This window comes from Bradyrhizobium sp. CB82 (assembly GCF_029714405.1).
Lineage (GTDB): Bacteria > Pseudomonadota > Alphaproteobacteria > Rhizobiales > Xanthobacteraceae > Bradyrhizobium.
In genome coordinates this window covers 2,058,985-2,289,670 of the sequence record NZ_CP121650.1, presented here as the reverse complement: position 1 = coordinate 2,289,670, position 230,686 = coordinate 2,058,985, and the positions used below count along the sequence as shown (strand labels likewise).

At 60.7% G+C, this 230,686-nt stretch carries 197 protein-coding genes and 20 pseudogenes (2 of these 217 running past the window's edge); 84 read left to right on the top strand and 133 right to left on the bottom strand.

Annotation, left to right across the window (positions count from 1 at the left end; translation table 11 throughout):
- Positions 1-567, top strand: the end of a protein-coding gene (locus QA640_RS11115) for a hypothetical protein (RefSeq protein WP_283040683.1). It extends 975 nt beyond the left edge of the window; only the last 567 of its 1,542 coding nucleotides appear in the window; its start codon lies off the left edge, out of view; its stop codon occupies positions 565-567.
- Between the two features lie 20 nt (positions 568-587).
- Here the strand turns inward: QA640_RS11115 and QA640_RS11110 are convergent, their stop codons facing one another.
- From QA640_RS11110 to QA640_RS11090, 5 genes are all read right to left on the bottom strand, one after another.
- Positions 588-1,289 carry a GntR family transcriptional regulator gene (locus QA640_RS11110; RefSeq protein WP_283040682.1) on the bottom strand — a complete coding sequence of 234 codons (702 nt, stop codon included), beginning with the start codon at positions 1,287-1,289 and terminating at the stop codon, positions 588-590.
- 18 nt (positions 1,290-1,307) lie between these two features.
- Positions 1,308-2,051, bottom strand: a complete 744-nt coding sequence (locus QA640_RS11105; protein ID WP_283040681.1) for an aspartate/glutamate racemase family protein — start codon at positions 2,049-2,051, stop codon at positions 1,308-1,310.
- Between the two features lie 9 nt (positions 2,052-2,060).
- A complete protein-coding gene (locus QA640_RS11100) occupies positions 2,061-3,326 on the bottom strand; it encodes an FAD-binding oxidoreductase (protein WP_283040680.1) in 1,266 nt (421 codons plus the stop codon).
- Positions 3,326-4,990 (bottom strand): thiamine pyrophosphate-binding protein, encoded by a 1,665-nt coding sequence (locus QA640_RS11095; protein WP_283040679.1) that lies wholly within the window; start codon positions 4,988-4,990, stop codon positions 3,326-3,328. The genes QA640_RS11100 and QA640_RS11095 overlap by 1 nt, the downstream gene beginning before the upstream one ends.
- 149 nt (positions 4,991-5,139) lie before the next feature.
- Positions 5,140-6,057 (bottom strand): NAD(P)-dependent oxidoreductase, encoded by a 918-nt coding sequence (locus QA640_RS11090; protein ID WP_283040678.1) that lies wholly within the window; start codon positions 6,055-6,057, stop codon positions 5,140-5,142.
- A 101-nt stretch (positions 6,058-6,158) separates the two neighbouring features.
- Here QA640_RS11090 and QA640_RS11085 point away from each other — a divergent pair, with 101 nt between their 5' ends.
- Positions 6,159-6,995, top strand: a complete 837-nt coding sequence (locus tag QA640_RS11085; protein ID WP_283040677.1) for a transporter substrate-binding domain-containing protein — start codon at positions 6,159-6,161, stop codon at positions 6,993-6,995.
- A 202-nt stretch (positions 6,996-7,197) separates the two neighbouring features.
- On the opposite strand, the gene QA640_RS11080 is transcribed toward QA640_RS11085, so the two are convergent.
- From QA640_RS11080 to QA640_RS11045, 8 genes are all read right to left on the bottom strand, one after another.
- Positions 7,198-7,626, bottom strand: a complete 429-nt coding sequence (locus QA640_RS11080) for a universal stress protein (protein WP_283040676.1) — start codon at positions 7,624-7,626, stop codon at positions 7,198-7,200.
- A gap of 1,025 nt (positions 7,627-8,651) precedes the next feature.
- Positions 8,652-9,140, bottom strand: coding sequence for a septal ring lytic transglycosylase RlpA family protein (locus tag QA640_RS11075; RefSeq protein WP_283040675.1), 489 nt, complete (start codon positions 9,138-9,140; stop codon positions 8,652-8,654).
- A gap of 425 nt (positions 9,141-9,565) precedes the next feature.
- A complete protein-coding gene (locus QA640_RS11070; RefSeq protein WP_283040674.1) occupies positions 9,566-10,351 on the bottom strand; it encodes an ABC transporter permease in 786 nt (261 codons plus the stop codon).
- A complete protein-coding gene (locus QA640_RS11065) occupies positions 10,348-11,160 on the bottom strand; it encodes an ABC transporter permease (protein ID WP_283040673.1) in 813 nt (270 codons plus the stop codon). The genes QA640_RS11070 and QA640_RS11065 overlap by 4 nt, the downstream gene beginning before the upstream one ends.
- A gap of 73 nt (positions 11,161-11,233) precedes the next feature.
- Positions 11,234-12,295, bottom strand: a complete 1,062-nt coding sequence (locus QA640_RS11060; protein ID WP_283040672.1) for an ABC transporter substrate-binding protein — start codon at positions 12,293-12,295, stop codon at positions 11,234-11,236.
- A gap of 29 nt (positions 12,296-12,324) precedes the next feature.
- Complete coding sequence (locus QA640_RS11055; protein ID WP_283040671.1) at positions 12,325-13,632, bottom strand: FAD-binding oxidoreductase; 1,308 nt, start codon at positions 13,630-13,632, stop codon at positions 12,325-12,327.
- A gap of 14 nt (positions 13,633-13,646) precedes the next feature.
- Positions 13,647-14,360: an HAD family hydrolase gene (locus QA640_RS11050; RefSeq protein WP_283040670.1), complete on the bottom strand. Its 714-nt coding sequence runs from the start codon at positions 14,358-14,360 to the stop codon at positions 13,647-13,649.
- Positions 14,361-14,395: 35 nt separating this feature from the next.
- A complete protein-coding gene (locus QA640_RS11045; RefSeq protein ID WP_283040669.1) occupies positions 14,396-15,475 on the bottom strand; it encodes an ABC transporter ATP-binding protein in 1,080 nt (359 codons plus the stop codon).
- 211 nt (positions 15,476-15,686) lie between these two features.
- Here QA640_RS11045 and QA640_RS11040 point away from each other — a divergent pair, with 211 nt between their 5' ends.
- Positions 15,687-16,625, top strand: coding sequence for a LysR family transcriptional regulator (locus tag QA640_RS11040; protein WP_283040668.1), 939 nt, complete (start codon positions 15,687-15,689; stop codon positions 16,623-16,625).
- Here the strand turns inward: QA640_RS11040 and uxuA are convergent.
- Genes uxuA through QA640_RS11025 form a run of 3 tightly spaced genes read right to left on the bottom strand, consistent with a single transcriptional unit; the run spans position 16,619 to position 19,712 of the window.
- Entirely contained in the window at positions 16,619-17,809 is a 1,191-nt protein-coding gene (gene uxuA, locus QA640_RS11035; protein ID WP_283040667.1) for a mannonate dehydratase, read from the bottom strand. The two genes, QA640_RS11040 and uxuA, sit on opposite strands and share 7 nt — an antisense overlap.
- Before the next feature lie 15 nt (positions 17,810-17,824).
- Positions 17,825-18,874 (bottom strand): L-idonate 5-dehydrogenase, encoded by a 1,050-nt coding sequence (locus tag QA640_RS11030; protein WP_283040666.1) that lies wholly within the window; start codon positions 18,872-18,874, stop codon positions 17,825-17,827.
- A gap of 43 nt (positions 18,875-18,917) precedes the next feature.
- Positions 18,918-19,712 carry a FadR/GntR family transcriptional regulator gene (locus tag QA640_RS11025; protein WP_283040665.1) on the bottom strand — a complete coding sequence of 265 codons (795 nt, stop codon included), beginning with the start codon at positions 19,710-19,712 and terminating at the stop codon, positions 18,918-18,920.
- A 105-nt stretch (positions 19,713-19,817) separates the two neighbouring features.
- On the opposite strand from QA640_RS11025, the gene QA640_RS11020 reads away from it, so the two are divergent.
- Positions 19,818-21,329, top strand: coding sequence for a mannitol dehydrogenase family protein (locus tag QA640_RS11020; RefSeq protein ID WP_283040664.1), 1,512 nt, complete (start codon positions 19,818-19,820; stop codon positions 21,327-21,329).
- Positions 21,330-21,332: 3 nt separating this feature from the next.
- On the opposite strand, the gene QA640_RS11015 is transcribed toward QA640_RS11020, so the two are convergent.
- Complete coding sequence (locus QA640_RS11015) at positions 21,333-21,536, bottom strand: hypothetical protein (protein WP_283040663.1); 204 nt, start codon at positions 21,534-21,536, stop codon at positions 21,333-21,335.
- A 141-nt stretch (positions 21,537-21,677) separates the two neighbouring features.
- On the opposite strand from QA640_RS11015, the gene QA640_RS11010 reads away from it, so the two are divergent.
- Entirely contained in the window at positions 21,678-22,088 is a 411-nt protein-coding gene (locus QA640_RS11010; protein ID WP_283040662.1) for a nuclear transport factor 2 family protein, read from the top strand.
- A 12-nt stretch (positions 22,089-22,100) separates the two neighbouring features.
- Here QA640_RS11010 and QA640_RS11005 read toward each other — a convergent pair whose 3' ends face one another.
- Positions 22,101-22,883, bottom strand: coding sequence for a MetQ/NlpA family ABC transporter substrate-binding protein (locus tag QA640_RS11005; RefSeq protein WP_283040661.1), 783 nt, complete (start codon positions 22,881-22,883; stop codon positions 22,101-22,103).
- A 344-nt stretch (positions 22,884-23,227) separates the two neighbouring features.
- Between QA640_RS11005 and QA640_RS11000 the strand changes: the two are divergent.
- Positions 23,228-24,546, top strand: a pseudogene (locus tag QA640_RS11000) (IS1182 family transposase).
- Between the two features lie 165 nt (positions 24,547-24,711).
- Here the strand turns inward: QA640_RS11000 and QA640_RS10995 are convergent.
- Entirely contained in the window at positions 24,712-25,776 is a 1,065-nt protein-coding gene (locus tag QA640_RS10995) for a 2-dehydropantoate 2-reductase N-terminal domain-containing protein (RefSeq protein ID WP_283040660.1), read from the bottom strand.
- A 521-nt stretch (positions 25,777-26,297) separates the two neighbouring features.
- On the opposite strand from QA640_RS10995, the gene QA640_RS10990 reads away from it, so the two are divergent.
- The 9 genes from QA640_RS10990 to QA640_RS10950 all read left to right on the top strand — a co-directional run bounded on the left by QA640_RS10990 (position 26,298) and on the right by QA640_RS10950 (position 34,117).
- Positions 26,298-27,413 carry a DUF2336 domain-containing protein gene (locus tag QA640_RS10990; RefSeq protein WP_283040659.1) on the top strand — a complete coding sequence of 372 codons (1,116 nt, stop codon included), beginning with the start codon at positions 26,298-26,300 and terminating at the stop codon, positions 27,411-27,413.
- A gap of 256 nt (positions 27,414-27,669) precedes the next feature.
- Positions 27,670-28,029: a helix-turn-helix domain-containing protein gene (locus QA640_RS10985; protein WP_283040658.1), complete on the top strand. Its 360-nt coding sequence runs from the start codon at positions 27,670-27,672 to the stop codon at positions 28,027-28,029.
- Positions 28,026-28,496 (top strand): ArsI/CadI family heavy metal resistance metalloenzyme, encoded by a 471-nt coding sequence (locus tag QA640_RS10980; RefSeq protein ID WP_283040657.1) that lies wholly within the window; start codon positions 28,026-28,028, stop codon positions 28,494-28,496. The genes QA640_RS10985 and QA640_RS10980 overlap by 4 nt, the downstream gene beginning before the upstream one ends.
- A 13-nt stretch (positions 28,497-28,509) precedes the next feature.
- On the top strand, positions 28,510-29,211 hold the full coding sequence (locus QA640_RS10975; protein ID WP_283040656.1) for an MIP/aquaporin family protein: 702 nt from the start codon (positions 28,510-28,512) through the stop codon (positions 29,209-29,211).
- Positions 29,208-29,609: an arsenate reductase (glutaredoxin) gene (arsC, locus tag QA640_RS10970; RefSeq protein ID WP_283040655.1), complete on the top strand. Its 402-nt coding sequence runs from the start codon at positions 29,208-29,210 to the stop codon at positions 29,607-29,609. Before QA640_RS10975 ends, arsC begins: the two co-directional genes overlap by 4 nt.
- Positions 29,610-29,762: 153 nt before the next feature.
- A complete protein-coding gene (locus QA640_RS10965) occupies positions 29,763-30,872 on the top strand; it encodes an ABC transporter ATP-binding protein (RefSeq protein ID WP_283040654.1) in 1,110 nt (369 codons plus the stop codon).
- 84 nt (positions 30,873-30,956) lie between these two features.
- A complete protein-coding gene (locus QA640_RS10960; RefSeq protein ID WP_283040653.1) occupies positions 30,957-32,006 on the top strand; it encodes an ABC transporter substrate-binding protein in 1,050 nt (349 codons plus the stop codon).
- A 21-nt stretch (positions 32,007-32,027) separates the two neighbouring features.
- Positions 32,028-33,290, top strand: coding sequence for an ABC transporter permease (locus tag QA640_RS10955; RefSeq protein WP_283040652.1), 1,263 nt, complete (start codon positions 32,028-32,030; stop codon positions 33,288-33,290).
- Positions 33,287-34,117 (top strand): ABC transporter permease, encoded by an 831-nt coding sequence (locus tag QA640_RS10950; protein ID WP_283040651.1) that lies wholly within the window; start codon positions 33,287-33,289, stop codon positions 34,115-34,117. Before QA640_RS10955 ends, QA640_RS10950 begins: the two co-directional genes overlap by 4 nt.
- 160 nt (positions 34,118-34,277) lie before the next feature.
- Here the strand turns inward: QA640_RS10950 and QA640_RS10945 are convergent, their stop codons facing one another.
- Positions 34,278-35,477 carry an adenylate/guanylate cyclase domain-containing protein gene (locus QA640_RS10945; RefSeq protein ID WP_283040650.1) on the bottom strand — a complete coding sequence of 400 codons (1,200 nt, stop codon included), beginning with the start codon at positions 35,475-35,477 and terminating at the stop codon, positions 34,278-34,280.
- Positions 35,478-35,686: 209 nt separating this feature from the next.
- Positions 35,687-37,678, bottom strand: coding sequence for a methyl-accepting chemotaxis protein (locus tag QA640_RS10940; RefSeq protein WP_283040649.1), 1,992 nt, complete (start codon positions 37,676-37,678; stop codon positions 35,687-35,689).
- 708 nt (positions 37,679-38,386) lie between these two features.
- Between QA640_RS10940 and QA640_RS10935 the strand changes: the two genes are divergently transcribed.
- The gene (locus QA640_RS10935) at positions 38,387-39,217 is read left to right on the top strand and encodes an aminotransferase class V-fold PLP-dependent enzyme (protein WP_283040648.1); all 831 of its coding nucleotides are present in this window, start codon (positions 38,387-38,389) and stop codon (positions 39,215-39,217) included.
- A gap of 30 nt (positions 39,218-39,247) precedes the next feature.
- On the opposite strand, the gene QA640_RS10930 is transcribed toward QA640_RS10935, so the two are convergent.
- From QA640_RS10930 to QA640_RS10900, 7 genes and pseudogenes are all read right to left on the bottom strand, one after another.
- Positions 39,248-41,569, bottom strand: coding sequence for a molybdopterin guanine dinucleotide-containing S/N-oxide reductase (locus QA640_RS10930; protein ID WP_283040647.1), 2,322 nt, complete (start codon positions 41,567-41,569; stop codon positions 39,248-39,250).
- A 253-nt stretch (positions 41,570-41,822) separates the two neighbouring features.
- Positions 41,823-42,824 (bottom strand): 4-hydroxyproline epimerase, encoded by a 1,002-nt coding sequence (locus QA640_RS10925; RefSeq protein ID WP_283040646.1) that lies wholly within the window; start codon positions 42,822-42,824, stop codon positions 41,823-41,825.
- Between the two features lie 2 nt (positions 42,825-42,826).
- Positions 42,827-44,071, bottom strand: coding sequence for an FAD-dependent oxidoreductase (locus QA640_RS10920; RefSeq protein WP_283040645.1), 1,245 nt, complete (start codon positions 44,069-44,071; stop codon positions 42,827-42,829).
- A gap of 45 nt (positions 44,072-44,116) precedes the next feature.
- Positions 44,117-45,079 carry a dihydrodipicolinate synthase family protein gene (locus QA640_RS10915; RefSeq protein ID WP_283040644.1) on the bottom strand — a complete coding sequence of 321 codons (963 nt, stop codon included), beginning with the start codon at positions 45,077-45,079 and terminating at the stop codon, positions 44,117-44,119.
- A gap of 150 nt (positions 45,080-45,229) precedes the next feature.
- The gene (locus QA640_RS10910; RefSeq protein ID WP_283040643.1) at positions 45,230-45,934 is read right to left on the bottom strand and encodes a GntR family transcriptional regulator; all 705 of its coding nucleotides are present in this window, start codon (positions 45,932-45,934) and stop codon (positions 45,230-45,232) included.
- Between the two features lie 74 nt (positions 45,935-46,008).
- A pseudogene (locus tag QA640_RS10905) lies at positions 46,009-46,245 on the bottom strand (hybrid-cluster NAD(P)-dependent oxidoreductase); the annotation flags it as partial.
- A gap of 1 nt (position 46,246) precedes the next feature.
- Positions 46,247-46,820, bottom strand: a pseudogene (locus QA640_RS10900) (aromatic ring-hydroxylating dioxygenase subunit alpha); the annotation flags it as partial.
- A gap of 1,460 nt (positions 46,821-48,280) precedes the next feature.
- Between QA640_RS10900 and QA640_RS10895 the strand changes: the two are divergent.
- The 4 genes from QA640_RS10895 to rarD all read left to right on the top strand — a co-directional run bounded on the left by QA640_RS10895 (position 48,281) and on the right by rarD (position 52,817).
- The gene (locus QA640_RS10895; RefSeq protein WP_283040642.1) at positions 48,281-49,129 is read left to right on the top strand and encodes a TIM barrel protein; all 849 of its coding nucleotides are present in this window, start codon (positions 48,281-48,283) and stop codon (positions 49,127-49,129) included.
- 153 nt (positions 49,130-49,282) lie between these two features.
- Positions 49,283-51,040: an FAD-dependent oxidoreductase gene (locus QA640_RS10890; protein ID WP_283040641.1), complete on the top strand. Its 1,758-nt coding sequence runs from the start codon at positions 49,283-49,285 to the stop codon at positions 51,038-51,040.
- 28 nt (positions 51,041-51,068) lie between these two features.
- On the top strand, positions 51,069-51,902 hold the full coding sequence (locus QA640_RS10885; RefSeq protein ID WP_283040640.1) for an aldo/keto reductase: 834 nt from the start codon (positions 51,069-51,071) through the stop codon (positions 51,900-51,902).
- 45 nt (positions 51,903-51,947) lie between these two features.
- Positions 51,948-52,817, top strand: a complete 870-nt coding sequence (gene rarD / locus QA640_RS10880) for an EamA family transporter RarD (RefSeq protein WP_283040639.1) — start codon at positions 51,948-51,950, stop codon at positions 52,815-52,817.
- Between the two features lie 1,160 nt (positions 52,818-53,977).
- On the opposite strand, the pseudogene QA640_RS48305 reads toward rarD, so the two are convergent.
- The 3 genes and pseudogenes from QA640_RS48305 to QA640_RS10870 form a co-directional block, all read right to left on the bottom strand.
- Positions 53,978-54,043 (bottom strand): annotated as a pseudogene (locus QA640_RS48305) (dihydroneopterin aldolase); the annotation flags it as partial.
- A gap of 436 nt (positions 54,044-54,479) precedes the next feature.
- Positions 54,480-54,905, bottom strand: a complete 426-nt coding sequence (locus tag QA640_RS10875) for a hypothetical protein (protein WP_283040638.1) — start codon at positions 54,903-54,905, stop codon at positions 54,480-54,482.
- Positions 54,906-54,923: 18 nt separating this feature from the next.
- Positions 54,924-55,145, bottom strand: a complete 222-nt coding sequence (locus QA640_RS10870; protein WP_283040637.1) for a hypothetical protein — start codon at positions 55,143-55,145, stop codon at positions 54,924-54,926.
- A gap of 1,293 nt (positions 55,146-56,438) precedes the next feature.
- Between QA640_RS10870 and QA640_RS10860 the strand changes: the two genes are divergently transcribed.
- A complete protein-coding gene (locus QA640_RS10860; protein ID WP_283040635.1) occupies positions 56,439-56,780 on the top strand; it encodes an MOSC domain-containing protein in 342 nt (113 codons plus the stop codon).
- Between the two features lie 167 nt (positions 56,781-56,947).
- Positions 56,948-57,535 (top strand): DUF2934 domain-containing protein, encoded by a 588-nt coding sequence (locus QA640_RS48300; protein ID WP_349253710.1) that lies wholly within the window; start codon positions 56,948-56,950, stop codon positions 57,533-57,535.
- Between the two features lie 185 nt (positions 57,536-57,720).
- Here the strand turns inward: QA640_RS48300 and QA640_RS10845 are convergent.
- From QA640_RS10845 to QA640_RS10835, 3 genes and pseudogenes are all read right to left on the bottom strand, one after another.
- Positions 57,721-58,065 (bottom strand): annotated as a pseudogene (locus tag QA640_RS10845) (hypothetical protein); the annotation flags it as partial.
- 246 nt (positions 58,066-58,311) lie between these two features.
- Complete coding sequence (locus QA640_RS10840) at positions 58,312-58,440, bottom strand: helix-turn-helix transcriptional regulator (RefSeq protein WP_349253709.1); 129 nt, start codon at positions 58,438-58,440, stop codon at positions 58,312-58,314.
- 396 nt (positions 58,441-58,836) lie between these two features.
- On the bottom strand, positions 58,837-59,001 hold the full coding sequence (locus QA640_RS10835; RefSeq protein ID WP_283042766.1) for a LysR family transcriptional regulator: 165 nt from the start codon (positions 58,999-59,001) through the stop codon (positions 58,837-58,839).
- Here QA640_RS10835 and QA640_RS10830 point away from each other — a divergent pair.
- Positions 58,942-59,196 carry a hypothetical protein gene (locus tag QA640_RS10830; protein ID WP_283043147.1) on the top strand — a complete coding sequence of 85 codons (255 nt, stop codon included), beginning with the start codon at positions 58,942-58,944 and terminating at the stop codon, positions 59,194-59,196. The genes QA640_RS10835 and QA640_RS10830 overlap by 60 nt on opposite strands.
- Positions 59,197-59,215: 19 nt before the next feature.
- Here the strand turns inward: QA640_RS10830 and QA640_RS10825 are convergent, their stop codons facing one another.
- Positions 59,216-59,914 (bottom strand): TetR family transcriptional regulator, encoded by a 699-nt coding sequence (locus tag QA640_RS10825; RefSeq protein ID WP_283040634.1) that lies wholly within the window; start codon positions 59,912-59,914, stop codon positions 59,216-59,218.
- Positions 59,915-60,019: 105 nt separating this feature from the next.
- Between QA640_RS10825 and QA640_RS10820 the strand changes: the two genes are divergently transcribed.
- The 4 genes and pseudogenes from QA640_RS10820 (at position 60,020) to QA640_RS10805 (ending at position 63,269) form a co-directional block, all read left to right on the top strand.
- Positions 60,020-60,688, top strand: coding sequence for an amino acid ABC transporter permease (locus tag QA640_RS10820; protein ID WP_283040633.1), 669 nt, complete (start codon positions 60,020-60,022; stop codon positions 60,686-60,688).
- Between the two features lie 26 nt (positions 60,689-60,714).
- Positions 60,715-61,347, top strand: a pseudogene (locus QA640_RS10815) (amino acid ABC transporter permease); the annotation flags it as partial.
- Positions 61,348-61,566: 219 nt separating this feature from the next.
- Complete coding sequence (locus QA640_RS10810; RefSeq protein WP_283040632.1) at positions 61,567-62,007, top strand: type II 3-dehydroquinate dehydratase; 441 nt, start codon at positions 61,567-61,569, stop codon at positions 62,005-62,007.
- Positions 62,008-62,270: 263 nt separating this feature from the next.
- On the top strand, positions 62,271-63,269 hold the full coding sequence (locus QA640_RS10805; protein WP_283040631.1) for a hypothetical protein: 999 nt from the start codon (positions 62,271-62,273) through the stop codon (positions 63,267-63,269).
- 748 nt (positions 63,270-64,017) lie between these two features.
- Here QA640_RS10805 and QA640_RS10800 read toward each other — a convergent pair.
- The 9 genes and pseudogenes from QA640_RS10800 to QA640_RS10760 form a co-directional block, all read right to left on the bottom strand.
- Positions 64,018-65,043 (bottom strand): Gfo/Idh/MocA family oxidoreductase, encoded by a 1,026-nt coding sequence (locus QA640_RS10800; protein ID WP_283040630.1) that lies wholly within the window; start codon positions 65,041-65,043, stop codon positions 64,018-64,020.
- A gap of 6 nt (positions 65,044-65,049) precedes the next feature.
- A complete protein-coding gene (aroQ, locus tag QA640_RS10795) occupies positions 65,050-65,499 on the bottom strand; it encodes a type II 3-dehydroquinate dehydratase (RefSeq protein WP_283040629.1) in 450 nt (149 codons plus the stop codon).
- Between the two features lie 13 nt (positions 65,500-65,512).
- Positions 65,513-65,944 (bottom strand): annotated as a pseudogene (locus QA640_RS10790) (ATP-binding cassette domain-containing protein); the annotation flags it as partial.
- A pseudogene (locus QA640_RS48295) lies at positions 65,943-66,203 on the bottom strand (shikimate dehydrogenase); the annotation flags it as partial. The pseudogenes QA640_RS48295 and QA640_RS10790, both read right to left, overlap by 2 nt.
- A 15-nt stretch (positions 66,204-66,218) precedes the next feature.
- Positions 66,219-67,046 (bottom strand): shikimate dehydrogenase, encoded by an 828-nt coding sequence (gene aroE, locus QA640_RS10780; RefSeq protein WP_283040628.1) that lies wholly within the window; start codon positions 67,044-67,046, stop codon positions 66,219-66,221.
- Positions 67,047-67,049: 3 nt separating this feature from the next.
- A complete protein-coding gene (locus QA640_RS10775; protein WP_283040627.1) occupies positions 67,050-68,291 on the bottom strand; it encodes a CoA transferase in 1,242 nt (413 codons plus the stop codon).
- The gene (locus QA640_RS10770; RefSeq protein WP_283040626.1) at positions 68,288-68,758 is read right to left on the bottom strand and encodes a MaoC/PaaZ C-terminal domain-containing protein; all 471 of its coding nucleotides are present in this window, start codon (positions 68,756-68,758) and stop codon (positions 68,288-68,290) included. Before QA640_RS10770 ends, QA640_RS10775 begins: the two co-directional genes overlap by 4 nt.
- 12 nt (positions 68,759-68,770) lie before the next feature.
- Positions 68,771-69,157 (bottom strand): VOC family protein, encoded by a 387-nt coding sequence (locus tag QA640_RS10765; RefSeq protein ID WP_283040625.1) that lies wholly within the window; start codon positions 69,155-69,157, stop codon positions 68,771-68,773.
- Between the two features lie 4 nt (positions 69,158-69,161).
- Positions 69,162-70,106, bottom strand: coding sequence for a ketopantoate reductase family protein (locus QA640_RS10760; RefSeq protein ID WP_349253708.1), 945 nt, complete (start codon positions 70,104-70,106; stop codon positions 69,162-69,164).
- Positions 70,107-70,208: 102 nt separating this feature from the next.
- Here QA640_RS10760 and QA640_RS10755 point away from each other — a divergent pair, with 102 nt between their 5' ends.
- A complete protein-coding gene (locus tag QA640_RS10755; protein WP_283040623.1) occupies positions 70,209-71,189 on the top strand; it encodes a LysR family transcriptional regulator in 981 nt (326 codons plus the stop codon).
- A gap of 72 nt (positions 71,190-71,261) precedes the next feature.
- Entirely contained in the window at positions 71,262-71,615 is a 354-nt protein-coding gene (locus tag QA640_RS10750) for an FAD-linked oxidase C-terminal domain-containing protein (RefSeq protein WP_349253745.1), read from the top strand.
- Positions 71,616-71,780: 165 nt separating this feature from the next.
- Here the strand turns inward: QA640_RS10750 and QA640_RS48290 are convergent.
- The 5 genes and pseudogenes from QA640_RS48290 to QA640_RS10730 all read right to left on the bottom strand — a co-directional run.
- A pseudogene (locus QA640_RS48290) lies at positions 71,781-71,924 on the bottom strand (alanine dehydrogenase); the annotation flags it as partial.
- Between the two features lie 33 nt (positions 71,925-71,957).
- Positions 71,958-73,280, bottom strand: a complete 1,323-nt coding sequence (locus QA640_RS10745; protein WP_283040622.1) for an FAD-binding oxidoreductase — start codon at positions 73,278-73,280, stop codon at positions 71,958-71,960.
- 389 nt (positions 73,281-73,669) lie between these two features.
- Positions 73,670-75,004: an aspartate aminotransferase family protein gene (locus QA640_RS10740; protein ID WP_283040621.1), complete on the bottom strand. Its 1,335-nt coding sequence runs from the start codon at positions 75,002-75,004 to the stop codon at positions 73,670-73,672.
- Between the two features lie 80 nt (positions 75,005-75,084).
- Positions 75,085-76,263: a phosphotransferase gene (locus tag QA640_RS10735; protein WP_283040620.1), complete on the bottom strand. Its 1,179-nt coding sequence runs from the start codon at positions 76,261-76,263 to the stop codon at positions 75,085-75,087.
- A 115-nt stretch (positions 76,264-76,378) separates the two neighbouring features.
- Complete coding sequence (locus QA640_RS10730) at positions 76,379-77,047, bottom strand: haloacid dehalogenase type II (protein ID WP_283040619.1); 669 nt, start codon at positions 77,045-77,047, stop codon at positions 76,379-76,381.
- Between QA640_RS10730 and QA640_RS10725 the strand changes: the two genes are divergently transcribed.
- Positions 76,952-77,317 carry a hypothetical protein gene (locus tag QA640_RS10725; protein WP_283043146.1) on the top strand — a complete coding sequence of 122 codons (366 nt, stop codon included), beginning with the start codon at positions 76,952-76,954 and terminating at the stop codon, positions 77,315-77,317. The genes QA640_RS10730 and QA640_RS10725 overlap by 96 nt on opposite strands.
- A 112-nt stretch (positions 77,318-77,429) precedes the next feature.
- Here the strand turns inward: QA640_RS10725 and QA640_RS10720 are convergent, their stop codons facing one another.
- The 13 genes from QA640_RS10720 to QA640_RS10660 form a co-directional block, all read right to left on the bottom strand.
- Positions 77,430-78,893, bottom strand: a complete 1,464-nt coding sequence (locus QA640_RS10720) for an aldehyde dehydrogenase family protein (RefSeq protein ID WP_283040617.1) — start codon at positions 78,891-78,893, stop codon at positions 77,430-77,432.
- Positions 78,894-79,087: 194 nt separating this feature from the next.
- The gene (locus tag QA640_RS10715) at positions 79,088-80,272 is read right to left on the bottom strand and encodes an alanine racemase (protein ID WP_283040616.1); all 1,185 of its coding nucleotides are present in this window, start codon (positions 80,270-80,272) and stop codon (positions 79,088-79,090) included.
- Between the two features lie 11 nt (positions 80,273-80,283).
- Positions 80,284-81,156, bottom strand: coding sequence for a GNAT family N-acetyltransferase (locus QA640_RS10710; RefSeq protein ID WP_283040615.1), 873 nt, complete (start codon positions 81,154-81,156; stop codon positions 80,284-80,286).
- A gap of 215 nt (positions 81,157-81,371) precedes the next feature.
- Entirely contained in the window at positions 81,372-82,400 is a 1,029-nt protein-coding gene (gene tdh / locus QA640_RS10705) for an L-threonine 3-dehydrogenase (protein WP_283040614.1), read from the bottom strand.
- 19 nt (positions 82,401-82,419) lie between these two features.
- Complete coding sequence (locus tag QA640_RS10700; RefSeq protein ID WP_283040613.1) at positions 82,420-83,622, bottom strand: glycine C-acetyltransferase; 1,203 nt, start codon at positions 83,620-83,622, stop codon at positions 82,420-82,422.
- A gap of 34 nt (positions 83,623-83,656) precedes the next feature.
- Positions 83,657-84,607 (bottom strand): homoserine kinase, encoded by a 951-nt coding sequence (locus tag QA640_RS10695; RefSeq protein WP_283040612.1) that lies wholly within the window; start codon positions 84,605-84,607, stop codon positions 83,657-83,659.
- 26 nt (positions 84,608-84,633) lie between these two features.
- Entirely contained in the window at positions 84,634-86,052 is a 1,419-nt protein-coding gene (thrC, locus tag QA640_RS10690) for a threonine synthase (protein ID WP_283040611.1), read from the bottom strand.
- Positions 86,053-86,110: 58 nt separating this feature from the next.
- Entirely contained in the window at positions 86,111-87,421 is a 1,311-nt protein-coding gene (locus tag QA640_RS10685) for an FAD-binding oxidoreductase (protein WP_283040610.1), read from the bottom strand.
- A gap of 44 nt (positions 87,422-87,465) precedes the next feature.
- Complete coding sequence (locus QA640_RS10680) at positions 87,466-88,344, bottom strand: ABC transporter permease (protein ID WP_283040609.1); 879 nt, start codon at positions 88,342-88,344, stop codon at positions 87,466-87,468.
- A 37-nt stretch (positions 88,345-88,381) separates the two neighbouring features.
- Positions 88,382-89,332 carry an ABC transporter permease gene (locus tag QA640_RS10675; RefSeq protein ID WP_110116971.1) on the bottom strand — a complete coding sequence of 317 codons (951 nt, stop codon included), beginning with the start codon at positions 89,330-89,332 and terminating at the stop codon, positions 88,382-88,384.
- A gap of 74 nt (positions 89,333-89,406) precedes the next feature.
- Entirely contained in the window at positions 89,407-91,077 is a 1,671-nt protein-coding gene (locus QA640_RS10670) for a peptide ABC transporter substrate-binding protein (RefSeq protein ID WP_283040608.1), read from the bottom strand.
- Positions 91,074-92,762 (bottom strand): ABC transporter ATP-binding protein, encoded by a 1,689-nt coding sequence (locus QA640_RS10665; RefSeq protein WP_283040607.1) that lies wholly within the window; start codon positions 92,760-92,762, stop codon positions 91,074-91,076. Before QA640_RS10665 ends, QA640_RS10670 begins: the two co-directional genes overlap by 4 nt.
- Positions 92,763-93,034: 272 nt before the next feature.
- Positions 93,035-93,340 carry a hypothetical protein gene (locus QA640_RS10660; RefSeq protein ID WP_283040606.1) on the bottom strand — a complete coding sequence of 102 codons (306 nt, stop codon included), beginning with the start codon at positions 93,338-93,340 and terminating at the stop codon, positions 93,035-93,037.
- 68 nt (positions 93,341-93,408) lie between these two features.
- Between QA640_RS10660 and QA640_RS10655 the strand changes: the two are divergent.
- Positions 93,409-93,701: pseudogene (locus QA640_RS10655) on the top strand (FAD-dependent oxidoreductase); the annotation flags it as partial.
- A gap of 105 nt (positions 93,702-93,806) precedes the next feature.
- Complete coding sequence (locus tag QA640_RS10650; protein WP_283040605.1) at positions 93,807-94,283, top strand: Lrp/AsnC family transcriptional regulator; 477 nt, start codon at positions 93,807-93,809, stop codon at positions 94,281-94,283.
- 16 nt (positions 94,284-94,299) lie between these two features.
- On the opposite strand, the gene QA640_RS10645 is transcribed toward QA640_RS10650, so the two are convergent.
- On the bottom strand, positions 94,300-95,676 hold the full coding sequence (locus QA640_RS10645; protein ID WP_283040604.1) for an aspartate aminotransferase family protein: 1,377 nt from the start codon (positions 95,674-95,676) through the stop codon (positions 94,300-94,302).
- Positions 95,677-96,020: 344 nt separating this feature from the next.
- Here QA640_RS10645 and QA640_RS10640 point away from each other — a divergent pair, with 344 nt between their 5' ends.
- Complete coding sequence (locus tag QA640_RS10640) at positions 96,021-96,710, top strand: haloacid dehalogenase type II (protein WP_283040603.1); 690 nt, start codon at positions 96,021-96,023, stop codon at positions 96,708-96,710.
- Positions 96,711-96,844: 134 nt separating this feature from the next.
- Here the strand turns inward: QA640_RS10640 and QA640_RS10635 are convergent, their stop codons facing one another.
- From QA640_RS10635 to QA640_RS10625, 3 genes are all read right to left on the bottom strand, one after another.
- Positions 96,845-98,302 (bottom strand): NAD-dependent succinate-semialdehyde dehydrogenase, encoded by a 1,458-nt coding sequence (locus tag QA640_RS10635; RefSeq protein WP_283040602.1) that lies wholly within the window; start codon positions 98,300-98,302, stop codon positions 96,845-96,847.
- A gap of 207 nt (positions 98,303-98,509) precedes the next feature.
- Positions 98,510-98,866 carry a cupin domain-containing protein gene (locus tag QA640_RS10630; RefSeq protein ID WP_027544597.1) on the bottom strand — a complete coding sequence of 119 codons (357 nt, stop codon included), beginning with the start codon at positions 98,864-98,866 and terminating at the stop codon, positions 98,510-98,512.
- 13 nt (positions 98,867-98,879) lie between these two features.
- Complete coding sequence (locus QA640_RS10625; RefSeq protein ID WP_283040601.1) at positions 98,880-99,803, bottom strand: glyoxylate/hydroxypyruvate reductase A; 924 nt, start codon at positions 99,801-99,803, stop codon at positions 98,880-98,882.
- A gap of 392 nt (positions 99,804-100,195) precedes the next feature.
- Here QA640_RS10625 and QA640_RS10620 point away from each other — a divergent pair, with 392 nt between their 5' ends.
- Positions 100,196-101,074, top strand: a complete 879-nt coding sequence (locus tag QA640_RS10620; RefSeq protein ID WP_283040600.1) for a GNAT family N-acetyltransferase — start codon at positions 100,196-100,198, stop codon at positions 101,072-101,074.
- 409 nt (positions 101,075-101,483) lie between these two features.
- On the opposite strand, the gene QA640_RS10615 is transcribed toward QA640_RS10620, so the two are convergent.
- From QA640_RS10615 to QA640_RS10555, 13 genes and pseudogenes are all read right to left on the bottom strand, one after another.
- Positions 101,484-102,368, bottom strand: a complete 885-nt coding sequence (locus tag QA640_RS10615; protein WP_283040599.1) for an alpha/beta hydrolase — start codon at positions 102,366-102,368, stop codon at positions 101,484-101,486.
- 99 nt (positions 102,369-102,467) lie between these two features.
- Positions 102,468-102,896, bottom strand: coding sequence for a TIGR01841 family phasin (gene phaP, locus QA640_RS10610; RefSeq protein WP_283040598.1), 429 nt, complete (start codon positions 102,894-102,896; stop codon positions 102,468-102,470).
- A gap of 15 nt (positions 102,897-102,911) precedes the next feature.
- Entirely contained in the window at positions 102,912-104,861 is a 1,950-nt protein-coding gene (locus tag QA640_RS10605; RefSeq protein ID WP_283040597.1) for an acyl CoA:acetate/3-ketoacid CoA transferase, read from the bottom strand.
- Between the two features lie 4 nt (positions 104,862-104,865).
- On the bottom strand, positions 104,866-105,954 hold the full coding sequence (gene phaC, locus QA640_RS10600) for a class III poly(R)-hydroxyalkanoic acid synthase subunit PhaC (RefSeq protein ID WP_283040596.1): 1,089 nt from the start codon (positions 105,952-105,954) through the stop codon (positions 104,866-104,868).
- Positions 105,951-106,601, bottom strand: a complete 651-nt coding sequence (locus tag QA640_RS10595; RefSeq protein ID WP_283040595.1) for a poly(R)-hydroxyalkanoic acid synthase subunit PhaE — start codon at positions 106,599-106,601, stop codon at positions 105,951-105,953. Before QA640_RS10595 ends, phaC begins: the two co-directional genes overlap by 4 nt.
- Positions 106,594-107,784: an iron-containing alcohol dehydrogenase gene (locus QA640_RS10590; protein ID WP_283042764.1), complete on the bottom strand. Its 1,191-nt coding sequence runs from the start codon at positions 107,782-107,784 to the stop codon at positions 106,594-106,596. Before QA640_RS10590 ends, QA640_RS10595 begins: the two co-directional genes overlap by 8 nt.
- 45 nt (positions 107,785-107,829) lie before the next feature.
- Positions 107,830-108,246: pseudogene (locus QA640_RS10585) on the bottom strand (aldehyde dehydrogenase family protein); the annotation flags it as partial.
- Between the two features lie 136 nt (positions 108,247-108,382).
- Positions 108,383-110,035: an acetolactate synthase large subunit gene (locus QA640_RS10580; protein WP_283040594.1), complete on the bottom strand. Its 1,653-nt coding sequence runs from the start codon at positions 110,033-110,035 to the stop codon at positions 108,383-108,385.
- A 26-nt stretch (positions 110,036-110,061) separates the two neighbouring features.
- A complete protein-coding gene (locus QA640_RS10575) occupies positions 110,062-111,084 on the bottom strand; it encodes an isocitrate/isopropylmalate family dehydrogenase (RefSeq protein ID WP_283040593.1) in 1,023 nt (340 codons plus the stop codon).
- Positions 111,085-111,118: 34 nt separating this feature from the next.
- A pseudogene (locus QA640_RS10570) lies at positions 111,119-111,592 on the bottom strand (aconitate hydratase); the annotation flags it as partial.
- A 129-nt stretch (positions 111,593-111,721) separates the two neighbouring features.
- A pseudogene (locus tag QA640_RS10565) lies at positions 111,722-112,336 on the bottom strand (aconitase family protein); the annotation flags it as partial.
- Between the two features lie 200 nt (positions 112,337-112,536).
- Complete coding sequence (locus QA640_RS10560) at positions 112,537-113,994, bottom strand: sensor histidine kinase (protein ID WP_283040592.1); 1,458 nt, start codon at positions 113,992-113,994, stop codon at positions 112,537-112,539.
- Positions 113,994-114,659: a response regulator gene (locus tag QA640_RS10555; protein WP_283040591.1), complete on the bottom strand. Its 666-nt coding sequence runs from the start codon at positions 114,657-114,659 to the stop codon at positions 113,994-113,996. The genes QA640_RS10560 and QA640_RS10555 overlap by 1 nt, the downstream gene beginning before the upstream one ends.
- Before the next feature lie 358 nt (positions 114,660-115,017).
- On the opposite strand from QA640_RS10555, the gene QA640_RS10550 reads away from it, so the two are divergent.
- From QA640_RS10550 to QA640_RS10540, 3 genes are all read left to right on the top strand, one after another.
- On the top strand, positions 115,018-116,322 hold the full coding sequence (locus QA640_RS10550; protein WP_283040590.1) for an MFS transporter: 1,305 nt from the start codon (positions 115,018-115,020) through the stop codon (positions 116,320-116,322).
- A gap of 42 nt (positions 116,323-116,364) precedes the next feature.
- Complete coding sequence (locus QA640_RS10545; protein ID WP_283042763.1) at positions 116,365-117,153, top strand: substrate-binding domain-containing protein; 789 nt, start codon at positions 116,365-116,367, stop codon at positions 117,151-117,153.
- A 141-nt stretch (positions 117,154-117,294) separates the two neighbouring features.
- Complete coding sequence (locus tag QA640_RS10540) at positions 117,295-118,383, top strand: ABC transporter substrate-binding protein (RefSeq protein ID WP_283040589.1); 1,089 nt, start codon at positions 117,295-117,297, stop codon at positions 118,381-118,383.
- A gap of 840 nt (positions 118,384-119,223) precedes the next feature.
- Here QA640_RS10540 and QA640_RS10535 read toward each other — a convergent pair.
- On the bottom strand, positions 119,224-120,477 hold the full coding sequence (locus tag QA640_RS10535) for an acyl-CoA dehydrogenase family protein (protein WP_283040588.1): 1,254 nt from the start codon (positions 120,475-120,477) through the stop codon (positions 119,224-119,226).
- Positions 120,478-120,755: 278 nt separating this feature from the next.
- Between QA640_RS10535 and QA640_RS10530 the strand changes: the two genes are divergently transcribed.
- Together QA640_RS10530 and QA640_RS10525 are read left to right on the top strand one after the other, a co-directional pair.
- On the top strand, positions 120,756-121,700 hold the full coding sequence (locus tag QA640_RS10530) for a helix-turn-helix domain-containing protein (protein ID WP_283040587.1): 945 nt from the start codon (positions 120,756-120,758) through the stop codon (positions 121,698-121,700).
- Positions 121,701-122,172: 472 nt separating this feature from the next.
- Entirely contained in the window at positions 122,173-123,873 is a 1,701-nt protein-coding gene (locus QA640_RS10525) for a hypothetical protein (RefSeq protein WP_283040586.1), read from the top strand.
- A 257-nt stretch (positions 123,874-124,130) separates the two neighbouring features.
- Here QA640_RS10525 and QA640_RS10520 read toward each other — a convergent pair whose 3' ends face one another.
- The gene (locus QA640_RS10520) at positions 124,131-124,310 is read right to left on the bottom strand and encodes a hypothetical protein (protein WP_158670673.1); all 180 of its coding nucleotides are present in this window, start codon (positions 124,308-124,310) and stop codon (positions 124,131-124,133) included.
- 438 nt (positions 124,311-124,748) lie between these two features.
- On the opposite strand from QA640_RS10520, the gene QA640_RS10515 reads away from it, so the two are divergent.
- Positions 124,749-124,991 carry a helix-turn-helix transcriptional regulator gene (locus QA640_RS10515; protein ID WP_158670679.1) on the top strand — a complete coding sequence of 81 codons (243 nt, stop codon included), beginning with the start codon at positions 124,749-124,751 and terminating at the stop codon, positions 124,989-124,991.
- Positions 124,992-125,046: 55 nt separating this feature from the next.
- Here QA640_RS10515 and QA640_RS10510 read toward each other — a convergent pair whose 3' ends face one another.
- Positions 125,047-125,280: a hypothetical protein gene (locus QA640_RS10510; RefSeq protein WP_141937296.1), complete on the bottom strand. Its 234-nt coding sequence runs from the start codon at positions 125,278-125,280 to the stop codon at positions 125,047-125,049.
- A 784-nt stretch (positions 125,281-126,064) separates the two neighbouring features.
- Between QA640_RS10510 and QA640_RS10505 the strand changes: the two genes are divergently transcribed.
- From QA640_RS10505 to QA640_RS10460, 10 genes are all read left to right on the top strand, one after another.
- Positions 126,065-126,655: a hypothetical protein gene (locus QA640_RS10505; RefSeq protein ID WP_283040585.1), complete on the top strand. Its 591-nt coding sequence runs from the start codon at positions 126,065-126,067 to the stop codon at positions 126,653-126,655.
- A gap of 326 nt (positions 126,656-126,981) precedes the next feature.
- Positions 126,982-127,305 (top strand): hypothetical protein, encoded by a 324-nt coding sequence (locus QA640_RS10500; RefSeq protein ID WP_283040584.1) that lies wholly within the window; start codon positions 126,982-126,984, stop codon positions 127,303-127,305.
- 1 nt (position 127,306) lies between these two features.
- Entirely contained in the window at positions 127,307-127,837 is a 531-nt protein-coding gene (locus tag QA640_RS10495) for a hypothetical protein (protein WP_283040583.1), read from the top strand.
- Between the two features lies 1 nt (position 127,838).
- Positions 127,839-128,366, top strand: coding sequence for a hypothetical protein (locus QA640_RS10490; RefSeq protein ID WP_283040582.1), 528 nt, complete (start codon positions 127,839-127,841; stop codon positions 128,364-128,366).
- A gap of 424 nt (positions 128,367-128,790) precedes the next feature.
- Entirely contained in the window at positions 128,791-130,890 is a 2,100-nt protein-coding gene (locus QA640_RS10485; RefSeq protein ID WP_283040581.1) for an AAA family ATPase, read from the top strand.
- Between the two features lie 779 nt (positions 130,891-131,669).
- Positions 131,670-132,278 carry a hypothetical protein gene (locus QA640_RS10480; RefSeq protein ID WP_283040580.1) on the top strand — a complete coding sequence of 203 codons (609 nt, stop codon included), beginning with the start codon at positions 131,670-131,672 and terminating at the stop codon, positions 132,276-132,278.
- A 323-nt stretch (positions 132,279-132,601) separates the two neighbouring features.
- Complete coding sequence (locus QA640_RS10475; RefSeq protein ID WP_283040579.1) at positions 132,602-133,159, top strand: hypothetical protein; 558 nt, start codon at positions 132,602-132,604, stop codon at positions 133,157-133,159.
- Entirely contained in the window at positions 133,086-133,592 is a 507-nt protein-coding gene (locus tag QA640_RS10470; protein WP_158670665.1) for a hypothetical protein, read from the top strand. Before QA640_RS10475 ends, QA640_RS10470 begins: the two co-directional genes overlap by 74 nt.
- Before the next feature lie 971 nt (positions 133,593-134,563).
- Complete coding sequence (locus QA640_RS10465) at positions 134,564-137,080, top strand: hypothetical protein (RefSeq protein ID WP_283040578.1); 2,517 nt, start codon at positions 134,564-134,566, stop codon at positions 137,078-137,080.
- A gap of 67 nt (positions 137,081-137,147) precedes the next feature.
- On the top strand, positions 137,148-138,899 hold the full coding sequence (locus QA640_RS10460; RefSeq protein WP_349253707.1) for a type IV secretory system conjugative DNA transfer family protein: 1,752 nt from the start codon (positions 137,148-137,150) through the stop codon (positions 138,897-138,899).
- 783 nt (positions 138,900-139,682) lie between these two features.
- Here QA640_RS10460 and QA640_RS10455 read toward each other — a convergent pair.
- From QA640_RS10455 to QA640_RS10420, 8 genes are all read right to left on the bottom strand, one after another.
- Positions 139,683-139,928, bottom strand: a complete 246-nt coding sequence (locus QA640_RS10455) for a helix-turn-helix transcriptional regulator (protein ID WP_158670661.1) — start codon at positions 139,926-139,928, stop codon at positions 139,683-139,685.
- Between the two features lie 279 nt (positions 139,929-140,207).
- Positions 140,208-140,666 carry a DUF3788 domain-containing protein gene (locus tag QA640_RS10450; protein ID WP_283040576.1) on the bottom strand — a complete coding sequence of 153 codons (459 nt, stop codon included), beginning with the start codon at positions 140,664-140,666 and terminating at the stop codon, positions 140,208-140,210.
- A gap of 157 nt (positions 140,667-140,823) precedes the next feature.
- Positions 140,824-141,453, bottom strand: coding sequence for an NAD(P)H-dependent oxidoreductase (locus QA640_RS10445; RefSeq protein WP_283040575.1), 630 nt, complete (start codon positions 141,451-141,453; stop codon positions 140,824-140,826).
- A gap of 81 nt (positions 141,454-141,534) precedes the next feature.
- Complete coding sequence (locus QA640_RS10440) at positions 141,535-142,080, bottom strand: carboxymuconolactone decarboxylase family protein (protein WP_283040574.1); 546 nt, start codon at positions 142,078-142,080, stop codon at positions 141,535-141,537.
- 36 nt (positions 142,081-142,116) lie between these two features.
- Positions 142,117-142,734 carry a nitroreductase family protein gene (locus QA640_RS10435; protein ID WP_283042762.1) on the bottom strand — a complete coding sequence of 206 codons (618 nt, stop codon included), beginning with the start codon at positions 142,732-142,734 and terminating at the stop codon, positions 142,117-142,119.
- Positions 142,735-142,893: 159 nt separating this feature from the next.
- A complete protein-coding gene (locus tag QA640_RS10430) occupies positions 142,894-143,871 on the bottom strand; it encodes an AraC family transcriptional regulator (protein WP_283040573.1) in 978 nt (325 codons plus the stop codon).
- Between the two features lie 433 nt (positions 143,872-144,304).
- A complete protein-coding gene (bfr, locus tag QA640_RS10425; protein ID WP_283040572.1) occupies positions 144,305-144,793 on the bottom strand; it encodes a bacterioferritin in 489 nt (162 codons plus the stop codon).
- A gap of 157 nt (positions 144,794-144,950) precedes the next feature.
- Complete coding sequence (locus QA640_RS10420; RefSeq protein ID WP_283040571.1) at positions 144,951-145,175, bottom strand: bacterioferritin; 225 nt, start codon at positions 145,173-145,175, stop codon at positions 144,951-144,953.
- 1,015 nt (positions 145,176-146,190) lie between these two features.
- Here QA640_RS10420 and QA640_RS10415 point away from each other — a divergent pair.
- The 4 genes from QA640_RS10415 (at position 146,191) to QA640_RS10400 (ending at position 149,858) form a co-directional block, all read left to right on the top strand.
- On the top strand, positions 146,191-147,384 hold the full coding sequence (locus QA640_RS10415; RefSeq protein WP_283042761.1) for an MFS transporter: 1,194 nt from the start codon (positions 146,191-146,193) through the stop codon (positions 147,382-147,384).
- A 92-nt stretch (positions 147,385-147,476) separates the two neighbouring features.
- Positions 147,477-148,394 carry an NADP-dependent oxidoreductase gene (locus tag QA640_RS10410; protein WP_283040570.1) on the top strand — a complete coding sequence of 306 codons (918 nt, stop codon included), beginning with the start codon at positions 147,477-147,479 and terminating at the stop codon, positions 148,392-148,394.
- A gap of 265 nt (positions 148,395-148,659) precedes the next feature.
- Positions 148,660-149,355 (top strand): glutathione S-transferase N-terminal domain-containing protein, encoded by a 696-nt coding sequence (locus QA640_RS10405; protein WP_283040569.1) that lies wholly within the window; start codon positions 148,660-148,662, stop codon positions 149,353-149,355.
- Positions 149,356-149,387: 32 nt separating this feature from the next.
- Positions 149,388-149,858 (top strand): pyridoxamine 5'-phosphate oxidase family protein, encoded by a 471-nt coding sequence (locus tag QA640_RS10400; protein ID WP_283040568.1) that lies wholly within the window; start codon positions 149,388-149,390, stop codon positions 149,856-149,858.
- A gap of 758 nt (positions 149,859-150,616) precedes the next feature.
- Here QA640_RS10400 and QA640_RS10395 read toward each other — a convergent pair.
- The 4 genes from QA640_RS10395 to QA640_RS10380 form a co-directional block, all read right to left on the bottom strand.
- Complete coding sequence (locus QA640_RS10395; RefSeq protein ID WP_128957060.1) at positions 150,617-150,826, bottom strand: hypothetical protein; 210 nt, start codon at positions 150,824-150,826, stop codon at positions 150,617-150,619.
- Positions 150,823-151,011: a hypothetical protein gene (locus tag QA640_RS10390; RefSeq protein WP_279372729.1), complete on the bottom strand. Its 189-nt coding sequence runs from the start codon at positions 151,009-151,011 to the stop codon at positions 150,823-150,825. Before QA640_RS10390 ends, QA640_RS10395 begins: the two co-directional genes overlap by 4 nt.
- 148 nt (positions 151,012-151,159) lie before the next feature.
- Positions 151,160-152,395, bottom strand: a complete 1,236-nt coding sequence (gene clpX, locus QA640_RS10385; RefSeq protein ID WP_283040567.1) for an ATP-dependent Clp protease ATP-binding subunit ClpX — start codon at positions 152,393-152,395, stop codon at positions 151,160-151,162.
- Positions 152,396-152,486: 91 nt separating this feature from the next.
- Positions 152,487-153,074, bottom strand: coding sequence for a hypothetical protein (locus QA640_RS10380; RefSeq protein ID WP_279372730.1), 588 nt, complete (start codon positions 153,072-153,074; stop codon positions 152,487-152,489).
- 856 nt (positions 153,075-153,930) lie between these two features.
- On the opposite strand from QA640_RS10380, the gene QA640_RS10375 reads away from it, so the two are divergent.
- On the top strand, positions 153,931-154,956 hold the full coding sequence (locus QA640_RS10375; RefSeq protein WP_283040566.1) for a LysR family transcriptional regulator: 1,026 nt from the start codon (positions 153,931-153,933) through the stop codon (positions 154,954-154,956).
- 244 nt (positions 154,957-155,200) lie between these two features.
- Here QA640_RS10375 and QA640_RS10370 read toward each other — a convergent pair whose 3' ends face one another.
- Entirely contained in the window at positions 155,201-156,154 is a 954-nt protein-coding gene (locus tag QA640_RS10370; RefSeq protein ID WP_283040565.1) for an AraC family transcriptional regulator, read from the bottom strand.
- Positions 156,155-157,245: 1,091 nt separating this feature from the next.
- Here QA640_RS10370 and QA640_RS10365 point away from each other — a divergent pair.
- A complete protein-coding gene (locus QA640_RS10365; protein WP_128935382.1) occupies positions 157,246-157,623 on the top strand; it encodes a cytochrome c family protein in 378 nt (125 codons plus the stop codon).
- Between the two features lie 798 nt (positions 157,624-158,421).
- Here the strand turns inward: QA640_RS10365 and QA640_RS10360 are convergent.
- The 5 genes and pseudogenes from QA640_RS10360 to QA640_RS10340 all read right to left on the bottom strand — a co-directional run bounded on the left by QA640_RS10360 (position 158,422) and on the right by QA640_RS10340 (position 162,176).
- A complete protein-coding gene (locus QA640_RS10360; RefSeq protein WP_283040564.1) occupies positions 158,422-158,709 on the bottom strand; it encodes a hypothetical protein in 288 nt (95 codons plus the stop codon).
- Between the two features lie 522 nt (positions 158,710-159,231).
- The gene (locus QA640_RS10355) at positions 159,232-159,618 is read right to left on the bottom strand and encodes an addiction module antidote protein (RefSeq protein ID WP_283040563.1); all 387 of its coding nucleotides are present in this window, start codon (positions 159,616-159,618) and stop codon (positions 159,232-159,234) included.
- A 148-nt stretch (positions 159,619-159,766) separates the two neighbouring features.
- Positions 159,767-161,040, bottom strand: a pseudogene (locus QA640_RS10350) (IS256 family transposase).
- A 242-nt stretch (positions 161,041-161,282) separates the two neighbouring features.
- A pseudogene (locus tag QA640_RS10345) lies at positions 161,283-161,697 on the bottom strand (RES domain-containing protein); the annotation flags it as partial.
- Positions 161,694-162,176: an antitoxin Xre/MbcA/ParS toxin-binding domain-containing protein gene (locus tag QA640_RS10340; RefSeq protein WP_283040562.1), complete on the bottom strand. Its 483-nt coding sequence runs from the start codon at positions 162,174-162,176 to the stop codon at positions 161,694-161,696. The pseudogene QA640_RS10345 and the gene QA640_RS10340, both read right to left, overlap by 4 nt.
- A 38-nt stretch (positions 162,177-162,214) precedes the next feature.
- Here QA640_RS10340 and QA640_RS10335 point away from each other — a divergent pair, with 38 nt between their 5' ends.
- Positions 162,215-162,397 (top strand): hypothetical protein, encoded by a 183-nt coding sequence (locus tag QA640_RS10335; RefSeq protein WP_283040561.1) that lies wholly within the window; start codon positions 162,215-162,217, stop codon positions 162,395-162,397.
- A gap of 211 nt (positions 162,398-162,608) precedes the next feature.
- On the opposite strand, the gene QA640_RS10330 is transcribed toward QA640_RS10335, so the two are convergent.
- From QA640_RS10330 to QA640_RS10310, 5 genes are all read right to left on the bottom strand, one after another.
- Positions 162,609-164,807: a xanthine dehydrogenase family protein molybdopterin-binding subunit gene (locus tag QA640_RS10330; protein WP_283040560.1), complete on the bottom strand. Its 2,199-nt coding sequence runs from the start codon at positions 164,805-164,807 to the stop codon at positions 162,609-162,611.
- A 4-nt stretch (positions 164,808-164,811) separates the two neighbouring features.
- Positions 164,812-165,267, bottom strand: coding sequence for a (2Fe-2S)-binding protein (locus tag QA640_RS10325; protein ID WP_283040559.1), 456 nt, complete (start codon positions 165,265-165,267; stop codon positions 164,812-164,814).
- Positions 165,268-165,356: 89 nt separating this feature from the next.
- Positions 165,357-166,274 (bottom strand): NADP-dependent oxidoreductase, encoded by a 918-nt coding sequence (locus tag QA640_RS10320; RefSeq protein WP_283040558.1) that lies wholly within the window; start codon positions 166,272-166,274, stop codon positions 165,357-165,359.
- Positions 166,275-166,349: 75 nt separating this feature from the next.
- Positions 166,350-169,523: a multidrug efflux RND transporter permease subunit gene (locus tag QA640_RS10315; protein WP_283040557.1), complete on the bottom strand. Its 3,174-nt coding sequence runs from the start codon at positions 169,521-169,523 to the stop codon at positions 166,350-166,352.
- Positions 169,520-170,641: an efflux RND transporter periplasmic adaptor subunit gene (locus QA640_RS10310; RefSeq protein WP_283042760.1), complete on the bottom strand. Its 1,122-nt coding sequence runs from the start codon at positions 170,639-170,641 to the stop codon at positions 169,520-169,522. Before QA640_RS10310 ends, QA640_RS10315 begins: the two co-directional genes overlap by 4 nt.
- A 971-nt stretch (positions 170,642-171,612) precedes the next feature.
- Between QA640_RS10310 and QA640_RS10305 the strand changes: the two genes are divergently transcribed.
- Positions 171,613-172,653 carry a hypothetical protein gene (locus QA640_RS10305; RefSeq protein ID WP_245473817.1) on the top strand — a complete coding sequence of 347 codons (1,041 nt, stop codon included), beginning with the start codon at positions 171,613-171,615 and terminating at the stop codon, positions 172,651-172,653.
- A 205-nt stretch (positions 172,654-172,858) separates the two neighbouring features.
- Here the strand turns inward: QA640_RS10305 and QA640_RS10300 are convergent.
- Both QA640_RS10300 and QA640_RS10295 read right to left on the bottom strand, forming a co-directional pair.
- Positions 172,859-173,053 (bottom strand): annotated as a pseudogene (locus QA640_RS10300) (helix-turn-helix domain-containing protein); the annotation flags it as partial.
- A gap of 303 nt (positions 173,054-173,356) precedes the next feature.
- Entirely contained in the window at positions 173,357-173,836 is a 480-nt protein-coding gene (locus QA640_RS10295) for a redoxin domain-containing protein (protein ID WP_283040556.1), read from the bottom strand.
- A 720-nt stretch (positions 173,837-174,556) separates the two neighbouring features.
- On the opposite strand from QA640_RS10295, the gene QA640_RS10290 reads away from it, so the two are divergent.
- Positions 174,557-174,973 (top strand): cupin domain-containing protein, encoded by a 417-nt coding sequence (locus tag QA640_RS10290; RefSeq protein ID WP_283040555.1) that lies wholly within the window; start codon positions 174,557-174,559, stop codon positions 174,971-174,973.
- A 503-nt stretch (positions 174,974-175,476) separates the two neighbouring features.
- On the opposite strand, the gene QA640_RS10285 is transcribed toward QA640_RS10290, so the two are convergent.
- Entirely contained in the window at positions 175,477-176,010 is a 534-nt protein-coding gene (locus QA640_RS10285; RefSeq protein ID WP_283040554.1) for a cytochrome b/b6 domain-containing protein, read from the bottom strand.
- A 4-nt stretch (positions 176,011-176,014) separates the two neighbouring features.
- Positions 176,015-176,305, bottom strand: a complete 291-nt coding sequence (locus tag QA640_RS10280) for a hypothetical protein (protein WP_283040553.1) — start codon at positions 176,303-176,305, stop codon at positions 176,015-176,017.
- Between the two features lie 602 nt (positions 176,306-176,907).
- Here QA640_RS10280 and QA640_RS10275 point away from each other — a divergent pair.
- From QA640_RS10275 to hemC, 6 genes are all read left to right on the top strand, one after another.
- A complete protein-coding gene (locus QA640_RS10275) occupies positions 176,908-177,147 on the top strand; it encodes a hypothetical protein (RefSeq protein ID WP_283040552.1) in 240 nt (79 codons plus the stop codon).
- Between the two features lie 24 nt (positions 177,148-177,171).
- Complete coding sequence (locus tag QA640_RS10270) at positions 177,172-178,569, top strand: cbb3-type cytochrome c oxidase subunit I (RefSeq protein ID WP_283040551.1); 1,398 nt, start codon at positions 177,172-177,174, stop codon at positions 178,567-178,569.
- Complete coding sequence (locus QA640_RS10265; RefSeq protein WP_283040550.1) at positions 178,566-179,894, top strand: c-type cytochrome; 1,329 nt, start codon at positions 178,566-178,568, stop codon at positions 179,892-179,894. Before QA640_RS10270 ends, QA640_RS10265 begins: the two co-directional genes overlap by 4 nt.
- Positions 179,895-179,903: 9 nt before the next feature.
- On the top strand, positions 179,904-180,146 hold the full coding sequence (locus tag QA640_RS10260) for a hypothetical protein (protein ID WP_283040549.1): 243 nt from the start codon (positions 179,904-179,906) through the stop codon (positions 180,144-180,146).
- Positions 180,147-180,159: 13 nt separating this feature from the next.
- Positions 180,160-180,606, top strand: coding sequence for a cytochrome C (locus tag QA640_RS10255; protein ID WP_128935392.1), 447 nt, complete (start codon positions 180,160-180,162; stop codon positions 180,604-180,606).
- An 836-nt stretch (positions 180,607-181,442) separates the two neighbouring features.
- The gene (hemC, locus tag QA640_RS10250; protein WP_283040548.1) at positions 181,443-182,378 is read left to right on the top strand and encodes a hydroxymethylbilane synthase; all 936 of its coding nucleotides are present in this window, start codon (positions 181,443-181,445) and stop codon (positions 182,376-182,378) included.
- A gap of 272 nt (positions 182,379-182,650) precedes the next feature.
- Here the strand turns inward: hemC and QA640_RS10245 are convergent, their stop codons facing one another.
- From QA640_RS10245 to QA640_RS10235, 3 genes are all read right to left on the bottom strand, one after another.
- The gene (locus QA640_RS10245; protein ID WP_128937522.1) at positions 182,651-182,884 is read right to left on the bottom strand and encodes a hypothetical protein; all 234 of its coding nucleotides are present in this window, start codon (positions 182,882-182,884) and stop codon (positions 182,651-182,653) included.
- Positions 182,885-183,068: 184 nt separating this feature from the next.
- A complete protein-coding gene (gene nhaA, locus QA640_RS10240; protein WP_283040547.1) occupies positions 183,069-184,937 on the bottom strand; it encodes a Na+/H+ antiporter NhaA in 1,869 nt (622 codons plus the stop codon).
- A complete protein-coding gene (locus QA640_RS10235) occupies positions 184,934-185,257 on the bottom strand; it encodes a hypothetical protein (protein ID WP_283040546.1) in 324 nt (107 codons plus the stop codon). The genes nhaA and QA640_RS10235 overlap by 4 nt, the downstream gene beginning before the upstream one ends.
- A 967-nt stretch (positions 185,258-186,224) precedes the next feature.
- Between QA640_RS10235 and QA640_RS10230 the strand changes: the two genes are divergently transcribed.
- The 3 genes from QA640_RS10230 (at position 186,225) to QA640_RS10220 (ending at position 188,061) form a co-directional block, all read left to right on the top strand.
- On the top strand, positions 186,225-186,704 hold the full coding sequence (locus tag QA640_RS10230; RefSeq protein ID WP_283040545.1) for a hypothetical protein: 480 nt from the start codon (positions 186,225-186,227) through the stop codon (positions 186,702-186,704).
- Between the two features lie 42 nt (positions 186,705-186,746).
- A complete protein-coding gene (locus tag QA640_RS10225; protein ID WP_283040544.1) occupies positions 186,747-187,613 on the top strand; it encodes a caspase family protein in 867 nt (288 codons plus the stop codon).
- Positions 187,614-187,776: 163 nt separating this feature from the next.
- Positions 187,777-188,061 carry a (2Fe-2S)-binding protein gene (locus QA640_RS10220; RefSeq protein ID WP_279372752.1) on the top strand — a complete coding sequence of 95 codons (285 nt, stop codon included), beginning with the start codon at positions 187,777-187,779 and terminating at the stop codon, positions 188,059-188,061.
- Between the two features lie 58 nt (positions 188,062-188,119).
- On the opposite strand, the gene QA640_RS10215 is transcribed toward QA640_RS10220, so the two are convergent.
- Entirely contained in the window at positions 188,120-188,881 is a 762-nt protein-coding gene (locus tag QA640_RS10215) for an IS5 family transposase (protein WP_283040543.1), read from the bottom strand.
- 141 nt (positions 188,882-189,022) lie between these two features.
- Positions 189,023-190,057, bottom strand: coding sequence for a methyltransferase (locus tag QA640_RS10210; RefSeq protein ID WP_283040542.1), 1,035 nt, complete (start codon positions 190,055-190,057; stop codon positions 189,023-189,025).
- A 314-nt stretch (positions 190,058-190,371) separates the two neighbouring features.
- Between QA640_RS10210 and QA640_RS10205 the strand changes: the two genes are divergently transcribed.
- Both QA640_RS10205 and QA640_RS10200 read left to right on the top strand, forming a co-directional pair.
- On the top strand, positions 190,372-191,931 hold the full coding sequence (locus QA640_RS10205) for a winged helix-turn-helix domain-containing protein (protein ID WP_283040541.1): 1,560 nt from the start codon (positions 190,372-190,374) through the stop codon (positions 191,929-191,931).
- A 144-nt stretch (positions 191,932-192,075) separates the two neighbouring features.
- Positions 192,076-192,255 (top strand): annotated as a pseudogene (locus tag QA640_RS10200) (ferritin-like domain-containing protein); the annotation flags it as partial.
- Positions 192,256-192,280: 25 nt separating this feature from the next.
- Here the strand turns inward: QA640_RS10200 and hemE are convergent.
- Entirely contained in the window at positions 192,281-193,315 is a 1,035-nt protein-coding gene (gene hemE / locus QA640_RS10195; RefSeq protein WP_283040540.1) for a uroporphyrinogen decarboxylase, read from the bottom strand.
- 102 nt (positions 193,316-193,417) lie between these two features.
- On the opposite strand from hemE, the pseudogene QA640_RS10190 reads away from it, so the two are divergent.
- Positions 193,418-193,614 (top strand): annotated as a pseudogene (locus QA640_RS10190) (hypothetical protein).
- Positions 193,615-194,119: 505 nt separating this feature from the next.
- Here the strand turns inward: QA640_RS10190 and QA640_RS10185 are convergent.
- From QA640_RS10185 to QA640_RS10175, 3 genes are all read right to left on the bottom strand, one after another.
- Positions 194,120-195,166, bottom strand: coding sequence for a hypothetical protein (locus tag QA640_RS10185; protein WP_283040539.1), 1,047 nt, complete (start codon positions 195,164-195,166; stop codon positions 194,120-194,122).
- 117 nt (positions 195,167-195,283) lie between these two features.
- Positions 195,284-195,853, bottom strand: a complete 570-nt coding sequence (locus tag QA640_RS10180) for a cytochrome P460 family protein (RefSeq protein WP_235544522.1) — start codon at positions 195,851-195,853, stop codon at positions 195,284-195,286.
- 11 nt (positions 195,854-195,864) lie between these two features.
- On the bottom strand, positions 195,865-196,539 hold the full coding sequence (locus QA640_RS10175) for a cytochrome P460 family protein (protein ID WP_128935402.1): 675 nt from the start codon (positions 196,537-196,539) through the stop codon (positions 195,865-195,867).
- A gap of 517 nt (positions 196,540-197,056) precedes the next feature.
- Between QA640_RS10175 and QA640_RS10170 the strand changes: the two genes are divergently transcribed.
- The 4 genes from QA640_RS10170 (at position 197,057) to ccmB (ending at position 200,674) form a co-directional block, all read left to right on the top strand.
- A complete protein-coding gene (locus tag QA640_RS10170; RefSeq protein ID WP_283040538.1) occupies positions 197,057-197,281 on the top strand; it encodes a hypothetical protein in 225 nt (74 codons plus the stop codon).
- Positions 197,282-197,614: 333 nt separating this feature from the next.
- Entirely contained in the window at positions 197,615-198,880 is a 1,266-nt protein-coding gene (gene hemA, locus QA640_RS10165; RefSeq protein WP_283040537.1) for a 5-aminolevulinate synthase, read from the top strand.
- 374 nt (positions 198,881-199,254) lie between these two features.
- A complete protein-coding gene (gene ccmA / locus QA640_RS10160; RefSeq protein WP_141934459.1) occupies positions 199,255-199,881 on the top strand; it encodes a heme ABC exporter ATP-binding protein CcmA in 627 nt (208 codons plus the stop codon).
- A 130-nt stretch (positions 199,882-200,011) separates the two neighbouring features.
- Positions 200,012-200,674, top strand: a complete 663-nt coding sequence (gene ccmB, locus QA640_RS10155) for a heme exporter protein CcmB (RefSeq protein WP_128935405.1) — start codon at positions 200,012-200,014, stop codon at positions 200,672-200,674.
- A 97-nt stretch (positions 200,675-200,771) separates the two neighbouring features.
- Here ccmB and QA640_RS10150 read toward each other — a convergent pair whose 3' ends face one another.
- From QA640_RS10150 to ccmC, 7 genes are all read right to left on the bottom strand, one after another.
- Positions 200,772-201,248, bottom strand: a complete 477-nt coding sequence (locus QA640_RS10150) for a cytochrome c-type biogenesis protein (protein WP_283040536.1) — start codon at positions 201,246-201,248, stop codon at positions 200,772-200,774.
- A complete protein-coding gene (locus QA640_RS10145; RefSeq protein ID WP_283040535.1) occupies positions 201,245-203,242 on the bottom strand; it encodes a heme lyase CcmF/NrfE family subunit in 1,998 nt (665 codons plus the stop codon). Before QA640_RS10145 ends, QA640_RS10150 begins: the two co-directional genes overlap by 4 nt.
- A 40-nt stretch (positions 203,243-203,282) precedes the next feature.
- Positions 203,283-203,735 carry a cytochrome c maturation protein CcmE gene (ccmE, locus tag QA640_RS10140; protein ID WP_141934463.1) on the bottom strand — a complete coding sequence of 151 codons (453 nt, stop codon included), beginning with the start codon at positions 203,733-203,735 and terminating at the stop codon, positions 203,283-203,285.
- A gap of 3 nt (positions 203,736-203,738) precedes the next feature.
- Positions 203,739-204,437, bottom strand: coding sequence for a c-type cytochrome biogenesis protein CcmI (ccmI, locus tag QA640_RS10135; RefSeq protein WP_283040534.1), 699 nt, complete (start codon positions 204,435-204,437; stop codon positions 203,739-203,741).
- Between the two features lie 199 nt (positions 204,438-204,636).
- On the bottom strand, positions 204,637-205,260 hold the full coding sequence (locus QA640_RS10130) for a DsbE family thiol:disulfide interchange protein (protein WP_283040533.1): 624 nt from the start codon (positions 205,258-205,260) through the stop codon (positions 204,637-204,639).
- Positions 205,257-205,385, bottom strand: a complete 129-nt coding sequence (locus QA640_RS10125) for a hypothetical protein (RefSeq protein WP_235548142.1) — start codon at positions 205,383-205,385, stop codon at positions 205,257-205,259. Before QA640_RS10125 ends, QA640_RS10130 begins: the two co-directional genes overlap by 4 nt.
- A gap of 31 nt (positions 205,386-205,416) precedes the next feature.
- The gene (ccmC, locus tag QA640_RS10120) at positions 205,417-206,190 is read right to left on the bottom strand and encodes a heme ABC transporter permease CcmC (RefSeq protein ID WP_283040532.1); all 774 of its coding nucleotides are present in this window, start codon (positions 206,188-206,190) and stop codon (positions 205,417-205,419) included.
- Between the two features lie 2,275 nt (positions 206,191-208,465).
- Here ccmC and QA640_RS10115 point away from each other — a divergent pair.
- A complete protein-coding gene (locus QA640_RS10115) occupies positions 208,466-209,365 on the top strand; it encodes a helix-turn-helix domain-containing protein (protein ID WP_283040531.1) in 900 nt (299 codons plus the stop codon).
- A 583-nt stretch (positions 209,366-209,948) separates the two neighbouring features.
- Here QA640_RS10115 and QA640_RS10110 read toward each other — a convergent pair.
- The 4 genes from QA640_RS10110 to QA640_RS10095 form a co-directional block, all read right to left on the bottom strand.
- The gene (locus QA640_RS10110; protein ID WP_271587679.1) at positions 209,949-210,341 is read right to left on the bottom strand and encodes a response regulator; all 393 of its coding nucleotides are present in this window, start codon (positions 210,339-210,341) and stop codon (positions 209,949-209,951) included.
- 342 nt (positions 210,342-210,683) lie between these two features.
- On the bottom strand, positions 210,684-211,340 hold the full coding sequence (locus tag QA640_RS10105) for a response regulator (RefSeq protein WP_283040530.1): 657 nt from the start codon (positions 211,338-211,340) through the stop codon (positions 210,684-210,686).
- A gap of 64 nt (positions 211,341-211,404) precedes the next feature.
- A complete protein-coding gene (locus QA640_RS10100; protein ID WP_283040529.1) occupies positions 211,405-211,863 on the bottom strand; it encodes a molybdopterin-dependent oxidoreductase in 459 nt (152 codons plus the stop codon).
- A gap of 331 nt (positions 211,864-212,194) precedes the next feature.
- Positions 212,195-212,731 (bottom strand): PAS domain-containing protein, encoded by a 537-nt coding sequence (locus tag QA640_RS10095; RefSeq protein ID WP_283040528.1) that lies wholly within the window; start codon positions 212,729-212,731, stop codon positions 212,195-212,197.
- A 718-nt stretch (positions 212,732-213,449) separates the two neighbouring features.
- Between QA640_RS10095 and QA640_RS10090 the strand changes: the two genes are divergently transcribed.
- Positions 213,450-214,067: a helix-turn-helix domain-containing protein gene (locus QA640_RS10090; protein ID WP_283040527.1), complete on the top strand. Its 618-nt coding sequence runs from the start codon at positions 213,450-213,452 to the stop codon at positions 214,065-214,067.
- Positions 214,068-214,282: 215 nt separating this feature from the next.
- On the top strand, positions 214,283-214,690 hold the full coding sequence (locus QA640_RS10085; RefSeq protein ID WP_283040526.1) for a globin domain-containing protein: 408 nt from the start codon (positions 214,283-214,285) through the stop codon (positions 214,688-214,690).
- 121 nt (positions 214,691-214,811) lie between these two features.
- On the opposite strand, the pseudogene QA640_RS10080 reads toward QA640_RS10085, so the two are convergent.
- A pseudogene (locus QA640_RS10080) lies at positions 214,812-214,962 on the bottom strand (IS5/IS1182 family transposase); the annotation flags it as partial.
- Positions 214,963-215,246: 284 nt separating this feature from the next.
- On the opposite strand from QA640_RS10080, the gene QA640_RS10075 reads away from it, so the two are divergent.
- The 3 genes from QA640_RS10075 to QA640_RS10065 all read left to right on the top strand — a co-directional run bounded on the left by QA640_RS10075 (position 215,247) and on the right by QA640_RS10065 (position 222,758).
- On the top strand, positions 215,247-219,935 hold the full coding sequence (locus tag QA640_RS10075; RefSeq protein ID WP_283040525.1) for a trifunctional serine/threonine-protein kinase/ATP-binding protein/sensor histidine kinase: 4,689 nt from the start codon (positions 215,247-215,249) through the stop codon (positions 219,933-219,935).
- Between the two features lie 847 nt (positions 219,936-220,782).
- Complete coding sequence (locus QA640_RS10070; protein WP_283040524.1) at positions 220,783-221,859, top strand: LysR family transcriptional regulator; 1,077 nt, start codon at positions 220,783-220,785, stop codon at positions 221,857-221,859.
- A 479-nt stretch (positions 221,860-222,338) separates the two neighbouring features.
- Complete coding sequence (locus tag QA640_RS10065; protein ID WP_283040523.1) at positions 222,339-222,758, top strand: hypothetical protein; 420 nt, start codon at positions 222,339-222,341, stop codon at positions 222,756-222,758.
- 901 nt (positions 222,759-223,659) lie between these two features.
- On the opposite strand, the gene QA640_RS10060 is transcribed toward QA640_RS10065, so the two are convergent.
- On the bottom strand, positions 223,660-224,577 hold the full coding sequence (locus tag QA640_RS10060) for an NADP-dependent oxidoreductase (protein ID WP_283040522.1): 918 nt from the start codon (positions 224,575-224,577) through the stop codon (positions 223,660-223,662).
- A 578-nt stretch (positions 224,578-225,155) separates the two neighbouring features.
- Between QA640_RS10060 and QA640_RS10055 the strand changes: the two genes are divergently transcribed.
- Complete coding sequence (locus QA640_RS10055) at positions 225,156-225,839, top strand: antibiotic biosynthesis monooxygenase (protein ID WP_283040521.1); 684 nt, start codon at positions 225,156-225,158, stop codon at positions 225,837-225,839.
- Positions 225,840-226,200: 361 nt separating this feature from the next.
- On the opposite strand, the pseudogene QA640_RS10050 reads toward QA640_RS10055, so the two are convergent.
- Both QA640_RS10050 and QA640_RS10045 read right to left on the bottom strand, forming a co-directional pair.
- Positions 226,201-226,322 (bottom strand): annotated as a pseudogene (locus QA640_RS10050) (carboxymuconolactone decarboxylase family protein); the annotation flags it as partial.
- Between the two features lie 18 nt (positions 226,323-226,340).
- Positions 226,341-226,958, bottom strand: a complete 618-nt coding sequence (locus tag QA640_RS10045) for a nitroreductase family protein (protein WP_208758068.1) — start codon at positions 226,956-226,958, stop codon at positions 226,341-226,343.
- 1,499 nt (positions 226,959-228,457) lie between these two features.
- On the opposite strand from QA640_RS10045, the gene QA640_RS10040 reads away from it, so the two are divergent.
- On the top strand, positions 228,458-230,047 hold the full coding sequence (locus tag QA640_RS10040) for a GMC oxidoreductase (RefSeq protein WP_283040520.1): 1,590 nt from the start codon (positions 228,458-228,460) through the stop codon (positions 230,045-230,047).
- A 177-nt stretch (positions 230,048-230,224) separates the two neighbouring features.
- A protein-coding gene (locus QA640_RS10035; RefSeq protein WP_283040519.1) for a DNA starvation/stationary phase protection protein crosses the window boundary here: on the top strand, positions 230,225-230,686 show its 5' portion. Its footprint extends 54 nt past the window's final position; only the first 462 of its 516 coding nucleotides appear in the window; the start codon lies at positions 230,225-230,227; its stop codon lies off the right edge, out of view.

Genomic DNA, 230,686 nt, shown 5'->3' with positions numbered 1-230,686 from the left:
TGGCTGACCGAGACGGCCGATGCCGCCTGCGGCGGCAACGCTTCCGACGCGACCTTCCTCGACACGTTCCGCTATCTCGACCAGCTCGGACGCCTCGCAAAGGCTGGCGTCCAGGTCGTGATGCACAACACGCTGGCCGCGAGCGACTACGGCCTGCTCGATGAGACGACGTTTCGCCCGCGGCCGAACTACTGGGCTGCGCTGCTATGGCATCGCCTGATGGGGACGACGGTGCTCGACGCCGGCGCAACAGGCACGACCGACCTCCACGTCTATGCGCATTGCCATCCCAAGACGCCGGGCGCCGTGTCCATCCTTGCCATCAACACGTCGCGGAGCAAGTCGCACGGTCTGAAGCTGCCGATCGCGTCTGAGCGCTACACGCTGGATGCAGGGCGGCTGCAAAGCGCGACCGTGCAACTGAACGGAAGAACGCTCGAGCTTGCGACCAACGGCGGTTTGCCTGTGCTCGAAGCCCGCATGACGCCGGCCGGGACGATCGTCGTGGCGCCTGCCAGCATCACCTTCCTGGCGATACCAGGCGCCGCCAATCGCGCCTGTCGCTGAGAACACACCGTCTCTTCCGATCAGGTCTGCGCCGACCTCGCCGCCGGCATGTAGATCTGCGCGTAGCCTTCCTTGATCGCCGAGGTGATACGATCGAGCCGCCGGTCGATGTGCTTTTCCAGCACGGAAACGCACATCGCTTCGTCACGCGCCTTGAGGCCCTCGACGACGGCGCGGTGCTCAGCCTGCGTGTTGAAGCGATTGATGCTGTCCATGTCGATCCAGCGTACGAAGCGGATGCGGGCATTGACGTTGCGCAGCACACGCAGCATCTCGGCATTGTTCGACATCGCCATCAGCCGCTCGTGAAAGGTCTCATCCAGCTCGACCAGCTCGACCGATGAACGCTCGCCGGGATCGGGCCCCGTGGCTTCGAGGAATTTGAGCAGCGCGTCGATATCCTCATCCCTGGCTCGCTTGATGGCGAGACGGACCGAGGCGACCTCGATCGATTTGCGCAGCTCGTAGAGATCGAAGATCTCGTGCGCGTCGAGTTCGCGGCAGAAGAAGCCCTTGCCGGGGGCGAAGCGTAGGAAACCCTCGGTGTTCAACCGGTTGAGCGCTTCGCGCAGCGGCGTGCGGCTGACGCCGAGACGCTTTGCCAGCTCACCTTCGTTGAGCCGTTCGCCAGGCTTGAACTCGTAGCTCACGGCCATCGCCTTGAGCTGTTCATAGACGCGATCGACAATGCTGTCCGAGGCGAGTTCCAGATGCTTGTTCATGGAGCAGGTTTTCGACCTCTAGCCAAACCGACGCGGCCGCAGTCCGGTGTGAAACCACGTGATCATGGAATAAATATCGTAGACAGGCAGGCCCGCCTCAGCCTGCAATGCCGCAGCGTAAGGCGGCATGTTGGTGCATTCAAGCACGATGGCGCCGACATCGGGATGCTTCGCCACCAGCGCCTTGCCGGCTTCGACGACGTCGCGCTCGGCCTGGGCAATGTCCATGTCATCCTTCTCGGCCTTGATCAGGACGCGGAAGAACTCCTTGCCGTTCTCGGTGCCGACCAGCGGCGTGTCGAGCGGCACGCCGGCACCTTCCAGATGGGCCGGCGACAGCGTCGAGCCGGAGACCGTGACGAGGCCGACGCGCTTGCCCGGCGGCAGCGTCGCCTGAACCCACGGCACCTGCATCAACGATGACGTCGCAACGGGCACGCCGACGGCGGCGGCAAGCTCTTTCTGGAATAGCGAGAGAAAGCCGCAATTGGTGGTGATGGCTTCGGCACCTAGCCGCACCAGTTCCTTCGCCGCGTCGATGAAATCCGGCAGCAGCCCGGCCGCGCCTTTAAGCACCACCTTCTCCGGCGTCGCCCCGCTCACCACGCGATAAAGTACCGGGAACGGCCAGGTCGTGCCATTGCCCATGTCGCCGGGGATGCGGGGAAAGCGCGCTTCCAGCATCAGGATTCCGAGCGGCGCGCCATAGAGCGCCTTCCCGCCGCGGGCGATGCGGGAGGAGGACTTTTGCGGATAGGTCATGATGCGATCTCAGAGGAAACGAGTGGGTGAGAACGGTTCAAGCGGAATCTGCGGCTTCTTGCCGCTGACGAGCTGCGCGACGAGGCGGCCGGTGCGGGCGGAGCTGACGAGACCAATATGGCCATGGCCGAACGCATAGACGATATCGCGCGAGGCGCGGGCATAGCCGATGCAGGGACGGCCGTCCGGCATGCTCGGGCGATGGCCGAACCACATCTTGATGCGTGAGGCCGGAATGTCTTTCGGCAGTTTCGGAAACATGCCGAGGAGATTGTCGCGCAAGATCTCGGCGCGCTTCCAGTTCGGCTCAGCATCGAGTCCCGCGATCTCGACCGTGCCGGCGGCGCGCAGGCCCTTGTTGGTCCAATTCACGACCATTTTGGCGTCGGACACCATCATCGAGCTGCGCGGCCCTACTTCCGGATGCTCGATCATGACATGATAGCCGCGCTCGGTCTCGAGCGGCAGCGGATCGCCGACGGATGCGGTGAGCAGCCTTGAGCGCGCACCGGCGGCGACCACCGCGGCATCGCAGGCGATCTCACCGGCTTCAGTGAGAACAGCAACGAGCTTGTCGCCGTTGAGCCTGAAGCCCGTCACCTTGGCGCGCACCAATTTTGCGCCGCTGGCGAGCGCATGGTTGGCGAGAGCCGCGACATAGGCGCCGGGATCGCGACACCGCCCGGCCTCCTCGACCACGACACCAAAGGTGTAGCGCGGATCAAGATCAGGCTCGCGCTGGCGCATCTCATCCGCAGAAAGCTCCAGCCAGTCGACGCCGACGCGCTTGCGGATGCGCCAGCCGAGATCGCCGTCGAAATTCCCCCGCGATGGGAACACGTGCATCACGCCGTTGCGTTCGATCAGCTCGGGGACACCGGCCTCCTCCGCGAGCTTCCTGTGCAGCAGCGGCGCGTCCTTGAGGAGCGCGCGCAGCGCTACGGCCGTCTTTTCAACACGCGCTTCCGTCCAGCCCGACAGCAGATATTTGATCAGCCACGGCAAGGCCTTCGGCAAGTAAGACCAGCGGATCGCGAGCGGCCCGAGCGGGTCCATCAGATAGCCCGGCACTTTCTTCCAGACGCCGGGCTCGGCCGGCGGGATCACCGAATGCGACGACAGCCAGCCGGCATTGCCGTAGCTCGCCGCCTGCTCGCCACCGGGCTCGCCGGGATCGATCAGCGTGACGCGGTGGCCCTCGCGCAGCGCCTCGATGGCGCTGATCACGCCGACCGCGCCGGCGCCGATGATGGCAACGTGGCGAGCTTGCGACATCAGCGGGCCTTCTCCTGCGTCACAAAATCCTTGCCGACGGACATCGCACGAGGATCAATAAGGCAATGCAGGATCGACGGCTTGCCGGAGGCCAGCGCGCGCTCGAAGGCCGGCGCAAACTCTTCCGTGCGCTCGACCCGCTCGCCATGGCCGCCGAACGCTTTTGCGTACATCGCAAAGTCCGGATTCTTGAGCTGCGTGCCGACCACACGGCCGGGATAGTCGCGCTCCTGGTGCATGCGGATGGTGCCATATTGTGCGTTGTCGATCACCACGACGATCAGGGCCGCGTCATACTGCACGGCGGTCGCGAACTCCTGGCCGTTCATCAGGAAGCAGCCGTCACCGGCAAACGCGACGACGACGCGATCTGGATACTGCCTTTTTGCAAGCACGCCCGCCGGCACGCCATAGCCCATCGAGCCCGAGGTCGGCGCAAGCTGCGCGGCAAAGGCGTGGAAGCGGTGATGGCGATGCAGCCAACCGGCATAGTTGCCGGCGCCGTTGCAGACGATGGCGTCCTTCGGCAGGCGATCACGCAGCCACGTCATGACCTGGCCGTACTGGAACGTCCCCGGCAGCTCGCGCGCCTTCTCCGTCCAGGCGAGATAATCGGCATGCGCCTTGGCCGCCTCGCCCTTCCAGGCCGGCTGCGCCGCAGGCTTCAGCGCCTCGACGGCCGCCGCGAAGGCCACCGGAGGCGCCTGGATCGCCAGCGTGGGCTGATAGACGCGACCAAGCTCCTCCGAGCCCGGATGAACATGGATCAGCTTCTGGTTCGGCACGGGAATGTCGAGCAGCGAATAGGACGAGGATGGCATCTCCGACATCCGGCCGCCGATCAGCAGGATGACATCGGCGCCGGTGATGCGCGCCTTCAGGCTCGGGCTCGGCCCGATGCCGAGATCGCCGGCATAGTGCGAATGATCGGCGTCAATCAGCGACGCCCGGCGGAACGAGGTCGCGACCGGCAGATCGAACCGCTCGGCGAAGCGCGCGATGCCCTTGGCCGCCTCCGCGGTCCAGCCGGAACCACCGAGCACGACGAGCGGCGCCTTTGCGCCAGCAAGCATCGCAGCCAGCCGTTCGAGATCGGCGGGCGCCGGCCAGCTCACGGCGGGCTCGACGCGCGGCGCATCGGCAACCGCAGCCGTCTCGGTCAGCATGTTCTCCGGCAGTGCGATCACGACAGGGCCGGGACGGCCCTGCATCGCGACGCGGAACGCGCGCGCAACCAGCTCGGGAATGCGATCGGGACGATCGATCTCGACCGCCCACTTCGCCATGGTGCCGAACACCGCCTTGTAGTCGAGCTCCTGGAACGCCTCGCGCTCGCGCATGCCGGTATCGACCTGGCCGACAAACAGGATCATCGGGGTGGAATCCTGCATCGCGATGTGGACACCGTGGCTGGCATTGGTCGCGCCGGGGCCGCGGGTGACGAAGCAGATGCCGGGGCGGCCCGTCAGCTTGCCATAGGCTTCCGCCATCATCGCAGCGCCGCCTTCGGCGCGGCAAATCATCACGTCGATCGGGCTGTCATGCAGCGCATCGAGCGCTGCGAGATAGCTCTCGCCCGGCACGCAGGTGACGCGCTCGACGCCTTGCGCGACCAGCTGGTCGATCAGGATCTGGCCCCCGGTGCGGACGTTACGAATGGTCATGACGGCTCCCTAAAAGGCTTTGGCGATGCGCTCGAAGCATCTTCGCGCCAGTTTGCTGAGGTGGCGTAGGACAGGCTGCCAGAGCGCGCAAGATCGAAAGGCTTTGCGTATCCCTGCGCCGACATCATGCCCGCCCCCGCTGTTTGCAACTACCGGCCGGTCGCGATGATGCGGCGGCAATGATCCAGCGCCGCACCGATCAGGTTGTCGCTCGCCTCCGGCGTGCGGAATGCCGAATGCGCCGACAGCGTCACGTTCGGCAGCTTGGTCAGCGGGTGACCTGCCGGCAGCGGCTCGACGGTGAAGACGTCGAGACCGGCATGGCCGATATGGCCCGAGCGCAGCGCCTCGATCATGGCGTCTTCATCGACAACGGCACCGCGCGCGGTGTTGATCAGGATGCTGCCGGGACGCATCATCGCAATGCGCTCGCGGGAGAGGAAGTTCCTGGTCTCGTCGTTGAGCAAGAGATGCAGCGAGACGACGTGGCTCTCCGCCAGCAGCTTTTCCAGCGCAACGAACTCGACGCCCGGATGCATCTTCGGCGTCCTGTTCCAGGCGATCACCTTCATGCCGCAGCCCAGCGCCATGCGCGCGGCTTCCGCGGCGATGCCGCCAAAGCCGATCAGGCCGAGCGTCTTGCCGGTGAGCTGGACGGCGTCGCGGCGCAGCCAGTTGCCCTCGCGCATGCCGCGATCCATCTCGCCAAAATTTTTGGCAGAAGCCCACATCAGTGCGATCGCGCATTCGGCAACCGCGGTGTCGCCATAGCCCTTGATGGTGTGCACGGCGATGCCTTGCTGGACAAGCTCGTCCGGATTCATGTAGCTGCGCGCGCCGGTGCCGAGGAAGACGACGTGCTTCAGAGCCGCACACCTTGCGGCAACCGCGGTCGGTACGGCGGTGTGATCGACGATCATGATCTCAGCACCGTCCAGGAGGCGCGGCAGGTCGTCGGGCGATATCGCTGGGTCGCGGTTGATGCCGACGGGGAGGCTGTCCTTGCGCAGCAGCTTTTCGGTGACGGCGGCAAGCGTGTCGTTGGCATCGACGAACAGGGCACGCATAGACTGATCTTTCCTTTCCAGGCCGGAAATACCGTATTGCATTTTAAGCTGAATACAGAAATAGTCCAGAAGCCGGGGTTGGATGTTCAGGAGTAACTGCCATGAATCGCAGGGACGCACTCACCACCGTTGCCTTCGCCGGCGCTGCGATGGCCGCAGCCGGCCCGGCCAAGGCTGACATCGCACCAAGCTCCACCCTCGACCGGATCAAGAAGAGCGGCGTGCTCAGGATCGCGGTCATCGCCGGCCAGGATCCCTATTTCCACAAGGACCTCGCCACCAATCAGTGGTCGGGCGCCTGTATCGACATGGCGAACGACATCGCCGGCAAGCTCGGCGCCAAGGTCGAGACGCTGGAATCGACCTGGGGCAACCAGATCCTCGACCTCCAGGCCGAGAAGATCGACCTCGCCTTTGCCGTGAACCCGACGCCCGAGCGCGCGCTGGTCATCGACTTCTCCTCGCCCATCCTCGTGCACTCCTTCACCGTCATCACCAAGAAGGGTTTTGCCAAGCCGCAGACCTGGGCGGAGATCAACAAGCCCGAGGTCAAGATCGCCGTCGACATCGGCTCCACGCATGAGACCATCGCGCGCCGCTATTGCCCGAAGGCGACGATCCTCGGCTTCAAGGAACGCAACGAGGCGATCCTCGCCGTGTCCACTGGACGGGCAGACTGCAACATATCGCTCGCCGTGCTTTCGGTCGCCACGTTGAAGAAGAACCCGACGCTCGGCGAACTCGCGGTGCCACGGCCGCTGCTCACGCTGCCAACCAATCTCGGCATCCGTGCCGATGGCGATCGCCGCTACAAGGACTTCCTCAGCGCCTGGGCCGATTACAACCGCGCGCTGGGTCAGACCCGCGAGTGGATGCTCAAGGCTTTTGAAACTGTCGGCCTCAATGCGGAAGACATTCCGCCCGAGATCCAGTTCTGACGGGCGCGCGAACGGCATGACCAACAAGATTGTTGATATGTTTCCGGAGACGCGGCCGGTCTCTTAAAACACTTTTGACCCGCATTAATGAACGTGCTCGCCGGGCGCCGCAACGGTGACTACGGCGGGCGCCTTTGGCACCCACCGGACACTCCCTCCATCTCCCGGCGCATTGATCTATCCCACCGAGTGGTCTGCACACTCACTGACAAACCAGCACGGGGGTTTTCGCCTGCGTCAGCACCTTGTTTGTCACGCTGCCGATGAGGAGCATGGAAAGTCCGCTGCGCCCGTGCGATGACATGACAATGAGATCGCAGCCCTTGTCCTCGGCTGCTTCGATGATGGCCTGGTGCGGATGCCCACTTTCCACTTGGATCGTCTCGCAGGAAACACCAGCCGTCCTGGCCGCATTTGCCGCGCGCTCCAACACGCTCCTGGCCTGCTCCTTGCGCACCTCGGCATATGTCGCGACGGCTTCAAGGAACCGCCCTGTCAATTCTGAGAACGGTTCCACGACGAAGATGACGGACACCTTGGCCCCAAGGGATTTCGCCAGCGCCAAGCCATGCGCCATCCCATGCTCCGCCAGCTCCGACCCATCTGTCGGAATGAGAATATGCCGGTACATGCTTCACCTCCGATTGTCCTGACGTATCGTCACCTTCCGAAGGTTGCGCCCGCGTTCCGGAGACCGTCTTGAGATAAATCAATCTAATTGCGCGGCGCTGGCGGCCAAGTGGCCGGCCCTGAGGCCCAGGCGAGCGGACCAGGACCAGCACTCATAAGGCAGATGTCAGTTTCTGGCACCGCGCGGAAATTTCGCAATCAGTCGAAGCAGTTCCGCTCGTGACGCGAACCGTCAGAAAATCGCCGTGCAACGAATTGCGGTCATCAAAGTTGATCGTGGTCGGAAGTTGCATTGGAGCAACGTCATGTCGATGACCAGGATTCCCGCAGCGCTTCTCGTGATTGGCGCAATATCGCTCGGCGCACCTGCAAGGGCTGCCCCGATCACTCCTTTATCTACGAGCGCCAAGCCGATGGTGGAGGAGCGTGCCGTGGTCCAGGTGCGCTGGCACTGGGGCCATTGGCACGGCGGAAGCTATCGGTGCGCCCCCTACTGTCGTTGGGGCGGTTAATATGAACCAGGTAAACGCGCTCTATCCCGCGATAGCCGCGGCGTCGCGGGCGCGACGTTCGCAGGCGTGTGGAGATCGAGGCGGGCGCGGTTCTCTTCGCGCACGCTGGTGTCGTCACCGAATTCCAGATACTTTTTTTGCGCTTCTTGTTGCTTGCCGTAGTCCGCATGGAGCGAAGCGGAATGCGGGGCCGCGTTGCAAGACCCCGCATTCCGCTTCGCTCCATGCGCGCTACGCACTTAGCCCGCCTTCATGATAGTCTTCTTATCGACGTTGGTCGGGGTGGATCGACCCTCAAGCTCCGTCCACACGCGGAAGCGCTCGCCCTCGTTGAGGCGAACAATATGGAACGGCCGCATCGAAGCCCCGCCCGAAGTTGCGAAATTTGCCTTCACCTTCGAGGTGATCCATAGAAACGCAGGGAGAAACAGTGATGCTGAAGCACATGCCCCTGCCCGCAAGCGCGCTAACGACCCCGAGCGCACCAAGCGCGACATCATCGAAGTGGCGACGCTCAGCCAACCGGTCCGGGGATCCAATAGTCGCCGGCAAGCGGCCTAACTCTTACGTCAGAAATTACCCCGAACTGTAGGCTTGGATCGAAATGGCGCATCGTCCGCTCATTGAGATCAATGATGCGGCCAGGCTTTAGTGGTCCCACGTCGTTGATCTTGACGATGACCTTCTTGCCCACGGCCTCGACGAGGGCATACTTCGGCCTCGCGCCAAATTGGACCCCACCAAATTTCTGACGTAAACTCATCTTGATGGCAGCCGCCCAGACGGAGGGATCATAACGCTCGCCGGAGGCTGTGTTCGGGCCGCCCTCCTCCTTGCCGGGCTTGAACGGATTATACATGGATGCTGCGCCAACGATCGCATCACCACAGGCAGCATTGACTACGGCGCTTGAATGAACTCCACCCGTTTCACTTCGAGTAACAGAAACGGCAAACGCAACCAGGGCGCCGCAAATTGCGGCGCTCGAGCGGAACACCATCATAACTCCTTTGATTTTCTCGATCTTCCGGTTCCCCGATGCCGCAAAACATGGTCAAGCGAACGCGGAGGCGTTCACGAACTTGCGCCAATATTCGGCGGATTCGTGCCAATCCTGGCGACGGAACCGTTGCGGGAACCAGGGTGGTCCTCGCATATTGTTCTAAGTTCTTACTGACTAAGACAGAGATTACGTCAGCAGCATGACTGGATGGAGCCTGAGTGCCGCGCGCGACGTCGGCTAGAGGTCGCGAACGACGATGCTCCAACTGATCGCAAGATTCCGCTTACGCGATGATAGATTTATCTGCCTGATTTGCCCGACGTGTCAAGTCATTTCGCAAAATCAGCAATTTCGCGCACCGGAAGTCAGAACTCCTTTGCATGGGGTTGTTTTCGATATTTTAGTTGGAGCCGCCCGAGGGGGCCTCACGCGGCCCTTTTCTGCCGGGCGCTCGCCAGCAGGACCAGCATGAACGAGGCCGCCGTCATCAGCGTCGAGATCGCGGCGATGGTGGGGTCGATCTCGTCGCGGAGTGCGGTGAACATGCGCTTGGTCAGCGGCTGATACTGGCCGCCGGAGATGAACAACGCGATGATGGTCTCGTCCATCGCCGAGATGAAGGCGAAGATCGCGCCCGCGACCACGCTGGACTTGATCTGCGGCAGCGTCACCGCGAAGAAGCTGCGGAAGCGATTCATGCCGAGGCTGCGCGCGACCATCTCCTGCGCGGGATCGAAGCTTTGCAGGCCCGCGAGCACGGAGATGACGACGTAAGGCAGGCCCAGCATCACGTTGGCGAGCACGAGGCCCGGCAGCGTTGCGACCAGGCCGACGCGGGCATAGACGAAGAAGATGCCGACTGCGGTGATGATGATCGGCACCACGAGTGGCAAGAGCAACGCCATGTGGATCATCCGCATGACGCGCAGCTTCGACTGGCTGATCGCGTAAGCCGCGGCGACGCCGAGCGGCGTCGCGATCGCGACGGTGAAAGCCGCGACGATCAGCGTCACCTGCGTCGCCTGCATCCAGGCGGAATTTGAGAAATATTGCTGGTACCAGCGCAGCGACAGCGAGGGCGGCGGGAAGGTCAGGAAGCGCGCACTGGAGAACGAGATCGGCACGATGATCAGCACCGGGAGGATCAGATAGACCAGCACCAGCGCGCAAGCGACGATCAGGGCGATCCTGGCGGGCGAGATTGTTCTCATTTCTGTCCCAAGACGCGATCGAGCGAGATGAAGCGGCTGACGACGAAGAAGATCAGGAGGACGCTGAGCAGAAGGACAACGGCGACCGCGCTCGCCGCGCCGAACTGGTTGTAGAGCTCGACATTGCGGCTCACCAGCATCGACACCATCACCGTGCGCCCGCCGCCGAGCAGCTCCGGCGTGATGTAGAAGCCGAGACAGAGCACGAACACCATCGTCGAGCCGGCGAGCACGCCAGGCAGCGACAGCGGCAGGAAGACACGGAAGAAGGTGAGCGCGGGGCCCGCACCCAGGCTGGCGCCCGCCTGCATCAGGTCGTTCGGGATCTTCTGCATGGTGGCGTAGAGCGGCAGCACCATGAAGGGCAAGAGGATGTGCACGGTTGCGACCACCGTGCCAAAAGTGTTGTGGACGAGCGCAAGCGGCTCGCCGATCACATCGATATAGCGCAGGAACTGGTTGATCACGCCGGTGCGCTGAAGCAGCGCGAGCCAGGCATAGGCGCGCACCAGCACGCTGGTCCAGAACGGCAGCACGACCAGCGCCAGGATGACGAAACTCCACGCCTTCGGCACGGCGTTCGCGGCATAGGCCACGGGATAGCCGAGCACGAGCGCGAGCACCGTCACCAGAAGGCTGATTTCGAAGGTCAGCGCGAAGCTGCGCCAGTAGATGTCTTCGCTGAGGATGCGGCGATAATGCTCGAGCGTGAAGCCGTCGTGATAGATCGACTGCCAGGCGAGCCAGCCGACCGGCAGCACGATCAGCAGGAGGATGACGAGCAGCGCCGGCGACACCAGGGCCAGCATCAGGCCGTCCTCACGGCGCTGATGTCTTTGCGACGGATCTGGTTTTGACGTCGTCAACGCTGCCTCGCTTCGCTCACTTCTGCATGAAGGCGGCCCAGCGCTTCTCGGCCGCTTCGCCTGCCGGCGAGGACCACCAGGCATAGGACATTAGCGCCTGCTTGGCCGCATTCGCGGGCTCGCTCGGCAATTGCGCGGCGCGTTCCGGCTTGATCACACCGGTGTCGAAGGCTTTCGGGTTGCCCGGGCCGTAGTCGATGTTCAGCGGCAAATTGGCCTGATGCACGGGGTCGACGGCCTCGTTGAGGAACTTGACCGCCGTCTCGAGGTTCGGCGCGCCCTTGAGGATGCAGAGCGAGGTGCTCTGCAGAATGCCCTGGTTGTAGGTGAAGGCGACCTTGGCGCCCTCCTTCGCCACCGCGCTGACGCGGCCGTTCCAAGCCATCTCCATGTCGACCTCGCCGTCGTTGAGGAGTTGCGCCGACTGCGCGCCTGACGTCCACCACACCGTGATGCTGGGCTTGATCTCTTCCAGCTTCTTGAAGGCGCGATCGACATCGAGCGGATAGAGCTTGTCGGGCGCGACGCCGTCGGCCATAAGCGCGGCTTCCAGCGTCGCGATGGGGTGGTTGCGCAGCGCGCGGCGGCCGGGGAATTTCTTCACGTCCCAGAAGTCGGCCCAGCTATTGGGTGCATCCTTCGGGTACGTCTTCTGGCTGAAGGCGAGCACGCTGGAATAGAACTCGTACGACACCGAATAGGGATTGCGGTACGCCTCGGGCATCGCCGCGGCATTCGGGATCTTGGAGAAGTCGAGCTTCTCGATCAGCCCCTGTTCGCCGCCGCGCAGGCAATAGCCGGTCGGCGTGTCCACCACGTCCCAGATCGGCTTGCCGCTGCCGACCTGCGTCTTGATCGCGGGCCAGGCGTCGGGGATGGAGTCCTGGTTGATGGTGATGCCGAGCTTCTTGGCGGAGGGATCGAGGATCGCCACCGTCTGCGCCTGCTGATAGGCGCCGCCTTGCGAGACGAAGGTGATCTGCTCGGCGGCGACGGCGGCGGTGCAAGCCAACCCGAACGCGCCGAGCGATGCGCCCAAGAGGGCATATCCAAACCTGAAGCCCAGTTTCGTCGTCATCCTCGCCTCCTCTGTCGCCAAAAAGAAACTCACTGCCCGATCGCGTCCAGAAACTGATACCAGCCGGCGACCATGCGCACGGCGGGCTCGCGGAACGAATAGAACGGAATGACCTTGAGGCGGCTCGCATCGAGCAGCCCGACATCGGGCTTTTCGCCGCGAACGAAGGCAGCGAGATAGCGGCCCAGCAGGCTCGCCATCGCCACACCCGCGCCGTTGTAGCCCATCGAGAACAGCGTGCGGTCATCCAGCCGGCCGATATGCGGCACCGAGTCCAGCGTCATGCCGACGAGGCCCGACCATTTGAACGCGAGCGGCACGTCCGCAAGATCAGGGAAGATACCGACCATCGCCTTGCGAAGAGCCTCGAAGGCGGATTCCGAATCCTGCTTGCCGAAGGCGCCGCGGCCGCCAAAGATCACGCGGTTATCGACCATGCGGAACCAGCGCATCATGCGCTTGGTCTCGGTGTAGGTGCGCCCCGTCGGCATCAGGGAGCCAGCGAGATTGCGCGGCAGCTGGTCGGTCGCGATGATGGCGCTGCGGAACGGGATCAGCGTGTGCTGCATGTGCCGCGTCGCATCCGTCAGGTCGGAATAGCTGTTGGTGGCGATGATCGCCTGCTTCGCGCGCACCGCACCTTGCGGCGTCTCCGCGATGATGTCGCCTTGCTCGCGCCGGAGCTTCAACACCGGCGTCTCCTGGAAGACGGCGACGCCGCGGCGCGCTACGCCATCTGCGAGGCCGCGCACATAGTTGAGCGGATGGATGCCGCCCGAGCCGGGATTGAGCACGCCGCCGACGAAGACGTCCGAGCCGGTTTCCTCGCGCACGCCCTTGGCATCGAGAATGCGGACCTCGGCATCGCCCATCTCGCGCTTCATCCAGCCGGCTTCGTCGATCGCAACCTTCAGCGTCGTCTCGTTATGCGCAGCCTTGACCTGGCCGGTCCGCGTCAACGCCGCGCTGGTAATGCCGAATTCGGAGACCAGTTCCTCGACGATGTCGGTGGATTCATGCGCGATCTCGTACATGCGCTTGGCCACGGCGCGGCCATGCGCGGCGTCGATCTCGCGGAAGGACAGGCGGAACTTTGCGGTGATCACGCCGCCATTGCGGCCGCTCGCGCCCCAGCCGGGGCGGCTCGCCTCCAGCACGATCGGCGACAGCCCGCTCTTGGCGATGTGGTGCGCCGCGGACAGGCCGGTGTAGCCTGCGCCGATGATCACCACATCCGCCTGATGTTCGCCCGACAGGACCGGAAACGCGCGAGAAGGCTCCGCCGTGCTCGCCCATAGCGAGTTGGCGGATGGCGGCGCGGTCCAATTCCCTGTCATGCGTCCGCTCGTGCTCACGCAGCGCCGACGGCCGCGTCGGCGAAGGCCTTCATGGTTGGGAAATGGAAGTCGGGCTTGGTCAGGGTCGGCACCTCAGGCGTTCCGCCGAAACCGGCGAGACCCTGGCGACGCTCGATCCAGCACACCTGGTAGCCGAGTTTCCGCGCGATCCCGATGTCGTGGTACTGGCTCTGCGCGACGTGCAGGATGTCCGACTGCTTGTAGCCGAACGCCGACTGGCGGCCCTTGTTGTAGGCGAAGAATTCCGGATTAGGCTTTGCAACGCCGGTGTCATCGGCGCAGACAGTGTCGTCGAAGGGATTGCCGAGCGCGTGCGCATAACAAGAGAGTGCGACGCGGTCGGCATTGGTCATCGCAACCAGGCGGAATTTCGTGCGCAGGCGCTTCAACGCTTCGACCGAATCCGCGAATGGTGCCCAGCGCAGCACGGCGAGCTGGAACACATCGCAGGACGCATCGTCGGCCGGCAGCCCCAACTCCCTGGCGAGATGGCGATAGACGTGGAACATCACCTCGCTCGAGCGTTCGGGATGCGCATCGCGGCCGCGCTTGTAGGAGGCGAAGATCTTGTCGTCGCTGAGCTCGGCCGGCGTCTTGCCCGAGATCCTGCGCACCGCGGCGAGCACGCCGGTCTCGAAATCGATCAAGGTGCCGACGACGTCGAAGGTGAGGACCTTGAAATTGCTGAACGGGGCTTGGGACGACATTGGGCTTCTTCTCTTTGGTTGGAACAAGGTGGGAGCTAGTCCACCCTCGGCACGACGATGGTGTCCGCGGGGTGAAGGGTGACGGTGAGATTGCCGCCGACCGGCGGAATGCGACGATAGGCCTCGTGATAGGTCGGCTGGCGCAGGCTGAGCGCCGAGCCGTCGGCGAGGCTGAGGAAGATGCGCAGGCTTTCGCCCTGGTAGACGATGTCGGTGACGGTACCGGTCAGCCGGTTGCAGGCCCCATCACCCGCACCGTCGTGGATCAGGAGCTTTTCGCTGTGCACGGCCAGCATCAGCGCGTCGCCGGCGGGAATGGCCCGCGCGCTGCGCAACACGGAATCGCCGAGCGCGACGCTACAGGAATCGACACGGCGGACGGGCAAGAGTGTGGCTTCGCCGATAAAACTTGCGACGAAGGAATCCGCGGGGTGATCGTGCAGGCGTGCGGGCTCGTCGATCTGGATCAGTTTGCCGTCCTTCATCACGGCGACGCGATCGCTCATGGTCAGCGCTTCGCGCTGGTCATGGGTAACGTAGATGATCGTGGCGCCGATGCGCTTGTGCAGCGTCCGCAGCTCGATCTGCATGGACTCGCGGAGCTGCTTGTCGAGCGCGGAGAGCGGCTCGTCCATCAGGATCAGGCGCGGCTCGAAGATCATGGCGCGCGCCAGTGCCACGCGCTGGCGCTGGCCGCCGGAGAGCTGCGCGATGCCGCGATGCTCGTAACCAGTGAGCCCAACCATGGCGAGCGCGGCGCGCACCTTGTCGGGCCATTTCGCCTTCGGCAGGCGCCGGGCGCGCAAGGGAAAGGCGACGTTCTCGCCAACGCTCATATGCGGAAACAACGCGTAGTTCTGAAAGACCACGCCGATGTCACGCTTGTGCGGCGGCGTGTAGGTGACGTCGCGGCCGCCGAAATGGATCGAGCCGCTTGAGGGCAAGATGAAACCGCCGAGGATTCCAAGCAGCGTGGTCTTGCCGGAGCCGGACGGGCCGAGCAGCGAGACGAACTCGCCAGCGCCGACATTGAGGGACACGTCATCGAGGGCGCGAACCGCACCGTAAGCCTTGCTTGCGGACCTGATCTCGACGCTTTCCGCTCGTTTGTCCAACGATCGACCCTCGTCACGCCCCACGCGGCGCGCCTGGCTGCACGGCATAAGCCTGCTTTATAGACAGACCTCAGGATCAGCTTGCGATTGCAGCGCGGTCAGCGCGCAATCTTCTCTCCCAAGCCTTATCCTTGGCCTGTCATGCCGATGACACCAGAGTTGGCAAAACTCGGCAATTGCCAAATTCTCACCGGCCGCATAACATCATGTTATGCCCGAGCTCCGCCGGATGCTGCCCTCTTCCAACGCCCTGTTCGTCTTCGACGCAGCGGCGCGCAACGGCAGCTTCACGGGCGCGGCGGCGGAGTTGAACGTCACGCAGCCTGCGGTGAGCCGGATGCTCGGCCAGTTCGAGGAGCATCTCGGCGTCCGCCTGTTCGACCGCAAGGCGGGGCGCGCAGTCCTCACCGAAGAGGGCGAACTCTTGTATCGCCGCGTGCTCGAAGGCTTTCGCAGCATCGAGACCGGACTGATCGAGATCGAACGGCGGCGCAAGGGCACCGAGACGGTCACGCTTTCCGTCTCTTCCGCCTTCACCACGCATTGGCTGATGCCGCGCATCGACAAACTGCAACGGCACTTCCCTCAAGTCGATCTTCGCTTCCAGCTGATCTCGGGGGCGCTGCGCGGGCCGGTCGAGAACGTTGACCTCGGCATGCGCTTTCGCGACCGCGAGGAGCCTTACTCCGGCGGCACGCTGGTGATGAAGGAGGTCATGCTGCCGGTATGCAGCCCCACTTACATGAGCGAGGCGGAGCCCGCGGCGGGCAACACCGTCATCCGGCTCGCCGAGACGCCGGGCGACTGGGCAGCGGATTATCCGAGCTTCCTGACCAGGCGCCGCGGCCCGTCGAAGGCGCTGAGCTTCAGCGACTATGCTGTCGTGGTGCAGGCCGCCCTGCTCGGCCAGGGCATCGCGCTCGGCTGGCTGACGGTCGCCTCACACTGGCTGCTCACGGGCGCGCTGGTGCCGGCGTCCGACGCGCTCACCACCACGCGCCGCATCTGCGAATTTTTGCCGCCGCGCAACCGGCCGATGCGGCCGATTTCGGGAGAGATCCGCGACTGGATCATCGCGCAGATGCGCGACGAGATCGCGGCGATCGACCGGCTCTATCCGAAACTCGCTCTGATGACCGCCTGCTACTGATGAGTGATCGCGCGGATCGCGCCGCGCAGCTCGGCAAGGCCGCGCAGGCGGCCGATTGCGGTGTAGCCGGGATTGGTGCGCTTGGTCGCGGCAAGATCATCTAGCATACGATGGCCGTGGTCGGGGCGGAAGACGATCTGCTTGTCCGGTGCGCGCCGCGCGTTCTCCTTGAGCAACGCCTTCAGCACGGCGATCATATCGACATCGCCGTCGAGATGATCGGACTCGTAGAAGGACAGACCGTCGGCCTCGCGCTTGGTCGCACGCAAATGCGCAAATGCGATGCGCGGGCCGAAGCGCTCCGCCATTGCCGGCAGGTCGTTGTCGGCGCGCACGCCGAGCGAGCCCGTGCACAGGCAGATGCCGTTGGCCCTCGACGGTACGGCGTCGAACAGCGCCTGATAGTCGTCGGCCGTCGAGGCGACGCGCGGCAGGCCGAACAACGGACGCGGCGGATCGTCCGGGTGCAGCGTCAACGACACGCCAAGTTGTTCGGCCACCGGCGCGACGCGCGCGAGGAATTCAGCAAGATGCTGCCGCAGGACCTTTGGCGTGATGTCGCGATACTGCGCAAGCCGGTCGCGGAATTGCGGAATAGTCATCGACTCGGTGGTCGAGCCAGGCAAGGCGCTCGCGATCGCCATGACGAGATAATCGATGTCGGCCTGGCTCATCTTTTCGAAGAGCTTCTTCGCGCGCGCTTGCTGCTCAGGTGAGTACTCCTGCAGCGCGGCGGGCCGCTTCAGAATGTGCAGCTCGAACGCGGCAAAGCGATCCCCGTCGAAGCGCATGGCGCGGGCGCCGTTCGGCAACTCCCATTCGAGATCGGTGCGACACCAGTCCACTACCGGCATGAAGTTGTAGCAGATGATCTTGATGCCGGCCGCAGCAACCGCTTCCAGGCTCGCGATCCATGCCTCGATCGAGCCGGTTGCCTTATCACCGAGCCGCTTGACGTCGTCGGGGATCGGAATCGACTCCACGACCGACCACGTCAGTTGCGAGCGGCCGGGCTGGCCCTTCTCGATGAAGTTCTTGCGCTCTTCGACGCCCTTGCGCGTCCAGGCCTCGCCGATCGGCACCTGATGCAGCGCCGAGACGATGTCCGTCGCGCCGGCCTGCCTGACATCATCGAGCGACACGGGATCGTCGGGCCCGTACCAGCGCCATCCCTGTAGCATCATGACTTTTCTCCCGGATCAGCTCGCGGTCAGCACGACCTTGACGCTTTGCGAGCGGTCGAGCGCCAGCCTGAGCGCGTCCGGCGCAGTCGACAAGGGGCGCTCGGCGGTGACCAGCGACAGCACATCGACGCTGCCACTGGCGATCAGTTCCACCGCGGTCGCGAATTCGAAGCCGAAGCGGAACGAGCCGCGCAGGTCGATCTCCTTGGCCATCACGGCATTTGCCGGCGTCGGAATCTGGCCGCCCGGCAGATTGCCGATCTGCACCATAGTGCCGCCACGACGCACGAGACTGATGGCACTGGCAAGGCCCGCGGCGGTGCCGGAGACCTCGAAGGCGACGTCATAGCGACGCGCTGCTGCCTGCGCCTTCAGGCCTTCCTCGCCGCCCGAGACGTTCTCGACGTGGGAGGCGCCGAGCCGGGTCGCGAAGGCGAGCGGTGCAGGCGCGATGTCGGCGACCGTAACGTCGGCCATGCCGGCGCGGCGCGCGGCGAGCATGGTGAGGAGCCCGATCGGGCCGGCACCGAAGATGATACCGCGTTTGCCCTTGACGTCACCGGCGCGCGCGACGGCGTGGAGGCAGACTGCGAGCGGCTCGGCCAGCGCTGCAGCCTGATATGACACGTGATCTGGGATCTTCACACACTGTGCCGGGATCGCATCAAAATAGCTGGCAAAGCCGCCCTGCATGTGCGGGGTCTTCGAGGCCGAGCCCATGAAGAAGATGTTTTCGCAGAGGTTCGGCCGGCCTTCGCGGCAGGCGACGCAATGGCCGCACCAGCGCGACGGATTGACGGCAACACGGTCACCGATCTTCAGGTTTGGCGCGGATCCGGCGATCTCCACGACCTCGCCCGAGATCTCATGTCCCAGCACCAGCGGCGACTTCACGACGAAATCGCCGGTGCGAGCGTGGCGGAAGTAGTGCATGTCCGAACCGCAGATGCCGCCGGCGCCGAAACGGATGCGCACCATGCCTTGCGCGAGTTTCTCGAGCGGATGCTCGATCATGCGCAGGTCTTCAGGGCCGAACAGGGTTGCTGCGAGAGCGACTGAGGTCATTTGGAGAGTCCCATATATTTAGACAGCCGGAGCGTCAGGCCGATCATCCCGCGGCCTGTTTTTTCGGTTGTCGCCTTGGCTTTGACGGGGCCGCTCCCGATCGCGCCACCCCGCTGCGGGTGGGCGTCGGTGCCGCACCAGTCTCAGCGCCAAAATTTCGTGCAAAGCGCTCCTGCGAGCGGGCCAGATGATCGCGCATCGCGTCACGGGCAGCCTCGGGATCGCGCGCCGCAATCGCGTCGCGCACGACGCGGTGTTCATCGAGCGCGGCGCGCCAGGTGCGTGGGCTTTCGAAGTAATGCGCGAGCTGCGAGAAGTAGGGGTTGAGACGATGGTCGAAGAGCTCGCCGACCACGCGCACGAGAACGGCATTGCCGAGACTGCTTGCAATCGCATTGTGAAAGGCGCGATCGTGGAACATCGAGGCTTCGCCGGGATGCTCGACGTTTTCCATCGCGATCAGGGAAGCGTCGATGCGCGCGAGATCGTCCTTTGTCGCCAAGCGCGCGGCTTGCTCGGCGATGGCGCCTTCGAGGAATTCGCGAGCGCGGAGCAGCTCGAACGGGCCTTCGATCAGGGTTGCAGGAACGGACGTTGCGGAGCCTGCGGGCTCGACCACGTAAATGCCGGAACCGACACGGATGCGGACGCGGCCTGCGACCTCAAGTGCGATCAGGGCTTCGCGCACCGTCGGCCGCGAGACCCTGAGCTGCATGGCCAGCTCGCGCTCGGTCGGCAGCCGGCTTCCGACGGCGTACTCGCCGCTGTCGATCAGAGCCCGCAATTGATCGGCGACCTGGCGATAAAGCCGTCTCGCCTCCACAGCTTCCAGCGGCACGCTCGCCTCCTTGAGAGGGCTGCCCGGCGTGCTCCCCCGGGCGCCCGCCAATTTTGGGAAATTGGTCTTACCAATTGACCAGAGCATTGACCGAGGAGGGCCGGCATGTCAAGCAGCGGAAAAGTAAAGGGGGAGACGACCATGCGGCTTGGCCGCGCCAATCTCGACCGACTGCCGTCCGGCATCCGCCGTCCGGCCTATGACCGTTCCCGCGTCACGCCCGGCATCGTGCATCTCGGGCTAGGCGCCTTCCATCGGGCCCATCAGGCCGTCGTCATCGACGATTGCCTTGCCGCAGGCGCGCCCGCCTGGGGCATCATCGGTGCGAGCCTGCGCAGTCCCGACACCCGCGATGCGCTCTCCCCACAGGATCATCTCTATACCGTCGCGGTGCGCTCGGCCGAAGGCACCGACCATCGCGTGATTGGCGCACTGGTCGGCAGCGAGGTCGCGCGCGAAGACCCCGCGCGGCTGATTGCTAGAATGGCCGATCCCGCCATCCGCATCGTCTCGCTGACGGTCACCGAGAAGGGCTATTGCCACACGCCTCAGACCGGCGATCTCGATGAGCGGCATCCGGACGTCGTCCATGACCTCAACAATCTCGACGCGCCGCGCTCGGCACCCGGCTTCATCGTCGCCGCGCTGGCGCGCCGGAGAACGCAGGGGCTTGCGCCCTTCACCGTGCTCTGTTGCGACAACCTCGCCGCCAACGGCCACACCGTGCGCCGGATCGTGACGCAGTTTGCCGCGCTGCGGTCGAAGGATCTCGGCAAGTGGATCTGCGAGAACGTCGCCTTCCCCTGCACCATGGTCGACCGCATCGTCCCGGAAACGACCGATGCCGATCGGGCGGCTGTCTCAACCGCGCTCGCGATGCAGGATGCCTGGCCGGTGATGACCGAGCCGTTCACGCAATGGGTGGTCGAGGACCGCTTCTCCGCGGGCCGCCCCGATCTTGGCGCCGCGGGCGTCGAGCTCGTCACCGACGTCAAGCCTTTCGAGCTGATGAAGTTACGGCTGCTCAACGCCAGCCATTCGGCGCTCGCATATCTCGGCTATCTCGCGGGCTATGAGACCATCGCCGACACCATGCTTGATCCGCACTTCGCGCGGCTTGCCGCAGGCGTGATGGAGGATGCTGCGGTGACGCTGACCATGCCGGCAGGCACCGATCTTTCCGCCTATCGCGCCTCCCTGTTGAAACGCTTTGCAAATCCGGCGCTGCATCACCGCACCTGGCAGATCGCCATGGATGGCTCGCAAAAACTGCCACAGCGGCTGCTTGGCACGATCCAGGACCGGCTACGCCGGGACTTGCCGATCGATACGCATGCGCTCGCGGTTGCAGGCTGGATGCGCTACGTCACGGGAAGCGACGAGCAGGGCCGCGCGTTCGACGTGCGCGACCCGCTTGCGCGCGAATTCGCAGGCATTGCGCGCGAGCAGGGTCCGGCTGCGGAGCGTCTCGCGCCGGCGCTGCTTGGCATCGGCAAGGTGTTCGGCCCGCTTGGCACTGATCCTCGCCTGCGCGAGGCCGTGACCGGTGCGCTCGACAAGCTCTATGCGCAGGGCGCGCGGCAGACGGTGGCGAACTGCAAGCTCCTGAAATCCTGACGATCAAACTCCGAGCGCGGTTTCGCCCGGCTCACGCCCGGGGACACTGAGATGGACCTCGTGTCCCTGACGGATGGCGAGCGAGGCTGCGGCGGCGGCCGACTCGAACGCCGACTCCTTGGTTTCGTACTCGCCGTTGATGTTGCCGTCATGCAGCACGCCCCACTGGTCGCGCACCGGCACGATCGCGTATTGAGCAAGTCCCATGAGTCCCTCTCCCGAGGCTCGATCCTGTAGCGTTCGCTGGATACAACGCTGGTCATGAACCGCTGTTCCGGCGGGAACATGGTGGCCCGATCAGCGGAAGTTGCTCTTGATTTTTGCCCGCGCTTGGCTCACCCGAAGTATATGAGCAAAAGCGCGATCATCGCAGCCAACGCAGCCTTTTATGCCGCCTTCGCGGCCGGCGACATCGCGGCCATGGAACGGTTGTGGGCGGACGAGGACGGCATCTCCTGCGTTCATCCCGGCTGGCCCGGCATCATCGGCCGCGCCACGGTGATCGGGAGCTGGCGCGACATCCTGCAGAACCCGAGCCGACCGCAGATCGCCTGCGCGGAGCCGCACGCGATCGTCGAAGGCGACAGCGGACGGGTGCTGTGCATCGAGATCGTCGACGGCACAGCGCTTGCCGCCACCAATCATTTCCGGCGCATCGGCAACGCCTGGCTGCTCGTTCATCACCAGTCGAGCCCGATCGCGCAGATCGTCGAGCAGACGCACGACGATTCGCCGGGACCGAGCCGCAGCTTCCACTAGCAGCCTGGCCGGTCACCAGCTCGGCAGCACGGCGCCCTTGAACTTGGTCAGGACGAACTCCTTGACCTCGGGCGTATGATAGCTGTCGACGAGGATCTTGACCCACGGCTTGTCCTTGTCGGCGGCGCGGACGGCGATCAGGTTGACGTAAGGGCCCTTCGGATCCTCGCGCAGGATGGGGTCCTTCACCGGATCAAGTCCGGCCTGCGTCGCGTAGTTGGTGTTGATCGCCGCCGCGTCGACGTCGTCAAGCGCGCGCGGTGCCTGCGCCGCGTCGACCTCGATGAATTTCAGCTTCTTGGGATTGTCGGTGATGTCGAGCACCGTCGGCTTGAAGCCAACGCCGTCCTTCAGCTTGATCACGCCCTTGTCGCGCAACAGCAGCAAAACGCGTCCGCCATTGGTCGGATCGTTTGGGATCGAGACCTTGCCGCTGTCGGGAATGTCGGCCCAGGTCTTGTGCTTCTTCGAATAGACTCCGATCGGGAAATTGACGGTCAACCCCACCGCATCGATCTTGTAGCCGCGATCGGCCTTCTGGTTGTCGAGATAAGGCTGGTTTTGGAACGAGTTGGCCTGGATATCGCCGGCATCGAGCGCGGCGTTGGGCACGACGTAGTCGGAAAACTCGACGAGCTGGATATCGAGCCCATTCTTCGCTGCGATCGGCTTCACCGCCTCGAGGATCTGCGCATGCGGGCCCGGGGTCACGCCAATCTTGATGGTCTCCGCCGAAGCCGCTGCCGACCAGGCGGCAAGCACGGTCGAAAGAATCAGAACGGAACGAAACGACATTCTTGGTCTCCAACGGAATTCATAGTCACCGGCCTGTCATCTCTCGCTTGGCCGGCGAAATCAATGAAATGGAAGTTCAAATTTGCCGTTGCAATAGGGCGGCGCTTCTCCGCGCGGAGCCCAAAAGGAAATGGGGACAACGCCACAACGGTGGTTATTCCTCTTCCTGAGGAGCGTGGAACGCGCGTCTCAAAGGATGAAGGTCCGAAAGGTGCCCCTCACCCTTCGAGACGCTCGCAGGAGCGCGCTCCTCAGAGGCTGTGAATCTTTTTGACTGCTCGCAAGCGGTATAGCCGAAAGCTGGTGCTGTGTGATTCTCTTGCGGTGATGGATTCGCAGGAGGGATGATGGCCGCTGATGAATTGTTTGGGGATCTGCCGGAGCAGGCAAAGCCGCAAGCCGGTGCGGCGCCGCTCGCAGCGCCGCGACTTCGTGAGCCCCAACGCGATCAAATCGAGTTGCGAGCAGTGGATATCGAGAGCCTGATCGGGGAAGACCATCCGGTGCGCCTGATCTGGTCCTATGTCGAGGAACTCGACCTGAGTGAGCTGGAGAACCGGATCAAAGCGCGGGGCGATCGGCCCGGTCACCCCGCGACATCGCCGCGGCTTTTGCTGGCGCTGTGGCTCTATGCCACCAGCGAGGGCGTCGGCAGCGCGCGCGCGTTGGAGCGGCTTTGCGGGAGCCATGACACCTATCGTTGGCTGTGTGGCGGGGTGTCGGTGAACCATCACACGCTGGCGGACTTCCGGGTCGGTTGCGCCGACCTGCTCGACCGGCTGCTTTGCGAGCATTTGGCGGTGCTGGCGAAGGTCGGCCTCGTCAATCTGGAAACGCTGGCGCAGGACGGTGTTCGGGTCCGGGCCAGCGCCGGGGCCGCTTCGTTCCGGCGGGAGGCGACGCTCGATCGGCACCTGGCCTTGGCTGAGGCGGTGGTGGAAGACCTCAAACAGAGGTTGACGCTCGTTCGGATGCTAGCAATCAGCGCATGAAGGCCGCCAAGGAGCGCGCCGCGCGTGAGCGCAGAGCGCGCGTCAAAGCGGCGCAGACGGCGCTCGCCGAAATCAAGCAGCAGCGCAAGGAGCGCGAAGAAAAGCGCGGCAACGGCAAGAAGCCGAAAGAGCCGCGGGCCTCCACGACGGACGCCGACGCACGGGTCATGAAGATGGCCGACGGCGGCTTCCGCCCCGCCTACAACGTGCAGGTGACGAGTGCCGCCGGCCAGCCGATCGTCGTTGACATCAAGGTCTGCAACACCGGGTCCGACCGCGGCCTGATGCGGCCCATGCTGGAGCGGCAGCGCGCGCGTCCTGGCGGGTTGCCCAAGGACCATCTCGTCGATGGCGGCTTTGGCAGTGCCGAGGACATCGAGTGGGCGCACGCCGAGGGCATCGATATCTTTTGCCCGCCCACTCAATCCAAGCACGGCACCGATCCCCATCTACCGCGACGCGGCGACGGCCCGGGGGTGTTGGCCATGGCGAGCGAAGAGGGCAAGGCCCGATACAAGCCCCGGTCGATTTGCGAGTGCATACATGCCCGCTGGCGCAACTGGGACCTGCGGCAATTGACCGTGCGCGGCCTCGAAAAGGTCCGCGCCGTCGTGCTCTGGTACGCCCTCGCCAACAACATCCTGCAAGGCAACCGCCTCGCTAGCGCATAGAGGAGCGTTCATCGACATCCCCCAACCTCGCCACAGCCGCCCAGCCCACGCGTTGCCACGACGAGGAACTGCCACATCCTTCGATGACCACGCAAAACGAGAAAGATTGGCAAGCTCTCAGGGTGAGGGATCGACACCGTCATCGGCCGCCGGCGCTGACCCGTGTCACGATGCGCCGGAGCCGCCCTGCACGATCTTCTCGTTCAGCTTCTGATCGACAGTTTCGACCGTGCGGTCGATCTCGGCATTGGGCACGCCGAGCTGATGCGAGATCAGCTTCACCAGCAGATCGACCCGCTCGATGAACGGCGCGCCGGCGGCGACCGCGCGTGCGGCAGAGGACGGCTTGAGCGGGCTGTCAGCCGCCTTGGCGTATTTCTCGAACGGCACCTGATCCTTCGGGTCGGCTCCGAGGCGCCGCGCGAGCGCATCGACGTGATCGTAGATCGACTGCGAGCGCTTCAAATCAGTGTGCACGGCATCACGGATCGACTGCGGCTCGTGCGGGGTGATGCAGCGGTAGTTGCCGGTGAGCAGCATGGACCATTTCGCCAGCGGCACGAACAGCGAATCGAACACCTTGAGCTTCACTGGAACGTCGTGGCCGTCGAGCGTCACCGCATCGATATCGGTCTCGAGCTCGCGCAACACCTTGTTGTGCTTCTCGTCCTCGAACACCGACGCCTTGAAGTTGGTCGGCAGGCCGACATGCAGCACGTTCGCCGCCTCTTCCGGCGGACGGAAGGCTTGCGGATCCGGCGAGCAGAGCGTCACCAGCCCCGGCTTGAAACGCTCCCACACCTGCGCATTGGTATAGGCCTCCTCGAGGTCCATGCCTGACAGCGCCGGGATGCGCTTCAGATATGGCAAGGGCGGCATGTTCATGATCGACAGACAGGGCAACCCCGCTTCCGCGATCTTGATCATGAGCATACGCACGGTGTGGTTGGTGTATTGCGGCTCCTGCATCGCAAGGCCGACCAGATCATAGCGGGAGACGTCGACATTGGCGGGCGTCACCGCGTCGAGCTTGCCGCGCAGGTCGCGCGAGATAATCGCGCGGTGCACTGCCTCGTCGCGCAGCTTGATACGCACCTCGGTACCGTCGCGATTGATCAGCTCGGCCGTCTTTGCCCGGCACACCAGGGTCACGTTGTGACCCGCCATCAAAAGCTTCGTCCCCAGCAGGGAGCCGTAGGAGGCCCCAAGGATCAGTATGTTACGCGCCATGCTCCCTCTTTCACAAACGTTGTGCAGCCGAAGCGATCCCCAGATGTGCTGGGCAACCCGACCATTGCTGGGTCAGAGCGCTTTGCAGATTCGCGTCCCCGCTACGTCAGGTATTTGGTATGCCAGCAATGGACTGTGGTGTCTATCGCGAATTGATTGGCGCGGAGGCCGCTCGCGGGGCTTTGCTCTATCCACTACCCGCTCCCACTGCCCATCCCCGCCGACACTGCCTGCCCCCTCAACCCCGCATTTCGTGACAACCCGCGAATCGTCCTTTCCCTCGGACCATCGCGAGTGGCTCATTCCATCAATCAGAATTTCCTATAAACGTTACTCCGCCAACTGCGCTTGCACCCCTGCCGCAAACAAGCTCAAATTTGAGCTTTTCCGTTGCACCGACGTTAAGTCAGGTCTGAGGCGCGGGCCTGCGCTTTACCGCTCGTTCAACCCTGTGATGGCCAAGTGACGTCATTTCCTAGAGTAGTTTTGCTTTGAACATTTTGAAGCCGCGAGTCGCACCCATGATCGAAACCACATCGTTCTTGCTCGATTTGGAGGAGACCGTTGCAAAAGGAAATCCCGAAAGCTGTCTGCGGGCGATGTGGCACGCGACCGATCTCCTGATCGCGGGGACCTATTCCGAGGACCAGATCTGGACGTTCGGCGAGATCATCGGCCGCCTCGCCCAGGAGATCGAAACGACGGCACGCGCACGGCTGGCGGAAATACTCGCTGCCAGCAACAACGCCCCCTACAAGCTGGCGAGCCAGCTCGCCTCCGACGACTGCATCGACGTCGCCTCGCCTATCCTCAGGCAATCCCGGCGCCTGGATACCGAAACCTTGATTGCTTGCGCCAGGAACAAGAGCCAGCAGCATCTGCTCGCGATCTCCCAGCGACAGTCCGTTCCGGAGGCCGTGACTGACGTCCTGGTGGTCCGCGGCAGCAACGAGGTCGTCAACTCGGTCGCTGCAAACAACGGCGCGAGCTTTTCGAATTCCGGCTTCCTGCACCTGGTGCGGCGTTCAGAAGGTGATTCGATCCTCGCTGAATCCGTCGGACTGCGAAAGGACATTCCCCGGCATCTCTTCCATCAGCTGATCGCTAAAGCCTCCGCAGAAGTGCGCCAGAAGCTCGAGCGCGAACGTCCCGATATCGGGCCGCAGATTCACCGGGTCGTCGTCGATGTCACCGGCGCGGTGCACGCCAGGTTCGGCCCGGCTTCCAAGGACTATTTCATCGCTAAGCGGACGGTCGCAAAGCTGCACGAGCGCGGCGTACTGACCGAAGACAAGGTCTTCGAGTTCGCCCATTCGCTCAAGTTCAACGAAACGGCAGTCGCGCTCTCCTTGCTGTGCCCGTTGCCTGTCGACATCATCGAACGGGCCCTGATCGAGCGTGATCGCGAGCCCGTGCTGATCCTGGCCAAATCGCAGAACTTCTGCTGGCCGACCACGATGGCACTGCTGTTCCTCGGGGCGCCCAATTACCGTATCACGGCCGGCGAGCTCGAGCGTTTGAAGCTCGATTTTCATCGGCTCGACGTGAAGGCTTGCCGCGGCGTCATCGCCCTGTATCGCTCCCGCAGGGACGAAGTCGGAAGCGGCCCCTTCCAGCGACCCCGAAGCGCAATCTAAAGCGCGATGCGATCGAGATGAATCGTCATCGCGCTTTGGTTAATTGTTTGAGCATGATCTCCGCGCAAACGCGTTCCGCGTTTGTCGCGAGGAAAAACCGCTTCACGCTTTTCCGGACCACGCTCTAACTGCCCGCCGCCTCGGATGTCGATCCGACGACGTCCGGCGACGGGCGCGAAGTCGAGGGACCACGGCCAGCGCGGCATATTGAGAAATCGGTTGACCTGCTACAAAATATTTCGATAATCGTTGAAATATGGAAAAGAGGGATGCCGTCGCGGCCCTCGCCGCGCTTGCCCAGGACAACCGCCTCGACGTCTTCCGCCTGCTGGTGCAGGCCGGCCCGGAGGGGATGACCGCCGGCGCGATCGCCGACGCGTTGGATCTCGCGCCGAACACGCTGACCTTTCATTTCGACCGCCTTCGGATGGCGGGGCTAGCGACCGTTCGGCGCGAGGGGCGTTCGATGATCTACGCAGCGCAGTTCGAGACCATGAACGCGCTGCTCGGATTTCTGACCGAAAACTGCTGCGGCGGCGCACCGTGCGCCCCGGACGCGACCTGCAAACCCGCGCGAAAACGCACCAAGATACCAGCCCGAGAGGATCGACCATGAAGCGCCTGCACGTTCATGTCTCCGTCGAGAATCTTCCGCACTCCATCGGATTTTATTCGGCGCTGTTCGCATCCCGCCCCTCCGTCGTGAAGTCCGACTATGCGAAGTGGATGCTCGAAGACCCGCGCGTGAATTTCGCGATCTCGACGCGCGGGCGCCAGCCCGGCCTCGACCATATCGGCATCCAGGTCGAAACCACCGACGAGTTGAAGGAAGTCTATGCGCGCCTGCGCGAGGCCGGCGGCAAGGTGATCGAGCAGGGCCAGACGAGCTGCTGCTACGCGCGGTCCGAGAAGGCCTGGATCGACGATCCCGCCGGCATCGCCTGGGAGACCTTCCACACGACCGGCGAGAGCACCGTCTATGGCGACCGCACCGGCGAGAACGGGGTGCGCGTTGCGCGCGAGAAGCAGTCCGCCTGCTGCGCGTCCCCCGCCGCGTCGAAGCAATCCTCGGCCTGTTGCTGACGCCGGGGCATCGATGGACGCGTTCGACCTTCCACGGCGCCTCGCAGCCGAAGCGCTCGGCACCACCATCCTCGTCGCGACCGTCGTGGGCTCCGGCATCATGGCGGAAGCGCTGACCAGGGACGTCGCGCTTGCGCTCCTGTGCAACACGCTGCCGACCGGCGCGATCCTGGTCGTGCTGATCACGGTCCTCGGACCGATCTCGGGCGCGCATTTCAATCCGGCCGTTACGCTGGTTTTCGCGCTGAGGCGCGAGCTGCCGGCGAACGAGACTGCACTTTACGTGATCGTCCAGATCGCCGGCGGCATCGCCGGCACCATGATCGCGCACCTGATGTTCGCGCTTCCCCTGATCGACCTTTCATTGAAAGTGCGCACCGGCGGAGCACAGTGGTTCGGCGAGGCGATCGCAGCCTTCGGCCTGGTCGCGACGATCCTGGCGGGCATCCGTTTCCAGCGCAGCGCCGTGCCCTGGCTGGTCGGCCTCTACATCACGGCCGCCTACTGGTTCACCGCTTCGACCTCATTCGCCAATCCGGCGGTCGCGATCGCGCGCTCGCTGACGGACACGTTTTCCGGTATTCGTCCGGCGGACCTGCCTGGTTTCGTGCTTGCCGAACTTTGCGGCGCGATTGCCGGAATGGTCCTGATGAACTGGCTGGTCGGCCGCACGCCGGCACGCGGCCCCGCCGCAATCGCGGAGACATTACGATGACCGTCACCATCTACCACAACCCGGCTTGCGGCACCTCGCGCAACACGCTCGCGATGATCCGGCAGAGCGGCGTCGAGCCCGTCGTCATCGAATATCTCAAGACACCGCCGTCGCGCGAACGGCTCAGGGAGTTGATCGCAGAGATGGGACTTTCGGTCCGCGGGCTTCTGCGCGAGAAGGGCACGCCCTATCGGGAGCTCGGCCTCGACGACCCGAAATGGTCCGACGACCAGTTGCTCGATTTCATGATGGCCCATCCCATTCTCATCAACCGTCCGATCGTCGTGTCGCCGAAGGGTGCGCGACTGTGCCGACCTTCGGAGGCCGTGATCGATCTCCTGGACAATCCGGTCGGGCGTTTCGTGAAGGAAGACGGCGAGGTGGTCGAGCCGCGCTAGAGTTGTGGCCATTGCGCCGGCCAAAACCGACTTACGTCATGCGGCGCGCTGGTATTCTCCTTGCATGATGCTAAGCTCTCCTCGCTACCTTGGACGAGGTGCCGCCTGATGGCAGTCCCGACTTGCTGCTCATCAATTGGCACCGGAGGAGGGATGGAAGGCAGCATGGTTACGCCCGCGTCGGCACTGGTACGCTTTTCTGGCATTCAGAAGACCTACGACGGCGAACACCTCGTCGTGAAAAACCTCGACCTCGACATCAGGAAAGGCGAGTTCATCACTCTGCTTGGCCCGTCCGGCTCGGGCAAGACGACCACGCTGATGATGCTGGCGGGCTTCGAGGTCCCGACCCATGGCGAAATCTACCTCGCCGACCGGCCCATCAAGAACATGCCGCCGCACAAGCGCGACATCGGAATGGTGTTCCAGAACTACGCGCTGTTTCCGCACCTGACGATCGAGGAGAATGTCGCCTTCCCGCTGTCCGTCCGCAAGGTCAACAAGGTGGAAGCGCAGGAGCGCGTGCGGGCGGCGCTGCGCATGATCAAGATGGAGGGCCTGGCGCAGCGGCGGCCGGGACAATTGTCCGGCGGCCAGCAGCAGCGCGTGGCACTGGCCCGCGCGCTGGTCTTCAATCCCCAGATCGTGCTGATGGACGAGCCGCTCGGCGCTCTGGACAAGCGCCTGCGGGAGCAGATGCAGCTGGAGATCAAGCAGCTGCACGAGACGATGGGCATCACCATCGTCTACGTCACGCACGACCAGAGCGAGGCGCTCACCATGTCGGACCGCATCGCTGTGTTCAACGACGGCATCGTGCAGCAGATCGACAGGCCCGACGCACTGTACGAGCACCCGGTTAACAGTTTCGTCGCGCACTTCGTCGGCGAGAACAACGTGCTCAACGGCACTGTCGAGACGATCGAGCAGGGACATTGCCGCGTCGCGCTCGCCTCCGGCGGCTCAGTCATGGCCCGGGCGGTCAACGTGGCAGGCAGCGGCGCCGCCACCTCGCTGTCGGTGCGGCCCGAGCGGATCGCCATTATAAGAAACGGAGCGGCTTGCGAGGGACCGAACCGCCTGCCAGCCACGGTGCAGAGCAGCATCTATCTCGGCGACCACGCGCTGGCCGTGCTCGAGGTTGCCGGCAACGAGGAGTTCATGGTCAAGCTTCAGCCGGGCGCACATGACGGCTTGAGGCAGGGCGAAAGCGTGTCCATCACGTTCCGCCCCGAAGACTGCCTGGCCCTCGATCCGGTGTAATCGAACCTCTTCCTCCAACCGGATCGGGCCGGGACACATCACTTCCAAACGCAAACCACATCCAAGAAGAAGGGAACGAAGACGATGCTGAAGCTCAAGATGGCACTGGGATTCGCCGCGACGCTGACCGCGGGCGTCGCTCTGGCAACAGTCGCGCAGGCGCGCGACCTCACCGTCGTGTCGTGGGGCGGGGCGTATCAGGATGCCCAGAAGAAGGTTTACTTCGAGCCGTTCAAGAAGGCGGCCGGCATCCCCATGAACGACGAGTCCTGGGACGGCGGCATCGGCGTGCTGCGCGCCAAGGTGCAGGGCGGCGCCGCAACCTGGGACGTCGTCCAGGTCGAGAGCGAGGAGCTCGCGGTCGGTTGCGACGAGGGCCTGTTCGAGAAGATCGACTACACCAAGATCGGCGGCGAGGCCGCTTATCTGCCGCCGTCGGTCAATCCCTGCGGCGTCGGTGCAATCGTGTACGATTTCGTTCTCGGCTACGACAAGGACAAGCTGAAGGACGCGCCGAAGGGTTGGGCGGACTTCTTCGACACCAAGAAATATCCGGGCAAGCGCAGCCTGCGCCAGGGTCCGAAGACAACGCTGGAGATCGCCCTCATCGCCGACGGCGTCCCACCGGCAGACGTCTACAAGATTCTGGCGACCGACGAGGGCGTCGATCGCGCCTTCAAGAAGCTCGACACCATCAAGGGCGACCTCGTCTGGTGGAAGGCCGGCGCCCAGCCGCCGCAATTGCTCGCCTCCGGCGAAGTGGCGATGACTTCGGTCTATAACGGCCGCATCGACACCGCGAACAAGAACGAGAAGAAAAACTTCGGCATGGTGTGGGACGGCGCGCTCTACACGCTCGACAGCTGGGTCATCCTGAAGGGCAGCCCGAACAAGGACGCCGCCTACAAGTTCCTCGACTTCGCCGGCAAGGCCGAGAACCAGGCCAAGTTGTCGGAGAACATCGCCTACGGCACCTCGAACAAAGACGCCGCGGCGCTCATCCAGCCGGCCGTTCTGAAGGACCTGCCGACGGCGCCTGACAACATGAAGAACGCGGTGGAGATCAATGTTGCGTTCTGGCTCGAGAACATCGACCGCCTGACCGAGCGCTTCAACAAGTGGGCAGCGAAATAACGCACCCACAAGGCTAAAGCGATGACGGAAGCGTTCCTGACCAGCGCCGATGCGCCGACCGATGTGCCGCTTAAGCGCCGCCTCAAGCGGGCGGAGCGTGCGCGCCAGGTCAAGGCATTGTCGTTGGTTCTGCCGCTTCTCGCATTCCTGCTCTTTACCTTCCTGGGTCCAATCGCCGGCATGCTCTGGCATGCCGTCGACGACTGGGAGGTGCGTCAGGTCTTGCCGCACACCGTGGCTGCGCTGGCCGGGTGGGACGGTAAGGATCTGCCCGACGAAAAGGCCTATGCGGCGCTGGCGGACGATATCCTGGCGGCGCGCGCCGCCGGGACGCTCGCCATCGCAGCCAAGCGGCTCAACTACGCGGTCAATGGCTTCCGCACCATCCTCACCAGCACGGCGCGCAATCTGAAGGCACCGCCGGAGCCCGGCACGGCCAGGGAGACGCTCGGCAAGATCAACCCGGCTTGGCGCGAGCGCGGCACGTGGGCGGCGATCAAGGGCGCCAGCGGCCCGGTGACCAGCTTCTATTTGCTGGCGGCGCTCGACCTGACGCGAAACGTGGACGGCGCGATCGTCGCCGCGCCGCCTGATCAGGCCATCTACCGTGACGTCTTCGTCCGCACCTTCACCATCAGCCTTAGTGTCACGGTGCTGTGCCTGATCCTCGGCTTTCCGGTCGCCTATCTGCTGGCGACACTGCCGGCCGGCCAGTCGAATCTCCTGATGATCTTCGTCCTGCTGCCGTTCTGGACCTCGCTGCTGGTGCGCACCTGCGCCTGGATCGTGCTGCTGCAGAGCAATGGCGTGGTGAACGACTCCTTGCGCTTTCTCGGCATCATCGATGCGCCGATGCGCCTGATCTACAACCGCTTCGGCGTCTATGTGGCGATGACGCACGTGCTGCTGCCCTTCATGATCCTGCCGCTCTACAGCAGCATGAAGGCGATCTCCCCGGCCTATATGCGGGCCGCCGCCTCGCTAGGCGCGCCGCCGCTCCCCGCCTTCCTGCGCATCTACCTGCCCCAAACCCTACCCGGCGTCGCCGCGGGAAGCCTGCTCGTCTTCATCCTGGCGCTCGGCTACTACATCACGCCCGCCCTCGTCGGCGGCGGCGCCGATCAGATGATGAGCTACTTCATCGCCCTCTACACCACCGAAACCGCCAACTGGGGCCTCGCATCGGCCCTGGGCGCGCTACTCCTGGTCGCAACGCTGCTGCTCGGCGTCGTCTACGGAAAGCTGGTGCAGGGACAGCAGGTCACGGGAGGGATGAAGAATTGAGCGGCGATGCTTCCCTTCGCACGGCCAGCCAGCGCATCGCGTGGCGCGCGACGATCATCCTCTCCACGCTGGTCTTCATCTTCCTCATGGCGCCGATCCTCGCGATCATGCCGCTGTCCTTCAGCTCCGGGTCCTATTTGACCTATCCGCTACCCGGCTTCTCGCTACGCTGGTACGACGAGTTCATCCATTCGGCACGCTGGATGGCGTCGGTGAAGAACAGCATGATCATCGGCGTTGCCTCGACGGTGCTGTCGGTCGTGCTCGGCACGCTGGCCGCGCTGGGGCTGGCGCAGTGGAAGAGCCGGTTCAAGCCGCTGGTGCTGGCGATCGTGCTGTCGCCGGTCGTGGTGCCCGGCGTCATTACCGCTGTCGGCCTCTACTTCTTCTTCGCACCGATCGGGCTGACCGGCAGCTATCTCGGCCTGATCCTGGCCCACACCGCGCTGGCGACGCCGTTCGTGGTGATCACGGTCGGCGCGACGCTGCAAAGCTTTGACATGAACCTGGCACGGGCCGCCGCGTCCCTCGGCGCCCCGCCGCTCTACGCCTTCCGCCGCGTGATCCTGCCGCTGATCCTGCCCGGCCTCGCATCGGGCGCGCTGTTTGCCTTCGCGACCAGCTTCGACGAGGTGGTGATCGTGCTGTTCATGGCCGGCCCCGAGCAGCGCACCCTGCCCCGCGAAATGTTCAGCGGCATCCGCGAGAACATCAGCCCGACCATCACGGCGGCGGCGGTGATCCTGACCACCGTCTCCGTCATCCTGCTCGCCACCATGGAAGGCCTGCGCCGGCGCAATGAACGGCTGAAAGGCAGCAGCGGATGATATGGGCAGAATGGAGTCGTAGCCCGGGTGAGCACCGGGACGGCGCCGCGGGCGGATGCCCGGATGGCGCTTCCGCCTTCGCTCGCTGAGCTACGGCGGACGAGTCGCTCCATCCTGGCTACGGGACGATAAAGCTTGATCGAGGGCCGCGGCCTCGCCTTCATCCGTGATACGCGAACAGTTCGACGGGCTCGTTGAAGCCGCGCACCGGGTGTTCGCCGACGCGTTCGAGCTCGAAATCGTTCTTCACGAGGTCGGCAAAGGCGCGGGAAAGCAACACCGTTCGTCCCAATTGTTTGGTGAGCGTTTCCAGACGCGAGGCCATGTTGACGGCAGGACCAATGACGGTGAAGTCGAGTCGGGAGCGCGAGCCGATATTGCCGTACATGACATCGCCGACATGGGCGCCGATGCCGTAATGCAGCGGCGCGCGACCGGTGACGCTGTTGTTTTCGTTCAACACCGCCATGGCCTGACGGGCCTCGCTCACGGCCCGCAGCAGGTTTGCGCCAGCCGACGGCTGGCTGAGTGGAAAGATCGCAAGCAGGCCATCGCCGATGAATTTCAGGATTTCTCCGCCATGCCGCACGATCGGCTCGGACATCGCGTCAAAATAGTCATTGAGGAGATCGATGACGTCGTCGCGCGGCCAGTTGTCGGAGATGCGGGTGAAATCGCGCAAATCGCAGATCAGGATTGCGGCGCGCACCGTGGTGCCGCTGCCGCGCCTGGTGGCACCGGCCAGAATCAGCTCGCCGGCATGCGTCCCCACATAGGTTTCGAGCAGGGTGCGCGCCAAGCGGTTCTTGACCCGGATCTCGCTGACGAGAGCCAGAACCGGCAGCAGTCTCTTCAACGTGGCGATATGCGCATCGTCGAAACCACCGGGGCGGTCGGTTGCGAAGGTGACGAGATGCTGCTTGCCGAGCGTATGGTAGAGCGGCCACGCCACATAGTCGGTCAGGCCCTTCGCCCGCATCTCGTCGTAGATGGCGTGCTTGCGCCGCTCTGACGGGTCCCGTTCGAGATGCTCGCGCACCTCGCTCGCACCGTCAAAAATTTCGTTGGCGGGACTGCCGATGAATTCGGACCGTCCGCGCACATCGTAATCGACCCGCGAAATCTCCGCCCCGCGCATCCCGTCGGCCCACATCATTCGCGCACCAAGCCATTGCGGATGGTTGATCACGACATGAAGCGTCGCCCGCTTGACCGGAATGCCCGCCTGCTGGAGTCGGACGCACATCTCCGCGAAGATATTGTCGATGAAGCGCTGATCGCGCGTGTCGTTGGTCAGCCAGTGCAACACGTCGCTGCCCGGAAGCGCAGCGGCAGGATCGATGTTTTGCGGCGCATTCATGGGGTGCTCCTCGGCCGGGACACGGATCGGTGCAGGATATGTCGTGTCTCGGGCCGGCGGCGTCAATGGCGGCCGGCGCGATCGCGGGCCAGTCGCAGGACCCACCGCCGGATGCCGGCGAGACAACCGATCCTCGCCATCGTCTGCGTGCGGCTGCCTAAGCCATCGCCGCGACAGGATTGTCGAACTTCGGCAGGGATTTCGTGCGACTACACCGCCCTGACGGTCGACAGGAATCGATCGACCTCGGCTTTCAGGCGGCCACTCTCGCTCGAAAGGGATTTCGCCGCGGCGAGGACCAGCGAGGACGCATGGCCGGTTTCGGAGGCGCCACACTGCACGTCGGCGATGTTGGAGGAAACCTGCCGCGTACCGTGCGAGGCCTGCTGCACATTGCAGGAGATTTGCTGCGTGGCCGCGCCCTGCTCTTCGACCGCGGCTGCGATGCTGGTAGAGACTTCCGACAGCTTCCCGATTGTGGTGGAGATGCCCACGATGGCCGCGACCGACGATTGCGTCGCCACCTGAATTCCCGAGACCTGCTCGCTTATCTCGCAGGTCGCCTTCGCGGTCTGCTGCGCGAGCGCCTTCACTTCCGCAGCCACGACCACAAAACCCCGACCGGCCTCGCCCGCGCGCGCAGCCTCGATGGTGGCGTTGAGCGCCAGCAGGTTGGTCTGGCTTGCGATCTCGTTGATCAGCTCGACGACGTCACCAATGCGCGCAGCCGCCTTCGACAGATCGCCGACGTTTTCCGTCGTGCTACGCGCCTGCTCGACGGCTTCGCTGGCCATCCGCGCCGATTGCTGAACCTGACGACTGATCTGGCTGATCGAAGACGACAGCTGTCCGGTCGCCGAAGCCACCGACTGCACGTTGACCGAGGCCTCCTCCGAGGCGGAGGCCACCAAAGTTGCAAGTCCCTGAGCCCGCTCCGCCGTACTCGCCAGCGTGCCGGCAGAGGCTTCGAGCTGGCCGGACGATGAGGAGACGGTCGTGACGATCGTGCCCACCGCATTCTCGAATTCGTCGGCGAGCCTCATCAGCGTGGACCGCTTCTCTGCCTCGGCGCGTTGCTCACCAGCCTGCTTTTCCTGCTGGAGGATGTGAATGCGCGCAGCATTTTCCTTGAACACCTGCACGGTTGCCGCCATCTGCCCGATCTCGTCACGCCGCAAAAGGGCCGGCACCTGGATCGCGATGTCGCCGCCGGCGAGACGCCGCATCGCGCCACTGAGCGAACGCACCGGCACGGTGATGCTACGGGCGATCGCGAAGCCGACGAGCGCGGCGAGGACCAGTGACGTCAACGACAGGATCAACATCCATTCGCTGGCGCTGGTTGCGGCCTCCGCGACCGATGCGCGGGTCGCATCCTGGGTGGTGGCCGCGGCGTGTTTGACCTCCATCGCCTCGGCTCGCATCTTTTCGCTGAGCCGGTCGATCGTGTCCGCAAGCTCCTGCCGCTTGGTCAGCGCGTTGGATAGCCGGCCAAGATCCTCCTCATAGCGCTTCAAAGCGCCGATAAGATCATCGTAGCTGTCCTGGAGCTCATCGTCCCTGACCTGGGAGGCGAACCTGGCGCCGAGTTCGGCAACCTGGGCAAGTTCGGTGCGCAGCTTCGGCTCGTCCTTGCCGCTGGTCGCGAAGCGAATGGTCAACGCCCGCGCGCCCAGATAGCGATCGAGCACGAGCCCGAAGTCGCCTTTGCCCCCTCCGACCAGATTCCCCAGCGCCTTACGAATGTCGCGATCGTTGTAACTCAGACCATCCTCCACCTCCTGGCGCAGCGTCACGCGCTCATAGAGCGTCAAGAGGTTCTCATCGACCTCTTTGTTCAGCTCCCGGATCGCGTGGACGTGCTGCTGCTGGGCGGGATCGGAGATCCGCGCGCCGAGCGCCTCGAGGTGCTTGCTGACCGCTTCCGCCCGTTGGGTGACTTCGACCTTCTTTTCCGGCGATCCGACAGCGACGAATGCGATGGCTGTCCGCTGCAGATCGCCGACCTGCACCTGCAGACGGTTTGCGCCCTCGACGATGCCTGCGGATGCCGCGTAGCCATCGAACCGCGAGGCTGTGCCTTTCACCTGCAGCCATCCGTAGCCCGCGATTGTCGCGAGCAGAACCAGCAACGTCCCGAAACCCAAATAGATGCGCAGCGTGATTGAGCCGGCACCAAGCAGTGCTGAGAAGCGCTTCATCGGCAAATCCAATCTGAAATTTCGCACGAGGCAGGATCGCCACCAAAACGGGCGATAAGTTTAGTTTGTATTCGATCACTAAATTATCGGTTAAGAGGCAATTAGAGCACGCACTTTCATTTTAATCAGCAATTTCCCAGCCACCTTGCGATCATAGATCGTTCCTCCGGAACTCTCTCTTGTTTATTAATATGTTTAGTATTTCCGGATTGTTTAGCAGTTTGCCTCGGGGGCGATTTGGCAACCGGGAAGTAAGGCTCGCGGCTTCATGCACAACTCGCTCGCCACGCATGCGAAGAGGTCCGCCGCTTGCAGCGATCTGGATCGATGGGCATCTTTGGACGGTCACAGCGACGTCATCACCGCTTCGTCGATCGTTGCTGTGGTCGCCAGCCTTATGTGAGGGGCTTATGAGGCATCTGATCAACACACCTTCGTCCGATCGCCGGTCGATCCTGAAGGGAATCGCGGCCGCGGCGATGGCGCCGCTGGCCGGGTCGGCGATGGCGGCGGAGTTGCCGAAGGCGGCGACGGGGCCGGCGGCCTCAGTCGCCACCGACCGGGCGTATTGGGACGCGGTGCGCGGGCTCTATGCGGTGACACCTGACGTCATCAACCTGGAGAACGGCTATTGGGGCGTCATGCCCGAGCCGGTGCGGCGTGAGTTCATCCGCCAGACCGACATGGTCAACTCGCAGAATTCCTATTATGCGCGGCAGCGCTCCGCTGAAGGCGCGACGCGGCGTCGACGTCGTCAAGTTCGACGTGCCGGAGCCGGCGACCCGGCAGGTCGTGCTGGACGCCTACGCAAAAGCGATCGAGGCCAACCCGAAGACGAGACTGCTGCTGCTCACCCATGTCAGCCACCGCACCGGCCTCGTGATGCCGATCGCCGAGATCGTGCGCATGGCGAAGGCCAAGGGGATCGACACCATTGTCGATGCCGCCCATTCCTGGGGACAGCTCGATTTCAGGGTGGGAGAGCTTGAGGCCGATTTCGTCGGCTTCAACCTGCACAAATGGGTCGGCGCGCCGCTCGGCGTCGGCTTTCTCTACATCAAGAAGGATCGCCTGGCCGATATCGACCGCGACATGGGCGACGAGGATTTTCCGGAAGCCGATATCCGCTCGCGCGTGCACACCGGCACTGTGAATTTCGCGACCGTGCTGACGGTGCCGACCGCGGTCGCGCTGCATCATGAGATCGGCGCGCCCGCCAAGCAGGCCCGCCTGCGCTACTTGCGCGACTACTGGGTGAGCCGCGTCCGCGCGTTCCGGGATATCGAGATCCTGACACCGGACGAGGCCGGCTCCTATGGCGCCATCACGTCCTTCCGCCTATCCGGCAAGACCAGCAAGGCCGACAATGACGCCGTGGTGGCCAAGCTCAGGGACGGCTTCAAGGTGCACACCGTGCGCCGCGCGGGCGTCGCCAAGGGGCAGTGCATCCGCGTGACGCCGGCGCTCTACACCGCGGAGACGGATCTCGACCGCCTGGTCGAGGCGCTCGCAATCATCACCGGCACGAAGGCGGGTTGAACTTCGACGGTTCTTACCGAAGCGCCTCCGCTAGATCGGATCGAAGGCGCGGATCGGCGGCAAATTGCCGGTGAACCGCTCCACCTCGATCGTCGTGAGCTGGCCGGTGCAGCCTTGCGCGAAGGACGACGTGCCGATGTCGCGCGTGAGCACGTTCGGGTTGCCGTGAACGCAGAGCGGCGCTTCGTCCTCGGGATCCATCGGGTCGTACCACGCGCCGGTCGGCAGCTGGACGACGCCGGGCGCGATGCCGTCGGTGACATGCACCGCGGCAAGGCAGGCGCCGCGTTCGTTGAACAGGCGGATGATGTCACCATCCTTGATCCCACGAGCATCCGCGTCGCGCGGGTTCATGCGCGCGACCTCGCGGCCGCGGTGTTTTGCAGCCGAGGAATGTCCGCCGAAGTCGAGCTGACTGTGCAGGCGCGTCACCGGCTGGTTGGCGACCAGGAAACACGGCGAGTCAGGCTTCGGCACGTCGGTCTTCTCGAGCCAGACCGGATGGCCCGGACAATCCGCGTCGCCGTGGCCTGCGATCTTCGCCGAAAAAATCTCGATGCGTCCGCTCGGCGTCGGCAGGGCGTGAGCGACAGGATCCTCGCGGAAGCGGCGCAGCCTGCCGCCGTCGTCGGGCTGTTGCGGCACGATCAGGCTGCCGCGCTGCCAAAATTCCTCGAACGTCGGGGCCTCGAGGCCGCGCGCTTTGAGCGAGGCGCGGGTCGGCTCGTAGAGATGCGCCAGCCACTGCCGCGCGGTGCGACCTTCCGTGAAGGGCTCGCGTGCGCCGAGCCGTTCGGCGAGATCGGCGAAGATCTCATAGTCGTCACGCGCAAGGCCAAACGGCTCGGCGATCCGGTGCATGGCGACCATCAAGGGATCGTTGGTGGAATAGCCGATGTCCTCGCGCTCGAGCGTCATCGTGACGGGCAGGACGATGTCGGCGTGCCGCGCCGTGGCGGTCCAGGCGAGCTCGTGCACGATGAGCGTGTCTACTTTCGCGAAGGCCTTGCGCAGGCGGTTGATGTCCTGGTGATGATGGAATGGATTGCCGCCGGCCCAGTAGACCAGACGGATGTCCGGATAGGTGCGCGTCTCGCCATTGTAGCGATAAAAGCTGCCGGGGTTGAGCAGCATGTCGGCGATGCGCGCCACCGGAATGAAATCGGCGACACCGTTGCGCCCCTGCCCCAGCGTCGGCCCCGGCACGTCGTTGACGCGGCGGCCGTAATAGCCGATCGCGCCGAGCGAATAGGCGTAGCCGCCGCCGGCAAGGCCGATCTGGCCGAGTGCTGCCGCCAGCACCATGCCCATCCACACCGGCTGCTCGCCATGCTCGGCGCGCTGCAGCGAATGGGAGACGGTGATGAGCGCACGCCGTCCGGCAAGGCGACGAGCAAGCTTGCGGATCATGTGCGCATCGACGCCGCAGATCGCGGCGGCCCATTCGGCGCTCTTGGCTCGCCCGTCGCTCTCGCCGGTCAGATAGCGCAGGAAGACCGGCCACCCTTCGGTGTAACGATCGAGGAAAGCCTGATCGTGCAGGCGTTCCTCGACCAGCGTGTGGACGATGCCGAGCATCATAGCGGTGTCGGTGCCGGGCACGCATGTCATCCATTCGGCACCGGCCTCCGCGGGCAGATCGTCACGCAGCGGGCTGACAAGGACGAACTCGCAGCCGCGCCGGCGCGCCGCTGCCATGGCGCCGCGCTCGACGTGCTTGCTGATCGAGCCACCGGCCACCATGGAATTCTTCAGCGCCATGCCGCCGAACGCCAGCACGATTTCGGTCTCGATCGCGATCTGCTCCCAGCTGACGTTGCGCTTGGTGATGTCTTCATAGCCCGCCAAAATCTGCGGCAGCAGCACCGAGGACGCGCCCGAGGAATAGGTGTTGACCGAACGGACATAGCCGCCCATCGCGACGTTGAGGAAGCGATGAACCTGGCTCTGCGCATGATGGAAGCGGCCCGCGCTCGACCAGCCATAGGAGCCGCCGAACACAGCCGAGGGGCCGCGCGTGTCGCGGATGCGCGTCAGCTCGTCCCCTAATAAGTCGAGCGCCTTGTCCCAGCTGACGGAGACGAATTCGTCACGGCCGCGGCGATCGTCGGGGCCGGGACCACGCTCGAGCCAGCCGCGCCGGATCGCGGGCCGAGCGATTCGCGCCTGGTGGCGGAGCGCGCCGGGAAAATTGCCGATGATGCCGTTCGGATCAGGATCCCCCGCGTACGCCCTGACTTCCAACCCGGCCTCACTGTTACGCGCCGAGAACACGCCCCAGTGCGAAGTATGCGGCCTGAAGCCGTCCGACAGGTCGAGGCCGGGATCCGGGAAGCCAATTGTCTCGTTCATCGCTTCTTCCTCGTCGTGGAGCGCTGCTCGGGTCCGCTCCGGTCGTAACTATCGAGACTGTATAATGATCCGCGCCGCCGAGGGGCAGCGCATTGCCCCGCGGTTCCGCATGCCGGCAATGCAGGGATTGGGCCGCTAACATTTGCCTTCGTTGCGGTTGTGCGAGCGGTGGTATCTCCGCGTTGCTTGCGCTCGAGAGGCGCGGCTCAATGTAAGCTCGTGGACGAATGGAGCGGATCGTGGCTTCCGATTTTCACTTCACGACGAAGCCGTGAGCGAACGGATCGCGATCGTCGATGAATATCGTGTTGATGCCGGTCATGCGGGCCCAGCCGGCAATCGAGGGGACGATCGCGTGCCGGTTGGCGACCATGACATTGGCCTCGACCCGTCCCTTGAACAGCGAGCCGATGATGGACTCATGTACGAACTCGTCGCCGACCTTGAGCTTGCCTTTCGCGGCGAGCTGCGCCATGCGCGCCGAGGTGCCCGTGCCGCATGGCGAGCGGTCGATGGCCTTCTCGCCGTAGAAGACGGCGTTGCGGGCGTGCGCCTCCGGTTTCGTCGGCCTGCCCGTCCACTGGATGTGGCTGAGACCTTTGATCTCCGGGTGCTCGGGATGGACGAACTCATACTTCTCGTTGAGCGCAGCACGTAGGCGCGGCGACCACCGCACCAGGTCGGATGCCGTGTGGTCGGCCATGTCGCGGAAATTCCTTTGCGGCTCGACGATGGCGTAGAAATTGCCGCCATAGGCGACATCGACGACGATTTCACCAAGACCATCGACCTCGGCCGTCAAGCCCTCCGCGTAGAGAAAGCCCGGGACGTTGGTGAGCCGCACCTCCTCGACGAAGCGGCCTTCCTGCCGGTAGGTGATATCGACCTTGCCGGCCGGCGCATCGATCGACAGCTTGCCGGGTTCACGCGGCGTGATGAGGCCATTCTCGATGCCCATCGTGATGGTTCCGATGGTGCCGTGACCGCACATCGGCAGGCAACCTGACGTCTCGATGAACAGCACTGCAACATCGCAATCGGGGCGCGTCGGCGGATAGAGGATGGAGCCCGACATCATGTCGTGTCCGCGCGGCTCGAACATCAGACCGGTGCGGATCCAGTCATATTCGCGCAAGAAATGGGCCCGTTTTTCAAGCATGTTCGCGCCTTCCAGGCGCGGGCCGCCACCGGAGACGAGACGCACCGGATTGCCGCAGGTATGCCCATCGATACAGGAGAAGGTGTGGGTAGCCATGCTCAGAATCTCCGAGGCGAGAAGGGAGAGAGGTCGATGGCGGGTGTTCGCCCCGCGACGAGGTCGGCGACGAGCCGGGCCGTGCCGGCCGATTGCGTCAGGCCCAGATGACCATGGCCGAAAGCGTAAGTAACGCGCGATGTCGCGCGGGCATGGCCAATGATTGGAAGGCTGTCGGGCAGCGAGAGACGGAATCCCATCCATTCGATGCCCCCGTTGGTCTTTAAACCAGGAAGGAAAGTGCTTGCCTTGGTCAGCATGGCGCGGGAGCGGCCGAAATTTGGAGGCAGCGAAAGACCGCCGAGTTCGACTGCGCCGCCGACGCGGATGCCTGTCGAAAGGCGAGAGACGACGAAGCCGTGCCCTCCAAACGTAATCTGCGTGCGCAGGTCGAAGGCATCGGTCGGGAGCGTGGTGTTGTAACCGCGTTCGGTTTCGAGCGGGATGCGCTCGCCCAAGGTATGGACCATCTTGTGCGAGAAAGCCCCTGCCGCCACAACCGCACGATCCGCACGGTGCGTCCCGCCAGCAATCACCTCGACGCCGTTCTCGAGCGGCCGCAATGCGGTCACTTCTGAACGTTGGATGATCCCGCCATCGGCAGCGAAACGATCGGCGAGAGCTAACGTGTAGAGCTTCGGATCAGATATTGAATACCAACCTGGGGTGAACGTGCCGCGAGTGAAACGCGGGGCAATGCCAGGCTGGATGTCCGCCATCTCCGCCGCTGTCATGTGATGGAATGCGATTCCATGGTCGGCGCGCGCCTGCCACCCGGGCAGAGAGGCACGGAACTCAGCCTCATTTTCATAGACTTGCAGGTTACCTTCCTTGCGTAGCATGGCAAGCGTTCCCGTCTGCCGCAGGAAAGGCTCAAGTTCGGCTTTCGACAAGTCCATGAGCGATGTCTGCGCCGCTGTCGATTGAGCCACACGGCCGGGGGCGCAGGCCCGCCAGAAGCGGAACATCCATGGCGCGATCCGCAGCGCATATGCGGGCGGGATCGAGAGCGGCCCAAGGGGGTCGAGTAGCCATTTCGGCGCCTTGCGCAGAACACCGGGCGAAGCGAGCGGCAATATGTCGGTAAAGGCGAATGCGCCCGCGTTGCCGGCTGAAGCACCCGCAGCGGGACCTTCCCGGTCCAGGACGATAACGCGATGCCCCTGGGCCTGCAGGGCCAGCGCGGCAGACAGGCCGATGACACCTGCTCCGATCACGATCGTGCCGGGAACTGCCGTGTCGGACATCGTCTGCTCATTCAGCTCCCGTGGGAGGGTTTACCAAGCTTGCCGTCAGGCCGCGTACTTTTGCGACGCGCCGAGATCTTTCGACCATTGGGCGTACCAAGTTTCGAACAGCTTCAGCTGGGCCTCGACATAGCCGCGCTGGCTGTCGGTCAGGGCGTCGGTCTCGTTGAAGTGAAGCCTGTACTCAGGGTTACCCTTCAGCACCATCATGTGCTTGAAGTAAAGCACGAGGTCCGGACCTTCGTCGAAGGAGGAAAGGACCGCTAGCGCGCTTTCCAGCTCCAGCGCACGCCGGCGCGCTTCGGGGTCACCCTTCGCGGCTGCCTGACTGAGCGCGACCAGGTGCAACACTTCTTTCGGCAAAACGCAGCCAATGCCGGTGATGGCGCCGGTCGCGCCGCAGTTCACGTAGCCATGGAACACGTTCGTGTCGACGCCGATCATCAGCGACACATCGACATCGCGGCTGGTGATGTTCTCGGCCGCATAGCGCAAATCCGCCGCGCCGCCGAACTCCTTGAAGCCCACGAGGTTCGGATGCTCTTCACGCAGGGCGAAGAAAAGATCTGCTCGCGTCGCGAAGCCGTAATAGGGGCTGTTGTAGATCACGGCCGGGAGCTGCGGCGCAGCCGCGAGGATCGCCTTGAAGTGATGACGCTGGGCCGTCACCGATGGACCACGGGACAACACACGCGGTATGACCATCAGACCATGCGCGCCAACTTTCTGAGCATGTGCGGCGTGAGCCACGGCCTTGGCGGTGTTGACTGCGCCGGTGCCAGCAATGACCGGCACGCCAGCCTTCACCAGCCGCTCGACGCCTTCCATACGCTCTTCATCGCCAATGAGCGGCCAGTCACCCATCGAGCCGCAATAGACGACCGCCGACATGCCGGCGGCGATCAGCTCCTTCCCCTTGCGAACGAGGGCTTCGAAGTCGGGTTGGCGCTCTGCGGTGCAGGGTGTCATCAAAGCCGGAATGCAGCCGGAAAAGATCTTTGCGTTCATTTGAAATCTCCTTGGTTTGCCGTTTTTCCGGACCGCGGGTCCGGCAATTTTGCCCCGAGCATATCACTTGTATTTTATTTGTCGACATCAAGAATGCACGCGCGCACACGCGAGACGACAGTGGGTGAATTGTTGAGCTTTGGGAATAACTTACAGCGCGATGCGCTGTCGGCGGTCGCGTCCGATCATCTCCTGAATGTGCCGAACAATCTGGTCGGCATGGGCGGAGGCCAACTGGTCCGCCTTCTCAACGTCGCGGGCGTCGATCGCAGCGATGATATCCTCGTGCTCGAGCACGTAGCGGCGGGGCAGTTGATCGTCGAACGACGAGTAGTATATGCGCAGGATTCGCCGGCCTTCATCGAGAAGCCGGCCGAAAAGACTGATGTAATAGGGATTGCGCCCCGCCTCAGCGATGGCCGCGTGAAAATTGCGATTCGTGGCGATCATGGCGAGCGCATCGTGCGCGTCCACGGCACGGGTGAACTCGGCCTGACGCGCGCGAATGACTTCAAGGTCCGCTTCCGTACGACACTCGGCGGCCAGCCGTGTTGTCACGCGATACATCAGCGTGAGCGCGTCGAAGAAAGTGTGGAGGTTGAGGAAGTCGATGTTCGACACGATCGTCGAGCGATTTGGCAGCGCGGTGACCAGCCCCTCACCGGCCAACCGCACGAGCGCTTCGCGGATCGGCGTGCGCGACATTGAAAGCCGTTCCGCCAACTGGACCTCGTCGATCGGGCTGCCGGGCGGCAGGATGAGATCCAGAATCTCGTCGCGTAGGATGTCGTAAACCAATTTAACCCCTTCACCGCGTTTACGGTCGGTTGAAGGAACGATCGTCCTGTCGATCATGCAGCACCCTCTTGTCGACACGAAATATAGTGGCCCACTGGCGGGTGGAGCAACATGCAATGAAGACGGGGCTCCGGAGACAGCAAAGGAAAGCGACTCGCATCGATGCGTCCGATGTGGCCGGACCAGCTCTCGCAATGCGATCGCTCTTTCACGATGAAACTCAGCGACAAGGCCGGCATGCGGCTTCCGAGGAGTTCGAGCTCCCTGCGGAAAATGATATCCTGCGGCCGGCGTGCGCAGTTGACGAAAGCAACATCCGTACCTGGCGCAGAGTCCGAAAACCATCGCAGCATCGACATCATCGGCGTCGTCGCGCAACAGCGGCGCCCGCAGCGCTCGGAACTGACCGTTGGCATCGATCCGGAAGCGCGCCGGCAAGCCCGCCGCCTCGCATTTGGTCCAATGCTCAACCATCTCGGGGGCGATTTCGCCGCCGGAGATACCGGTAACATTGGGAGCTTCAGGATAGGTCTTGCAAAGCTCAGGATGATTGGCGACGCAATGATAGCACTCGCGATTGTTCTCCCATACGAGCTTCCAGTTGCCCTTTTCGATGATGGTCGGTTCATGGGCGACCTTCGCGTCGACCAGGCGGTGAGGAGCGAAATACGGCTCCATCAAACTGCGAAACGGCTGCAGGTCCGCCGGCTCATCAGCCAGGCAGATGAAGATGTAACCAGCTATCGCCTGGCAGGCGACAGGCTTCAGCGAGTGGGTGGTGCGGTCGAAATCGTCGGCCATATGGCGCGCGAAGAGCAGCTCGCCGTCGAGATCGTAGGTCCACTGGTGATATGGACATACCAGCCTGGCTTTCGTGCCTCTTTCGGTCGAGCAGATTCTGCTACCGCGATGGGCGACACGTGTTGTGGAACGCTCTGATCTCTCTCCGGGAGAACTTCCCCTGAAGCCGAGGAGCTAACCGGCATTGAGTCGCCGCAATTCTCTGAACTTCTGCTGACTCAAGTATGATGCCGCTGCGGCGTGAGAGTCGAAGCGGTACGGCGCTTCACTTTTTCGATCTCTCCCTCCCGGCTACGGCAACCTTTCCGCAGCGAACGCTTGAGCGCCGCCGTGCGAGGCTCGCCACGGAGCGCATATGGGCCATCATCGCCTCTCCTATCGAAACCTGGAAGCTAAACGACGTCGATCCGCTCGCCTACCTGACGGACGTTCTCGCCGGGATCGCCGAGGGCCATCCAAACAGGGTGAGATGCCCCCCTGCTTCCGTGGGCCTGTTGCCTGTCCCGGCCCGAGGTTGAAGCTGAGCGATACGGCCGGAATTGCGCCTGGTGAGAGATCGCAAGCGGCGACTAGGTGCCGTCAGCGTCGCCACCGCCGACAGCGGAAGCAGCCGGGCGGCACGCCGACGTTGCGCGAGAGGAATCGGTTGAAATAGGCCGGGTCATATTCCGGTGCGCCCGCCGATCTGGTTCACGGTCATGTCGGAATAGGCAAGTTGCGCTTAGTCTCGGTGAGCAGACGGTCGTTGATCAGCACCGGCGAGGCTCAAACTGCATCAAAAGTGATTCCAGAGCCAATATCGCAGGCCGAATGACACTTCATTCATACATGTCAAACTTGCATATCTACATGCACAAGTATAAGTTGCATACATCGCGAGCTTCGCTATAAAGTGACAGCAACAAAAGAGAAGAAAGCGCGTGCCGTAAGGTTGGACAAAACCAAACAAGGAACAAGCCGAGAGAATGCAACTGACTTGTTTAGAACATCGCACGAAGGTCACCCTTCTCCAGGGCGCAATTGATGGGAACGCTGGTGATCGTCAGGAGATGTCGGCGAATGCCCTACGTCGCCTCACTCATGAGAAAGGAAATGACAGTGAAAGCCGGTGGTGGGCGCAGGAAGGACTGATGGACGATCGCTAAAGTTAGCCGATTGGCCATCGAAATGTGGGATATTGCAGCATGACCGTCCTTACTCGTGATCCTTGTTGTCGGGGCCACCGGTTTCGGGGGGACGACGGAGAGGATTGTCGCACGGTTTGGCTGCATTTCTGATTTCCTTCGAGTCGTCGGATGATCGAAGATCTATTAAGCGGCTTATGAGATGATCGTTTCCCGCGGCTGTGCGCCTGCAATCCCAATAGTTTGGCGCGAACTTTGCCGGCAATATCCAGAAGCGAGCAGCTGGCAGTCGCTTTCGTGTGACGATCACGAACAAACTCCGATCACATGACGTGCGCTGCGACCGCAATTCTGGTTGCTGTTGCAGACGTGAGAGTCGGGCATATCGATGGGCCATGACCACGATCGATTTGCTTGACATGGCGAGGAGCGAGCATGACCTGCGGCATGGTCAGGCTACTCTCCGGGGAAAGTCATCATGAGAAATCCGTATTCAGTAGCACACCTGACGGCTCTAGGACTCCCTCCACCTCAGTTGATCGAAGCAGCAAGCGATGCTGGTTACGAATATGTGGGCCTGCGGCTCAACCGGACGACACCAGAGGAGCCATTGTACGATCTGGTCAATGATCGAATGCTTATGAGAGAAACCAAGGCGAGCCTCGCAAGGTCCGGAATAGAGGTTTGGGACATCGAGGCGGCGCGAATGGATCCCTTGCGTGATCACCTGCACTACCGGGCGTTTCTGGAAGCCGGCGCTGAACTCGGAGCCCGGCGCGTCCTTGCCCAGTTGCCCGATCCCGAAAAAAGTCGCGCGGTTGACCGGTTCGGGGCGTTATGTGACATGGCCAAGCCACTCAATCTCAATGTCAGTCTTGAGTTTGTCTCGTGGACGGAGACACCGAGTCTGGTCGAGGCCGCTCGCATCGTACGCGAGGTTGATCGTCCTAACGCCAGCATTCTGCTCGACGTGCTGCACTTTGACCGTTCTTGCTCCGATCTGACTTTTCTGAGGGCGCTCCCGCCCGAATGGTTCGGATGGATTCAGGTTTGCGACGCTCCAGCAGATCATCCATCTGATCCAGAAGAAGCTATCTATACGGCACGGTGCGAAAGACTTGTTCCCGGTGAAGGAGGAATAGACATAAAAAGCATCCTCGCTTGTCTACCAGAGGGCATTGTCTATTCGCTTGAGATACCCAGCGAGCCATCCGTAAAGAAGGTCGGATTTCGTGAATATGTTCGCCGAGCGTTAGATGAAACCAAGTTGCATCTGGAAGACGATCGGCTGTCCAACCGTCATTTCAACCAGCCTGCAAGACGTTAGTGCAACTCTCGCTGCCGAGATCAATCATGTTGCTGCATGCGCAATCGGAAACGAACTGCCCGCGAGCATCTCACCGTGCATCATGACAATGGCAAGGGTACGATGGTGCCTCAGCAATTCAAAGTGACGTCAAGGCAGTAGAGAGTGCAACGAATGCGCCATGAACGGATGCTCGAGTGTGATGTGCTGGTGCTTGGCTCCGGCGCAGGCGGCTTGTCGGCGGCGGTGACGGCCGCGACGTATGGCCTGCACGTGATAGTTATGGAGAAGGAAGACGTCTTCGGCGGCACAAGTGCCTGGTCGGGGGGCTGGATGTGGATTCCTCGCAATCCGCTAGCCACGCGAGCAGGCATCCGGGAGGAGATCGATGCGCCACTCACGTACCTGAAAAGCGAATTGGGAGCGCAATTCGATGCAGCCAAGGCAAACACGCTCCTTGAACGTGGTCCTGAAATGGTCGACTTCTTCGAACGTCACACCTCGCTTCGTTTCATTGATGGCAACCGCATTCCGGATTTCCACACCACGCCTGGTGCGGCGACAGAGGGGCGCGCGGTCTGTGCCATGCCGTTCGACGCGCGTGAACTTGGCCCGTTGATCGACAAACTGCGTGAGCCTTTATCGGTTATTACGATCAAGGGCATGGGGATTGCGGCTGGGCAAGACATCACGCACTTTTATCGAGCGACGCGCTCGATGAGTTCTGCCCTCTACGTGACCCGTCGACTGCTTGCATTTGCTTGGCATAAGCTTCGGTACGGACGTTCGATGCACCTCGTCAACGGCAATGCACTGGTGGCCCGGCTGCTGAAATCGGCGGTTAATCGCGGGGTCGACCTGCGCACTCGTGCCCGCGGTGTTGCCTTGCTGAGGGATGGCCGCCGTGTGACAGGAGCAACCGTAGTAGTCGCCGGTAGCGAGTATGAGGTGCATGCGAGGCGCGGTGTTGTGCTCGCCTGCGGTGGCTATCCACATGACGTAGAAAGAAGGGCTCGGACCTTCGCCTATACGCCGTCTGGGCTTGACCATTGGTCTGCGGCCCCACGCACAAATACCGGAGACGGCATACGCCTTGGGGAGTCCGTAGGCGGTCGCTTCAACAACACTCTTGACGCTCCCGCCGCATGGACACCCGTCTCGTTGGTTCCTCAACGCAGGGGCGGCGCGGATATCGTCTTTCCGCATTTGATCGACCGCGCAAAGCCTGGCGTGATTGCGGTGACGCGCGCCGGCAGACGTTTTGTCAATGAAGCCGAGTCATATCGAGACTTCACATCCGCACTGCTGGCCGCCACGCGTGACGGCGAAGAGGTCTGCGCTTGGCTGATCTGCGATCATCGTTTTCAGCGGCGATACGGCCTCGGCTTCTCCAAGCCATTTCCGTTTCCAGTCGGCCCATATCGGCGCTCGGGATATCTCGTACAGGCGGCTACTCTGGGTGAACTGGCGACGAAATGCGGCATCGACCCGGAGGCGCTGAAGAGCACGGTGGAAACCTACAACAAGCACGCCAGGGAAGGAACTGATCCCCTGTTCCACAAGGGCTCGACACCGTACAACCGAGCGCTGGGCGATGCCGAACATCAGCCGAACCCGTGTCTTGCCGCGATCGAAAAGGGCCCCTATTACACGGTCAAATTGTTGCCCGGCAGCCTTGGCACGTTCGCCGGATTGGCGACCGACACCGATGCGCGGGTGCTAGACGAGAATAACTGCGCCATTCCCGGCCTCTACGCAGTAGGTAACGACAGCGCCAGCATGATGGGTGGCTTCTATCCGAGCGGCGGGATAACGCTCGGTCCGGCGATGACGTTTGGATATCTCGCTGGCGTTGCGCTCTCCAAGACGAAGGTGACGCCGCAGGGCGCTTGCGCCGCTGAGGAAAACGCGTCCGCCTACAGCCCAGTTTGATCTCAATCGCGAAGTGGAAAGACCAAACATGAAGAATGTTGTCATCAATTCCCGCCAGCTGAACATGCCGAAACTCGGCTTGGGTACGTGGCCTATGGTAGGCGAGGACTGCACCAGGGCCGTGCTTCAGGCACTGGAAGTTGGATACCGTCACGTGGATACCGCGGCGGCTTACAAAAACGAAGATGCGGTAGGTCGAGCGCTCGTCGAATCCGGCGTGCCGCGCGAAGATATCCATGTGACAAGCAAGGTCTGGTGGGACAAGTTGGCCCCCACAGACATGCGTCAGTCATTTGACAATACGCTCCGCGCGTTGCAGAGCGATTACGTGGATCTGTTTCTGATTCACTGGCCGGCAAAAGACTGGGACATGGCGCGCACGATCGAGACGCTAATCTCGCTCAAAGAGCAGGGGCGGGCGCGCAACATTGGCGTAGCAAACTTTCCCTTGCCACTGCTGCGCCAGGTTGTTGAGGGGATGGGTGCTCCCTTGGCCGCCATACAGGTCGAGTATCACGTCACATTGGGCCAGAGAAACTTGCTTCAATTCGCCCGTAAACACGACATGGCATTGACTGCTTACAGTCCACTCATGCGTAGCAAAGCGCCCCAAATACCGGAGCTTGTTCGCATCGCCGAGAAGCATGGGGTGCTTCCGACCCAGGTGGCACTCAAATGGCTGCTCGATCAACCGAATGTTGCCGCCATTCCCAGAGCCAGCAGTAAGACAAACCAGTTAAGCAACTTGGCATCGTTTAATGTGCAACTCGACGATGAGGATCGCGCATTGATTGCTTCCTTGCCGAAAGACCAGCGGGTGGTTAGTCCGGAGTACGCACCACAATGGGACCCGCCGGTCTGATCTGCGTCCCGAGCGGCCTCGGCAGCGATCTGGCAGTTGGGTACAATGAATTTGGGATTCATTTACGCGCTGATTGCTTTCACGATCTGGGGGCTTTTCCCATTCTATTTCAGATTGCTGGAGGTTATCCCGCCCCTCGAAGTGCTTGCGCACCGGATGGTATGGTCACTTTTATTCGTAGCCGTAGCGCTTGCGGTACGTCGTGACAGTCGTTGGTTCGTCACAGCGCTTCGCGAGCCAAGCAACTTGGTGCGCTTCGGAGCATGCGCTGCACTGCTGTCTGCAAATTGGGGCCTATATATCTGGGCGGTCAACACCGGCCGCATCGTCGAGGCTAGCCTCGGATATTTCATCAATCCGCTCGTCAGCGTGCTATTCGGGCTTGCGTTCCTACACGAGCGTCTGCGGGGTCTGCAGTGGGGGGCGATCGCCATCGCAGTAGCGGGCGTCCTATGGCTTACGTGGGAAAATAGTACGCTGCCATGGATCAGCCTCGTGCTCGCAGTCACGTTCGGTGCATATGGCCTGTTGCGTAAGACCGCGCAGCTCGGCCCACTCGAGGGGCTCGCATTGGAAATCATGCTGCTCTTTCCCGCCGCGTTTCTCTATTTGCTATGGCTCGCAGCGCACGGCGATAGCCATTTCGGCAGCGTGCATGCCGGCATGCAGCTGCTGCTGGCCGCAGCCGGTCCCGTGACGGCAATACCACTGTTGCTGTTCGCGGCGGGAGCTCGCCGCATCCCGTTGTCAACACTGGGGATCATGCAATACGTAACACCTACGCTGCAGCTGCTACTCGGCGTATTTGCTTATGATGAGCCATTCGGTCGCGTGCAACTCGTCGGTTATGGCGCGATTTGGATAGCGCTTATGGTGTTCTCGGTCGAAAGTCTCTGGCGTCGCGAAGCGAAGTAAGTGGCGCGGACGCGCCGACCTTTGAGGAGCGAGAGAGCAGCGTTGGATATCTTCTGCAAGACAGAGGGTCTTCGCGCCGAGCACGCGGTCCTCGTTCAGCAGGAACGTGCATTTCTGATGAAGCTCAAACAACAACTTAAAGCGCGGTGACGATTGATCCCAAGCTCACCGCGCCACAGTAGCCGATGTCATGGCTATCCTTGGCGATCCGGTCCTTAGCGATCTAGTTGGCCTGGCCGTTTAAAGAGCTGAACCGTGCGCAAGCTTGTGCTCCAACCATCCGAAGATGCAATAGTCGGAAGTCACGAAGTTTTCGATCTCCCTCCCGGGGGTCTGGATCATCCGCGGTGTGACCAATTCCAAATCAATGTGCGCCACCATGCAATCAGCCTGCAATCTGATTGCCTCCGAAAGGCTGACGATGCCGCGGCCACCACGAGAATCTGGCGTTCTACCAACTGCAAGCGACGCGCCGACACCGCACCCTCGTCCAGTACTCCCGCAGCCTCCGTCATCCAGCCCACCGATGCCAGATTCCGCGCCCAATTCCAAAGGCCGCCGTCGCAAACCGCCGCAGCAAGGCGGCGATCGGATGCAGCGAAATCAGTAGCCAGAATTGCCGACAATCCTTCTCCGTAGACGCCGATCCGAGTGGCATCAATGTCGGACCGAACCGGCAAGTAATCCAAACAACAGGACAACAAGATCTCCGATCGGCCGTGCGAGTGATTTGAGAGGTCGTCGTGAGAGATGACGAGAACCGAGATGCCCCGACCAGCTACCACGGCAAAAGCCTTCCGAGCAGCGTCGCTCCTGTTTCTTGCTCCATGCTGATGCAAATCACCGCGGGAGCGCGTGAAGGGAGAGTACTGGCGGGCAAGTAGTAAGCTGGAAACTCGGCTTGATCGCCGCACGCAATCTGTACCCGCTCTATCTTCTGCTCATGAGATCGTTCGAACCGCCGAATGCCGGACTCAACTTTTGCCGAAACGTCTCCGCTTTGGTGATCGTCTTCACCAACTAGCCGCCTGGCAACCTCAAAGGCGGTTAGCGCGCGATGTTCATATTGGCGGTGGCCATGCACGCTCTCTGGAAACGGCGCCCCTCGGCGATGCGCGCTGCGCCTGAAGGATTGAAAGTTCAAAAATAACGCCGGTTCTTTCTTCCTCGTCCAACACACCATGCCGAGCGAAGAACGCGCAGTTCTTCATCCGGATTACACACATCGGCTCGTTTACTCCGACCATTATCGGCATCCTCGATGACGCATGCGATGGGCGAGAGATAACATCCCGCCGTGCAGCCTACCTGCGTTGATCGCGACATCGTGAGGGCGGAAAATTGACAGGCCTGCTGGAACGACAACCAAGTGCCTTCGAGGCGCGGTCACGGGAAGACCTGTATCCACTGAGTCACACGCATCGAACAGTAGGCTTTCGTAGTGTTCCCGACATAGGAACAACTAGGCCGCTGATGAAGGGCATGCGGGCCCAACTGGAGAAGCTCCGTCGGGACGCAGCGGAGTTCAACAACCGGATCGTGTTGTGGCTGCATGCGTCGAGCTTGAAGGCGCGATAAAAGTCGCGAGGGCGCAGATGTCCCGCGTAGGCACCGCCTCCGCTGGCCGCCATCGACAAAAGCGATAGCCCCGCCATGGCAAGTTTAGTAGGTCCGGCGCATCACCTGAAACAGCCGAGGCAGTTTCGGAGGAAACTTGTTGGCGAGGCCGAGAACTGCCATTTCGTCGGTCTCGAGCGCAATCTTTTGGGCGAGCATGATGTCGCCAGTCGCCAAGGTGCGCTCGGGAATGAAACACCATCCGATCTTCGGCTGTCCGTCTTCGTCGAGCTCCAAAACATTGCTCACAGTTCCTTTGTGAATTCGATATCGGCGGCCAGTGTGAGAGCCCGTGACTTCGAAATGCCCCTCGGCATCGAATTGCGCACGCTGCTCAGGAGATAACCATTCCCGCAAAAGACGTCGCGCACGCGCCTCCGGGCAATTTTGCTCGATGAAGCTCCAATATAGTTCACGGAGAGCGCGCAAACGCGCACTACTGCGTACGCCGCTGCGTCTGAACAGGAGCATTTGCCGTGCCGTCGAGATTTAGCCGCCGACAAGGCGCGGATAGAACAGCGTCTCATCGGCAGTCGGATCGAATGTCCGTACGACCTTGAGATCGCCGGCTGCCGTCCGGGCGGCAGCGGTAAATCCCTGGCCGATCAGCTTCTTGAAGCGGCGCTCAGCCCTGGCCAGCCCGTCGGGGTCGGTTTGGTCAAAAAAATGTCTGCTGTCGCCCGTGTGGTTCATAACGATCTGCGTAGCCATTGAAGATAACTCCGCAATTCCTAGCCCCTGAGCGGAGAAACCTCGCAGCGACAATTAGTGTTCCTACTTCCGAAAAATTTCGCTGTGCAGCGTAACGACGGTGCGCCAGCAACTGCTCCAGGTTTGCCTTCCAGGCAAGCAGGTCCCATCGGGGCCGGACTGGATTCACGAGGTTAGGCACGACGGCTACCAGATGTTGGTCATCAGCCGCAGGCAGGTGCCGGACTCCTGCGAGTTCGAGCCATTCGCGCCAACCGCCGGCAAGACGTTTTGATTCGACACTCAGGGCAATTTGCCAATCCGATTCACATAGGCAGGTGCGGAGGCCTTCGATGAGGCGCACGCTCTAGGCCCGCCACGCTTCGACATTGGCGCGGACAGCGGCCTCGGCCCGGCTTTGGTCTCCTCCGTGCCGCAAGTGCCGGGGCCGCTCGGGGCGATACTCAATGTAAAGGGGTCGCTGATCTGGCACAGCTCCGGATTTCAAATTATACGAGATAAGACTGTCTCAGCCTCCCGGACTTCCTGGTTGTCACGACCTTCTAGGTTCCAGCGAAATCACATGTGAATCGATGACCTTCTCTAATGACAAAAAGAGAACCCCACCACCGAGACGGTCAAGCTGGGGTTCAGGTTCGGCTCACGTGTACGTTCTCTACTGAAAACTTACGCCATTCAGTATCGTTCCAGCGGTCAGCCGATGAGCCGCTGTCGTTGGAGGACTCGGAAAGACGCGCCGCCAACAACGACCGCCCTACTTTGATGGCCGCGAGCCGGGCGACACAAGCCATTCGGTTATGTGAGAGGTGATTTCGGTCTGCCGGGCCCTCCTGAGGAGGCTATCCCGTTTGTGCCCTGGCGGACATGATTTGGCTTCATCGCGTAGCTGTTGAGCTTCTAGATCAAGCCGAGCCTTTAAAGAGGCTTTCTGTCGGAACCGCCGTCGTCTCATAGGGAGAAATTCATCCGTTAAGGGTCGCCCTTAACATATGTTATGACATTAACTCGGAAGAGTTAATGATAGAGCCCCAAAGCCCATCTAACCTCATGTAGCTCTTACCGGTCACTGTTCGTGTCAGTTCGATTGGGACCGTGAAAGGCGATCAGTTGAGAGGAGCTTTGCGGGCTCAGCAGGACGGGCTACGGAGCGGCGCTAAGTTCTGCCCAGATCGGATGGAACGGCGTGGTGCGCTTCCTTCATGTCGCGCCTCGCAGCTTTCTACCGATGCGAGCAATGCCGTCACTCACGTTGATCGCGGGCAAGGGCATTGAGGACGATCGCTACATGAATTCATGAAGGATTTTATTCCTATCTGCACGGAGAATGCGCAACTCACTATGTTCGAGGTCGAGACGCCGGTCGCAATCAAGCGCGACTGCGGGATCGGACTCGGCCCAGAGGAGCACCGGCGCAATGTGACGGTCGAAGGCGTGCCGCTGAACCACCTGATCGACCGTCAGTCCTGGCTCGGCGAGACCTTGCTGCAAGGCACCCGTCTGGTAGATCCGTGCAGTCATATTGAAAAGGTCACCGGCAAGGCGATTGCCAGACACCTGATCAATCGCGGCGGGCTCTACTGCAAAATCGTGCAAGGCGGCGTTATCAGGATTGGCGACACAGTGCGGAACGCTTGATGAGCGCGCGGCAGTCCGCAGGCCGGCGATCAGCCCGATAACTGGCACCGCAATAAGCGCTTTGCGCTTGCTGCGCACGGCCTGATATGCATCTGCGATATCGCCGAACCCGGGTTCGCGCGAACGATCCTTTGGCTCCGGCGTCTTACAGTCAGCGGAGCAGCATCATGGACCCGCGGGACGAACTTCAAAGGCTGCAACATCAGCTCGAATTGGCCAATCGCGTGATCCCCTTGATCCGCGACGCCGCCACGGCCGAGCCGCTGCAGAGCTTCGCGCAGGAGATCAAGAGCAAGCTCAATGAACTACATGCGCTCATTCTGCGCGAGGAGACCCGCAAGCGCGCGTTCGAGCTCTGGCATGAGACGGGCCGCCCCGAAGGCCGTGACCTGGAATTCTGGTTGCGCGCTGAAAGCGAGTGGCCGGCCAACGACCCGACTTCAACACACATGGGACCAGGGAGTTGGAACCGTCCGCCAGTCGACGACTTGAATCCGCGGGCCGGCCTCGCCACCGAAAGTCGGCCCGCACAGCCCTTGCCTCGATCCCCAAAAGCTCCCCAAGGCGAGGCGGTGTTTTCTCGGGAGGTTCGCATGGCTCACGTCTACGAGGACGATATCCGCGCGCGTGCCTACAAGCTGTGGGAAGCGGCCGGCAGACCTGAAGGGCGCGGGGACGAGTTCTGGAAGGAAGCCGAGCGCCAGCTCAAAGAGGAGCAGGTTAGGCACGAGCTGAAGACGCCGGACACGCTCTGAAGCTCTTCTTCGCGCGCATCGTTGAGCTCCGGCCTAGTCGAGAGCCTGGCCGCTTTCGACAGGAGAGATCGAGTACCGGATCAGGGTGGGCAGCGTCTGAGCGGACGGGCGAATCTGCCTCGGCGATATGACCGGCCGATGTTGTTCGACGTGGTCTAGCAGTTTTCGACATCTCCACGCGGCGGTCATTTTCCATTCAGGGACAGACTGATGCGCGTGACGATTTGGTCCCACGCGCGCTCCTCGCGCGCAGGATAGTTGATCAACACGCAATGGACGAAGCGCTCAGAGAAGTTGCATCGATTATACCAGACAATATCCCGCTTATAGCTCGATACTGCAAAGAACTGCGGCGTCACTCTTTTGTATTGAATGTGCGCGGGCGGATGCTTTTCCGCCAGAAAGGTAGCCGGCGTCTCGTTACCCCTTCTTGGCACCGACTGGACCGTCAGTTCGGCGCGACCATCAGCCGTTTCGAGCCGTTGTCCAAACCCATCCGGCTGCCCTGCCCTTTCGCTGAATATGGACGACGTGTTGGTTTTCAGCGACTGCGATGAAGATACGAAGCTGTTCCAGGGTCATGGCCCGCCATCCCGCAAGTTTGATCAGTCCGACATTAGCATCGTCGTCGCTGCGCTCAGAGAGAGAGAGAGAGAGAGAGAGAGAGAGAGAGAGAGAGAGAGAGAGTTGGCGCGTCAGTCGAACTCCGGGGTGGTCGCCGTCGATGAATTCAACCCCTGCGGCCTCTAAGGCACGTCTGACCGCGGCCAAGTTGTTTATCGAAGGGATCCTGCGGCTTTCTCGAAGTCACGAATAGTGCTCTGGCTCAAATTGGACCGAGCAGCCAATTCGGCCTGAGACCAGTCGAGCAGTCCACGGGCTGCCCGAGATTGATAGGGGGTCATCCAACCGCCATTTCATGAGACACGTTTTCCGTCTATCAGCCACGAAAAGCGTTGACAATCCGCGATTCGTTTAGCGCAGACGGTTTTCGTGTATTGGAGTTCAATTTGACCGACGAGCATCTTTGGGAGCATTTGCCCGAATTGTGATACGTCGTCAGACGCAGCTCTTTTGGTTCTTGAGAGGCGATTCATCGCCATAGCAGCAGAACTCGAACGCGAAGTTGGGGATCTTGAGTTTTCCGACGGCTACTCCACGATCGAACGAGCGATCATGGAAACCCCGGCACACACATAGCAGGCTTGGGCGTTAAGGCCCGCCATTTGGCCTACGTTGCATCAGAGTACTGGGAAGCCCCGATCGATCAAATCGCTTGGGAAGGACGAGCGGTACGTCTGCTAATCGAAACAGTCTGCAGTATCGCAAACGCGCCTTTGCGCATCGAATACGGTGACCCTGATCCTATGCTCAAACTGACAAATAGACCGGCTCAGGATCGAGTGTTGAACAGACAGCAACTCGGCGGCTTGCCGGATACTCCCATAATCGGCGGCTGCGACCACGAACTGGAGCTGCTGCAGGTCAACAGCGAGCCTCCGCGACATGCGTTGTCTTATCATTGTCTCGTTTCTCACAACTTTCGAAGCGAGGAAGAATGCGGCCCGCGAAATCGAGAGTTTGAAGCACTCCATACTCAATTGCGATTAGACGAGCCAGATGACTGGCGTTTACGCGAGCACACCGGCGATATCCTGTGAGCCGTCTTAGGAGTGTTCGTTATCGAGACAGATAGCGTAAGACCATCTCGGTCATGTTCTTGAGGCGATCTTTCAGGGTTTCTTCGGCGAACAGATCACGATCGAATACGATAGAAAGGGTGTGTCGGTTGGAGACGTAGGTGAAGCCGAGCGCTGAAATACTGATGTAGAGATCGGTTGCGTCGATGCCGGGCCTGAACTGTCCGTCGCGAACACCGCGATCGAGAATGCGCTGCAGCTTGGCGATGATCGACGTGTTCACCTTGGAAATGTGATTTGATTTTCTCAAATGCGCGGCTTCGTGCAGGTTCTCGTTGTTGATCATGCGCACGAACGCTGGGTTGGCGATGTAATAGTCGAACGTGAACTCGATCAGGCGGATGATGGCGTCCCGCGGCGGTAAGGCATCGAAATCGATCGCTGCCTCGCTGTCGCGTATATCGGCATAGACCTGCTCGAGAACGGCGATATAGAGACCTTCCTTGCTGCCGAAATAATGGAAAAGCATCGCCTTGTTGCTGTTGGTGCGGGCGATGATGCTGTCTGTGCGGGCGCCCCCGAATCCCTTGGTCGAGAATTCGAGAAGTGCGGAGTCGATCAACTCCTTGCGGCGACGCTCCGGTGCGCGCTCGCGCGGCTCGACCGCGCGTTGCGTGCTGTCAGTCTCCGAGGAGGCTTTGCCCTCGTTATCCCGTCCATCAGCCGGTTGTGTCGTCACTGAAATACACTCTGTCGTTGACATCAACCAAGCAGTTGATTAATCGTATTGTCAATCAATATCAAGCGCCATGGGGGGACCCCAGGCGGATTACGGGAGGACGGCGTGGCGTACGCCTTCGATTTCACTGCTGTCGTCGCGCATTGGCGCGAACTGCTGAAGGGCTGCCTGCTGACGCTGCAACTGTTGCTGCTCGCGATGCCGGTCACGCTCGCGATCGCCATCGCAGCCGTGCTGGTGCTGCAGATGCGGGAGAACATCAGCACCTGGCTCATCGGAACATTCGTCGAGATCGTGCGCAACACACCGTTTCTAGTGCAGATCTTCTTTCTCTACTTCGGACTGCCCAGTATCGGCGTGCGGCTCGATCCAAATGTCGCGGCGATCATCGCCCTTAGCCTGAACGGCGCCGCCTATACGATCGAGATCCTGCGCGCTGGCGTGGAGGCGGTGTCGCGCGGCCAGATCGAGGCGGGGCTCGCGCTCGGTCTCAGGCCGACGCAGATCTTCCGCTACGTCGTTCTCAAGCCGGCGCTGCGCACCGTGTATCCGGCGATGACCAGTCAGTTCATCTTTCTGATGCTGACATCGAGCATCGCCTCGTCCATCACAGCTGCCGAGCTGACGCACGTCGGTGCGGAGCTCGAGGCCGTGACCTTCCGCAGCTTCGAGATCTACTTCGCGATCGCCGGGCTCTACCTGCTGATGTCCTTTGGGCTCTCCAAGTTGTTTGCACTGATCGGGCGCGTCGGTTTTGCATATCCGGCACGGTAAGAGGCGCGCATGCGAGACCAGCCATGATCACCTCACTTGGGCCCGCACAGTTTCATCTGCTGCTGGTCGGTACCCTGTGGACCCTGGCCCTGTCGACAGTCGGTTTCCTGTTTGGAGGGCTCGGTGGACTCGCCGTGGCGTTATGCCGGACCCGCGGTTTGAGGGCGCTGGAGCGGTTTGCCGCCGCCTTCATCGAGATATTCCGTGGCACGCCGCTGCTGCTTCAATTGTTCATCGTCTACTACGGCATCGGGCTGTTCAACATCTCGGTGAGCCCCTGGATCGCGGTGTCGATTGCATTCATGCTTCACGCGAGTGCCGTTCTTGGCGAGATCTGGCGCGGATCGATCGAATCGGTCCCGCGCGGCCAGACCGAAGCCGCAAAGGCGCTCGGCATCCATTATTGGTTCCGGATGCGCTACATCATCCTACCGCAAGCCCTTAAGATTCCGCTGCCGGCGACCATCGGCTTCCTGGTTCAGCTTATCAAGGGCACGTCGCTGGCGGCGATCATCGGTTTCACCGAGTTGTCCCGGACCGGAACGCTGCTCTCCAACATCACGTACCGGCCGCTGCTGATTTACGCGATTGTCGGCCTGATCTATTTCATCGTCTGCTGGCCGCTGTCGCGGCTGGGACGAGCGATGGAACGTCGCCTCCGTTCCCTTTACCGTGCAATAAGCAGGACGCTCCACTGCGTCACCCACGAGATGGGCTTCGCACGGGCGGTGGCCGACCGAGTGGTCTTCATGGCCGACGGTGAAATCGTCGAAGAGGCGTCCCCCGAACAGTTCTTTTCGGCGCCCACACACAAGCGGACGCAGGCCTTTCTCGGCCAGCTTCTCGTCCATTGGAAGTCGCCCAAATAAGGAAAAAACATGAAGAAAATCTTCATTCTGAACGGATCTAACCTCAACCTCCTGGGCCAGCGCGAGCCCGAGATCTACGGGCGAACCACGCTCGCCGAAATTCGCGAACGTTGCATCGCCCGCGCCAAGCCGCTTGGCTACGAGATCGACTTCCGTCAGACCAATTTCGAGGGCGAACTGGTTGAGAGCGTACATCAGGCGCGCCAAGAGGCCGCAGGTATCATCGTCAATCCGGCCGCCTACACCTTCACCTCGATCGCGCTGTTGGACGCGCTGAAGACCTTCGACGGTCCCAAGATCGAGCTGCATATCACGAACGTTCATGCGCGCGAGAGCACCTACCACAACTCCCTGATCTCACGCACCGTGACCGGGATCCTGATTGGCTTTGGCGCGAACGGATACGAGCTAGCCATCGATGCCATGGGTCGATTCTTGGCCCCGGCTTGACCGATGGCGAGTGGAATCGGGTGAAGGATTTCAAGCTGCGATGAGGCTGGCGAGGTACTCGTCGTCACACGGTGAAGGAAGCGGGGAGGTAGAGATAAGATGAGCTACCGCTTGGACAACGCTGAGCCGGCAGGCGCCAATGGCGAGGCACAGGCTCGCGCAAAGGCCAGGAACAAGCGCGCAACGCTGGTCGCAAACTTGCGCGCGCTGGTCATGACCGTCCCCCTAATCACAGAGGGCGATGAAGGAAGCGGGAGGGAGAGATGAAGTCTGGTTCATCCACAATCGCGGCGTACCTAGTCGCGTGGGTCACAATTTTTTTTGTTGCTTTTGGAAGAGGGGCATCTTTCGTTTGCGCCCAGGAGGGCTCTCCAAAAGTTGCGACGGGCGGTCTCAATGAGTTCGACTTAGCGCAGCTTTGCGGCGAAGCAGGACGTTCTTCCGACAAGAATCCCCTTCCGCGCAGCCGATTTGGGTATGTACCGTCACAGACGGGGCAAGCTCCCGAATTCGCTTACGTTACTTCTCGTTACTATGTCCAGAAGGGGCCCTACGGGGATCCACAAGGTTGCGAATTCAAAAGATACCTCTATCGTCTAGATCCGGAGGGCGCGTTCAAACGAGAAGAGCTCGATGAGAAAAGATTCGCGCAAATAGAAAATGATATACGAGCTTATGCTCGTTCAAATAAGCAATTGAACGGTGGCGAAAGCCCAAGTGTGCCTGGCCCGTCCACGGCGGATTCTGTCGGAGGGTGCCTCTTTCCGATATCGTGGTACACGATTGGCGACCGAGACTATGCTTTGTTGTCCGTTGCGGCTAACGGCGGGATAGTCAACTACGTCATTCCACAATACCAGAGAACGATCGACGGAATTCTCTCAACTTGTGATGCGTGGGGAGAGCGACATCTCACAAATTCAAGCATCACTTCAAGCGAGCTTGCATTTCTATCCATCAATTCAGCCTTGTTGTTCGTCGAGTCGAAAGACTACCAAACGGGCTTTCTCTTTAAGCCGGGTCTCGATTTCCAGTGTGTCCGAGGCACTGATTCTTTTTCGCGCCATATTCTGATCAGTCGAAAAGCTTTCGATGCGGAGATGCGCGCCGGCCTGGAAAATGTTCTCCAGAAAAACAGCTACAAGTCGAAAATCTCAGAGAAAGGCAAGCGCAAGATGCTGTCGTTCTTTGAGTCTGTTTTTCTCAATCAACAGTTGGCGGCCTTGATGGCCAGGCTGACAGAAGACAAGGGATGCAAATAACATGGCGTCGGTTAACGGAGTTCAGGCTCTCGCAATTTTGACTGGCTCTGAAGGTGCGAAAGGCAATCTGGTCTCGCTTCCCGTTGCCTCCAGCACCGGAGAGCTAGGCAACTACTACAAGGGTAATAGCGCGGGCTTTTCGTTCGGGACAGTACCTGCTCTCGCCGGTGATGCAGGCGATGAAGGAAGCGGGGAGGGAGAGATGAGAAGGATTTGCATGAGGCTGAGTGGCCGGCGCATATCTGCTCAAGTAGGGGAATGGGAAATGGCTGAGCCATCTGGACTCATCTACAATCCAGGATCAACAAGGGGATGTAATCCCGGTTCGAAGGTCTTGCTGGTCGGATGCTGAATAAGAGTGACTACCCAGCTTGGTGGTGGCGCGTTTCGCTATGCGTCTGCGAGCCGAAAACACCTGCTTCGATGCCATACTGGACGATATTCGCCGCGGCCTGACCTCGGATTATTTACGTCAAACCACCCTCTCTCTATCGCACGTCGCCGAACGCCTCCAGTTCAACGACACGTCGGCGTTTACAAGGGCATGTCACCGTTGGTTTGGATCTTCTCCAAAATCTGTTCGCCAGAATTTTTTGGCCGAAGACACGCAGCGAACGACGGGAAGTCCATGGGTCCCTGGTTGGCGCGCTTGCTGACAACCTTAATCCGGTCGTTTCGGCTGACCACGCAACGTCGTCGTTTCTGACGCTATGTCCTCGACACCCCAGTGTTGATGCCTGTGCTGGTATCAAACCGACACGAGATCTCCGGTTTCCGCGGCGCGCTTGATCGCATCGATCACTCGAACGGTTTTCAGCCCTTCGCGCCCGCTCACCACAGGCTCGGCCGTGCCGCGGATAACCGCACAGAAATTGGCGATCTGCAGACCAAGCGGGTCTTCCTTCTCGTAGCTCAGCCGCTCGCGCTCGATCGGCGCCCACCAACTGGGGTGATGCCATAGATCGAGTTGCGGAAAGGCCAGCGATGCTCTTGTGCCGCCGATCTGGTAACAGGTCTCCTGCGTATGACTGTAGGCTGGGTTCTCACCAGCCGTGAATTCCCAACTCCAGGGCGACTGGATGGTGTCGAAGACATTGACCGTTCCCAGGGCGCCGGAGGCGAAGTGCAGGATGATCACCGCGGTCTCTTCGACCGCATTTCCACGCAGCCGATTGGATTGAGCGGCTTGCACCGCGACGATATCCCCACACAGGTACCGCAGCAGGTCGACATCGTGGATGAGATTCAGGAAAACAGGCTCCGCCCCTTTTTCGCGGCGCCAGGCCACATCGAAATAGTCGTCCGGCTTGATCAGCCAGAACATGCCATGTACCGACACGATCGGGCCCAGCCGGCCGCTGTCGATCTCCGCCTTGGCGCGTTGGATCATCGGATTGTGGCGGCGATGATGGCCGGTGAGCAGCGGCACGCCAGCCCGCTCGGAGGCTTCGACCACGGCCTGTGCAGCGACGACGTCATCCGCTAGCGGCTTCTCGATGAGCGCCGGGATGCCAGCTGCGATACAATCCATGCCGTTGGCCACGTGCATCTGATTGGGGGTGGCGACAACCACCCCGTCTGGCCGACTTCCGGAGAGCAAGTCCTGGAAGGACGGAAACCAGTCCACCTTCAGGGAAACCGCCAACTCTCGGGCCGCCGGCTCCGGATCGACGATCGACGACAGTGCCGCCTCCGGCCGCGAGAGAATATGTTCGATGTGTCGCTTGCCGATGAGACCCGCTCCCATCACCGACAGGCGGACTGGTGAACTCATACAATGCTATCCCTTCTTCTCATCAAGGAGCTTGGCCACACGACGCAAGCCGAGCAGATAACACTGGGTGCCGAAGCCTGAGATGACCCCATCAGCTCGTTTGGAGACAAACGAGTGGTGGCGGAATTCCTCGCGCTTGTGCATGTTGGAAATATGCACCTCGATCACTGTCCCCTCGAACGTGTTCAAGGCATCCAGGATGGCGACCGACGTATGGGTGAAAGCGGCGGGATTCATTACGATACCGGCGGCCGTCTCGCGCGCCTCGTGGATCCAGTCAATCAGCTCGTATTCCCTGTTCGACTGGTGAAAGCGAATCTCCAGGCCGAGCTCCCCGGCCAGCGCCCGGCAATCTCGCTCCACATCCGAGAGCGTCTCGTGGCCATAGATGTGGGGCTGGCGCTTGCCGAGCAAATTGAGATTTGGCCCGTTGAGGACGTAGACAAGACGACTCATCGAAGAACTCCGTTCAGTGATGGGCGAGGATCTCGCCAAGGAACTGCTTGGTGTGGGCGTGCTGTGGATTGCGGAAGAAAGCGTCGGGAGCGCCTTCTTCGATGATCTGCCCTTCAGCCATGAAGATGACCTGTTCAGCAAGCTGGCGAGCAAAACCCATCTCGTGGGTGACGCAAATCATGGTCATGCCTTCGTTGGCGAGGCCTATCATCGTATCGAGCACCTCCTTGATCATTTCGGGATCGAGAGCCGAGGTCGGTTCGTCAAACAGCATCACCTTGGGCTGCATGCAGAGCGCGCGCGATCGCGACGCGCTGCTGCTGACCGCCCGAAAGCTGAGCCGGATACTTCTCAGCCTGGTCACTGATGCGGACCCGCTCGAGATATTTTCGCGCGGTCGCTTCCGCCTCGGTCTTCTCATGCGGCGCGCGCGGATAGGCGCGATCCGCGCCAGGCGAGAGCTCGTCCAATAGGGGAAGGATCGCCTGCTTGCAGGGATGGGTGACGTTCAACCCGTCAAAGCCCATATGCCTTGCTGCCGCGAGCAATGCCTCCACGCCGAGCTTCAACTCTGCCAGATCGATCTTCTTGTAGAGATAGCGGATGCCGGCGGCGTCGGCTGCCGCTTCGCGCATGGGCGGAGTGCGGGACGCCGCGATGCCGCTCCCGATAAGGCCGACGAGAGAGCTGGACTTCGGATGCATGGTCGGCGTCGCCCGTCAGCTCAAAGGGACAGTCAAATCGGCGATGACCTGAGCCGTGCTCGGTCGAACGCCGCGCCACCAGGCAAAAGCTTCGGCCGCCTGCTCGACCAGCATGCCGACGCCGTCGGCGAGCTTGGCTACGCCTTCGGCGCGGGCCGCTTGCAGAAAGGGAGTCAATCCCTTGCCGTAGGCAAGTTCGTACGCCAACTCCGCACCACGGAAGACGTTGCCTGGAAGCGGCGGCATCTCACCTCGCAGGCTGGCCGATGTCGCGTTGACCACGACGTCATAGCCCTCGGCAAGATCGGCCAGTTCAGCATAGCCGCTGACGATCAGGGGACCACAACCGGCAAACTTTTCGGCCAATGCCACAGCCTTCGATAAGGTAAGATTGACGAGAACCAACTCGGACGGCTCCTGGCGCAGGAACGGCAGCAGCGCGCCACGCGCCGCTCCTCCAGCACCGAGCATCAGGACGCGGCGGCCGGCCATTTTGACGCCGAGATTGACCGTGATGTCCCGCACAAGGCCGATCCCGTCGAAATTCTCGCCAATGATCCGATCGCCGTCGAACTTCAGGCAGTTTACGGCGCCGGCTCGGTCGGCGCTCTCTGAAAGCTCGTTTGCGTAGGCGAAGGCATCGAGCTTGAACGGGGCAGTGATGTTCAGCCCCTTGGCGCCCTCCGTCCGGAATTGATCAACCCGTTCGCTGAAGCCATTGACGGGTCCCTCAATCGCCTCATAGACAAGGTCCTGCCCCGTCATTCTGGCGAAAGTGCCATGGATGAGAGGTGATTTGCTGAAGCCGATCGGATTGCCGATCACCGCATAACGGTCGCTCATCGCTCACTCCTGCACTGCGACTTCGTTGTAGAGCACGCCTTCGCGCACCATTGTCTCGACGAGCTCGGCCGAGAGTCCCAGCGAAGCAGCAATACGGCGATTGTCCTGACCGAGCAGCGGCGCCGGAGTACGCACCGTGGCGTCGCAATCGGAGAAGCGGAACGGCAGGTTCGGCAAAGTGACCTTGCCGAGGACCGGATGCTCCTGCTCAACCAGCATGCCGCGCGCGTGGATCTGCGGATCCTTCACGACCTCTTCGATTGTCTGCACCGGAGCCGACGGCACACCTGCTTCGTCGAGTGCCGCAAGACAGGCGTCCCGAGATGGTTGCGACAGCGTCCAGGTGCGCACAATCTCCATCGCTTCAGCATAATGGGCGTTGCGCGCAGCAGGCGTGGTGAAGCGTTCGTCGGATGCCAACGTGTCTCCCCCGATCAGGCTCGCCAATCGTCGCCACGCATCATCGACTTGCGCCGCGATGACAAGATTGCCGTCCTTTGCCGGAAAGACGCCGTAGACGGTCGAGTCTGGCTGTCCGCTTCCAGTCTGCTTCGGCAGGTCGGTCCCGCCGGAGAGGAAGTAGCGCTGCACCGCATAATCGTGCATCGAGACCATGCAGTCGTACAGCGCCAGATCGATGTGCTGGCCGCGCCCGGACGACGCGCGGCCGACCAGCGCGGCATTGATGGCAGCCACGCCGTGAATGCCGGTGTACATATCGGCCAATGGCATTCGCAGCAGCGGCGGCGCTTCACCGGGATTGCCCAGTTGCGCCAGAGCGCCCGACATCGCCTCTGCGATCAGGCCGAAGCCCGGACGGTCGGCATAGGGACCGGTGTGGCCATAGGCGGAAACCGAACAGTAGATCAGCCCGGGATTCCGCGCCGACAGCGCCTTGTAACCGAGCCCGAGGCGTTCAAGTGCGCCGGGCCGATAGTTCTCGATGAAAACATCGGCTGTGTCGGCCAGCTTCATCATCATGTCAAGACCGCGCGTATCGCGCAGGTCGATGCACAATCCCTGCTTGCCCATGTTCTGCTGCAGGAAGTAGCCGGATTGTCCGTCCTTGAAATAGCCATGGGCGCGGCCCGCATCGCCCGCCTTCGGGCGCTCCACCTTGATGACCTCTGCGCCCATCGCGGCGAGGCAACGGCCCATGAACGGCCCTGCGAGAAAATGGCTGTAGTCAATGACGCGAATGCCTTTGAGCGGCAGATCCTGGAGCGGCAGATCTTGCGTGGTCATGCCTGCTCTCCTGCGGCGTTGGTCTTCGGGCGCATCGGAATCATCAGCCGGTGCTCGCCGAGCTGCACCACTTCGCCGCGCTGATTGATCAGCTCCGAAGGCAGCACCACGATGCCCCACCCTTCGCGCTTCGTGGCGCGCATTGAACCAACGCGAAACTTGACGTGCACGGTATCGCCGAGCTTGATCGGCAGCTTGAAATCCCACGTCCAGCCCAGCGACATTCCCGGAAGGAAGCGGTAGTCGGCACGCGTCTTCAAACCGTCGGCCAGCGACAGGCCAAACAGCCCGTGCGCGACGCGCGTGCCGAAGGGTGTGGTCTTGGCGTACTCCTCGTCGACATGAACAGGCGTGAAATCACCCGTCAGTTCGGCATAGGCATTCACCATTGCTTCGGTGACCGTCACCGCGGGGGTGACGCATTCGTCGCCGACCTTGGCATCGTCCCAGTAGCGCTCATCGGTCATATCGCGTGTTCCTTAGGCCCGTGGATTGATCGCCAGCGCCGCTTCCACGGCGCCCGCACTGGCTTGCAAGATCTCGACGTTCAGCCCGCCCGGCAGCTCAAGCCAGTTTGGCCCCGCGGGTAACGCCTTGGCGCCCCAGGCGGCGGCGCGGGCAAGCACACCTTCGTAATCGTCGACCATGATGCCGAGATGGGCGAGGCGCCCCTCCGGTCCGACGAAGTTCGGATCCTCGATGAGTTGCACGCTCCCGAGCACCCATACCTGCCGCGGGCGCGCGCCATCGGCGGGCTGCTCGTCGCGAATGGCAAGACCGAGCACCTCACGAAAGAAGCCGACGTGACGATCGACGTCCGGCACGCGGATCGCGACGTGTTCGATATAGGCGCGGGGGAGCGTCATCGCCTCAGGCCTTTCCCGGATAATCGCTGCGGGCGTACTCAAGCCCTTTGACCAGCGCGACGAGGGTCGAATTGACGGGGGTCGGCACGTTGAGCTTGGCGCCCCAACGCACGACCGAGCCGTGAATGTAGTCGACCTCGGTCAGATTGCCGGACTGCAAGCTCTGCAACATCGACGTCTTGAACTCGGGCGGCAGTCCGGCAGACGCCATCGTCCAGGCAAGGCGCGGATCGGCAATCGAGATCTTGACGCCGGCAGCTTGCGCCACCGCGATGCCCTCTGAGATTGCGGCCAGCGCGCAATCTTCCAGGATCGGCAGCGAATAGAGACCGCCGTAAGTCAGCCCGGTCACGGCGGTGATTCCGCCGCCGGCGACGTTGATGAAGAGCTTGTCCCACATCGTGCCCATGATGTTGTCGCTGAGCAGTGTGAGAATGCCGGCACGATTGAACGTCTCGGAAATCCGCTGTGCGCGTTCGGTCAAGCGTCCATCGAGCTCGCCGATGATGGTTTCCTTGCCGACCACTCCGGAGCGAACATGACCGGGTCCGAGCAGCACGCCGCCAACATAAGTCTTGCCTGCCATGACCCTGTTACGACCAACTTCCTCGGAAAGGATGTCTTCGTGGCCAAGGCCGTTTTGCAGCGACATCACGACCGTCTGCGGCCCGATGATCGGCGCGGCCGCCCGGATCGCATCCCGCGTGTGGTAGGATTTGACGAGAACGATGACGAGGTCCGCCACATTGCCGACCTGGTCCGCGGAGGTGCAGGCAGAGACCTTCACGACGGACACGGCGCCACCTTCGAGCATCCGCAGACCACCGGCATTGATCGCGTCGACATGAGCCTGAAACGGATCGATCAACCAAACGTCGGCACCGCCGCGCGCCAGCGTGCCGCCAATGGTCGAGCCCAAGGCTCCCGCTCCGATAAAGCAAATCCTCATCCGAACGCCTCTCCCTCGCCGATTTTGGCGTTGGAAGCGTGCTAGCAGGTTGCGTAGTATTTGGATATGCTATGATCCTTATAACCATTATTACAGATCGCAATGAAGCACCAGGACCCGTCCGAGACGAACCTTTTGGAGCCGCGCCTACTCCGGCTGTTTGACGCGTTGTTCTCCACGGGTAGCGTCACCAAGGCCGCCGAGAAGCTCGGTCAAAGCCAGCCGACCATTTCCATCTGGCTGGCGCGCCTGCGAAAGGAGTTGGACGATCCGCTCTTCATCCGGTCGGCGCAAGGAATGCTGCCGACCCCGCGCGCCGAGGCTCTCATCGGCACGGCGCGGCAGGCGTTGGAGATGCTGCGACGTCTGGCGGAGCTTCGCCCTGCGTTTGATCCGGCGACTGCAAAGCGCCGCTTCGTCATCTGCATGACGGATGCGAGCCACATCACGCTGCTTCCCGCCATACTCGCCCACGTTCGCCGCGTTGCGCCGGGCATCCGCATCGAGGCGACACAGATCGGCGCCGACACCTCACGAATGCTGCAATCCGGCGAGGCCGATCTGGCGCTCGGCTACATCTCGGATCTCGACGCCGGACACTTCCAACAGGCCCTGTTTCCGCAAGATTGGGTCTGCCTGGCGAACGCAAACCATGCCCGCATCCGTGAACGCATCACCGCCAAGGATTTCAGACGCGAGGCGCACGTCCTCATTCGCTCCGGCACCGGACATCAGCTGCTCGCGGAGGCGCTAAAGGAACAGCAGATCATCCTCGATGTTGCGCTCGAGCTCCCCGGCTTTCTGGGGTTACCCGCAATCGTCGGAACGACCGACCTGATCGCCACCCTGCCAAGGCACATCGGCGAAACGTTGGCTCACTATTACGGACTGCGCGTGCTCGATTGCCCGCTGGCGATCGCCGGCTTTACGGTCAAACAATATTGGCACGCCCGCTTCCATCACGACCCGGCGAGCCAATGGTTGCGTGACGTATGCGGGGAGCTTTTTCAACAGCAGGACGTGCGCGGCCTGCATCGTTCCGGTCGACCAAAGCAGCGAAGGAGACGCGATTTGCTGTCGTAGTGGAGCCTTTGCTGATGAAGCTGTTCGACGCGGTGCAGCGGCGCAAACTGCCGACAATTCCCTCGTTTCGGCATTCTTTTCTTCGGAGGCGCCGCGGACGCCGACCTTGAGCTGTCCGTCTACGGCCATGTCGGCGACGGCAATCTGCACTACAACGTGCTCGTTCCTGCCGGCGTCGACCGGCTGGAGTTCACCAAGCGGATCGAAGGCAGCCTATCGCTGCAACTCTACGACACGGCCGCGGCGCTCGGCGGCACGTTCAGCGCAGAGCACGGCGTCGGCCGTTTCAAGAAGCACCTTCTGGAGCGGTACGGCGATGTCGGGCGTATCGCGGCGATGCGGCGGATCAAGACCGCCTTTGATCCGGCGGACATCATGAACGCCGGCGCGGTCGTTCTTCCGTTGGGAGAGAAGTCTGCCCGTTGAACCATCGGCCGGCGAGCTGGCGATGCTTTCGTCTAGGCCCAAACGGCGCATCTTCGGCCGAGTCACCTCGATCAGCCAAATCGTCTTGTCCATAAAGAAAGAGCCACTCCGAAGGAGTGGCTCAAGTTGGGGAGGAAACGCCCTTTAGGGACTGCTAAATCGCGATCAGGCCGCGATCTGTTCGATCGGTGACCATGGCAGGCCGGGACTTTCGGCCACGGGCCTTGAAGTTAGCCGTCCGCCATGGACATTAAGCCCCGCACGCAGATGGGGATCTTCGAGCACAGCTCCGAATCCTTTGCTCGCCACGGTGCGCGTCGGGCCTGACTTCCGGCTCGATCTTCAGATGGCGGCGATGTCCAGCTTCGAGCCGTCGACCAGACGCGACAGCCGGAATGGTGTGGGATCGACGCAAGGCGTGTCGTTTACGACGAGCTCTGCGGCCAGATAGCCGAGCCCCGGGCCCAAACCGAAGCCGTGACCCGAGCAGCCTGCCGCAAGGACCAGGCCTTTCACCGCCTCCACCTGCGACACCACGGGCACTGCGTCCGGCGTGCAATCGACGAAGCCGCCCCAGGCGCTATCGATCTCTATTTCGCCGAGTTGGGGGAAGGTTTTCCGGACGCTCTCCACCACTTGGCTCATCAGCCATTTCAAGGGCGCAGGATCCAACACGCGATTCTGTTCGAAGATCCGATCGTCGTTGGTCAGCAGCGCGGGCAATGAATCCGGCCCCGAAACGAACGACTGGCCGATGCCGAGCCTGACGTTCTTCAGGCGACGCAAGAACTGCGGCATGAATTCCCGGCTATACCGGAGAGCCTGGGGCGTGATTTCGAGGTTCGCCTTGCCGCTGATCGCAAGCGTGTAGCTGCCGTCCAGTCGGCGCGTGATCGTGCAGTAGGGTGTCGAGACCGCCTCGCCGATATTGATTGTGGGGGTGGAACGCAGCGCGGTCTGCCGGATGCTCGCTTGGGGGAAACTGATCCCGAGCGGCCGAAGGAAGCGCGAGGACCAGGCGCCGGCGGCGCACAACACCGCGCTGGTTCTGATGTAGCCCTTCTCTGTGTGCACGCCCGCGATCTTGCCATTGGCCAGGTCGAGCCCACGCGCAGCGCATCCCTGATGGATCGTAGCGCCCAGCACTCTGGCCGCATCGGCGATAGCCGGCGCGGCGAGCGCAGGTTCGGCCTTGCCGTCCCGCTCCGAATAGGTCCCCCCGACCCATTTGTCGCGCGCTTCGGGGACGCGCTCGGCCACCTCCGCCCGGCTCAGCACGCGGGTGTCGACGTCGTACTCCCTGGCGACCTCGCGCCACTTTTCCCAGTCGGCGAGCACAGCCTCGTCGTGGGTCGCATAGACGAGGCCGCAGCGCCGAAATCCGAGGTCCCGATTGATATCGCGCGTGAGCTCGTCCCACAGCCGCATGGAGATCACCGAGAGCGGCAGTTCGCGGCGATCGCGGTTCTGCTGGCGGCACCAACCCCAGTTTCGGCTCGATTGCTCACAGGCAACGTGGCCCTTCTCGAGCAGCGCCACGGAGAGGCCGCGCTTCGCCAGGTAATAGGCGGCTGTAGAGCCGAGGATGCCGCCGCCGACGACGACGACGTCGGCCTCGGCGGGGAGGCGCTCATCGCTGTGAATGCGCTCGACGTGGGGCGACATGTTTCAACGAACCTCGGCTGCCAGGAATGCGGAAGCAAAGTTCCGATCAGCCCCTTCATCGCATCGTGCGCGCGATAGAATGTGCTGAAATCATCTCGGACTTCGCAAGATGTACGGGTTTTTGACCGCTTGATTGAACGATGCTGCTCAAGCCCGACCGAGCTCGAGTTCGGCGCATGGCGGCGCGGCCTGCTCGTCCGTCGGATCGCACTCATGGGCCTCGTCCGCTTTGTCCCGGGCGAGCGCACCCTCGCCTGAACTGACTGTCAGCAATTCGCTGTGATAGCCTCTCTCGGCGGCCGACCTCATGGGTCGTTGCTACCGACGACATCGATAGAGGGCGGCTCATACCCGCCGCAGCTCGCACCCGGGTGCTGCCCCGATGACATCTACGATCTAGCCTGCGATATGATGAGCGCGCGCTCCATGGTTGCTAGGAAGAGGTCAACATGCTCGGCTTGACATACGAGCGGAGGGCGCACTTTAAGCGTATCTTCATTGGCTCCGGTCGTGCTGATAAGCACGCCGTCATCCCGCATTGCGTTGACCAGGTCCAAAGCCATCGCACGACGACCTGCCGCCGGGGTTCCCCCAGACCCTATGTCGACGCCAAAGAATAGACCGGCATTTCGGATGGCGCGAACCTCATAACGTTGCGTTGCAAGCTTCTCGAGTCCGGCGCGGAGGCGCTGGCTCGTCGCAAGCGCCTTTTGCGGGATTTGGTCGCGCTGCAGGATCGTTAACACGGCGTTCGCTGTTGCTATTCCGACTGTGTTTCCAGCGAATGTGTTCGAGTAGCGCGAGGTGGCACCAAATTGGTCCATCCATGCTCTGCGACCAACGACAGCGCCAATCGGAAATCCGTTGCCCATCGGCTTGCCCAGAGTAACAAGATCCGGAATGATCCCATGGCGCTCGAAGCCCCACATACAGGCGCCAGTTCGTCCGAAGCCTGGTTGAACTTCGTCGGCAATGACGAGACCACCAGCCTCCTGCACCGCAGCAACTCCGCTCGCGATGAAGCCAGGAGGATTTACCCATACGCCATCGCTGGAAAAAATGCTGTCGATGAGCAGGGCCGCAACGCCGATACCACGACGGTTCAGATCCATCATGGCTGAACGAATCTGTGTCTCGAAATAGTCCGCAGCCTGGGCTTCCGGTATGCCCGCCGGCCCGGGTAGGGACACCATCCGCACGAATGGGCTGAGCTTGACTGCGTCGCCCAGGTTCGGCGAAACCGCGGCCGTTGCAGCACTCGTGCCGTGATAGGCATAAGTGGAAACGATCACGCCTTCATTGCCGCTCGCACATCGCGCAATGCGAAGCGCCAGATCGTTGGATTCACTCCCCGTGCAGGTAAACACCACGCGGTCGAGCTCGTTTGGGAAAGTACCGACGAGCCGCTCGGCATAGTCGACAAGCTTTGGCTCGAGATAGCGCGTGTTGGCGCTTATTTGGCCCGCCTGCTCCGCCGTTGCGGCATTTACTTCCGGGTGGCAATGGCCGAGACACGGCACGTTATTGTAGAAGTCGAGATGAGCCCGCCCGTCCGGATCGTACAACCACATACCTTCGCCGCGAACGAAGTGCACGGGCCGGCGGTACTGGAGCCGATAAGAAGCGCCCAGAACTTTGTCACGACGAGCAATGAGCTCGGATTCGCGCCTGGGAAGGTCGGATTCGCCGGGCCTGTAACGATTGGGCATGAGATCCGTGGACATGAGCTGCTGCCTCTTTGAAAGAGTACCCTGATCACTTCGCAATTTTTACGACCCTGTCGATCGAACGAACCCAAACGGCGTTACGGCAAGGACGACGACACAGCCGCCAGGACTGCCGCCTTGGCCGAGGTGACATCAAGAGGCGTTAGGATAGAAAGGCCGCGCTCGGCACGCGCGACGTTCTTTTTGATGTACTGAGCGTCGGCCGGAAAAAGGTGGGCGCGCCAGTAGTTGACCAGGATCAATGCGCTTTGTCGCGCCCGCATCAGTCCGACCAGGAGTCTTGCTTCCAGCCTCGAAAGCGGAATGACAGAAGCATAGCCCGCAATGAGATGTTCGGCGCCCCCCAATGCCAGCGTCGGATCCGTCACGACGTGACTTGCCGCGATCGCCAGATCCTGGATCCTGGGGCTCCAGCAGCCATCACCAAAATCGATGAAGCCCAGTCCCTGGCCAGTCACAATCGTATTGAACGGGCTGGGATCGTTATGAGTGACCTGCCAGACGACGTTGGAGATTTGTGGCTCAACAAACTCCAGATACTCCGCCATGGCGGCGCGAACGCTATCGGCAACGCTCCCGCTTGGTAGGTACTGCTCTAGTTCCATCAGCCGCGACCAGCACCCGACATGCCAAAGAACGGGCCGATGGGCTGCAAGCACGTTGACTTGCGCAAGCGCCAAATCAAGCCGAGCGAGGGCGCGGCCAGTCCGAAAGAGCAGCTCGGGAGTGGGCACCACCTGGTGCAGCGGAATGCCCTCGATCCGGGTTTGCAGGTACCCGCATATCCCCTCTTCCTCAAACATCAATGCGACGCTGCTCGTGCGCAGCACTGCGGGTGCAACGAAGCCTGCAGCACCCTGCAAGCCTGCCATGGCCGAGGTCTGAAAACGAAAGCTGTCGAACGCCTCCGGTCTGGTCGACGTCTTCAGGATGCACCGGCGGCCGTCCAGGAGCTCGACCTCAACGGTGCGCTCGACCTCTGAGGACAAGGTCGCGATCGCGCCAGTCACTCCGTAGTGACGCTTCAGCAGTGCCGCCGAGATGTCCGGTTCCGAGGATTCGGAGCGCACGGCCAGGACTGCGGCAGCCGCGCGAAAATAGGTTTCGGTTGACGCTGACGCGCAAGAAAGATGGCCTGCTCTCGCAGCCACCGGTCCGGTGTACGGACCTAGTTGTCCATCGGGCACCAGATCACTATGAGCATCCAATGCGAGAAGTCCTGGCCTGTTGAAGATCGTGTTCTTCATGCTGCGCATGGTGGAGCGCTCCAATCGTGAAGCCTCGCTATGCCTGGTCTTGAAAGCGGCTTTCGGCGGCAGCTCGCGCAAGAATGGACAAGGTGCTCCGCAAGGCCACGATCCGTTTGCGCCATCAGAGCCCGAAAACGCCTGGCAGCTGCGTCAGATCGCCGATTTCGGCGTACTCGTAGTAGGGGTTGGCCGGCTCATGGCGCCGATTGACCCAGACTTTGCTCTTGATACCCAGATCATAGGCAGACATCAGGTCGTGACGGAAAGACGAGGAAACGTGCGTTACGTCCTCTGGGCCGCATCCCAGTATGTCGAACATATATTCGAACGCCTTGAAGTGCGGCTTATAGGCCCCCGCTTCTTCAGCGGTGTAGACCGCGTGAAATGGCGCGCCGAGCTTTGCCACATTCGACGGAATTTGAGCCTTCATCGAGTTCGAAAGGATGACCAACGGAACTTCCCTGGCAAGTTTAGCTAAGCCCTCGGGTACGTCCGGATGCGGCCCCCAGGTCGGAATGCGTCCGTAGATCGTTTCGGCCTCTTCGGCGCGGAACGGGATGTTGTTGCGGCGGCAGGCGCGCTCAAGTGCGTTGTGAACGACATCGGCATAGGGCTTCCAGTCCTGTAACACCTCATCGATACGGTAGGCCTGGAAGTTTCTGATGAATTCGTCCATGCGCGTTCTGTCCAGAAGATGTCCGAACAGATTCCGTGCGGCTTCCGCCATTTGGAAATTGATCAGTGTGCCGTGGCAATCAAACGTCACGTATTTCGGCCGGAAGCGCCCCATGTTCTTGGCTCCTATCCATCTGGCTTACTAACTAAGCCGAGCATAGCCGCGGGCATCTGGCAGAATGTGCTGCAATGCATGGTCATCCAGCAGAAGGCCCCCGACCTACCGCAAAACCCAGCACGACGTTTCGCGGGTATTGGCAGTCAGTTCAGCCAGCATCGGAAGCCTCATTCGGCGCAGCTACGCATCCCGCTGCCGCTTGGCTCCAACGAAGCGCAAAATTTAATGAAGCGTGATGGCGCAAGGCTTGATAGTTCCGAGCTTTGATCCGGCAGGAACGTTCTTCGGGGTGAAGGCACATCGTCAAGTGACCGGCCGATCACGGCGCAGACCGCATCAACAGTTTTCGTGCGGTGCTAAGCAGATGTTGCCGCAGCGTTCATCTGTAAAATCCGACGACGGCCTTGGTCTCGAGATACTCCTCCATGCCCTCTATGCCGTATTCCCGGCCGTTGCCGGAGCGCTTGTAGCCGCCAAAAGGTGCGTTGGGGTCCCAGTCGGGATGGTTGAGATGCACTTGACCCGACTGGATTTGAAGGGCGACCGCCCGTACCGTCTCCATGTCGGTGCCTTGTACATGAGCGCCAAGGCCGTAGACGGTGTCGTTGGCGATCGCGATCGCCTCCTCCACGGTGTCGTAGGGAACGATCGACAGCACCGGGCCGAAAATCTCCTCCTGCGCGATTCTCATGTCGCGACGGACGTTGGAGAAGATCGTCGGCCGTGCATAGAGGCCAATCTGAAGGTCGTCAGGCCGCCCCGGCCCGCCGATGACGAGCTTGGCGCCTTCCTTCAGACCGACATCGATCATGGTCTGCACGCGCTCGAACTGCGGCCGGTTGGCGATCGGGCCATGGGTCGTGCTTTCCGCAAGGGGATCGCCGACCACCAATTCAGAAGCGGCGACCGCCGCCAGGATCTCGACCTCCTCCACCTGTGAGCGGGACACAAGCATGCGCGTCGGTGCGCTGCAGGATTGGCCGAGATTGCGGAAGGCTGCGCCGACGCCGAGCGGAACAGCACGGCTCAGATCGGCATCCGGCAAAATAATGTTCGGCGACTTGCCGCCGAGCTCCTGGGCGACGCGCTTGACGGTGGGCGCCGCGGCCTGCGCGACGAGAACGCCGGCCCGGGTCGAGCCGGTGATCGAGATCATGTCCACCTGCGGATGCGACGCCAGACGAGCGCCGACGATCGGACCTGTTCCATTGACGAGGTTAAAGACGCCTGGCGGACAACCGGCATCGTCCATTACCTCAGCGAATAGCAAGGCGCTCAGCGGCGATAATTCGCTCGGCTTCAACACCACCGTGCAACCAGCCGCGAGCGCGGGGCCGACCTTGGCTGTGATCTGGTAGAGAGGCCAGTTCCAGGGGGTGATGAGACCGCAGACCCCAATCGCCTCTCGCATGATCGCGGTGCTGCCGCGTGGGGTGACGAACGGATAGTTCGCGAGATTGTCGCGTGCGACACGGATATGTTCGGCGGCCAGCGGTACCTGGGCTCGGCGCGCATAGGTGATGGCAGCTCCCATCTCGCACGTGAGGACCTGCGCGAACAACTCCAGCCGCTGGAGGAGCAAACCATGAACCCGGTCGAGCAGCGCCGCCCTGTCAGCAGGCAGTGTCATGGACCAGCCGACGAAGGCTCGTCTGGCAGCTGCTATGGCGCAGTCCACGTCATCGTCATCGCCGAGCGTAACCTCGGCGATCGGCTGCTCCGTCGCCGGATTGACGACGGTTGCTGCTGCCGCGACTGATCCGATCGGCTTCCGCCATTCTCCGTCGATGTAGAATTTTCCGAGGAAGCCGGCTTCCGTCAGGTGTCGAAGGGGAGAGGTCATTGGAAGCGATCCTTGATCCGATAATAGGCGGCGACCAGCAGCAGGAACCAGGGCGGACCGAGATGGCCCGGAATGGCCGGCTAGGCGAAACCTTTCCAGGGGTTGAGCTCGGCGCCCGTGAACGGCTCTGATGTGTCCAGAAAATAGGATGTAAGCTTCACAACCGGCCTCCGAATCTTGCTTGGTTGAACAGCCTACCAGCCGCGCATCCGTGGCCATCGCGCTTCGATCGCGCCGCTGCCGGCGGAGACGACGTTGTACAGTGCGTGTTGCGAGGCCGTTGCGCAGGCATGATTGGGCAGGATGCGGACCTTCGCACCGATCGAAAGGTCGGGCAAAGCCTGCGCCGAGCCGGGCCTGACGGCGAGGATGCCGTGCTCCTGGCTCGCTTGCGAAACGATCAGGTCGGGATAGATCTTGCCGGCCACATCGCAGACCAGACCGTATCCCTGGTCGACCCGCTGCGCCGCGGTGCCGCGGTCGCGCGACAGCGCCATCCATCCGGCATCGACCAAAATCCAGCCCTTCTCGGGCTTCTTGCCGATCACGGTGGCGAGCACCGAGATGGCGATGTCATCGGTGGTGCAGACACCGACGCCGTGCATGACCAGATCAAAGAACATGTAGACGCCGGCCCGCATTTCCGTAACGCCGGTCAGGTCTTCGGCGAAATGGGCGGTGGGCGTCGAGCCGACGCTGACCACAGGGCATTCATGCCCGGCCGCGCGCAATGTCGTTGCGGCGGCGACGGCCAAGGCGCGCTCGTTCTCCGCTGCCGCGACAAGGGTCGCGGGCGTGCTGAGGCCGTAGGATTCGCCGGCATGGGTGAGAATGCCGGCGAGCTTGACCCCGACCTCGGCAAGGGCGGCCGCGACGGCGATGAGCTTGGGATCGGTCGCCGTCAGCCCGCCGCGGTGACCATCGCAGTCGATCTCGATGAAGGCGGACGGTATCACACCGGCGGCGCGACCGGCCGCGCCGAGGATGATCGCCTGCTCCGGCGAATCGAGCAGCGCCTTGAGGTCGATGCCTGCTTTCCTCAGACGCATCGCCCTCGCGGCGGTGTGAGGTGCAAGTCCCACGGCATAGGTGATGTCCCGGAATCCATGCTGCGCGAAGTACTCCGCCTCCGCCAAGGTTGAGACAGTGATTGGTCCCGCCCCCGATGGATAGACGCGTTGGGCGACGTCAATGGATTTCGCCGTCTTCATATGGGGACGCAGCACGACGCCCTGCCGGGCCATACGAGATGACAGGCGGTCGAGATTGCGATGCAGCCGGTCCTTGTCGAGCAAGAGAGCCGGTGTTGCCAGCGCGCCGACCGCTGCGGCCGTCTCGCCGTTCCGGATGTCCGTTACGCGCATCTCCGGCTGTGGCATTTCGATCTCTCCTAGCCGAACGATTGATTGGCGAGCGCGAAGGTGCGCGCCGGCCCGGCTGCCGGCGACTGCGCTCCCAGGATCATTGTTGTTGCATCACTGACCCGCTGCAGGCCGATGCCCTCGAGCCACTCCCCAAGTTGCGATGTAGCGGAGGTGTCTATGCGGGCGAAACGACGTCCGAGATCTGCGAGCGCGGCCTCGATCAGCGCGCGTGCATCGGTCGGAGTTTCGGCAATGACAGGCCCAATGACATGCCCACGGCCGAAAAGCCGAGAGATGGCGTAGCCGCGAGCTATGCCATCTCGCTGCAGGAGATACCCGTCACCACTCCGGATGAGCCGATCCAGCATCCGTCGCCTCTCCAAACCGGTAGCCTCGCGATCAAGCTGCGCGACTGCCTCGAAATCCGATGTCGCCATTGACCTGACGAGGCCCGACCGCGGCGGCTCATGGCATTGGCGTGGAATGCCCTGATGCTGATGGATGACCCCGGTCGGCACAAAGCCGCGGCGGCGATAAAGCGTGATGCCTTCGGCCGTCGAATTCAGCGCGATGGTCCGCGGATGGGCCGACGCCAGCAACGCGTCCATCAGCCGCGCCCCGTAGCCACGGCCCTGAGCGGTCTTCGCGACGATGATCATGCCGGCGGAAGCATGAGTGTCACCATACGGCCACCAGGCCGCGGTCCCGATCACCGTCCCAGCGCGCTCCAGAACAAAGCCATAGCCCAGCTGCAGCGCAACATCCCAATCCTCGATCCGGTAGGGCCAGGACATCTCTTGCGAGAGTTTCAGGGCGCCTTCCAGATGCGATCTGGCGAAGGGAAGCAGGACCACATCCTCATTGTCGCGATGCCCGACTGGATAAGCTGCGGCTGTCATGATCGGTCGACGTCTCTTGCTCGGGTTGCCGGTCTGGTCGCCAGCGCCTGACAGCGTGAGGCCATCTCATGATCCCCGCGCAGTTCGCAGCGTAACTTCGGTCCGACAGCATTACGCAGCCGGACTGGCGCAAAGTTCGGCATAGAATTTCATTGATGATGCGGCAGCAGGATCAATCTGCTGTGCCGCGGCAGGCGGCCTCTCGGAGGGCGTATTCACGCCTTCCAGTCCAGGACGATCTTGCCGCAATTGCCGGTGCGCATGATCTCAAATCCGGTCTTGAACTCTGTGACCGGAAGGCGGTGCGTTATGATTTTCCGGATGTCGAGACCGCTTTCGAGCATCGCGAGCATCTTGTGCCAGGTCTCGAACATCTCCCGCCCGTAGATTCCCTTGACGGTGAGCATCTTGAAGACAAGCTTGGTCCAGTCGACCGTCGCGGGCCGAGCAGGGATGCCCAGCATCGCTATCTTGCCGCCCATCACCAGATTTTCGACCATTTGGTCGAACGCGGCGGGCGCACCGCTCATCTCGAGCCCGACATCGAACCCTTCCTTCATGCCGAGGCGCTGCGTCACGGTCCGGAGATCTTCCTTGCTCACGTCGACGGGAACGACGTCAGCGACATCAGATGCCAACGCCAAACGATGCGGATTGACGTCGGTGATCACGACGTGCCGCGCACCGACATGTCGGGCAACGGCAGCGCTCATGATGCCAATTGGGCCTGCTCCGGTGATGAGCACATCCTCCCCCACGAGGTCGAAGGACAACGCGGTGTGGACGGCATTGCCCAGCGGATCGAGGATTGCCCCGATCTCGTCATCGATCGCATCAGGAAGCGGCACGACATTGAAGGCGGGCAAACGCAGATATTCGGCAAAAGCTCCGGGAATGTTGACACCGATGCCCTTGGTTTCAGGATCCAGGTGAAACCGCCCTCCGCGCGCAGCGCGGCTGCTCATGCCGACAACATGGCCCTCACCCGAAACGCGCTGCCCAATCGCGAACTTCGTGACGTTCGCGCCCACCTCGGCGATCTCGCCTGCATACTCATGGCCGACGACCATCGGGACAGGGACGGTACGTTGCGCCCACTCATCCCAAGCGTAGATATGGATATCCGTGCCGCAGATCCCGGTCTTGTTGACCTTGATGAGAACGTCATCCGGTCCGATCTGCGGGATCCTCCGTTCGTCGAGCCAGAGCCCCGGTTCGGCGGCTGCTTTGACAAGAGCTTTCATGAGAGCACCTTTGTAACTATCAAATCACGCCAAGCGCTTTGCCGGCGTCCGCGAAGGCCTCGACGGCCAGTTCAACGTCTGTCTCGGTCAGAGCCGCCGACATCTGCGTCCTGATCCGCGCCGTTCCCTTGGGTACAACGGGATAGAAGAATGCGGCGACGTAGACGCCGCGTTCATCCAGCGCGGCGGCCATATCCTGGGCCAGCTGCGCGTCGTGCAGCATGACTGGAATGATTGGCGTTTCTCCCGCGAGCAGTTCGAATCCGGCCTTCTCCAAGCCCGACCGAAAGCGCCGCGTATGCGCAGCAAGAAGCTGCCGCCGCTCGTCGGCTGTTTCCGCAATCTGGATCGCCTTAATCGATCCCGCCGCCACTGCCGGAGCGAGGCTGTTGGAGAAGAGATATGGACGCGCTCGCTGTCGAAGCAGATCAACAATGGGTTGCGACGCCGCAACAAAGCCGCCCATCGCACCACCCAGGCTCTTGCCGAGCGTTCCCGTGATGATATCGACCTGCCGGCTTGTGCCTGTCAGCGTCGGCGTGCCGCGGCCGGCTTCCCCGAGATGACCGGTGGCATGGCAGTCATCGACCATGACGACGGCGCCATACCTCTCGGCCAAGGCGCAAATGGCGGGGAGCTTGGCCACGTATCCGTCCATCGAGAACACGCCGTCCGTGGCGATCAATTTGAACCGGGCTCCCTCCCTGTCCGCTTCCTTGAGCCGATCCTCGAGCTCGTTTATGTCGCCGTTGGCGAAGCGGTAGCGCCTCGCCTTGCAAAGACGCACTCCGTCGATAATGGAAGCGTGATTGAGAGAATCTGAAATGATGGCGTCGTCGGCCTCCAGAAGCGGCTCGAAGACCCCGCCATTGGCGTCGAAGCAGGCCGCGAAAAGGATGGCGTCGTCCTTGTCCAGATAGTGAGCGATCGTTCGCTCGAGCTCGCGGTGCAGGGTTTGCGTACCGCAGATGAAGCGCACGGATGCCATCCCAAAGCCGAACTCATCCAAGCCTCGCTTTGCGGCTGCGATGATTTCGGGATGATCGGCGAGACCCAGATAGTTGTTGGCGCAAAGATTGACGAGTTCGCGCTCGGAAGACTGCCAAACGACACGGATCCGGCCCGCCTGCGCGCCAGTGATCACCCGCTCGCGCTTGTAGAGGCCCTCCGCTTGGATTTGCGAAACAAGCTCGCGAATCCGGCCTTCTAGGGTCGGCACCATCGTACCCCCACCCTCGCTGCCGCAAATTGGACGATCATGATAATGCGAGCTCTCCCCGGAGCATGAGCAAGATGCGCTCGAAGTGGCTGGGATCATGTGGCTTGAGGAGCGCAGCCCGCCGCGGCTGGTGCACATCCCAGAGGCGCGACAGCCAAAACCGGAATGCCGCAGCGCGCTGCATCACAGGAAGCAGCTTGTGTTCGGAGGAAGTCAGCGGCCGGACGCTCTCATAAGTACCCAGGAAAGCGGCGGCTCGCTCGACATTGTGGCGGCGGGTGAGGCCATCGACGCACCAGTCGTTGAGGCACACCGCTATATCGAACAGAAACGCGTCGCATCCGGCGAAATAGAAATCAATGACGCCGGACAGGCGCCCCCTCTCGAACAACACGTTGTCGCGGAACAGATCGGCGTGGATCGGCCCCCTCGGGAGTTGCCTGTAGGTCGAGGACAAAGCGAGCTCGTTCTGAAAGTCCAATTCAGTCGAGAGCAGCGAGCGCTGTCCGGCGGATACGTAGCGGCCGAGCACCGACACGACCTCGTTCCACCATTGAAGGCCGCGCGGATTGGTCTGTTGTCGTGGGTAATCGCTCCCGGCCAAGTGCAGGCGCGCCAGGAACTCGCCGACCGAACGGCAATGGGCGGCCGTAGGCCGTGTTTCGCTTGCACCAGGAAGCCCGTTGACGACCACCGCGGGCCGCTCCCTCAGAGAGTGAAGGATCACGCCATGTGCGTCGGGAACGGGGTCCGGCACGGGCATACCCCGCGCCGCAAGATGTTTCATGAAGTGCAGATAAAACGGCAGTTGCTCGAATGTGAGGCGCTCGAACAAGGTGAGCACATACCTTGCGCCATCCGTATCGACGAAATAGTTCGTGTTTTCGATTCCGCCGGTGATCCCACGAAGGGAACGAGGCGCGGCGAGTCCCAGCGCTCGAAAGAACGCCGTCACCTCGCCGAATGACAATTCCGTAAACACGGCCATGATTGTCCTCGATCCCAAGCGACCGTTCAGCTGGCCACAATCTCGGCGATATGGTCCTTGACTGCCTGTGCGTCCGCGGGAAGGACTTTGACGCGCCTCGGCAGTTCTTCCAGGCCCTTGAACCGTTCTGGAAGATCCGGCTCGCGGCCCAACGCTTCCTTGATCGTCGCCGCGAATTTGATTGGCAGTGCAGTTTCGAGCACGATCATTGCCTCCTCGGGGGAGGCGTGTGTGCGCGCGACTGTGACACCATCCGCCGTGTGCGGGTCGATCACAGTGTGGTAACGCTCCCACGTATCGCGGATCGCCGCCAGCCGATCGGCATGGGTGCTCTTGCCGCTTCGAAAGCCAAAACTGCCGGCCGCCTCCGCGAAACGGGGATCTCCACTCAGGTCGAACCCACCTCGCTCCCTGAGCTGACCATCAAACAGCACCTTCGTCCGAGCGGAGTCGCGACCGACCAAGTCGAAGACGAACCGCTCGAGATTCGATGCCTTCGAAATGTCCATCGAGGGGCTCGACGTTTCGAGAGTGTCAGCCCGGCTCCGAACGCGATACACGCCAGCACGGAAAAACTCGTCGAGCACGTCGTTCTCGTTGGTCGCAAGGACCAGACGGGATATTGGAAGTCCCATCATGCGCGCAACATGGCCGGCGCAGATGTTTCCGAAGTTTCCTGAAGGCACCGTAAAGCTTACGCCTGCCGGTCCCCGTTCGGACGCCTGCAGGTAACCGGAAAAGTAATAGACGACCTGAGCAAGCAGTCTCGCCCAGTTGATCGAGTTCACCGCACCAATCTTGTAGCGCTGTTTGAATTCCAGATCACCGGACACGCGCTTGACGATGTCCTGGCAGTCGTCGAATACACCATCGATAGCGATGTTGTGGATGTTGTCGTCTTGGAGGCTGAACATCTGAGCTTGCTGAAAGGCGCTCATCCTCCCGCGGGGCGACAACATGAAGACCCGCACCCCTTTCTTGCCGCGCATGGCGTATTCTGCTGCGCTCCCGGTGTCGCCACTGGTCGCGCCAAGAATGTTCAATTCCTGATGCCGTCGGGCCAATTCATACTCGAGCAGATTGCCGAGCAGCTGCATGGCCATGTCCTTGAACGCCAGCGTGGGGCCATTCGACAATTCCTGGAGGTAAAGGTCGTTCTCCAGCTTTCGCAGCGGCGAGATCTTGGGACTTCCAAAGACCTCCGGCGTATAGGTCTTTCTACAAATGGCTTTCAGGTCGGCGAGAGGAATATCGCTGATGTAGAGCGACAGAACTTCGAAAGCCAGGCTCGGGTAGGACAAGGTACGCCACGCATCCCGCGTCCCATCGTCCACACGAGGGTAGGTCTCGGGTACGTACAGTCCGCCATCCGGGGCGAGGCCTTCAAGCAATGTCTCGCAGAATTGCTTTCGACCTGAATGGCCACGCGTGGAGACGTAGTACATCGATACTCTTCTTTCGAGAGGCGGCAGTGCCGGTGGTTGGACGCTATGCTCTGGCCCTTCAGCGGCTGGCGCGCCACAGCGCGATCCGGTCCCGCATCCGGTAGCCCTGAATGAAGGCGGGCATGAACCAGGGATCGCCTCGATAGAACGGGATGAAGGCCGGAGGGCGGAAGTCAAAGGCCGTGCGTGCCCGCTCCTCATGTCCCATGAGCTTGTGGGCTGCATGCATACCGACCCACGGCGCCCAGACCACGCCCGAGCCGCAGAAGCCGGTGGCATAGACGACGCCGTCCTTCTCGAAGATGCGAGGAATCATGTCGCGGTTCATCGCCACGTTGCCGAACCAGCTGTGCGAGAGGCGAACGCTCTCCAGTTCCGGAAACAGATTGATCAGGCCCTTGCGGAGAAGCAGCTTCGGGGCGACTGGATCGCCGACGCGGGAGCTATCGCGGCCACCGAGCAGAATGCGTTTGCCGTCCGGCGAAGGCCGGTAATAGAAGCCGACCTCCCGGTTCTCGGTGATCATCATCCGTTTCGGCATCAGCCGCGCCATGACGTCTGGCGCGAGTTGCTCTGTCGCAATGATCCGGCTGCGGACCGGGACCAACCTGCGACGTAGGAAGGGCACGGCACCATCGGTGTAGCCGTTGGTACAAACCAGCACCTGACGTGCCACCACCGCGCCCCCCGCGGTGACGACGCGGAAGCCAGCGCCATCTCCTTCGATTGAGATCACCGGCGTCCGCGCGTGGACTGTCAATCCCGAGGCGAGCGCGACGCGCAGAAGCTCGCCGTGGAATTTGGCCGGGTGCAGTCCGCCGATGTCCATCCGAACCGTGCCGCCGCGATAGACATCCGTGCCGATGTACTTTCGCTGCTCGGCATAGGGAACTGCGTAAGCCTCGATCCCAAGTCCCTTCGCGAGCCTCTCCGCGGTCCGCGCCATGGATTCGTATTGTTCATAGCCGAATGCGCCTTTGAACTGTCCCACCGGCTGGAAGTCGCAGGCAAGCCGTTCCGTCTTGATGAAATCGTACAGGAATTCGCGTGCGCTCTTGCCTTCGGCCTCGATCGCCAGCGCCCTCTCCTCCCCGAACCGCCGCGTGAGCGTCGCGAAATCCGGCCGAATGGTTCCGCTGGTGATCCCACCGTTGCGCGTAGAAGCTCCCTCTCCCGGATCCATCGCATCGAACGCCGCAACGGAGCGTCCTTCGCGCGCCAGTACCAGACCGGCCGAGAGTCCGGCATAGCCCGCGCCCACGATCAGCACGTCGAGCTTCTTGGGCAGTGGCTGTTGAGGCGGCGGTTTGAGCGGTGAGGCTTCCCACCAGTAGGGCGTCGCCTTCTCGTCAACTCTCGGCGCATGCATCGCGTTTGCTTCTCGTATGTTCAGCCGTGGCTCGGCTCGAAGTATCAAATGTGGTCGTCTCGAACGTCGAGGGCATCTCGCAGGCCGTCGCCGATGAAGTTGAAGCTCGTCACCGCAATCGTGATTGCGGCACCGGGAATGATGGCGAGCCATGGAGCGCTCGCCAGATATTGCTGGGCGCCGTTGAGCATGTTGCCCCAGCTGGGCAGTGGCGGCTGGATGCCATAGCCGAGGAAGCTGATATAGGCTTCCAGCAGAATTGCGCGGGCGACCGCCAGGCTTGCGGCGACGATGATTGGACCCATCGCATTGGGCAAGATCTCGCGGAACATGATATGCTTCCCGCTGAGCCCCACCATGCGTGCAGCCTGGACAAATTCGCGCTCGCGCAGCGAGCGGACTTCGGCCTCGACGATCCTGGCCGTCTCCATCCAGCTCGTGACGGCAATGATGACGGTGATCATGACGGGACTCGGCCGCAGCGTCGCGGCCAGCGCCAGGACGAGGAAGATCGAGGGATAGGACAGGAAGCCGTCCACGGTGCGCATCAGCGCCGCCCCGACCCAGCCACCGCGATAGCCCGCCGTGACGCCGACCAGGGTGCCGATCAGCGTTGACAGCAACATTGCGGAGAATCCCACTAGCAGAGAGATGCGCCCGGCCATCAAGAGCCGTGCGGCCAAGTCACGTCCCAAGGGGTCGGTGCCGAAGTAGTGGTGACCGCTGAGAGGTGGAGCAAAGCGGGCGCGCAGATCGATGTGGAGGGAGTCGTAAGGCAAGGCATAGGGGCCGAGCACGCACGCCAGCACGAGCAGGGTGATCATCGCGATCCCAACGAGCGCCAGATGATGGCGCATGAAGCGGTACACCGCACGGCTGTGCCACCAGCGAGTTGGAGTAGCGTGCGCGGCGATGACGGTCATATCTGCTGCCTCCTGTTATCAGGCATGAGCCGCGGGCTCAGCCCAGGCGAATGCGCGGGTCGACGGTGGCGATGATGATGTCTGCGATCAGGTTGCCCAACACGACCAGGATGGCCGAAAATATCAACAGCCCCATTACGACCGGATAGTCGCTGTAACCGAGACTATCGAGAAACAGCCGACCCATTCCGGGCCAAGTAAAGACCGTCTCTGTGACCAATGCGCCGGTCAGAATGCTGGGCAGCTGCATCCCTGCCAGCGTGATCATCGGCAGCAATGCATTGCCGACGACATGTTTCAGCAAAATGCGGCGCTCGCTGACGCCCTTAGCGCGCGCCGTCTTGACGAAATCCTGACTCAATGCATCGAGTGTCGCCGTGCGCATGTAGCGGCTCCAGATCGCGACGTGAACGAGCGAGAGCACCAAGCTAGGCAAAATCAGGTGATGCAGATAGTCCAGCACCGAGCCGTCGCCGATCGTGTACATGTTACCTGCAGGAACCCACCCGAGCTTCAGAGTGAAGATATAGATGCCGATGAGGCCGAACCAGAAAGTCGGGACCGACAGGGCGACCATGGCGCCGACGGTCGCGCAGTAGTCAAACAGGGAATAGCGGTGGGTGGCGCCGCGGATTCCAATCCAGGCACCGACCGCGATCGCAAATGCGGTGGACGTACCCATAAGCAGTAGCGTCGCCAGCAAGTGTCGACCAATCACCGCCAGCACCGAAGAGCCATCGCGGAACGAGTGTCCCCAATCGCCCTGGAGCAGCCGCCAGGCCCAATCGAGATACTGTATCCATAGCGGCCGGTTCAACCCGAGCTGCGTTGCGAGTCGCTCCACGTCCTTCTGGGTCATGCCCGGATCGAGCCCGAACTGCGCGAGAGGACCGCCCGGCATGAGGTTGAGAACCGTGAAGCCGATGATCGAGACGATCACCAGCAGCACGATGCTCTGCGAGAGACGATTGAGCAGGAACCCGGACATTCGAGTCACCATGTTGGCGTTGTAGCATCACCCCAGCGCCGACCTCGGCCACACGGGCTTCGGCCGGCAACACATCAGCTCGACCAATACCAGGCCAGCGCATTCCAGGATTCCGTGCGCGTATTGCCGTTCGGCACGAAACCGTTGATCCCCTTCTTGAGGCCTTCGACCGCATTGCTCTGGTACAATGGAAGGAAGGGGAGGTCGCGACGGACGAGTTCCTGGACGCGAGAGTAGATCGCGCGCCTGGCTTCAGGATCGAAGGTCCGCGCGCCCTTGTCGAGCAGGGCGTCGACCTCCGGATTTGTATACTGTGCATTGTTCGAGCCGCGACCGCCTTTCACTGCGATCGAACGCGAGTGCAGGCGATTGGTGACGTCCGGATCGGCGCCGATCAGATACGAGCTGCCGACGATCACGGAATCGAATTGCGATTGCGTCCAGAACTCGCCCCACATCACGGCAGCGGGCAGGTTCGATATCTTCATCTCGACGCCCAGCTGCGCAAAGGTTTGCTGCAGGAACTGCTGCACCTGCTCGCGCAGGGGATCGCCGGACGTGGTCGAATTGGTAAAGGACAGACGAACGCCATTCTTGGTACGAATGCCGTCGCCTCCCGGCACCCAGCCGGCCTGATCGAGGATCTTGCGCGCGCGATTCAAGTCGAATTGGTGCAGCGGCAGATTGGCGTTGAAGAAGAAGGACTGCCGTGGCATGAAAGTCTCTGTCGGCGTCGGCACTCCATAATAGAGCCCCTGGATGATCGCCTCCTTGTCGATCGCCGCGTAAAGCGCCTCGCGAACAGCAAGCTCCTTGAACTGCGGCCGCTCGAGGTTCAGGTAGAAGGATTCGAACGAGGTCCTTGGGACGAGGGTCACGACGCGGTTCGGCAGCGTCTTGGCTTCCCCGTAGTGGTCAGGGGTGATGTAGGGCTGACCCACCAGATCAACGTCGCCGCTCTTGAATTGGGTGTAGAGGACGGTGAGATCGGGAATGTATTTGAAGACCAGCCTCTCGATGTGAGGACCTTCACCGAAATAGTCGGGGTTAGCCACAAGCTCGAGATGATCGCCGGCGACCCGCTGGCCCCACTTGAACGGACCGGTGCCGACCGGCGCCTGATTGAAGGCGGCGTTGTTCGGATTGGCCTCCTTCTCGAGGATGTGCTTGGGGACGATGAAGGTTTCGGTCAGGAAGGACAAATACGGCGCAAAGGCCTCTTCCATTCGCCACGAGATCTCCGTCGGCGAGATCACGGTGATGTCGCGCACGAGAGCATGTCCGGCGGTGCGCCAACTCCGGAAGTTGGGGTTCATGATCAGTTCGAGAGTGAACTTCACATCCTCGGCGCCGAAAGGCGTGCCGTCGTGCCAGCGAACGTCGTCACGCAGGCGAATGCGCCACTTGAGACCGTCCTCCGAAATGCCGCCATTCTTCTGGTCCGGCACTTCCACGGCCAGGTTGGGCTGAATGACGCCTTGAGGATCGATGCGGAACAGCGCGTCGAAAACCGAGAAATGCACACCATCATCGACCTCAATGTGCACCATCAGCGGATTGAAGACGGTCGGCTCTTGTCCGAGCCCGACGATCACGCGGCCGGTCGGCTTTGCCGCAGAGGTGCGCGCGAAGGCAGGTTTGCCAAGAAGACTCGGCGCGATGAAGCCAGCAGCCCCTCCGAACGCCACCATTCGCAGGGCATCGCGCCGCGAGTAGTTCGATGTAGTCGCAGAACGCCTGGTCATAACGTCTCTCCTTGCTTGGGGTGTTCGACGAAGCCTTCATGTTGGAGCATGCTTCCCGGCTGCTCGCCCGGGATCGCCGCCACCAGTTCTCGCGTGTAACCGGATTTCGGGTCGAGAAAGATCTGGGACGGCGGTCCGCGTTCCACGATTTGTCCTCGATGCATGACGGCGATTTCATCGCAGATCTGGCTGGCGACGCGCAGATCATGCGTGATGAAGATCATCGAGACGCCCGTCTCCCGCTGAATCTGGTCCAGCAGCTTCAAGATCTGGGCTTGGATCGACACGTCGAGCGCCGAGACCGCTTCGTCGGCAATCAGCAGTTTTGGTTTGAACATCAGCGCCCGCGCGATGCCGATACGCTGGCGCTGCCCGCCGGAGAACTCGTGCGGATAGCGGTCAAAGGCACCTGAATCCAGACCGACATGGGACAGAAGCTCGCGCGCCCTCTCGGCAGCCTCGCTGTAGGGCATCCCATGTGCGACAGGACCGACCGTGAGAATTTGTCCGACCGTGGATCGCGGATTGAGCGACGCAAAGGGATCCTGAAAGATCATCTGAATTTTCGGCCGCAGGGACCGGAACTTGGCCTCGGAAAGCCCGGCGATGTCGCGGCCTTCGAACACAATCGAGCCGCTGTCGCACTCCATGAGCTTGATCAGTAACCGACCGAGCGACGACTTGCCCGAACCGCTTTCCCCCACGACGCCGAGCGTGCGGCCCGACGTGAGGTCGAACGTGACGCCATTGACCGCAGACACGATGCGCTGTTTGCCGAACAGCGCGCTGCCGCTGCGATAGGTCTTTCCGAGGTCTTCAACTTTCAGGATGGACACTCGGTCCGCCGCTTGCAAGGGAATGCGGTCTTTGCCGGTCAGGCGTGGCACGGCCGCGATCAGGCGGCGCGTATAGAGGTGGCTGGGCGACTTCAGGACCTGCGCGGCAGTGCCCTGCTCCACGCAATGGCCTTTCTCCATCACCACAACGTAATCGGCGATCTCGGCCACGACGCCGAAGTCATGGGTGATGAACATGACGCTCATCCCCTTGCGGCGCTGTATGTCGCGGATCAATTGAAGGATCTGCGCCTGGGTCGTGACGTCCAGTGCGGTGGTCGGCTCGTCCGCAATCAGGATCGCGGGCTCGAGGGCCAGAGCCATGGCGATCATGACCCGCTGCCGCTGCCCGCCCGAAAGCCGGAAGGGATATTGGTGATACATGAGCTGCGGATCGGGCAAACCCACTTCGATCAACAAGTCGATGGCCCGGCTGCGACGGGAAGCCGGCGTGCCGACATCGTGCGCGGCCATCACCTCCTCAATCTGCGCGCCCACGGTCATCAACGGATTGAGTGCCGAGAGAGGGTCTTGAAAGATCATTGAAACGACCCGGCCGCGCAGGCTGCGGAGCTTGTCGGGCGAGAGGCCTACAATGTTCATCCCATTCAGGTGGATCGCACCCGAGGAGACCCGGATCATCTTCGGCAGAAGCCCCATGATCGCATTGGCGGTGACCGACTTGCCCGATCCGGACTCCCCGATGATACAGAGAATCTGTCCACGTTTCAGATCGAAGGAGATGTTCTCGACGGCGTAGGCCCGCTCCATTCCTTCCGGCAGACTTACGGTCAGCTCGCGCACCGAGAGCGCCACTTCGGCGGGGGCTGCAGCCTGGATGGAGGCCATAGGAACATCCTCCCCTTTCAACCGAGCCCGGCCATCCTGTTGCGGGCCGCGCCTTCGGTTCTTTCCGCCACGCTCCTTCGACAGGTCGACAATTTGCCGTTCAACTTGCCATTCCCTCATTGGAGGCTGCGACATGATTCAGGCCTGCTCGTGCAAGAAGCAAGGGCTGTTGCTCAGAGTTCGCCGCCGACCACATCGGCCACCTCGATCGAAGCGAAGCTCCGATGGTGTCGACATCATCGCTTGCGCCAACGGCTTTTCCTCGACAAAGCTCATGCAGGCTGCTTCCATGGACTTCGCCCCATCGATCGGGTGGTTTTGCCGATCTTGACGATTTGAATCAGCCCAGAGTCGCCGAAAGGCGGCATCCGGGCAGCAGGAACTTCTGAAAACGAAGTCCGATTTAGCATTTCGGTCTGCGCCGCGAGGCCTGCCGAGGCGCCCTGCCCGAGAAAGGGCCGCTCAATTGCAGGAGCGCGTGCGTCCGTCTCGCCGACTGTGAGCTGCGGCGAAAGCAAAGTATTTTCGCAATAATAGCCTGTGTCAAAGGCAGCAAACCGCAGGATATTCGGTTTCATCACGAAAGTCCGTCGGACCTGCCGCAATACTTGGTTACGATACGGCAATCACCGGAGATCCCTGCCCGATGAGCGCGCCGCTCCTGCATATCGAATCCAGTCCATCCCTGCCGCGAGAGGCAGACGTCGTAGTCATCGGCGGCGGCGTGGTGGGCGTCTTCACGAGTTACTATCTCGCCCGTCGCGGTCTGAAGGTCGCGTTGCTTGAAAAGGGCCGTGTCGCCGCCGAGCAATCCAGCCACAACTGGGGATGGTGCCGGCAAAGAACCGCGATGCGCGCGAGCTGCCGATTGCAACCAAAAGCCTCGATCTCTGGGAGAGAGTTGCCCAGGAGACCGGCGAAGATACAGGTTTCCGCCGCTCGCGTCCGGTGGGAAAAGATGCTGGTTGATGCTATGTGAATGCTTATGACGCTAGACCTTCAAAGCCTTGACGCAGTTGTCGCCCCTCATCTCATGGCATTGCTATGAAGCTCGATAAAATCGACATCAGGATTTTATGCGAACTGCAGAAAAACGGGCGGATGTCCAATGTCGAGCTTTCCGAGCTGATAAATCTTTCCCCAAGCCCATGTCTGATGCGCGTCAAGAGGCTCCAGACGGAGGGCTTCATCACCGGCTATTCCGCCCAGATTGACGTCTCCAAGCTCGGACAAACTCTGACTGTGTTCGCCGAGATCACCTTGAAGAATCATCGGCAGATCGATTTCGCGCGCTTTCTCACGACGATCGAAAAGGTCGATTCCGTCGTCGAATGCCATCTCGTTTCGGGCGGATACGACTATCTCGTCAAATTCATCACGGCAGGGATCAGCGAATACCAGGCGGTCATGGAGCGTCTCGTCGAGATGGATATCGGCATCGACAAATACTTCAGTTTCGTCGTGCTGAAATCGCCAATCGTGAAGTCCCATTTGCCGCTCGAAAGCATCTTCAATAGCTGACAAGTAGGCGCAGCGATCAATCTTTCATCGCCGCGCGGACGTCCTTGTCTTCGAGCGTCTCGTCGAGCGTGACCCTTGTCCGTTCGATGATGCCGTCGATATCAGCATCGGTGCAGCAGAGCGGCGGCGCATAGCCCAGTACGCCCTGGGCAAAGGCGCGGATGACGAGGCCGTTGTCCCATGCGCGGTCGAAAATGCGGCGCGCCGCGTCGGCTTCCGCCGGCAGCGGCGTCTTGCGCTGCTTGTCGGCGACAAGCTCGATTGCAGCCAGCATACCGCGACCACGGACATCGCCGACAAGCGGATGATCGGCAAGCGCGCGAAGCCCTTCCATCAGACGATGCCCGGCCTTTCGGCCGTTTTCCAACAGGCCGTTTTCGTAAAGGTCAAGGCACGCGAGCCCGACGGCTGCACTGACGGGATGTGCGGAATAGGTGTAGCCGTGGCCGACGGCCGCCTTGCCGGCGCCATCGGCAATGGTGTTGTAGACGCGGTCGGACATCAAAACGGCTCCCATCGGCACATAGCCCGACGTCAGTCCTTTTGCCGTGGTCATGAGATCCGGCACGACGTCGTCCTCTTCACAGGCGAAGAGCGGACCGACACGGCCAAAGCCGGTGATGACCTCATCGGCAACGAATAGAATATCGTGCTCCCTACAAACAGCCTGCATCGCCCTCAGCCAAGACGGCGGCGGAACGAGGACGCCTCCTGACCCCTGTATCGGTTCGACATAGAAGGCGGCGACGCGTTCGGCGCCGAGCTCGGCGATCTTGGCCCGCAGAGCGGCGACCGATGCCGCAATGATAGCCTGGGGATGCGAACCGACGGGATTGCGATAGGCGTAGTGCGACGGAATTTTGTGCTGCCAGTTGTATGGCACTCCAAAGCCCGCGTGAAAGGCCGGCAGCGCGGTCAGGCCAGACCCTGCCGTCGACGATCCATGGTAGCCAGATTCGACGGAAATGAACTGGTCCTTCTGTGGCGTACCCTTGGCATAGTAATAGTACCGGATGAACCGGATCGTGCTGTCGATGGCGTCGGAGCCGCCCAAGGTGAAGTAGACATGGTTCAGATCGCCAGGCGCCAATTCAGCCAGCCTGGCGGCCAACCGGATGGCCGGGTCGGAGCCCAACCCGAAATAACCCGTCGCATAAGGCAGTTCACGGAGCTGCCTCAAAGCCGCTTCGACGATGCTGTCCTGTCCGTAACCGGCATTGACACACCACAGACCCGCAAAACCGTCCAGCAATTGACGGCCCGAGACATCGGTCAGCGTCGCGCCCTTCCCTGACTTCAGCACTCGGACGCCCGTCGCCTCGTGGCTGCGATAGGATGAGACCGGGTGAATCAGATGCGCGCGATCGAGCTCAATCAGCGAGTTGCTCAACATGTCGTCCTCCAGCTCAACCGCAAGGCTTGTGCGGCACTCCCGATGTCTTCCGAGCTCAACGTAAGACGCCCAGGACAGCAGTTGCTCCCAGGCATGACAAGGGCGGAAGGCGTTTTGACTTTGATTGACGATCGACGCGGCATCTTGTGCCGGCATCGGCCTGTGCCTGGCATTGGCGCTCAACTCGGAGGCGCCTTTTCGCACAACTCTCTGCCACAGCTTCGATCCGATACGACACAATCTGCTCCCCGTCGCCGCGACAGCGGTGCTTTATCCGGTCGTCTGCCCGCTATGATCCCTGTCGTACCGGAACGCGGTGCGTGAGGACCAAAAAGGATCGAGCCATGGCGACGTTTAGACCCAAATACATCACCTTCGACTGTTACGGCACGCTGACCAATTTCGACATGGCCGGCGCGGCAAGGAGAGTCTATGGCTCCGAGCTCTCGTCGACGGCTATGGCAAAGCTCATCAAGGACTTTTCTGCCTATCGCCTGGACGAGGTTCTCGGCGCCTGGAAGCCGTATTTCGAGGTCGTGCACAATGCGCTGGAGCGCGCGTGCAAGCGCAACGGTATCGTATTTCGGCCGGAGCATGCCCAGCGCATCAATGAGGAGATCCACAAATGGGGTCCACATCCCGATGTTCCGGAGGGCCTGGCCAAGGTCGCCAGGGAGATTCCACTGGTCATCCTGTCGAACTCCATGAAGAATCTCATCATGTCGAATGTGGAGAAGCTTGGCGCTCCGTTCCACATGGTCATCACCGCGGAGGAGACCGGCGCCTACAAGCCGCAGATGAAGGGCTTCGAGTATATGCTGGACAAGCTGGGGTGCGGCCCGGAGGATATCACCCACGTCTCCTCTTCCTTCCGCTACGACCTGATGACCGCTTACGATCTCGGCATCAAGAGCAAGGTCTGGGTAAACCGCGGTCACGAGCCCGCGAACCCCTTCTATGAATACACCGAGGTCGCTGGCATCGACGGGCTTGCGGCGGCAGTCGGCCTGGAGCCCCTGCGCAAGAGCGCGTGAGCGCAGTTCTCTCAGGTTCTCTCGTTGCGCTTCAGTTCTTCAAAAGCTTCAATCGAGATCGGTGCGCTGTGAAGGAAAAGGGGGCGGTTCGACCGCCCCCTTTTCTTGTTTCAGATATTGATCCGATGGGCCGCTCAGTCCAGCCCGCCGACATGAAGCGCCTTGGTCTCCAGATATTCTTCTATCCCGAGCTGCGATCCCTCGCGTCCGAGGCCTGACTGCTTGACGCCGCCGAACGGCGCCACCTCGGTCGAGATCAGGCCTATGTTCAGGCCGACCATGCCGAACTCGAGCGCCTCGGCAACACGCCAGGAGCGCTTGAGGTTTTCCGTGTAGAAATAGGCGGCAAGGCCAAAAGGCGTGCCGTTGGCGATCGCAATCGCCTCGTCCTCGGTCTCAAAGCGGAAAAGCGGTGCGATCGGCCCGAAGGTCTCTTCTGAAGCCAGGAGCATCTCAGTCGTCGCGCCGCCGAGCACGAGAGGGCGGGCATATTGCCGACCTTCCGGCACCGACTCACTCTCCGAGATGATCTTTGCGCCCTTATCCAGGGCGTCCATGACGTGCCGCTTGATCTTCTCGATCGCCGCGCCATTGATCATCGGCCCGATTGCGACCCCCTCTTCCGTGCCGGCGCCGACCTTCATTTTCGCAACCCGGCTGGCAAGCTTCTGGGCGAAGACGTCGTAAATGCCGGATTGAACGAGAATGCGATTGCAGCAGACGCACGTCTGCCCGCCATTGCGGAATTTTGACGCAATCGCACCCTCCACGGCCCGGTCGATATCGGCATCGTCAAAGACGATGAACGGCGCGTTGCCACCGAGCTCGAGGCTGAGCCTCTTGATGTTGTCGGCGGCGCCCTTCATTAGCAAAGCGCCGACGCGGGTCGATCCGGTGAACGAGATCTTGCGCACGGTTTCATTGGCCATCAGCTCCGCGCCAATTTCCGCCGGCATGCCCGTCACGATGTTGATCACGCCCGCCGGGATTCCGGCCCGCTCAGCCAGAACAGCGATGGCGAGAGCTGAAAAAGGCGTAAACTCAGATGGCTTGATGACGACTGTGCAGCCCGCGGCAAGCGCTGGTGCCACCTTGCGCGTTATCATCGCGTTGGGGAAATTCCAGGGCGTGATGATCCCGCAGACGCCGACTGGCTCTTTCAGCACCAAAATGCGGCGATGGACTGAGGGCGCCGGGATAGTCGATCCGTTGATCCGGCGGGCCTCTTCGGCAAACCATTTGACGAAGGATGCCCCATAACGGATCTCTCCGAGCGATTCAGCAAGCGGCTTGCCCTGTTCCAGCGTGAGCAGAAGAGCCAAATCCTGCTCATGGCGTCGCATAAGCTCATGCCAGCGCTCCAGCAGCGCGGCACGCTCTGCATGAACCTTGGTCTTCCAATGCTTGAACGCAGCCGCCGCTGCGTCGATTGCTGCCCTGGTCTCGTCTCGGCCCATATCGGGGATGGTGCCAAGCACTTTCTGGCTGGCAGGATCGATGACATCAACGCTGGCTTTCGTGCTCGCATCCCGCCAAGTGCCGCCGATCAGCGCTTGCTGGCGAAACAGATCTTTGTCCTTCAATGCAATCATGGGCTTGCTCCTTGTCTTCGGGCCCGACCCCACCATTACTGCCTGATTTGTGAGTGGCGAGACGAAGCCGTCTCAAGCGAGCAGTACAGGACCGCACGCCGCATTTTTCATCGATAATGAAGTGTCTGACCGCGTTGAATCTGGTCAGGCGCGACCCCTGAGGTCGAATATTCTGAGGGCCGCTCTAGTGCTGCCATGAGCATCGTCTCAGTCATAGTGGCAGACGTAGATCTTTCGCACGGTCTCGATCGTGCGCCAGACACCGACAAAGCCGGGTTTCATCACAAAGCTGTCGCCGGCGCGGTACCTCCTGGTCTCACCACCCTTTTCCTCGATTTCGATGAGACCCGAGAGAATGTGGCAGAACTCGAAGGTGGTGCCCTTGATGGAATGGGTCTCGCCCGGCGTTGCTTCCCAGACACCGGTCAGCACCTTCTCGCCTTTCGAGGCGTCCTGTGCCCAGGTCTTGAACGATGGATTGCCAGAAATGAGCCTTTCCGGGGCAGGCAAGGCATTCTTCGGTGCGAAGTCCGGATTCGTGTCGATGGTGACCAGAAGTGACATGGCGCTTTTCCTGTTAGTAGCCGAGTGTTCGATCGACAAGGCCGATCGGATTTCGTCCAGCGCGGTGGCGCCGGATGTTTTCTATGACGGATTGTGCTGCCGTATGCGGTTGCGTCGCGGACGCGATATGCGGCGTTATGATCACTTTCGGATGGGACCAGAGCACATGGCTTTCCGGAAGTGGCTCGGGATCGGTCACGTCGAGCATGGCTGCTGCCAGGCGGCCACTGTCGAGCGCCTCAACAAGTGCGCCTTGGTCAAGTTGAGGGCCGCGGCCAACATGCAGCAAACTCGCTCCCACCGGCAACAACGAGAAAAGCCTTGCATTCAGAATGCCGCTCGTTTGCTCCGTCAGGGGCAGAAGACAGACGAGAATATCCGTTGCCCCCAGAAAGCTGCCGAGCTGATCGTCGCCATGAAAGCAGGCGACGCCCTCAATTGCCTTTTTGCTGCGGCTCCATGCGGCAAGAGGGAATCGAAACGGCTTCAAGCGATCAATTGCAGCTTGCGCCAGCATTCCAAGACCCAGAAAGCCCACACGCCGATCGGCCGCCTGGGTCGTTGCAAGAGCCTGCCAGATGCCTCGTCTCTGCTGCTCTCCATATGCAAGCATCTGGCGATGGAGCGTCAGCACCCCGAGGACGACGTATTCCTGCATCATGCGTATGATGCCATCCTCGACCATGCGCACGAGCTTCACATGGTCCGGTAGGGTCTCCGGCTTGAATTGATCGACCCCGGCACCGATGGAAAAGAGCACTTCCAGATTGCGAAAGCGCGAGAGATCGTCTGGCGCGTGCCAGGTCAGCAGGTACCGTATCTTTTCCGGATCGATACATTCGCTACAATGGTAGAATTCCAGATTGGGAAGCTCGCGCGCGAAGATTTGCCGAAATATCGCACCCCGAGCGGCATCGGAATTGAAAAGGAACGCCATTGACGCATCCTTCAGGTGCTCGCCCGGGATGCTGGGCGCGGAAGCCCTCCTGCAGCCCGGCAGTAGTAGCAAAGCCGACCGACGACGGCGTGCTTTGGCAAACGCCCAAGGGTTGGAGAGGCAACCAGCCTTGCAACGAATTCTTCAAGATTCACGGGGCTCATCCTGCCTGTGCTATTGCCGGATATCGATAGGCTAACGGCAAGCAGCAGCTTTCCCTGCTGAATTCAGTTGCGCTATAGGCGGAACATTCCGAAAAAGGAGGGCCAAACAGGCCAAACCTGCTGGCTTTCGGCGCTATGCTGCTGCAAAACGAGGCTTGCGCGGTACGGCGGAAGGCCGACGGAGTAGTATGCCGTAAAGCCTTGGCGTCTCGCAAAAGGATGAACTGAATGGGACGAACGGTACGCGTGAAGTCCTTCGAACTGGTCGCGAGGGACATCAACGAGGTTGATGTGAAGCTGCTTCACGCGCTCTCGATTGCGGTCGGCTGGCCGCATCGGCCCAAGGACTGGGATTTCTTGCGCCGCGCAGGTCACGGCATCGTGGCGGTCGATGGCATCGGACGCGTTTTCGGGAGCGCCATGTGGTTTCCACATGGACGCGAATTCGCCACCGTGGGCCTAGTGATCACCTCGCCCCGCACCCAGGCACAGGGGACTGGCAGCTGGCTCATGCAACAGGTATTTGAGCGATGTGGCGATCGAAATTTGACCTTGAACTCGACCGACGCCGCCTATCACCTTTACCTTTCGCTAGGATTTACGAAGGAAGCGCTTGTGTATCTGTGGCAGGGCGAGGTCCTTTCGTCCCTCCCGGCGATTCCAGTTTTGGACGGCGAACTCGGGTCGCTGTCAGCCAAAGATCTTAAAGAGGTAGCAGCATTGGATGAGCGCGCGTTCGGAACGAGCCGATACAAGCTGCTTGCATTGCTTTCAGAAGGCGCGTCAATCTACGTCCTGAGACGCGGTGGCGAAATCGTCGGATACTCCATGAATCGCGAGTTCGGGCGGGGTCATGTGATCGGTCCGATCGTCGCCAGCAATGACCGCGACGCGATCCATCTCACCGCCGTGCATCTCAAGGAGCTCACGGGAGAGTTCGTCCGCGTCGATACGCGGGAGCAAACGGGCCTCTTTGCCGACTTTCTCCAGCAGAGCCACCTCGCAATGAGTGACACCGTCACAACAATGTCTAAGGGACGACGATTCCTGAATCGAAAAGAAAGCGAGCCGTGGGTCTACGGATTGGCCGGTCACGCCCTGAGCTGAATTTGAGGCGCGGCGTCCCCGGCAGGCAATGCCGCGCGTGATTGTGTAGCGCCGCGGGTGAACAGCCTCTTGCGGATTTCCTTGTTGCTCCGGCCGTTGGCGCCCATTCGGATCAATTAGCGAAACATGAAAGAAGAGTTCTCGACCTTTGTAGACCAGAATCCACTCTCGAAGCTACGATCAAAAGAGGGAATTCTGCCCGCCACGAATCTCAGGCGCTCGCGTCAAAAGCTTTCAGGCCGTCGCCGGTGCGCGCCCACGCAAGAATCGCGTAGGCGGTTTTCGGGGATCATTGGTAGGTGGACGACCCAGGCGCGCTTGGCCCATTCCGCGGGGACGTCGTAAACGTTCTTGGACGTATCTCCGACCAGGTTATCCATCGTATCCTCCCCTACGCGGCTGCGTTCCATCACGCCTGCAGAAACTGAGTGACCACATCAATCTGCTCGCGGACCATCAGCGGCGGCACGTGGCCACAATCATCGAACTGAAAAACATTGGCCATTCGGTTGCGCTTTCGCATCTCGGCCGCGAGGTCGAATGAGAGCAAGTCAGAGCGAGCGCCGCGCAGCACAAGCACCGGCACCTTGATCGCCTCCCAATAGGCCCAGAGATTGAGCGGCTGAAACCATGGCAACCGAAAGCCCTTCGCAATCTTGGGATCGCATAACAGCACGTATCCCTGTCGGACGTCGTCCCAACGAACGCTGTGCGTGGCGAGATGGCGCCAATGCTCGTCAAGCAGCTCACCATAAGGTGCCAGCACGGTTCGAAAGTACGTCTCAGCATCTTCAATCGTCGCAAACAGCGGCGGCATCTTGTCGATGTACTGGCCGATCCGCTGAAGCCCAGTCGACGAAACGAAGGGGCCGATATCGTTGATGACGAGCTTGCGGACGATACTGCCGGAGAAGCCGGCCATGATCATGCCGATCAACCCGCCGAGCGAAGTTCCGACCCAGTCAATCTCGGTGACACCAAGACGCGCAATGAGCGCATTCATGTCAGCGCAATATTGGGGGAGCGTGTAATGATCGGGATCGCCTATCCAGCCGCTGCGTCCACGGCCCGGCAGATCCGGGCAAATCACCCGTCGTCCAGCAGCCACCAACTGTTCAGCCAGATGGTCGAAATCCCGACCCTGCCGCGTCAGTCCATGCACGCAAACGACCGGCCTCTCGTCCTCGAGAGGCCCCCAATCGGTATAGGCCAATTGGTGAAAGCCGGAGGGCGAGAGCCCGAGCACGACGCCCTCCCGATCAGGCTGCCTGGATTTCGGCGATCCACCTGCCATGTCCCGTATTAGCCTGCTAGCCGCTTCAAACATGTCGCCCCTGCAACCTGATCAGCAGGTCCGTGCTCTCCAAACGGGCACGGACCATGCCGACATCGCCTACTTCTTGCCTTCGCCCGGGAGAAACGCCGTTCTCATCTTTTCGAAATCCTCGGTCATCCGCTGCTTCACGACGTTGAAAACCTCGGTGTTCGACTTGACCGTCAATTCGGCAAGCTCGCGTGCATTCGCGATTGCAGTTTCGAACGCCCTCCGCGCGAATTCGCCTTGCTGCTCGCCCGACAGCTTCATGTCGCGAATTGCGGTGCGCACCTGCTCGCCGGTGACACGCAGGATTTCCAACTGGCGATGCGAGATTGCGGCCGCTCCCTCGGCCGTCAACTGAGCTGCCTTCGACATTGCCTCGATGTTCTTGCGCTGGCTTTCGATTAATGCGTCGACATTCACGCCTGGTACTTTGAGATTCTCTGTCAGCTTCGCAAACTGCTCCTTCATCGCTTTCGTCGCGACTTCGATGTCCTGGGTCATGATCAACCTCCTCGGTTAGATGGCTTCTTCCTTGCGTAGCCCGCGTGCGAAGGCTTGCGCCTCGGCCCGGGTTTCGAAGATGTGCGGGGCGACGTGACGCTCGGCGAGACCCTCGCCCAGCTTGAGACGCATGAATGCGCTGGTGGTGTAGCGCGATGCCGAGCTGTAATAGCGCCGCTCGAGATAGGCGATCATCGAGAAATAGGTGTCGCTGACCGCTGGATCCAAATGGAAGCCGTCATAGTTGGCAACGAGCGCCACCGGTTTGCCGACGGCACGACAGGCGCGTTCGACCTCGCGGCGAACCAGGTCCACGTCCTCAACCGTCCTGACGTCGAAGCCCTCGAAATTGACGAACAGGGTGTTGCGTTCGGCATCGTAGCCAATCCGGTCAGCGAGGCTTCTGCCAAGCAGCATGTGATCCAGACCCATTGGTCCGTCGCGGAAGATGCGGGGATCCATCGGCTTGACGTTGCGGATGAGCAGCTCGAATTCCATGTGCGCCAAGATGTCGCGATCGAGATCGATGCCGGGAGCAACCTCGATCAGTTCCACACCGGCAGGCGTCCGCTGCAACACGCAGCGCTCGGTGACATAGAACACCGGCTGGCCGGTCGCCACCGCATGGTCGCCGCTAAATGTGATCTGCTCGACCGCGGAGACGAACTTCTTGGTTGTGCCTTCGCGCAGGATGTGGAGTGCGCCGTCCTCAACCGCGACCTTCAATCCGCCGCTGGTGAACGTGCCCGCAAACACAAGCTTCTTCGAGCTCTGCGAGATGTTGATGAACCCACCAGCACCCGCCAGCCGTGAACCGAAACGACTGACATTGACGTTTCCGGCAGCATCCGCCTGCGCCATGCCGAGGCAGGCAAGATCAAGTCCGCCGCCGTCGTAGAAATCGAACTGCTGGTTCTGATGAATGACCGCATCCGGGTTCAACGCAGTGCCGAAATTGAGCCCACCCTGCGGCATGCCCCCGATTATGCCGGGCTCGGCCGTGAGCGTCAGGAACGTCAGCATGTGCTCTTCCGCGGCGACCGCGGCGACGCCCTCGGGCATACCGATACCGAGATTGACGACGCCGCCCGGCGGCAGTTCGAAGGCACAGCGCCGCGCGATGATCTTGCGCTCGTCGAGTTCAAGCGGCTTGACGCGGTCCATCGGCACCCGCTGCCGGCCGGAGAAGGCATGGCTGTAGGTCGCGCCATAGGTCTGGACGTGATTGATGGGATCTGCGACCACGACGCAATCGACGAGAATGCCGGGAATCTGCACCTCGCGGGGGTTGAGCGAACTGCTGGCCGCGATGCGCTCGACCTGCACGATGACGAAGCCGCGCGAATTCTTCGCCGCCATCGCCATTGCCAGATTGTCCAGCGTCAGCGCCTCGCGCTCCATCGTGATGTTGCCGGCGGGATCGGCCGTCGTGCCGCGCAACAGCGCGACGTTGATCGGAAACGACTTGTAACGCAGCCATTCCTCATCGTTGATCCGCATCAGCTCGACGAGATCTTCCGTGGTGCTCTCATTGAGCTTGCCACCCTGTAAACGGGGATCGACGAAGGTCTTGAGGCCGACCTTGGAGATCACGCCGCAGCCGCGCGCGGCGATGTTGCGATAGAGATGCGAGATGCAGCCGAGCGGCAAATTGTAGGCCTCGATCCGGTTGGCGAGCGCGAGCTCGCCGAGCTTGGGCACCAGCGCCCAATGGCCGCCGACCACTCGCTTCAGGAGACCGTCATGGGCGAGCCGGTTGAGGCCGCGGTCTCCGGCATCGCCGGGCGCAGCCGCAAACATCAGAGTGAGGTCCGCGGGGTGGCGGGTTTCGCGATAGCGCTTCTCCAGTGCGATCAGGAGCTCATCGGGCGTGCCGATGCCGACGAAGCCGGATGTACAGACCGTATCGCGATCCCTGATGATAGCGACCGCCTCATCAGCGGAGACGATTTTGTCCTTGTTCATCGCGCTAGTCCCTGGCGGAGAGCCACTCCGAGATACCCTTGCTCAGCGAGCCCTGCGACTTGCTCGATACGAACAGGCCGACATGGCCGCCGGGCAGTTCGATTTCCGAATAGTCCTTGGTGCCGACATGCGCGCTGAGCGCCCGCGAGCAGGTCGGCGGAATGATGTGGTCATTCAGCGCGAAGACGTTGAGGACTGGCGCGGTGAGATTCGACAGATCGACGCGCCGTCCCGACAGCTCGAACTCGCCCTTCACGAGCTTGTTATCCTGATAGAGATCCTTCAGCCACTGCTTGGCGGCTTCACCCGGATGGGCGGGCCGGTCGGCAAGCCATTTCTCCATGCGCAGGAAATTCATCAGCTTGGCTTCGTCGTCGATGACGTCGATCAGGTCGATGTTGTACTTGGTCAGCGAGCGCATCGGCGTCATCAGAGAGATGACCGAGCTCATGAACTCGCCGGGTAGCCCGCCATAGACGTCGACCAAGCGGTCGATGTCGGCGCGATCGAGACTGCGCGTCCAGACGTTCAGGAAGCCGTGATGGGTGTCGGGATCGTCACGATCGGCATGGAAGTCGATCGGCGTGATCGTCAGCACCAGGCCCCTGACCTTGTCCGGATGCAGCGCGGCATAGCAGGTGGTGAATACGCCGCCCTCGCAGATGCCGAGCAGCATGATCTTGTCATGTCCGGTCTCGCGACAAACGCGCGTGACGGCGGCATGGATGTAGTCGTCGACATAATCGTCGATGGTCAGCCAACGCTCGCTGCGGTTCGGCTGGCCCCAATCGACCAGCCAGAGATCCAGCCCCTGCCGCAACAAACTGCGCACCAGCGAGCAGTCCTCCTGAAGGTCCGCCATGGTGTAGCGGCCGATCAGGCCGTACGCCAGCAGGACCGGCGTCTTCACCTTCTGCTCGGTCAAGGGTGTGTAGCGAAACAGCTCGACCTTGTCGCGCCGCATGACGAGCGTCTTCGGGGTTGCGCCGACATCGACGTCTTCGTCCTTGATGGACGACAGCAGCTTGCCGGCCTTGAGCAGCTTGTCGCTCATCTCAGCGAAGCCGTCGCCCTTCGGCGTCTGCGGGCTCATGCCTCACCTCCGGCGATCCGTCGCTCCAGGGCGCGGACCTCGCGCCTCAGCTCGGTGACCTGGCGGGTCAGATCGTCGAAATCGCGCTGTGTCGGCATTCCCAGCACGGCGGCGATCGCGTCCGATACGTCCGATTGCCGGGCCCTGAACTCGGTCGCGGCCTGCAACATTTGCTTCTGCGCGACCAAAAACTCCTCCGAGCGCTGGTTGGCGATCAGCTCCTCATTGGCAAGATCGTTCCATGCCCCGAGCTGCTCGCGCCAGCTGGGGCTGTCGCCCGACTGCGGCATCTTCATCTTGTATTGCTGCGCCGTGCGCATCCAGGGCTTTGAGGCGACGAGCTGGTAGGCGGCAAGCTTGCTTTGCAGCTCGCCCCAGGCCGCCGTCATGTTCGCCAGCTTGCGGTCGAAATCGAGGACGTCGGCGAGGCGCGGTCCCTTGGCCATGCGTTCGATCGCCTCGGCGAGGTCGTTGCCGGGGCCGACGCCGAACCCGCTCTCGGCCGCGCGCCTCATGATGAAGGGCAGCATCGAGCTCGACCAGTTTTCGCTGACGCCGGCGGCAGCGCCCGCCATCGCGCGCCAGGAATCCATCCATTGCGCGGCGAGCGGCCCGAAGGGATTTGCGCCAGAGCTTTCCTCAGTCATGGGCAACCTGAACATAACGGTTGCTACCGTCACCGAAGGCGGCGCTGTAGATCGCGTACGCGTCGTCTAGTGTCAGCTCCCTGGGGTTATTGACCAAGAGGCGCGTCTGCTTCATCGCGTCTTCCGCGAGCTTCTTCAGATCGTCGCGGCCGATCCCGACCGCCGCCAGCGATCCTGGCACCTGGCAATCGCGGCCGATCGACGTCATTTCGTCGATGAAGGCCCGCGCCTTCTCAGGCACGCTGCCGCGCAGGCCCGGCTTCACGATCTCGGCGAGCTCCGCATAGAACGGCTCGGCCGCGGTCAGGTTGAACTCCAGTACATGGCGCAGCACGAGCGCATTCGACAGACCGTGCGGCACGTGGAAGATCGCCCCGATCGGATAAGCGAGCGCGTGAACGGCAGCGACTGGCGCATTGGCGAAGGCCATGCCGGCGAGCATCGAGCCGAGCAGCATCTCCGAACGGGCTTCGAGATCTTTCCCATTCTCGCAGACACGCCGCACATTGGCCGACAACAAAGCCAGCGCCTGGCGCGCGAGCTGGTCGGACATCGGGTTCTTCTTGACCTTGCTGGTATAGGCCTCGATCGCATGTACCATGGCATCGATGCCGGTCGCGGCGGTCACTGGCGCCGACAGACCAAGGGTCAGCTCGGGATCGAGGATTGCCCAGTCCGGGATCAGGACCGGCGACACAACCCCCTTCTTCTCCGTGGTCGGCGTCGTGACGATCGCGATCGGCGTCACCTCGGAGCCGGTCCCGGCCGTCGTCGGCACCAGTAGCAGCGGCAGGCGTTTTCCTTTCGCCAGACCGACGCCGTAGATGTCGTCGAGACGATCCGGCGTCCGGGCGAGATAGGCCACGAGCTTTGCGGTGTCGAGTGCGCTGCCCCCGCCGATCGAGAGCACCAACTCGATCTGACCAGCCCGACACGCATCCGCAGCCGCTTCCACGATATGGGACGACGGGTCGGCGACTACGTCATCGAATATGCTGAGCTCGACGCCGGCTGCCGAGAGCGATGCCTCGGCGTCTTTGGTCAATCCGGCGCCCCGCACCCCCTTGTCGGTCACCAGCATTACGCGCCGTGCGCCGTAGCTCGTAACCAGCTCGTTGATTTTTCGCGAGGCACCGGCCTCGAACATGATGTTCGACGGGGCCTGAAAGGTGAATTTCCCGATCATGTTTCTGCTCCTCCGGGTATCGTCAAATGGCCTGCGAGGGGCTCAGGCGCGGCGATGCAGCACCACCAATTTTTCCTGGGTCATGTCGCGCATGGTGTAGGGAATGCCCCCAACGCCGTAGCCGGCCTCGCGGCGGCCTGCGAACGGCATCCAGTCCGTCCTGAACGTGGTGGGATCGTTGATCATGACCGCGGACGCATCGAGTCGTTCACTGGCGCGCAGGGCAACGTCGATGTCCTCGCTAAACACGCACGCCTGGAACGGCACCCGCAGTGAGTTCGCCCGCGTGATGGCCTCATCCAGCTGCGAAAAGCGGTAGACGCAGACCACCGGCCCAAACACTTCTTCGCGCGACACCCGGGCTCCGAGCGGCGGTTCGATCAAAACCGTCGGCTGCATCAGTGTCTCTGACAGGCGTTCGCCGCCGCTGACGCGCCTGGCGCCGCCCGCATCGGGCGCGGGCCAGCCGTCGCGGTCGGCGAGCACGCGGAGCGCCGCTTGCAATTTTGCTTCCATCGCATCGGCATCATCGACCGGAACCTCGGCAAACGGAGCCCGGTCGAACGCCTGAACAACCTGCAGCATGGCGTGCTCGTCAGATCGGTTCGCCGCCGAGCTTGCGATTGCGCAGCTCGTCGACCAGGACCTTCGTGTTCTCCGAATAGTCGATCGCGACATCGACGAGATGCACGCCGCCGCCCTTGAATGCTGCTTCCAGCGTCGGCAACAGCCCATCGACCGACGTGACGCGAGAGCCTTTGGCCCCGTAGGACTCGGCATAGCGGACGAAGTCCGGGTTGCCGAAGGTGAGACCGAAATCCGGGAAATCGTCGACGGCCTGCTTCCAGCGGATCATGCCGTAGGCGCCATCATTGAGGATCAGCACCACGAGATTCAGCTTGAGACGGACAGCCGTCTCCAGCTCCTGGCTGTTCATCATGAAGCCACCGTCGCCGCAGATCGCCATGACGCGGCGGTCCGGATAGAGCATCGCCGCCATCATCGCTGACGGCAAGCCAGCGCCCATCGTGGCCAGCGCGTTGTCAAGCAACAGCGTGTTGGCGACATAGGTCCGGTAGTTGCGGGCGAACCAGATCTTGTACATGCCGTTGTCGAGCGCGACGATGCCGTTCTCGGGAATCACCTGGCGAACGTCATGCACCAGCCGCTGTGGCGTGACCGGCCAGCGGCTTTCGGTCGCACGATCGGCGATGCGGCCGAGAATGCCATCGCGCAGCGGCAACAGCGCCTTGGCATTGTGCAGCTTGCCTTCGAGCCGATCGGCAAGAAGCTCCAGGCTCGGACCGACATCGCCGACCACTTCGGCATGCGGGAAGTAGACCTGCTCCACCGTCGCCGGCGTGTAGCTGACGTGGATGACTTGCGGTCCTTTGGGACCCATGATGAACGGCGGCTTCTCAACCGTGTCATGGCCGATGGCAATGATTAGATCGGCCTGGTCGATCGCTTCATGCACGTAGTCGCGCTCCGACAGCGCCGCGGTCCCCATATAGAGGTTCGTGCCGCCGGGAACGGTACCCTTGCCCATTTGCGTCGTGAAGAACGGAATGCCCGTGCGCCGCACGAAGCCAGCGATGCCGAAGGTCGAGCGCGGACGGCTGGCGGCGGCCGCGAGCATGATCAGGGGGCGCTTTGCCGCCAGGATCATCTCAGCCGCGCGGTCGAGCGCCGCACGGTGCGCGACAGGTATTTCGATCGGATGGATCGGCACCATTGGCACCGACTCGACCTCGTCGCCAGCGATGTCTTCGGGCAGTTCTAGCAGGACCGGGCCCGGCCGCTCCTCCGTAGCGACGCGGAAGGCGTCACGCACCAGCGTTGGGATGCTGGACGCGCTGACGATCTGCCGCGGCAGCTTCGTCAGCGGCTTCATCGAGGCGATAACGTCCACGATCTGGAAGCGCGCCTGGCGGCTGCTCATGATCGCCTTCTGCCCCGTCAGCAGCACCATCGGCATCGCGCCGAGGTGCGCGTAGGCCGCACCCGTCGAGAAGTTCAACGCGCCCGGCCCTAGCGTCGAGATGCAGACGCCGGGCCGACCGGTGAGTCGTCCGTGCGTCGCGGCCATGAACGCGGCGGCCTGCTCGTGGCGCGTCAGCACCAGCTCGATCTTCGAGTTGCGTAGCGACTCGACGACGTCGAGATTCTCCTCGCCGGGAACACCAAAGACCCGGTCGACGCCCTCATGTTCCAATGCCGCGACCAACAGGTCAGAGCCCTTCACCATGTCTTTCTCCTTTATGTCTGTCGGCGTCAGGCCAGGCGCTTGATCACGGCGCCGGCGAAATCAGCCGTCGAGACCTTGCCGCCGAGATCGGCTGTCCGCACATTGTCGACCTGCAAAGTCTGCTCGATTGCGGTTCGCAGCTTGGTCGCGAGATCGTCCCGCTCGACATGCTTGAGCATGAGGCCGGCGGCGAGCAGCAGCGCGAGCGGATTGGCGATGCCCTTGCCGGCGATGTCAGGTGCCGACCCGTGCACCGCCTCGAAGATCGCAGCCTTCTCCCCGATGTTGGCGCCAGGCGCCATGCCGAGACCACCGACCAGGCCGGACATCTGGTCGGACAGAATGTCGCCGAACAGATTGGTGGTGACGATGACGTCGAACTGCCACGGGTTCATCACGAGTTGCATGGCACAGGCATCGACGATGCGATCGTCCATCGCGATCCGCCCCTCATATTCCTTGGCGATTTCGCGGCCGGCCTGAAGGAACAGCCCGGTCAGGGCCTTCAACAGGTTGGCCTTGTGAACTACGGTCACTTTCTTGCGGCCATGGGCGAGCGCATACTCGAACGCGAAGCGGACGATACGTCGCGCTTCCGCATGGGTGTTGACGCCCGACGAGATCGCGACCGCGTGCGGATCGTCGCCCACCTGGATGAAGTGCTCGAATGCGACGTAGAGACCCTCGATGTTTTCACGGACGAGCACGAGGTCAATGTCCTCGTAACGACCGCCGGGCACCATCGTCTTGACCGGACGCAGATTGGCGTAGAGACCGAACTCTTCCCGCAGGCGCACGTTCACCGAGCGGAAACCGCCGCCAACCGGCGTCGTCAGCGGCCCTTTCAGAGCGAGCTTGGTCCGGCGGATGCTGTCGATCAGCGCGCCGGGCAAGGGATCGCCCGCGCTCTGGATGCCGGCCATGCCGCCCTGCTGGAGGTCCCACTCGAAAGGCGCGCCGAGCACATCCAAGATGCGGGTCACGGCCGCCGTGATCTCTGGGCCGATCCCGTCACCAGGTATCAAGGTTGCCGGAATTTTTCCTGACATGTTCGTTTCCCCGTGTTTGATCGTGTCCTGAGGATCACGCAGCAAGCTGGCGCAGCACGTAGGGCAGAATGCCGCCGTGCTTGTAGTAATTGGGCTCGTCGAGCGTATCGATGCGGCAGGTCAGTGGGACCTGCTTCACCGTGCCATCTGCCATCGTGATGTCGATGGTGATGCGCTGGCCGGGCGTGATGTCGGCGATCCCTTTGATCGAGACCTGCTCGGCGCCGGTCAGGCCGAGGCTCTTCCAGGAGGTGCCATCGTCAAAGACGAAGGGCAGGATGCCCATGCCGACGAGATTGGACCGGTGAATGCGCTCGAAGCTCTGCGCGATGACGGCGCGCACGCCGAGCAGCTTAGTGCCCTTGGCGGCCCAGTCGCGCGAAGAGCCGTTGCCATATTCGATGCCGGCGAACACGACCAGAGGCACATTATCGCGTTGGTAGTGCATCGCCGCGTCGAAGATCGACAGCCGCTCACCGGAAGGCTGATGCACCGCCCAGCCGCCTTCCGGCGTGACGCCGCCCGCGGCAATCACGACATGACCGTGGCTGAACTCCTTGCCCTCGACCGCGAATTGCTTGGTGGCCTGGTCTTGCTTGCCGTATTCGCCTTCGAGCGCGGTGAGGAAGTTGGTCTTGGCAATGGAAAGGCCGTCGCGCTCGGTGGTCCAGACCGTCTGCGCCAGATATTCGAGATTGACCTGGTGGCAAATACCGGTGCCCGGCGGCACCACGCGAAAATTGGCAAACGTCCCCTGCCCCCATTTCAGGAAGTTGTAGCGCTCGCCATTCTGCTCATACTCCCTGGCAACGTTATCGTGCAGAGCTTGCGGGTTGCCGAAATGGTCGACTACGACGGAATGGTCGATCACGAGATCGACCGGAACCAGCGGATTGATCTTCGCCGGATCACCGCCGAGCTTCTGCATGCCGTCCCGCATGGCCGCAAGATCGACCAGGGCAGGCACGCCAGTGAAATCCTGTATCAGAACACGGGACGGACGGAAGCCGATCTCCGCTGCCGCCGATCCGCGGTCTTCGGTCCACTTCGCCAGAGCTTCGATGTTGGCTCGCGTCACCGACTGGCCATCCTCGAAGCGCAGCAGGTTCTCCAGCAGAACTTTCAGAGAGAAAGGCAGCCGTGAAATACCTGCGAGACCGTTCTTTGCCGCTTCCGGCAATGAAAAATAGGTATACCGCCGTCCGTGGACGTCGAGGGTACGCTGACATGTAAAGCTGTCTAATGCCGTCATGATCACCTCCCTCATCCGCACGCGCCAGGCCCAAGAGGCCGGAGGCTCTACCCACGGAGGGAGGGGTGTCTGTGAATGCGCTTACCGTTCTGAGTCGGTAAAGCCATGACGTCCTCCCACTTTTTCAAATGCGTAATGGCTGCGCGTCCGCTTAGGGGCCAGCATCAACCCAGCACTGTTGGGGAGCAGGATAGAGGCGGTTACCTGTCAACAACCTGTCGCGGCTGCCAAGGCAACGAGATTGGGTCTTGGCCATCGCAACGTGATGTGAGGCGGAATTTCATCGTGACACGGAGGCCGCTACGGCGCTTGCCCTCGCCGAGCTCGATCGAGCCGCCCATCCGGTCGAGCAACACGCGAACGATGGAGAGCCCCAAGCCACTTCCGTCGGGCGCATCCGGGCGGGCGATTCTGTAGAACCGCTCGAATACCTTCTGCCGCTCGGCCGGCGGGATTCCGGGGCCGTCGTCTTCGATGTCCACAAGGCCATTCTCGCCGTTCCTGGACAGTCTCGCGATCACTACCCCGCCGGCAGCTCCGTACCGGATCGCATTGTCGATCACGTTACCCAAAATTTCGTCGACCAGAAGCTCGCTGGCTTCGACGAACATCTCTTCCTGCTCCACCTCCAGCTGCAGCTCGATGTTGCGAGCCGCCGCAGCTTGCGCCCGCAGCGCAAGGGCTTGTTTCGCCTTCATCACGAGCGAAATTCTCTCTGCAGGCGATCTGACAAATGCGTCCTCGTCGGCACGGGCGAGCGTCAACAGTTGCGAGATCATCCGATCCAGCCGGACGACCTGAGTGTCCACCTCCATGACCATCTCGGCCATCTCGCTCGAACCAATCAAGCGACGCTTAAGGAGATCCAGATGAGTCCTTAGCGCAGCAAGCGGGGTTCGCATCTGGTGCGACGCATCGGCGGTAAACTGGCGCAAGATCTGGGTCGCGAAGTTCACGCGATCAAGCAGTTCATTGATCGCCTGCGCGGGCGCAAGCGCCTCCTTCGGCACCATGTGCAGATCGAGCGGCTGGAAGTCTTTTGAGCCGCTGATTCCACGGCGATCGATCTGCCGCTTCAATTGGGCAAGCGGCCCGAGCCCGCGTTCGACCGCGATCCATGTGAGCAGGGCGATGACGGCGAGGAGCACTATCTCGGCCAAGGCAAGCTCGCGGATCATTTCGCGCCAGAGCTGGTCTCGCGCGTGTTTAGTCTCTGCTACGGCAACCAAGACAGGTTTAGCGATCCCATATACATGTCGTGATACGGCAGCTATGCGGACGGCATTGCCGCGATAGTTATCATCCCAGAACATCGGCTGTTCCGGCTCAAGTGCCGCACTCTTGGGCATAGGCAGGTCGTTGTATCCGGTGACCGTCTGGCCATCCACGCTCACCTTGTAAAAAATACTGTCGTCAGACTGCGTCTCGAGCATACCCAGCGCCACTCGCGGCAGATCGACAGTAACCTCTCCGTCCTCCACGGCCAGACGCTCGGCGATCGTCAGCAGCGAGCCTTGCAGCAACCGATCATGCGTGACCTCCACCACGTGAGAGATGACGAGGCTGCCGCCTACCGCCACAGCGATCGCAAGGCATGAAACAGGAACCAGAAGGCCGAGGAGAAACCGGGTTTTGAGGGACGGCTGACGTCTCGCCATCAGCGTGCTTCCAGAAGATATCCGAGCCCACGCATGGTGCGGATCCTCGGTCCATCAGAACCGAGTTTCTGGCGAAGACGGGCGATATAGAGCTCCAGCACATTTGGGCCAACCGGCTCGTCGAAGCCGAAGACCTCGGCAATAAGGCGGTCCTTTAGTACTAGCTTGCCATGGTGAAGCATCAATATCTTCAGAACCGCCATCTCCCGGCGGCGCAAGTCAAGCGGCTTATCACCGAGGGTCGCGCGGCCCATCGCTGGATCGATCACGAGGGATCCGCACGTCAAAAGCGGATCGGTGCGACCTTGACCGCGCCTGACCAGCGCGCGAACACGCGCTTCGAACTCCGACAGATCGAACGGCTTGCGAACGTAATCGTCCGCTCCGAGATCCAGTCCCTTTACCTTGTCTGCGGTGGCATCGCGTGCTGTCAAGATCATGATCGGCACCTTCGACCCGCTGGCGCGGACCTGACGCAGAACCTCAAAACCCGAGCTATTGGGCAAGCCGAGATCGAGGACCACAAGGCTGTAAGGTTCGGAGATGGCGATTGAAGCCGCTTCGGCGCCATCCGGTTCATGATCAACCGCAAAGCCCATCGACTTGAGCGAGGCCGAAAGACCCCGGACAAGTGCCATATCGTCTTCAACGATCAGGATCCTCACGGCGCCTCCCCCGCCATTGATTTCTTGGCTCCGGCGCTTGTTGCTTTATTTGCACCTTGCCAGACCTCTATCACAGAGCAGTCGCGATGGCATCTCCATCTTTGCAGACACCTTTTATCGTTCGGTAAATCCGCATACTCCCTGCCTGTGCGGTCCTGACGCGCCGCGGCGGCTCGCCGTGACAGGTTGACGACAGCTCAGCTGTCTACGCTATCTCATCGCTTTCGCTGCAGCAGCTCTGGACCACCTGCGCTTTTTGACTGCGCCAAATCGGGCGGTCCCAACGCAAAGCGCGATCGATGCGCAACACAAGAACCCGTAATCGGGTCAAACAACACGAGAACCACGGGAGGACAACATGACGGCATCCGGGCAATCGAAGATCGGGATGGTGCTGCGCGTCACCAGCGGCAACTTCCTGGAGATGTTCGACTTCTTTCTTTCCGGGGTGTTTGCGTCCTACATCGCCAAGGCATTCTTTCCGCTTGAAAGCCAGTACGCATCCCTACTGTTGACGTTTGTCGCTTTTGGAGCCGGCTTCTTGATGCGTCCGCTCGGGGCCATCTTCCTAGGGGCTTACGTCGACCGGATCGGACGTCGCAAGGGCTTGATCGTGACACTCTCGATCATGGCTTGCGGAACCGTCTTGATCGCTTTCGTCCCGAGCTACGCGACCATTGGCATCGCGGCTCCTCTCCTCGTGCTGATCGGAAGGCTGTTGCAGGGCTTCTCAGCGGGAGTCGAGCTGGGCGGCGTGTCCGTCTATCTCTCCGAGATGGCGACGCCCGGCCACAAAGGTTTCTATGCCAGTTGGCAATCGGCGAGCCAGCAAGTCGCGATCATCGTGTCGGCCGCATTCGGCTTTGCGCTCAACGCCTGGCTTTCTCCGCAGCAGGTCGACGACTGGGGATGGCGGATTCCGTTCTTCGTTGGCTGCATGATCGTGCCGTTCGTGTTCTTCATCCGACGTTCGCTGCAGGAGACGGAGGAGTTTCTCGCGCGCAAGCATCATCCCACCGTAGGTCAGATTTACCGCTCGATCCTCGCAAACTGGGCGATCGTGCTGTGCGGCATGATGATGGTGATCATGACGACCGTTTCGTTCTACCTCATCACTGTCTACACGCCTACCTTCGGGAAGTCAGTTTTGAAGCTCTCCGCGACCGACAGTTTGTTGGTGACGATCTGCGTCGGCATTTCGAACTTCTTCTGGCTTCCGGTGATGGGAGCCTGGTCGGACAAGATCGGCCGCAAGCCGATCCTCGTGGGCTTCTCTCTACTTGGCCTCGTCTCGGCCTATCCCGCTCTCTCCTGGCTCGCCGCTGAGCCGACTTTCGGCAAGATGCTGGCCGTCGAACTTTGGTTGTCTTTTATCTATGCGAGCTACAATGGCGCGATGATCGTCGCGCTGACGGAGGTCATGCCGGTCGGCGTACGCACGTCCGGCTTCTCCCTTGCCTACAGCCTGGCGACGACATTTGGGGGCTTTACGGCTGCCATCTGCACCTGGCTGATTGCGGTGACCGGCGATAATGCTGCCCCCGGCTGGTGGATGAGCGCCGCGGCAGCATGTGGCCTGGTTGGGACCCTGTTGGTGTATAGAACGCAGGCGGTTGCGACGGCATCCGAAGTCTCCGCCAGCTTGAACACCGTCGGGACCTGAGGAGGGCCACCTGTCATGAATGAACAGCCCCAACGTGACTTGATGCGTCCCATTCGTCCGACTTGGCTTCTTGCAGTAGCGGTCCTGGTTGCCACACTCTGCGCACCAGGGGCTGAAGCGGCGGAAATTCGGGTCATGATTTCAGGCGGCCTCAGCGCCGCCTACAAGGAGCTCGTCCCACAATTCGAAAAGGCGACCGGCAACGCCGTCATCACATCTTACGGGCCTTCGATGGGAAGTACTGAGAATGCGATCCCCATTCGTTTGGCCCGCGGGGAACCTGCTGATGTTCTTATCATGGTGGGTGACGCGCTCGGTGTCATGATCTCCAAGGGATATGCCGATGCTGGCAGCCGAGTGGACCTTGTGCGCTCCCCGATAGGCATGGTTGTTCGCGCGGGGGCTCCCAGGCCCGACATCTCGACAGCGGAGGCCCTCAAGGCAACCCTCCTCGCCGCGAAATCCGTCGCATATTCCGACAGTGCCAGCGGCGTCTACGTCGGGACAGAACTCTTCAAAAAGCTCGGGATCGCGTCGGAGATGGAAGGCAAGGCCAAAATGATCCCGGCAGATCCCGTCGCCGGCGTCGTCGCGCGCGGTGACGCCGAACTCGGCTTTCAGCAAATCAGCGAGTTGCTGCCAATCCCGGGCGCCGAGCTGGTTGGGCCGCTGCCACCAGAACTCCAAAAGATCACAATCTTCTCGGCTGCCCTCACCAGGGACACCAAGGCACGCGAGCAAGGCAGGGCACTCATCGACTTCCTCGCTTCGGCCGCGGCGGCGCCCGCACTCGTGAAATCCGGCATGGAGCCAATCGCCACCACCCGATAGAAATCTCTTGGATCCGGATTGAGCCCGAGCTTTTCTTCGGACGAGGGCCTCCTCTATACTGTCTGCTTTAGACGTCGGCTGGCGGACTGGTTACGATAACCGCCTCGGCCGGCCAACGTCCGGCAGATCGAGGCAGTTCGGATGCTGAGGAGTAGGTTACATTTCGTAGCCTTAACCGTCCTGTGCGCCCTCGCGGCCACACCGACGAGCAGCCAAGAGGACCAGGTCCGCACCGACCCACTTGACCGGGACCGACTGTCGGCGGGCTCCGGTACGGAGGGCGCGATACGCATCATCTCGACATCGGATACCGTCGAGGTGAAAGGCCTGCTTGGCGAGTGGCATCGCTTGCATCCCAATATTCGCGTCGATTACATCCATCAGAGTTCTCTGGAGATTTACGAGGACGTCGTCAAATGCCGCGAGCGCGGTCAATGCGCCGACATTGCGTGGAGTTCGGCGATGGACCTGCAGGTCAAGCTCGTGAACGACGGCTATGCGCAACCCTTCCCACCAACCGAACCTGATCGAATCCCCGATTGGGCAATCTGGAGGAAGCAGGCCTTCGGGATTACCGCCGAGCCGATCGCTCTCGTCTACAACAAGCGGCTGGTTCCGCCAGAGGACGTTCCGCGCACGCGAGCTGATCTGCTGAAGCTGTTGACCACAAAGCGCAGCACCTATCAGGGCAAGGTGGCCTCATACGATGCCGAACTGAGTGGTACCGGATTTCTCTTCTTCAGTAACGACGTGCAGATCACTCCGAACACCTGGAGCCTGATCCGAGGCCTTGGACAGGTCGGCGTTCGCCTTTACACCTTCAGTCACACGATCCTCGATCGGGTCGCGAGCGGAGAACATTTGCTGGCCTACGATATGATCGCTTCATACGCGCTGGAACGCGCGAAGGAGGACCCATCGATCGGTGTGACCCTGTTCACGGATTATACCGCGCTGATTACGCGTATCGCGATTATCCCGAAGAGCGCGCCGCATCCGGCAGAAGCCGCACTCTTCATGGACTTCCTGCTTTCCCGGAGCGGTCAGGAGAAGTTGGCGGCGCGCTCCTTTGGAACGGTGCGCTCCGATCTCCCAACGGGGATCCGCGCCACAGTAAGCGAGGACAAGCTCCGTCCTATCCGCGTCGGACCCGACCTCCTGGCGAACCTCGATCAATCCAAGCGCAAAGCCTTCTTCCGCGAATGGCGCCGCGCGCTGGATGGACGGTGACACTCCCAAAGCTTTCCTTGATCCGAGATAGGACGTGCTTTTCTAGCTGTCGACGCCATCGCTCGAGCTGAGGCGCTCGATGGCTGGCAGGTTATGAATCGTGACAGACGCGTATTTGGTCGTCGCAATTTCATCCTGCTCGAGACTCCTATGGCAAACGCATCATAGCCATAAGCACGCCCGTCAAGGGCCGAGGTTAAACCTATCCACGACCCAGGCGAGGAAATCAGAAGGAAGGATGGATTTCCAGACCGAGAAAAGCCCGTGAGGAGGACTTGCCCCGAAATCAAGGCAAGCAATCCGTCCCGGCTATCGGTGGCCGAATAGATCAACGAAAGTAACCTTCGAGACGCATCCATGAGAGCGCTTCTCCGCAATGTGAACACGTAGAGCGAGACCTAGGCGCGAACAGCGCTTTCCCGAAACCTCAATCGTCACATCGCGCTCGTTAAGAGTCAGCTGCAGGTTGAGAATAATCAATGACTTGGCGGTCGGACCTGTGGCTAATCCGGCCGGAAACGGGCATCCGTCGCACGATCGTAGTGCTTCGTTTTGCACTGCCTCTTAACCCTCATGCCGGGTGGCGCCTTTCCCCACACCCGTCGCACTTGCGATATCTTCTTCAATCTTCCGTATGATGTACGGCGCAAAGGACTGGGGCAGGTCAGTTTTGCGCGCGCCGCGCAGATCTTGGAAGCCCACAATGTCCGATATCGGCGGCGAGCAAACAATATCGCCGAAAATCGGACGAGAACGTGCCTTCGGCCGGCTAGTCGTAGAGCCCGACGAGCCTCGCCGCCCGCGCCGGCACCCGAAGCGCTGCGACAGCCACGTTTCGACCTAACCTCCAAACGTGCCATAGGGTGCGGCAAGCGAACTATAGGATGGGCTCTTGATGATATTGTGTAGATTCCTGCGGCGAGCCCCCATATTGCCGCCATCGTAGAGCGGGAAGCACATCGCATCATTCATCAATTCCGCCAGCGGGTGCATGTCGGTGTAGCTGTCGACACCGACCAGCCTCATGGCGTCATAGACGACATCGACGCAGGTTTCCGAGCAGAACACTTTTGTCATCACGGCAAGTTCGTGCTCCCTGCCTTTGGACAGGTCGAATTGCTGGCAGGCTTTCCAGGTCAGATACCGGCAGGCCTCGATCTTCATCTTCATGTCGGCCAGCATGTAGCCCACCGTGGAATATTCGATGATCGGATGCGGCCCGGAGCGGGCATCCTTCCGCGCGAACGCGACCGCATGGTCGAACGCGGCGCGCATGACCCCGACACAGGCGGCCCCGATCAGCGCCGCAGTCCACGCAAAATTGGTCGAGACGATCTCGATCCCGTCTCCCGGCTTGCCGATGATATTGCCGGCGGGAACGCGGACATTCTCGAACTTCATTCGCGGCGAGATCGTGGCCCGGTGCCCAGCCGTATCCAGGATCCCCGTCACCTTGACTCCGGGCGCGCTTCCCGGAACCATGATCACGGCGAGGGAGTCCTGTGCGCCCTTGCTCGGATCCGTCCGGCAGACCACTGCGTAGAGATGGCAATTCTTGCCGTCCCAGCCGGTGCCGTTGGTGGTGTAGTGCTTTTCACCGTTGATCACCCACTCATCGCCTTCGCGGATGGCGAAGGTCTTCACGCCGAAGCGCGGATCCGGGGCATCGAAATTCGCGCCACCCGTCACCTCGGTGAAGGCGAGTGCGCCGAGCAGGGATCCGTCCCGGATGAAATCGGGAAGCAGGCGCTGCTTCTGCTCCTCGGTCCCGAACATGATGACGGGCTTGACGCAAAGGCCGGTTCCGAGCATCGCACTGGGAACGTTGACGTCAACGACGCACAACTCTTCAGCCGCAAGCGCGAAATCGAGTGTCGAAACGTCGGTGCCGCCGACCTCCTTGGGAAACAATCCCTTCACGAAACCGGCGTCGACGCCCATCTTGTGGAACGGCCTGATGGCATAGAAGCGTTCATCGGGCTTGGCATATTTGCGGATCGTCGATCGTACGTCCTTGAGAACTTCCCTTGCGAATGCGCGTGCACCGTCTCGGAGTGCAATCTGGTCTTCGCTGAGCCTGAAATCGATACCCATAGCTGATCCTCCCGCTTGCCGATCTCATTCTGGCATCGGCAGCAGCACGCCTTCTTGGGCGGGAGTGACAAAAAAATTGGTCTGGAGTGCATTTTCGGGCGCCATTCTTCCCGGTAGGTCCATAGTCGGTGTATCTGCACCAATCCATGAAGGGCCTTATGGGGATTGATGGCCGGCCCAAATAATCGGCATCGGGCCGACATCTTTAGACTTGACCAAGGCAATCAAGGGACAGACCCTTGCCAAGGACGTTTCTGTCGCCAGTCACGGAGAGTTTCATGCCGTTCTGGACAACCCAGGACCTTCCGCACCATCAGCAATTCGGTTATTGGCGCGAGGTACTCTGCGAGGCCTTCATCACCCTCAACCCATCTCGTAAGTCGGGTGGCGGCTTCAGGGGTGATGTCACCGCCAATTTGTTGTCCGATATCAACGTGACCACCCTACTCACCGAAGAGCACCGCGTCATCAGAGGTGCAGCGGAGATCAGGAAGTCGCCGCTTGAGTACTATTTCGTCAATATGCAAATCAAAGGCGATGTTCTCGCCCAACAACGGGGGCGCGAGACTCTGATCCGACCAAACGAGTTCTACATTGTCGATTCAACCGAGCCATACGATCTTGATTATCGATCCGGCCTCGAAATCTATTCCTTCAGAATCCCAAAAAGACAACTTGAACCACTATTGAAGGACTCCCCGCAGCAGACGGCGGTACGGGTGTCCCGGGATACCCCGTTGGGCATGCTCGCCGTCGATTTCCTGCAATCGATCGTCAGGCTACCCGGCAACATCCCGACTTCGGCCAGACCTTCCGTTGCGCGCATGATGACCGAGTTGGTCGCCTTGTCGCTCGGCGGAAGCGCTGACGCGGTGGAAAGAGCTGAGGGCGCCGTTCAAAATGCGCTGCTAACGTCGATCGTTAGGTTCATCGACATGAACCTTGCCGACCCGGCCCTGTCTGTGGAAGTGGTCTGCCGCAGATTTGGAATATCGCGACGATATTTGCACCGGCTCTTTGAGTCTTGCGAAATGACGTTCGGAGAGCTGGTGCGAAGCCGTCGGCTTGAGCAGTGCGCCGCCGAATTGTCGCGCGGGTCTCGGCGGCCAATCAACCTCATCGCCCTCTCCTGGGGGTTCAGCGATATTTCTCATTTCAATCATGCGTTCCGAAAGCGCTTCGGCGTTTCCCCCCGAGAATACGCGGACTCGCCGAAGCCATAGTCCTCATGGCGGCGGCGAGCAGTTTTGACGCACGGAGGCGGTCGAGGTGACATTGACCGACGAAACTGGGCGTTCGTCTCGGCGAACGGGCACCGGGAGTTGCACGAAAAACCTTACAAGTCTTCGCCTAAGCGCTGGAAATCTCGCCGCGCTGCAGACACAACCACGCCGGTGCCCGCTCCGAAACCGACAGGCCAACTAGCGCGCGCACTCGAACAGAATCGTAGTCTGCGTACAAAAATCGGGAATATGGTAGCGGGGGAGGGACTCGAACCCCCGACCCCAGGATTATGATTCCCGTGCTCTAACGGTTTGAGTCCTTGATGAGTCCTTGCGGCGGGTCTTTTGTGCCGATCCGGCCCGAAAAGCCCGGAAAGCGCCACCCCGTCAGGCACTTGCAAGGGTGATTTTCCGCCCCCTCCCCGCCGCTCTATGCTACGATATTGCTACGGCAGGGGTCACGGAGGTGGCCATGTCACGCTCACCCAGACCAGCTGAGAAGTCGAAGCGAGTTCTGATCACCGACGAGGTGGTCACCGAAGCGCTCGCCCGTGCGGCAGGCGCCAAGGACTCGAATGAGTTCTATGACTACTGCGACACGGAGAAACGATTCCTGGTCCTGCGCCAACGCGGGCCCCGCGTCGGCTGGTTCGTCCGGGCCAACGGCCAGATGAAGCGGATCGGCAACGCCAAACGCGAGCGCGGCGACGACAGTTATCTCACTGTGAGGAAGGCGCGGGACATCGCCGGCGCGCGCTACTATGCGATGCGGTCGGGCCGCCGACCGCACACAAAGGGGTGGAGCGGGGCCGACCTCGACCGCGAATTCCAGGCCTCGCGACGCGTCAAGCGCAAGAAGGGCAAGCGCGTCAAACTGCCGGCGCCAAGCACGTTGAGCGACATCGCGGGTTGCTTCGACAAGCCCCAGTTCGCCCCCTGGCGGGCCAAGAGGCTCTCCAATCTGACCGACGTCGACCTGATCGAGCTGCTCGATGCCGTCCACCGCGAGCGAGGGCACGGCGCCTGCTGCAAGACGCTCGCCTGGGTGCGGGCCGCGCTGACCTGGGCCCGTTCCGAACGCACCATCGAGAGCGGACTCGCTGGCGTCGTGCCCTGGTGGGAGGAGATCAAGCCGCCGCAACCGACGGCCGATGAAATCGAGGAGATGGAGGAGCGCGACCGCGAGTTCAACGAGGCCAGGCAGGCGTTCAAGGTCGACGCGCTGGGCAAGCTGCTGGTGATTCACGAACGCTACTGCGCCGGTCGCAGCGGAAACCGGAAGGTCTCACCTGCGGTGCGGGCCAGCCTGTGGTGGCTGGTGTTCACGCTGAACCGGAAATACACCTGCACGCAGCTCCGGCGGAGCAAGCTGCAATATGTCGATCCTCTGAACCCGTATTCCACGGCGTCCCAACCCTGGGGCACGGCGGAATGGCCCGCCGAGGGCGTCAAGAACAAGCGGCGCTTCATGCTCCCGATTCCGCCCTTCCTGCTCCACATCGTGCGTTGTTGCGAGCGAGATTTTGAAGCGCTCATCGGCAAGAAGCGCGGCCTGCGCAGCAGGAGCGATTGGATGTTCGCCTCCTCCCGAAGAAGGAGCCGCCGCAATCACCCCCAAAATCCCGATCCCGGACTCTATCCAAGCAGCCTGAATGCGCATTTGCGCGCCATGGGCGGCAGGAAGAAGAACAGCAAAGGAGAGTACACGGAAAACTATTTGCGGGATCTGCCGCGCTTCTGGCCACACCTCGTGAGGACCGTAGGCACGGATTTCCTGAAGGAGCATCCCGACAAGGTGTCTGGAGCGGCCGTATCGGCCCTGCTCGGCCACGTCCTGCCGCACGACAGAAACGATCCGGACGACGAGATGTCGGAGGTTACGCGGGAGTTTTACCTTACGAGCCAAGAGATGCCGTTGAAGATCGAGGCGATGAAATTGTGGAGCGACGCCGTGCTGAGCGCCTATGTCGAGGCCGGCGGCACCTTGCCCATGCCGCACGAACTCGACCAGAATAGCCCGGAGAAGCTCGGCTGGCCGCTGCCGAAGCTGCCGCAGGTCGCAGGACCGCAGCAGCACCGGGGCCGCTCGCAGCCTCGCCGCGAGCACGGTTCGCGACCGGCGGCAAACCGCGGCAAACGGCAGCAACGCCAGAGGGGGCTTCGCAGCGCGTGAGCTTGGCGCGTGCCGGACCGCCGCTGTCGGAAACATCGGGCGGCCCTCCTGACCCGAGGCCAGCACTCCGCCATTCGCCGAGGGCATTGGCGTTTTGCGATGCCCGCCAACGCTTCGGTGCGCACCGCGCGCTCGTAAACGATGCCGCCATCCAGCTCGTCCGCACGCTTAACCGAGCCGCAGCGGCTGCTTTTGTTCACTGCGGAACGGAAAAGGACTAGGACGCGTACAAACGGTGACGAACGGTCAAGAGGCACTCACGCCACGATCTGCCCAGCGACCGCATCGTAGATTTTGACTTGCAGCATGGGAAATCGCCGCTTCAGATCCCGCGCCGCGATCTCCACCCCATCTCTCGTCGCGAACTCAGTCTTCACAAGGCCATCGATCATGATTGCGTAACCGCTGGTGGGCAGATTTCGGCTCGGCTTTGACATCTTCGGTTCACGTACGAAATTGCTGACTGAGTTCCTCACTTAGAGTGGGTCTCCCGCTGCGGACAAGCACAGCATCGATGTTCCGCAAATTTTCGATGTCCGTTTCAACGATCAAAAAAAATCAAAATCGTCCGCCGCAAGGATTCGTTCGACTTCCTCAAGTCGAACCATTCATCGAGAAACGCTATATTCCCAAAGATTTCGCCGATCTTCATTTGACCTAGTGAAAAGCGACTGTTGCACGTCGGGCCGAGCTGGGTTGATGTCTCGGAGACCTGTGGCCGTCCGTCTACTCTGTTATAGAGGTCGGGGGGACGAGCGAAATGCTCGCTCGGAAATGTGGCGCCGTCTCGCCTAACATGTCAAACTGCGGCCTTCCAAACCAAGGACTCCGGGAGTGAGCGCTTGGCGACATCTGAATCCTTCCTTGAGGCTCAATTGCAGCTGCGGGCAACGCTGGCCCGCAGGGTCAAGGAGCGGCGGCAGTTATCGAACTTGAGCCAGCGGGATCTGGCCGAACGAGCCGGGGTCCGCCAGGCACTGGTCAGCCAGATCGAGCTCAGCGAGGCCAACGTAACGCTGGACTCCCTTGTCAGAATTGCAATCGCGCTGGACGTTGATCTTGCCGGCTTGTTTGCGGCGAACAGCGGCGATCCGCGGGTCGGATCCGGGCATTCCTGAGCCACCGCCCATTTGGCGCGGAATTTGGGCTATCCGGATTGTCGTGTTGGAGGGCTCACGAGCCTGAGCCTTTTGCCCGTGTAGAGTTTCCGCGGAGAATCCACGCCTCTTCGGCATCGTCTCCAGCGATCTCATCGAGATCCCTAACAATCTCGTGCATTCTCTCCACATCTCTCAGCTGCATTTGGAGCAGCTCGTTTATGTAAGTCTCGACGTGTTTTCCTTCGCGCGATGCCGCAGTGGCCGCGCGCGCGTACAGGTCGGCGTCGATTTGAACCGGCTTTGGCATAGCTTGATCCTCGATCACACAAAGCGGGAGAAGGCGGCTGCACCAACTTAGAGAATACCACGCGATAATCCGAGCTGCACGATCGCTGGATCACCACGATCTCAACACGATCATCAGGATAGTCGAAATTTAGCTGGTCGATCAGTCAGATCGTCGACACTTTATAGCGTGTCATCGTATGCGCCAGTGGAACCGGGAGGAAAGACCGTTTTCGGAATCGTGTTGGATTGGCTAGACCCAGATCAGTCAAACCTCGGATTATCGTGTTGAAGCTTGGGGATTGGAACGGACTGTCGGCCGAACGCGGGCGGCGTCTATGAGAACGAGGACGGTTGCTACTGGAGTGGTGTGCGCGAGTGGCGCCGCCACACGCTACGGCCCCTGCCACCACGCCGCAGGGATCCGTCGGCGTCGCCCAACATTGCGGTTCGCACGATTTTCCGCTGTGGTGGCTGACCGCCATATCTTTGGCGCAATTTTGTGACACGCTTTAACGTGTCATCGACCAAACCTCCGAGTTGGCCTCTTGACATTTGGGTCCTACAGCATGCGACCCGGCAGAACAGCACTGTTGTTGAACTGACGCACTCACAAGTTCGCCTCGCATTCAGCACATCGAAAGCGCTCGTCCTGGGCAACCAGACCGCGCTCGTACTCGGCTTCGCTTGTCCGGCGCGGTCCGCCGAAATCAATTCACCTATGGAAGGAAGGCGCTCATGTTCATCGATCATCACCGTCTGGAACGTCGCCATCTACGCCCGCAACGCGTTCAGGACATCGTGTCATGCATGGCAACAACCCCCTTCGTAAGGCAGCAGCGACCACCTTCAACGGTCCGAAATGCAAGGTCGCCATTCCCGTTGAAAGCCTCCTGCTCCGTGACGCGCTCCAGGAGGCGAGCCTTGATGCGCAGGTACGCGCGCTTCAGTATCGGAAGGCTCCGAACCCATATGGTACGCCGCCCACGCTGATGAGCGTGGTGCTGCAAAGGATTGACGGAGATTTCCTGCTCGCCGTCTGCGAAAGGCGACCGCGGAGATCCGCAGCCGACTACCAGCGACTCAGCGAGGTGCTGACGTCGGAAGGGCTGCGCCTTCTGGAACGCGATGCCGAGGACATCCGACGCGAGCCGATCTACTCCAACGTGCGAGAAGTCTGGTCCAACGCGCGCTTCCACGTATCTATCAGGGATCGACTGAAGATCGCAGCGGCGCTCGCCGAAGACGGCCCGCAAACGATACTTGAAATCGAGGAGCGCGCCCGCCCGTGCTGCGACATCTTCGCCGCCGTGTGTGCGTTGGCGTGCGAAGGGCTGGTGGAAATCGAGATCCACGACGGCCCCTTAGGGCCGCGCAGCGTGGTGCGTGAGCGTTAGAGAGACACCTCGACGGCTGCACGAAAGAGCCGGGTCCGCACTGCGATCACCGGATCGATGTCGTTCGCCGGCTCGTCGACAGGCACAACTCTTTTCGTCACGAGACACTTCGATGGTCAATTCCAACGATTGGCGGGCCAAGCTGGTTGACGCTTATCCCGATAACTTCCACCCGGTCGGCGATCCGCCCTTGGCGCAGGGCTGGCCCGAGGTCGGCAACGGCTGGCGCGACCTCCTGGAGCGGTGCTGCGGCCGGATCCGGACGGCGGTCCAGGCCGAGGGCGGGGCGTTTTCAAGCCACGCAAATCAAGGAAAAGTTCGGCACGTTGCGATTCTATTGGCATGGCGCCCTGTCTCCGGACGCCGACGCCAAGGTCGAGGAAGCCATCGACCTGGCGGAAGCCCGCAGCGCCTGCTCCTGCGAGGTCTGCGGCGAGCCCGGCCGGCTGTACGGCCCAGGCTGGCTGACGACGCGCTGCACCGCGCACGCCGAGGGGCGCCGCCCCGAAGAGATCCGCCGGCTTCGAGAACGTCCTCATCGAGAAACGGTACGTTGGCGCCGGCGCGTGGTGCGCTGCCGTCGCTACGATCGCGAGAACGACGTCTTTATCGACGTCGACCCCGCCTCGCTTGGAATCGAGGAGGAGTGAGATGGCGGGCTTCTTCAAGGACTGGCAGATCGAGCTCATCGAGGCGCACCGCGGCCTATTCTGTCCACCGGCTGGGAATCCCGGGGCTGCACTCGGGTATCCTCGCTGCGAGGGCGGCTGGCGCGATCTGATTCAGCGCTTGTGCGTCAGGCTCGAGGCGGCGCTCGGAGACGACGAGCGGATCCACCTCTATCGAATCAGGGAAGCAGTCGGCCGCCTAAGAGTATCCTGGCGCGGCCAGGTGATGCCCGCGACCATATGCAGAATTCACGAGGCTATCGCACTCGCTGAAGCACGCAGCGCATGCACTTGCGAGCTCTGTGGGGAACTGGGGCGGCTCTATCTTGTCGATGGCGTCTGCATGACGCGCTGTGTCGCTCACGCCAGAGGCATGCCGGTCGCGGAAGAGCGCGAGGATAAGAAGATGCACATCATTCGCATGCTGAGGCGCGATGGTTCTGGCTATGAGTCCCGTCGTTACGACCGTGAGAACGACCGCTTCGTCGACCCGGCGCAAGATGAGGAGGAGTGAGATGACGCAGATCGCTCAGGACTGGCGGATCGAATTCATGGGGGCTCACCCTAGGCTATTCGACTTCATGCAGGACGAGCCAAAGGATACTTTCGGCTATCCGCTGTGCAGCGAAGGCTGGCGGGACGTGCTGGAGCGGCTGTGCGGCCGCATTGAAGAGGCCCTTCGGGAGAACGAGACCTTCGAGTTTGTCCGCATCAAGCAAAAGTTCGGGATCCTGCGTGTCGGCTGGGAAGGCAGGGTCTCGGAGGAGACCAGGGCCCGCATCGAAGAGGCCCTCGCACTCGCTCAGGCACGCAGCAGCTGCACGTGCGAGCTCTGCGGCGCGGAAGGCGCTAAGCATCACGCTTACGACAACTTGTTGGTCCGTTGCGAGAAGCACGCCGAGGGCCGGCCGATATTGGCAACCGGCGCCAATGAGCGCCTCCACATTGTACGTGTGGTCGGACCGACCGAGCCGCCCGTTTGCATACTGCGCCGCTACGACCGCGTCACCGACAGCTTCATTGGGCCGCCGGAGGACCGGTAGCAAGAGGATAGATAAGGAGTAGCAATGGCACGCTTTCGGTGCCGCACCTGCCAGTGGTCTACGCCCCGGATCGCTACGCATCTGCGACTCGATCGATGTGCAGTTCATCACTCGCGAGATGAGGTACCTAAGGGCGATCCATAGCGCAACATTGCGGATCTCTAGTCAGAGAACGGTAACAAGAGCTCCTCGCCGTCGAAGAAAGCGGCGGACCAGTACGGTCAGATTTCACTGCCGCCTCTTGGGGGAAACAACACCACTTTCGTGTACGAGCACCGCGGGCTGGAGGACTGACGTGCGTCTGCGGGTCTAGTCGATCGGCAAGCCAAGCTGTGACCGACGGTGGCCGGCACCGCCGCGGACAATAGGTATCGCAATTGGCCGGATTGGATTCGTCTCAAATGTATTTGAACGGAGCGAAGCCATGAAGCAGTACAGACCAGGTCGGCGCGACCTTCTCGCGCGGGCTTACCTTGACATGCTGGCTGCCAAAGCTGGCACCAACAGCGGACCGCTGCTGCGCAGCGGCGACGCGGACGACCCGATCGAGCACCTGATCAACGATTTGGCCACCGCACCTGAATCCGTCGGCCGGACCTCCATTCGAGCCGATCTGGCAGCTGCTGCGGTGCTCGTGGCGCGCGCGATTGAGCCGGTCGAGGGATTGACTCGCGAACTGCGGCGAGGTTGCCCGGTGGTCTCACTTGCAACTTACGGCGCCGAAGTGGTTTCCCTGGTTCGCCAAGTGCTAAAAACCTGCGCGTTCGGCGCCGAGGCCCAGGTACTCGACGAGCGAACCTTCAATCACGGACCGATCCGTCCGGTATTGCTGCTGGCAAGGGACGGCACCTCCAACGAGCACAAGGCGGAGCGTGGGAACGACACGATTGCACAGGCCTTACACGCCCGAGCTCCGGTATTCGGCCTGGCGCCCGATCCGCGCCGCCACTCGCCGCGCGACTTGCTTCGCGCAGCCGAGCACCATCTCGCGCTGAGTCAGCTCGACGGCGCCGGCGTCGCGCTGGTGATCGAAGCGGTGACCGGGAGATCCCCAAGCACGGCGCTGGACGACCAGCTCGTTCGAGCCGTCGACATCTCCGACCTTGTACTTTCGGTCCGCTCCGACCGCACAGCCGACGAGTGCGTCGAACGACTGCAACGGATCGTCGCAACGAAATCGTTCTTCGATCACCGGGGCCCCGCCCTGGATGAGCTCGCCGGCTACGGCGCAGCCCGGGAATGGGGCCTCAATCTCGTGAACGACCTTCGCGAATACCGCTCCGGGGCGCTGCCGTGGGAATGTATCGAAAAAGGGTTGCTTCTGGTCGGTCCGCCGGGTATCGGGAAAACGCAATTCGCCCGGGCGGTGGCGAAGTCGGCAAATGTACCCCTCGTGTCAACCTCCGTCGCTGACTGGAATGCCTCCCCTTACTTGTCTGGCACGTTGGCCGCGATCAAGGAGTCGTTCTCGCGGGCGCGCCAGCTCGCCCCCTGCATTTTGTTCATCGACGAACTGGACGGAATATCCGACCGCGCGACGCTGACAAGCGAGTACAAGGAATATTGGACGCAGATCGTCAATCTTCTTTTGGAGCTGCTTGCCGGTATCGAAGATCGGCCGGGCGTCGTGGTAATCGGCGCAACCAATCACCCCGAGCACATCGACGCGGCGGTGAAGCGCGCCGGTCGGCTTGATCGTACGATCGAGATCGACCTGCCCGATTCCGAGACGCTCGCGGCCATCTTCCGCTTTCATATCGGTCATGACGTGCTGCGGGGCGTGGACCTGATGCCTGCAGCGCTTGCTGCCGCTGGCAAGACCGGCGCCGACGTCGAGGCGTGGGTACGCCGCGCGAAGTCGCAGGCTCGCCGCGCCGAGCGGGACCTTGAGCTCGACGATCTGCTGCAAGAGGTCCGGTGCGGCCGCGAAGGAATGCCCAAGTCGTTGCGGCGAACGTGTGCGGTTCATGAGGCGGGGCATGTCGTCGTGGGCGTTGCCCTGGCGGTGTTCGAACCGCGCGCGCTGACCATCCTGGATCACGGTGGCGCAACTCGCGTCGAGCTCTCCAGGGCCAATTCGCAAACACTGGACGGGATCGAGAACTACATCACGGCCCTCCTAAGCGGTCGCGGCGCTGAGGAGATCATCCTTGGTGATTCTTGGGCGACCGCCGGATCCGGAATCGGAGAGGACAGCGACTTCGCCCGGGCAACCGAAGCTGCAATCGATCTCGAACTTCGTTTCGGCTTCGGCGCTCTCGGCGTGGCGCACTTTTCGGATCGCGCCACCGAGATGCTACTCCACGATGCTTCGGTGGTAGAGCTGATCAAGCAGCGCCTGGACCGATGCCTGGCCCGCGCCCGTGAATTGATCTCCGAGAACCGGACAGTCGTGGAGGCGGTGGCGCGGCGATTGGAAGAGACGGGATATCTGGATCGCACCGCGATCGACAACCTTCTCAAGACTCATCCCGTGCGCAGGAGGGCCCGCCGAGAGAATAGAGAGCCGGAAAGCTCCGCCTAGCCGGACGGGCGCCAGTTCACGTGCGCCGCCTGGACACAGGGGTTGTCTCGGCCCCCGAGCATCGCACTACAAGGACGCGCGCCAGCGCCGGGATCACTGTTGCATTGTGTATTACTAGCTCTGAGGTGAAAAACGATGAGATTGCTGGACGCCCATGTGCTCGATGGCGAACTGCTTCTGGTCCTGCACGGAAGTCCCGCGGCGATGTTCAGCGCCAAGGCGGGGATTGCCCACCTCCTTGGCTGCGGGGTTCATCTCGTCGCAGCGGGAATGATGCACAGGATACGCAACATCGAAAGGAGATCAGGCGAATCAAACATCGCGTTCCTCGCACGAGTCGCGATTATTGACACCATCGCAGGCCACACCTCGGCGGAGGCACCTGTAGTCGTGCGCCGGCCCGATGTCATGGGCGGCGCTCCCGTTTTCGCGGCACGCGAGTGCCGCCCGGCGCCGTGTTCTCCAACCTGGCCGAGAAGTCGGCAACTGAGATCGTTCGCATCGACTACCCCTCGCTATCGCGCGACCTCGTCAGCTCCGCTCTGCGGCAGGCCTGCCGCTTGCTGGAGCGCGAAGCACCGTGGGTGGACCGATGATGCGGGATTGCTTGGACTGAACGAGCGCAAGGGAGCCCGGTGCGGCACGAATGTGGCGCGGCCGCGTACGATCGGGAGCCTGATAGCTCGCCGGCAAGACAGAATTCGTTCCAATGATCAGAAACGAGGCCCAAGTCGGAGGGCATGATGAGATTCTCCAGGCGAGGCATCCTTCTCGGCACCTTGGCGACGGTGCTCACCTCGGTGTGGTCCCGCATCATCGGCGTGTGGCGGCTGCCGGCGCCGGCACCATCTGAGCGGCCAACCTGGCCTAGCGACGTCGTTGGCAAGCTCTACCGTGATGCGCACCGTCGGCTGATTGACCCAGACGCATTCGAAGCCGCCTTCGATCGAGCGATCGAGGTTCTCCACGCCAGCAATGCCGGCAAGATTAAGCGCGAGGAAGCGACCACGCGCATGCTCGCGATTCACGCGGAAGCGCTCCGGCATCCTCCTCCGCAGCACGAAATCGCCGCGCTTGGAGCGGACGAGGTCGGTGTTCATGAAGCGATGCAACTGTTGCGCCGCGCGATAGCCGGAGAGAGTCATATCGAGCTAGAGTACCCATGGGCAGAGGTCTTCCACTGCTATGGCCAATTTGTGATCGAGGGTTGGAAACTGACAGCTTTCAAGCGCAATTACGGCATCAAGTATCTCGACGCGGCGCTATCGCCGGACGGACGCATGGGGACGTACGCATCGTGGCAGGCCCGGGAGGGCAATCCCGTGCACCTGCTTTCTGACGAAGAACAGGACCGCCTGGACGAACTGATCGAAGGTGTCGATGCGTGAGGATTTTTGATCCGTCACCGCGCTCGCTGATGGCAGACCCTTGAGCCTCGGATCGTTTTTGGCCGCGCGACACCCCGCATGCGGTGAGACGGCGTGAATGACGGAGCACGGTTTTATGATCGAAAAAATGCAGGACGGGCGCGCGGACGGCGGCCGCGCCGAACCAGATGCATTGAGCTCCCGCCCCCGCGCGCTTACGGACGCAAGCTCAAGCCGCGACCGGACACTTCGATCGAAGAGACTGTGTCGACGCGAGACTTCTCCGATCGTGGACGGATCGAAATTGAGTGTGTGGCTCGATGCAATCCATTAGGCATCCGCGCATGAAGTCGCGTGCAGCATGCGGCCAAGCAGGTATTTCTTCGGGAGCCGAAATGACTGATGTTGATCCGGAATGCCACGACACATTGGCCCGTCGCGATCGCTATCAGCGCTACATCGCGAGCAGCGCCTGGCGCAACAATCCGGCGCGCCTGGCGGAGCTCAAAGCCTCCGGCATGCGTTGCCGCATCTGCAACGCAAGCGCGCAAGAGGCGGAACTGCAGGTGCACCACCGCACCTACGAGCGCTTCCAACACGAGCTTGCGGAGGATTTAACGACGCTCTGCGCCGATTGTCATTTCGACTTCACGCTGATTCTGCGCGGACGGCAGTACGGATCGCGCATTCCTAGGCGCGCGAACGTCCCGCGCCTGCTCGTCGATCAACCCGAAATCTCGGATCCGTTTCATGGAGAGGCCAATGGTGAGCGACTTCGTTTCGTTGCGCTTGATCGGCGTCCGACCGCTTTTGATGCATGCCGGCCGCTTGTGCGACCCGCTGGATCCGATCTCGCTCGAGCTCGCGAGGATTACGGGAAAGCGGCTGAAAACCGCCTCTGACCATCGCGAGATCGCGCGCATCGAATGGTTCGGCGGCCTTTGGCTCGCGAACGGGGCGCCGTGCATTCCCGCGGAAGCGATCGAAGCCGCCTTCATCGCGGGCGCGAAGATGCAGCGTCGGGGCAAACAGGCAGCAGCGGGTATCGAGGTCGACGGCCCGGCTCGGCTGTTCTACGACGGCCCGCAGGACATAGACGAATTGTGGAAGCAGGAACGCTTCCGGCTGCGCGTCCCGGTACGCGTCGGCACGGCGCGCACGATGCGGACGCGCCCGCGGTTCGACACCTGGAACGTCGATTTCCGAGCGTCCTTTCTGCCGAGCCTGCTCAGCCCGCCGTTGATCGCGGACATTTTTGCGGCCAGCGGCTTTGCGCGTGGACTTGGCGACTGGCGCCCCAAGTTCGGAAGATTTCGCGTCGAGTGTCTCGACTGACCGTTCGTGGTGGGGTGTGGCCCGGCCTGGCATGGCACGGTCCGGTGTGGCAGGGGGAGAGCCGGCGCAGGCCGGCTGCTCCGGCCGCGGGTGGCTGAAGGAGTCGTGAATCCGGCACTCTCGACGGTACAACCTGAAGGTGGGATCGAGTATTGGAAGCGAGCCCACCCCGTTGATCACAGAACGTGTTTTGGTACGTCGCCGGCGCGTCCGCGCCACTCCAAAACTCAATCCTTGCTCGGTGGACCGGGGACTAAAGGATTCGACCGGCTTCTTGGCGAGTCCACATGGAAAGGATTCCTGCTCGCAGAAGATGAGCTCGAGGGATGAAGAGCGATCCGCTGCCGGCAAGGATTACGCGCAGGCCGGATCAGTCGCAATGAAAGTTGAATGGACTGCTGAGGCTAGCGAAGGCGCCGGCTGTACCGGAGCCATAGCGTCCCATTGGCGCAAGCAATCTCAAGATTGCCGCGGAGTGCTGTTCGCACGGCGTCGTCACGATTCACGAAGAAGATGAGACGGCGCACCGGCAGTGCTGGAGATGATGCGATGCGAGAAAGCCGCGTTGACTCGTCAGCGCGAGATGCGGGATGAAGCAAGACGCGTGTGAGCGAACGACACGCATCCCTGTCTTCGGGAGCTGATCGATGTCCTACGTTATGCGATCGAGGCCGGATGGGATCCGTCCCCCAGAAGATTACCCGATTCATTGCGTTGCATTTGCTTGGTGTCGGCTCCTTGCTCATTCCATTGCGGCCGTTTTTCCTCAACCCGGGAACACGCGACCGCCGCCAGCGCCGCAGCCAAACGTACACGGCCCCTGATCATAAGCAAATCGTGCGGATAAGACCCTCAACGTTGCGTCGCTCAAGGCATGGGCCGTGGCGCTAGCGAGCTTGTGCGCTCACCAAAGATCACGACCCTTGGGAAACAATCAGGTCAACAGCAAAGCCCACGTGGAGGAATTTCGAATGCGCAGATCAGCTTGCCAAGGTGGTGATAAGACGAAAGCGCACCAGGAAAATATCGCGAAGATAAAGAAGTATCTCGCCACCATCCAGAGCGACGGCCGAGGGCTCCCCGCCGATCCTTCCCGCCCTCGTCAAATCTCCTACCCAATGGTGGCCCAAGAATCGGGCGTCAAGCTTCCATCGCTGAACCGCAACCACTCCAGATGCCGCAATCTGATCAAAGCTGCAGCCAACGGAGGTCTTCAAATCAGCGTCCGTCTCAAGCCAAGAGACCGACCGGATTATACCTTAGAGGAGGCGATCAACATTGCCGTCGCCTGTGTCCGGGACGAATGCGAGTCGAATCGGGTCGTACGCCGGCAAAAATGCAAAATGATTGACACGCTTCTGCGTTCGATAGCGCGGAGATGCCCCAACGGCTTGCATGAGGGCAGCATCACAGCGATTTCCGCGGCACTTGGCCGGCGCAGCTACGGCAAAAAAGAACGCGCGCTATTGGCGCACATTTCGGACATCCTGCTGCGAGCAACACGCGGCGAGCTGCAACTGCAGACATTTCATGGACGATTGAAGCTGGAATCCGCATTGGTTGGGTTGTCTCTGACAGCGGTATCCAAATTCACGAACGTCCGCTCTCAAACTGTAGTACATTGGGGGGCGGGAGTTAAAGTTCCGACGGAACGTTTCGTCGGAGAAATCGCAAAAATTGAAAAGGCCCTCGGGGTTCGCGACAACTATCTTTCAGAGGTGCGTCGGTCCAATCGGAGTGGACGATCGAATGTAAAACGGCATCATTTGCCCGCAGAAGTCCGGGCGATGCCGCTCGAGCAGCAGAAGCAATTCAGACGCCTAATCGACAAAAAGCTGGACGTCGCAGCGCTCGGCGAGAGCGAACGACAAAAGCTGATGGCTGATACGCTCCGCATCTACCATGAGGATCGCGACACTGACGACTTCAGACGCGCGAAGCTGCGCGCCCCCGACATGCAGTATGGGCTCGACACCCTCCCCGCCCATGTACAACAGGAATTCGACGATCTCGTTGAGAAGCGCACCGTTGTCATGGTTCGGGACAACGTGCCATCACGCCTGAAAGGATGGGACGAGGACTCCAAGCACATCTACTATCAGCGATTTTGCCTGTTCTTGGGATGGCTGCACTATCACCTGGGAGTAGCTTTGGAAAACCTATCGATCGCCTATCTGGCATTTGACCAAGTGCTCCACGAATACGACGTCTTCTTGATCGACCGAAAGGAATGCGTCGGCATGGAGCGGCGATGGGCGCAATCGAACCGGGACTGGTATATCTTTGCGGCAAGCCTCACCCGCGGTCCGATAGTGGATAAACGGCCCAAAGAACTCGCTAATTCCAATCCGAAAGCTGGTTGGCTTCGTCCCCGCCGGGACCTGCTTTCGAAAATCCAACCAATTGATTTGCCGCGCAACGTCGATCAACTCGCGTGCGGACGGGGCGAAAGAGACGATGTCAGGCCAATCTTGACCATGAAGGAGATCGACGAGGCATCTCGGAATTGGAGCAAACGGTTGGACGATACGACAGACGAGTACCATTGCCTAATAGCCGAGACGGAGGGGGAAACGACACAACCTGACAGCATCGGCCGCGTCCTGCCAATACTTCGTCTTTCAAAACCGCTGATGGCAATCGAATACGGTGCCCTGCAACTCCGCAACAAGATCGCGGGACTAAAGGTTGGCGCATACCACTGGTGCACGGCCATTCGCGAGTCGGTGATGCTAAAAATCCATGCTCAGGTTCCCCTGCGCCGCCAGACATTCTGCGCGCTCACCTACCATCGGGAACGCCGAGAAATGGTGCTCCAAGAGGAGGGATGCTGGTGGCTGCAGATACCGGCCGAAGTGTTCAAGAACGAGAAGAGCAAAGCGTTTCAGGATCTGGTGATCAACGGCTTCTATACCGTACGCCTCGAAGACCAATGGGGCCTGTATGAGGATCTCAACACCTACGTGACTGTTGCTCGCGACCGAATTTTGTCGGGCGTGGAAAGCCCCGCGTTCTATGTGACACGTGAAAATGATGGTCACGTCACGCCGGGCACCTTCGCAGGTCGGTTCCGCGATCTCACCCGTGACCACATTGCAGAAAATCGTGGCCGCCGCACCGGATTGCCAGGGATAAAGCCGTTTGGGTCGCAGGCGATGCGCCATATAATCGCCAGCGCCGTGTTCAAAGCGACAGGTAGTTTAGCTGCAGCCGCAGTCGCTATCCACGACAGCGAGCAAATCACCAAAAGGCACTATCAAAAGTATTTCCTGAATTCCAAAGCGCGAGGCAAAATCGTTGAAGACACCATGCGTACCGAAGCCTTTGAATGGTCGAAAGAAGCTGTTCTTCCCTACATCAGCAGCCCCTCCTTAGCACCGCTGTCGCAACCTCTTCTCGAAGAGTTGCTCTCAGACGCCCCGTCCGGTCAACTCAAGTCTCAAAGGCCTCGCAATCGCCCGCCGGGAACACCCCGCGCACGGAGCTGAACCAGCAGCAGGGGAGCGCCCGCTTGGCGCTCCCCTGCTGCTGGCCGACGCGTCAGGCGCCAGTCAAATGCGTCACGCGCAATGGTCATCCACCCCGCGGCTGGCATATGGGTTGGCGCTGGTTGTGCGGCATTGCAGTTGGGCCTTCCTCGAACAGACGCTGCATCCAACGCCTTCGTCGGGCGAACGCTCCAAGCCTCGTTTCAAAGCAATTCCGTTCCTCGTCATTTTAGACGAGGTGGGGTACTATACTGTCCAAGGGTTGGCCGTAATGGCCGCGCAAGCAAGAAGTCTCGGATTTAGCCTCGTATTCGCCACTCAAGATATCCCGGCTATGCTTCGCAACGACGACAAAGAAGCGAAGTCGATGATTGCCAACACCACCACCAAAATCTTCATGCGGGTGGAGGAAACCGAGATGACGGCGAAGCTCGCGGTCGACTCCGCCGGCAAGGGCAGCTTCGCCCGGGTCGCCGGCTACGCCGCCAAGTCCGGCGAGTTCTCGACCCCCTATCTCGACAACATGGAAGCCCGCTTCGAGGAGCAGGAACGGGTGACAGTCCGGAACTTACGGGCGCTCGGCGTCGGCGAAGCCTACGTCACCTGGCGGGACTCGGTGTTCAAGGTGAAGACCTTCCACGCCCATCCGGAGGGCGAGTACGGCAAGACGTTGAAGCAGCTCGAGCTGCGCGCCAACCACTTTTTGGCCTTCACCAAGCCCACCAAGGAGGAGGTCAAGAAAACCGGCGTGCTGGTCGAGGTCGCCGAGCGGCTGGCGGACTCCCGCTTTGCCCAGATCATCGAGGGCCGGGCCAAGGACGAGCGCGCCGCGATCGTCAAGCTGGCGGGCGAGAAGAAGGACCCGACGAGCCTGCGCAACGAGATCTCGGCGGGCTCGGTGGCCTTTCTGCGCGCCGCCTATCGTGACGGGAAGAGGGCGAGCTCGACCGACCTGATCACCGCCGGCGCCGCCTCGATCGCCGCGATCATGCAGGCGATGCAGAAGCAGGGCGACAAGTTCGCCCGCGACGTCCGCGCCATGGAAGGGCTGCCGGACCATCTGGCGCGTTCGGGGCGGGCCCGCGCACCCTCGCAGATGCCCGGCCTGGTCGATCCGACCTCGCTCGCGCCCGTGGCCCCGGCGCGGCCGCCGCGGCCCACCCAGCCCGTCTCTCCGTTGGCGGACGCCGCCCGCCGCGGCGAGGTCGGGCGCACCGCGCTGCCGCCATCCCTGGAGGCGCTGCGCGCCAAGGCGCCGGTCGCCCCGCCGCGCGACGCCTTCATGGAGGAAGAGTTCGATGACGTGCCGCCGGAGGGCGATGACGAGGACGAGCAGAACCAGACCGCCAGCCTGGCTGCGGCGCTGGACCAGCTCGGCTCGCCGGAAGCCCGCCGCGAGGCCGCCGCCTCGCCGGCGCCCTCGCGCATGAAGGAGGTCGAGCACGGGGTCAGCGTCGACAACGTCGCCTACGAGATGGCCAAGAAGATGCAGAGCAACGAGACCACCCTGCACTTCCTGGCCGCGCTCGACTTCGACGGCGAGCCCGGCGAGGAGGCGGTCGACGCGGCGCTGGACGAGGCCGCCAACGGCGCCGCCGAGGCGCTTGCCCCGGAGACCAGGCCGGCCGCCCCCGTCACCGCGGCCGATTTGGAGCGCGCCGACGTCGCCTCGGCCCGCGCCGCGCAATGGGTCGAGCGCGGCGAAAGGGAGAAACCGAAGGCGCCGGCGGCCGACCAGGACGAGCTGCAGAAGCACGTCGAGGCCGGCGATGTCACCGCGATGACCCAGTCGTTCCTGGCTGAGCTGCTAGAAGATTGAACATGAGACGGCTGCCGCCGGTATTTTCGATCTCGGAGAACGCCGCCAACACTTAGCGCGTGGCTCGAGCGATGGTCTCCTAGCCCCCTCCTTGCCAGGATTTCTGTCCGCGCCTCCGGGAGCAGCACGAACTCGGAACGACCTGCGCCGTTCCTTTGCGGGCCGGCGCACGCACTTGTGATCGATTTTTACCGCAATGCAAGGAAGCGGAACTGATAGTTCCGATCGGCGTGCCTGCCGGATCGGGGACAAGCAGGTCAGCGCATTTTCGCACGACGGCTCTCCCTTCAATGCGGCTTTTGCGCACCTCACAGCAGTTCGGATAGGCAAGGCGTTCACGCCAGCAATTGGTCAAATCGCGGCCGCGCGTCGTCGCCAACCACGCGCGCCCCCGCGCGCCGGATCCTGCGCGAATCCTTGGCCGTATCGGCATCGGGGGCTTCGCCATCCCGCCCAGGTCAAAGCCCCCAAAAACAAGGATTCGCAGGCGGATCGGCGGGGTGCCGATCTCGCGGCCGATCCGCCGACAGGCGCGCCGAGCAGGGACTAACCTCGGCGCCGCAAATTTTCCGCAGGAAAGGATTCGACGGTCGGCCCTAGAGGCGCTTCGCCGTCGCGCGAAACGTGCCGTTCTACCAAGGCGCGAACGGCCGGGAAATCGCGAGGTCCGAGCGGAGCGTTAGTAGATCAAGGATTCAGCAGGAACGATCTTGTCACAACAGCGGACGGCGAAGGCATCCACATCAACAACCGATTGGCCGGGACAAAGCCGGAGCGTCTCCACTAGCGCGATTTCGCCGCCGGCGCTGCAGCGAACAGCGCTGCGACATCCACGCCGAGCGCGAACGCGATCTTGTCCAGCGATTCCAATGTCGGGTTCGCGGTCGCGAGCTCGAGAGCGCTGATCAGCCCCTGACGCAAACCGGTCTCGTCGGCGAGATCGTACTGGGACCACGATCGCTCCAGACGAAGTCGTCGAAGATTGCGTGCAAGGAACCGCCTGGTATGTGCCGGATTACGCCGCCTCATCCGGCAGGATGATGCATTGTCTCGGCCCGAACAAAACACGCTTTAACGTGTTAAACACCTTAAAACGTGTCCTGATCACAAGAAGCGGCAGCCGACGGCCGGTTCGCGAACACCCTCGGGCCCACCCTAGAATACTAGGCCCCGCACGAGCAGAGTCCCAATGACGGCCGAAAGAATCGACGCACTAAATACGGCGATCCTAGCCGGAAAGTCGGTGGCGCTTGGAAACGCCTCCCCGGAGCGACAGTCGATATGGCAAAACCAGCATTCTTGTGACCTTCAACCGCGCGACTTTTGCGGGCGCTTCATAGTCAGAAGTTTCGTCACATCATGCAGATCATCTGCCGATGCGACGGCAATCGTTAGCCATTTTCCGTCGATGTATGTTTTCGCGTCATCGTAGAGTTTGATCAATTGCGGGTGCCAAACATAGCGCCGCTCCTCAAACTTTTCTCGCTCTGCTCTACCCATGACCACTACAGCTGAAACTCGTCGGAATTCCGGCACCAGATGGCAGAACGCCTTGGTCTTCTTGTAACGCAGGGACCAACCGCGGTTCTTTCCACCGTAGAGCCAATCCGGCGCGAAAACTTCTGGGTAGGATTCATCGATCCAGGTCCGCAGCTTGGCCCAGTATTCGAAGCCATCTGCTCCGATCCATTCGCGAACGGTGCTTTCATCGGGCGATGCTGATTTGTCGGTGATCCTGTCGCCGATTTGCGGAAGCGTACTAATCATCGGAAGACCTCATGTTTGATATTCCCGCGGGGGGCCGTAGGTTAAACGGGCGCTTGTCAAGGCTTGCCATGGACCTTCAGAATGCCGCCGGTGCGACTTTGTCCGGAGCACGGAGAGCATTGCGATACAGTCTGGCGATCCTCGCGAGCACGGCTGATCAAGCAGCTACGTCTCGAAGCTCTCGCACGACTGTCAAGTCGATAGCGTCAATTACCTTCTCGCTCGCTAGCGTAGCTTGGCCCTCTTCGATAAACGCGGTGGCCTGCAGCGGAAGGAATTGCAGCGTCTTTAACCCAATAGAGTTCAGTGCCAGCGTCAGATAGGGCGTGAGAAAATCGGGTTGATTTCCTCGCTGCCCGGTAAAGACGCCGCCGGAAGCGACGCCGATGAAGACCGGACGATCCGGAATCATTCCCACCTTCCCGGCGGGCGTTGACTCCATCGTGCGGCCCACGCGTAGGACCTGATCGATCCACGCTTTGAGAACCGAAGGGATAGTGAAGTTGTGCATCGGCGTTCCAATGACAATCACATCGGCCGCCTCGACTTCCCGAATGAGCGTTTCGGCAAGGTCCAAAGCGCCCTTTAGCGGTGCCGCCAGTGTGGCCGGCGATGACAGCGTATCCGCGTAGTCAGCCGTGGCGTGAGGCAGAGGATCAGCTCCAAGATCACGCCTCCTGATGCTCGCATCAGGCGCAACCTGAAGAAGCTTTTTGACGATCGCCGCCGAAAGCTCACGGCTATGCGATTTCGGGCGAGGACTGCTGTCAATATGGAGGATATTCATGCGAGGGATCCAAATGGCTAGGAAGGTCTTGCATCAACCGCCTCCATAGCTTCTTGGAGGCGGTTGATACCACTGGCAGGCTCAGATCGAGCCGGCCGGTGCGACTGCGGGGAAGTCCTTGTCGGGATTGAACACGTTGTTGAAGAAGTTCGTCAGCGAGTACATGGCCACAAGCGCGACGATCTCCATGATGTTCGCGTCCGTGTAGCCCGCATCGCGGACGGCCTGCAGATCGGCGTCTGTGACGTGGCCACGGGCCTCGATGATCTTGCGTGCAAGCTGGACGGCGGCATCCCGCTTTGGATCCCTGGCATGACCCTTTCGGGCGAGAACAATGTCTTCGGCCGGCAGCTTGGCCATATGCTCCGCCGTGAAGCTGTGCACCGACAGGCAGTAGTTGCAGCCGTTCACCTCGGAGACGGCAAGGCCGATGCTGTCGCGGGTCTTGACGTCCAGCACCTTGCTCAAGGAGCCCAGCAGAGCGGCCCATGCGTTGAACGCGATCGGGCTTTGCGCGAAAGTCGCCATCATGTTTGGCGTGAACCCGATGTTCTTGGTGAACGCATCGAGTATCGGTTTCGATTCAGCCGGCACCTGTTCGGGCTTCAGAGCGGTGGCTCTGGTCATGATATTTTTTCCTTGAATGATTGATTTCAGAGTTGGTTATGCGAAGTGCAGCACGTCGGCCACGGGCAGACGCGGCTTCTGCGGCCAGTTGCCGGCCCGCTCCGGCCCGACGGTCAACAGCATGACCGGAATTTCGTGTTCGGCCAGGCCGAACTCTTTGTGCACGGCTTCCGAATCGAAACCGATCATCGGTGTCGACCCCAGGCCTAGCGAGCGGGCCGCATAGATGATAGCTGCGGCGCCGAAGCTCGCGGAGCGCACGGCCTCGTCGCGCTGGCGCTGCGGATGATTGTCGTACAAGCCGCGGGCAGGCCCCTCCCATTCCGGCACCAGATGTGCCGGCATGATCCCAGCTTCCACGACCGGAGCCAGGCGCTCAGGGACCGTGCTGGCATCGGCCAATTGGCCGACGATGATGAAGGTCACGGCTGCTTCGGTGATTGCGGGCTGATTCCACGCAATCGGAAGCAGCCGTGCCTTTGCTTCGGGTGAGCGCACGGCGATGAAGCGCCAGTTCTGCAGATGGAAGGATGTCGGCGCTGACGTACCGATCCGCACGAGTTCGCGGATCTGATCGTCGCTGAGGACGGCCGTCGCGTCGTAATACTTCGCAGCACTGCGGCTCAGAATGGTTTCGATTACGGCGTTTGCCAGCGGCCGCCCAAGCGAACGGCAGGGCTCCGGATCGGCAGCGGCAACAGTTGTAGCGGCTTGGTTCATTGGGTTGCTCCGTTTATCAAGTGACGGAGCCCAATTTACCGTTGGGCATGATCGTTTCGAGCCTCTATTGGCTCAAATTGGTGCTCAAAAGGATCATTCTGGCGACGGTTCGGACTCATCCCCGTTGTGCGCCAGTCGGCGCCATTCCCCCGGTGTCATCCCCATCCTCTCCGCAAACACACGCCGGAAGGCCGAAACCGATTGATACCCGACCATCTCAGCCACAGCTTCCGTGCTGATCCTTGGCTTCTTGAGCTCGTTGGCCGCCATGCTCATGCGAAGATCGGTCAACAGGTCGAGGGCGGAGCGGCCTAACTTGTCCTGAAATTGGCGCATGAATGTTGCGCGTGACATGCCGCATAGATCGGCGAGGTCGGGAAGCTTCCAGGGTCGCGCCGGATCAGCGAACATCGCAGCAATGGCGGCTGCCAATCTCGGATTTCCAGCAAGGGCCAATAAGCCTTCGGTGGATTTGCCGGCTTCGCTCGCGGCGCGGAGAACGAGAGTGAACAAGACCGAAGAAAGGGCGTTCAGAATGGCGCGTCCTCCCGCTCTATCCTCAACGGACTCCATTCGCATTAGGCTGACCAGTCCGGAAAGTTGGCTCGATGCCGACGCGATGTCCTCTTCCTCGTGGTTTTTCAGAGCCCGCACGACCAGATTTGCTGGCAGGTAATTGCGAACTAATCGATCATGGGGTGGCACGACGAAAAATCGTCCGCACAGCAGATCTAGTTGCTCACCCCGTCCATTGTTCTCGCTCAACATCCATCCTGCGGAGCCCCTGCTTTCGTGCGTGTTGATTGGCGTTTTTCCGCTGCCGTCGTGCAGCACATGCGCCGAACCGTGAGGGAGCAGCACGATATCCCCGCTCCCAAGCTCCTGCACCGTTCTCGATTCAGGGTCCTCGAAAATCGCCCGGCCCTTGACTATGACATGGTAGGGGATCTCGTTCGCCGCCGCCCTAGGCCAGATAACACGCCATGGCGCGCCGTAGGCGCAGCGGACCTCAAGCTGGCCGGTAACGGTGATGATTTGCAGGAGATGACTCAACCAGTCGACTTGAGACATAAGACCTCGAGAACCTGAATTGCCACGCAGCATATCGTATTGCGCCGAGCGCGCTTCTGATTACTACGGCCCGGAGATCAGCTCGTATTTCCCACGATATGTGTTCCTGATCTCTTCCTGGCTCCCAAGGCGGATCAGCAAAGACATGAGCGGGAGAAAGAAGCCGTAAAATTGAAGTGGTTTCAATTCTGACGAGAGGAAGGACGGAATACCCCGGGCTCGTCGCACGGACCCGGTCGGCAATCATGGAAAACTCGTCATTTGCCGGTGGCGAAACCACGGCCCTCCATGAACCGGCATCCGCGGCGCTGGAACGTCGTGGTCGCAAAGCGCACGGCTGCCTGTGATCGAGCACAACTGAAGCGTGAGCGGCACCAATCGCTACAGCTGCTCGTCGCCACACCTCTTCGATTGCCGTGGACCGCGCAACAATTCAGTGCTCTTCGGTCTTGAGCCCGCCGACATGCTTCTGGGTGTAGAGCTCGAGGCCGATGCGGCCGATTAGATCGAGCTGGGTTTCGAGGAAGTCGATGTGATGTTCCTCATCGCTCATCAGCGTCTCGAACAGGTCGCGCGCGACGTAGTCCTTTACGCTGTGGGAATAGGTCGCCGCTTCCTCATAGAGGGCACGCGCGCTCATCTCCGCGGCGAGATCGCACTCGATAATCTCCTTGACGTTCTGGCCGATGCGCAGGGGATCGAGCACCTGCATGTTTGGGAAACCATCGAAGAAGATGATGCGGTCGGTGAGCTTGTCAGCGTGCTCCATCTCCTCGATGGACTCCTTGCGCCAGACCTTAGCCATCTCTAGGAGACCCCAATTATTCAGGAAGCGGTAGTGCAGCCAGTACTGATTAATTGCCGTGAGCTCGTGACGCAGTGCTTTGTTGAGATACTCGATGACTTTCGGGTCGCCCTGCATGATGAACTCCAAGACTTGAGGCCCGTTCTTGACCGTCGCAAGTCTAGAACGATTCTGACGAAGAACAAGCAGACAGGCATTCTCTGGGCATGAAACCGGGAGACGCCTGTCCAGCAAATCAAGGGAACCCAAGGCAATTTTCGACGCGAGTTTGGGCTCATTCATCCTTGGTCCCAGCATGCGGGCAGCCAGCCTGACAGGCTAGTGCACGCTCCCTGTACGCTTCGTCGATAATCGTCCTCATGGTGTGCGCACAGCGGCCGCATTCGGCGCTGCAATCGGGGTGCCCATAGATCTGCTTGGCATTGCGCAGCGCGGCGTCAGCCGTGTTCACTGCGTGGCGAAGATCCCCGTCGCTGAGGACACAGGAGCAGATGATCATGAAACTCGAAGGAAGACCCTCAGTGATACGGCTCCATCGATAGGAGACGGAGCCAGGCGTGTCGGAGGCTCCATGCGAGGAGATGGTTGCGTGTCGACCGCCATGGGAAGTCAGCCTTGACCTTTAATCTTTGGAGGTCAGCAAAAAATCTGCTTGGTCAATCGGGGGCGACCGGTAGCTGCGGATCGGACGGAGGACACAGAAGCACCGCTCTACGCCCGCCGAAGATCAACGCTTTCGGTTAACGTAGATGACACAGCCGCGGCTAAGCAACTTGTCTTGATCTAAGAACGGGATTGAGGACTGTCGCCGCACAATTCCCCCCGCTATGGAAACCATAAGTATTGGCTATTGGAAACTTGCGAGCCGCGCTGCGACCTTGACAGCCACTCAGTCGAATAACGACCAGGACAACCGTTTCAGTCAGCACGAGCAGGAGACCCTGATGTCCGGATCCAATCCGCTCGCTTCCAAACCCGAAGACATTCTGACGTCGCTGCTCGAGCGTTTTCACTCCGAAGGTCAGCGCGACGATGCCAGTGTATGACCCAAAGCCCATCTTCATCACGAGAGACGGACGAACTACTACCACCGAAATCGCCGCCCGACTCGAGTGCGAGCCGCTCAAGGCCAGCGCGCGTCACGTGTACGTTGCCGGCGATTTCGCCCTGATCGTGCTGGATCGGTCAATTGATGACAAAGGTCTAAGTCGCAAATACGTTGGAGGCTCAGCGAGCGGCGTCATACGCCGCGCGGATCGACGATGGCAGTACCTGATCGACAATAACCAAAGGACGGCTGTGGCAGCTCTCAGCGATGGAGCCACTCGTCAGCTTGGCACCAATATCACCGCCACCTAGTGAAGCAAACCAATCGGAGAACTCGGACCTGCGCGCCCGAATTCTTTGGAAGACGACCGATTCGCTACTCGATGCAAAACTTGCCACCAGTGATCAGCCAGTCTCACCGGAGCGGAATGCTCCCGCGGGCATTTTTATCAGCGGTAGTTTCCTTGGTGGTCTCATTCGCCGCTGCGGCCGCTCCGATCCCCCTTTACAACACCTACCGGACAGAAGACGGGTTCACTAACGCCGGTATTTCGATGGCCGTCGTCGCGTACGCCGTCGGCACCATAACCGCACTGTTGGTACTGGGACGGCTGTCCAATCATCTGGGCCGCCGGGTCACTGCGATCACTAGCCTCGGTCTTCTCCTGCTGGGGTGTCTGCTGTTGCTGAATGTGCACGACATCGACACTCTGCTGGCCGGCCGGCTCCTCGTGGGCCTCGGCACCGGGTTGGCTGGCAGCAGTCTGACCTCCTACATCGTCGATGCGGCACCCAGCAGACCGGAGTGGTTGGCGTCCGTTGTCACGAGCCAAGGACCGATGCTCGGCGTCGCTATCGGCGCCATAGCATCCGGCGCGCTCGTTGAGTTCGGCCCCTGGCCGCGCGAACTCATCTATCTCGTCTGCGTTTGCTTCCTATTACTGTCTGTTGCACTCGTCACAATCAGTCCGGAAACAGCAACTCCAACTCCGGGCGCTTGGCGATCGCTGTTACCCCAGGTCAGCGTACCGGCGCGGGTCAGGCATCTGCTCCCTGTCGCGGCGGCGGTCTTTCTGGCCACTTGGGCCAGCGGGGGCTTCTACCAAGCATTCATGCCTGCGCTTGTACAAGATGAACTCCACACCCGCAGCCCGTTGATCCTCGGGCTAGTGTTCGCTGCCTATATGACCCCCAGCGTTCTCGGCGCTCCCATTGGTGGCTGGTTCACATCCGCGGTAGCCCAACGCGTCGGTATGATCACCTTCATGGCCGGAATGATCGGCATCAGCACTGCAATCTTAGCCGGCACACTGGTGTTGTTCATCACCGCGACCATGGTTGCCGGTGCCGGCCAGGGCATCGCCATCAGCGCCGCCACACGCGGCCTGCTGCACGGCAGCACGCTCGCCGAACGGGCACCAATCTTCAGCGCGATCTACCTTCTCTGCTACAGCGGCGCCGCCTTCCCCAGCTTCATCTCCGGACAACTTTCCAATGCGTTCTCGCTACTGCAGATCACGCTCGGATACGCCGGACTTGCCGTCGTCGCCACCCTGCTCACCGTTCTCGGTGCACGCGATCCGCACACCGACAGGACGGGAAAGAGCACGTGCCACGGCTCGCACGCTGCCGGTTCACCAGTACAGGAAACACTGTCATGAGACTCGTCGCTGTCCTCGGCGCCGCCTTGTTCTGTTGAAGCGCAGATTATCGCCGCAACATACCAGCAATGAACCGATAAGGAGATCATTCCATGAAAGCGATCGTTGTGACGGATCAGGCTGCGGGAACGGCGGCTATGAAGCTAGTGGAACGGCCAGAACCGCAGGCAGCGATAAACGACGTCCTCGTTCAGGTTCATGCGTCTGGGTTCACCTCGGGTGAGCTGACGTGGCCTTCAACCTGGACCGATCGCCTCGACCGTGACCGGTCGCCGACGATTCCCGGCCAGGAGCTGGCCGGTGTCGTCACCGCTCTCGGCTATGGCACCACCGGACTGTCGGTGGGACAACGGGTGTTCGGTCTCTCGGACTCGTATCGCGGTGGCACCCTGGCCGAGTATGTGGCCGTGGAGGCACGTAATCTCGCACCGCTGCCGGGCGACGTCGATTTCTCGGTGGGGGCAGCGGTGGCCATGCCGGGGCTGACCGCTTGGCAGGGACTGTTCGTGCACGGTCGCCTTCAGGCGGGGCAGAGCATTCTCGTGCACGGCTCGGCCGGCGCGGTCGGCTCGATGGTGACGCAGCTCGCACGAGAGGCCGGTGCCTACGTCATCGGCACGGGACGCGCCGCCGACCGTCAGAAGGCGCTCGACTTCGGCGCACAGGAGTTCGTCAACCTGGAGAACGACGATCTCGAAGGCGTCGGCGCGGTCCATCTGGTTTTCGACGTTATCGGGGGCGAGATCGGGAAACGGTCCGCTGGCCTGGTGCGAAACGGAGGAACGCTGGTGACGATCGCCGGGCCGATCGAAGCGCGGCCCGCCGACGGCCAGGCCATCGACTTTGTTCTGGTGTCCGATCGCGCCCAACTAAGTGAGATCATTCAGCGGGTACGGGACGGACGGCTTCGTCCACACATCGGCAACATCGCGCCCCTTGACGAGGCTGTCGCCGCTTTCAATCCGACGCGGCGGATCAGCGGGAAAACGATCATCCGAGTTCGTCCGTGAGGAAGCAGCGAAGGCGAGCGGTTCTCCCCTCCCATATGGATTGTCGGCGCTTTCCCCGCGGGCCTGTGCGTGGGGCGGGCAGTGCCCATCCATCCCGTCGTCTCTCAGCTGGTTTCCAAGGTCGTGCCCGGGTACCCATGCCATACCGCGGCCGTATCGTTGCCTGCTTTTCTGGATGCACCAGCGGGCAAGCTCGGCTCGCATCCTGGCGGAGAATTCGCCTTTGCCCCGGCCCGGCGCGGCCCGCTTATCTAGGAGGAAGAAAGTGACCGTCGATCATCCAATTTTTGCGCGCTGGCCGGCGCAGTATCCCGATCGGCTGCAACTCTTTTCCACTTCCACGCCCAACGGAGTGAAAGTCGGCATCATGCTTGAGGAAACGAGCCTTCCTTACGAGCCGCACCGGATCGACATCATGGCGAACGAAACCCACGACCCGGCCTTTCTCGCGCTCAACCCCAACGGAAAGATTCCCGCAATCTACGACCCTGATGGGCCTAGCGGAACACCGCTCGCGCTGTTCGAATCGGGCGCGATTCTCCTCTACCTTGCCGACAAGACCGGACAATTCATCTCGGCCGATCCAAACACCCGCTATGAAACGATCCAATGGGTGATGTGGCAGATGGGCGGAGTCGGGCCGATGTTCGGCCAGGTCGGGTTCTTCAACAAATTCGCCGGTAAGGCCTATGAAGACAAGCGCCCGCGCGACCGCTACGCGACCGAATCAGCGCGGCTGCTCGGTGTCCTGGACCAACGGCTCGCGGGCCGGGACTCGGTGATGGGGACCGACTACAGCATCGCCGACATTTCGCTGCTCGGCTGGGTGCGTAATTTGATCGGCTTCTACGAAGCACGCGATCTCGTCGGCTTCCACCGCTTTCTTCATGTGCAGGCGTGGCTCACCCGTGGCCTTGCGCGGCCGGCGGTGCAACGCGGGCTGCAAGTGACAGCTGGCTAGAAGCGCTCGCGAAGAACAAGGAGATGGTATCTATGATTGAAATCACTGCCGACATGGAGGCAATCATCAAACAGGCGATATTGTCGTTTGTGGCGACAGTCAACGAGGATGGAACGCCAAATCTTTCCCCGAAGGCGTCTTTGACGGTGAGAAACGGCGTTCTTTACTTCGCCGACATCGCCTCGCCTCGGACGATATTGAACTTGAAGCGCAATCCCGCTGTCGAAATTAACGTAGTCGACATCTTCCAGAGGCGCGGCTACCGATTCAAGGGCCGTGCGTTGATACTGCCGCCAGCAGATGGCGAGTCCCTGATGATCGCCGACTGGGTTCGGGCAACGAATGGCCGAGAGTATCCTGTCGATCACGTTGTCAAAATCGAAACCACTTCAATCAGCCCGTTGCTATCTCCAGCCCATGTCTTCGCCCGCCCTCCTCGAAGTCAGGACGAAATCAGGAGCACCTACTATCAAAAGTACGGTGTGAAGCCCATCGGGGCATAAGTGCCGGCTCCGCAAAAAAGGCCGGTCGATACCCAGAGGTAGAAAGCCCGCGAAGATCCGAACCATTATCTCGACCGCCCGTGCGCAGCCTTATCGATGGCGGCCCCACGGTGATGTGAGTTCGGGCGCGAGGCTGCTCGCTGTCTACTGCCTGGACATCAATGACAAGGCGCTTACCGCGCTCATCAAATGAGGAGCGAAGGTCTTTCGTCGTAGGGCGGAAGCGGTCCATGTCGTCGAATTTACCTGCGACGCCTCAATCGCGACGGTGGGAGCTTCCATGGGCGCGTTTACGAAGTTTCTTTCTTTACTTTCTACTGGACGTGCCAGGAAGAGCCTGCAGCTCCTCGGTGGCTTATCGAAACAATATGACCGTCCCGCGACCGAAGGAAAGTAACCCGTGGAGATCGTGATCGGCGGCACAGGCATCATTAGCTCGAAGATCGTTCTACTCCAGCGGGCATGACATCGTCGCGGCGTCGTGGGCATCAACATCGTCACTGGAGATGCCAAAGAGCCACGGCGGGCGCACAGGTGGTGATCGACGTCTGTCGTTGACGTGACCGCTTAGCTGCGGCCTACGGCGAATACTTCGCTCCGACCCGATCATGACCGCCTTGGTCGAGCTCGGCCGCGCTTATCTCATCCCAGTCCTGGCAGATTTCCTCACGCCAGCCTGAACCCAAGCAAATTGACTCCTCGCGGATTGAGCGCGGAGTCGCGGAACCTATTTGAGGAGCAAAATCGGCCCGGGGGCTCTAAGCGCCCCTGCCATCCTTCTTACCGAGCACGCAACGCCATGCTGCGAGGCGCTCGGTCGGATGCTGATTCATCCAGTCGGCAAGCTGCGGTGCGCCCATCAGGCAGGACTGCATCGAGATGTCGGCGAAGTTCGAGGTGGTGACGGTCTGCTCGTGGCAATTTACCGGAGAAGACAAGCTGCAGAGTACGGCGATGATCGCGATCATGATGCGCCCCCATCGCCGTGATCGATGTCTGCGCCCACGCGCATGTGGCTTGCGAATGCATTGTCCGGTTGGTCGCAGGCGCATTCAGACGGCGGGAAGACGCTGTCATAGATCGCTCGAGCTTCTCGAACAAGGCGAGCTCGCTCTCGCTCCGACTTTGGTGCAAATCGAATGATCTCACCCATGTTTCACTCCTATCACAGTACATTGCCGTACTATTTAGCGATTTAGGTTCGTTGACGTCGATTTGAGCACCGGCGCAGTAGCAAACGACGGGGTAAGAACAAGTAACGGATCGGATGTTGTAGACGTCAGTCGTTTGGCCCGGTCGAGTTAGTACGCTATAGCGCGGCTTCCCACCGTGCGCCCCGAGCGATCGGCGTAGATGTAGAGCGGACGCGCCGTGCCTTCCACGACCTCGCGGGAAATCACGACTTCTTCCACACCTTCGAGGCCCGGCAGGTCGAACATGGTCTCGAGCAGGATCGCTTCGAGGATCGAACGCAGACCACGCGCGCCGGTCTTGCGCTCGATCGCCTTGCGGGCGACCGCGCCAAGCGCCTCGTCGGCGAAGGTAAGCTCGATGTTCTCCATCTCGAACAGCCGCTGGTACTGTTTCACCAGCGCGTTCTTCGGCTCGGTGAGGATCATCTTCAGCGAGGTCTCGTCCAGGTCCTCGAGCGTCGCCACGACCGGCAGACGACCGACGAATTCGGGGATCAGGCCGTACTTCAAGAGATCCTCGGGCTCGACGTGACGGAAGATCTCGCCGGTCCGGCGATCTTCCGGCGCCATCACCTGGGCGGCGAAACCGATCGAGGTGGACCGGCCGCGCGCCGAGATGATCTTCTCGAGGCCGGCGAACGCACCGCCGCAGATGAACAGGATGTTGGTGGTATCCACCTGCAGGAACTCCTGCTGCGGATGCTTGCGGCCGCCCTGGGGCGGGACCGAGGCCACCGTGCCTTCCATGATCTTCAGCAGCGCCTGCTGCACGCCCTCGCCCGACACGTCGCGCGTGATCGAGGGATTGTCGGACTTGCGACTGATCTTGTCGATTTCGTCGATGTAGACGATGCCGCGCTGGGCCCGCTCGACGTTGTAGTCGGCGGCCTGGAGCAGCTTCAGGATGATGTTCTCGACGTCCTCGCCGACATAGCCAGCTTCGGTCAGCGTGGTCGCATCCGCTATCGTGAACGGCACGTCCAAGATGCGGGCGAGCGTCTGCGCGAGCAGCGTCTTGCCCGAACCGGTCGGACCGATCAGCAGGATGTTCGACTTCGCGAGCTCGACGTCGTTGTGCTTGGTCTGGTGGTTGAGGCGCTTGTAGTGATTGTGCACCGCGACCGAGAGGACCTTCTTCGCATGACTCTGGCCGATCACGTAGTCGTCCAGCACCTTGCAGATTTCCTTCGGCGTCGGAATGTCGTCGCGCGACTTGACCAGCGAGGACTTGTGCTCCTCACGGATAACGTCCCTGCAGAGCTCGACGCACTCGTCGCAGATAAAGATCGTGGGACCTGCGACCAAATTGTGGAGTGTAGTGTTGGAGATTGAGTGAACTGCCATGGCGATCTCAAACCATATCCAGGTAGTTGTAAACGGGAATACGATCATCTGCGGCCCAGCGCCCATTGTCATTGTCAGAGAACAGTGAGGGTCAACCGCCGCATTTCGGCGCCAACAGATCGTTGAAAATATTGATCACGGAATCGAGCGCAGTTAACACCCTCGCGCCGTCGACGCCGCCAGCTGCGGCTTGCCGCAGCATCGCGGACTGATAGAATGAGGCGAGGTAGACGCGGCAAGCCTCGTCCTTGTCGGCCGCATTGGCGGGTTTGCTGTGCACCGTCGCCAAAGCCGCGCGAGCGGCGTTAACATCCTTGTTTAAGTTGGACTCTGCGGCAGGCCCGGCATTAGTAGATGCAATGATCAGAGCCGAGGCGACGAGAACAGTGATTCTTCTCATGATCAGGCTCCAGAATGGCAGGTGTTGCGAGGGACTTACATTTCGGCCGGGCGATAACGCATCCAGGTCTTTCTTTGATCTCCGTTGCGCCAAGCCTAAGGCGATTGTCACGAGCGGCTCAATTGAGCGCCGGTTGAGCTCGGGCACCCAAAAGGGCGCGGGACGACGATCCGAAGGTTTAATGCACTCGAACAAATCGTAGAGTTCGTCCGCTTCGACATCCTGCGACTGCTTTCCTTCCGGCGGACGCCCACAATCCATGCGGGATTTGCTTCGCAATCAGGCTCGCACCTTCGCGCGAAACCGATTTTCGGCCCGTACACGATGAGCGGGCGATGCTAGGTTCCATATTTTCGGTGAGGCCGGTTGAAAGAAAAACTATATTTCGTCTTGGAGTTGCCAGCCGACCGTCGCTGGGAGGGCTGAGGCTCGCCTTGCCGCGGGGAGAGGGCGCACTGGTCGATGAGGATCGGCTCGACGGAACTTTCGGATCAGATTCGTGACGCGGATTTTCGCCCTTGAGCTGCGGTCGCCATGGTGAGTATGGCGGGCAAATCCCTCATTCTTGCTAAAATGAAGAAGGGTCAATCATACAGCTTCCGAGGGTACTGTGGGCCCCCCGGACCACCTACGAGAGCACGGCACGCCCGACACGCTCTCGGACCTCGCGCACCACTCGGTGATCGTCAGTCCGGCGCACTCATCGCCGACCTTCTCCCCTTAAAAGACGGCCGTATCACCTCCGAGCGCGTTGGAGTCGCTCGCGATCAACACCAGCGAAGGAGCCACAGCAAGCGCCGTCGCCGGGCTAGGGATTGCCGCGTCGGGCGAAATCAGCGTGCGGGCAGAGCTGGAGAATGGGCAGCTCGTGCGGGTGCTGCCTGAATGGGATTTCGGCTCGATAGAACTGAATGCGCTTTTCGTGAAGGGTTTGCCGATTTCCTCGTCAGGGAGCTCCGCCACCTCGCCGCGCACTAGCCCAACTCTCAGAGCCTCCAGAAAGCGTGTCCGTGCGTCCAAACCAATAGACTGAGCCGTTCCAACGTGTGCATGCAAGTGGCACCCATATGCCGTGATTTCGGCGGCCCCCGTCACGGCGTCAAGTGCATAGACAGGAGCAAGTTATCGGAGACCCATGGAGCTTCATCAAGTTCGCTATTTCCTCGCGGTCGCGTCCACGCTTAACTTCACCCGCGCGGCCGAGCAGTGCAATGTAACACAGCCCGCTTTGACCAAGGGGATCCAGAAGCTGGAGCAGGCACTTGGGGGCCCGTTAATTTATCGTGAGCGCCAGCTGACGCAGCTCACCGACCTCGGGAAGGAGGTTCTTCCGATGCTGGCGCGCACACTGGCCTCGGCAGAAACAGCACGTCGCAGAGCTAAAGAATTTCAACGCAAGGAGATCGCGCCACTCAAGATCGGCCTCGCCCCCTCTATCTCGGCTTCGCTCATTGTCGATCTGATCACTGAGATTGCAAAGTTCGTCGCAGGACTTAATGTCGAACTGCGCGAGGAAACGGCGGAGAAGCTCATCGACCTGCTGCTTGAGGGGGAGATCAGCGCCGCAATCGTCGGGGACGTGCAGGACATACCCGCCCGCATCGACGACTGGTTGCTCTTCGAAGAGCGCTACGTCGCGGTTCTGGCGCCGACACACCAGCTCGCAAATCGCCCCTCGATCGGAATTGACGACCTCCGCGAGACCGTCTTGCTGGAGCGCGTCGGATGCGACGTCGCCCCAAAGATTCAACGGTCGTATTTCCCCAAGGAACCGCCGCATCTGGGCCACTGCAGCGGTCACGACTTGCACCTTCAGTACCTGGCCGCCGCTGGCTTCGGCGTGGTACTCGCGCCCGAGCACATGCCATGCCTTCCGACGCTCAAGACTATTCCGCTCGAAGGCGACCCGATTTCGCGGGAGGTGCGGCTGCTGGCCGTGCAGGGGCGCCGCTACTCGCCGGCGCTGGACGCTTTTATCAAGGTCGCGCGGTTTCGAGACTGGTCGATCGAAGTCCCCCAGAAGGAAATGCCGCACGAAAGGCTCCCGGAGATGGCGAGCGCGCCCGCGCCGGCGAGCTCGCAGAGGGCGAGCGGCTTCCAGCGCATCGATGCCACGGCCCGAGGGCTTACGCGGTGCAAACGAGCTAAGACGCTCGCCTGAATCCGCACCGAGCCTCGACTGGATGCGCGATACAGCCGTGGCGTCAACTCGTTGAAGGTCGGGATTCCGCAGAATTCGTTCTACGAGATGCCGGAGTCACCTCCACGAGCAGCGCGCCGCCTGAGATGTCGACGCTTCGCTCGCGCCCGACCCGAGAGGGCACTGAGTCGATCGAGCTCGGTGTCATCACAAGGCCGCTATGAGCTCGCCGGCGGCGGCACCAACGCTCTTGCGGACGAAATTCTCACGCGGCATCGGATTGCTCAATCGCATCTTCAGTTGGAGCAGCCCTTGAGGACCGTGCGCTCTGCGCTTTGGAGCGGTATTCTGAAGGGTCGCTGCCGTAGTACCGACGAAAACTGCGCGTAAAGCTGCTCCGGCTCCGGTAGCCGACGTTTAGGGCGACCTGGTCGATCGATAGCGCGTTGGCTGAGAGCAGGTCAGCAGCGAGGCGCATCCTAAGGCGGCGCAGGAGTGACATGGGCGCCTCACCGAAGGCAGTTGAGAACCGCGCCATGAAAGCTGAGCGGCTGAGACCGACGGCGTGGGATAGACTTTGTACGGTGTGCGGAAAGGAGGGGCGCGACGCCATCTCGGCGAAAGCTCGTGCGATCGGCGGGTCGCTTAAGATCGCGAAGCGCTCGACCCACGCTTTCGTCGAGACTAGGCAACGTCGAAGCAGCGCGAGCAACACGAGCTTCAGCAGCGACGCCGACATTGGCCCCACACCGACGTCCTGGGCCGCGAGCTCGGCTATTGCGCAGGCTATCACCTGGTCGAGTTGGTCATGTACGTCGAACGTCTCGACAATGGGCGTTGCAAGGGATGCGAACAAGTCCAGTGCTGGGCCGTAGGTGGCTCGAAACATGCCGCACGCAAGCACCAGTGTCGGCTCGCCATCGCCGATGGTGTGCCGGTACGACGAGCCGGGCACGAAGAGGCAGTCGCCGCCCTTGCCGACCTTCCGTAGTGCGGTCGGGCGCTCCGTGGCGACAATTGTCATTGCTCGTCCAGGCGGGACTATCACCAGTGTATGCGGCGTTAGGCGGATGGGCGTTTCACCGTCCAGGAGAATGAACCCGACGCCTCGAAGACAGTAGTGGATGGTGGTGGCATCCGCGCAGGCGACGGCCAGGTGAGCCCCCGTCGCAAGCACGCATTGCGATAGCCTGACGAAGGTGACGTCCAATGTGGTCATCAACTTGTCGAGGTCTTGTCGCGATATACGCCAGAATGGCCCACCTGCCACGTCGAAAACGCCTCTATGTTGCTCAGGTTCATGAGCTCAGCGCGGGCGGCGAGAGGACGCATCTCGCAAGCAGCCAATCTCGCAACCGAGCGAAGGGTCCTTCCGCGCCTTAACCTGATCCGGGATTTTGATTGGTTCGGTCTTCGTTGCCTCCGACTAAACACTCAGGACAAATAGCCACTTGCGGCTGACCCATTAGTGGTGACAGCCGAATTAGATATATTCAGCTGTAACATGAATGAGCCCGCTGAGCGTCTCAACGACTTGGGAAACTTTATGAATTCGCGTGAACGCTCGCCGACGCGCGTCAGGAAGCCCCGAGCCGCCATCGCACAGCTGGCTTCGTCACGGACCGATCGTACGCACGGGTGTCGGACCCGCAGGTCGTGATGTGATCGCGGACTGCTCGACCCCCTCGCAACTCGTATGCGACGAATCGTAAGGCGAGCAGGATGGGCACGTTCCAGATCAAAAGCCGCGCGCGGGTGAGTATAACCGCGGTTCAAGCCGCGCACTTGTCGCGATCTCGTCGTTTCGGTCGCGATCGTCACGCCGAAGCCAATCCGGGCCGATTGGGTGCTTCCCTACCTGTTTCCCCGCGAAGCGCTGGAGCCGGATCCAGGCTCGAGCTGGAAGGAGTGCTCGCGCATGACGATTCGAAGCAACCCAACGGGAAAGAGTGATCGCGAATTGCCCTTTTTATGTTCCTACGCCACGCCCACAGGCCTCTTGGACGATATCTCACGCCTATCGAATGCATGTCCAAAAGGAATTTCTCATTTTGTCCGCTGTATCCGATCTTTCGGTGTGGGCGGGCGGTCGAGCGCACGCGGCCGTCCCGTTAAGGACTGAAACTATCGCGCGATTCGCCGTGAGGCGCGCGGCCAGCGAAGGATGCGCGATGAAAGTACCAATGTAGGCCCGGCTGTAGCCGCGCGGATCTGGTCTGCTAGGCACACCACCCGCCTCGACTCGGAGACGATCTCAACGATTTCGCGCAGCCGCGCCACCTCTGATCCCGATAAAAAAGGATGTTCGTAATGAACAGCGCAGGAACACTTCGTGCGATTCTCGCGGCGCTCTTGTTTGCGGGAGCCGCCGCCAATCCGGGCCACGCGCAGGACGCCGCGCACGGAAAGACCATCTTCCAAGCTTGCGCAACGTGCCACGCTACGGATCAGGCCAATCGTGTGGGGCCTGGCCTGGGAGGAATCGTCGGCAGAAAGGCGGGTACGGCTCCCGGGTTCCCCTACAGTGACGCGATGAAGAAGTCCGATATTGTCTGGGATACGAAGATCCTCGATGCGTATTTGGAATCGCCCCAGAAGGTAGTTCCCGGAAACAAGATGCCCTACGCAGGGCTGAAGAACCCGACGGACCGGGCTGACCTCGATGCCTATCTTGCGACGTTGAAGTAGCGGATCGTTGGGCGAGACCTTGGCAGGGCACGGCCCAGTTGAACGTCTAAGCATCTTTTTACTGCCGCCTCGTCTGCGCAGGCAGCCGAATTGCCTGATCCCGTGTCTGATGAGCGAACGTGGAAAGAAAAATCCGGAACAAGCGGCCTGAGCCGCTTTGAATGCCCTCGGCGACGGTGGCCTCGCAGTGGCCTACCACAAAGTCGAAGACAGGCGCATCGTTCTGCTCCGCACCCGCAGGAGCTGAATGGCCTGGGACAGACATTACGATAGGCGGGTGGCGTTTTCGAAGCCTTGCGAGTCGATCGGGGAGCCAGTGATCGCGAAGCGCCCCTTCATGTCTTTCTACGCCGCCCTACACCGCGAGTATGGCGCACTTCTCGATGGCTAATCGATAAGGGCAAGATGCACGCGTGTCCTAGGCGACTTTTCCCTTAATCATGAAATGCATGCCCAAAGGATATTTCCAATTTCGCCGGCACCGTCCGATGTTGAGATCCGCTACGCAGGCCGAACAAGCACGGAGGCTCGACAAGGCTCCAAGACGTTGCGCCTCGCCGCGCGAGCAGTAAAGCGCCGGATCACTCTGCCAAGCGCATTCACGAACTCTTCCCCTGGAACTGGCGTCCGCAGAACGTCGCTCACGCTGCTTAAGCCCAATCAACTGTCCGGCAAAGATGACGAATGCCTACTTTCAAGCAAGCTTTCAGAGATGCTTCGTCTCCACGACTCGCATGGCGGCGGGGAATCGCGGTCGCAGTGCGACGCCGCTTGATCCGCCGCAGCGCACGGAGCAGATCAAAACTCAAGGTCGACGTCTTTCGCGACCTGGCCTTTGCGACGGATGAGTCTCGTGCCGAAGTCGTCTTCGAGCGCCACCGCCGCTAGCGCGTACTCGATAAGCTCGGTGTCGGACGATATGCCGGATTTTTTCTTCGCAGCTGCCACCAGATCTTGGCAAACGCGGCCGCCGATCCGACGGTTTTCGCCACCGAGCAGACCAAGTTTCCGTGCCGTTTCCAAAACCGTACGCCGCCTGACGTTCGGCTGTACCGGTATGTTTGGACTGTCGCGGGTCGACTTCAAAATGATAACTCTCCTGCTTGGAAAATAGAGATTTGGTCAACGGGTTCAACGTCACTATGGCCCAAAAGACGTCAATCTTTTCCGGCCTGATGAAAAATGCCGAACCCACGGGTGAAGGACGAGCTTGCGGGATCACCTCAAAGCACTCCGATTGGAGGCACGATTACAGCTATCCGGCTCGGATTGATTCAAACTTGACTCCAAGGAAACCACTAACCCCGGACTGAACATCAAAACCATCTTGCGGCGAACCCAGACCAAACGGAAACGACAGATCCAGCCAAGGGTCTTCACCGCATGCGTACGGATCACCCTGCCACGCGCATTGACGAACTACTACCTTGGAATTGGCAGCCCCAAAGCGTCGCTCACGCCGCTTAAGCGCGATCAGCCTTGCCAAAAAACGGCGTAGCCGGGGCGGTCGTTGGACGCGCACAAAAGCACTAGGGGGATTATCGACGGATTGACCTGCCGCGCGAATGGCAGGTGGGATCGTGGCCCACCAGATCGCGCAAGATGAGACTAGTATCGATTGCGAGCATGCCGCCGTTTCGCCTCCGCGGCGATCCCCGCCTCCATATCCGCGATCGACTTTGCTGGCCCCTTATATGGCAGCGACCCGAATACGCCTTTTGGTTGGGCGTGCAGTTCAACACCAAGAGAACCAAGTACTTTCATAACGGTGCTGAACTCGGGATGTCCCTCTGAACTAAGGGCCTGATAAAGGTTTTCGCGTGAAAGACCTGTATCCTTTGCAAGAGCGGACATACCGCGCGCGCGGGCAACAATGCGGATAGCGTCGGTGACGAAGCCTGGATCATTGGTTTCGAAGGCTTCGCTTAGGTAAGCGGCGATCGCCTCAGGACTGTCCAGATACTCGGATGCGTCAAATGGTCTAGTTTTGGCCATTGCTCTTCTCCAACGCCACTGGCGAGCGAGCCAAGTCACTAACGGATTAAGACAATTGGCCGGTTTCTCTAACCTACGCCACGCCGTATTTTAGGGGATGTCCCGATCGCTGTTGAACTACGTCGGGCCGACGTTGCCGGAATGAATGTTACGCGGCCCTCGTGACGTGGGCAACGGGGTTGATCGTCATGCGATTGTGGCGAGCTTGAAGGGCCGCACGCAAAACCGACAATTGCTTATGCGCCTTCAATCGTCGGAAGCCCTTGTTGGCCTCGATCATGCCGGCCGCGACCCATCGCAAGGCCATGCCGGCATCCCGCCAGCGTTTGACGTTGCGCGTGACGCGGCGAATGGTGCCCATCATGTTCTCGGCGATGTTGGTACAAGCGAGCGATCGACGAAGCTCCTTCGGCAGCTTCAACCGGACGACAGTCAGGATTTCGTCGAGGCCTTCGAGGATGCTGGCCGCTACGCCGGGCCATTGCTGGTCGAGTCGACGCGCGAGATTGCGGATCAATTTTTCAGCCTTGTCGGCGTCATCGAGCTCCCAGGCCTGGCGCAGCACCCGACGGGTGGCCGCATGATGCTCTTTCGGCAGGCGTTCCATGATGTTGCGCGCCTTGTGGATCTGGCAGCGCTGGATCGCAGCGGCCGAACCGAAGGTGCGGCGGATCGCCTTCGACAACGCCTTCGCGCCGTCGGCGATGAACAGTCTTGGCACCGTCGGGTCGAGCCCGCGCGAGACCAGGTTGTCCAGCAGGGCCTGAACCGTTGCGGCGTTCTCGGTCGCCCCTTCCACCAGCGCCAGCGGATGCTTGTTGCCTTCGCCGTCAACCCCGATCGCGGCCACCAGCACGAGATCGTCGCCGAGATGCAGCCCGTCGATTTGGACCACCAGAAGGTCGAGCGCGGACAGATCGGCAGCCATGAAGTCGGCCAGCCGCGCCGCCGACAGCGCTACGAACCTCCGCGAGGCCGCCGACTTCGAAACCCCGATCCGGGCGGTGCCGGCACGTCACCCTCGGGCAGCCGGACAGCGCGGCCGAACCGGCGCGTCGACACATTGATCAGCATCAGGTTCATCGCCCAGCGACCGAGCCAGTCCTCCTCCGCCGCCGTTTCCCAGCTCGGGATCGTGACCTCGCGGCCGTCCACGCCCCGGACCCGCGGGCGCTCGACCTCGATCTTGCCGCCGTGGAAGCCGATCCGTCCCCGCGTTCGGCCCCAACGGTGCGCCCGCCGCGCCGCGTCGCGACCGTGGCGCGGCCCGCAGGCCGCCGTGACATCCGCCTCCATCATCGTGCCGAGCGCCTCGATCCCTGCCGCAAGGCAGAACCGATCGAAGCTCGCCCGCACTTCTGCAAACGCTTCGTCCACAGCCCCGGTCGCCGGCCAACCAGCCGGTGTGATATCTCTCGTCATGGCGTTGCTCTCCTTTGTGGAATCAGCACCCCGAGCCTACCGGCTCAAGGTGGGCAACGCCGACCTCTTCAGAAATTCAACAGAACCCGGGACATCCCGTATTTTATAAGATACGAATGCCGCAGCAACAACTCAATGCCGTCATTTCTCACTCGATCTGGCTGCCAAACCACCGAGTCAACGGCGAGCTTGCGGGACCAGGGTCTTGCCCGGACGCGTACCTTGCTTTTGCGATAGCTTTCCACGATCTTCCAGCTGTGACTGGACACCACAGTTGGGATCACGACGAATTTGTGCTTGGCCAAGAGCACATCCCGAACGCCTGCTGGCCTGCGCCTGGGATTCCCGGTCGCAGCCAATTGGCGTTCGGAACGTCGACAGGGCGAACAATATGAACGTCAGACACGTCGACGATATGAAGCGCGGTCAGTACGTGCGGCAGAGTCTCGAGCGCTTTGAAGCCTTTGTGAACCGCCACTTCGAGTATCGCGGTAGCTGGAGCAAGCGCGCAATACACGACGCGAAGGCCTTTGCGTTCCACCGGCCGCCGACCTGGAATGCGCCTTCGCCACTATCCCAGATCGAGGCAAAGCGCGCCTGATCGAGGCGCAAAGCGATGAGCTTGCCGCCTCCCGATGGCTCTACAAAAGGCGTCATGCATAGACGCCGTATGCGAGCCGCGTGAGGTATTGCTCAACTAGCTCGATGCCCGCCGGAGTGGCAAGCAGGTCGATCGGACGACGCTGGTCAAGACCGATGGCCGGACGCTCGAGCCACTGCTCGGCTTCTTCCTGCGAACCGAACACGTCCGTGGCCTTGGCCAGGATTTCGGCAAACTTCCAGGTCCGCCCACTTTGCTCCTGGCTGAGCGGCTTGTCCGGAGCGTCCTTGCGTCGCTGAAAGGTGCGAAGGCTCATTCCGAAGGCTTTTTCCAGCGAGTCCGTTTGAATGAAGTTGAGGTGACTGGCGAAGTAGGTCAACGCAGAACCTGGCAGTCCGTCCAGCAGCAGTTCGTGGACGTCGAGAGCGCTTGTAATCCGGCGCGACAGGATGCGCGGCCCGCCGAGCAAATCGGCCACCTTCTGCAGATCATTGCCTGGCCCCTTTGGAGCCGGCTTCTCGGCTGCGGCAGTCATGGCAGCCCTCGCGTGACGTGTCACCTAGCATGTGCCACATGTCGCAATTAATCAAGCATAGCCCTCCAAGGTCTGGCGTTCGCCGCGATGAGGCTGTAGAGGGCGGCCGCACGCCGGCCGCCCTCATCTCATTCGGCAAGGCGGCCTTCACCGGGCTTCACCGGACGGATACGTTGAAAAGTCAGCTCTGGCTTTATGATGTCAACAACGCCAGCCATTAATACGGTGCGTAGCCATGGGGCAACTCACCCATCGACCGTTGCAAGATCCATCCAGCGCTCCTGCAGCAACTTCTTGCTACCACTCTCGCAGCGCCGCACCATCTGAGCCCAGCCCTTGAATGGTGCATTCCACGAAATCGTCTCGTTTGGACCCACTCGGCTCTGCACCATCGTCCCCGCGCACGCTGCAGCGCGCCGGGATAGGCAAGGACTATGACGACGACTTCAGCGAATCCGTATCGATCGGCAGGCTGCGCACACGCTTGCCGGTGGCGGCGAAGATCGCATTAGTCACTGCAGCACTGGCAATCGCTGTCGGAGCTTCACCGATGCCACCTGGAGCTTCTGCGTTCCTAATCAAGTGCGTCTCCACCACCGGCACTTCGTCGATGCGCATCGGCAGATAGTTATCGAAATTGCTCTGCTCGACGCGCCCATCCTTGAAAGTGATCGAGCCATGAAGCGCGGCGGTTAGCCCGAAAATCGTTCCACCCTGAACCTGTGCTTCGATCGTATCGGGATTGACGCACATGCCACAATCAACCGCACAGACGATCCGCTTGACCTTGACAGAACCGTCGGCCGCCACTTCGACCTCGGCGACCGCCGACAAGTAACTTCCGAAGGCGAATTGTACCGAAATCCCGCGGCCATTCCGGGCTGGAAGTTGCGATCCCCAGCCTGCTTTTTCCGCGGCAAGGGACAGAACAGCAAGCGCTCGCGGATTGTGACTAAGCAATTCTTTGCGATAAGCGACAGGATCCTGTTTCGCGGCATGCGAGAGCTCATCCATGAAGCTTTCGACTACAAAGACATTGTGAGTCGGTCCGACGCCGCGCCAGAAAGCAGTCCGAACACCAGGGGGTTCGACCCGGACATAGTCCACGTGGATATTGGGCAGCGCATAAGGCCCGACCGCGCATTCTACGGCATCGAGGTCTACTCCGTCCTTGAACCAAGAGGGAATATATCGAGCGGTAATCGAGGAGCCGGCGATCCGATGCGTCCAAGCGATTGGCTTGCCGGCCGCATCAAGCGCAGCCGATAGCCGATCGAAGTAGTACGGCCGATACATGTCGTGCTGGATGTCTTCCTCGCGGCTCCAGATCACCTTCACTGGGCCATCGACGTGCTTGGCGATCTTGACGGCCAGCACCGTGCCATCCGCCTCCAGCCGTCGGCCGAAGCCACCGCCAATCAGATGATTGTGAATCTTGATCGCATCCTTTGGCAGGCCGGTGAGTTCGACGACCAGAGACTGTGTGAGCGCCATCGCCTGCGTCCCAACCCAGATGTCGCAACGATGCTTCTGCAGATGAACGGTGCAATTCATCGGCTCCATCGCCGCGTGGGCGAGGAAAGGTACCTGATAAATGGCGTCAAGCCGTTGCGCCGCCTTCGCAAGAGTCTTCCCTGCATCGCCATCATTGCGGGCGACCGCGCCCGGCTTTTGGGATTCTTCCTCCAATTGTTTGACGATGTCGGTGTTGCTGATCTTGCCATTCGGCCCATCGTCCCACGTGATGGTGGCTGCCTTGAGCCCCTTCTTCGCCGCACCGAAGTGATCCGCCACCACAGCAACCGCTTCATCGATATTGATCACCTGTCGGACGCCCTTCACCGCCAGTGCTGCCTTCTCGTCCACGGTTTTCGCGTTGCCACCGAGTACGGGCGAAATAGCAACCGCCGCGACCTTCATTCCCGGCAATCGCGTGTCGATGCCGTAGAGCGCACGCCCATCGACCTTTATGGATGAATCCACGCGCTTGGCACGCGTGCCGATCAGGCGAAATCCTTTTGGATCCTTTAATTTCACGTTTGCCGCAGGCGGCACGGGCAATTTCGCCGCAGCCTTCGCTAGTGCGCCGTAGGTCAGATGCTTCGAGCCCGAGGCATTGAAAACTACGCCATCCTTGGCTCGGCAAGTCGCTGGATCGACATTCCAGCGCTTTGCGGCAGCCGCAATCAACAGATTGCGGCCCACCGCCCCTGCCTGACGTAGCGGCGTCCAGAAGGCACGTACAGAGGAGGAAGCACCTGTAGTTTGAATGTGCAGGAACGAGTTGGCGTAAAGCGTATCATTTGCCGGCGCATGCTGAACCTGAATTTGGTCAAGCTTCACTTCCAGTTCTTCAGCCAGAAGCATCGAGAGAGCAGTGTAAACCCCCTGTCCCATCTCGGCCATCGGTATGACCAGGGTCACGTCGCCGGTTGGATTGATCCGTATAAATCCATTCGGCGCGAACGCACCCGTGACCTCATCTTCGACCACCCGCGAAGCGGGTGCCGCGAAGACGGATACCTTGCTTGCACCGGTCAGCGCAAAACCAAGCAGCAAGCCTGCGCCCTGCAGAAGAGCGCGCCGCGACATCGCCGTTCCATCGACGATCTGCTCTCTCGTAATAGGCATGATGTCAAACTCCCGCAGCGTGTCTTATCGCAGCGCGGATGCGCTGATAGGTGCCGCATCGGCAGACGTTCCCCGACATGGCGGCGTCAATGTCGTTATCCGTCGGCTTCGGCGTGTCCTTCAGGAGCGCAGCCGCCGACATGATCTGGCCGGACTGACAGTAGCCGCACTGCGCCACCTCCAGCTCCAGCCATGCCTTCTGTAAGGCTGCACCCTGCGGCGCCTGGCCGATCGCCTCAATCGTGGTGACCGCGCTGTCGCCAACGCTGTCGACCAGTGTTTGGCAGGAGCGGACCGGCTGGCCGTCGACATGCACGGTGCAGGCGCCGCACAGCGCCTGGCCGCAGCCGAACTTGGTCCCGGTCATACCGAGCACATCGCGGAGCACCCACAGCAGTGGGGTGTCGCCGTCGACATCGACCTCATGGGGTTTGCCGTTGATCTTTAACGTGAAAACCATGGATACCTCGTGGTGGCTAGGGCTGATTAGACGGAGGCGGGCGACCCGGACCGCGCCGACCGACTGCATGCATCAAGGGGCACGGGTCCCTACGGACGAACGCCGATGATAGTCTTCCCCTTGCGTCGCTCGGTCCGGTTGAAAGAAGCGACGGCATCGTCGAGGGTCGCGATGTTGCCAATATTCGTCCGCAGTCGGCCGTCCCGTACTCGCTGGACGATCTCACGCAGTTGGGCACGATCGGACTCGACGACGAAATCGACTGCCAAGCCGTTGGCGGGCCGTTCCTCGCTTGGCCCGACGATTGAAACAAGGGTTCCTCCGGCTCGAACCAGCCGCGCCGACCGCTTTCCGATGTCGCCGCCGAAGACATCGAAAACCAGATCGATTTGGCCGACGTCTTCCAAAACATCGTTCTCGAGGTCGACGAACTCCTGAGCGCCGAAGTCGAGCACCTTCTGACGGTCGGCAGCGCGTCCGGTGCCGATGACGTAGGCGCCGGCCTCTCGCGCGAGCTGGGTCACCATCGAACCGACTACGCCAGCCGCGCCGTGCGCCAGGACGCTCTTCCCCGCCTGAAGGCGGCCGTGCTCGAACAGTCCCTGCCACGCGGTCAGGCCCGGCATCGGCAGGCTCGCGCCCACGGTGAAATCGACGTCGCCCGGGAGCGCCGCGAGGTTGCGAGCCTCGACCGCGACATACTCAGCCAGTGTGCCGTCGCGATACCAGTCCGTGAGGCCGAACACCCGCTGTCCCACCGACAGCCCCGTCGTGCCATAGCCGAGCGCGGTGACCACTCCGGCCAACTCGTGCCCAGGGATCGACGGTGTTCGGTCATGATCGAGGCGATCGGTCCAGGTTGGGGGCCACGTCAGCTCATCCCACGTGAAACCCGACGCACGAACCTGAACGACGACGTCGTTTATCGCTGCCTGTGGCTCGGGCTGCTCCACCAGCTTCATACCGGCCGTTCCCGCAGCCCGGTCCGTCACAATGATCGCCTTCATGGGAATTCTCTCCTCGGTCATTTGCCTCTTCGGCGGCGGCCGTTCTGGCTTCATCTCGATCGGCGTAACCGCAACTCACTCCGCCGCGGCGGCCATCGCGTGGGTCGGCTTGCCCTCATCCTTTCCTTCCGCGAGGTTGCGCACGACCATGTAGAAGATCGGCGTGAAGATTAGGCCGAACAGCGTAACTCCGAGCATACCGAAGAACACGGCCACGCCGACGGCCTGGCGCATCTCCGATCCGGGTCCGGTGGAGACGACGAGCGGCAGCACGCCGAGGATGAAGGCGAACGAGGTCATCAGGATCGGCCGCAGTCGCAACCGGCAGGCCTCGATCACCGCCTCCAGGCGCGGTTTGCCCTCAAGCTCGATGTCCCGCGCGAACTCGACGATCAGGATCGCGTTTTTGGCCGCAAGTCCCACCAGCACCACGAAGCCGATCTGGGTCAGGATGTTAATGTCCTCGCCCATGATGCGCACGCCGATGGTGGCCGCGAAGAGGCACATCGGCACGATCAGGATCACCGCGAGTGGTAGCGTCCAACTGCCGTACTGCGCCGCCAGCACCAGATAGACGAACAGCACACAGATCGGGAACACATAGAGCCCGGCATTGCCACCCGTCACCTGTTGATAGGACAGATCGGTCCATTCGAAAGAAAAACCGCTCGGTAATGTTTTGTCGGCCAATAGCTTGATGGTGTTGAGCGCGGTCTTCGAGCTCACGCCTGGCGCCGGCTCGCCCTGCAGCTCGGATGCTGAGTAGAGATTGTAGCGCGCGACACGATCGGGCCCGGAGATATCCTTGAAGTCCACTACGCTCCCCAGCATAACCATGTCACCGGCCGCGTTGCGGGTACGCAGCCGCGCCAAATCAGAGGCCTCTCTTCGGAATGGCAGATCTGCCTGCGCGGTGACATGATAGGTGCGCCCAAACAGGTTGAAATCGTTGACATAGGTCGAACCGAAGTAGGTTTGGATCGTATCGTTAATGCTGGCGATGGGAACACCGAGCTTCTGCGCCCTCACGCGATCGATGTCGACGAATAGCTGCGGCGTATTCGCCGTGAACGGCGAGAACACCGACGTTAGGTTTGGCGACTTCCGCGCGGCGGCCACGAGTTCGTCCGTGGCAGCTCCGAGCAACTCGGGACCGCGCCCCTGTCGATCCTGGATGCGGATGGCGAAGCCGCCGCCGGTGCCGATGCCTGGCACCGCAGGCGGTGGGATGACGATGATGAAGGCGCCCTGGATCGCCGACAGCCGCTTTCGCAGATCCGCAGTGATCACGCTGGCAGTCAGGCCCTTCCTAACTCGCGCCTCGGGGTCGTCGAAGACGGGGAACAGTGCCGCGGCGTTGCCCGCCTGCGTGCGGGTCGCGCCGGAGAAGCCAGCAAACGCCGCGACACGGATGATCCCTGGCGTATCCAGCGCAATTCGCTCGATTTCCCGCACCACCGCGGTGGTCCGCACCAGCGACGCGGCGCCCGGCAATTGCACCGAGATGATCAGATAACCACGATCCTGCGCCGGGATGAAGCCCTGAGAAGTGGTGGCGAGCAGCCAGCCAGCGCCGCCGATCAGCGCGAGGTAGATTGCCAGCATCACCACCGTGTGTCGGATCACGAAGGCGGTGGCGGCCGCGTAGCCATGCGCTAGGCGCTCGAAGATGCAATTGAAAAGCGCGGTGAAGCCGTCCCAACCCCGTGCAACGATGTTCCAGCGCGCCGTTGGACGATTCTGCTCATGCCGAGTAAGAATTCGGGAGGCCAGTGCTGGCGACAGCGTTAGCGAACAGAAGCAAGAGATCGCGGTCGCGACCGCGATTGTGACGGCGAATTGCTGGAAGAATCGCCCGGAAATGCCGCCGAGGAACGCGGTCGGCACGAACACCGCGCAGAGCACGAGGGCGATCGAGACCAGCGCGCCGCCGACCTCCTCCATCGTCTTGAGAGCCGCCTCGCGCCGGCTCATACCTGCCTGGAGATGTCGCTCGACATTCTCCACAACCACGATGGCATCGTCTACCACGATGCCGACCGCAAGTACGAGGCCGAACAGCGTAAGGTTATTGATGCCGAAGCCGAGCACAGCCATCGCTGCAAATGTGCCGACCAGCGACACCGGGATCGCAACAATTGGAATGATCGCAGGCCGCCAACCTTGAAGGAACGCCAGCACCACGATGACCACGAGCGCCATCGCCTCGTAAATCGTCTTGATTAGCTCATGAACCGACTGGGCGATAAATTCGGTCGGATTGTAGCCGATGTTGTAATCGAGCCCCTTTGGGAAGCTCGCCTTGAGCTGCACCATCGTGTCGGAGATATGTTTCGCGGTGGCGAGCGCGTTCGATCCGGGCCGCTGCGTCACCACCATCGCAACGGCTGACTTTCGTAGTATGAAGCTGTTGGTAGTGTAGGCCAGCGCGCCAAGCTCGATCCGCGCAACGTCGCGCAGCCGTACGGTACGGCCGTCGGAACCAGCCTTCACCACGATGTCCTCGAATTGCCTGATATCCTTGAGGCGCCCAGTGAAGACCAGGTTCGGCTGGAATGCGCGATCCGCAATCGGTGGCTCTGCGATCTGGCCGCCCGCGATCTGCAGGTTTTGGGCCCGGACCGCGGCAATGACGTCGCTAGAGGTCATACCGAGATTGGCGATCCGGTCAGGATCGAGCCACAACCGCATCGAATAGTCGCGCGCGCCAAACATCTGGATGTCGCCAATGCCATCGAGCCGCAGAAGCTGGTCGCGCACCTGCAACAGCGTATAATTCGATATGTAGAGCTGGTCGAAGCTATCGTCGGGCGACAGCATGAACACGACCATCAGGATGTCGGGTGAGTTCTTACGGGTGACTACTCCGTTGCGCTGCACCTCCTCCGGCAGCCGCGGCTGCGCGATCGCGACGCGGTTCTGCACCAGCACTTGGGCCTTGTCGAGATCGGTGCCAAGCTTGAAAGTCACGGTTATCGTGAGCTGGCCGTTGGAGGTCGCCTGGCTGTACAAGTACAGCATGTCCTCGACCCCATTGATCTCCTGCTCGATGGGAGCTGCAACCGTATCGGACACAGTCTGTGCCGAGGCGCCGGGGTATTGCGTGGTGACCGTAACCGTAGGCGGCACTACCTGCGGATATTCAGAGACGGGCAGCGTCTGGTACGCGATCGCGCCCACAATCAAGAGCACGATCGACAGCACCATCGCCAGAATGGGCTGATTGACGGAAAGACGTCCGAGATTCATGACTTACTGCCGCTGATCTCGACGCTGCGCGGGCTCACCTTAGCGCCAACGCGTGCTCGCTGGAGGCCGTCGATGATGACACGATCCTCCGGCTTCAGGCCTGTGCGAACAACGCGCAGTCCTTGATCCAACGGACCGAGTTCAACCGCACGCGCTTCCACAGTGTTGTCATCCTTGACCACGAACACGATCTTGCGCGACTGATCGGTCGCGATCGCTACATCTGGCAAAAGAAGCGCCTCATAGGGCGAGGAGCCAATTAGCCGCACGCGGCCGAACTGGCCGGGCAGGATGGATAGATCGTGGTTCGGGATGATCGCGCGGCTGCGAAGCGTGCCGGTGGAGACGTCGAGCCGATTGTCGATGAAATCCATATGGCCGTCGTGCGATGGTTTGGTCTCGCCGGTCAGCGCCACCTGCACTGGATTAGGCGTATCGCGTGAGCTCGGCCGCTTACCCTCAAACCACAGTTTGTTGTTCTTAAGATAGGTCGCCTCGTCAACGTCGAAATATACGTACATTGGGTCCATTGAAACAATCGTGGTAAGTAGCGTCGAGCCGCCGTTGTCGCTCCCCTGCACGAGGTTGCCGACGCTCACAAAATGACGGCTGACGCGGCCGGTTATCGGTGCCACCACATGCGTGAATTCGACATTAAGCTGGGCGGCCTTTAGCGCGCCTTCGGCAATAGTCTCAGCGGCGTGAGCGGCCTCCAATGCCGCGCGACGCTGGTCGACGACTTGCTCGGAGACAGCACTGGTCTTTACGAGGGTGAGCCCGCGCTCAAGCTCGCGCTTGGCCAGCTCTGTCTTGGCGCGCGCATCGGCAAGCTGACCGTCCGCTTGCGTCGCCACCGCCTCGAACGGGCGCGGGTCGATGATGTAGAGCAGATCGCCGGCGTGCACCATGTCGCCGTCTTTGAACTCGACACTGGTGACAAAGCCGCCGACGCGGGCACGGACTTGCACCTCCTGGATCGCTTCGAACCTGCCGGTGAACTCGTCCCAGTCGGTGACGGTGCGTTTGACCGGTTGCGCCACCGTAACGGACGGCGGAGGCGCGGCCACCTGCGACTGCGCCTTCTCGTTGCAGCCAGCGAGCGCAAGCGCAAACAGCATACAGATCGATGCGCCGACGCATCGGCGAAAGCGACGGAACAGACGTCGGATGAACCGGATCGCCACAGCCATTTCGTCAGCCGCACTCACTTCCGGCTCTCCCAAACGAGCTAGAACGCCGCATTGACTGAGACAGGTATCTTGCGGCCTTGCGAAGTTTGCGGTCATGTTCGATCGATACAAAGGCAATTACCGCACGAGCGGCAGCAATGTCTTGGAAGTAGATAACTTGGCTGACGGCACCGCCAAGAGACGCGACAGCCTCAATTGCGCCGCTGCATTGCATGTCGACTCTCCAATAGCATCGTGTTCCGCGTGTCGGTTCAGCGTTGAACGTTACGACACGAAGATGCTTTAGAGAGTGACCCTGCAGCACGGCGAAGGGAAATTACAATTCGACATCGACTTGATAAACGATGGTTATTGCTGCTTTCCGATTAGCATGATTATGTAGTCGGAATGCACGACCACACCGCACGCTGAGCCCGGCGCTTCGTTTCAGCAAAGACTCCTGAGCCGCGTTGAGGCGCAAGGAACGGCGTCACGACACGCACACCGTTGCCGCGACTTCGGTCGCGAGCTCGAAGAGACGCTCATCAGTAACCTGCGCGAGCGACACGCACTACGAACAGTAAAGGTGAGCCATTCATGATGCGCATGAATAACTCAAATACATTTTAGCCGGCTAGCGGCTCATAGGCGAATTGGGCAGCTTGTGTGCTAAGATCCGCCGTTCTATCAGGACATTACTTGCCTTCGGCGGAAGCTTCGACTGACGCCACCTTCTCTTGCTATGACACCGGTCGAACATTCAAAAGCACAATGAAGACGGTGATTGATCGAAAGAGACACTCCACCCGGCAATGAACGATTGATCGGAACACCGATGCGCGACGCAGACAATACTCGAAGCCCGCCTATCTCGGAAGTCGTCTCGAACCCGGTTTCTTAACCGTGACTCTGTAGGGTGGATGATGGACGCAATTGTTCACGGGCAAAATCGCAGTAGGCGTCTCGAGAAGCGCGATGGCTATGTCGCTCTTGCGCCGGCGGCGGCGGCGATTTGTTATCCATTTCTGCTCAATGCTTTCCATGCTATCGTCGGCACGCAAGCCGCAAGCCTGCCACCCGTCGCAATCGCCTGCGCGACCAGTGTTTTGGTCGTTGCGTTCGTGGTGCCGTTCCTCGGGATCGCTCTAGCTTGTCGACCAACGTCCGATCCCGGTTCAAGACGCCTCGCCTATGCGAGCGTTGTGTCGCCGACGCTCTATGTTTTTCTCGGCGTTGTGCAAGCCCTAATCAAGAGCCCTATTCCCGATGAGGTCATCTGGTGCGCGATCTGGCTCGCAATCGCGAAATGGTCGCAGTCTGCAAGAGGTCCGGCTGAATCAGCTGAGCCTGTGGTCGGAGGTTGGCGGGTTGTCCATGGAGTAACGGCCGTGGTCCTGAGCCTATATGTGGTGTTTCATCTAGCGAACCATCTGTTCGGCTTGATAGGTCCTGATGCGCACGCCGCAGTGATGAAGATCGGACGCGTGGTTTATCGCTCTGCCGTAGGTGAACCCTTGTTGGTTGCAACCATGCTTTTCCAGATAGGGACCGGCCTCCTTCTGGCGTGGCGGTGGAGCGCCTCGGCGCATGACTTCCAGAGGACCTATCAGGTCGCTTCGGGCGCCTATCTCTCAGTCTTCATTCTCGGCCACATGAATTCGGTCTTCGTCTACGCACGAAGCTTTCTCGGCATACCCACGGATTGGAACTTCGCGATCGGAGCTCCGACTGGGCTCATTCATGACGCTTGGAACATCCGTCTGCTCCCTCACTACGCGCTCGGAGTCTTCTTTGTCTTGAGCCACCTCGCTTCAGGATTAAGGGTGGTGCTGATCGCACACGGTGTCGATCAACGTACTGCCGGTCGACTTTGGGGTGTCTGCATCGCTATAAGCGCCGTCGTAGCATCAGCGATAATCGCCGGAATGTCTGGAATCAGAATTGGTGCATTCGCTTCGTGAGTTTCGACCACAAAATTGCCTGGCATGCGCCTTTTTCAGCGAGGCCCGTGGAAACCATACGTCTCATCGTGTGGCGCTGCCAAGCTATGACTACGATCCGGCGATCGCCGATGGGACCTGACGGAGAAGTCCCGACCCGCTTCCGTTTACGCTCCATCGCCCAGGTCATCGGCACTTGCGGTGCTGCAGCTACCCTATAACCAATCTAAGGCGTACTATCGCATTCTCCTACTGACGAGACTACCCGCTTCGGAAGATGGTGAAGAAGGGCAGTCGGTGGCATTTTCATTAACTGCCGGAAGGCAAACGAGAACGCGGCAACGCTGCTGAAGCCGACATCTGCCGCGACGCGCGAGATTGAACGCCCGACCGAGAGTTGATCGATCGCAAAAGCAATTCTTGCTCTTCGGACTAGCTAGGCCGAGATCATAGCACGATCTTTTGTTTGGTTGCAGGAATGACCTTCGCCCTGATGGGACCTGCTAGAGCAACGTTCGCCAACTTAGATAGCTTCCAAAACCGGAATGCCAGCACTTCGTCGAAAGTGTTGCCGTTATCTGACTAAGTGAGCCGCTGCAGACGTCGTGGCGGAACCCTAACCAACCACGCAAAACTTTCCTGAATCATGTCCCCGGCCAAGCGCCATCCAGACACGTGCGCCATCCATCGATCTCCCAGCTAATCCCCCGCTGCTTTGCTGCTTTCAATTTTTTGCCAAAGATTTGAGGTGGCGGACAAAACCGAGCACATCGTCAGGCATCAGACGGCCGATCGCGCGGGTCGAATAGACGGCCGTCACCACTTGGCCTTCCGGGTTCAGGACGAAGCCGGTTGCCTGGAGACAGACGGGATCGTCATTAACGAAGGCGCCGGTCACCGCGGAAACCGCTCGCGCGTCAGCACCGTAAGCGACGGGGAAACCGATTTTGTGCTTTTCGACGAGCATTTCCGACTTTTCCCGGTCGTCTACCGATACCGAGACGACCTTGATGCCTTCACCGACGAATTTGTCTGCCGCTCGCGCGAAAGCAGCGAGCTGAGCGTTGCAGTACGGGCACCAGGAGCCACGATGGAATAAAACCACGCCGAACCAACCTGCAAGATCGGCAGGCAGGCTGATTTTTCCGCCCCCGACGCGAGCGAAAGTAAGAGATGGAAAGGTGTCGCCGTTTTGCAGCATCATAATCGGCCTCACTGTTTGAACCGCAAGGCGCTCAAATCGCCCGCGGCTTCCTCAAGAACGGCCCCGCATCCGGTGACCAGGTCTCTTCGCTGATCCCATCTCCGGAAGGCGCGCCGATTCGATGAGGTCGTTGCTTCGCATTATCGAGCCGCCTAGCTTCTCAAGCCGACATTGTATGTCGGTCGCAGGATCGAATTATACGACGTTAGCTCGGAGATTGACCAAAGGACGTCGGCAACGCAAAATTGATTGTCGCCATAAAATCAATAAACGATAGTTATAGTCACTCGCGCAGTGCGCCCCGGCCGCGTCTGCAGAAACCCGCCGCCTCGGCAATCGATCAACGTCCCAGCCTGCGGCAAACGGCCGCCTATCCCCTCCTGGACTGACATTGCATGGCGCCAATGACGTCATGTGTAGCGTTGACGTGGCACACCTAATTCTCCAGGTGCGTGCGGCACGCGGGCTCCTCTCGCGTCGGACCTCATCAGCACAATGGACGCGTTGGAATGGAAACAATAACAGTCAGACATTTTCCCGTGAGGTGACGTCAGCTTAGCATCGCTCAAGCGAGCCCAACGTTCCACCACGAGTTTCAGATAAGATTTGAAATAGCCAGTCTCGTGACGACCTCTTCCCGCCCGTTATAACGGATACGATCGTGATTTTCCTATCGAGGATCATCATCTTTCCGACTTGTTGCTCAAAAGGACAAAGCCCATGAAGATCCAAACCATTATCGTCCTCAGCGCCGCTCTCGCCTTCTCGATGACCGGCCCTATTTGCGCCCATGATAGCGGGGCGGAAACCGTCACGAAGAACTTCGAGGCGGCTATTCCCAATATCCCTGGCAAGTCGCTGATTGCTGTGGAAGTCGATTACGCACCGGGCGCGGCCTCTCCGCCCCACACCCACGCGAACTCTGCTTTTGTCTATGCATATGTGATCTCCGGCGCGATCGAGTCGAAGGTAAATGATAGCGAGACGCGCATCTATCGGGCCGGCGAGAGCTGGTCTGAATCTCCGGGTTCGCTTCACTCGATCAGCCGCAACGCGAGCAAGACCGAGCCGGCGAAGCTGCTCGCCCTGTTCGTCCTTGACACCAATGACAGCCCGCTCACCACTCCTACCAACTGACGCTTCAGACGCAGTGAGCAACGAACGTCCTCAAGGAGCTAACGATAGACGAGTACAATGCGTTCACTCGGTTCGCCGGGCCTGCACCGCATCGAACGGATCTTAGCCACGCTCGCTAGCACATTCTACGACAAGCCAACTGCCCGCGCCGTCGGGGCTGTTTGCGGCAGGATCGGCAACCCCAACGCAGATCTTCACGCGCTACGATTGCGCAAACTACTTGCGCGACGTCGAACAAACGAGCCTCAATGTCGCTAGACTTGATTGGGTAATCGGCAATTCGGCGACTCAAATTGCACCAGCTAACAACGGCGGTCGAGGGCGACCTCGGCTTCCTGCAGGAGGCACGGACTTTGGCATCATCTACCGTATTTGTGTCAGTGCGCTGTCGCGACGAACTCCCGTCAGTTGGAGCGGCAGCGCATGAGATTCAGTGAATTTTGCAAGCAAACATCGCCAATTTCAGAGGGAATACGGCTCTCCGCGGTACTCGGACTGATCATTCATGCGCCGGGAATCATCGACTGAAACACTTCATCACGCAGATAAAAGTAGTGGAAGAGGGCCGCGGCCGTATGCGCGCCGGCAACCCAGAGGATGGCGTTACCTAGCGTGGCATGTATTTCCATCATCAGATGACCCAGACCATGCGCTTTCGTGATCTGCGGAGCGATGTCGAATCCGGGAAGAGTGACGGGAATCCCCTCAAGCCAGGTACCAACCACGGCCGTTGTTGGAATCGCAATGAGGAACACATAAAGCACGAAGTGGACGAGCTGCGCGATCAGGGTCATCCATCGCGGCATCGACTGCTTCGCTGGCGCGCTGTCGATCAGCCTCCATACCAACCGCAGTACGACGACACTGAAAACAAGAACTCCGAGCGTCTCGTGAATCCTCCGAAGCCCGTCCGCGGAGGCGGAATAGAGCGAGTAGCCATCGCCACTGCTCAGCACATAAGCGACAAGAACCAGCACGACCGTCAGCCAATGGAACAATCGGGCGCCGACGCCGTAGCGAGAAGAAGTGGTGCGCAAGCGATTACCTAACTTGGAAATTCACCACCGCGGCTTCGCCTCTGGCTCCGGGCCGCGTCACCCTGAAGGTGATTTCGACGAGCTGTTCAGTAAAGGCCAGTCTCGCCACACCGACCAGGTTGCTGGCGCATCGAGGCGTGCCGCACGCCTCCCAGCGCACGTTGCCCGCCGCGGCGAATGCGGCGACGACGAGGACATGAAGCCTCTCCCGAACCGCGGTGTCCAGCGTTGCTCCGAAGCGCGCTGAACTGTTGACGGCATTGGCGTCGGTCGCTCGCATCTGTCGTTCCATCATCGAAACCTCCGCCAGCCGACCGAATTCATCGAGAAGCAGGCGCTATCAGGTTGCCATTTTCTTGCCGGCTGAGTTGGCCAGAGACATGGATCGCATCACCGACCTCAAACTGTTGTCTTTCATATCGACCCTCGTTGCTTTTCACGCTGGTCGCGTCTCGTTGGCGGCATTTAGTATTTGAATGACGACGGTTGAAGAATGACCCTGCAACTGCGCCGAGTGAAATCACCTTTCGCCATAGAGTCGATAGACGATCGTTATTGCCGCCTCCGCGGTGTGACGACGCCATAGCGTGGAATGCCTGCAGGCGCATATCCAAGCGACTGGCGCTCGCGCCTTTGGACAAATCGAGTTTTGCTCGTTCCATAGCGACGCCCGCTTACCCTTGTCGCAACCTAGGCGATCAGCTCTCTGGAGATGCGACGGGTGGCATTCCTCACTACGACGCTGTTGGTGGGCGATAACGATCGTATATCGACTCTATATCGAAAGGTGATTTCCCTTGGCGGCCTTGCAAGCTCATTCTCCAACGCGTCGTCATACCGCAGCTTTCAAATGACGTCACCAACACGCGATCAGATCGAGAAGCCAGGAGGCTCGATATGCAAAGCAACGGCGTAAACCCGGCTTCAGTAAGTGGTAAAGCCGCCGATTTCGGCGAACCATGGGAAGATGGCTACCGGTACGTAACGGCAGACAGGATCGGCGAAACGATCCATGTTTCCGACCAGCTCAGCTACAAAAATAAGGACAAAGTGATCGCGCCGGATTCTCCCGATAACGCCGGCCCGGTTGCAATGCCGCTGACGTCACGCTTTTGGTGCGCCTCAGGGCAACGCTGAACAACGTCGTCGAGGAGACGGATGATGTCCGATAGCGCTGCAGCCATTCCACTTCGCGCGCTCCCTCCGGATGACCGTGTTTTGGCACGGGTGCTCGCGGCGTACGTGGCCTCGGCAACAATCTGGCTTGTATTCGCCACGGCCGTGGGGCTCCTCGTCAGCTTCAAATTCGCTTACCCGGATTTCGCGACCACGCCAGCGCTGTCGTTCGGTCGGCTGCGCGCGATACACACCAGCGGAACGTTTTATGCCTGGGCGAGCCAGGCGCTGATTGGGCTTGCGCTGTTTGTCGCCGCGCGCAGTTCTGGCGCAAGGCTCTACAGCGAGCGCCTCGCATGGATCAGTCTTGCGCTCCTCAATGTCGCCGCCGTGCTGGGCACGGTCACACTCGATCTCGGCTTCACCTACGGCCAGGAGTATCGCGAATGGCTGTGGTGGATTCGCGCAATCCTTGGACTCGGCTTGATCACCGCGGTCTGGAATATGATCGCCACTGTCGAGCGCCGGGATGACGAGCATATCTATATTTCTAACTGGTATACTATCGGGGGCACGCTGTGGACGATTGTTATGGTCGTGGTGTCGATGTTGCCCTGGTATCAGTACGGACTGGGTCAGGTCGCGGTACAAGCCTTCTTCATGCATAACGCCGTCGGACTATGGTTCACGCCTCTATCGCTCGGAGTGTCCTACTATGCGCTGCCGAAGCTCTTGAACCGGCCGATCTATTCATATTCTCTCGGCGTCTTTGCATTTTGGACCAATCTCATCTTCTATCCGATCATCGGAGCTCATCATTTTGAATTCAGTCCACTACCATGGTGGCTGCAGACTACGGCCATCGTCTTCAGTGTGGCCATGCTGGTTCCAGTGCTGAGCGGCACCGCAAACTTCCTTCTCACCTTCCGGGGGACTCACGAATGGATATATCGCTCGCCCGCGGTTTTCATCCTCGTCGGCGTCTACGGCTATATACTGGGTTCGACACAAGGCACATTCGAGGCGTTTCGCTCCCTGCAGCAGCTTTGGCATCTGACCAATTACACGGTAGGGCACTCGCACCTGACGATGTATGGCTTCGTCACTTTCGCGATCTGGGGCGGCATCTATGCGCTGTTGCCGCGCGCCACTGGCAAGTACCCCTACAACCTGACCATGGGCATACATTTCTGGCTGTCCGCCGTCGGCGTTGTCATATACGTTGCGGCGCTATCGGCCGCCGGCACCGTTCAGGGGCTCGATTGGTTTCGAGGACTCACCTTCATCCAGTCGGTCGAAGATGCCGCGCCATACTGGCTGTGGCGCTCCGTCGGCGGCTCGCTGATGTTCGCCGGCCATCTTGTCTTCGCTTTCAACGTCTGGACAATGACCTACGGTAGGTCCTGCACCAAGCTTGCGGCAGCCAAGACGGTGCCGGCATGAACAGGACATTGGCCATTTCTGGCGGTTCAACGCTGATCTACACTGGATTAGCGATTCTTATGGGCGTGCTGCCGGGGATCTGGCTGTCGAAGGTGCCACCGACGCCGGGCCTTAAGCCACTAACCTCGATTGAGGCGCGGGGTCGAGATGTCTATGTCTCCGAAGGCTGCTTCTATTGCCATACCCAGCAAGTACGCCCGCTCTCTGGAGATAAGCCGTTTGGCCGCCCGTCTGCGCCGGGCGATTATGCCTACCAGACTACGGAATTACTAGGTTCGGAGCGCACTGGTCCAGACTTGAGCAATATCGGCGCGCGGCAGTCGAGTAGCATATGGCAGTACATTCATCTCTATCAACCGCGAGCAGTTGTGCCTCAATCGATCATGCCGGCCTTCCCCTGGCTGTTCAAGATTGTGGACAAACTACCTCCGGGAGAGAAAGCGGTGCCATTGCCGCCCCAGTTCGCGCCAGGCGGGACCGTCATCCCCAACGAGGACGGCAAGGCGCTCGTAGCCTATTTGTTGTCCCTGAAGCAGCCCCCGCTCGTTCCGACGCAGTCCCGCGCCGCGACTGAGAGTCCTTCGAGCGGGTCCCTGGGGTTTGACGCCACCAAGGGTGCCGCATTGTTCGCCGACAACTGCGCATCCTGCCATGGTGCGGAAGGCAAGGGTGTGCCGGGAACGTTTCCGCCGCTCGCCGGAGATCCGGTGGTTAACGACGCCGATCCCACGGCACATATTGGCGCTGTGCTGCACGGACTTGGCGGGCGGGTAATCAATGGCCAGAGCTATGAAGCGCAAATGCCGGCGTTTGCCGATCAATTGTCTGATCAGCAGATTGCTGACATCATCAATTACGAGCGATCCTCGTGGGGCAATCGTGGTGCCTTAATCAGTGCGGCTGATGTCGTCGCGGCTCGCGCCAACGAACCACTGCAGAAGCAGGCAACGACGCCGAAACAGGTCTCGCCGGTAACGCCCCCGGCACCGACGTTCGATGCTGCGGAAGGATCGAAGCTCTTCGCCGACAACTGCGGCGTCTGCCACGGCGCCGAGGGCAAAGGCGTTCCTGGCACATTTCCGCCGCTTGCAGGCGATCCGGTCGTTAATGCCACGGACCCTGCCGAACATATCACCACCATGCTGCGCGGCCTTAGCGGTAAGGCAATCGACGGCCAGAAGTACGAAGTAGAGATGCCGCCGTTCGCTGACCGACTGTCTGATCAGCAGATCGCCGATATCATCAATCACGAGCGCACGTCATGGGGTAACCACGGGCCGTTGGTGACGCCTGCCGAGATCACGAAGCTCCGTGCTGAAAAATAGGAGGCGACGATGACCGATACGATTACCACCTGGATTCTCTCGGCGCTTGGCTACCTCTGCACTGCGCCGTCGATCGCTGGTGGCGCTGGCGGTCCTAGTCTTGGCGGACCACTACTCGGCAACGCGCTGGTGGCGGGCGGGGCCGGGCTCGTGACACTTAGCTGCATCGTGGCGGCGGTGTGGATGCTGGTCGCCCCCGGCGAACGGGATCCCTATCATCCAAAATATCGCGTCCTGCATGCCGACCGTTAGAGGATTGCAACACGTGTCCGATCCGCGCATCCGCATCTATCTCGACGAAGCGACCGATCCCGTCACCGATCAGCGGCCACCGGCGCAGATAGCGCTCGACACCAAGAGCCTTGCCGACGGCGAACACGGCCTGCGCATCGAAGCCCAGGACGCCACTGGCCAAGTCGGCGTCCGACGCCTTCGGTTCCAGGTCCGCAATGGGCCCGGGATCACACTCAGCGGGCTCGGTGATGGGGCCGTCGTTCACGGTACGCTGCGCTTCATGGTCAACGCCTTTGGAGCCGAAGAACCATTCGAGCCGCACCGGGCAGAATCGCCCTCGCCAATCCCTGTTTGGGTTTGGGTGCTAAGCCTGCTGATCGTTGCTTGGACCGCCTGGTATGTCGCGACGCTTTGGAACGTTCCCGCGAACTACGCCAAAACCCCGACCTATTCCACGTCAATGAATCCATTCAAATAGCGCGCCGCTAGAAAAGCGCGCTTAACAATGAGGGGCTTCGCCCCAGCATCAGGGATCAAGCTCACATGCCACGCACCATAGTCAACAAGCACGGCTTCCCCGGCGTCAGGAAGCGGTCGGACTGTGCTAGGCGGCGAAAACCCTACTATGCACGCATCAGCAATGGTTGCGAAAACTTCATCTATAGCAAGAACTTCGCGACGGCCGAGGAGGCCGCTGCGGAATATCAGCGAATGAGGGCTGAAAAGTCATCGCCCCTATCGTCGAAGGATTGCCGGTGAGCATCCTGCCCGAAGTGACCACCCCGGCGCCACCGATCCATCCGGATTTCCGCGACTCCGAGCGAATATGCGCGTTCACGACACAGTGCGTGGAGGCGACTAGAAAGCGACGCGATCCAATCGAGCGGCTTCGGCTCTTGATCATGGAGACTCCCCCTTGGCTTGGCATAATGACCACAGGATTTTTCGATCACCGTTCCTACCTTTATCGCTTCGTTATGAACACAAGTGACGGCAGCCCAGATGACGCCTTACAGGTCGATCCCTTCGACTTGGAAGGATGCAGGGAATCAATCGATGCACTCGTATCTAAACGCTCAAATTCCATTCTCGTCGAACCGGCATCCTCGTTCTCGACTTGGTCCAGCAACTTTCGAAGTTGCGATCCTAGGCTGCTATCCGTTTCGGGCGGCGTGAACTGATGAAATACGGACCGAGGAAAGATGCTCACGCACCAGAGTTCTGTCGTGCGGCTGAAACGAGCAGGTGCCGACCTTATTGCTACTTACGCAGCGCTAGAAGTCGGCGCGCTACACAACAATCAGAGTCTTGATCATGGAAATTCGCCTCGGCACCAGGCGAAGTGATTTGGCCCGCCGGCAAGCCAGTCACGTCGCCGATCTTATTCATGGCGTCGAGCCGGCCGCCGAGGTAAGACTCGTTTTCACAAGTTCGGTTGGCGATAGAGATCAACGGTCGTCCTTTCAACAGTTTGGCGGCCTCGGAGCATTCACGAAGGAGAGCGAAGACGCGCTTACGCGCAAAAAAGTTGACTTGGTCGTTCACTCTCTCAAGGATCTTCCGACCAGATTGCAGCCCGGTTTGGTATTGGCGGCCGTTCCCAAGAGAGCGGATCCTCGTGACGCAATTTGTGGCGTTACACTAGATCAGCTACGACCGGGGCTGCGCGTCGGCACTGGATCAATTCGCCGCAAAGCGCAACTTCTCGCTCTTTGCGGTGGTTTGGATGTTCGACCCATCCGTGGAAACGTTTATCCAAGGCTTTGTAAGGCAAAGAACCGAGAGGGAATAGACGCTACTCTTTTGGCAGCGGCGGGGTTGTCACGGCTAGGATTGCTACTTGAGGCCTCACAGATTCTAGACTCGAATGTTTTCCCGTATGCAGTCGGCCAAGGCGCCCTCGCGGTCGAAGCTCGCGAAGAAGATACGGCACTCATAGCACTGCTTCAAAAGATTGAAGATCGGAAATCGCGTACCGAAGTAGACGCAGAGCGCGCATTGATGAGAAGTCTCGATGCGGGTTGCAGCTTACCGCTCGGGGTTTCTGTCAGATGGGTCGCCGGGACATTAACGCTTCGAGGACAGGTGACTCATCCAGATGGCCACACGAAGATTGCTGATGAATGCGTCGGTACGGCCGATCAAGCCGACGCAATAGGCACACGTCTAGGAGACAAACTTCTTCAGCGAGGTGCGGAGGAGATATTGAAGGCTGTGCCTCGCATCATGGAAGAGCAAAGGCCAATCTGAATTCGATACCTGGCGTGACGAAGGACTTCGGTCTTTGGTCACCGCATGCGATTTCGGCGCGACCAGTTGCAAAGCCTGAAACCTGGCCCACCACCGAAACGCAAGGCTGGCGGCCGCGTTAGCTGCCCAGCGCGCGCAAGCACTCCTCCGCAATTCGTGCCGGCGCGTTGCGGCGCTGACGCTGAAGATAGTCTTCGTTAGGGCACCAGCGGCCTGCTTTTCAAGTGGACATATGCGCGTTGGTTCAAAGGAGCGCTTGGAACACGGCGACCTCAATTCGGCTCCCCGAGCACGAAAGTGAAGGGCACAACGAAGAGCTCATCGCCCTGATCATCGCTGACATGCAGAACCCAGTCACGCCAATCCTCGAGGCTGCGCTCTTTGGTGAGGGACTGCACGATGCGGTTCGCATGATCCCGCGCTTCAGCAAGATCATCCACGACGGCGCCGCGGCGATCGACGAAAACCTTCTTGGTGTTCGCGCAGTGGAAATATACGTGCGTCATTTCGACTCCTTCAAATGCGACGGTTCGCCGCGATAACTCTGCGTTGCTGGTGTCCTCGACGGCGGAATACCAGGAGGTCACGACCAAATGCCCCTAAGTTTCACGCCTGCGATGTGGAAGAGGCCGACCGCCTCGTCGCAGGTGGAATCATCTCCTTTCACGGTCAGGCATAAGCGGCGGCAAGCTACGATGATTTCATGCCGGAGCTCTGCGGCACATCTCCGATAAGCTCCTGACGCGAAGCTCCCCAGAGCAGGCCAGTCCCGACGACGGCAGAAAGACCCGAGGCGGCGAAAACAGCGATTTTTGCGGCCGAGAAGTCGGTGGCGCTTGGAAACGCCTGTCCGGCGATGAAGAGCGACATCGTGAAGCCAATGCCAGCGAGGGCTCCCGCCCCGCCCAGCTGCCGCCACGTGTATTCGGCCGGCTTGACGGCTATGCCTGTGCGCACTGCCGCTGCGGCCGCGAGGAAGACGCCGAGCGGTTTTCCTATAGCGAGACCAGCGACGATCGCAGCCGTGAGACGGCCATGGCCAGCGAGGACGCCTGGGTTGATCGTCACTCCGGCATTCGCCAATGCGAAGATAGGGAGGACGGCGTAGCTCGATCGCGCGCCGGCGTGTCGTAGCAGTCGATCGGCGGGCGATTCAATCCTATCGTAGATTGCGTCGAGCGCCTGCAGGGCTGGAGTGGAGGGGCCGCGCCTGAGAACTTCGCCCTCATGCCGAGCCTCGGACGCGATGATGGTGCTCGCCTGCGTCATCAGGGCGGCCAGATTGGCGGGCGGTCGCGTCGGAATGAACAAGGCAAGTAACACGCCGGCCAATGTAGCGTGGAGACCGCCCGCGTATACGAAGGCCCACAGCGCAGCGCCCATCAGGATGTAGGGCGAGAGATGGTACACCCCAGATCGGCTCAGCAGCACTAGCGCAACTACAACCATCGCCGCAGCAGCAAGGTAGGCCAGATGGATTTTGCCGGAGTAAAACACGGCGACGACGACGATCGCACCGATGTCGTCAACGATGGCCGCCGCGGTGAGGAAGATACGCAGCTCGACGGGGACGCGGGAGCCCATCACTGCAATCAAGGCAATCGCGAACGCGGTGTCGGTCGCCATCGGAACGCCCCACCCGTACGACCACGGCCCCGCGGGGAGAACCAGCGAATACAGACACGCCGGCACAACCATGCCGCCGAGCGCGGCCGCGATCGGAAGCGCCGCGGACCGACGGCTTGCGAGGTGTCCGACTGTCATCTCGCGCTTCACTTCCAATCCCACAACGAGGAAGAACAGCGTCAGCAGCCCGTCGTTGACCCAATGGAGGATGGACATCCGAAAGGCTGCGCTGCCCAAGCTCACGCCGAACTCCCAGCGCCAGAGCGCCTCGAATGCCGGCCCGATCGGCGAGTTCGTCAAGACAATCGCCGCCACAGTAGCGACGACGAGCATAATGCCGGCGGACGGGCCCCAGCTCGCGAAGTCTAGGGCAGCCGTACGGACGCGGTGGCCAAGCGTGCCAAGCATTGCATCAACGAGAGAACTTTCGTCCCAGGGTCCGTCGTAGCGCCGGCGGTTAATGTAAAATGTCGGCGTGAATCTCACGCCGCTCGCGCGTGCACTCGCGATGTCCGACTCCACCCTCGCCTTCGCGCGCCGAACCGCGTCGCTATCGCGAAGCGTGGGGTTGGCATGCACACCTAGGTCAGCGGCCACCGCCGAAAGGTCGTCCTCTGTGAGCTGCATCGACCTCGTCATCAGCTTGATGTGCGCGGACCAGAACGTCTCTGGCGTCTGAGCAAGCTCAGCGAGCTCCGCAGCACGGAAGGAAAGACTGTTGTCCGTGAGCGGCCTGTGGCGGAAGGCATAGCAAACGCGGTCGCCAAGTTGATCGCGCGCCTGCGCGATGCGCTCGTTGGCAGCCCTGCAGTGCGGACAGGCGTAGCTGCCGTACTCAACTAGCGAGATCTCGGCATCGGCGAGGCCGAGCACGTGCTCTGTCTTGTGATCGACTGCACGATCGAGGCGGCCGGGCGGGATCATAAGCTTCATCGCTGAATGGAGCCCAAGTGTTCGCGCGCCATTCTCACAGTGGGCCGCTCGCCAGCAGCGACCGCGGTTCGCGCATCGAACAGATTGGTATGGCACAAGACGTCCGACACCTCGCCGTTGGATCCGACGACTGGGATCTCCATACATCTCGACGCAATGCAGCCGGTATCGTCATCGCGCACGCAACTCACACTTGTGCTGAACGCACGCTCCAATCCGTTCGCAACACTCGCCGCCTCCAAGAGCACCACGGCATTCTCCAACGGCGGGTGTTCGACAGAGCGGGGCAAGGAAATGCGGGCCGTCTCTTCGATGTGCATGTCGGACCTCTTATGATCGTCCAACGGAAGGCCGACTTTGGCCGCAGCCGCGAGCGGGCGATGACTGATTAAGATTGGGTCAGGGACGGTGGAAAAGAAAATCACCTCTCGCCATGAAGTCGATAGCCAGCCGTTATCGGAACGGCTCAAAAGTAGTGCGTCACGTGCTGCGGGCCGGAGCGGAACTCTCGGCTGGCGCGAAGAGGTGTTCACGCGCTCATACTTTCGGCGGAAGGATTATTATGCGCGGCTCAGCCGATCTCTCGGCAAAAACACTGGTGCCGCGAGCGCGGTCGTAAAGCCCAAGCGCCCGTACACCCCGCCGCAATCGGAGCTGCGAGTAAACCGTGACCCAGAGCATTGCAGGAAGACCGGCCCCTCACCTCGCCGTCCCCCACCGCATCGATGCGGAGAGAAGAACGCCTGTCGCTCTGAAGGCACACGGCCCGACACGGCTTTGCGCTTTCTACCTGGTGCGGTGCCAGCCACTCGCACGGGTTTCCAACACTCGAGGCGTCGGTTTAAGCAAGCTCCGCGCACCGACGACGTCGAGGGCGCGGCCGTCCCGACCGGGTTCGAGGGTACCCACCATCAATCCGCGCAAAACCAAACGTCGCTATGGCGCCGGGGTCCCTCCGGCCACAAGAGCCCGTCGTCCACCGGCGTCCTTTACCACGACGGAAACTTTGGTTCTTCGAATGCATATCACGCGAAGTCGGTGCCATGACGCTCTAGCCCATGAGTTCGCCGCGCCATGGGTGGTACATGATTGTCTGCTCGCCACGTCCGCAGAGGCTCCTAACTCGCCGTCGCCGTTGAACTACCCGATGATGGGCCTCCTCACTGTAGTCTCGCCCAGCAAAGCGGCAATAATGGTCGTCTATCGACTCCATGGCGAGAGGTGATTTCCCTCGACCGAGTTGCAAGGTCATTCTCGTTGCGTGGTTTAAAGCGAAGAGGAGCTTCCATGAAGATTCAGGTCTGCAAGCTCGCGAGTGCGCTCGCAATTGCTGTTCCTATCGCGATCGCCGCCACAGCCAAATCGTCAGCCTCGCCGATCAATGGCACGTCGATCAGGGCGGCGAAACCAGATTTGACGACAGACGCGCACTTATTGGCGCGGCGGAGTCACCACTCTGCACCCGCAGCATACGGTTCATCGTCCTACGACGGCTCGTGGGACCTCGTCTTCGTGACGCAAAGAGGAACCTGCGATTCCACTTACAGCTTCACTGTCGATGTGACCAACGGAATTGTCACGCATCCCAATCTCGTGAAGTTTCGAGGATACGTTGGAAAAACGGGCGCGGTTCGCGCTTCCGTGACGGTCCAAGACAAATATGCCGCGGGCGCGGGCAAACTGTTTGCGACGTCCGGTCGGGGGACCTGGAGCGGCCACTCAGGATCAGCGCGCTGTTCAGGCTACTGGACGGCGCGACGGAATTGACGAGCAAGCGGAAAGGCGCGTTTCTTCGGAGACCATAATGGAATGAGATCTCCCACACTAATCGGCGTTGCACTCTCGCTCAGCTTGCTCTCAACCAGTCTCGACGGGATAAGGCAGCGGGAGACGCCTCGGCCCATCAGCGATCCCATCTGGTCGGGCAAATCCGCGCCCCTCGATACTAGTCGACTGGCGCTGGTGATTGGCAATTCGGCCTATCCCGATGCTGACTCTCCTCTTCCCATAATGACACGCGACGCGGAAGGCCTGACAAATGCTCTTCGCGCGCACGGCTTTCTGGTCGATGCCATTGAAAATGCCACGGGCTCGGACATGACACACGCAGTCGATCATCTAAGGGCAAGAGTACATTCGAACTCGACTGTGTTAGTTTATTTCGGAGGTTACGGAATCCAGTCTGACGGACACAATTATCTAATCCCAGTCGATGCGAAGATTTGGAGTGAAGAAGATATCCGTCTGCAAGGGCTAAGCATTGACCATCTCCTCTCGCAACTCCAGACTTCAGGAGCACGCGTCAGGCTCCTAGTTATTGAGGCTTCGCGCCGCAACCCTTACGAGCGACGCTTCAGGACTTATTCACATGGGCTTGCACCCATTCAAGGAGATGAGAATGCGCTGATCCTGAGCTCAGCCGCGCCTGGTGCGATCGTCGAAGACCCTGATGAACTACATAGCCGGCTGATGACCGCTCTTCTTACGCAGATGGATTCTTCGAGGGGGATAGAGGAGGTCTTCAACAATACCCAAAATGCAGTGGTGACTGCATCTCAGGGCCAGCAGACTCCAGTTGTGTCATCTACGCTAACCGAGAGTGTCGATCTTTGGGCGGAGCGGAGCGGCGTTCCCGTGTTCTCGGTCGGATCTGCGGCTAGCGGTCGCAGCGAGTGAACATACAAAGTTCTGCTGATCTGCAAGGAACAAAGGTCAGGGAAAGACTTCCAAGGGCGGGTCACCACTCAATCATCTCCGTGCTCTTTGGATTATTCTACGCGCCCGACCGCCGTCCAATATCGATCTCAACCGCCTTGCTGAAACGTCCTTTTAGGGCTTCATGATCGTTTGCTCCTGCAATGTCCTCACCGACCGCGATGTTCGCCACGCCGTGAACACGGCCGAGGATGCGCTGCGCAATGCCAAACAGATCTATGACTGTCTCGGCTGCAGCGCTGAGTGCGGCCGCTGCGCGCGCACCATCAAGACGATCATCGACGAGGCGTATAGGGAATGTGCGCTGGCCTGTCAGGCCGACTGTCCGCATCGCCGGATCAAGGATGACGCGCAGGATGAGCCCAGAGTTGGACCCGCAGCGACCAACTTTCTTGGTTTTTCTCGGTAGGTGCGTCTCGGTTTCGTCTCGGGGATGCTTGCTAGTTTTTCCTCAGAAGCGTTCTAAACTAGGACGCGGACTCATTAGGGCGCAGCCATAGCCTGATTGACGCGAGTTGAACGAAGGCAAGGTAGTTAGCGGCAAGCCTGTCGTATCGCGTCGCTACGCGACGACATTGCTTGATTCTGTTAAAGAACCGCTCCACCCGGTTGCGAGCGCGGTAGAGATACGGGCTGAAGCAGATCGGATCGCTGCGATTACTTTTCGGCGGGATATTGGCCCACGCACCCTTCTTCATAGCAAGCTCTCTGATCCAGTCGGCGTCGTAGCCCCGGTCGACAAGAAGCAATGACCCGGATTTCAGACGAGACAGCAGTTTTCCGGCGAGTCGGATATCGTGGGCCTCACCGGGGCTTAGCGCCAACCGTATCGGCAGACCTTTGCTATCGACCACCGCATGAATTTTGCTCGTCAAACCGCCGCGTGACCTTCCCATTGATTGACGGCGGTTTCTTGTGATGCAGGCTCCATGCTGATGCACGCGAACAACGGAGGTATCTATCATCTGGACAGCGGCATCATGAGCAGCGGCAAGTGCGTTTATGATGCGATCCCAGACACCGGCGCGCCGCCAGCGGACGAATCGGTTGTAGCAAGTGGTGTATGGGCCGAACGCCTCGGGCAGATCACGCCAAGGTGCTCCTGACCGCAAGATCCAGAATATGCCACTGAGGACACGACGGTCGTTCACCCGAGGAACGCCGCGCGGCTTGTTCGGCAGCATCGGCCTTATGACGGTCCATTCGTAGTCAGCGAGTTCGTAGCGCATGATTCGATCCCGGGGGGTTGGAGTTTGAATCACAGGCGTCTGGCCAAACGCAACTTCCCCCGTGCCTGTCAGCTCGGCGGTTACGAACATGAGCAGATATTAACTTGCCGTCCCCCGTGAGGCCAAGCGGACCTCGCGGCACTAGGCCAGAACGGCTTCTACCACGCTCACCGGTGATTGTGTTGCCACGACGCGACTGAGGCGGAAACCAGCCTTGTGCAGGAGACTGGCGTACTCGGCTTCGGTACGCTCCTGACCGCCAACCAATGCCAACATCACCATATCCAGTATCTTTCCTGGATGGGGAGCATCACCGAGCGGCAGGACCATTTCGACGACAAGCAGTCGTCCATCCGGCCTCATGGCTTTGCGACAATGCCCCAAGATCGTCAAGCTCTGGTCATCGTTCCAGTCGTGCAAGATATGCGACAAGACGTAGGCGTCGCCGCCCGACGGCACCGACTGGAAAAAATCTCCAGCCTCGACGGTCACACGACCCATCAAACCGTGCGCTTTGAGCAACTTTTCAGCATCGACAACGACGTGCGGCCGATCGAACAGCAGGCCTCGAGGCTCTTTGTATCGCCCCAGCACGGCGGCGAGCATGTTGCCAGATGCTCCTCCAACATCGACGATGGTCCGGAATTTGGAAAAGTCATAGGCCGCTGCGACCGCTGGAGGCTCTGCTCCATGAAGCCCAACCATCGCTTCACTGAACACTGAAGCGGCTTCGGGATGTTGAGCAAGATAGTCGAAGAACGGCATTCCCTGTGCCTTTTCAAAGCCCGTACGGCCTGTTTGCAAGGAATGAAGAAAATGGGCAAAGCCACTTGCGGCCCAGGAGCTTCCCGTCATGAGCAGGGTCGATCTTGCCGAGCCCGGAGCATCCGACTTCAATGCCTCGCCGAGCTCCGTCAACGAAAATCGCAGTTGGTCACCTTCGGTGAGAAGCCCCAGACTGGCCAGCGTCCTCATCAATCTGTGCAAGGACGGAGCGTGGAGAGCCGATGGGCCGGCCAGCTCCACGGCAGTTTTCGGTCTATCAGCAAGGTGATCGGCCAATCCCAGCTTCGCGGCGATGTGCACGATATTGGCGACCGCGCCGCCCATTCCCATCTGTATCAGCTGAACGTGCGCCGGCGGGGACTGAGCCGCTGCCTGATTCGATTCAGCCATAATTTGCTCCAAATTTCAGCACTGAGGGGACCAACATGCGCGATCAGAAGCCGGACAAACCCACAATTCTTGAAGATGCCGGTGGCACGCCGTCCCTCTTGGGAAGCGTTTTGTTCTGTAGAGCCGGCCAGTCAGCATTGCGCTTTGCCCTCGCTCGACATTCGAATGACGACCTTGACGCTTGTGTGGGGCCTCGCGGTTTGCAACATGACCAAGCGTTGCGACGGCATCAGAAGTGGACCCACCCGGACTGAGAGTCGTGAATCTCCCCCGAAATTATTGCAAAATAGCTCCGAATGGTTCCCACTACGCCCATGACGACGATCTATACATTCGGGCCCTTCCGCCTCGATACCGGGGCAAAAATACTGTTTCGGGAAACCGAACCAACCGGACTAGGCCAGCGCGCGGTGGCGCTGCTTTGCGCCCTGATCGAGCGCGCCGGAACGCCGGTTTCAAAAGACACGCTGGTGGAAGCTACGTGGCCGGGACTTGCAATCGAGGACAGCAATCTGACGGTTCAGATCGCGGCATTGCGGCGGGTCTTCAACGAAGCCGCCGGCGCTACCGATTGGATCGAGACGCTGCCGCGCCGTGGCTACCGCTATGTCGGTCCGCCGGTTGCGATCGAGACGCCGCCCGGCGAGACGTCCGCACCGACACCCGTTGCATTTACGGCCGCGAACAAGGCGTCGGTGGCCGTGCTTCCTTTTGCCAACCTGAACAATGATCCGGATCAGGAATATTTCGCCGACGGCATGGTCGAGGATATCATCACGGGATTGTCGCGTTCGAAGTTGCTGTTCGTAATCTCACGAAATTCGAGCTTCACCTACAAGGGAAGAGCCGTCGACATCAAGCGAGTCAGCCGTGAGCTTGGCGTTCGCTATGTGCTGGAAGGCAGCGTCCGCAAGGCCGGAAAACGGGTTCGCGTGACCGGGCAGCTGATCGACGCGTCGACCGACGCCCACATCTGGGCGGACAAGTTCGACAGCGATCTCGAAGACATCTTCGATTTGCAGGATCGCCTGACGAGCAGCGTGATCGGCGCGATGTCTCCACAGCTTGAGCGGGCCGAGATAGAGCGCGCACGGCGCAAGCCGACCGAAAACCTCCAGGCCTATGACTATTATCTGCGCTCCAAGTTCAGCATCTACCAGTGGACGCGGAAGGGCAGCGATGAAGCTCTCAGGATGACTAAGCTTGCCATCGCGCTCGATCCTGCATTTGCCGTCGCCTACGCCTCCGGAGCCAACATTTTCGGTCAGAGGAAAGGGTTCGGATGGACCGAGGACGCGGCAAAGGAACGGGCTGAAAGCCGACAGTTGGTCGAACGAGCGGTGCAACTCGACCAGGACGATCCGCTGGTCCTTGCGCACGCAGCGCATGTCTATTCCTATATGCTCGAGGAGCCGGAGACCGGATCAGCTCTTGCCGCAAGAGCCGTCGCACTCGATCGCAATCTGGCAATGGCACGTCTTTGGGGAGGTTGGGCACAGCTTTATCTCGGCAATCACGATGCAGCGATCGACCAATTCTCCGCGGCCCTTCGCTTGAGCCCGATCGATCCTCACTTGTTCATTCCGCAAACCGGAATGGCCTTCGCACATTTTTTTGCCGGACGACATGACGACGCTCTGTCCCTTGCCACCAGTGCCATCCAGCGCCAGCCGAACTTTTCGGGCGCACAGCGCATACTGATGTCGAGCCTGGCGATGGCCGGACGCATTGCCGAAGCGCGTCGTGTGTGCGACGCAGTCCTGCAGAGTGACTCCACCCTGCGCATTTCCGGCATCAAAACCTCGCCCTTTCGCCGGCTCGAAGATGTAGAGAGATTGGGCCAAGCTTGGCGAATAGCTGGCGTGCCCGAATGACCGCCTTCGGCGGATATTGCGCTGAGTATGAACTTGGTCGCTATAGCAGCAAAGCCGACATAGGCATCGTCCTATCACCCGTCGGGTTTATGGGTACACGGCCTAAGAAGGGCAAAGGCCCAACCTCAAGCCTTGGAGTTCATCATGAAGGGCGACCCCAGAGTCATCGAGTATCTTAACAAGGGACTGCGTCACGAGCTCACCGCAATCAAACAATACTGGCTGCACTACCGGTTCTTGGCCAACTGGGGCCTGCTGGAAATGGCCAAGGCTTGGCGCAGGGAGTCGATCGAGGAGATGAAGCACGCTGACCGCTTCACCGATGTTGGGCCTGTCGGAGGATCGCTCGCTAGCCACGTACGCGTTTGATCATCTGTTCGACATGGGCGATCGGCGTCTCCGGCTGGATGCCGTGACCGAGATTGAAGATGAAGCGCCCTTGCGAAAAATTCGCCAAGGTATTGTCGATCGCGCGGTCGAGTCCCGCACCACCCGTGATCAGCACCAGCGGATCGAGATTGCCCTGTACGGCGACCTTGCTCTGCACGCGCTCGCGGATGAAGGCGGACTCGGCGGTCCAGTCCATGCTGACCGCATTGATGCCGGTGGCCTCGACGTAACCAGACAGCTGCGCGCCCGCACCGCGCGGGAAGCCGATGATCTTCGCGTCAGGCACTTTGGCGCGCACGCCTTCGACGATGCGCCGGGTCGGCTCGGTTGACCAGCGCGCGAACTCGGCCGGCGGCAGCACGCCGGCCCAGGTGTCAAAGATCTGCAAGGCGTTGGCACCGGCGCCCAGCTGCGCCAGCAGATACTGGATCGAGCTCTCGACCAGCACGTCGATGATTTTGGAAAATGCCTCCGGATGCCGGTAGGCCATCATCCGCGCCGGCGCCTGGTCGGGCGTGCCCTGGCCCGCGACCATGTAGGTCGCAACCGTCCACGGCGCGCCGCAGAAGCCGATCAGCGCCACCTTTGGATCGAGCGCGCCGCGCACGATCCTGAGCGCCTCGAACACCGGCTTGAGCGTGCCGAAGTCGGCCTGCGCGGCGAGCGCTCCGACCTTGGCGGGATCATCGAGCGGCTCGAGCCGCGGACCTTCGCCGACTTCGAACCGGACCGAGCGGCCGAGCGCATAGGGGATCACCAGGATGTCGGAGAAGATGATCGCCGCATCGAAGCCGAACCGGCGGATCGGCTGCAGCGTAACTTCGGCGGCGAGCTCCGGGTTGAAACAGAGATCGAGGAAGCCGCCGGCCTTGGCGCGCACCTCGCGATATTCAGGCAAGTATCGGCCGGCCTGCCGCATCATCCACACGGGCGGGATGATTTGCCGCTGGCCGGAGAGCACGTCGATGAAGGGCTTTGTCGCAGACTGGGGCACGAGAAATCCTCATGCAGAGTTGAGGTTCCTGATACACCGCCGCGCGCAGAAGCGGAGCAGGGAAACCAGCGCAAATGCGTCGCGTCGGCTCAGGAGGACTCCATGGCTCAGACCTTCAATCCCGCGCCGCACGACAAGCACGCCGAGGACTTAGGCGAAGCGCTCGCGGCCGATCGCCACGCCAAGCTCGACACCGGGTTGGAAGATAGCTTCCCGCCTCCGATCCCGTCAGCGCCACGCAGCCGACGCCATCGAAGGCCGATGCAGATGCCGACAATGTCAAGTCGATCTTCAGCTAGCGGCCGCCGGTTTCCGATAGGCTTGCTAGACCTTGTTAGTGATCTGCGGAAGCCCCCGTCCGTAGGAGTACCCTGGTCCGTAGGAGTACCAAGCATCTTATCTGCGTTGTCGAGGATCGGCGTGGAGCCCGCAGGAGCGTCCTCGCGCTTCGGAATGGCAATACGGGGCACTTGATTCTCCTGCTGCGAACCGCAAGTCATTATTCGGTTGGTGACAATGGGGCGCGTCATTGACGTCAGCCGTGTCAGCCCCTGGTGGCAACTGGACTGGCTCGAAACATCGGGCCGATCGCGCCACGGCATTGAAGTGGACGGCAACCTGTCCTTCAACGCCGCAGCATCGGTCGCGATAGCCCGGCAGATTATCAAGGCCTACAAACAGAAGCGTCGGGTCCTAGCGCGTGCTCATCAAATTCGCATCGACGTGAGAGGGAAGCGTCGGTGGCTGCGAGACCGATTGCGCTTCCCGCATGAACGAGGGAGGCGCAGCTATGTGGCCAGGAGATTATTCATTGGTAAAGCCCACAACCGGACAATTCACTAGATTGCCCGTCGTCTTCACCGGCCCTCCCGCAGGGCTCACCAGTAAGCCCGCCGCGCTTTTGGCTTCAAGATCGTCGCCGTCAGTGATCAGTTTCCTTTGATCCTTTACGATAGCTTCCTTGGTCCACTCGGCTAGCCGCACGTCCCACATCGGAGAGTATCCGGCGCTGATCTCCGTGAAGTGCGCGAGGATGTCGAGCGAAGGCCCCTCTCCCTTGATCGCACTGTTGAGTCCCTGGCGATTCGGATCGTTCGCACCCATGGTGCCATTCACAATCGTGTAGATCACCTCAATCGCGCCGCTCTGTAGAATGTCGCTTTCCGCAGGCGCAAAGGTGGACGCCTCAAGGGTTGCCGACTCCTCGGAATTTGCGTCAAAACTAAGATAACGCAGGTGTTTTCCGTTCGCGAATCCAGACCGGAGTTTCAAGTCGACAGTGCCCTTATCAGGACAGATGCTCGCTACGGAGTCCGTCACCACGGAGTAGTCAGGGCTGCCGTTGCAGAATGAAATTTTGTCCGGCCCGACATCGAACGCGATGATCGGCGCATTGAAAACGATATTCATACTATTGGACACCCGCACCAGTGGGCTGTAGTGCGCATCCCCAATAGATCCGGCTCGGGCTGTCTTAGGAGGAAAGAAACTGGGCGCGTCCCCTCCGACCAACTTCTGCGAAGGTGAGAAATCGACCCGCCCTGATTTAAAGGTGAAGTTACCCGAGTCGTCCATTTCCGCAACCCGTGTGCTCTTCAGGTCCTTGGCATCAGTGAGACTCGGCGCCCACGTAAGTCCCATCTTTTGCGAAGTATCGTAATCGCTTACGTCGGTGAGAACGAACCAAACGGTCTCTCCCGAGGCAAGACGGCCGCGATGGAGCGGTAGCGTTACCACCTCTCGTACTAGGTCCACCTGGCCCGACGTGAGAAATTGCTTCGTGATCTTTTTGCCAGCAGCTGGATCGGCCGCTAGACTTACATGAGGTGTCGAAAACGACACCACAAACATCACCATCGATCCGCAAACGCATCTGACGAGCTTCCCGCTGGGCTTCATGACGCTACCTTCTTTGCATCCAGTCTGGTTTTGCACACGTGACAATGAAGCTAGTTCGCCCAGGGCCTGTCACTTTTTGAGCCCGGGATAGCCTTGAACATAAATCCAGTCAGTCGCTTTGGCAGGGATGTGGCAACCTAGACAATCTGAGCGGAAGTCGGTTGAGGTCGTTTTCACCGGGTCACCCGCGTCAAACCAGGACCAGCCCCAACCGTTGCCCCACAATTTATTATCGGGGTGACTGTTTTTCTCGTCCTTCACCATCATGAACCATCCTTTGAGGCTTTGTTGATGGCTGACGGTCCCAGTCGTCATTTCCGAAGTCGCCGCGGCGTACACTTCTTTCACCAGGATCGAACCGTCGGGAAATTTGCCAGTCGTCCGATAAGCTGCCGCAGTTCCGGGCGACCCATAGACCACGTGCATCTCCTTAGCACCTTTGTCACCTGCAACAGACCAGCTCCCAAGGAATTCGTAGGTCGTTCGGTACTTCTTCGGGACATGCATGTTGCCTGCCCCGTCGACGAGTTGTTCTTGCGCAGAGGCGGCCTGGCTAGGTACGACCTGCGATACTAGGCAGCCGACGCTCACAGCGATGAACGATGCGGACGCTATGGCCGCACTTCTGAGAATTTTCATCACGGTTGTCCCTACTTTTTGATAGACGGATTCTCGCTGGGCGGCATTTTCTTGGAGCCACTCTGGCCGGGCGGTAGCGGCACCTGGTCGAGCAGCGCGTAGAACTGCGTCCATACGTCATCCCGTTTCGCGCTTGCGATGTGGCAGTAGCCGCATTCCTCGACCGGCCGGACTTTGGCAGTGGCCGCTTTCGGTTCGTGGTGATTGAAGTTGAAATAACCCCAACCGTCGCTTGCCTTATATCTCTCAGTGTCCTTGACGGTCACATCCGCTCCGTTGAACGCCCCCGGGAAAAATCCTTTTCCCGATGGCGCGGTACTCGAACCGTCCGGATTGGTGGCAGGCTGCATAAGCTGCAATTCCTTCACGAAGATTGTTCCTTCAGGGAAAACGCCCGTTTTCTTGTAAATATCGTAAGAACCGGGCTCGATATACACGTTATGAAATTCCGGGAAGTTTGCTTGAGGCGGGTTCAAAAAGTTGGGCGTCAGTGGCGATCCAACGTAAACCCATTCGTGAAAGTTTTTTGGCAGAATAAGGTCCCCGTCTTTCGTGTATTCAGGAAGATAGCGGCCGGTGGCATGCCAATCGTCGGGTGGCGGAAGCTGTGGTTGCTGCGCGAAGGCCGCGGTTGCTAGAGCGCCAACGCCAAGGACCGCGGAAAGTGCCAGTACGGTGCGTCTCATAATCTCTCTCCTTTGACAGCTCGATATTGCCGATGAGGCAATGACTGCATTCTTGCGCAGGTGGTCTCATTAACTGCGCGCAGATCAGAGTAGGCGTGGATGCAAAAGTGCGAAAGCAACAAAGGGGCATGAAATCAATGCCTGATGGAAATGACGCTCTCGGACTATCAATGTTTGATCATCGGCTCTTTCTGTTTGCTCGCAACGCAACGCCCTGAGTTGCGGCCAATGGACATGTTCCAGTCCTTGCTCTGATGAGCTACACTCTTTGCTCATCTGAAGATTGGGCTTGCTGTTCCAAATGTCGTACGCGATCCCACGCAATCTCCCGACCGACACCGAGCCCTGATCATTCAATCTCTCTTAGCGTCGTCCACTCGCTCGCGGCTTGCCTCGCCTATTCCGAGCGATCGCCGCGTCAGCGCAGCTTACGAGCTCTTGTCCATCGTGTTTGGTGAAGGCACTTCTCTTCGAGAAGGCATAGTGTCTCGACTGTCGACACCTCACCGCGCTAGCGTTGGAAGAGGCCTCCTACGTCAAACATTGGGAGTGTGACACTACCAGTCGGCAGGAGAGCTTCGCCTCGGCTTTGTTTACTTCGGCCCGGCTGCCGATCCGGATCGCCCAGCTCTTCACTGGTGAACAGCCATCGAGCGTGTTGGACTATGATCTGGGCGGCATCTTCGAGTGCGGTGAGCGACGAACGATCTCGCTGATCTTGCTGATCTGGTCGTACAGCTGACTTAGCTTCCGGGGCCAAGTCGCGACCTTAGGGATTTTGCGTCCGGGCGGCGTACGCACCATGAAAAAAGGACAGGGGCTTAAGCTCCGTCTGAGCTGCCTCAGGCGGCGGCGCTTGATCATAACCGGAGGATTTTAAAATCATAACTGAGACGAGTGCGAAGTGCTCTGCGTGATGGGCTATGGTCGACCCATGCTCGAGCGACGGATAGGGAAGGTTGACATGGAAGATCTGGACATATCGGCTGAGCGTCAAGCGAAGCATCCAGCGCGCGGAAGCTCTGGTAATGGACATTCGTGTACGGACACACATTCGTGTGCGGACATATTGTGCATGAAACGAGCGTTGACGAGGCCCGCAGCGACGTTCGCTAGGGGCGCCGTCAATTGTGCGGCCGAAACATACGAACGGCATTTCCACGACTCTCTTGAGCGCCTGCGCGGGGAACAACGTTATCGCGTCTTCGCTAACATCGAACGCGTCTCCGGTCGCTTCCCAACCGCCAAATGGCGCCGCACTGACGGATCCGTTGCTGAAATCACGGTTTGGTGCTCGAATGATTATCTGGGCATGGGACAACATCCGGAGGTCGTGAGCGCGCTTACCGCGACGGCACACCGCTGCGGTGCAGGTGCAGGTGGAACTCGCAACATCGCGGGAAATAGTTCGCCCTTGGTTGATTTAGAGGGCGAACTTGCTGATCTGCACGGCAAGGAGGCCAGTCTCGTCTTCACCTCCGGCTACGTATCGAACCAGGCCAGCATCTCCACGATCGGTAAGCTGATCCCAGAGTGCGTAATCTTTTCTGATGCATTCAACCACAATTCGATTATCGAAGGCATCCGTCAATCAGGTTGCGAAAAGCGAATTTTCCGCCACAACGATCTTGGTCACCTTGAGGCCTTGCTTCGCGAGGCGGGAAGCCGCCCCAAGCTCGTCGTGTTCGAATCGGTCTACTCAATGGACGGCGATGTGGCGCCGATCGGCGCAATCTGCGACCTTGCCGAGCGGTATGGGGCGATGACCTACCTTGATGAGGTTCACGCCGTCGGCCTCTACGGCGCTCGCGGCGGCGGAATTAGCGAGCGCGAGGGTGTGATGCATCGCTTGACGGTGATCGAGGGTACTCTCGCCAAGGGATTTGGCTGCATTGGCGGCTATATCTCGGCGTCGCGATCTATTTGCGATTCTGTGCGCAGCTTCGCGCCCGGATTCATCTTCACGACCGCCCTCCCTCCACCGATTGCCGCCGCAGCGCGTGCATCTGTTCGCTATCTGAAACACTCGTCTGCCGAGCGCGAAGCACACCAACGACAGGCCGCTGCAACGAAAGAGGCGCTCCAAGCCGCCGGGCTTCCGGTTCTCCGGACCGGAACCCACATCGTGCCTGTGATCGTCGGCGATGCGGAATTGTGCAAGGCGGCAGCCGATCGCCTTCTACAGCGCCACGCCATCTATATCCAGCCGATCAACTATCCGACGGTCCCGCGTGGGACAGAGCGGCTGCGCATCACGCCGTCGCCATACCACGCGGATACCCATATAGCTGAACTCGCAGCTGCGCTCGCTGAGACCTGGGAGGCCCTTTCTCTTTACTGAGAGCCGTGATTGGGAACGCTCCCGCGACCGCCTGCGGCTTCGTCGGCAGAGCGTCGGCTAACCGACGGTGCAGCGTACAAGGGAAGGGCGTCGGGCGTTCCCGGTGGTGCAGCCGAGCAGCAAGCTGGGCAATGCAACATCGCTTTCACGTTTGTAGGGGCGATCGCGTGGCACATCCTGCCCTCAGCGTTCACAATCTGGCTCGCATCCGTTTAATGGGCAGCCCCGAAGAGCGAACCTCCTCGGCCTAATGGGCTGTTCTCCGTCGCCGCTCGAACACGTTTGTCCCGAACGGTCGTTCATTTCGATAAGCCCTCCAAATGAGGGTTCGTTGAAAACGATCACAACGAAACAACGGACAACGAGGACTGAACATGGATATTAGGCAGCGATCCCATCTGCTGATCGAGGATCTGTCCGTGGCGCGCGGCGAGCGCATCCTGCTCGACGGGATGTCTTTGCGACTAAGCGCGGGCCAAATCGCCGAAGTGACCGGTCCCAACGGAGTGGGCAAATCTACACTCTTGCGGGCGATCGCCGGCTTTTTTCCACTAGGATCCGGCCGCATGTCATGGGTGGAGTCCGAAGCCACGGATCCGGCGCCCCTGGCAGAACGCCTCCACTACGTGGGCCATCTCGACGGGCTGAAATCGTCGTTGACCGCCCGCGAGAACCTCGACATCGGCCTGGGATTTTTGGGGCGAGACCGCCGAACCCCGTTAGAGGCGCTGGACCGCATGGAGTTGGCCCACGTTCTCGATCTGCCTGTCGGCTATCTTTCCGCGGGGCAGCGTCGCCGGGTCGCATTGGCCCGGCTCTTAATCGTCGATCGCCCTCTATGGTTACTCGACGAACCGCTAACAGCGCTCGACCGGCACGCGCGCGCCTTGCTGAAGACTATCGTCGCCAGCCATCTCGAAGGCGGAGGATTGACACTGGCCGCGACCCACGAACCTCTTGGTCTGCGAGGAACAGTGCAAGTCAGACTTGGAACCAGGTGATGGCCATTTCGCTGAAGTGCGGTCGCACCCCACATAGCGGTCTGTCTCGAGGTCGGGAGAGAAGAGATCACGCTGCTTTTCCGATTTCAGCGGAGCGGTCTCGACCCAATGGCGATGCCGGATGGGCACCATGACCCGTATTCTCCTCGTCGTTTTTCTTCGCGACCTCATGCTAGCCCGCCGCATCGGTGGAGGTGGGATTCTGGGTCTGGTCTTTTTCCTCAGCCTTGTGACGGTCGTACCTTTCGCGATCGGGCCTGACCTACGCTTGCTGTCGCGGATCGGCCCAGCAATTCTATGGATAGCAGCACTTCTCGCGAGTCTACTAGGCCTCGACCGTCTATTTCAGGCGGATCAAGAGGACGGTTCGCTGGACCAGATGTTCCTGTCGCCGGCGCCCCTAGAACTCATTGTTCTTGTGAAGTGCATCGCCCACTGGTTTGTGACGGGGCTACCGCTCGTTATGCTCTCGCCTCTGTTTGGCCTGATGTTGGATTTGGATGGTTCCGCCCTGCGATCGGTTGCAGCAACGTTGTTGGTTGGTACGCCGGCCTTCACCTTTCTGGGGGCGATCGGGGCGTCTCTTACTGTCACCCTGCGGCGCGGCGGTCTGTTGCTATCGATCCTCGTCGTACCACTGGCCGTGCCGGTGCTGATCTTCGGTGTCTCTGCGGCGCAAAGTGCCACAACGCCCTTTTTGACACCGTTCTTGGTCCTCTGCGCACTCGGACTCGCGTCCATCGCGCTCGCTCCGATAGCTGCGGCCGCAGCACTTCGTAGCGCGGGAGAGTAATGAGCGCGTGCGACGACAGAGTTTTCTTTCGGGCGCCACCTATGTGGAACGACTTCGGCCTTATCCGAAGCTAAGGCCGCTTGACCTCAGGACGAGCCTATAGCGGAGTATCGGAGTCAAACACAGCGGCAAGCCGATCCCGCTCCGCTTGGCTCAATCGTGCCGCTGGCGTGGATTGTTGGCGGCGCAATCCGAACAGGAGAGCGATCGCGCCCGCCGCGAGCACGAACGCCGGCATTCCCCAAAGGAGAGCGGTTTCCAAGTCGAGTGGCGGTTTCAGCAGGATAAAGTTTCCGTAACGCTTCACCAGAAAATCGCGGACCTGCTCATCACTCTCTCCGAGCTTAAGGCGCTCGCGCACCAGCAGGCGAAGGTCCCGCGCGAGCTCTGCCTTGGAATCGTCGATAGACTCATTTTGACAGACCAGACAACGCAGTCCGGCGGAAAGAGCGCGCGCGCGTGCCTCGAGTTTCGGGTTGCTCAGGATCTCATCCGGCTGAACCGCCCTTGCCAAGCTAGGGACGACGCTTGCGAGTACGATCGAAAGCAGAAGAATGCGACGAAGCGACTTCATTCGGCGGGCTCCGGCGCTGCGGGGTTGCCGGCGACGCGGAGGCGAGCCGCGCGGCGCGCGAAGCCAACTCGGAGGCGTCTATCGGACAGCGACACAATCCCTCCGAACGCTATAATGACCGCACCGATCCAGATGCTCGTCACGAGCGGCTTCCAGAACAGGCGCACATCAATCGAACCATCCGCGTGGCGGTCCCCAAGTGAAATGTAGATCTGCCCAAGACTCAGCGTCACGATGCCTGCCTCGGTGACGGTTGTTTGTCGTGTGGGGAAGCTGCGCTTGGCTGGCTCGACGGCGGTCACGTATGCGCCGCCCTTGCTGATAACCGTATGGCCGACGAGTTCCGAGTAGTTCGGGCCCTGCCGCGATCGAAAATTCTCGATGGTGGCTTGATAAGGGCCGAGATCGATCCTCTGGCCTAACTTGACGGTCGCGATCCGCTCCACACCCCAACCCGTCGCCGCTAAGCCCATGAGTGTCAAGCCAAGGCCGGCGTGAGCGATCGCCGCCCCCCACGCGGAGCGCGGCAGCCCGACCGCGCGGGCTAGCATAACCCCGCCGCCTTGCCCTCGTGCCCAAATACGCGACGCCACGTCGGTGAACGAACCGACGATGAGGTAGACGGCGAGGCCGAGACCGGCTGCGGCGAAGACGGGGCCGCCCCGGACGACGGCAACCAGTACAATGGAGACTACAAGACCAACTAAGGCTGCGACCGTTACCCGTTGCGCTGCCCCGAGCAGGTCGCCGCGCTTCCAGGCGATCGACTGAGCGAGCGGCATCAGCAGAACGATAGGCACTACGAGCGGGCCGAGCGTTAAATTGAAAAACGGCGCTCCGACCGAGATCTTGTCTCCAGTCAGCGCCTCAAGCGCGAGCGGATAGAGCGTGCCGGTCAGAACCGTAACGCAGCAGGTGGTCAGCAGCAGGTTGTTGACTGCCAGCGCGCTCTCGCGTGAAAAGGGTGCGAACACGCTACGCTCGCTCAGCGAAGGCGCGCGCCACGCGTAGAGCGCGAGTGGCCCGCCGATGAATACGGTCAGTATGACCAGGATGAAGACGCCGCGAGCCGGGTCGCTGGCGAACGAATGGACGGAGGTCAGTACTCCGGAGCGCACGAGGAAGGTACCCAGCAGCGACAGCGAGAACGTGAGTATCGCCAGGAACAGTGTCCAAATCTTGAGGGCTTCGCGCTTCTCCATGACAGCAGCCGAATGGAGGAGCGCGGTGCCCGCAAGCCAGGGCATCAGTGACGCGTTTTCGACCGGATCCCAGAACCAGAATCCGCCCCAGCCTAGGGTGTAATAGGCCCAGTACGACCCCATGGCGATGCCAAGCGTCAAAAAGATCCACGCAATCAGTATCCAGGGCCGAACGTAGCGGGCCCAAGCGGCGTCTAGCCGGCCACTGATCAGCGCGGCTACCGCGAAAGAGAACACGATCGAAAAACCGACATAGCCGACGTAAAGGAGCGGCGGGTGTATGGCGAGGCCCGGGTCTTGAAGCAGCGGATTAAGGTCCAAGCCCTCAAACGGCGCCGGAAATCGTCGCAAGAAGGGATCGGAGGTGAACAGAATGAAACAGAGGAAGGCAAGCGAGATCCAGCCTTGGACCGCCAGCGTATTCGCGCGTAGTTCGTTCGCCATGGCGCGTTCTAAAATCGATACAGCCGCTCCAAAAGCCGCGAGAATCAGAACCCAAAGCAGCATGGATCCTTCGTGATTGCCCCAGACGCCTGCGATTTTGTATATTAGCGGTTTGGTGGTGAGTGAGTTCTCGGCGACGGTCACGAGACTGAAGTCAGACGCCACATGGGCGTAAGTCAGTGCTGCGAAGGCATAACCTAAGAGCAGGAACTGGGTGATTGCGGCAGGGACCGCGATTGAAGTAAGTGCCGAATCACGAGTACGGGTTCCCCAGAGTGGCAGAACTGATTGAAGCAGCGCGACGGCGAGAGCCAAAGCGAGCGCGTAATGTCCGGTTTCAATGATCATCTTGTGGTCCCATCAGCTGGGATGTTTCGTGGGCGCGGCGCTATTGCGCTCGCGCAGATCTTTCGTTGCGCCAAGTACCTTCTCGCTTGAGCTCGTCAGCTACCTCCTTGGGCATATATCGCTCGTCGTGTTTTGCTAGCACGGTGTCGGCATGAAAAAGGCTCGGTCCTTCCACGGTGCCCTCGGCGACAACGCCCTGTCCTTCACGGAAGAGATCCGGCAACAATCCGGTGTAGCTGACGTCGACATCGTGCTTTAGGTCTGTCACCGCGAAGATGACAGTCGACGAACCTTCATGGGTGAGTGAGCCACGTTTCACTAGCCCGCCGATGCGCAGCCGGGTGCCTGGCGGCGGCGCCTTTGCGGCCAGTTCGCTCGGCCCATAAAAGAAGACAATACTGTCTCGCAACGCGAACAGGATGAGCCCTATCGCGATCGTCAAAGTGACGCCAGCTGCGCTGATGATAGCGAGGCGCCTGCCCTTTCGCGTCAAGATCTACTCCTCTAAACGAAGCTGTCTGACGAGTTCATCCACGCGAGTCGACGCTTGCGCATCGCCTGCTAGCTGAGCACGTGCGCTTGCGACAGCCGCCTCGGCCTTCTCGCGCTCACCCAACGCCGCGTAAGACCTAATAAGTTGTAGCCATCCTTGAAGGTGATGGCCGTCCTTCGAGAGTTTCTCGGCGAGCTCCGCTACCATACCCCGGATCGCGTTGCTCCGTTGCTCTGGAGGAAGCCCTGCAATGTTAGCTCCGGCTTGGCCGGCGTGGATGTCAGGAACCGCGGCAGCGAGGCTAAAATCTCCATTGGACGGCCTCGATGCGATCGGCATGTCGGGTTGGCTGGGAGCGCCGACCTTGAGGTACGACGCGAGCGCGACGAGCGGCAGCATTAAGACGATCGCCAAAGCCGCCGCGCCGCGTCGCTCACCTCCACGACGGGACGCATGCGGCCGGCCCTCGCATGCCGAGTTGAGTGACGCGAGCAGCCGGCGCTCGATCTCGGCGCGAGTCGTCACGGCATCTTGAGATGCTAGCAGTCCGCAGCGCACGTCTTCATCCGCTTCAGTCAGAAGATCGCGATAGAACGTCACATTCGGATCGTGAGCGCGAACGACCACGCGCCGCTCGGAAAGCGACCTCGCCAGCGCCAGCGCGACTGAAGACGTCATCATTGCAAAAATGGCCCACAGCACGTTTCAAGACCTCCGTTTGTCCTCGCCACCGCATATCGCCCCACCCGCCGGTATCTGCCGCCGTTGAAGCTCGGGCTAACCGACTGTGCCGTTTTCATTGGCCGGTCGGACTTTGCGAACAATGTAAGCGGACGGAGCCCTACGACGCCGAGACAAGAACCGATCCGTCTTGCATCCATCGCGGAGTGCAATGGAGTCGTCATGGACGCGCCGCTTCGGCAATCGCCGCCATCAAACCAGGCCGACTTGCGTCCGAGATGCCACCAACCAGCTTGTAAGCGATTGTGCCATCGCCCTTGATCACGTAGGTCTCGGGAACGCCATAGACACCGAAATCGATTCCCGTTCGGCCCGAGCGGTCAGTGCCGACCTGTGCAAACGGGTTGCCGTGAGCGACGAGATAGGCCAACGCATTTTTTGGATCGTCCTTGTACACAATGCCGGTGAGTTTCACGCCCCGTCGCTGCAGAGCCGGGTCGCTCGCCAACGCCATTAGGGCCCCTTCTTCTTCCCGACACTCAACACACCATGATGCAAACACGTTCAAGATTGTCACGTGCCCTCTCCGCAAATCTGCGCTCGACAAGCCGGGTGGACCGGATGTTGAAAGCCCTTCGAGCGGCTTCAGCGCAAATTGCGGTACTGACCTGCCTATTAGAGCAGAGGGCACGAGTGAGGGGTCTCCGGCCCCGAGCCGCACTAGAAGTAGTGCCGCAATTCCGCAGAAGACCAATAAAGGGATAACCACCCACAAGCGGGCCACTCGGCGTTGAGGCGGCGTGGCACTCGATGATAGGTGAATTGAGGCCGGGATATTGCTCATGCGCGACCGCGCCGATCCGAGTGATCAATAAGACGAGACAAGGTACGGCGCTGAAAGCGGTAGTCGATAAGCACTGCTACAATCATTCCAGCTAGAACAGTGCCCGTCACCAGAAACGCCGCCATAATGAATCCGTCATGCCGCAACATGGTCTGCTCAGGAAGCTATTTCGGCAGACAGCATACGGGTCATCGCCGCCTCGCCATTTACCGCTAGCGTGATCGCAAGCCGCCGGGCTCGGCGTCGCATGATCTCGTTGCGAACCGCCATAACGTGGAGAGTCACGAACAAAAGTGTGTATGCGAGCGCCATAACGATCAGCGGCCATAGCATCGAGCCAGCAATCGCCGTGCCCTCCATCCGGAACACCGACGCCGGTTGGTGGAGCGTGTTCCACCAATCAACCGAGAACTTCACAATCGGAATATCGATAAAACCGACCAGGGTCATAATCGAAACTGCTCGTGCCGCTCTACTCGGGTCCTCGATTGTCTGCCAGAGCGCGATGAGACCGAGATAAATGAGAAGCAGAACCAGCATGGAAGTGAGCCGTGCGTCCCAGACCCAATATGTGCCCCACATTGGTTTGCCCCACAACGAGCCCGTGACCAGGCAGATGAAAGCGAAAGCTGCGCCTAGGGGTGCGGCCGCTTTTTGAGCCGCATCGGCGAGTGGATGACGCCATACCAATGATCCAAGCGAAGACACCACCATCAACGTGTAGGCGAGCATCGCTGTCCAGGCGGCGGGGACGTGGATGTACATTATTCGCGCCGTCTCACCTTGCTGATAGTCGGGGGGCGCACCGAACGTTCCAAATAGACCAAGCGCGAACGCGACGGCTGTCGAACCCCAAAGCAACGGAAGCAGCTTTGCGGTAATGCGCACGAAATTGCCCGGATTGCTATAGGCGCTAAAGCTGAGCTTCAAATTTCGCTCTCCTCGATGCCAACCTGCAGGCGGGGGGAGTTCGCTCGCTTCCGAACGCGGCTCGCGAAAGGACTCTGCTCTCGGGTCGCCTGCAAGCAGATGAGTATTGCATCACAAGAGGCACGGGTTCGCAAATTACCCTCAGTTATCATTTCGATGCCCGAAGGTCGGAGTTTAGACATGACTATCGAGACGTCGGCCCGATGAGGTTTGATCCTGGACGCTGATTTTGCACGAAGAATATTTGGCTACGCTTTGAGGCTCGGGTTTGTGCAGTCACGTAGTTGGCATTGAGGATGTGGAAAGCGTCTGGGGATGCGCGATCACTTGGATAAGTGGCCTCGCGTCTGACGCATGCCTGTCGTGGTAACGGTCGAAGCACTCAACGGCTATCCGTGCTCCTGGCTCGCCGCTTGATCCGGAGGCGGCAATTATGACCATGTCGATGTGGAGTGCGGTAAGCTAGCGGCTTAGGTCCGTAGAAGCGGTTCGCCGAGCGGCGAGCGTCTTGACCTTTCGTATAGGACCCTTGCTGCATTTGGATGGCTGACCTGTACCAGCGTTCAATTGAGCCGGCGATCGCGATCATCGTATGTATGAGGCTGCGATGGTCCTCTCCCCCCCCGCCATCGCTGCCCACCTTGGGCGCCTCCCTAGACTTGGGCCGCTTGTGGCAACGCAGGCGGCCCTTCTTTTGCGTACTCTCATTCCGGAGTAGACCAGCGTTCTATTCAACCAATACCTCTGCACTGTCACTTGATACCTGCGCCCAATGGCGTCGATCACGCGCTCCGTGCTAGCTGTTGATACGGAATGAAACGCAACGGAACCGGCCCGCGAGCAGGCAGTTGCAGGATAAGGTCGGCGGCGTAGCGCCCGACCGACCCTTCCCCTGACCGAAACGTGCTTCGCCGATCCCGCAAGCCCGTAGTTCGACGGTTCGCTGCGGAGAGCCGACCATGAAAAACATCGTGGATCTCCTAATCTGGTTTTGGCGAGGGAGCCCGCCCGCGCCCAACACACAACTTGGGGCTATGGCCGAAAATCGAGACCAATCCAGCACGGCCGATTTTGTCCGCATCTTGCAGGCCTACGATCAAGACCAGTACGGAGGGAGTTAGGGGTGTCCGCGTAGCAATCGGCTTCGCGGGTCTCAGGGGCCGGGATAGAAAATGCGGGCCACGGGGAGCGCTATCAAGCGGTACGTTTCCAAACGGCCATCGCGGTACCAGTGCATCCTTCGAGAATCGGCCACGCATCTTCAAAATCAAACCCGTGACCGAACTCGTGAGAACTATCTCGCACCAATCACGATAAGCGCATAGTGGCCTATGATGTTGTGACCGCGAAGATTAGGTACGCATTTCGATTGCACTCGCCACAAAGTCGCAAGCTCGGGCGGACGCGATGATCTACCACCTCCGAACGACTAATTTGCCGCGTCTGACGAGTTTGCTCGGCGACTGCATAGTTTGCCTCCGAGTAGGGCGTACGGAATTATTGATTTGCTACAGGCCTGACTAGCCGGCGCGGCAAACTAGAGCTGCACCAAAATTGGGTCCAGGCAAAACAATAGGCGCTTGAAGAACAGTCGTTCCAGGTTAGGACCCGCCGCCCGGTATTTCTGGTCTTGTGCTTCTCCCTAGCATGCGCGGGATCCTGAGGGACATCCAACCAACTCGGCGGCGCGCCCGACGGTTCAGGACTCCGAGTTGGCCATGTGAAGCTCCGCGTGAATTAAGTCGAAGCCTGGATATACGAAAGTCGCAGCTCGGCTCCGCGAAAGTTTATCCCCGTTTGGCCCTTCCTGTCAGACGCGCAAATGCGAGTGCAATTGAGGACCAAGGTATCACACGGCATGCTCACCTCGACCCGTTCGTCGCGGATTCGGGTGAAGAAAGCCGGCGCTCGGCCTAGTGCCCACGCAGAAACACCGCGACAACGGAATTAAAGAGTCCTGAATAGGCACCCGGAGGTCGACCCCATGTGTCTAGCAAATGACGGTCAGTTGACAGCACGAACCCACTTTGAGCGAACAGGAGAAGCCATGCCAGAAGGCCCCCTACTGCTTCCGACCTCCAAACTGGGAGCCGAACTCCACCAAGTCCGTTTACGGGAGTATTCGACGACGCTACGCCGTTCGCCGCGTGGCCCTAACGATCGGCACCAGCTTTCAAGATCGCAAGCGTTGCTCCCGATAACCCCGTCCCGAAACTTTGAAGGCGACCATGACTGCTCCATTTTTGATACAATTCGCCAATCAGATGGTCACCTCGTGGCGGACGTGATCCATCCTGTCGTTGAAATCTCTCCTTCCGACACCGTGGCGCGCTTCAAGGTAAATGGGCATGGCATGACGGCCGAATCCTTGCGATTCACCGGACGAGGTAGAATCCAGAATCATTTTCGGGCTGCAGTCCATATGCTCGTGATGTACGAGAAGGGAGAGCGCAGTGAAGGAGAGACATTCGTGGAAGGTCTGCCGCGATCTGCGCTCCGAAACCTCGAGCGGAAACTGACATTCGTGCCGGCTGGCCACAAATTTCACGATTGGCACGAGCTGCGCGGGTCGCAGATGCGGCTCATGTACTTCTACTTCGAACCTGAGAACCTGAAGGCTCTTTCTAGGCGTGGCATCACCGACCTACCGAACGCTCCACGTATACTATTTGAAGACGAAACGCTCTGGCACACCGCGCTCAAGCTGAAGACGTTCGTCGAGAGCCGTGCAGGAGACCCGATGTACTTCGGGAGTCTCGGTACTCTGCTCATACATGAAATCGTGCGTTTCACTTGCGGGACGCCCAGCATTCAACCTCAACTCCAAGGCGGCCTTGCACCGTGGCAGCAACGACTCGTCAGCGCCTATATCCAGGAACATCTCAATGAGCGGATACCGATTGGCACGTTGGCGCAGCTCGTTCGTCTGAGCCCATATCATTTCTGCAGGGTATTCAAGCAATCTCTCGGAATGCCGCCACATCGGTACCAAACTAAGCATCGTGTTGAGCACGCCAAGTTGCTGCTGGAAAAACGAGCGGGCTCGATGACGGAAATCGGTCGGGCGGTAGGCTTCAGCAGTCGTAGCGCGTTCGCCACGGCGTTCCGGAAGGCGACGGGAATTGCCCCGGCGGATTACCGCCGAAGCGTGGCTTCTCCTTTGACATATGAATGACCTGCGACGTCGCGACCAAGTTTGCTATTCGGAATGTGGAGGCATCTCGGCCTCTCATTGCGTCGAGGTCGGTCTGGCTTTCGGCGCTTTAGGAACGCAGCTCACGAGCCGGAAGAAGACCTGCATCTACGAGTGATGGCCTAGCAGTATCCATTCGCGCGACGTAACGGTGAGCACGGTATCCCACGTAAACGGGTCATTTCGGTCTTAATCCGCCGAACCGGTTAACACGCCGCAAATCGGAGATCTGCCGTACTCGATGCTCCCCCATAGCCCACCAGCAACCGGATAGGAGCCGGAAGACTCGTGGCGAACAGAACGCAGAAATCCCGCCGTGGGAGCTCAGCAAAGCGACCGAAAGCTGAAGCGGCGCAAAGGGGACCGCCCCGCCCAAACGCCACCGAGTGATCCCGGGTTCCCTAAATCCGTCGCTGCTAACGGAGCGTGAAGGTGAGCTGACATTCATCGGGCGGCTACAGCATGGAGGTGAGGACATCAAACTGGCGAACTTCTCGTGGCCCACCGCGTTCCACGCTGGAACCCTCTCATTTGTTGAACGGCCTTGGTGGAGATGATTTCGCGGTCATGATGGGTTTTCATCCGATTTTGCGCGCTGCAGAGCCGATTCGACGCATCCGAGCAGAACCTCTTCGTCAATGGGTTTGGTCAGGTAGCCAACGACGCCCTGACCCAGAGCTCGAGTTCGCGCGCCGTCATCGAGGTAAGCCGTGATCAGAATTGTTGGTATGTCATAGCCAGATCCTACCAAGCGGCTATGCAACTCAGTCCCAGTCATGCGCGGCATGTGGACATCAACGATCAAACAGGAGGTATGGCGGACGTTAGGAGACGCCAAGAAATCCATTGCGGATGCAAAGACCTCAGTCGTGAAGCCCACTGCCTGCATGAGACCCGCTAACGCCTCGCGAGATTGCTCATCATCATCGATGATCGAAATCTGAGTCTCGCTAGACATATCCCCGCCTTCTATGCTGGGGACGCGGACCGCCGCATTTCGCGTTCCGTATCTCAAGAAGCGCACCGCGCGGCTATCCAATCATCGTACTGTAACGACAAACGTTTGGAGCCGCGATTATATTGTGGACGGCCCATGCCAGACCTCGGAATAATCGATGCTATACTTTGGAATAATTGATCCAGAACTTCTGAATAGGTCAACCCGATTTGGGCCACTTCCGAACGCGTGCGCTGATGCCAGGTCATTGCGCTCGACGCGTCAGGGGGGCACTTCCGGCATCAAAAGCTTCAGTTGGTTTGCGCCTAAACAATTTTCGCTGATGGAGCCACCACGAAGCGATTAGGACCGTGGCGACTTTATACCGAGCGTCTCCGCTATTCTGACAAGCTCGGCTAGCGATTGCGCACCCATCTTCTGCATCACGTGGCCGCGGTGCGCCTTCACAGTGATCTCAGCTACGCCTAGCTGGAAAGCGATCTGCTTGTTCTTTAATCCAGAGGTCACGAGAGCCAGCACCTCTCGCTCGCGCGGGCTTAAACGTTCGAGACGCGATTTCAGGTCCGTAAGCCGCTGCTCGACCTTTCGCCGCGTCCGATCGCGCTCCAGTGCGATCGTCACCGCATCCAGCATGTCCTGATCGCGGAACGGCTTCGTCAGAAAATCGACAGCGCCTGCCTTCATCGCCTTAACCGACATCGGAATGTCGCCGTGGCCGGTCATGAAGATGATGGGAATGGAAGCGTTCATTTTCGACAGCTCGGTTTGGAAGTCGAGACCGCCCAAGCCCGGCAATCTAACGTCAAGTACAAGGCAGCTCGCCACGTCGGGTAATAATTCGCCTTCGAGCAGCTCCGCGGCCGACCCAAACAACTTGACCTTGAAGCCGACCGAGTTGAACAGATCTCCGAGTGAGTCGCGGAAGTCCCTGTCATCGTCAACGACGGCTATAGTTGGCTCCTCGGCTACTGCGCGTTTTTGAATAGAATGCTGCGCCACGAGATACTCTCCCAACTTCGTGTAAAAATATCAGCTGCCGGCGCTCCAGGTTCGGTCCCGAGTTTCAGCTCGAAGATCGTTGCTCTTTGAATGGGTCGCCGTGGATGTGATATCCGTTAAATTCCCATAAGCCCGGCGATTCGCGATCCAAAAACTCGATCCCGCGTACCCACTTCACGCTCTTATACGCATAGAGGTTTGGCACCACGAGGCGCAACGGGTAGCCATGCTCGGCCGTAAGGAGTTCGCCGTTATGCCGTAGGGCGAAGATCGTCGTCGGGCGCAGAAAATCCGAGATTGGCAGGTTTGCCGTGTGGTTATTCTCGCCATGGACCATCACATGCCGCGCCTCTGGCCGCAGCTTCACTCGCTTCATTAATTCTGTGGCGAGCAATCCTTCCCAATGGTTGTCGAACCGACTCCAGTGCACTACGCAGTGCATGTCCGCAAATACTTCGCTCTGCGGCAGATTGGAAAGTTCCTCCCACGAAAGCCGCAGTTGCTCCTCTACCAGGCCGAACACTCGAAAATCCCACGTCCTGGGACGAAAGACCGGCACCGGGCCCACATGCTTCACCGGCCACTCGAGCGTAAGCGACTGTCCTGGGGGCAGCCGCCCAGCGGCACGCAACTCACGCTCTCGTTCACGTCGCTCGTTCGATCGCACAGCTAGCTCCATCGCAAAAGTATGGCGCGCGCAAAAGCACCGCGCGCCTAGTTCGCGTACCTTGTAATTTCCAGGGCCCGAAAACGCGGTCAGCCGGGTGCGGCGGACAAACTTTGAGCTCCCGGTACGCCACATGCCGAGAAGGTCCCTATGAAGAACTACGGAACCCGAAGCGGCGAAGGGAGCCTCACTGCTCCTCCCCCTCACCGATCTCGGAATCGGAATTACTTGCAGACTCGGAGAGTAAGCCAGGGACAGTCTTGCTGGTATTGTGACGGAAAATGTTGACGGCTCCGATCACTTCGTCGTCGTTGTCACGAATCGGAAAGACATTAACGAGCGCCAGGAGACGATTGCCGTTGGGATGCTCGCAAATCACATCGGCGTTGCGAACGGTGGCGCCGTTGTTGATCACCACGGATGGTGGTGCAAGTTCGTGCGGCATCACTTCTCCTGAAGGGTAACGCAGAAGGTGTGACCCGCAATACTTCTCCGAGGCTCCCAGAGACGGCGTGCGTCCCCAACCCGCGATTGCAGCTTTGTTGCACTTGACGACAGTGGCATCCTTTTCGAGAACGTATATCCCTACTGGGATAGAATCTATTGCCGCTTGGTCTGCAAGAATTCCTTTTGTGACGAGGTGCCCGTCGACGACTTCTCCTCGGAAGTCCATTTTGTCGAAGTCGCCATCCAAAATCATCGTGCTTGTTGCGTTGGTTGCCATTTTCAACCTCCTTTGTGTACCCACCTTGTTCATAGGACCTACTCGGCCTTACACTCGAATTTGAGTAAGCATAGTCTCGCAGGTCACTACCGTCGTCTCACCGTGCGCCGCACGATGTCTCATTTTGCGCCGATCGCCATTCGGTTGTTGTTCAGTTAAGGCCGCGGAGAGGCGGGTGCGGTGATCAGCTCGCCCGCTGGAACCGAGACGCAAAGGAACTCTCCACATCCGCCCTTAAAAAGTGGCAGCCCCAAAGTCTGGTACCCTCGCTTTGCCCGTGTAACCGGTCTAAGTTAGGTTCCAAGGCATTTGGTCGGCCCACGGGATGATCATGCAAGTCCATTTTTCCACGGACCATATTGCGCCGCGCGACCGCGTGAGGTTCTGGTGCGACTATTTCGCGAAGCAGGCCCATAGCATCACGCCGGGCGAGATTCTGGATCCCGCTGCCTTTCGCGCGGAAGCGAGTGGATCGATTGCAGGCGAATTTGCGCTGCTGGAGATAAGTTCGGGACTTGAGAGGGTCCAACGGACGGCGGCCGACGTAGCCAGGGACAAGATTGAAGCGTTCTTCGTCCACCGATTTCGCGCGCCGGTCATCTGGAGGGCCGCGGCACGCAGCACGCCAGTCGACCTGATTCATGAGCCCGGTGATTTCTGCATAAGCTCGACCGAATGGCAATTCAACGCGGAATGGAAAGGCCCAGAGTCGTTCGACATGCTGGTCATCCCGTGGGCTGCACTCTCGCCGCTTATAAGCGGGGGTCGACTGGAACGCCCGTTTCGGTTGGCCGGTGCCTCGCCGCTCGGCTCGCTGCTCGGCGCAGCTATTGATGCGGTGAAGGGGCAAGCCCCGCTGCTCTCCAACGAACACGGTGAAGCCGTGCTGCGCAATCTCTGCGGTCTCGTGGCACTGAGCTGTAACATCTCCAACGAAGGCATCAATGGGGGGCGGGATTCGCTACAATCGGCGCGGCTCGCGGCCGCCAAGCGTTACGTCGACCTGCATCTCGCCGATCCTTCCTTGACCGCCGCCAGCGCCGCGGCCGCACTCGGCATCTCGGCGCGCCAGTTGCATCGCCTGTTCGAGGCAAACAATGTCAGTTTCGCCCGATACGTTTCGCGCGAGCGACTGCTCCGGTGCCGCGACGCCGTCGCCGACGCGACGGGAACCGGCCGATCGGTGATCGATATAGCTTTTGGCTGGGGGTTCAACAGTATGGCGACGTTTTATCGCGCGTTCGCAAGCGAGTTCGGTAGCCCGCCCACCATGCTGCGTGCGGCGTCGCAAGGACGAGAGAATGGCCAGCGCACGACAGGAAAGGACACATCGTGAATGCTCGGGGCGATCTCCCGCTTGGCGCTAAATGAGACGTTGCTTGGCGCTAAATGAGACGACCTCGCCACTGCTTCCGTGTGAATGATGTCGCGACCCACGGAGATGCGTCAGGTTGCACGACGCTTCTATGCGCCTGAGGTGTCGCATCCGATTGCTATCATGTGTCGCGCGCAGCCGAGTGAGCCGCGCCCGCACGCAAAGGAAATGACATCGTGGATGCTGTGCAGCAGGAGCTCGTTCAGACCACCTTCGCCCGGCTGGCGGCGATGCCTGAGGTCGCCGGGGCGTTGTTCTACGAGCGGCTATTCGCCACCAATCCGAATTTCCGGCCGCTCTTCAGAAACAACATGCGTATTCAGGGCGTCAAGCTAATGAGCATGCTCGCTATGGTCGTCTACAATCTACCCGCGCTGGATCAACTTTCGCCTGCGATCCATGACCTTGCCGTCCGCCATGTCGAGTACGGGGTTAAGCTCGCCGACTACGACGCGGTGCGGGAAGCGTTGCTCTGGACGCTCGAACAGGCGCTTGGAGAGGATCTCACGCCAGCTGTTCGTGAGGCGTGGACGGTCTGCTACGATGAACTCGCGGGTGAAATGAAAGCGGCGGCCGGCGTCTGATTTACGATCTCCCGCCTGGCACTAAGCGCCTTTTTTCCTCTCTGGAAGCGGTGATCCCGATATGTCCTTTCCGGGTCTTGGTTGTGTGCAAACGGATAGGATCGGCCCGCGGCCGTTGTCGACCGACGTTTATGACCTCGTGCGTAACAATCAGATGGTGTCGCGGTGTCCACCGCGACCTGGACATTTTAGCCGACGACACCCGATCCACGTCCGCTGGTGGCCATCGAGCGGGCATCCGGATCGGTCAGCGATATCTGTTGATCCGGCGTATTGCGCATCGCACGCATAGGACGAAGACCGCCTGATTGACGCATGCGCGCGAGAACCGGGTAGCGCTATGATAGCGCTGCGTGAAGGTTAGGCAGCTTGGTAAAGTGGTGATGCTGTGGCAACAAGAATGTCACCTATCCCGGGGCTCTCGGGGTACGTGCTGGTGCCCCTGCGGGAAAGCGCGGACTTTACCCTTTACCGCGGCCGAAAGCACGACGCCTCCTCGCCGGTCCTAGCGATCGCACTCTTCGAACAGCCGTCGCCTCAGAGTATCAGGCGGCTCATGCACGAATACTCGCTCGGAGCCGAACTCGATCCCGCGTGGGCTGCCAAGCCTCTGGCCATTACTCGTCACGAAGGGCGGACGATCCTCTTGCTCAAGGACCCTGGCGGTCAGCCGCTGGATCGGATTCTTGAGCGTGACCAGGGGCAACCGCTCGACTTGACTCGTTTCCTTAGCACCGCCATTGGGTTGGCAAGAACACTCGGTCAAGTCCATCAGCAGGGCCTCATACATAAGGATATCAAGCCTGCGAATGTCCTCGTCGACGACACCGGCAACGCGTGGTTCACGGGATTCGGGATTGCTTCCCAACTTCCGCGCGAGCGCCAGTCGCCCGAACCTCCAGAGTTCATCGCGGGAACGCTCGCCTACATGGCACCCGAGCAGACGGGAAGAATGAACCGTTCGGTCGATTCTCGGAGCGACCTTTACTCGCTTGGGGTGACCTTTTACGAGATGCTGACCGGGAGTCTTCCATTCACGGCCTCCGACCCGATGGAATGGGTGCACTGTCACATCGCGAAGCAACCAGCCGCGCCCAGTGAGCGGGTAGGAACCGTACCGGCCTCGGTCTCCGCGATCACAATGAAGTTGCTCTCCAAGACGGCGGAGGCGAGGTATCAGACAGCGGCGGGAGTTGAGAGCGATCTTCGGCGCTGCCTGTCCCAATGGGAGTCCCAGGGGTCGATCGATGACTTCACTCCTGGCGCTCACGACACCCCAGATCGCCTTATGATCCCCGAGAAGCTGTACGGGAGGGTCCGCGAGGTTGACGCTCTGCTGACCGCCTTCGACCGCATCGTTGGCGGTGGCCGAGTAGAACTGGTGCTGGTCTCTGGATACTCAGGCATCGGAAAATCCGCAGTCGTCAATGAGCTCCACAAGCCGCTCGTGCCGCCACGCGGCTTGTTTGCATCAGGCAAATCCGACCAGTACAAGCGCGACATTCCGCACGCCTCGCTGGCCCAGGCGTTTCAGAGCCTGGTCCGGCGGCTCCTCAGCCAAAACGAGGAAGACCTGCGCAAATGGCAGGACGCACTTCGTGAGGCGCTGGGTCCCAACGGACTGCTCCTCGTCGATCTCGTCCCGGAATTGAGGCATGTCATTGGCGAACAGCCGCCAGTGCCCGAACTGCCGCCGCAGGAAGCGCAGAGACGTTTTCAGATCGTATTTCGGCGGTTCATCGGCGTATTTGCGCGACCCGAACATCCGCTCGCGCTCTTCCTCGATGACATGCAATGGCTAGATGTCGCCACACTCGACCTCCTCGAAGACCTGTTGACCCGCGACGATTTAAAGCACTTGCTGCTTATTGGTGCGTACCGGGACAACGAGGTCGATGCCACCCACCCGCTCGTGCGTAAGCTGGAAGCGATCCGTCAGGCCGGAGCGGCAGTGCAGGACATCGTTCTCACACCACTCAGTCGCGATGATCTAGGCAAACTGCTTGTGGACTCCCTTCACTGCCAACTGGAGCGCGGCGCCCCACTGGCAGACTTGATCCACGAAAAGACCACGGGCAACCCGTTCTTCGCAATCCAGTTCATTTCTACTCTGGCGGACGATCGCCTACTGCAATTCGACTATCGCGAGCGCCGTTGGGTATGGGACCTGCTTCGCATTCGTGACAAAGGCTTCACCGACAATGTCGTAGAGCTGATGGTCGAGAAGTTGAAGCGCCTTCCGCCAGAAACTCAGAAGGTACTCCAGCAGTTCGCCTGCATGGGCAACAGTGCAGAGTTCGAGATGCTGCGGATTGGGTATCAGGGCTCGGTCGAGGACATGCACGACCATCTCTGGGAAGCCGTGCGATCGGGCCTCATCTTCCGTGCCGACAATTCCTACGGTTTCCTGCACGACCGCGTACAGGAAGCCGCCTACTCGCTGATTCCGAAGGAGCTTCGTGCCGAGGCTCACCTGCGCATCGGAATGCTCCTCGCCGAGCACACGCCCGTCGAAAAACGTGAGGAGGCGATATTTGAGATCGTCAATCAACTCAACCGGGGCTCCGATCTCATTACCTTAGTCGAGGATCGCGAGCGCGTCGCAGAACTTAATCTGATCGCAGGCCGGCGCGCGAAGCTCTCGACAGCATACGACTCGGCGCTCAAGTATCTCAGAGCCGGCAGAGCCCTTCTTGCAGAAGAGACTTGGAAACGTAATCACCAGCTCATCTTCTCGATCGAGTATCTAACAGCCGAGTGCGAGTTGCTGACTGTCACGGTTTGCCTCGCGGCCGGGGATCCACTCGCCGAAGTGCAAAAGGAATGCGAGAACGGCCTGGCATCCGCTAGGCGGGTGCGTTTCGGCCTCGCCATCGAGCGCTGCGAAGCACAACTCGGTTTGATCCTCACCTTGCGCGGGCTGACTGGAACTTTCGGATGCCTAGATCACGAGGGATACAGCGAACTCGATACCGAACGCCGCTTAGCCAAGAGCCCCGACCTGGTGCTCGCCGAGTTCTATTACTGGACGCGAAAGCTGCAGGCGCACTTTTTCGCCGGAGACCTTGCGTCGGCGGTTGACGCCTCGCTACACGCCGAACCGCTGCTTTGGACGTCGGCGGCAATGTTCGAGTCAGCGGAGTATCGACTCTATGGCGCGCTGGCGCATGCGGCGGTCTGGGATCACGCCACACCGGAGGAGAGACCGAGGCATTTCGACTCTGTGCTGGACCACTACCGGCAGCTCCAAATGTGGACGGAGGCCAACCCCGAAACCTTCGAAGATCGCGCCACGTTGGTCGGCGCCGAAATCGCCCGCCTCGAGGGCCAGGTGCAGAACGCTCAGGAGCTGTACGACAAGGCCATCCGCGAGGCTCACAAACAGGGATTCGTGCACAACCAGGCAATTGCCAACGAGATCGCCGGGCGCTTCTACGCAGAGCGCGGTTACGAGAAGATCGCAGCGACCTATTTGCGGGCGGCGCGGGCCTGCTACCTGCGCTGGGGAGCCGACGGAAAGGTCCGCCAACTCGAGGAGCTTTATCCGCACCTCAACGTGGACAAGTCGATCCGGGATTCCGCGGCGACGATAGTGACACCCATCGAGCAACTCGACTTGGCTACCGTACTCAGAGTGTCGGAAGCAGTGTCAGGCGAGATCGTCTTCGAGAAGTTAATCAACACCCTCATGAGTTCAGCAATCGAACACGCGGGCGCCGATCGAGGTCTCTTGATACTTTCGCGGGACGACAAATATCAAATTGAAGCAGAAGCGACAACCAGCAGTGACAATGTGAACGTGGTCCTGAAACAGGCACGCGTCACGGCCGCTGATCTGCCGGAGTCTGTGTTTCACTACGTCCTTCGGACAAAAGAAAGCGTTCTCCTGCACGATGCGTCCAGTCAGAGCTCGTTTTCAGCAGATGCCTATATTCGCGACCATCGCTCACGATCAGTGCTCTGCCTCCCGATACTTAAGCAGACCAAGTTGATTGGAATGCTGTACTTGGAGAACAACTTTGCGACTGCCGCATTTACTCCTGCTCGAATGGTGGTCCTCACACTGCTCGCTTCCCAGGCGGCTATCTCAATAGAGAATGCCAGCCTGTACCGCGAGCTAGCCGAGCGGGAGGCCAGGATCCGACGACTAGTGGATGCCAACATCATCGGCATCTTCGTCTGGGATCGCGACGATCGGATCATCGATGCCAACGAAGCTTTTCTCCGCATCGTCGGATACGACCGCGACGATCTCGTCTCCGGTCGACTGCGCTGGCGGGATCTAACGCCCACCGAATGGCGCGATGCCGACGACCGACGCGTGGCCGAGCTGGAGGCGACCGGAACCGTGCAACCCTATGAGAAGGAGTACTTCCTGAAAAACGGCAGCCGCGTGCCGGTGCTGGTCGGGGCAGCGACGTTCGGCGGGCGACACGACCAGGGCGTTGCCTTCGTGGTAGACTTAACCCAGCGCAAGCGGGCAGAGGAGGAAATTCGCGAAAGCGAGCGGCGTTACAGCGAGGTGCAGATGGAGCTCGTGCACGCGAATCGGGTCTCAACAATGGGGCAGCTCTCTGCTTCGATTGCCCATGAAGTCAATCAGCCGATCGGTGCAACGCTCAACAATGCCTCAGCGGCGTTGCACTGGCTAAGCAAAGAACCGGCAGATCTGGAGAAAGCTCGGCAGGCTCTCAACCGGATCTTTGCTAACGGCAATCGCGTCAGCGAGGTCGTCGGCCGGATGCGCGCGCTTTTCAAAAAAGCACCTCTCCGGAAAGAAGACGTGGACATCAACGGAGCAATCCTCGAGGTCATCGCCCTGACCCGTGGCGAAGTCGAGAAGAATGGCATTGTGGTGCAGTCACACCTCGTGGACGGCTTGCCGCTCATTCAAGGAGATCGGGTTCAGATGCAACAAGTGATCATGAACCTGATCATCAACGCGATCGAAGCTTTGAGCTCGATCTGCGAGGGGGCGCGAGAATTGGTGATCACCACCGCGAAGAGCGAGCCGGATGGCGTTCTTGTCGAGGTGCGGGATTCGGGTCCAGGTCTGAGCTCAGCGGATCTTGAGCGCGTCTTTGACGCCTTCAATACGACAAAGCCCGGCGGCTTGGGCATGGGTCTGTCGATCTGCCGCACCATCATCGAAGCGCACGGGGGACGACTATGGGCCACTGCCGCCGAACCTCGGGGAGCAAGTTTTCGATTCACGTTGCCCGCACAGTCAAATCGAGCCGCGTGAATCGGATATCCTGCAGCGAACCAACAGCGGAGCGAATATCTATCGACGGTGCGAATCTTGGTGTCTTTCGGCTTTTGCGATTTCAAGCACGTGCCCGTCGCTCACGTGACAGAGCTGCACCAGTTATTGAGTTGGCCCGTTGAGTCGCCTTGATGCAATGACAGATGGCGACCCCGGGGTGGCAAGCGCGCTTTAGTTGCTAATTCAAAAAGGGCAGCTACCAATCAACTAACCAAGGGCGACCTGTGCAATTTATTCTCACTTGTAGGCCGCGGCTCACTTTTAAGCCAACTTAGATTGATAGGTGATCGAGACCACGGAGCTGCCGAGCAGGCCAGAGACGAAGCGGAACTACTCACTCGATAAATCCGCAAGAATGAGAACGCCGCAACAAGAACCGAGCTTACCGTCACGCGCAATCTGCTCTATCTCTCGCGAGACATCAGGACAGCAGCGTCACGGATAACCAGATGCGAACCATATTCCCAGCGTCAACTGTATTGCCCACCGGTGTCGAAGTGACCGTGAGGGATACTAAACGCTGCGCCCATAACGTCGACATCCAAGATCGCTATCGGCATATCGAGATCGGATCGACGCAATGCAAGCTTCATGATCCGGGGTGTTTTCCGGACCCTCGAGTTGAGCTGATATCATCCTCCGCGGCGTTAGCAGGAAAGAGCGTCGGTAAGAGAACTTTTCGCACCAGGGATATCGAGAGCTCCGGGCCGATGCACAGCTCCCATTTCGTCGGAAACTCCACGACCAATCCTTTTGCCATCGCCCCTGCTTCCCATGGCGACGACCTGAAATGGTCCGGACCATGGCAAATCTCTCGAGTGTGAGCATGCATCTGCAGTTCCATCAGGTGCGATACTTCTTGGCCCTCGCAAGGACGCTCAATTTTACGCAAGCGGCAAAGCAATGCAATGTGACTCAGCCAGCACTGACAAAGGCGGTTCACAAGCTGGAGGAAGAGCTCGGCGGAGCGTTGATTCACCGTGAACGTCGTTTCACCCAACTCACCGAGTTGGGCAAGATGATTTTGCCCACACTCGAGCAAGTATTTGCCGCCGCGGAGGCGGTACGGCTTCAGGCGCGAAGCTATCAAAAAAAGACAATCGCCAGGCTCAAAATAGGACTGTCGCCATCCATCTCGGCCGCACTCATTACGGAAGTGCTCTGGGAGCTCACCACGACCATCCCTGATCTACGTTTCGATCTGCGCGAAGCCGATGCCAATGGGCTCGTTACGATGCTCTTGGATGGCGAAATCAATGCGGCACTCGTCGGCGACGCTATGGAGCTACCTGAGCGTATCGATCGCTGGCCGCTGTTCGAAGAGCGGTACATGCTCGTCCTCCCTCGGGAACATGTAATGGCGAGGAAATCCGTCATCCCGCTACAAGACTTGCACGAGTTGATTTTACTCGAAAGGGTAGGATGCGATGTCGCAAGTAGATTCGTGCGGACTTGTCTTGTCAACCATCAAGGTCCAAAAGTTGTGCACAGCAGCGATCAGGAACGGCATCTTCAGCAAATGGCATCCGCCGGTTTTGGAGCCATCCTAGCCCCAGAGCACGCTCCCAGGCTGCCATCGCTCGCCGCTATTCCGATTGAGGGCGATCCCGTCCGGTGCGAGGTGCAGCTCTTGGCCGTGGCGGGGAGGCGGTATTCGCCAGCGCTTGACGCCTTCATCAAAATTGCCCGTGCTCGCGATTGGACGGGTGTGCTGGACACAATCCGCAACGCATCTGCACCTGCCTCGAACAACGACAACATTCGCAGGCCCGATGCACAAGCCACAAGCTCCCTGTTTGAGTCACGGCTCCGAGCCGATCGCTCACGAGATCCTCGGATAATTCGGAGCGAAGATCGGGAAGCACGGAAAGTCTCGCACCCTCACTCAGTCGAGCGGCGGTGACTACTCGCGAGAAACGAGCTAGCTGGGCTGGTGTGTCCCCTCCGTACTGGAGGATCTTGACCAGCTTGCCGCTTTTACCTCGGAACACATAGAGATCGCCGCCGTGCGGGTCTCGCCTGAAGGCTTCCTGCACCAGTAAGGCCAGCGAGTTCATGCCGCAGCGCATGTCTGTATGGCGCCCGTGGCAATCTACACCCGTACGCGCGACGCAAATGAAGATCACTGCGGCCGTCCATCTGCCAGTGCCCGCAGACCGTTTGCGTCTGAAAGCTGTAGACGCACCACCGCCGGAGAGAATGAAAACGATAACGATACTGCATTTCTAACGGCGCGCGGACGAGAATACTGTCCTCATGCACCTCATCGATACTTGGTGGCAGCACGGGTCGCCCAATCACAACGGCTGGTCTGGGGGCGCCGCCTCTACTCTCGATGTCCCAATAACTCGACCGAGCAGCCCAGCACGCAGGAGTTGCGTTATGCCATTTTGCAACGTCACGAAGTCCATCTACACCTACTTAATCGACTATCCTGTAGCCATCGTCTTGATGGTCGCGCCGTTCCGGATAAACTTTGGCAAGAACAGTCCTGTCGCGCTCTGGTTTTCCGCGGTGACCCGCGCCACGGCGCTGCTGCCGCCGGCTTTCGTGGACTACGCGACGGGGATCGTCCGGATCATTCGTTACTGGCTGCATCTGTGGGTGGATAGCGCATTGGACGCGATTTCCATCACTGCCCCGTCTACCGCCCATTTTGGCGGGCCTTACGTCTGGTGCTGCTGGATTCTCGCGGTTGCGGTCTTGCTGACGACCTCAGTTCTCCGCGCGGTCGAAGTCGGCACTGTATTGGTGGCCGATCTCGAGACGCCGGCTATCAGGTGTCGATCGATTCGATTCTAACGCGGCATGCAGATTTGCCCCAAATAGGTACGTTACGCCGATCGTTGCTGAATAGATCGTAGCCGTCGAGACTACAATCGATACGATTTATATGTCCTCAATCAAAGAAGGCGGCGTGGGTCGGCCGAGATAGCTAGCGCCTACATCCTGCGCGGCGGCGCCTTGCCCGACACCGAGCTGTTCGCTTCATCGGGACGTTGCTTACAACGCTTACGCAGTTGGCGGTTGGCTGGTGATCAAGTAGTTGTCGATAGCGACTTTCTGGACTACCGGACTGATCAAGCGGTGAATTCCGTTCAGAACGGCTGGAGGACCGCTATTTGACTGGGCGGCATCCCATCAAGACTAATGTCGGTGGTTGCCGACAGTATGTAAGTCGGAGCATGTTCTTGGATCCCCGATTGGCCGCGGTAGACTCCGGGGAAGTGAGGACGGATTTTCAGCACTACAATCGCTGCTTTCCAGATCGCGGCGCAGCCACTAAGGGCCGCAGCTGCACCCCGGACGGCTTGACGTAACACCATATCACATTTTAGTTCCGCGATCGACAATGAGCGCACAGTAATCCGCGAGAGCCTGTCATGGCATTGGCTGGTTGACTTGCTCTGTCTAAGACCTTGCGCATTTATCGGTTCGCGCGGAAACTATTGGTCGCTTTCGATAAGACAATCTTCCGACTCCCACTATCAACGTCCCGTTCCGGTTCGCGAATGTCGTTTCTCATTCCGTCGGCGCTATAAGCTCAAGGGCATGCGATCTCGGCCCGATCCGTTCGACCGACGCAAGACAGCCAATCCGCGCAGCGCGGCCGAACGGCACCCACGTGCTTTCACTTCATCGAAGAAGGCAGCCTGAACTGGGCAATGCCGGTCGGCCACGTGCATCGATAGGCGCGTGCCGTTCACGGACGAACGAGGATGATTTTCTTCCCGTTGATCCGCTCGGTCTGGTTAAAGGCGGCCACAGCCTCGTGGAGCGGCGAGACGATACCGATGTTCGTCCGCAGCCGTCCGTCTCGCACCCGCTGGACGATCTCACTTAGTTGGGCGCGATCGGACTCGACAACAAAGTCGATTGTCAAGACGTTGGCGGGCCGTGTCTCGCTCGGCCCGACAATGGACACCAGCGTCCCTCCGGCTCTAACCAGCCGCGCGGACCGCTTTCCGATGTCGCCGCCAATAAGATCGAATACCAGATCGACGTCGCCGACGTCTTCCAAGGCGTCGTTCTCGAGGTCGACGAACTCTTGCGCGCCGAAGTCGAGCGCTTTCTGACGATCCGCGGCGCGTCCGGTTCCGATGACGTAGGCACCGGCCTCGCGTGCGAGCTGGGTCACCATCGAACCGACTGCGCCAGCGGCGCCGTGCGCGAGGACGCTCTGGCCCGCCCTGAGGCGACCGTGATCGAACAGTCCCTGCCATGCAGTCAGGCCCGAGATCGGCAAGCTCGCGCCAACCGTGAAGTCCACGTCGCCCGGCAGCGGCGCGAGATTGCGTGCCTCGACCGCGACGTACTCCGCCAAGGTACCATCGCGGTACCAGTCGGCGAGGCCGAACACTCGCTGCCCGAGCGACAGCCCTGTCGTGCCATATCCGACGGCGGTGACCACTCCGGCCAACTCGTGCCCGGGGACCGACGGCGTCCGGTCGCGGTCGCTACGATCAGTCCAGGTCGAGGGCCACGCCAGCTCAGTCCCAACGAATCCTGACGCATGAACCTCAACGACAACGTCGTTTATCGCGGCCTGCGGCTGGGACCGCTCTCCCAGCTTCATTCCGGTCGTTCCCGCGGCCTGGTTGGTCACTATAATCGCTTTCATCGTCCACCTCTTCGAGTGTGGTATGTCATCATGATCATATTTTCGCAGAGGATCGAAAATACGATGGGAAACTCGATGGTCCAATGACCTGTAGATATGGAATCGATGCCATCGATGCAGCGTGCGAGAAGTCAAAGATGTGGTACGAGTAGAAACATCTGCTTCTTACGACGAAGCGAAATTGTGAGTGGTTGGGAAGATGATTTCCGGTCCGCATTGGCGTCTTCAGCCATAGGTCGGCACGCTATGGAGGCCGGCGGGGCGTGGTTGACGTCTGCCATAGATCGTCTGCAAGACGTGCGCCGGCGCTGGTGTCGAGGACCGTGTCGGAGCGGCTCTTCCTTCTCGACGAGTAGCCCGAGCGGAACTCTCGATAATCGCCAAAAGTGTTGACGCGAGTATCGAAACATCGCTTTGCGGTAGACTCTTCATCAATAACGCGATCGCGGTGGGCGCGGTCGTCAGGGTGTGGTCGAGAGCGTACAGCTTAGGCCAGCTAGAATTGCGAGTGCGTTCATGGCCGGGGCACTCGACATCGAGATCGATTACGCGGCGGCACTGAAGGAGCGCGATACGACATGTTTTCAGTGATTTTCGAGACGCTGCCCAATAGAGAGAACTGGAATGACTATCTCCACAACGTTAAGATACTGCGTCCCGAGCTTGAGCTGGTCGATGGCTTCGTCGACAACGTCCGTTACCGTAGCCTGACCCGCGAGGGCTGGATCCTTTCACTGTCGAACTGGCGGGATGAGAAGTCGCTCGTGCGCTGGCGCACCTGCAGGTCCCATCATGAGGTTCAGCAGGAGGGCCGCGACAAAATCCTTGCTGATTACCGCCTGCGCATCGGCCAGATCACTGCTGACAATCAAGTGCCGCCGGGGTACGCCCTCTCCGAGCAAAGGCTCGATGAGACCGAAGTCGGCGAGGGAACGACGGTCACTCTGATTAACGCGACTCGCCCCGCGGAATGGAAGCGGACCAACAACGCCTACGAATGCGCCGAGCGGCTCGGCCTGAATCCATGGGCCGCCGAAAGCACGTCCTGGGATATCTTCGATGCTTTCACGTCCGGCGATCTGATTCTGCTCATGTCTTGGAAGAACGCGGCTGCAGCGCAGGCGTACGAAGACACTTCCGTGCTGGATGACGGCGCAAGGGTTCGGAGAGTACGGATTGTACGCGACTACGGGAAGTACGACCGTCGCGAGGCGCCTCAGTATTTCTCTGAGGCCAAGGGCGGCGAGGCCATCCACCCCTGACATTGCTTCGTCCTGGAGCCCGAGCAAAGTGAATCGTGGATTAGGCTTCGACCAGCCTCTCGATGCTTACCCCCCGCATTGTTGATCTCCGACGACTTGTTGCCAACCAGGTTCCTGAATGGGGCGTTGGCTTCACCCGGCGTCGTTCCTTCGGAGGCCCTACCCGCCTTGACACGACTGACGAGGCGTCAAGTGCGTACAGAGCCATCTAATGCCAAGGATGGTGAGGGAACAGCCCTGGCCCTGCGCGATCATTTTGGTCGGTGGCTTGCAACCGACACTCCCTCCCATCATTCGGTCCATAAGGATTGTAGCGAACGACCACCTTCGACTGGAATAACGGCGTGTGAAAGTGAGAGACGCTTTGCGCGAAGGTCGCCATCATGTTTGGGGTGAACCCGATGGTCTTGGCAAACGCGTCGAGGGTCTTTGTTTGCAATCGGCCGGTACCTGTTCCGGCTTTAGAACTGCAGTTCTTGGCACTAGTCTCCGAAATTCATATCACACGAGTTCGAGCACGTCGCTCACCGGGCGGCGCGGCTTCTGCGGCCAATTTCCCGGGCGCTCCGGCCCAACGGACAACAGCATGACCGGTACTTCGTCCTTACTCAGCCCGAACTCGCGGTGCACTGCCTCAGCGTCGAAACCGATCATCGGCGTCGAACCCAGCCCAAGCGAACGGGCCGCATAGATCATCGCGGCCGCGCCGAAGGTGCCGGTGCGTACTGCTTCGTCGCGCTGGCGCTGCGGATACTCCATGTACAGATCGCGTGCGGGGATCTCCCATTCTGGCACCATCTCCGCAGGCATGATGCCGGCTTTCACCAGAGGCGCCAGACGATCTGGTATTACGCCGGAGTCGGCCAGTTGGCCGCAGACGATGAAGGTAACGGCCGCCTCGGTGATCGCCGGTTGACTCCAAGCGATCGGACTCAGTCGCGCTTTGGCTTCCGGCGTGCGCACAGCGATGAAGCGCCAATTCTGCAAATGGAAAGATGTCGGCGCAGTGGTGCCGATCCGCACCAGCTCACGGATTTCTTCGTCGCTCAAAGTGGCGGCGGGGTCGTAATACTTGGCCGCGCTTCGGCTCAAGATACAGTCGATGACGGCGTTAGTCATTGGGATTCCATTGGTCATAGTCGTTCCGGCAATGTTGCGGCGATGAGGCTGTTCGACATCTCATTTGGGGGCAATGTGAGTTTCTCAGCTTGCCCCCGGCGGGTCTGATAGGACGCGGTCGGCGGATCTGGTTGTCGCCGGCCCGCCGTTCCCCCGCCTGGTATGTCGGAACGATTGTCTCTATACTCCACCCACTCGTGTGTGCGGTGGGCCGTCATCTTCCGCATTCTTTGCATACGAACGAAGCTATCGCGACGAAACTCGATGAACCAATGACCTTTGGTTATGGATTTGATGCCATCGACGCGGCGCGCAAGGATCAACCAGTGTCAATAATGTCCACTGCTTATGATGAAGACGAAGCTTAGTGCATAGGAGTGTTGATTTTCTCAGACCAATATCATTCGTCAGATGCGGACAGCCCTCGGCGAGAATACGAACGAGCGCCCCACTTTCCAACTCGGCCTCCGCACCGATGAGGCTTGAGGCGACGATGCCCAGCCCGGCCTTCGCTTCGACAACCTAGGAGTGACCTAACTCGACGAGGTTCCGATGCGAAACACTCCTCGCAGCTCTCCGGTGCCGCGAGCCTCGTGGTCGGCCTCCTCAAGCTCGGCCAGGATCGCCTCTACACGCATTAAGTAGATTGCTCCAGCGTCGGCCAGCGTGATCGCCCGGGTGTTCGGCTAAAGAGAGCCGCCCCGACTTCGACCTCCAAGGCGGCAATAAGGCGTGACGCGGAGGGCTGAGAGAAATCGAGTTCACGACCTGCCCCCGAAAAGCTCCCCACGCGTGCTGCGCGAGCGAACAGCTTCAGCGCTGTAAGTTGGTCGTTCATCTGTGAACGCAGTTCGGTACCCACCTCTTCTTGATGAGATCGCGGGTCCTCAAGTTAGTGAATGCTCCGTTCAGTCCCAAAGCAGTGAGCGGGAGTTTCACGCTCAAAAGTTTGCTCGTCTCCAAGAGATCTTCGAATGCGTCGGCGTCAAGATGACCGATCTGTCTAAGACTTCGTTAGATCGTGCGAATGCGGGGAGGTATTCACGCGCATCATGATGCCCAAAGCGTCACGCGCTCCTTGCCGTTCTTGTGCACCATCTGTGAACACCTCTCCGGGCTGACCGCACGAACTCGCAGCTTCAGTCGAGCATGCCGCGATGACATTCAAGGCGGGTTTGCCAACTGAAGACGGCTTATACCTCCCTGCAGAATAGAAGCGTCGGTCTTACGTCCGATAAGGCTCGCATCTTTCCTGGCTACGGCATCATGTATGCGGCGCGCGGCAATAACGATCGTCTATCGACTTCATGGCGAGAGGTCATTTCCCTCGCCCACAATGCAAGGTCACTGTCGGACTCGCAAGGTCCCATCAATCTCAGGATCAGGCACTACGATCGCGCGCCGCCGGCTAGGGGCGTTGAACGATACAGATTGGCGCAGAGAGAGAGAGAGAGAGAGAGAGAGAGAGAGAGAGAGAGAGAGAGAGAGAGAAAACGCTGATGTCTCAAGAAGCCTTCGATATCGTCGTTGTTGGTGCAGGGGCGGCCGGATGTGTGGTCGCGAGTTATCTTGCCGAACACACCGATGTTTCGATCGCGCTGATCGAAGCAGGCGACACGGACCGCGATCCGTTCATCCATATTCCTGCCGGCTTTGCCAAAATATTGGCCCAAGATCGGCATGTCTGGAAATACGAGACAGTGCCCCAGCACGGCACCAAGCGAGCATATCGCTCAGGCAAGGTGCTCGGCGGTGGTTCCTCGATCAACGCGATGGCCTATGTCCGAGGCCAGAAGCGCGACTTCGCCGCGTGGCAGGCCACGGTCGGCGATACCGGCAAATGGTCGTACGAAGATCTGCTTCCCGTCTTCATGGCGCAGGAACACAACGACACGTTCCACGACGAATATCACGGCATCAATGGTGGTCTGTCGATCCAGCAGCCCAAGGGCATCAACGAGCTGAACCAATACTGCCTCAAAGCCTTCCAGGAATATGGGCTTCCCTATAACCCCGACTATAACGGCGAGAGCCAGATCGGCGTCTCGCCGGTGCAGTCAACGGTCGGGCACCAGCGGCGGTGCAGCGCAGTCGACGCTTATCTCCGTCGGCACCTCGCTTCGGGCCGCGTCACTCTTCTGACCGGCAAGACCGTTGTTCGCGTCCTCGTCGAGAACAATCGAGTCGTCGGCGTCGAGCTCGTGGATGACGAGATGATCATGGCCGGCGAGGTTGTGCTGTCGGCCGGTTCGGTCCATAGCCCGAAGATCCTCATGCACTCGGGCATCGGGCCACCGGAGCAGCTTCGCCAGCACGGCGTCGCCGTTATCGTCGATTCTCCGGAGGTGGGCGAAAATCTCCAGGACCATGCGATCGTGCCGGTCCGCGCCTATGTAAAGGGCGATCTGGGTTACCAAGCGGCCGCACATGGCCTAGGTAGCGTGAAGGCGGGCCTGCGCTATTTCGTCACCAAGGATGGCCCGGCGGCGGGCAATGGCATCGAGACGGTTTCCCACTGGAATCCGTCGGACTTTACTGCCGAACCTACGATCCAATGCTATCACGTGCCCATCGTCGCAACTGGCGGCGTCAGCCCGACGGGAGACCGTTCCGGCATCACTTTCGAACTCGTGGTGCTTCAGCCCAAGAGCCGTGGCTGGGTGCGGTTGGCCGACAGCCACCCGACGTCGATGCCCCTCATCAATCCGAACTTCATGGGCGAGGAGGAAGACCTGAGGGCCGCAGTGGAATCGGTACGCGCGATCCGCGAGGTTATGGCGCAGGAGTCGTTGGCGCCGGTGATCGAGGAGGAGATCGATCCCGGCCCGCACATCCAATCCGATGCAGAGATCGGCGAATGGGTGAAGGGTGCAGTGACGACGATGTTTCACCCGGTTGGCACGTGCCGGATGGGGCAGGATGCGCGAGCAGTGGTTGACGCGAGGCTCAGGGTCCGAGGGGTCGACGGCCTCCGGGTAATTGACGCCTCGATCATGCCGAACATCACTAGCGGCAATACCAACGCCCCAACCCAGGCACTCGCGCGCCATGCCGCGGCGATGCTGGTCGAGGATCTCAAACAGTCTTGAGGAGCTCCGGCGCAGGCCGACGTAGGCAGACGTAGATAGTCATTGGGCGGAATCGACCACATCGGGCCAACGTCAAAGCGCCGTCTGCAACTGGGCAGTCTCTACTCGCGAAGCTTTTTTATTCAGAGCCATCCCCGACGAACAACAACACAGCAGCACCATGAAGGAGAGACCACAATGAGTTTAGAGGACACGAGAAAGCGCCGTGAGGCACCACTCCACACTCCGAGCAAGCTCGGCTTCAATGCCACCACAGATATTTCTGCCGCCCTCTCCGTGCTTCTGGCAGATGTGTTCGCGCTTTACGTCAAGTCCAAGAACTTCCATTGGCACATTTCAGGTCCGCACTTCAGGGACTACCACCTTCTTCTTGATGAGCAGGCGGCGCAGATTTTCGCGATGACGGACGACATCGCAGAACGCGCCCGCAAGATCGGGGGCACAACAATTCGCTCGATCGGCCACATCGCCAGAGTGAAACATATCAAGGACAATGACGCCGATTTCGTCACACCGGATGGCATGCTAGCCGAGCTGAAAGAAGACAACCTCGCGCTCAGCCAGCGCCTGCGCCAGACACGTAATATCTGCGACGAACATGGCGATGCAGCTTCAGCTAGCCTGATCGAGAACTGGATC

Bases quoted from the DNA above. Each gene is read 5' to 3' on its own strand.
- QA640_RS11110 (WP_283040682.1), bottom strand. From the start codon at position 1,289: ATGAACAAGCATCTGGAACTCGCCTCGGACAGCATTGTCGATCGCGTC.
- QA640_RS11105 (WP_283040681.1), bottom strand. From the start codon at position 2,051: ATGACCTATCCGCAAAAGTCCTCCTCCCGCATCGCCCGCGGCGGGAAG.
- QA640_RS11100 (WP_283040680.1), bottom strand. From the start codon at position 3,326: ATGTCGCAAGCTCGCCACGTTGCCATCATCGGCGCCGGCGCGGTCGGC.
- QA640_RS11095 (WP_283040679.1), bottom strand. From the start codon at position 4,990: ATGACCATTCGTAACGTCCGCACCGGGGGCCAGATCCTGATCGACCAG.
- QA640_RS11090 (WP_283040678.1), bottom strand. From the start codon at position 6,057: ATGCGTGCCCTGTTCGTCGATGCCAACGACACGCTTGCCGCCGTCACC.
- QA640_RS11085 (WP_283040677.1), top strand. From the start codon at position 6,159: ATGAATCGCAGGGACGCACTCACCACCGTTGCCTTCGCCGGCGCTGCG.
- QA640_RS11080 (WP_283040676.1), bottom strand. From the start codon at position 7,626: ATGTACCGGCATATTCTCATTCCGACAGATGGGTCGGAGCTGGCGGAG.
- QA640_RS11075 (WP_283040675.1), bottom strand. From the start codon at position 9,140: ATGATGGTGTTCCGCTCGAGCGCCGCAATTTGCGGCGCCCTGGTTGCG.
- QA640_RS11070 (WP_283040674.1), bottom strand. From the start codon at position 10,351: ATGAGAACAATCTCGCCCGCCAGGATCGCCCTGATCGTCGCTTGCGCG.
- QA640_RS11065 (WP_283040673.1), bottom strand. From the start codon at position 11,160: ATGCTGGCCCTGGTGTCGCCGGCGCTGCTCGTCATCCTCCTGCTGATC.
- QA640_RS11060 (WP_283040672.1), bottom strand. From the start codon at position 12,295: ATGACGACGAAACTGGGCTTCAGGTTTGGATATGCCCTCTTGGGCGCA.
- QA640_RS11055 (WP_283040671.1), bottom strand. From the start codon at position 13,632: ATGACAGGGAATTGGACCGCGCCGCCATCCGCCAACTCGCTATGGGCG.
- QA640_RS11050 (WP_283040670.1), bottom strand. From the start codon at position 14,360: ATGTCGTCCCAAGCCCCGTTCAGCAATTTCAAGGTCCTCACCTTCGAC.
- QA640_RS11040 (WP_283040668.1), top strand. From the start codon at position 15,687: ATGCCCGAGCTCCGCCGGATGCTGCCCTCTTCCAACGCCCTGTTCGTC.
- uxuA (WP_283040667.1), bottom strand. From the start codon at position 17,809: ATGATGCTACAGGGATGGCGCTGGTACGGGCCCGACGATCCCGTGTCG.
- QA640_RS11030 (WP_283040666.1), bottom strand. From the start codon at position 18,874: ATGACCTCAGTCGCTCTCGCAGCAACCCTGTTCGGCCCTGAAGACCTG.
- QA640_RS11020 (WP_283040664.1), top strand. From the start codon at position 19,818: ATGTCAAGCAGCGGAAAAGTAAAGGGGGAGACGACCATGCGGCTTGGC.
- QA640_RS11015 (WP_283040663.1), bottom strand. From the start codon at position 21,536: ATGGGACTTGCTCAATACGCGATCGTGCCGGTGCGCGACCAGTGGGGC.
- QA640_RS11010 (WP_283040662.1), top strand. From the start codon at position 21,678: ATGAGCAAAAGCGCGATCATCGCAGCCAACGCAGCCTTTTATGCCGCC.
- QA640_RS11005 (WP_283040661.1), bottom strand. From the start codon at position 22,883: ATGTCGTTTCGTTCCGTTCTGATTCTTTCGACCGTGCTTGCCGCCTGG.
- QA640_RS10995 (WP_283040660.1), bottom strand. From the start codon at position 25,776: ATGGCGCGTAACATACTGATCCTTGGGGCCTCCTACGGCTCCCTGCTG.
- QA640_RS10990 (WP_283040659.1), top strand. From the start codon at position 26,298: ATGATCGAAACCACATCGTTCTTGCTCGATTTGGAGGAGACCGTTGCA.
- QA640_RS10985 (WP_283040658.1), top strand. From the start codon at position 27,670: ATGGAAAAGAGGGATGCCGTCGCGGCCCTCGCCGCGCTTGCCCAGGAC.
- QA640_RS10980 (WP_283040657.1), top strand. From the start codon at position 28,026: ATGAAGCGCCTGCACGTTCATGTCTCCGTCGAGAATCTTCCGCACTCC.
- QA640_RS10975 (WP_283040656.1), top strand. From the start codon at position 28,510: ATGGACGCGTTCGACCTTCCACGGCGCCTCGCAGCCGAAGCGCTCGGC.
- arsC (WP_283040655.1), top strand. From the start codon at position 29,208: ATGACCGTCACCATCTACCACAACCCGGCTTGCGGCACCTCGCGCAAC.
- QA640_RS10965 (WP_283040654.1), top strand. From the start codon at position 29,763: ATGGAAGGCAGCATGGTTACGCCCGCGTCGGCACTGGTACGCTTTTCT.
- QA640_RS10960 (WP_283040653.1), top strand. From the start codon at position 30,957: ATGCTGAAGCTCAAGATGGCACTGGGATTCGCCGCGACGCTGACCGCG.
- QA640_RS10955 (WP_283040652.1), top strand. From the start codon at position 32,028: ATGACGGAAGCGTTCCTGACCAGCGCCGATGCGCCGACCGATGTGCCG.
- QA640_RS10945 (WP_283040650.1), bottom strand. From the start codon at position 35,477: ATGAATGCGCCGCAAAACATCGATCCTGCCGCTGCGCTTCCGGGCAGC.
- QA640_RS10940 (WP_283040649.1), bottom strand. From the start codon at position 37,678: ATGAAGCGCTTCTCAGCACTGCTTGGTGCCGGCTCAATCACGCTGCGC.
- QA640_RS10935 (WP_283040648.1), top strand. From the start codon at position 38,387: ATGCGCGGCAGCGCTCCGCTGAAGGCGCGACGCGGCGTCGACGTCGTC.
- QA640_RS10930 (WP_283040647.1), bottom strand. From the start codon at position 41,569: ATGAACGAGACAATTGGCTTCCCGGATCCCGGCCTCGACCTGTCGGAC.
- QA640_RS10925 (WP_283040646.1), bottom strand. From the start codon at position 42,824: ATGGCTACCCACACCTTCTCCTGTATCGATGGGCATACCTGCGGCAAT.
- QA640_RS10920 (WP_283040645.1), bottom strand. From the start codon at position 44,071: ATGTCCGACACGGCAGTTCCCGGCACGATCGTGATCGGAGCAGGTGTC.
- QA640_RS10915 (WP_283040644.1), bottom strand. From the start codon at position 45,079: ATGAACGCAAAGATCTTTTCCGGCTGCATTCCGGCTTTGATGACACCC.
- QA640_RS10910 (WP_283040643.1), bottom strand. From the start codon at position 45,934: ATGATCGACAGGACGATCGTTCCTTCAACCGACCGTAAACGCGGTGAA.
- QA640_RS10895 (WP_283040642.1), top strand. From the start codon at position 48,281: ATGAGAAATCCGTATTCAGTAGCACACCTGACGGCTCTAGGACTCCCT.
- QA640_RS10890 (WP_283040641.1), top strand. From the start codon at position 49,283: ATGCGCCATGAACGGATGCTCGAGTGTGATGTGCTGGTGCTTGGCTCC.
- QA640_RS10885 (WP_283040640.1), top strand. From the start codon at position 51,069: ATGAAGAATGTTGTCATCAATTCCCGCCAGCTGAACATGCCGAAACTC.
- rarD (WP_283040639.1), top strand. From the start codon at position 51,948: ATGAATTTGGGATTCATTTACGCGCTGATTGCTTTCACGATCTGGGGG.
- QA640_RS10875 (WP_283040638.1), bottom strand. From the start codon at position 54,905: ATGCTCCTGTTCAGACGCAGCGGCGTACGCAGTAGTGCGCGTTTGCGC.
- QA640_RS10870 (WP_283040637.1), bottom strand. From the start codon at position 55,145: ATGGCTACGCAGATCGTTATGAACCACACGGGCGACAGCAGACATTTT.
- QA640_RS10860 (WP_283040635.1), top strand. From the start codon at position 56,439: ATGAAGGATTTTATTCCTATCTGCACGGAGAATGCGCAACTCACTATG.
- QA640_RS48300 (WP_349253710.1), top strand. From the start codon at position 56,948: ATGGACCCGCGGGACGAACTTCAAAGGCTGCAACATCAGCTCGAATTG.
- QA640_RS10840 (WP_349253709.1), bottom strand. From the start codon at position 58,440: ATGACCCCCTATCAATCTCGGGCAGCCCGTGGACTGCTCGACTGGTCT.
- QA640_RS10810 (WP_283040632.1), top strand. From the start codon at position 61,567: ATGAAGAAAATCTTCATTCTGAACGGATCTAACCTCAACCTCCTGGGC.
- QA640_RS10805 (WP_283040631.1), top strand. From the start codon at position 62,271: ATGAAGTCTGGTTCATCCACAATCGCGGCGTACCTAGTCGCGTGGGTC.
- QA640_RS10800 (WP_283040630.1), bottom strand. From the start codon at position 65,043: ATGAGTTCACCAGTCCGCCTGTCGGTGATGGGAGCGGGTCTCATCGGC.
- aroQ (WP_283040629.1), bottom strand. From the start codon at position 65,499: ATGAGTCGTCTTGTCTACGTCCTCAACGGGCCAAATCTCAATTTGCTC.
- aroE (WP_283040628.1), bottom strand. From the start codon at position 67,046: ATGAGCGACCGTTATGCGGTGATCGGCAATCCGATCGGCTTCAGCAAA.
- QA640_RS10775 (WP_283040627.1), bottom strand. From the start codon at position 68,291: ATGACCACGCAAGATCTGCCGCTCCAGGATCTGCCGCTCAAAGGCATT.
- QA640_RS10770 (WP_283040626.1), bottom strand. From the start codon at position 68,758: ATGACCGATGAGCGCTACTGGGACGATGCCAAGGTCGGCGACGAATGC.
- QA640_RS10765 (WP_283040625.1), bottom strand. From the start codon at position 69,157: ATGACGCTCCCCCGCGCCTATATCGAACACGTCGCGATCCGCGTGCCG.
- QA640_RS10760 (WP_349253708.1), bottom strand. From the start codon at position 70,106: ATGAGGATTTGCTTTATCGGAGCGGGAGCCTTGGGCTCGACCATTGGC.
- QA640_RS10755 (WP_283040623.1), top strand. From the start codon at position 70,209: ATGAAGCACCAGGACCCGTCCGAGACGAACCTTTTGGAGCCGCGCCTA.
- QA640_RS10745 (WP_283040622.1), bottom strand. From the start codon at position 73,280: ATGTCGCCCCACGTCGAGCGCATTCACAGCGATGAGCGCCTCCCCGCC.
- QA640_RS10740 (WP_283040621.1), bottom strand. From the start codon at position 75,004: ATGTCCACGGATCTCATGCCCAATCGTTACAGGCCCGGCGAATCCGAC.
- QA640_RS10735 (WP_283040620.1), bottom strand. From the start codon at position 76,263: ATGCGCAGCATGAAGAACACGATCTTCAACAGGCCAGGACTTCTCGCA.
- QA640_RS10725 (WP_283043146.1), top strand. From the start codon at position 76,952: ATGTCCGAACAGATTCCGTGCGGCTTCCGCCATTTGGAAATTGATCAG.
- QA640_RS10730 (WP_283040619.1), bottom strand. From the start codon at position 77,047: ATGGGGCGCTTCCGGCCGAAATACGTGACGTTTGATTGCCACGGCACA.
- QA640_RS10720 (WP_283040617.1), bottom strand. From the start codon at position 78,893: ATGACCTCTCCCCTTCGACACCTGACGGAAGCCGGCTTCCTCGGAAAA.
- QA640_RS10715 (WP_283040616.1), bottom strand. From the start codon at position 80,272: ATGCCACAGCCGGAGATGCGCGTAACGGACATCCGGAACGGCGAGACG.
- QA640_RS10710 (WP_283040615.1), bottom strand. From the start codon at position 81,156: ATGACAGCCGCAGCTTATCCAGTCGGGCATCGCGACAATGAGGATGTG.
- tdh (WP_283040614.1), bottom strand. From the start codon at position 82,400: ATGAAAGCTCTTGTCAAAGCAGCCGCCGAACCGGGGCTCTGGCTCGAC.
- QA640_RS10700 (WP_283040613.1), bottom strand. From the start codon at position 83,622: ATGGTGCCGACCCTAGAAGGCCGGATTCGCGAGCTTGTTTCGCAAATC.
- QA640_RS10695 (WP_283040612.1), bottom strand. From the start codon at position 84,607: ATGGCCGTGTTTACGGAATTGTCATTCGGCGAGGTGACGGCGTTCTTT.
- thrC (WP_283040611.1), bottom strand. From the start codon at position 86,052: ATGTACTACGTCTCCACGCGTGGCCATTCAGGTCGAAAGCAATTCTGC.
- QA640_RS10685 (WP_283040610.1), bottom strand. From the start codon at position 87,421: ATGCATGCGCCGAGAGTTGACGAGAAGGCGACGCCCTACTGGTGGGAA.
- QA640_RS10680 (WP_283040609.1), bottom strand. From the start codon at position 88,344: ATGACCGTCATCGCCGCGCACGCTACTCCAACTCGCTGGTGGCACAGC.
- QA640_RS10675 (WP_110116971.1), bottom strand. From the start codon at position 89,332: ATGTCCGGGTTCCTGCTCAATCGTCTCTCGCAGAGCATCGTGCTGCTG.
- QA640_RS10670 (WP_283040608.1), bottom strand. From the start codon at position 91,077: ATGACCAGGCGTTCTGCGACTACATCGAACTACTCGCGGCGCGATGCC.
- QA640_RS10665 (WP_283040607.1), bottom strand. From the start codon at position 92,762: ATGGCCTCCATCCAGGCTGCAGCCCCCGCCGAAGTGGCGCTCTCGGTG.
- QA640_RS10660 (WP_283040606.1), bottom strand. From the start codon at position 93,340: ATGAAACCGAATATCCTGCGGTTTGCTGCCTTTGACACAGGCTATTAT.
- QA640_RS10650 (WP_283040605.1), top strand. From the start codon at position 93,807: ATGAAGCTCGATAAAATCGACATCAGGATTTTATGCGAACTGCAGAAA.
- QA640_RS10645 (WP_283040604.1), bottom strand. From the start codon at position 95,676: ATGTTGAGCAACTCGCTGATTGAGCTCGATCGCGCGCATCTGATTCAC.
- QA640_RS10640 (WP_283040603.1), top strand. From the start codon at position 96,021: ATGGCGACGTTTAGACCCAAATACATCACCTTCGACTGTTACGGCACG.
- QA640_RS10635 (WP_283040602.1), bottom strand. From the start codon at position 98,302: ATGATTGCATTGAAGGACAAAGATCTGTTTCGCCAGCAAGCGCTGATC.
- QA640_RS10630 (WP_027544597.1), bottom strand. From the start codon at position 98,866: ATGTCACTTCTGGTCACCATCGACACGAATCCGGACTTCGCACCGAAG.
- QA640_RS10625 (WP_283040601.1), bottom strand. From the start codon at position 99,803: ATGGCGTTCCTTTTCAATTCCGATGCCGCTCGGGGTGCGATATTTCGG.
- QA640_RS10620 (WP_283040600.1), top strand. From the start codon at position 100,196: ATGGGACGAACGGTACGCGTGAAGTCCTTCGAACTGGTCGCGAGGGAC.
- QA640_RS10615 (WP_283040599.1), bottom strand. From the start codon at position 102,368: ATGGCAGGTGGATCGCCGAAATCCAGGCAGCCTGATCGGGAGGGCGTC.
- phaP (WP_283040598.1), bottom strand. From the start codon at position 102,896: ATGACCCAGGACATCGAAGTCGCGACGAAAGCGATGAAGGAGCAGTTT.
- QA640_RS10605 (WP_283040597.1), bottom strand. From the start codon at position 104,861: ATGAACAAGGACAAAATCGTCTCCGCTGATGAGGCGGTCGCTATCATC.
- phaC (WP_283040596.1), bottom strand. From the start codon at position 105,954: ATGAGCCCGCAGACGCCGAAGGGCGACGGCTTCGCTGAGATGAGCGAC.
- QA640_RS10595 (WP_283040595.1), bottom strand. From the start codon at position 106,601: ATGACTGAGGAAAGCTCTGGCGCAAATCCCTTCGGGCCGCTCGCCGCG.
- QA640_RS10580 (WP_283040594.1), bottom strand. From the start codon at position 110,035: ATGGTGAAGGGCTCTGACCTGTTGGTCGCGGCATTGGAACATGAGGGC.
- QA640_RS10575 (WP_283040593.1), bottom strand. From the start codon at position 111,084: ATGTCAGGAAAAATTCCGGCAACCTTGATACCTGGTGACGGGATCGGC.
- QA640_RS10560 (WP_283040592.1), bottom strand. From the start codon at position 113,994: ATGGCGAGACGTCAGCCGTCCCTCAAAACCCGGTTTCTCCTCGGCCTT.
- QA640_RS10550 (WP_283040590.1), top strand. From the start codon at position 115,018: ATGACGGCATCCGGGCAATCGAAGATCGGGATGGTGCTGCGCGTCACC.
- QA640_RS10545 (WP_283042763.1), top strand. From the start codon at position 116,365: ATGCGTCCCATTCGTCCGACTTGGCTTCTTGCAGTAGCGGTCCTGGTT.
- QA640_RS10540 (WP_283040589.1), top strand. From the start codon at position 117,295: ATGCTGAGGAGTAGGTTACATTTCGTAGCCTTAACCGTCCTGTGCGCC.
- QA640_RS10535 (WP_283040588.1), bottom strand. From the start codon at position 120,477: ATGGGTATCGATTTCAGGCTCAGCGAAGACCAGATTGCACTCCGAGAC.
- QA640_RS10530 (WP_283040587.1), top strand. From the start codon at position 120,756: ATGCCGTTCTGGACAACCCAGGACCTTCCGCACCATCAGCAATTCGGT.
- QA640_RS10525 (WP_283040586.1), top strand. From the start codon at position 122,173: ATGTCACGCTCACCCAGACCAGCTGAGAAGTCGAAGCGAGTTCTGATC.
- QA640_RS10520 (WP_158670673.1), bottom strand. From the start codon at position 124,310: ATGTCAAAGCCGAGCCGAAATCTGCCCACCAGCGGTTACGCAATCATG.
- QA640_RS10510 (WP_141937296.1), bottom strand. From the start codon at position 125,280: ATGCCAAAGCCGGTTCAAATCGACGCCGACCTGTACGCGCGCGCGGCC.
- QA640_RS10505 (WP_283040585.1), top strand. From the start codon at position 126,065: ATGCATGGCAACAACCCCCTTCGTAAGGCAGCAGCGACCACCTTCAAC.
- QA640_RS10495 (WP_283040583.1), top strand. From the start codon at position 127,307: ATGGCGGGCTTCTTCAAGGACTGGCAGATCGAGCTCATCGAGGCGCAC.
- QA640_RS10490 (WP_283040582.1), top strand. From the start codon at position 127,839: ATGACGCAGATCGCTCAGGACTGGCGGATCGAATTCATGGGGGCTCAC.
- QA640_RS10485 (WP_283040581.1), top strand. From the start codon at position 128,791: ATGAAGCAGTACAGACCAGGTCGGCGCGACCTTCTCGCGCGGGCTTAC.
- QA640_RS10475 (WP_283040579.1), top strand. From the start codon at position 132,602: ATGAAGTCGCGTGCAGCATGCGGCCAAGCAGGTATTTCTTCGGGAGCC.
- QA640_RS10465 (WP_283040578.1), top strand. From the start codon at position 134,564: ATGCGCAGATCAGCTTGCCAAGGTGGTGATAAGACGAAAGCGCACCAG.
- QA640_RS10460 (WP_349253707.1), top strand. From the start codon at position 137,148: ATGCGTCACGCGCAATGGTCATCCACCCCGCGGCTGGCATATGGGTTG.
- QA640_RS10455 (WP_158670661.1), bottom strand. From the start codon at position 139,928: ATGAGGCGGCGTAATCCGGCACATACCAGGCGGTTCCTTGCACGCAAT.
- QA640_RS10450 (WP_283040576.1), bottom strand. From the start codon at position 140,666: ATGATTAGTACGCTTCCGCAAATCGGCGACAGGATCACCGACAAATCA.
- QA640_RS10445 (WP_283040575.1), bottom strand. From the start codon at position 141,453: ATGAATATCCTCCATATTGACAGCAGTCCTCGCCCGAAATCGCATAGC.
- QA640_RS10440 (WP_283040574.1), bottom strand. From the start codon at position 142,080: ATGACCAGAGCCACCGCTCTGAAGCCCGAACAGGTGCCGGCTGAATCG.
- QA640_RS10430 (WP_283040573.1), bottom strand. From the start codon at position 143,871: ATGTCTCAAGTCGACTGGTTGAGTCATCTCCTGCAAATCATCACCGTT.
- bfr (WP_283040572.1), bottom strand. From the start codon at position 144,793: ATGCAGGGCGACCCGAAAGTCATCGAGTATCTCAACAAAGCACTGCGT.
- QA640_RS10420 (WP_283040571.1), bottom strand. From the start codon at position 145,175: ATGATCATCTGCTCCTGTGTCCTCAGCGACGGGGATCTTCGCCACGCA.
- QA640_RS10410 (WP_283040570.1), top strand. From the start codon at position 147,477: ATGAAAGCGATCGTTGTGACGGATCAGGCTGCGGGAACGGCGGCTATG.
- QA640_RS10400 (WP_283040568.1), top strand. From the start codon at position 149,388: ATGATTGAAATCACTGCCGACATGGAGGCAATCATCAAACAGGCGATA.
- QA640_RS10395 (WP_128957060.1), bottom strand. From the start codon at position 150,826: ATGATCGCGATCATCGCCGTACTCTGCAGCTTGTCTTCTCCGGTAAAT.
- QA640_RS10390 (WP_279372729.1), bottom strand. From the start codon at position 151,011: ATGGGTGAGATCATTCGATTTGCACCAAAGTCGGAGCGAGAGCGAGCT.
- clpX (WP_283040567.1), bottom strand. From the start codon at position 152,395: ATGGCAGTTCACTCAATCTCCAACACTACACTCCACAATTTGGTCGCA.
- QA640_RS10375 (WP_283040566.1), top strand. From the start codon at position 153,931: ATGGAGCTTCATCAAGTTCGCTATTTCCTCGCGGTCGCGTCCACGCTT.
- QA640_RS10370 (WP_283040565.1), bottom strand. From the start codon at position 156,154: ATGACCACATTGGACGTCACCTTCGTCAGGCTATCGCAATGCGTGCTT.
- QA640_RS10365 (WP_128935382.1), top strand. From the start codon at position 157,246: ATGAACAGCGCAGGAACACTTCGTGCGATTCTCGCGGCGCTCTTGTTT.
- QA640_RS10355 (WP_283040563.1), bottom strand. From the start codon at position 159,618: ATGGCCAAAACTAGACCATTTGACGCATCCGAGTATCTGGACAGTCCT.
- QA640_RS10340 (WP_283040562.1), bottom strand. From the start codon at position 162,176: ATGACTGCCGCAGCCGAGAAGCCGGCTCCAAAGGGGCCAGGCAATGAT.
- QA640_RS10335 (WP_283040561.1), top strand. From the start codon at position 162,215: ATGTCGCAATTAATCAAGCATAGCCCTCCAAGGTCTGGCGTTCGCCGC.
- QA640_RS10330 (WP_283040560.1), bottom strand. From the start codon at position 164,807: ATGCCTATTACGAGAGAGCAGATCGTCGATGGAACGGCGATGTCGCGG.
- QA640_RS10325 (WP_283040559.1), bottom strand. From the start codon at position 165,267: ATGGTTTTCACGTTAAAGATCAACGGCAAACCCCATGAGGTCGATGTC.
- QA640_RS10320 (WP_283040558.1), bottom strand. From the start codon at position 166,274: ATGAAGGCGATCATTGTGACGGACCGGGCTGCGGGAACGGCCGGTATG.
- QA640_RS10315 (WP_283040557.1), bottom strand. From the start codon at position 169,523: ATGAATCTCGGACGTCTTTCCGTCAATCAGCCCATTCTGGCGATGGTG.
- QA640_RS10310 (WP_283042760.1), bottom strand. From the start codon at position 170,641: ATGCTGTTTGCGCTTGCGCTCGCTGGCTGCAACGAGAAGGCGCAGTCG.
- QA640_RS10305 (WP_245473817.1), top strand. From the start codon at position 171,613: ATGATGGACGCAATTGTTCACGGGCAAAATCGCAGTAGGCGTCTCGAG.
- QA640_RS10295 (WP_283040556.1), bottom strand. From the start codon at position 173,836: ATGATGCTGCAAAACGGCGACACCTTTCCATCTCTTACTTTCGCTCGC.
- QA640_RS10290 (WP_283040555.1), top strand. From the start codon at position 174,557: ATGAAGATCCAAACCATTATCGTCCTCAGCGCCGCTCTCGCCTTCTCG.
- QA640_RS10280 (WP_283040553.1), bottom strand. From the start codon at position 176,305: ATGATGGAACGACAGATGCGAGCGACCGACGCCAATGCCGTCAACAGT.
- QA640_RS10275 (WP_283040552.1), top strand. From the start codon at position 176,908: ATGCAAAGCAACGGCGTAAACCCGGCTTCAGTAAGTGGTAAAGCCGCC.
- QA640_RS10270 (WP_283040551.1), top strand. From the start codon at position 177,172: ATGTCCGATAGCGCTGCAGCCATTCCACTTCGCGCGCTCCCTCCGGAT.
- QA640_RS10265 (WP_283040550.1), top strand. From the start codon at position 178,566: ATGAACAGGACATTGGCCATTTCTGGCGGTTCAACGCTGATCTACACT.
- QA640_RS10260 (WP_283040549.1), top strand. From the start codon at position 179,904: ATGACCGATACGATTACCACCTGGATTCTCTCGGCGCTTGGCTACCTC.
- hemC (WP_283040548.1), top strand. From the start codon at position 181,443: ATGGAAATTCGCCTCGGCACCAGGCGAAGTGATTTGGCCCGCCGGCAA.
- QA640_RS10245 (WP_128937522.1), bottom strand. From the start codon at position 182,884: ATGACGCACGTATATTTCCACTGCGCGAACACCAAGAAGGTTTTCGTC.
- nhaA (WP_283040547.1), bottom strand. From the start codon at position 184,937: ATGAAGCTTATGATCCCGCCCGGCCGCCTCGATCGTGCAGTCGATCAC.
- QA640_RS10235 (WP_283040546.1), bottom strand. From the start codon at position 185,257: ATGCACATCGAAGAGACGGCCCGCATTTCCTTGCCCCGCTCTGTCGAA.
- QA640_RS10230 (WP_283040545.1), top strand. From the start codon at position 186,225: ATGAAGATTCAGGTCTGCAAGCTCGCGAGTGCGCTCGCAATTGCTGTT.
- QA640_RS10225 (WP_283040544.1), top strand. From the start codon at position 186,747: ATGAGATCTCCCACACTAATCGGCGTTGCACTCTCGCTCAGCTTGCTC.
- QA640_RS10220 (WP_279372752.1), top strand. From the start codon at position 187,777: ATGATCGTTTGCTCCTGCAATGTCCTCACCGACCGCGATGTTCGCCAC.
- QA640_RS10215 (WP_283040543.1), bottom strand. From the start codon at position 188,881: ATGCGCTACGAACTCGCTGACTACGAATGGACCGTCATAAGGCCGATG.
- QA640_RS10210 (WP_283040542.1), bottom strand. From the start codon at position 190,057: ATGGCTGAATCGAATCAGGCAGCGGCTCAGTCCCCGCCGGCGCACGTT.
- QA640_RS10205 (WP_283040541.1), top strand. From the start codon at position 190,372: ATGACGACGATCTATACATTCGGGCCCTTCCGCCTCGATACCGGGGCA.
- QA640_RS10185 (WP_283040539.1), bottom strand. From the start codon at position 195,166: ATGTTTGTGGTGTCGTTTTCGACACCTCATGTAAGTCTAGCGGCCGAT.
- QA640_RS10180 (WP_235544522.1), bottom strand. From the start codon at position 195,853: ATGAAAATTCTCAGAAGTGCGGCCATAGCGTCCGCATCGTTCATCGCT.
- QA640_RS10175 (WP_128935402.1), bottom strand. From the start codon at position 196,539: ATGAGACGCACCGTACTGGCACTTTCCGCGGTCCTTGGCGTTGGCGCT.
- hemA (WP_283040537.1), top strand. From the start codon at position 197,615: ATGAAACGAGCGTTGACGAGGCCCGCAGCGACGTTCGCTAGGGGCGCC.
- ccmA (WP_141934459.1), top strand. From the start codon at position 199,255: ATGGATATTAGGCAGCGATCCCATCTGCTGATCGAGGATCTGTCCGTG.
- ccmB (WP_128935405.1), top strand. From the start codon at position 200,012: ATGACCCGTATTCTCCTCGTCGTTTTTCTTCGCGACCTCATGCTAGCC.
- QA640_RS10150 (WP_283040536.1), bottom strand. From the start codon at position 201,248: ATGAAGTCGCTTCGTCGCATTCTTCTGCTTTCGATCGTACTCGCAAGC.
- QA640_RS10145 (WP_283040535.1), bottom strand. From the start codon at position 203,242: ATGATCATTGAAACCGGACATTACGCGCTCGCTTTGGCTCTCGCCGTC.
- QA640_RS10130 (WP_283040533.1), bottom strand. From the start codon at position 205,260: ATGAGCAATATCCCGGCCTCAATTCACCTATCATCGAGTGCCACGCCG.
- QA640_RS10125 (WP_235548142.1), bottom strand. From the start codon at position 205,385: ATGGCGGCGTTTCTGGTGACGGGCACTGTTCTAGCTGGAATGATTGTA.
- QA640_RS10110 (WP_271587679.1), bottom strand. From the start codon at position 210,341: ATGTCTAGCGAGACTCAGATTTCGATCATCGATGATGATGAGCAATCT.
- QA640_RS10095 (WP_283040528.1), bottom strand. From the start codon at position 212,731: ATGGCAACCAACGCAACAAGCACGATGATTTTGGATGGCGACTTCGAC.
- QA640_RS10090 (WP_283040527.1), top strand. From the start codon at position 213,450: ATGCTGGTCATCCCGTGGGCTGCACTCTCGCCGCTTATAAGCGGGGGT.
- QA640_RS10075 (WP_283040525.1), top strand. From the start codon at position 215,247: ATGCACGAATACTCGCTCGGAGCCGAACTCGATCCCGCGTGGGCTGCC.
- QA640_RS10070 (WP_283040524.1), top strand. From the start codon at position 220,783: ATGCATCTGCAGTTCCATCAGGTGCGATACTTCTTGGCCCTCGCAAGG.
- QA640_RS10065 (WP_283040523.1), top strand. From the start codon at position 222,339: ATGCCATTTTGCAACGTCACGAAGTCCATCTACACCTACTTAATCGAC.
- QA640_RS10060 (WP_283040522.1), bottom strand. From the start codon at position 224,577: ATGAAAGCGATTATAGTGACCAACCAGGCCGCGGGAACGACCGGAATG.
- QA640_RS10055 (WP_283040521.1), top strand. From the start codon at position 225,156: ATGTTTTCAGTGATTTTCGAGACGCTGCCCAATAGAGAGAACTGGAAT.
- QA640_RS10045 (WP_208758068.1), bottom strand. From the start codon at position 226,958: ATGACTAACGCCGTCATCGACTGTATCTTGAGCCGAAGCGCGGCCAAG.
- QA640_RS10040 (WP_283040520.1), top strand. From the start codon at position 228,458: ATGTCTCAAGAAGCCTTCGATATCGTCGTTGTTGGTGCAGGGGCGGCC.